This is a genomic window from Streptomyces sp. NPDC005263 (assembly GCF_042872365.1).
Classification (GTDB): domain Bacteria; phylum Actinomycetota; class Actinomycetes; order Streptomycetales; family Streptomycetaceae; genus Streptomyces.
The window spans coordinates 113362-344047 of the sequence record NZ_JBIAKJ010000002.1; the positions used below are offsets into that span (position 1 = coordinate 113362).

Here is a 230686-nt window from a genome sequence, read left to right on the forward strand (position 1 = left end):
GTGGCGTACGAGTCGGGGCTTGTGATACCTGGGACTGCCTGAGTTCGGGCAGTCTTTCTCACCGACACTCCCTACGGCGAGGGCTCCTTGCATGTCGGCCCGCGTGAAGGGGAGGCCCCTGCCGAACCCGGCAGGGGCCTCGTCGTGCGAACGGTCACTAGATCGTCACGCCGTCGATCTGCAGCGTCTGCACCGCCTTCGCCGCGAACGGGACCGCCACCGTCTTGCCGCTCAGGCGGGTGTCGGAGTACGCCGCGTACTTGTCGCCGCCCGTGGTGACCGTGTTCCAGCGCGGGACCAAGCCGCCCGAGCCGCCGCTGACCGTGCTGAAGCGGGACAGGTCGAAGGTCAGGGTCTGGGCGGAGGTGGAGGTGTTCAGGGCGACGATGACCAGGCGCTTCGCGCTCGCGTCGTAGGCCGCCGCCGCGTAGCTGACGCCCGTGTCGAGGATCCTCATGCCCGGGCGGATGTGGCGGCTGAACTGCGCCATCACGTAGTACTTCGTCTGGACCGTCGTCGGCTGGAGCGAGCCCTGGTCGTACGCGATCATCGCCCAGCCCGTCGACGGGTCCATGACCTGCCAGTAGACCCAGGCCGTCGGGTGGAGCCAGCGGAAGTCGTAGAGCAGGTTGCTCGCCATGGTGGCGCCCGAGCCGTCGCTGTCGCCCGTCTCCGAGTTCCACAGGGCCTTGCCGGAGTTCGTGACGACGTCCGTGTAGAGGCCGTCCCTGCGGCCGCCGGAGCCCTGGTAGCCGTGTACGTTCACCCGGTTCACCAGGGCCTTCGTCGAGGAGCTGAAGGAACCCCACGTCGTGCGGGCCAGGTCGTAGCTCGTCTCGTCGGACGCCGAGATCTTCGTGGCGGTCAGGCCGCGCTTGTCCAACTCGCTGCGCATGTACGGGAGTACGGCCGACTGGACGGTGGCGTCCATGTGGCAGCCCTCCTGGGTACCGGTCGCCGTCCACCAGCTTGAGCTGGGCTCGTTGAAGGGGTCGACCGTCGCGAAGTTCACGCCCCAGGTGTTCTTCGCGCGCAGGGCCACCGCGGCCAGGTGGGAGGCGTGCTGGCGGTAGTTCCAGGACTGGAGGTTGTTGCCGCCGTCCGAGGCGCCCGAGGGGTTGTGGTTGAGGCACATCCACCACATCGGGGAGTTCGCGAACAGCTCGGTCGTCGCGCCCCGGTTCACCGCCTTCACCAGCATCGCGCGCTGGTTGGCGTCCGCGGTCCAGTCCCAGGCGGAGGACGCCGGGTCCTCGTTGTTCCAGTCCTGCCAGAAGCCCTCGATCTGCTTGAAGGCGGGGATGTTCGGGGACACGGCCATCGTGGTGCCCGACACGCTGTTCCAGCTGGAGGCGCCCAGGTTGTAGCGGGCGATGTTCAGGCCGAGGCCGGGCAGCGTCGTGCCGTTGTACGACACCGACTTGGTGGTGAAGAAGATGTCGGCGAAGTCGTCCCGGGCGCCGAACACATTGGCCCACCAGGCCAGCGAGGTGCCCCAGCCCTCCCACGTGCCGTACGACGTACCGGGGTTGACGGCGATCGTGGCGTCCGCGTGTGCGGTGCCGGTCGCCAGGGCGCTGCCGAGGAGCGAACCCCCCGCGGCCGTGAGCAGCGTTCTGCGTCGGATCATGGCTACTCCGAAGTCCGATTCGATCGTCGTCGATCCCTGAACCGGCGACGTGGCTTGTCCCGCTCATGCCAGGACGAACGAAGCATCGGGTGTGACGCGTGAGGTTGTCGAGCGTTCTGACATCCCTTTCACAAACCTATGGAGGAAGTGCGGTGCGTCGAACGTCGGGCTGCCCCGGGGCGGCGTCGGGCCTGGTGACTTCAGGGCCCCGCCCTTATCGTGCGGGCGGCGGACGGCGCGACCCCGGTCGAGGAGGCGTACGCATGCGGCTTCACGTCGTGCACCACGGCATCCGACGACGACACGACCTGCGCCGACGCGCCCTGTGGAGCGGCGCCGAAGTCCTCGTCACCGTCGGGGTCCTGGTGCTGCTTCTGGTCGTGCACCAACTGTGGTGGACCAACCGGGAGGCCCGACGGGGCGCCGAGCGGAAGGTGGAGGCGCTGGAGCGGACGTGGGACGACGGTGACGGGAGCCGCGGCGGCGAGAGCGGTGACGGAAGCGGCGGAACCCTCCGTGGGAGCGGCACCGACGATTCCGGTGCGTCCCGCCCGCCCACGTCTTCCGGGGAACGGACCGCCCGTCAGCCCGCGGACACCCCGACCGCCGGCGACCGGTCCTCGACACCCCGCCACTCCCAGGCCTACGCCGTCCTCACCATCCCGCGCCTGAACCTCCGCGTCCCCGTCGCCGAAGGCGTCAGCAAGCGTGACGTCCTCAACAAGGGGTACGTCGGCCACTACCCCGGCACCCAACAGCCGGGCCAGGCCGGGAACTTCGCCCTCGCCGGGCACCGCAACACCCACGGCGAGCCCTTCCGCTACCTCAACCGGCTGCGGACGAAGGACACCGTCGAGGTCGAGACCAGGGGAGCGGTCTACACGTACGCCGTCGACCGGACCCTGCCGCAGACCTCGGCCCGGGACGCGAGCGTGATCCACCGGATCCCGCGTTCCACCGTCCACCCCCGCCACGGCTACACCGACCCCGGCTACTACCTCACCCTGACCACCTGCACCCCGGAGTACACGTCCAGATACCGCCTGGTGGTGTGGGCCAAGCTGGTCTCCATGCGGCCGCGCCAGGCGCGTTGACCTGCCGATGGGGTATACAGGTAAGCAGGTGACCGAGGTACAACCGAGGCAGGACACACAGGCGTACGAGCGAGACGCGCCGACGTACGGAGGGAGGGGGCGGCACTGATGCGCCGTTGGAGCAACCCGCGCCCCGCCGTCGTACTGCTGATCCTGCTCCTCGACGTCGCCCTGCTCGACGTCGGCAGCCTCTCCGCCGCCGCCGTCGCGCTCGCCGCGACCGCCGCGGCCGGTTCCGCGCTCGCCGTCTGCTCGCTGCTCGCCTCGCGTGCCGCGCCCGCCGTGCCGCCCACCCGGGTGCGTACGGCCATCCGGGACCGGGCCCGCCGTACCGCGTTCCTGCCCCAGCGAGATCCCGACGCCAGGGGGCGCACCCGCCCCCGAGCGCCCGGACACGCCCTCCCGACGACCGTCGCGTAGGGCACCGGCCGCACCAGCTCTCCCTCGTACGTCCGTGTCTTCGCGCGGGTCGTCATGCCGTCTCTCACCTTTCCCGGCAGACAAGACCCCCGGAGGGCTCACCCATGTCCGTTTTCGCCGACCTGGTCCAGAACCTGGCCGACCTGCTCCAACCGCTGTTCGGCGCCGCCGCGGCCGCCGCCGCGATCGTCCTGTTCACGGCACTCGTACGCCTCCTCGTGCATCCCTTGTCCCGGGCGGCGGCCCGTGGACAGAAGGCGCGGACCGCGCTGCAACCGAAGATCGCCGAGCTGCGGAAGCGGCACGCGAAGGATCCCGAGAAGCTTCAGAAGGCCGTCCTGGAACTGCACACCGAGGAGAAGGTGTCGCCGCTGTCCGGCTGCCTGCCGAGCCTGCTCCAGCTGCCCGCGTTCTTCCTGCTCTACCACCTGTTCTCGAACACGACGATCGGCGGCGGGACCAACGAGCTGCTCACGCACCAGCTGTTCGCCGCGCCCCTCGGAGAGCGGTGGACGGACGCGCTGGCCGAGGGCGGGATGTTCGGGGGCGCGGGTCTCGTGTACGTCGGCCTGTTCGCGCTGGTCGCCGCGGTCGCCGCGTTCAACTATCGCCGTACGAAGTCGATGATGGCCGCGGCTCCGGCCCTGCCCGTGGGGGAGGGCCGGGCAGTGCCCGGGATGGGCGCGATGAACAAGGTCATGCCTCTCATGTCCTTCTTCACCCTGGTCACCGTGGCGGTGATGCCGCTCGCCGCCGCGCTGTACGTGGTGACCAGCACGACGTGGAGCGCGGTCGAGCGAGCGGTGCTGTACAGGTGACGACCGGGCTCGGCGGTCCAGTCCGTGAACCGGGTATTGCGGACCGGACGCCGAGCTTGGAGGATCGACCAGTCATCCGATGGCTGCACCCGTCGGTCGACAGTGCCGCGATCGAGGGAGATTGTGATCATGAAGTTGCTGCGAGTCGGTACGTCGGGGGCCGAGCGTCCCGCGCTGCTCGACACCGAGGGGACACTGCGGGACCTGTCCGGTGTCGTGCCGGACATCGACGGACCGCTGCTCTCCGACGACGAGGCCCTTGGCCGGATCCGCGCCGCCGTCGACGGGGGCACGCTGCCCGCTCTGGACCAGGCCGGCCTGCGGGTCGGGCCGCCCGTCGCCCGTATCGGCAAGATCGTGTGCATCGGGCTCAACTACCACGACCACGCCCGCGAGACGGGGGCCGAGCCGCCGCCCGAGCCGGTGATCTTCTTCAAGGCCGCGGACACGGTGGTCGGGCCGCACGACACGGTGCTTGTCCCCCGCCAATCCGTGAAGACGGACTGGGAGGTCGAGCTGGCCGTCGTCATCGGGCGTACGGCCCGCTACCTGGAATCCGCCGAGGAGGGGCTCGCGCACGTCGCCGGGTACGCGGTCGCGCACGACGTGTCCGAGCGGGAGTTCCAGATCGAGCGGGGCGGGACCTGGGACAAGGGGAAGAACTGCGAGACGTTCAACCCGCTCGGACCGTGGCTGGTGACGGCCGACGAGGTGCCCGATCCGCAGACGCTGTCGCTGCGGCTGTGGGTCAACGGGGAGCTCAAGCAGGACGGGACGACCGCCGAGCAGATCTTCCCGGTGGGGGAGGTCGTGCGGTACGTCAGCCAGTTCATGACGCTGTACCCGGGTGACGTCATCAACACCGGCACGCCGGCGGGGGTCGCGCTCGGCGCGCCGGAGCCCAAGCCGTTCCTGCGCGCCGGGGACGTGGTGGAGCTGGAGATCTCGGGGCTCGGGCGGCAGCGGCAGGAGTTCAAGGACGCCTGAGGGGCGAGCAGCCTGAGGGGCGTGAAGCCCGAGGAGTAGCAGGCCTGTGGGGCGAGGGACCGTGGTCTCTCGCCCCACAGGTGTCTCCGCTCAGGCCAGCAGGGAGGCCAGCCTGCGCCATTCGTCCCTCGGCAGGGACTCCATCGAGGCGTCGGTCACCACCTGCAAGGCGAGGTGGTCCGCACCCGCCTCCTGGAAGGCGCTGATCCGCTTCCGGATGCTGTCCTCGTCGCCCCAGGCGAACAGCGCGTCGACCAGGCGGTCGCTGCCGCCGTCGGTCAGGTCGTCCTCGGTGAAGCCGTGGCGGAGGAAGTTGTTGGTGTAGTTCGGCAGGGGCAGGTAGCGGGCCAGGAACGCGCGGGCCAGCGCGCGGGCTCGGGTCGGGTCCGACTCCAGGACGACCGCCAGCTCGGGTGCGAGGAGCGGGGCCCGGCCGAGGATCTCGCGGGCGTACGCGGTGTGTTCGGGGGTGACCAGGTACGGGATGGCGCCGGCGGCCCGGTCCCGGGTCAGCTCCAGGGACTTCGGGCCGAGGGCGGCCAGGAGGCGGCGGTCCGCGGGCACGCCCGCCTTGTCCAGGGCGTCGAGGTAGCTGACCAGGGCCGAGTAGGGGCGACGGTACTGCTCGGTGTTCCTGGCGTGGGCGACACCGAGGCCGAGGACGAAGCGGCCGGGATGCGTGGTCTCCAGCTCGGCCAGGTCCGCCGCCGTGTCCTCGGCCTCGTGCTGCCAGATGCTCTGGATGCTGGTGCCGAAGGTGATGCGCGAGGTGGCCTCGACGAGCGGTACGGCGTTACGGACGGCGCTGCTGCCGCCCAGCCAGACGGCGCCGTAGCCCAGTTCCTCCAACTCGGCTGCCGCCTCGGTCAGTTCGCCGCGTCGGGACGGGTCCTCGGAGCGCAGACCGACACTCCAGATCCCGTACCGTCCGACGGTTTCCTTCAAGGCGTCACTCATGGGTCCGGGTCCCTCCGGTCGGTGCGTCGTACATCGGTGCCAACCGGAGGGGGCGCCGGGATCTTCCCGGCAGCGAACTTTCCCGTCAGTCACGGTCCAGGTGCCGCGTCACGGTCCGGGTGCCGCGTCAGTCACGGTCCAGGTACTGCTCCAAGGCCGCCACGACGAACCGGTGGTCCTGGAGCTGCGGTAGCCCCGACACGGTCACCGCTCCGATCACACCCACGCCCTCGACGGTGATCGGGAAGGAGCCGCCGTGGGCCGCGTACTCGTCCGGGTCCAGGCGGGAGGACTCCTCGAACGTGGTGCCCTTGGCGCGGAACCGGGCGCCCACCAGGTAGGACGCGGAGCCGTAGCGCTCCACGACCCGGCGCTTGCGGGCGATCCAGGCGTCGTTGTCGGGGGTGGAGCCGGGCAGAGCCGCGTGGAAGAGCTGCTGGCCGGCGCGGTGGATGTCGACGGCGAGAGGTGCCTGCCGTTCCCGGGCCAGCTCCACCAGCAGGGTGCCCAGCGCCCACGCGTCCTCGTGGGTGAACTGCCGGAAGACCAGACGGCGTTCCTGCGCCTCCAGTTCTTCCAGCGGCGGGGTGAGTTCCGGGTGGAACTTCGGGCCGATCTCCTGGTTGTGCGTCACAGCGTCACCGCCACCGCGTCACGGGCCGAACGGCGTGCCGCCTCCAGTACGTCGAGGGCGGCAGCCGCCTCCAGGGCGGTCACCGGGTTGGGGCCGCCGTGGGTCAGGGCCCTGGCCACGGCGGCATAGTAGGCCGGGTAGTCGCCGGGCAGGGTCGGTTCGGGCCGGCCACCGCCGGTCAGCGGGGACTCCCCGGCGCCGACGCGGCCCCACAGCGACTCCGGTTCCAGACCCCAGTCGACTCCCGCACCGGGACGCTCGCCCTCGCGCAGCGCCGCCTCCTGCGGATCGAGGCCGTACTTCACATAGCCCGCCGTCGAGCCCAGCACCCGGAAGCGGGGGCCGAGTTGGGCGGCCGTCGCGGAGGCGTACAGGTGGGAGCGGACGCCGTTCGCATGCGTGACGGCGATGAAGGTGTCGTCGTCGGCCTCCGCGCCCGGGCGGCGGATGTCCGACTCGGCGTACACGGAGACGGCCGGACCGAAGAGGACCAGCGCCTGGTCGACGACATGACTGCCGAGGTCGTACAGCAGACCTCCGATCTCTGCCGGATCGCCGGACTCCCGCCAGCCGCCCTTCGGCTGCGGCCGCCAGCGTTCGAAGCGGGACTCGAAGCGCCATACGTCGCCCAGTTCGCCGTCGGCGAGGAGCTTTTGGAGCGTCAGGAAGTCGTTGTCCCAGCGGCGGTTCTGGAAGACGGAGAGCAACAGGCCGCGTTCCTCGGCGAGGGCCGCCAGCTCACGCGCCTCGGCGGCCGTACCGGCGACGGGCTTGTCCACGACCACGGGCAGGCCGGCCTTCAGGGCGGTGGTGGCGAGCGGGACGTGCGTCTTGTTCGGGGACGCGATGACGACCAGGTCCAGATCGTCGGCCCGGTCGAACAGCTCGTCCGGTCCGGCGACCGTACGCACGTCCGGGAACTCGGCACGGGCCTGCTTCTGCCGCTCGGGGTTCGAGGTGACCACCGTGTCGAGGACCAGGCCCTCGGTGGCGGCGATCAGCGGGGCGTGGAAGACGGAACCCGCGAGGCCGTAGCCGACGAGGCCCACACGAAGGGGGGTACCGGCCGCATCGGCCGTACCAGCTGTACCGGTCGGAGCTGTCATGCCTGTCATGGCTCCCACTTTGGCAACGCTGTTGCCAAAGTGCAAGCGCCGGGGAGAATGGGGGAGTGGACGGGACGAACAGCGGCGGCGCGGGTGCGGGCAGGGGTGCGGGTCACCTCAGGAGCAGGAGAGCGACGGGAGCGGTGGGGGCGTCGATCGGATCGACCGGATCGACCGGATCGACCGGATCGACCGGATCGACTGGATCCACAGGGCCGAGGGGGTCGGCGGCCGGTGTGAACCTGTTCGCGCTGCGCAGCCACAACACGGCACTCGTCCTCGATCTGCTGCGCACGGCGGGCGTCCGGGGTATCAGCCGGCTCGAACTCGCCGACCGCACCGGGCTCACGCCCCAGGCCGTCAGCAAGATCACGGCTCGGCTGCGGGAGGACGGGCTGGCCGCCGAGGCGGGGCGCCGGGCGTCCACGGGCGGCAAGCCGCGCACGGTCCTGCGCCTGGTGCCGGAGGCCGGGCACGCGGCCGGCGTCCACCTGGACCGGGACGAATTGCGGACCGTGCTCGTCGATCTCACCGGGACGGTGGTGGGGGAGCGGCGCGCCCCGCTGGACCTGGGCGCGGGCGCGGACGCCGTACTGACCGCGGTGACACGGGAGACCACGGCCCTGGTCACCGACACGCTCGGCCCAGCCGCCGCCGCGCCGTTCGGCCCAACCGGCCCTGACGCGCTCGGCCCAGCCGCCACCGACCCGCTCGGCTCACCCGCCACCGGGTCGCTCGGCCCAGCCGTCACCGGGTCGCTCGCCGCGGCCGACACCCTCCTGGGGCTCGGTGTCGCGCTGCCCGGCCCGCTCGACCACACCCGGGGGGTGCTGCACCGGGTCACCGGGTTTCCCGAGTGGGACGGGTTCGCGCTGCGGGACGCCCTGGCGCGCCGGGTGGGTGTGCCGGTCGTCGTCGACAAGGACACCAACGCGGCCGCGCTGGAGCTCGCGGTCCGGGGCGAGGGCGGGTCCTTCGCCTACCTGCATCTCGGTACGGGGCTCGGGGCGGGGCTGGTGATCGGCGGAAGCGTGCACCGGGGGGCGCGGACCGGGGCGGGGGAGTTCGGCCACCAGGTCATCCAGCTGGACGGGCCGGTGTGCGGGTGCGGGAACCGCGGGTGCGTGGAGGTGCTGTGTCTGGGGGCGGTCGCGCGAGGGGAGTTGGCGGAGGCGGCGCGGGTGCTGGGGGAGGGCGCCGCGAATCTGGTGGGGCTGCTCGACATCGACCTGGTGCTGCTGGGCGGCCGTACGGTGGCCGCCGATCCTTCGCCCTTCGTACGGGGGGTGGCGGCCGTTCTGGCCGCCCGCGCCCGGCGTGCGGGGGGACGGGAGGGGGTGCCGGTACGGGTTGCCTCCGGCGGGGTGCGGGGGGTCGCGGAGGGGGCGGCGCAGTTGTTGTTGGCACCGTTGTTCGGGCGGGGGGACGGGTAGGCGGGGCTGCCGTGGCCCACGGTGGCGCCAATCGGGCGGCATCGCACGCCCATTCGGCGCCCCGACGGAATGGCGTCGCCCGTCGGCCGCACCCACCCGGCAGGGTCATGTGTTCATGCGACTGTCTTCGTCCGCTCTGCTCTGCCTCGCGACGGCCGCCGCCGTTCACCTCCCGCTCGCGCCCCCGGCGTACGCCGACTCCTGTGAGGCCGGGACCGACGGGAGGGATTTCCCGGTCAGGACCCGGATCCACGACGGGCCCGACTCCTACGAAGCCGGCGGGGGATTCGGCGTCTGGTATCTCGACCTCACCAACGCCACCCGCAGGACCTGCGGAAACATCCACCCCGTCGTCATCCTCGTCGACCAGCGCCGGGTTCTGCGCCCCCGCCAGGCGCGCCTGGAGTTCTACGCCGGGGCCCCCGCGCGCCCGCACCCCGTCCGGTTCGAGGGGACCGACGCCGACGAACTGGTCGGAGTCTTCGACGGCGCGGAGAAGTCCTTCCCCGGTTTCACCGTCGCCCCCGGCGAGACCCTCACCGTGAAGGTGCGGCTCGCGGTCACCTCGGATGCCGAGCCGAACGAGGTCACCGCCAGCGCGGCCGTCGTACAGCGGAAGGAAGACGACGAAGACGACGGCGAGTGGGTCGGGCAGTCGAACGACTACCGGTTCGGCATCTCCACCGAAGCCGCGGCCGATGACCCCACGGCCGATGACTCCACGGCCGATGACTCCACAGCCGGTGACTCCACGGCCGACGAAGCCACAGCCGATCAGCCCTCGCCGAGCCCCGGCGCAGACGTCACCGCACCCGCCGCCGACGCCACCGCACCGGCCGCCGGCCACCTCCCCTTCGCCGACGAACTCGCCAGCAGCGGCCGTGGCCGGACCGCCGCCCTCGCGACCACGGCCCTGCTGCTCATCGTCGTCGGCGCCCTGCTGGTCGCCCGCAAGCGACCCTGAACCCGCTCCCGCCGCCACCTCCGCAAACTGGCCATTCCCTCAAGATCCGGCCTCTGTCTAGGCTGTGCGCACGCAGCACCGCGAACATGCGTACGGCAGGAGATCCCGCACATGGCAGACCGCAGGCCCATCGAGTCGTGGCTCACCGACATGGACGGTGTGCTCATCCACGAGGGCGTACCGATCCCCGGCGCCGACGCCTTCCTCAAGAAACTCCGCGAGTCCGGCAGGCCCTTCCTGGTCCTCACCAACAACTCGATCTACACCCCGCGCGACCTGCACGCCCGCCTGCGGCGCATGGGCCTGGACGTGCCGGTCGAGTCCATCTGGACCTCGGCGCTGGCCACCGCCCAGTTCCTGGACGACCAGCGGCCGGGCGGTTCGGCGTACGTGATCGGTGAGGCGGGCCTGACCACCGCGCTGCACGACATCGGCTACATCCTCACCGACCACGAGCCGGACTACGTCGTCCTCGGGGAGACGCGGACCTACTCCTTCGAGGCCATGACCAAGGCCGTACGGCTCATCGAGGCCGGCGCCCGGTTCATCGCCACCAACCCCGACGAGACCGGCCCCTCGACCGAGGGACCGCTGCCGGCGACCGGTGCCGTCGCCGCGCTGATCACCAAGGCGACCGGCCGGAAGCCGTACTTCGCGGGCAAGCCGAACCCGCTGATGATGCGGACCGGCCTCAACGCCATCGGCGCCCACTCCGAGACCAGCGCCATGATCGGCGACCGGATGGACACCGACGTCCTGGCCGGCATGGAGGCCGGGATGCAGACCTTCCTGGTGCTCACCGGACTGACCAGGCCGGAACAGGTCGACAACTTTCCCTACCGGCCGTCCGTGGTCGTGGATTCGATCGCGGACCTCGTCGACCGGGTCTGAAACCACCCGGACCAAAAACACGACCCGCACGGAGTAATGGGGTCCCCACGAGGATGCGGGGAGGGGGGCCCGGGGGGAGGCTCCAGATGTCTGGAGGTTCACGATGGGTTCACTACGTCTCACTCTCTGTTCCACCGTCCTGGCTGTCGCCGCCCTCACTCCGGCCGCATACGCGACCGACGGCGACGGCGTCACGGTGACCCCGTCCTCCCCGGCCCCCGGCGCCGACGTGGCGCTGCGGGTGAATGGCTGCGCCGTGAAGTCGGCCACCGCGGCCTCGGCGGCGTTCGTGACCGACGCCCGCCTCACCGGCTCCGGCGGCACGCTCGCCGGGGAGACCCGCGTCCGCACCTCGATCAGGGCGGGCTCGTACGACGTGCGGATCAGCTGCGCCGACCTCCAGGTGAAGGACAAGATCACCGTCGGTCACGGCTCGGCGCGGCCGTCCGCCCAGGCCTCCCCGTCCGCCCAGGCGGCCCCGCCCGCGCACGCCTCCCCGGTCGCCCCGGTCCCCGCGGGCGGCGGAGGCACCGCCACTCTCTCCGCCACGGAGGACGCCAGGGCGGCGGGTCCCGGTACGGCGCAGGGAGTGACCGGACTGGTCCTCGTCGGGGTCGCCGCGGTGGCCGTCGCGCTGCTCGGCAGCCGTCGGAGCCGCAGGACGGGTTGACCGGCGATGTCCGACCGAGAACACACCACCGGCACCGGCCGCCTGCTCACCGGCGTGACCTGGGCGCTCCTGCTGCTCGGGCTGTGGATGTGGGGGCGCGAGGTGACCGACGTACGGCACGGCGTGTCAGCGCCGGCCACCGGCGACATGGCGGCGGTCGGCCGTCCCCCGGACGTGCGGCTCCCGCCCCCGTACCGGCCGCTCGGGGGCGCGCTCCCGCAGCGCGTCGACATCCCCGACCTCGGCGTCCAGGCACCGGTCGTGCCCCGCGGCCTGAACGCGCAGGGCGCGATCGATCCGCCGCCCTACGACCAGGCGGGCGTCGTCGGCTGGTACGCGGCCGGGGTGAAGCCGGGGGCGGCCGGGACCGCCCTGATGGTGGGTCACGTCGACACCGAGACCCGGCCCGCCGTCTTCTACAGGATCAGCGCGATGAAGCCCGGGCAGACGGTCAGGGTGTTCCGCGCCGACGGCAAGGTCGCCGAGTTCACCGTCGAAGACGTCCAGGTCGTCAACCGCGACCGCTTCGACGCCCAGCAGGTCTACGGCCCCCGGCAGACCGGGCGCTCCGAGCTGCGGCTGATCACCTGCGGCGGCGCCTTCGACCGGGTCAGCCACAGCTACTCGGCGAACGTGATCGTCTCGGCGTACCTCACGGGCACGGGACGGTGAGGGCGGGCCGCGTGATCGGCCTGCGGGGGCACGCGCGTGCGGCCCCGACCGCCCCGTACGGACAGAAGTTCGACGCGGTGTGCGGGCAGCCGTTGCGTCCCGTACCGGCGTGCGCCCCCCTTGCCGTCGGGGCTGCGACGGCACCCGGAGAACGCTCGCGCGTTCCCATGGCGGACCCGTCTGATGTGTCACGATTGAGGCTTGGAACGGTGCACCCAAGGGGGAGTTGGATGTACGTCAGCAGGGGGGCCGGAACGCGGGCTGCCGCGGCGGTGCTGGGGGCGGCACTGCTGCTCGCAGGCTGTTCCTCGGGCGACGGAGGCGACGGAGGGGAACAGCAGGACGACGGCACCGGCATCGCCCAGCAGCCCAAGGAGACGGACCCCTTCTGGGTCAACCCGGACAGCAACGCCGCGCGGCAGGTGAAGGAGTACGAGAAGGCGGGCAAGACGGCCGAGGCCCAGCAGATCCGCAAGCTCGCCGAGCAGCCGACCGCCGAGTGGATCAGCCCGGAGAACCCCGAGGAACAGGCCCGGGGCTTCACGGAGGCCGCGGTGAAGGCGAACCGGGACGCACTGCTGGTCGTCTACAACATCCCGCACCGTGACTGCGGCCAGTTCTCCTCAGGCGGTGCCGCCGACGGCGACGCGTACCGGACGTTCGTCGACAGGGTGGCCGCGGGCATCGGCGACCGCCCTGCGACGGTGATCCTGGAGCCGGACGCGGTGCTGCACATGGTGGACAACTGCACGCCCCAGCAGTTCCACGAGGAGCGCTACAACCTCCTCAAGGGTGCCGTCGAGAAGCTCACCTCGCTGAAGAGCACCAGGGTCTACCTGGACGCGGGCAACGCCGGCTGGGGCAAGCCCGACGAGATCTTCGGACCCCTCAAGCGCGCCGGCATCGACCAGGCCGACGGCTTCGCGGTCAACGTCTCCAACTACTACGACACCGCGCAGTCCATCACCTACGGCAAGGAACTCTCCTCGAAGGTGGGCGGCAAGCCGTTCGTCATCGACACCAGCCGCAACGGCAACGGGCCCTACGACGGCGGCGACCCGAACAAGCGCTGGTGCAATCCGCCCGGCCGGGCCCTGGGCGAGAACCCGACCACCGAAACGGCCGACCCGCTGGTCGACGCGTACATCTGGGTCAAACGCCCGGGTGAGTCCGACGGCGAGTGCAAGGGCGGCCCGAAGGCGGGCCAGTGGTGGCCCGCCCACGCCCTGGAACTGGCCCAGGCGTCAGACAGGAAATGAGACGGGACCTGGCGTCCGGGGGGCGAACCCGCACCGCCCCCGCTGACCCGACCGGCCACAGCGCTCCCGCACCCGAACGTGAACTCGCGGGAGCGCCACGGCACCTCACCTACGGCACCAGCACCTGGGCACCTCGGCCTACGGCACCTTCACCCACTGCGCCTTCGACGGCGTCCCCCGGTCGTCGTCCACGAAGACCATGTACCACCCCGACGGAACGACGTTCCTGTTCTTCGGCACCGTCACCGTGATCTTGTCCCCGGACGCCTTGAAGTCCAACGCGATGGACCGCTGATCGACATCGGTCACATGTGTCGACGCGCTGGGCCGGATCAACCGCACCTTCTTGATCGACGAGGCGTGCTGGGAGGTGAACGTCCCCGACGCGCCCCGTTCGATCGTCTGCGGGCCACCCGACAGCGAGGGCCGTGAGTCCCGGTACAGATACGGCGGCGTGTACATCTCGATCCGCTGCTCGAACGTGCCCGGCTTGGTGTTCGCCTTGTCGCCGTACAAGGAGTCCGACCCGAAGAACATCACCCTTCCGTCCGGCAACAGCAGCGACCCGGAGTGGTAGTTGCGCCCCACCAGCGGATCGGCGACCCTGTCGAAGGTGTTCCGGTCCGGGTGGTACAGCCGGGCCTGGAGAATGTTGGAGTCGCCGCGCCCCCGGTAGTCCTGCGAACCGCCGGACACCAGCACGGAGTCGTCCGGCAGCACCGAGGCCTGCGGGTACCGGGTGCCCTTCTCCAGCGTCGGCCCGTCCACGAACTTCGGGCTGTCCGCCTTCATGTCGACGATCCGGGTCCGGTTGCTGGACAGCTTCGACTCGCCGACCCCGCCACCGCCGATCACCATGTACTTCTCGTCCTGGGCCGGCGGCAGCAGCACGGTCCCGGACGTCTCCATCCTGTCCGGGTCGCTCAGCCCGGGGATCTTGGTGAACTTGTTGGTGTCCACGTCCCACACCCCGGGGTCGCGGCCCACGTCGTCCGGCCCGTAGCCCGCGTTCGAACCCGAGTACAGGACCTTGCCGTTCTGCAGCAGGAACAGCGCCGGGTACGTCGGGAACTGCATGGTCTTCGGCAGATAGGTCCACTTCTTGGTCTTCGGGTCGAAGACCTCGTTCTTGCCCGGGACCAGCTGGCCGATGTCGTCGAGCCCGGAGACACTGAGGATCTTCCCGTCGCTCAGGGTGGTGAGCGTCGGATACCAGCGGGCCTCCTTCATCGGGTCGACCTTGATGTACTTCTCGGCTATCGGGTCGAACTCGAAGGCGTCACGGATGCCCTGGAAGTCCTTCTTGTCGAGCGCCAGCTTCTGCGCGATGCCGTACGTGTTCTTGGCGTCCACGCCCGACAGGCCCTGGATCCGGTAGTTGTCCTGGGTGCCCGTCTCGTACCGGGCGCCGCTCTTCTGCGCCTCCACGTAGATGCGCCCGAGCCCCGGCGTGTTGCCGAGGAACCTGCCGGTCCGCTTGTCGAAGTTCTTCGTCGCCCGCTCGACCACGACCGGGTCCTTCGACACGAAGGTCTTGCCGTTCTTGGTGCCCACGAACTTCGTGCCCGCGGGCAGCGTGATCGGCTTGTCCGGGTTCTCGTTGTGGACGATCATCAGGCCGCCGGCCTTGGTGACGTCACCCTTCAGCTTCTCGTACCGCTTGGTGCCGCCCGCGATCAGCAGATTGCCGTTGGCGAGCTGGGTGTGGCCGGTGCAGAACAGGTCCTTGGGCGTCGGCACCTTCTTGATGGTGCCCTTGACGGGGTCCCAGACCCGGGTGTCGAACTTCTTGTCGTCGAAGTTCTCCTGGTTGTTGCCCGACCCCGCGACGAGCAGCACCTTCCCGGTGCGCAGCAGCGCCGCGTGGATGGTGTTCTGCCGGTACTCCTCGGGGAACTCGATGATGTCCCACTTGCCGTTCTCGGCTTTGTACTCCGGTCTGTCGATCTGGTACTGGTGGTATTTCTCGGTGCTGAAGCGGTAGAGCCACGGCCCGTTCATCCCGGCCAGCGCGAGCACCACCGCCGTGCCGATCGCGAGTCGACGGGCGCGGCGGCGGCCTGCTCGGTCGTTCATTCCTTACGTCCCCCAAGTCCACCAAGGGCGATCTGCATGGTCTGGTCGCCCGTTTCGTTCGAGGCGGCCCAACTCGGCTTCTGCCGCGGGGCATGCGGGACATGCGGTGCGTGCGGTGCGGGCTGGGGCCCAGTGCGCTGCACGGGCAGCGACTGCGACTCGTGGGCGCCCGCGGCGGCCGCGGGCTGGGCGACGGGAGCCGCGTCCTGCGGCTCCTGTTCGGGCACGGCGGGCTTCTTCCTCGCCTGCCGCAGCTGAAGGCGCCAGGCGAAGATCGGCGTGGCGGTGATCAGCGTGGCGAAGGTCGCCCAGATGATCATCGCGGGGTGCGAGTGCCCGAAGACGAAACCGGCGGTGATCGACGCGCCGAAGATCAGGATGAAGTACCAGTGGTACCGGAAGGTCGCGAACCACCGGTCGGGGCTCGCGGAATCGCCCTTGGGCGTGACCACGAACTTGCTCTTGCGGCGCAGGACGGAGTCGATCAGCGCCTTCGCGTAGAGCGGCGCGGACAGCGCGGACATGGCCATGCCGGCCACACCGCCGGACCCCTCCGGCTCGTGCGGGGAGACGTTGTGCCGGCGGTTCCAGATGTACAGGCCGATCTGCAGCGCGGAGGCGTTGCCGTAGAGCATCAGCCACACGGTCGGGTCGATGTTCACACCCGAGGCGCCCAGGCCCAGGAACAGCGCGCAACTCAGCGCCGCGAGGATCCAGTTGAGGGCCGACATCGGGTAGAAGATGATCATCATCGTGTAGTTGAAGAGCTTGCTCGGCGGCAGCGAGTACCAGCCCTTCCAGTACTGCTTGAGGATCGTCTCGTACGTACCGCGGGACCAGCGCATCTGCTGGGTGAAGAAGTCCGTCCAGGCGCTGGGGCCCTCACCGACCGCGAGCACGTCCGGGGTGTAGACCGAGCGCCACTTCTTGCCCGTCGCGGGGTTCTTGTGCCGGTGGATCTCGAAGCCGGTGGCCATGTCCTCGGTGATCGAGTCGTACAGACCGCCGATCTGCTTCAGCGCCTTGATGCGCACGGCGTTGGAGGTGCCCACGAACATCGGTGAGCCGTAGCGGTTGCCGGCGCGCTGGATCAGCGCGTGGAAGAGGAACTGCTGCGACTCGGCGGCCTTGGTGATGAAGTTGTCGTAGTTGCCGTAGACCTGCGGGCCGATGACGAAGCCGATGTTCGGGTCGCGGAAGAAACCGAGCATCCGTTCCAGGTAGTTGGGCAGCGGCACATGGTCGGTGTCGACCGAGGCGAAGAAGTCGTACTGGTCGCCGTGCGCGTCCAGCCAGGCGTTGTAGTTGCCGTGCTTGGTCTTGGCGCGGTGCGGGCCGCTGGCCTGGTTCCACCGGGCGACGCCCTTGCGGGAGAAGTGGTGCACGCCCAGGCGCTCGCACACGGCTTTGACGGCGGGGTCGTCGCCCTCGTCCAGGAGCCAGACATGCATGAGGCCGCGGTGCCGGATCCGCACCGCGGCTTCCAAGGTCTTCGTCACCATCTCCAGCGGCTCCTTGCCGGGCACGAAGGAGGTGAGGAAGGCGACTCTGGTGCCGGCCTCGGGCACCACCGGTACCGGGTCGCGGGCGACCAGGGTGGCGTGCGCGTTCGACAGCACGTTCATGCAGCGGAAGAACTCGATCAGACCGATCGAGACGAGCATCACCGTGTCCAGCGCGGGCAGCCAGTCGAAGGCCGGGTAGTCACGCTCGGTCCAGTGCTCGGGCTGCAACAGCCAGAACAGCAGCACCAGCGAGAGCAGCGGCGCGGCGGCCAGCATCAGCGCGACCCTGATGCGGTGCGGTTCCTGCGAGAGCAAGGAGCGGTACTGCACTCTGTACGGCTTGGTCGGGTTGGGCTGGGTGAGGGGACCTGCCAGTCGGCTGTAGTGCTCGTAGTCGTACTTCGGAAGCGTCTTCTTTATCCGGCGGAACGCGCCGGTCCGGTGTGAAGGCACCCTGAGCTGGGTGGTCTGGGACGGGTCGTGGTTCTGCCGGGCGCCCGTCGGCGTCGACGTCATGAGTCATCCCCCCACACGTGAGTCACACGTGTCAGTTGTTTCTTTCTTTACGGCTGCTTCGGTCCCCCTAGACCTTCACAGTCGTATCAGCGGTGGGCCACAGTCACCACATCGTCCTCATATGGGACACAGAACTGCGACCTTCCGGTTGCATAATGCCCCCCTCGGCATCACACCTTGAACGGAGTCCCTCTCTCCGTGGCGCACGCAACCGGCTTCGCGCCCCCCAACTGCCGCGAATCCGCAGCATCTTGAACACCAGGGTTCTACGGTGTTCATCATGATCGCAAGATGCCAAAGGCTGCGTTTACCGGTCATACGCGTTCATTGTGGCCCGTGTGGGGGCCTTGTGGAGCCGTTGTGGACAGGAGGATGCAGATGCTGTCGAAGCGCTACGGCCGGGGGTGACCTGCGGTTCCCGTCGGACACCCTCGAGGTCCGGACGTGCGCGACCGAAGGCCGCACGGCACGCCTTGCGTGGCCCGCTCGGATTTACGGTGTGCGGTCACCGGTGGCGGGTGGCGTGAAACGCGCGGTCCCGGCGACGGTCGCGCGCGGAAACGACGATGGCGAGGCCGGTCCGCGTTTCCGCGAACACGCCTCGCCATCGGCATCGTGCGCCGCCAGGGACTCGAACCCCGGACCCGCTGATTAAGAGTCAGCTGCTCTAACCAACTGAGCTAGCGGCGCGCGCTGACCTGCACAACTTTACCGGATGCGGTGAGGTGCTCCGGACCGCCCTGTCGCCGCCCCCGGAGCCCTCGTCCGGCATCCGGCGACGGGACCGCCGTACATCATTCGGACCGTCAACATGCGGGTCCCGAAGACAGTTGAGAAACTGACGAACGAGCACAAGCAGTGACATTTCCACCCGAGGTGTGAGGGGAATCGTATGGCGGCTCCGGTCTTCGAGGAATTCGATCCCGCGAGCGCCTGCGACTGCCTGGCGTGCGTCCACTGGCGTCGGGTGCTGCCGCCGCAGTCCATGGTCGGCCCGCACCCGGCCGCCCACCGGGTGAGGAATGCGGGCCGGAACGTCACGACCGGAGCGCCGGACCCGCCCGCGCCCGCGTCACCCGCCCGGCCTTCCTCGCCGGCCTCGCACGGTGTGCCCGGTTACCCGGGGCGGGCGATGTTCCGGCCGGGCGCGGACAACGAGTACGTCACCCAGTTGGGCCGACAGCTGGCGAAGGAAGGATTCGGCAGGTTCTACGCGTCCGGGCCGGGACCCCGCTGGGGCGAGGCGGACCGGCGCGGCATCGAGGCCTTCCAGCGCGCGCAGGGATGGCGGGGCGGCGCGGCGGACGGCTACCCGGGGCCGGAGACCTGGCGGCGGCTCTTCTCGTAACCCCACGCCGCGGCATGGGACGACCCACGCACCGTCATGGCGCATCTGGCGCGGAGGCTGGAGGCACGCATGAGTACGACCACGTCACACACCCCCGGGTCCGAGGGGCCGCCCCGGCCCGTCCGGCTCATCCAGAACGAGGTGACCACCGAGATCCCCGTCCACCTGCTGTTCCGTGACGAACCCGAACCGGTGCCACTGCGGCCCGCTGTCGTGGGGCGCAGGGAGGGGACGGGGGAGCAGCCGCGGCTGCGCCGGCCGGCTCCCGCGAAGGCGTGCCACGCCCCCCAGGTCGACCCCGCGCTGACGGAACGGCCCGCGCGGGTGCTGCCCGGGGTGGTGGGCGTGGTCACCGGAGCCTGCGCCGTGGCGGGGGGCCTGGTCACCACGTGGTGGGCGGGGGTGCTGCCGCCGCTCGCGGTGCGGGCGTTCGGACTGCCCTCGTACCCGGACGCCGGTCTCGGGCCCGCCCAGTGGGCGGCGTACGCGGGGGCGGGTGTGCTCGGACTGTTCGGCTTCGGCGGGCTGGCCCGGGGCCGGACCGGGCGGGCCTGGGTGCTCGGCCTGTTCGGCCACTACCGGGGCACGGTCCGGCGCACCGGACTGATGTGGGTCAACCCGCTGCTGCTGCGCCGCCGGGTGGACGTACGGCTGCGGCACTGGCGCAGCGAGGAGATGCCCGCGGCCGACGCGAGCGGGGTCGCGCTGCGGGTGGCGGTCCTCGTGGTGTGGCGGGTGCGGGACACCGCGCGGGCCACGCTGGCAGTGGCGGACCACGAGCGGTATCTGCGTGAGTGCGTGGAGGCGGCACTGGCCCGGGTGCCGGTGGAGACGCCCGGCCGGGGGTCCGTCGACGCGGCCGCGGAGAGGCTGACCAGGCTGGTGGCCGAGGACACGACACCGGTCGGGATCGAGGTGTTCTCGGTGCGGCCGTCGCGGGTGGAGTACGCCCCCGAGGTCGCCGCCGCGATGGACCGCCGCCGGATCGCCGCGCTGGACGCCCAGCACCGGGCGACCGTGCTCACGTCCGTGGTGGACTCGGTGGAGGACACGGTGACCCGGCTGACCATGCGGGGGCTGGTGGAACTGGACGACGGCGAACGCAGGGCGCTGGTCAAGGAGCTGACGGTGGCGTTCTGCGCGGGGCGCGGGGAGGCGGGGGCCGTCAGCTGACACAACGGCGAGCGGCACACCCGCACCCTCGACCCCGTGATTGGTATGGACATGTTCAAGCAGCCGCAATAAATTGGGACTTGGTCTAGACCTACCTGCACAGCTCACTGAACCTCCCCCACGTTCTCCAGGAGCGGCAGCATGCGCAAAAAGACCAAGTGGTACGCCGCCACGCTCGGCCTCGCGACGACCGGAGCCCTGATGCTCTCGTCCCAGGGCGCGAGCGGCCACGGCTACACCGACCTCCCCGTCAGCCGTCAGAAGCTCTGCCAGAACGGCTCCGTGACCAACTGCGGCGACATCCAGTGGGAGCCGCAGAGCGTCGAGGGCCTCAAGGGCTTCCCCGGCGCGGGACCGGCCGACGGCCGGATCTGCTCCGCCGGCAACACCCGCTTCGGCCAGCTCGACAGCCCCAAGACCCCGTCGGGCGGCGCCTGGCCCACCACCAAGGTGACGGCCGGCCAGCGCTACACGTTCCGCTGGCAGTTCACGGCCATGCACGCCACCACCGACTTCAGGTACTACGTCACCAAGCCGGGCTGGAACCAGAACCACAACCTGGCCCGCTCCGACCTCAACCTCACCCCGTTCCTGACCGTCCCCTACGGCGGCCAGCGCCCCCCATCCACGCTCTCCCACAGCGGCACGCTGCCCTCCGGGCTGAGCGGCCACCACGTCATCGTCGCGGTCTGGACCGTCGCGGACACGACGAACGCGTTCTACGCCTGCTCGGACGTCACGTTCTGACCTCTCTGACCTCTCAGGAGGACGCCGGAACTCTGAGCCTCACTTGAGCCGGACCGGCACCCTCCCCGGGTACGTTCCCCGTGCGCCGCCGAACGCGACGGCGCACGGACACCGGGGGACACCATGGAAGCCTTCTTCTACGTCGTGCCGTTGCTCATGATCGGAGGCCTGTCCTTCGCCGCGTACACGGTGATCCGCCGAGCCCGGGACGTCAGCAGCGCCTGGAACAGCGGCCTGACCGCCGAGGCGCGCTGCCTGCGGGCGTACACGACGGCCAGCGGCGGCGGAGACACGTCCGTACACACCACGCTGCACCACGTCTACGAGTTCGCCACCCGAGAGGGCCGCGTGGTCCGGTTCGACGAGACGGGCGGACCGGGGACGACCATAGAGGGCGACATCGTCACGGTGCGCTACGCGGCGGACCGTCCCGAGCGGGCCACGGCCAAGGCGCCCGCGCCCGGGAAACTGGCCGCGGGTACGGGCTGCCTGCTGGTGTTCTTCGGGGTGATGATCGCGTGCTGTCTCGGCTTCATGCTGGTGGTCCACGTGATGTTCGACGAGGCGGGCGGATTCATGCCCTAGCCATCCACATCTGACGGTACGTCAACTACCGTGCGCTCCCATGGAGTCCAGTAACCGGGGCACGATCGCGGAGCTCGTCGCCGACCGCTGGGACGACCACCGTCCCGGCCTCTGGTGTGGGGAGCGGGTACTCACGCATCACGAGGTGGCGGCGGGCGCGGCGGCGCGGGCCGAGTTGCTGGCCGACCTGCTGCCGACCGGGGCGCACATCGGGGTGCTGCTCGACAACACCCCCGAGTTCCCGCTGTGGCTCAGCGCCGCCGCCCTGGCCCGGGTGGCCGTCGTCGGCGTCAACCCGACCCGCCGGGGCCCCGAACTGGCCCGCGACATCCTGCACACCGACTGCCGGATCCTGGTCACCGAACGCGCCCACCTGCCCCTGCTGACGGGCCTGGGGCTGCCCTGGGGGTCCCGCGGCGCGAGCTCGGTCGAGCAGGGCGGGCTGTGCCTGCTGGTGACGGACTCGCCGGAGTACGACGACCTGCTCGCCCCCTATGCGGGGGCCCGCCCGGACCCGTCCCGCGCCGAGCCCGCAGACCGTCTCCTTCTCTACTTCACCTCGGGCTCCACCGGCGCCCCCAAGGCCGCGCTCTGCTCCCAGGGCCGGCTGGCCGCGGCGGGCCGCTCCCTGGCGGACCAGTTCGCCGTACGCCCGGACGACGTGCACTACGTGTGCATGCCGATGTTCCACGGCAACGCGGTGATCGCCGACTGGGCGCCCGCCCTCGCGGCCGGGGCGGGCGTGGCGCTGCGGCCGCGGTTCTCGGCGTCGCGGTTCCTGGCGGACGTACGGCGGTATCGGGCGACGTACTTCACGTATGTGGGCCGAGCGGTGCAGTACGTCCTGGCCACCGAGGAGCGTCCGGACGACCGGGACAATCCGCTGCGGCTGGGCTTCGGCACGGAGGCGGGGGCGGTGGACGCGGCGGCCTTCGAGCGGCGGTTCGGGGTGCGGCTGGTGGAGGGCTATGGCTCCTCGGAGGGCGGCGCGGCGATCCAGTGGCGGCCCGGCACCCCGCACGGCGCGGTCGGTCCGGCGACACCCGGTCTGGTGGTTGTCCACCCTCAGACGCACGAGGAGTGCCCGCCGGCCGTCCTCGACCCGACCGGACGGCTGCTGAACGGTGACGAGGCCATCGGGGAGCTGGTCAACCGGGGCCCGAGCCCCTTCGAGGGCTACTGGCGCAACCCGGCGGCGGAGGCGGAGCGGCGGCACGACGGCGGGTACTGGACCGGCGACCTCTTCTACCGGGACGCCGACGGCTTCCTCTATTTCGCGGGCCGCGCCGACGACCGGCTGCGCGTCGACGGCGAGAATCTGGCCGCCGCGATGATCGAGAACGTCCTCGCCCGGTACGAGGGCGCGGTCGCCGTCGCCGTGTACGCGGTCCCGGACCCGGTGACCGGGGACCAGGTGATGGCGGCGGTCGCCGGGGACTTCGAACCGCCGGCCTTCGCCGCGTTCCTGCTCGCGCAGCCGGACCTGGGGATGAAGATGGCGCCCCGGTTCGTCCGGGTCGTGCGGGACATGCCGGTCACCGCCACGAACAAGATTCACCGCGCGGCCCTGCGGAGAGAGGGCTTCGCCTGCGCGGATCCCGTGTGGTGGCGGCCACCGGGGGAGGACGGGTACCGGAGGCTGACCGAGGAGGACCGGGACGGGCTGGTCGCCGAGTACCAGGAGCACGGGCGGGAGGGGCTGCTCAGCGGGTAGGCGCACTGGGAGCCGGGAGCCGGGAGCCGGGAGCCGGGAGCCGGGAGCCGGGAGCCGGGAGCCGGGGGCAGGGGGCAGGGGGCAGGGGGCAGGAGAGCTGGAAACAGGGGACGCGGAGAGCCCCCGGACACAGGGGAGGCGCGGTGGCACTGGAAAACCGGCGACGCGGAGAGGCAAGGGGGTGTGGGTGGCGAAGCCCCCACAACGCGCGGCGAAGCCGCGCAAAAACAGCGATGGCGAGACAGGTTCGCGCTTTCCGCGAACACGCCTCGCCATCGACATCGTGCGCCGCCAGGGACTCGAACCCCGGACCCGCTGATTAAGAGTCAGCTGCTCTAACCAACTGAGCTAGCGGCGCATGACTCTCGCCTGACCGCTGGTGGCGGCTGGCGACAGAAAAATACTACCTGGTCCGCGGGGGTGCTTCCGACCACGTTTCTGAGGGGGGCGGCTTCTAGATCGCCAGGGACAGCAGCACCGGAGCAGCCCCGCGGTTCAGCCGGTCCGCGGCCTGGCGGAGGCGGTGGGCGTGCTCGACCGGCAGGGAGAGGGCCAGGCAGCCGACCGAGGAGCCGGCCGTGATCGGGACGGCCGCGCACACCGTGCCGACGGCGTACTCCTGGAGGTCGAGGTGGGGCACGGTCGGCGGCTGGGACTCCAGGCGGGAGAGCAGCAGCTTGTCGCTGGTGATGGTGCGCGAGGTGAGACGGGCCATCTTGTGCCGGGAGAGATGGTCACGGCGGCCGTTGTGGTCGAGTTGGCCGAGGAGGCTCTTGCCGATCGCGGTGGCGTGGGCGGAGTCGCGGAAGTCGACCCACTCGTGCACCGCGGGGGTGGCCGGGCCCGCGGCGTACTGCGTGACGTTGATCTCGCCGTCGACGTACCGGCTGATGTAGACGGCGGCCCCGACCGAGTCGCGCAGCCGCTCCAGTGCGCGCTGGATCCTCTCGCGCAGGGCCCGGTCGCGGTCCTGGGCGGAGCCGAGGCGGGTGAGGGCGGCGCCGGTGACGTACGCCCCGTCGGTGACCTGCTCGACGTAGCCCTCGCGGCGCAGCATCCGCAGGAGCGTGGTCAGGCGCTCCGGGCTGAGGCCGGTCAGGCGGGCGAGTCGGCTGTCGGTGACTCCGGTGGTGTGCCGTGCCACGGTCTCCAGGACGCGCAGCGCGTCCTGGGTCGAGTGGTACGGCGCGGTCGGCTCGTGCTTCAGCGCCACGGTGTTCCCCCTGCGCTCGCTCGGTCGCTCTTCAGCTGGACCGTCATGCTGGGCCGTTATCCGGACAGCGAATCCCTTCCACGATAAGGGGCAAGAGGGTTGTGGCGAGCGGTTGTTGACGAGATTCCGTCCCCCGGCACCGCTCTCAGCTGGGCCGCTGGCACCCCGGCATATGCCAGCGGCACGACCCGAGGCCCGGACCTCGGGTGTTGAACCGTGCTCACCTTTGGTGGGTCACAGCACCGCGCTGAGGAACTCCCGGGTCCGGTCCTGCTCCGGCTCGCTGAACATCTTCTCCGGCGAACCCGACTCGATGACGCGCCCCGAGTCGAACATCAGGACCTGGTCGGAGATGTCCCGGGCGAAGTTCATCTCGTGGGTCACGCAGAGCATCGTGATGTCGGTGGTGCGGGCGATGTCCCGCAGCACGTCCAGGACGCCGGCCACCAGCTCCGGGTCCAGCGCCGAGGTCACCTCGTCCAGGAGCAGGACCTGCGGCCGCATGGCCAGCGCCCGGGCGATCGCCACCCGCTGCTGCTGGCCGCCGGACAGCTGGGTCGGCCGGGCGTCGCACTTGTCGGCCAGGCCCACCAGGTCGAGCAGCCCGCGTGCCCGCTCCTCGGCCTCGTCCTTGGACAGGCCCAGCACGGTGACCGGGGCCTCCATGATGTTCCTGAGGGCCGTCATGTTCGGGAACAGGTTGAACTGCTGGAACACCATCCCGATGTTCTTGCGGACCTCGCGGATGTGCTTCTCGCCGGCCCGGACCAGCTTGCCGCCCCGCTCCTCGTGGGTCAGATAGTCGCCGCCCACCTTGATCGTGCCCTCGTCGGGCTTGGCCAGCGTCATCAGCAGCCGCAGGATCGTCGTCTTGCCGGAGCCCGACGGGCCGATCAGCGTGACGTGCTTGCCGGAGTCGACGGAGAAGTCGAGCCGGTCGAGGACCGTGTTGTCGCCGAAGCGCTTGGTGACCTTGTCGAAGCGGATCAGTTCTCTGCCGTCCACCGGCGGATTGGCGAGGGTGTCGGCGTGCTCTGCGGGATTGGTCTCAGCGGACAAGGCGTCGCTCCAGGGCTCGGATCAGGAGGGAGGCGGGGTAGGCGATGACGATGAAGGCCACGCCCACGATGGTGAGCGCCTCCGTGGTGAAGGTCTCGTTGCTGAAGGCCTGGGCCTCGCCGAGCATGTCGAAGGCGCCGATGGTCGCGATCATCGGGGAGTCCTTGAGCATGGCGACGACGTAGTTGCCCAGCGGGGGGACCACGCGGCGGATCGCCTGCGGAAGGATCACCGCCCGCCAGGTGCGGCCCCTGGACAGGCTCAGCGCCGTGGCCGCCTCCCACTGGCCGGCGGGGACGCCGTCGATGCCCGCGCGGTACACCTCGGCGGTGTAGGTGGAGTAGTGCAGTCCGAGGCCGACGATGCCGGTGGTCAGCGGCGACATCGACGGGCCGAAGTTGGGCACCACGTAGAAGAGGAAGAAGAGCTGCACCAGCAGCGGTGTGTTGCGGATGAACTCCGTGACGGCGACGACCGGCCAGCGCACCCAGACCTGCGTGGACCGCTGCGCCAGCGCCCACACCAGACCCAGCGCGAAGGCGATCAGGGTGCCGATGGCCAGGGCCTGCAGGGTGACGAGTACGCCGTCCCAGAACCGCGGCATGAAGTCGTCCACGACGTTCCAGTCCCAGTTCATCCCATACCTCCCGCGGACTGCGAACCGGCCTGCAGGCTCTCGCCGCTGGTACCGAGCTTCCTGGTGACCTTGTCGGTCTTCACCGGCCCCTGCCCGATCCCGGCCTTCGCCCGGCGCTCCACCAGCCGCATACCGCGGGTGATGAGGAAGGCGAGCACGAAGTAGAGGACCAGCAGCAGGGTGTAGATCGGGGTGGTCTCGTTGGTGCCGAGCCGCAGCAGATTGCCGGCGAACGTCATGTCGGCCACGGTGATGACGGAGACCAGGGCGGTGCCCTTCAGCAGCTCGATCAGCAGGTTGTTGAACGGCGGCACCATCTCGGGCCACGCCTGCGGCAGTTCGATCAGGCGCAGCCGCTGCCAGCGGGTGAAGTTGAGCGCGATGCCCGCCTCCTTCTGCGCCGGGGTGACGGCGGCCAGGGAACCGCGGACGATCTCGGAGCCGTAGGCGCCGTAGGTCAGGCCGAGCGCGCTGACACCGGCCCACATGGGCACCAGCTGCCAGCCGAAGAGGGGCAGCGCGAAGAACATCCAGAACATCAGCACCAGCGCCGACATGCCGCGGAAGACCTCGAAGTAGGTCCCGGCGAGGAAGCGGACGATCCAGTACTGCGAACCGCGGGCGAGACCGATCCCGAACGAGATGGCCGCGCCGAGCGCCGCGGCGTACACCGTCACCTGGACGGTGACCCAGATGCCCGGCAGGAACCAGGTGGTGAAGAACTCCGAACTCATCATCAGCCGCACAGCTCCTTCGCCGTGAGGTCCGTCATGTCGGCCTTGGAGAAGCCGAACGGGCCGACGATTTTGAGCAGTTCCCGGTAGTCGTGCGCCTTGAGCTTCAGGAGTTCCTCGTTGAAGGCGTCCCGGAAGTTCTTCTCGGACAGCCGGAAGGCGAAGCCGCCGGCGCCGTAGGCGGGCTTGCCGTCCATCACGGGCTGGAACGGCTCGGTCGCCGACACGCTTCCGGACCCCGCCACCGCCGACTTGACGGTGATGCGGGTGCCCGCGAAGGCGTCCACCCGTCCCTGGGCCACCGCGTCGAGGCCGGCCACCTGGTCCGGCAGGACCAGGACGTCGCTGATGCCCGCGGCCTTGGCGTAGTCGATCTGGGCGTAGGCCTTGCCGGAGGCGAGCTTCAGGCCCTTCTTCTTGACGTCCGCGTACGTCTTGATGCCGTGCGGGTTGCCCTTCTTGACGATGAAGGCGTCCAGCATGAGGTAGTCCGGGTCGGCGAACATCACCTGTTCGCACCGGAGGGGATTGATGTACATCCCGGCGGACACCACATCGAACTGCCGTGCCTTCAGCCCGGGTATGAGGGCGCCGAAGTCCACCGGCACCGGCTTGACCTCGTCGATGCCGAGCCTCTTGAAGATCACCCGCGCGATCGCCGGCGCTTCCCCGGTGGCCTGTCCGTCGTCTCCCACGTAACCGAAGGGCGGCTCGCTGGCGATACCGATCTTCACGGTCCCCTGGTCGCGCAGGGTGTTCAACAGGCTGCCGCCCAGCACCTTCCCTTCACCGGGGACGCGGCTGCAGCCGACCATCCCGAGACTTCCCACCGCACCCAGCGACACAGCTGAGGCGAGCATGGAGCGGCGGCTGATCCATCTGCCGGATCCGTTGTCGGTTCCTGATCGGTTTGCGTGTGGTCGAGCCATGGGCGCGCGGCTACCCGACTTCATTCGAGTTATGCCGATCACTTTCGGCCCCGGCCGTGAACCAGGCCCCCTTGACCGCGGGTGGACCATGGAATGCATGGCTGACCGATACATCGAAGTCTCGCTGGTCAAGCGCGGAATCACCGCCACGGCAAAGTTGCTGGACGATCGTGCGCCGATCACCTGCGCGGCCGTCTGGGATTCCCTTCCGCTCGCCGGCGACGTCTATCACGCCAAATATGCCCGAAACGAGATCTACGCCCTGTTCCCGCCCTTCGCGACATCAGAACCACCGCTGGAGAACCCGACCGTGACCCCCATTCCGGGAGATCTCTGCTATTTCTCCTTCGCGGGAGCGGAACTCGGCACCCAGTCCTACGGCTACGACCGCGAGGTCCGCCCCGGCACCACGGTCGTCGACCTGGCCCTCTTCTACGAGCGCAACAACCTGCTCCTCAACGGAGACGTCGGCTGGGTCCCGGGCATCGTCTGGGGCCAGATCACCGAGGGCCTGCCCGAGTTGGCGGACGCCTGCAACGACCTGTGGCGGACCGGGGCGGCGGGGGAGACCCTCAGCTTCCGGCGGGCGTGAGGCTCACCTGACGTACGACGCGGTGCCCGCCTCGTACAACGCGTGCGCCGCCCGCAGGACGAGGTCGTCGCGATGGCGGGCGGCCACCAGCTGGAGCCCGATGGGCAGCCCGTCGCCGTCCGTTCCCACCGGGACGGACGCGGCGGGCTGCTGCGTCATGTTGAAGGGGTACGTGAACGGGGTCCAGCCCGTCCAGCGGCGGTGGCCGGACCCCTTCGGCACCTCGACGCCCGCCTCGAACGCGGTGATCGGCAGGGTCGGGGTGACCAGCAGGTCGTAGGAGTCGTGGAAAACCCCCATGCGGCGCCCGAGTTCCATGCGGACGTCCACCGCGGCCAGGTAGTCCAGCGCGCTGTAACCGGCGCCCTGCTCGCAGATCTCCCGCAGGCCCGGGTCGAGCAACTCCCGCTGCCGCGGCCCGAAGTCCTGGGTCACCCGGGCCGCGCCGCTGAACCACAGGGTGTGGAAGGCGCCGACCGGGTCGGTGAAGTCGGGGTCGGCCTCGGTGACGTACGCGCCGAGCTCCGCGAGCCGCTCCACACCTCGCCGCACCGCCGCCGCGACCGCCGGCTGCACCGCCACCTGACCGCCGAACGAGGGTGAGTAGGCGACCCGCAGCCCCCGCACCCCGCCCGCCAGTCCCGCCGAGAAGGGGCCCGGAGCCGGGGCGAGCGCCGACCAGTCGCGGGAGTCGGCGGCCCCGATCACGTCGAGGAACAGCGCCGCGTCCGCCGCGTCCCGGGTCATCGGGCCCACATGGGCGAGGGTGCCGAAGGCGCTCGCCGGATACAGCGGCACCCGCCCGTACGTCGGCTTCAGGGCGAAGATCCCGCAGAACGCGGCCGGGATACGGACGCTGCCGCCGCCGTCGGTGCCGAGCGCGAGGGGACCCGCGCCCCGGGCCACAGCCGCCGCCGCGCCGCCGCTGGAGCCGCCCGCGGTGCGGGTCGGATCGTGCGGGTTGCGGGTCACGCCGGTCAGCGGGGAGTCCGTGACGCCCTTCCAGCCGAACTCCGGGGTGGTGGTCTTGCCGAGGAAGACCGCGCCGTGCTCACGCAGGCGGGCCACGGACGGCGCGTCCTCGTCCCAACGCCCCTGCTCCGAGAGCGCCTTGGAACCCTTCAGCGTCGGCCCGCCGCGCAACAGCAGGATGTCCTTCACGGTGGCCGGGACGCCGTCCACCAGCCCGGCCGGCTCACCGCGCCGCCACCGATCGGCCGACGCCCGCGCCTGTCCGAGCGCCTCGTCCGCGGTCAGCCGCGTGAAGGCGTTCACCTCGGGCTGGATCGCCTCCGCGCGTTCCAGGGCCGCGCGGGTCACCTCCACGGGGCTGAAGTCGCCCTTGCGGTAACCGTCGACGAGTTGTACTGCGGTCAGTTCGCTGAGCTCTGTCATCCGGCCCCTCCGTAGGACGTCAGTGTCCGGGTACGTACCCCCGTTGCTTGTCGACCACGTTCGGCAGTGCTTCACCCGCCTCCCACAGCCCGTACATCTCCACGAACTGCGCGCCCAGATCGTCCCGCCAGCCGACCGTGTCGCCGCTCATGTGCGGGGACACGATCAGGTTCGGGACCTGCCACAACGGGCTGTCGGGAGGCAGCGGTTCGTGCTCGAAGACGTCCAGCGCGGCGCCCGCGATCCACTGCTTGGACAGCGCCTCGACCAGCGCGTCCTCGACGACCAGCGGCCCCCGGCCGATGTTGACGAACCGGGCCGAGGGCTGCATCAGGCCGAAGCGGCGGGCGTCGAACAAGCCGTACGTCTGCTCCGTGAGCGGCGCCGCCGCGATCACCCAGTCCGCGCGGGCCATCAGCCGGTCCAGGTCCTCGGGGCCGTGGACGCCGGTGCGCGCCGTGCGGCCGACGAGGGCGGCCGTGACACCGAGCGCCTTGAGGGTGGCGACGATCGCCCGCCCGATGGGCCCGGCGCCGACGACACACGCGCGGGTGCCGGTCACCCGCTGCGACTCGCGGTGCCGCCAGGTCCCGTGCCGCTGCAACTCCCAGGTCCGCGGCATGTCCTTGGCCATCGCCAGCACCAGCGCGGCCACGTACTCGGCGATCGGCTGGTCGAAGACGCCCCGGGCGTTCGTCACCACCGTGTCGGAGGCGGCGAGTTCGGGACACATCAGGTGGTCCACGCCCGCGCTCGCGGTGTGCACCCAGCGGGGCCGCGGGCCGCCGCCGGGCCAGGCCGCCCGGACCGCGTGCGAGGTGAAGTCCCACACCAGCAGGACATCGGCCGACGGCAGCCGTTCGGCGAGGGTCGACTCGTCCGCGTGCTCGACGCGGGCCCGGCCGGTGAGGCTGCCGAGACGGGGCGGCGGGTCGGCGTCCAGGACCAGGACGGTGGGGACGGACGGGGGGCCGGACGAAGGGCCGAACGAAGGGCCGGACGAGGGCGCGGTCATGCGGAACAAGCCATTCGGGGTACCGATTCTTCGGAGACGACGGCCGTCTGACGTGGGCGGACATCGGCGGTTGACCGAGTCTTGACGTGTTGGTCACGAGGGCGGATTGACCACGCTCGCACCCGAACCTACCTTCGTCAACACGGGCGTGCACACGGTCCGTTGCCCTCTGGTCCCTCAGTGTGAGGCCGGTTTCTGCCATGGACGTTTCGTTTCTGGGGGGTCCACGCCCCCAGCGCGGTGTCGGGGTCGTCGCCCCGTTCGATTTCGCTCTCGACCGCGAGCTGTGGCGCTGGGTGCCCGACGAGGTCTCCCTGCATCTGACCCGAACGCCCTACGTCCCCGTCGAGGTCAGCCTCGACCTCGCCCGCCTGGTCAGCGAGCACGAGACCCTGCACGAGGCGGTGCGCACGCTGACCGCCATCGCACCCGAGGTCGTGGCCTACGCCTGCACGTCCGGCAGCTTCGTCGGCGGGATCGCCGGGGAACGCGCGATGTGCGCGGCGATGACCCAGGCGGGCGCGCTGCCCTCGGTCACGACGTCCGGAGCGTTGCTGGAGGCACTGGCGGAGCTCGACGTCCGCCGGGTCGCGCTGGTCACGCCCTACACCGTGTCGGTCACCCGCGCACTGGAGGCGTACGTGGCCGAGGCGGGCGTCACCGTCACCAGCTGCGCGTACATGGGCCTGACCAGGCACATCTGGAAGGTTCCGTACCGGGAGGTGGCGGACATGGCGCGCAGTGCCGGGCTCAACGGGGCCGAGGCGCTGTTCATCAGCTGCACCAATCTCCCCACCTACGACGTGATTCCCCAGCTGGAGGCGGAGCTGCGGATCCCGGTGATCTCGGCCAACCAGGTGACGATGTGGGCAGCACTACGCCATCTGGGTACCCGAGCCGTGGGACCGTACCAGGCGCTGATCGACCCGGCGGCCAGGCTCGGCCCCGTACTGCCGGACGTACCGGGGCTTCCGGACGTGCCGGTGCTACCGGACGTACCGCGACTGCCGGACGAAGAACAGCAGCAGGAAGGCTGGACATGACAGCACTGGGATTCCTCTATCCGGGCCACTCCGCCGAGGACGACTACCCGCGCATCGAACAGTTGCTCGGCAGCGACGTCCGCCTGGACCTGGTGCACACCGACATCGGCGAGGACGCCCACCGGGTCGACGCCCTGCTCGAAATGGGTTCCGCCGACCGGCTCGCGGCGGGCGTCGAGCAGCTGCGCATGGGCGGTGCCGAATCGGTGGTGTGGGCCTGCACCAGCGGCAGCTTCGTCTACGGCTGGGAGGGCGCGCACGAGCAGGTACGCGCCCTCGCCCTCACCGCCGGCATGCCGGCCTCCTCCACCTCCTTCGCCTTCGTGCACGCGGCGCGGGAGCTCGGCGTGAGCCGGGTCGCCGTCGGCGCGACCTATCCGGACGACGTGGCGGACCTCTTCGCCCAGTTCCTGCGCGCGGCCGGCCTGGAGGTCACCGGGGTCCGCGGCTCCGGAATCATCACGGCCGCGGAGGTCGGGACGTGGGGCGAGGACGAGGTGTTCGCCCTGGCCCGCGAGGCCGACGCCCCGGACGCCGAGGCCCTCCTGCTCCCCGACACGGCCCTGCACACCGCCGCCCACATCCCCGCCCTGGAGAAGGACCTGGGCAAGCCCGTCCTCACAGCCAACCAGGTCACCGTCTGGGAAGCCCTCAGGCTGGCAGACCGCAGGGTGAACGCCCCGTCCATGGGAGCCCTGTTCACGCGGGAACCTATCGTCCAGGCGTGAGGCTGGGTGCTGGGTGCTGGGTGCTGGGTGCTGGGTGCTGGGTGCCGGGAGCCGAGTGCCGGGCCCGGCACTCGGGGGTCGGGTGTTGGTGGGTCGGGGGCGAAGCCCCCGCCGGGTCCCGGGGCGGAGCCCCGGATCTTTTCGACGCCAGCCTCTCGACCAACCGAGACGGGCGGAGTGTGGGTGGGCGACTCCCGGGGTCTGGGGCGGAGCCCCAGAACGGCCCCCCCCCCCCCCCCCCCCCCCCCCCCCCCCCCCCCCAAAACCCCCCCCCCCCCCCCCAAACACCCCCCCCCCCCCCCCCCCCCCCCCCCCCCCGCCCCCCGTACGNNNGCGGGCGGGGGGGGGGGGGGGGGGCCCCCGCCCCCCCCCCCCCCCCGGGCGCGGGGGGGGGGGGGGGGGGGGGGGGGGCCCCCGGGGGGCCCCCCCCCCCCCCCCCCCCCACGCCCACCCCCACCCACCCGAGCCGGCCCCCGCCCCGGAATAACCGGAGACCCCCTCCTGTTACCTCCGGAGGACCCCGCACCGGCTCACCACAGGAGGCACCCCCGTGACCACAACCCCAGACGCGACCCGGGGAACCCCACACGGCACCGCCCCCACCCCCCTCTCCGTCCTGGACCTGGTCACCGTCGGCGCCGGCCGCACCGCCACCGACGCCCTCCGCACCAGCGTCGAGATAGCCAAGCTCGCGGAGTCCCGCCACTTCCACCGCTACTGGGTCGCCGAACACCACTCCATGCCGGGCGTGGCGTCCAGTTCCCCCGCCGTGATCCTCGCCCACCTCGCCGCCCACACCACCCGCATCCGCCTCGGCTCGGGCGGCGTGATGCTCCCCAACCACGCCCCGCTGGTGATCGCGGAGCAGTTCGGCACCCTGGAGGCGCTGGCCCCGGGCCGCGTGGACCTCGGCCTCGGCCGCGCCCCGGGCACGGACGGCGCCACCGCCGCCGCCCTGCGCCGCACCGACCGGCTCAACGAGGGCGCCGACGACTTCCCCCAGCAGCTCGCCGAGCTCATCCGCTTCCTCGACGACGACTTCCCCGACGGCCACCGCTACCGCCGTATCCACGCCGTCCCCGGCCCCGTCCAGGCGACCTCCCCGGGCGGCGTCCAGTCCCCGCACCGCCCGCCCGTCTGGCTCCTCGGCTCCTCCGGCTTCAGCGCCCGCCTGGCAGGCGAGCTCGGCCTGCCCTTCGCCTTCGCGCACCACTTCTCGGCCCAGAACACCGTCCCGGCCCTGGACCTGTACCGCGAGTCCTTCCAGCCGTCCGCCGTCCTGGACCAGCCGTACGCCCTCATCGGCGTCTCCGCCCTCGCCACCGAGGACGAGAAGGAGGCCCGCCGGCAGGTCCTGGCCGCCGCCCTGAACATGGTGCGGCTGCGCACCGGCCGCCCCGGACTCGTCCCCACCCCCGAAGAGGCCGAGGCCTACGCGTTCAGCCCGATGGAGCGCGAGTTCGTCGACTCCTGGAACGCGAACGTCATCCACGGCACCCCCGACGAGGTCCGCTCCGGCCTTGACGACCTCCACAAGCGCACCGGCGCCGACGAGCTGATGATCACGGGCAACGCCCACAGCGGCGACGTACGCCTGCGCTCCTACGAACTCATCGCGGACGCCTACGGACTGCCGACCGCCTGAACCCGCCCCTCACCGCGCACGCCGCGCTGCCTCGCGCCCCGTACACCTCACACCCGTACATCCAACAATCCGGAGATACGATCCGGCGGCACCGGCCGTGAGTACAGCCACCCCTGGCCGGTGTCGCAGCCGATCCGCCGCAGCCGCGCGGCCTGCGCGGACGTCTCCACGCACTCCGCCGTGACGGTCAGCCCCAGCCGGTGGGCGAGCTGGATCATCGCCTCGACGACGACCTCGTCGGCCGGGTTGGGCGCCACGCCCTCCCCCTCGTACTGGAAGCCCCGTACGAACGAACCGTCCAGCTTCAGCACCGACACCGGCAGCCGGCTGAGGTACGCCAGGTTCGAGTAGCCCGTGCCGAAGTCGTCGATGGCGATGTGCACGCCCATGTCGCTGAGGGCCTGGAGCGCCTGGAGCGGCCGGCCGGCCGAGCCCATCACCGCCGACTCGGTGAGCTCCAGCTGGAGCAGGTGCGGGGCCAGCTCCGTCTCCGCGAGGATCGCGGCCACGTCCGCGACCAGGTCGGAGTCCCAGACCTGACGGACCGCCACGTTCACACTCACGAAGACCGGCGGTTCGTCCGGATGGCTCAACTGCCACTGCCGCGCCTGACGGCAGGCCGTGGCCAGCACCCAGCGGCCGAGCTGCACGATCGAGCCGTCCTCCTCGGCCAGTCCGATGAACCGATTCGGCGTCAACATGCCGAACTGCGGGTGGCTCCAGCGCACCAGGGCCTCGACGCCCCGCAGTCGACCGTCCTCCATCCCCACCAGCGGCTGGTACTCCAGTACGAACTCGCCGCGTTCGATCGCGGGGCGCAGGGTGGAGGCGAGGGCCTGCCGGGTCATCCGATGGGCGTTGCGCTCCGGGTCGAAGAGGGTCCAGCGGGCCTTGCCGTCGGCCTTGGCCCAGTACAGCGTGGTGTCCGCGGCCTGCATGAGCCCGGTCGCGCTGGTGCCCGCCGCCTGCCGTTCCACCACGCCGATCGAGGCCGACACCGACAGGCGCTGCCCGGCGATGTCGAAGGGCGCCTGGACCGCGTTCAGTACCGCCTCGGCGAGATCGGCGAGCTGGTCGGTGCCGGTGGAGTCCTCGACCAGGAGCGCGAACTCGTCGCCGCCGAGCCGGGCCACCAGGGGCGCGCTGACCCGTCCGAGGCCGGCCTCGTCGGCGCAACGGGTGAGCCGGCCGGCGACGGCGGCCAGCAACCGGTCGCCGATGCGGTGGCCCAGGGTGTCGTTGACGGCCTGGAAGCCGTCGAGGTCCAGGTAGCACAGGCCGACCCGGCCGGTGCCGGTCAGCTCGTACGCCTCCGCCTCCAGCGCGGCCGTGAGCCGTTCGAAGAACAGGGTGCGGTTGGGCAGCCGGGTCACGGGGTCGTGCATCTGCAAGTGCCTGAGGCGCGCCTGAAGTTCACGGCGGGCGGTGATGTCGGTGACGGACAGCAGGACCGCACCGGGTCCCTCTCCCGACAGGGGCGCGACGGTGACCTGTGCCCACAGGGACCGGCCGTCGGGTTGCTTGAGTCGACGGGAGCAGCGCAGCCTGGCCTGCCGGCCGCGCAGGACCTCCTGGTAGGCGTGCCAGGCGCGCGCGTCGGAGGCCAGGTCCACCAGGTCGGCGGCGATCCGTCCGGTCAGCGCGTCGGGTGGGCTGCCGAGCAGTTCGCCCAGCGTGGCGTTGGCGCTGACGACCAGGCCCTCGCGGTCCACGACGGCCATCGCGACCGGCGCGGCCGTGAAAACCGAGCGGTAGGTCTGGGGCTCGGCACTGGTAGCCGCGTCGGCATCACTCTCTGTGACGGCTGACCGGTCGAGGTCTGCCGCGGGCGTCGGCCCTTCGGACGTTCCGCTCACCGCTCGCTCCCGCAGTGCACTCGATCGCTGTCCGGCAGGAAAGTGTGCCGATCATAGAGGCTGCCCCATGACCCTTCCAGCCGCTGACCAGTGTCCCGGAACAACCTGCCCTTCTGACAGATCGTTTCTGCTCGGACCTTGGACGTGTTCTGCAGGCGCCTGACCAGTTGTGACGTTCCGTGAACGGTTCCCCGGTGTGGCATCTGACGGTCCTTCGGACTTCTCACCCGTCTGGTGCAGATAAACAGGGCTCTATAGAACAAAAGCACACAATATGGACGCGGTGTCCTGTGAACCGTTTCCGGAGGTCCCTGTGCCGCGTCCGTTTCCGCGCCCCCGACTGCGCAGCACCGCGGCCGTGTTCACCACCCTGTCGGCCCTCGCGGCGACCTCCCTCGTGACCGGCCCGTCGGTCGCGGAACCGTTCCCGGCGGCGCCCTGCGCCCTGCAGCGCACCGAGGCCCACCACTCGGAGGGCGTGGGCACCTGGAACTCCGCGTATCCGCGTCCGACCCGCGAGCTGGACGCGGTGATGGTCTTCCTGTCCTTCCCGGACTCGGCACCGCTGACCACCCCTGACCAGCTCGCCGCCGACCACTTCCCGGCCACCAGCCGTTTCTTCCAGCGCGCCTCCTACGGCCGGTTCACCCTGCGCCCGCACCCGCTGCGGCACTGGATCCGGATGCCCCGGGCGTCGACGTCGTACGTCATGCGGCGCGACTGGAGCGCCTCGCACCGGGCCGCCTACCTGCGCGACGCGCTCGCCGCGGCCGACGCGCAGGTCGACTTCTCGCGCTACGACGTCGTGTACTTCGTCGCCGATCCGGACGCGCCCGGGGTGGACTCGGACGCGACGAAGGTGGTGAACATGGACACCCCGCTGCGGGCCGACGGGACGGACATCCGGCGGGTCGTGACGGTGTTCGAGCAGCACCCGCCGGACCGGCTGGTTCTCGCCCATGAGACCGGGCACGTCTTCGATCTGCCGGACCTGTACCACCGGCCGGCGGACGGCAAGGGCGACTGGGACACGTTCGTCGGCGACTGGGATCTGATGGGCAGCCAGTTCGGGCTGGCGCCGGATCTGTTCGGCTGGCACAAGTGGAAGCTGGGCTGGCTGGAGTCCAGGCAGGTGACGTGCGTACAGCGGAGCGGGCCGACGTGGCTGACCCTGGAGCCGCTCGGCGCGGGCCCGGGGGCGCCGGCCGTGGGCTCCGCCGGGGCCCCCGCCTTCGGGCTGGGCAGTGGGACCAAGCTCGCGGTCGTCCGTACCGGAGTCGACAGCGCGCTCGCCTTCGAGGTGCGCGGGCCGGTGGGCAACGACACGGCGGCCTGCCGGCCGGGCGTCCTCGTCTACCGGGTGAGCGGCACGGCGGAGTCCGGCCGTGGACCGGTCGAGGTGATCGACGCCCATCCGCGCACCGACGCCTGCTGGGAGACCTCCGTCTACCCACCCCTCGCGGACGCCCCGGTCGCCCTGGGCGAGAGCTTCAGAGTGCCCGGCGAGAACGTCCTCGTGGAGGCGGAGGGCCGCACGGCCTCCGGGGCCTGGACGGTGAAGATCACGGTCGGCTGATCGCCTGGCAGCCATGCGGCTCGCCCGGCCTGCGGTCACAGAGCCCCGCTCGACCTGCGGTCCCCTGCCCCCTCGACCGGGGCTCACATCCCCGCCGGCCCAGAGGCCGCGCCCCTCACCCCACGCCCACAGGACCGGCGAAAAGGGGGGTGTGGGTGGCAAAGCCCCCACAACGCGCGGCGAAGCCGCGCAAAAACAACGATGGCGAGACCGGTTCGCGTTTTCCGCGAACATGCCTCGCCATCGCCAACGTGCGCCGCCAGGGACTCGAACCCCGGACCCGCTGATTAAGAGTCAGCTGCTCTAACCAACTGAGCTAGCGGCGCCTGCTGACGTCGTAGACCTTAGCACCCTGATCGGCGGGAGGAAAAATCGATATCCGTACGGCCGCACGGGCCGCCCGGACGGCTGCCCAGAGCAGGATTTCCGGGCCAGGCAGCCAGGGGTGACGGGTGTCCGGGGCGACCAGCCAGCGTGACTCGGGGCGGCCCGGGGAGCCGTCGGTGGCCATCGGTGCGGGGAGGGTCACCGCGTCGCCGTTGCCGTGGCACAGCAGGGGTGGGATGGCTCCGGTGCGGCCGGACTCCTCCCAGTGCAGCAGTGAGGGCAGTCGCTGTGCCGTGCCGGGCGCGGCGAACAGCAGCATGCGGCCCCGGAACGCCGCGACCGGTCCCGATCCCGGGCCTTCCGCCCACAGCCGGTCGACCATGCGGCGCCCGAAGACGGCGGGCGCGCCGACCACGTCGAAGGTGGAGCCGCAGGGCAGGACGACCGGCGCGTCCGGCTGCTCCTCCCAGAGCGCCAGGGTGCTGCGCGGGTACGTCCCGGCGGAGGCGAGCCAGGCGGCGCCCTCCGGCGTCGCGCCCGAGACGTCGGAGCGGGCGGAGAGGGGCTGCTCGCGTGTGCTGCTCATGACCCATAGATCTACAGGGCGTGAGTGTGCGGTTCCTGAGGGTTGCCGGAAATCGGGACGGGAGGGGCGGTGAGGGGGTATCTTGCCCGCCACTTGCCCGCCTGGCATATGCCCGCACTCATCTCGGTGAGGTGCCTCACACAGGGTCGGCGGAGCCCGGGCCCTCGGTGCCGCTCCGCATCAGGTCGCGTCCGAACTCGACCATCTTCTTCGCGTAGTCCTCGGTCCACTCGGCCCGCGCGGCGATGTCCGCCGGGGTCAGCCGGTCGAAGCGGCGGGGGTCGGCCAGCTGGGCCGCGGCGATCGCCTGGAACTCCATGGCGCGGTCGGTCGCCGCCCGGAACGCGTGCGTCAGCTCGGTCGCACGGGCCAGCAGCGCGCGGGGGTCGTCGATCGACTCCAGATCGAAGAAGTGCTCCGGATCTGCGGCCGCCTGCGCGGGCTCGAAGAGCAGGGGCGCGGGGCGTAGCCGCGGTTCGTTCCGACGCGGCGTGGGCTCCGCCATGTCTTCTCCTCCTCGTACGTCACGGATGACCCGTCTCGGCTAGGGCCACCGTCCATTCTCTCGCGCCCGCGCAAGTACGCCGGGCGCTTCGACCGTGATCGGCCGGGCGCCGCCGGTGCCGTGCTGGTCAGGGCTTCCAGGTCACCCGGTGTTCGGTCAGATGTGCGAGTACCGCATGGTTGGCTTCCCATCCGTCCGGGAACTTCACCACCGTTCCCAGCTGGACCGGTTCCGTCGACGGGTAGTCGTCCAGGAGGTCGGTGACGCCGGCTCGGCAGACGACGATGCAGGCGTGCCGGTGGCGGGAGGCCAGCACGCACAGGCGGCCGGTTTCCAGATGGAACGCGGTGGCGTCGGGGCGGCCGGACAGCGGGTGGAGGACGACGGTGACGTCGAACTCGCGGCCCTGGAGGCGGTTCGCCGTGTCGACGGTGACGTCCGTGACGCCGAGTTCGGTGAGCGCCGCGCGGACCGCCGCCGCCTGGTCGCGGTGGGCCGTGCCGACGGCGACCCGGTCGGCGGTCAGCGGAACCGGGTCGGGTCCGCGTTCCGACGTGGCCGCGCCGCCCCGGTCCAGCAGCCGGCGTACGACCGTGGCCACGGCCCGGACCGCTTCGGGGTCCGTCCGCGGGGTGTGCCGCGCGGGCAGCTCCAGCAGGCCCCAGCCCGACCGGGCGGCCTCGTCGATCACCTGGTCGGGGCCCGACCCGTCGGAGGGGACCGCGAAGGCGAGACGGCGGTCGTCGTGGTCCGTGCCGCTGCGGAAGGGGGTGTAGGGATAGAACGCGTCGGAGACCAGCGGCGCGGCCGACGCCGGGAGCCGCCAGGACACCGGCAGGCGGTGCTGCGGCAGCTCGGGGTTGTGCGCGAGCAGGGTCGTCACCGCGGAGGCCGAGGGGTCGTACGACAGGCCCGCCCACTGCTCGCTGCCGACGATCGCGAACGGGTCCAGCTGGCCCGGGTCGCCCACGAACAGCGCCCGCTCGAAGAGACCCGCCACGGCGAGCAGCGCGTCCGAACGCATCTGGTAGGCCTCGTCGACGATCGCGTGCCGCCACGGCTCGTCGACCTTCACATGCCCCCACTTGGCCGCCGTCGAGATCACCACCGCCAGCCCGCCGAGATCGCCCGCCTTCGACGACTTCCGTACGTTCGGCAGGTCGTCCAGCGCCTTGTCGTACGGGTCGCTGTCGCTGCTGTGCAGCCGTCCCACCGGAAGGTCGGGGTTCTTCTCGGCGAGCCGCAGCACCAGGTCGTCGACCTGGGCGTTGGTCTGCGCGACGACCATCAACGGCCGGCCGGCGTCGGCGAGTTCGAGTGCGGCACGGACGACGAGGGTGGACTTTCCGGCGCCCGGCGGGGAGTCGACGACGACACCGCGGTGGGTGCCGTGCAGGGTGTCGTGGAGGATCGCTCCGGTCGCGCGGGCCGCCAGGGCACCGGGGTCGAAGTCCCGAGGGGTCACAGGACGTCCTCCTGGGTCACGGGGTCGGGGTCGGGCACCGTCGCCTCGCCGGGCGGTCCTCCGTGTGTCCACGGGGTGTCCTCCGGGTCGGGCAGCTTCGCTCCGCCGCGCTGCTCGTGTTCGAAGAGGGTGAAGCAGAGCCGGTCGCCCTTCTCCGGCACGGATCCGGGCTCGGGCTCCTTGCCGCGGCCCATCTTGTCGACGATCCGCAGGACGATGACTCCCTCGTCTCCCTCGTCCTCCTGCCCGACGAACTCCGCCGCCTGCGGCTTGCCGCCCAGCGCCCGGTACACCCTGGCCCGCTCGCCCAGGTACGGCCGGTCGTCGGTGCGGACCGTGACCAGCGGGCGGGGGCTGGGCCGCTTGCCCTCGCTGTACGCCATCACGACGTCCGTGACCTCGCCCGCGAACGCCTCCCCGGCCAGTCGCCGTCCGGCCATCACCAGCGGGTCGTCCAGGGCCTCCTGGGCGTCCAGCCGGGCCTGCTCACGCTCCCGGGCGGCCAGCTTGTTCGCGGCGGTGACGGCGTCGTCGCGGCGCGGCTGCGGGGGCTCGCCGGCCAGCACGCGGTCGCGGTGCGCGGTGAACGACCAGCGGTCGCGGGTCCACCGCTCCTCGACGTGCGCGCCCTCCGGCAGCTCCCACAGCAGGTCCAGGCCCCGCCACACCGCGTCCCAGGTGGGGCGCGTCCGGCTCTCCACCAGGGTGCGCAGCTCGCGCTCGGCGGCGGTGAGGATGCCGAGCCGGTCGTCGGCCTGCGGGCCGTCCTCGGCGGCGGCGAGGGCGGTGCGGGCACGGTCGTAGCGCTCGATGGCGGGGGCCAGCAGCTGGTTGTCGAACGCCGGGTCGGTGGCCGGGCCGGCGGGCGGGCACACCAGCTGGCCGTCCGCGTCCCGGTGGAGTTCGGCCCGGAGCGCGGCGTCGGCGCCCAGGACGCCCTCGGGCGGATCGATCCAGGAGAGCAACGCGCCCAGGTGCTGGTCCTCCAGGGTGGACTGGCCCGTCGACCAGTGCCGGGCCAGTACGTCCGTCATGGCGAGCAGCAGCGAGGAGCCGGGCACCCGGGCACGCTCCCCGAAGTGGGTCAGCCACCGGCCGAGCAGGGGCAGCCGGGGCGGCGCGGGGTAGGGCGTCTCGGGGTCCTGTTCCGCCGTACGCCGAAAACGCATGGAGCGCCCCAGCAGCCGGACGAAGTCGACTCCCGCGCGGCTGGGCACGATCAGCTGCGGGGCGTCGGTGCACAGGTCCACCTCGACCTTGACCCGCTTGCCGGTCTCCGGGTCCGTCTCGGTGCGTTCGGCGGCCTCCACGGAATCGGCGTGGGCGTCGACGTACGGCAGGACGACGTCGGCCAGTTCGGCGAGGAACGCGAACCTGAGGTCGCGGTCGCGGGGCTGCGGTACGACCAGCAGCCGGGGGGCGTCCCGGTCGGTGCCCACCAGCGCGCCGAGCGGGGCACCGGCCTCACCGGCGGTGGTGAGCGGCACGAAGACGAGCGGCCGCTCGGACAGCCTCCGGTGCCGGACGGTCGCGGCGGGCTGGGCGCGGCCGGTGCTGACCGCTTCGAGGCGGGCCAGGGTGGCGATCAGTGACATGTGGCCCCCTGACGGCTGCCCAGCGCTTCCGCCCTCAGCTCGGCGGCTCTCCGGAGCGCGGCCACCGCCGGGTCGTCCGGGTCCCCGGCCTCCCCGCGGGCCGCCGCCAGGACGTCCTCGACGGTGCTGAGGCCGCCCAGTTCGGCGCGGACCGAGCGGCCCAGGGAGGTCACGGCGCCCGCGGTGCGGGACCGCTCGCGGCAGTGGAAGGCCAGCTCGCAGGCCGACAGGCACTCGGGTGCGTACGTCGCCGGGACCGCCTCGACGGCGGCCGTGAGCTCCTCGGCCGGCTGTTCGGGGGCGAAGCAGACGCCCTCGGGGAGGGCGTCGGCGATGTCCTGGAGGCGGGTCAGCCGGGCCAGCTGGCGGGCGGTCACCGCGCGCTGCTTGCGGATGTCGACCGCGGACGCGGTGGCCAGGTTGGAGAAGTCCTTCGGGCAGACCAGCAGCACCTGGTGACGCACCCGCGGCACCGGATCCAGGCGGGCGGCGACCTCCTCCAACGCCAGTACGTACACCGCGGACTGCCGGGCCGCGGCGCCGACCTTGGCCGGATCCGCGGAGCCGTCCAGCATCGGGAAGGACTTGATCTCCACGACCGTCCAGCTGCCGTCCGGGTGCACGACCACCGCGTCCGGCTCCAGGAAAGCGGGCGAACCGGCGACGTCGAGCGCCAGCATGGGGTGGTCGAGCAACGTCCAGCCGCCGGCCGCGGTCGCCTCACGCAGGGCGAGGGCCGTGCGCGCGGTGCGCCCTTCCGGGCCGATCGCGGTGAGTTCGGGCACCTGGGCGTGCGACGGCGGTTCGGCCCCCCGGTCCAGCTTCTCGTGCACCAGCCGCAGCAGCTCCGCGCCGCCGTCCGACTTGACCCGGGCCTCGAAGGCGTTGCCCCGGGTCAGGGCGAACTGCGACTGTCCGAAGGCCGACGGGGCGCCCAACGCGCTCGCCAGCGCCGTCTTGTTCACCCCGGCGCCGTCGAGGATCGCGCGCCGCTCGCACCCGGGGTTGGCGGCGAGCGCCGCCAGGGCGCGCGCGTCCAGGGCCTTCGCCGGGACGTCGGGACCGCGCAGCTCAGCGAGCCGGTGCCGGAGCGCCGTCTCCCGCGTCCGTGGGGGCGGCACTCGGCTCGACTCCGTCTGCGAACCGGGAATCACGCTGCCGTGGAATGTGCTCACCCGCGGAAGTCTGGCATCCGGCACTGACAATTGAGGCATGTGCGCCGGGAGCACCCCCGGAGACGACCGTGAAACGGGCCCGCAGTCGCGTCCCCGCACGCTCCGCGACCCGCGTGACGTAGGGCGCGAGAAGCAGCCCGGCGCCCATCACCGCCGCGCCCGCGACCGCGTCCAGGAAGTAGTGGTTCGCGGTGCCCATCACCACGATCGTCGTCACCAGCGGATAGACGACACCGGCGGTCTTCGCGGCCCGCGTCCCGCCGTGGCGCCACAGCATCACCCCGCACCACAGCGCCCAGCCCACGTGCAGACTCGGCATGGCCGCGTACTGGTTGGTCATACCGCCCATGCCGCGCGGGGCGCTCGCCTCGCCGCCCCACCAGCCGTACGAGCTGTACTGGGCCATGGTGTCCACGAAACCGTGGCTCTCGGAGAGCAGCCGGGGCGGGCAGGTCGGCAGCAGGGTGAAGCCGATCAGGCCGATGAAGGTGGACGTCATCAGCCAGGTGCGGGCCGCGCGGTAGCGCACGGCGTGCGACCTGAACAGCCAGACCAGGACGGCGGGCGTGACCACGTAGTGCAGCGAGGCGTACCAGAAGTCGGCCGGTACGCCCAGCCACGCCTCGCTGGTGAACAGCCGGTTGAGGGGGTGCTCGGCGTTGATGCGCAGGACCTTCTCGACCCGCAGGATCGTCAGACCGTGGTCGACGGCACCGCTGACATCGCCGCGCGCCAGCAGCCGCCCCGCCGTGTAGCAGGCGTACACCAGGAGGATCAACGGCAGCTCGGTCCACCAGCGCAACCGGGTGTCCGGGACCGCCTCGATGCCTGGTGTCACGGTCTGCGGCATCCGATCGCCCTCCCCCTTCGTCTCGCCCGCCCGGTGCTGTCGTTCCGGTCGTGCCACTTTACGGCGTATGCCCGCGCCCATGTGGAGCGGCCCCAGCCCTCAAAGACGCAGAGATCGCCCGCCGGGTTGCCGCCGCGGGGGGTGCGCCATGATGGGGGGACTCCACTGCCAGTTCCCCCGGAAAGGTCCCCCCATGGCACCGCGCCTCCTGCTCGCCCGGCACGGACAGACGCAGTGGTCGCTGTCCGGCAAGCACACCGGCAGGACCGATGTGCCGCTCCTGGAGGAGGGCCGACGCGGCGCCAAGCTGCTCGGGGAGCGCCTGCGCCGGGCACCGTTCGACGGTCTCGACGGGGTCGAGGTGCGCACCAGCCCGCTGGCACGCGCGCGGGAGACCTGCGAACTCGCCGGCTTCGGTGACCGGGCGAGCGGCTGGGACACGCTCATGGAGTGGGACTACGGCGCCTACGAGGGCCTGACCCCCGAGGAGATCCAGGCCCTGCGGCCCGGCTGGCTCATCTGGCGCGACGGCGTACCGGGGGGTGAGCCGCTCGCCGAGGTGACGGCCCGGGCGGACGAGGTGGTGGCCTGGGCCCGCCAGGCGGACCGGGACGTGCTGGTGTTCGCGCACGGGCACATACTGCGGTCCATCGGCGCGCGCTGGCTCGGTCTGCCGCTGGACTTCGCGGCGCGGATCCGGCTGAACCCGACGTCGCTGTCGGTGCTGGGCTGGGCGTACGGCGAACCGGCGATCGAGAGCTGGAACGACCTGGGGCACCTTTTCTGACGCCTCTCGCCCGCTCACGCGGTACGCGGCAACGAGCCGTGCCGCTCCAGGAACGTCGACACCCCCGACGCCCGTCGGTGCGGCCGCAGCACCCTCGCGGTGCCCGCCAGCATCGTCTGGATGCGTGACGACTGCACCTCCTTCAGCAGGTCCAGCACCTTCATGCCGGCCGCCGCGGCCTCGTCTGGGCTGCCGCCGCGCGCGAGGTCGTCCGCCAGTTCCGCCGTGTACAGGGCGATGTTCCTGGTGAAGTGCGGGTCCTGGAGCTGTGCCGCCCGACGCGCGTGCCGGGCCGCGCGGCGCCAGTCGCCCAGGGTCGACCAGCACTGCGCCTCCAGGCCCTCCAGTTCGGCCTCGCCGTAGAAGCTCATCCACTCGGGGTCGGCGTCCGAGGGGCCTCGCTCGAAGAGGGCCTGGGCGCGGGCCAGGGCCTGTTCGCAGCCGGTGCGGTCGGCGAGCCCGGCCCAGCCGCCCGCCTCGCGCAGCGCGAGCAGCGACATCAGCCGGGCGGAACCCAGGGGGCGCCCGACGCGTTGCGCGGCCTGGGCGGCGCGCACCGCCTCGCGCGGCCGGCCGGCGTCCCTGGCGAGGAACGCGGTGTTGCAGAAGGCGTGCGCCTCCAGGGCGTCGTCGCCGCTCACCCGGGCGGTCGCGAGGGCCTCCGCGTAGTGCGAGCGGGCGTCGTCGAAGCGTCCCGAGTCGTGGGCCAGCCAGCCCACCGAGATGGCCAGTTCACCGGCGCCCGAGTGGAGCCGTTCGGCGGTCCGCTGCCGGGTCACCCCGGCGTCCAGCAACGCGTACGCGGCGCGCAGAGGGGCGGCCGCGCGCCGGTAGAGGCCGTCGGCGCCGTGCCGGTCGTCCAGCAGCCGGATTCTGCGGACCGCCTCCTCGAGCGCGTTCGCGTGGCTCCCGCCGACCCTGCCGACCGGACGGCCCGCGGCCGCGGCGTCGAGGGCGAGCCCCAGGGGGCTCAGCGAGGCGGCGGCCACCGTGGCGCCTGAGCTGGTCATGAATGCGCGACGCAGCACGTCGCTCTCCTCGTTGTCGTGCGTCTCGTACGGGCTGTGTGCGCCGTACGAGTCCGGGGTGTCCTCGGTGTCATACGGCTCGTCCGCCCCTCGCGTCTCACCTGTGGCATATGCCGTATTCGTGGGGCCCGACGAGGGCGCGTCCTCGGGCGTGCGCGGCCGGCGTCCGCGTACGGACGAGCGGGTCGCGAACCCGAGGTCGGTGAGCGTGCGGCCCGGGAACATGTGCAGGAACACCCGTTCGTACGCGTAGTTGGGGCAGCGGATCTCGCCCGCCTCGACCCGGCCGACATAGCGCGCGTCGCAGCTCACCTGCTCGCCGATCTCGCGGGCTGCCCGCCGTACCGCCGCGGCGAACTCGGCCGGCGAGCGCTGGCCGCGCAACCGCCGGAACGCGAGGTTCGGCCGTGGCGGGCCGGGGGGCTGGGACGAGGTCACCGTTGACGACGCCATGGCCGGGTCCTCTCGTGCGAACCGTCGAACCATGCCGGAAGCGAGGTGGGACCGGGTGAGTGGTCCGCGTGACACCCTGTTTCCAGCGGGGCAAGAACGTACCTGCTGTGTGCGTCCCGCCACGCAGAGTTTGGTTGCAAACCGGATATCTCCTACTTGATCTGCCATGAACTGCCATCCTTTGCGGCGGACTTCGGCCGTAGCCGTTGACGTGTCGCCGCGTTGAACCCCGTGGACCGGGAGTCGCCCGCCTCCCGACCCGTTCGTTGGAGGAGGGTTTCGTGGTGGAGGCCGGGATGGAGATCAGTCAGAGCGTCGATCCGCGTACGTCGACCGTGGCCGGTGAGCCGCCTTCCCGCCCGGACAGCGCGTGCGATCTCGTCACGGTGCCGACGCGGCAGGGACTGGAGGCGGTCGACATCCTGCGCCGGGGGGTGGGCGACGCGGTGGGGCCGGTACTGCACGACGACGGCTGCGACACGCTGGGATTCCTGGTGCCGTCGGGGACCGCCGCGGCATGGGACGTGCCGGGGAGCACCTGTACGCAGACGGACGGGGGGCTGCGGCTGAGACCGTTGCTGCCCTCCGGAGAGGCCGACCTCGCGACGGATCCGGCGGTGCTGCGGGCGGCGCTGGGGGAGGCCGCGCGGTTGATCGAAGCGGTGGACAACTGCAGCTGACCCGGGGCCCTTCTGAGGGATGTCCGCGGAGTCGCGTCGACGTGAGCCGGTGAGCCCTCACCACCAGCACACCCGGTGTTGTCATGAGCTCGTTGAGCCGCCCCGTTCCGCGGGCCCCGATAATGGCGCAATGGGAAAGTCCAGGAAGCCCAGGCGCACCGGCGCCGCCGCCGAGACGCTCGTCGAGGCCGTCGACGGTGGGCTCGCCGAACTGATCCCCGACCGGGACCGGGCGCGGGCCTGGACCCTGCTCATCGACGGAGCCCCGCAGTCGCACGTCGACCTGGACGATCCGGCGTACCTGTCCTTCGAGTACCAGCGACGGCTCGGGCATGTGATCGACCTGGTGGCCCCGCCCGGCCGCCCCGTGCACGCCGTGCACCTCGGCGGCGGCGCGCTGACCCTGGCCCGGTATGTCGCCGCCACCCGCCCCCGCTCCACCCAGCAGGTCGTCGAGCGGGACGCGGCCCTGGTCCAACTCGTCCGCCGTCAACTGCCGGTGGCGCCCGCCGCGCGCATCCGGGTCAGGTCGACGGACGCCCGCGAAGGCCTCGCCAAGGTGCCCGACGGCTGGGCCGACCTCGTCATCGCCGATGTGTTCAGCGGGGCCCGCACCCCGGCCCACCTCACCTCGACCGAGTTCCTCGGTGAGGTCCGCCGGGCGCTGAAGCCGGACGGCTGTTACGCCGCGAACCTCGCCGACGGGCCGCCGCTGGCCCACCTGCGCGGGCAGATCGCCACCGCGGCGGCCTGTTTCCCGGAGCTCGCACTGGTCGCCGACCCGACGGTGCTGCGCGGCAAGCGCTTCGGCAACGCGGTTCTGGTCGCCGGCGGCCGGCCGCTCCCCCTCGCCGAACTCACCCGTCGTGCCGCCTCGGACCCGCACCCCGGGCGGGTCGAGCACGGCAGGTCGCTCACCGACTTCACGGGCGGGGCGCTACCGGTGACGGACGCGGTCGCCGTGGCGTCGCCCGCGCCACCGCCGTCCGCCTTCCGGTGACTCGGTAACCCCCCACGTCTGCGGCGGCCACCACGGGAGGCCGCACACCGATGATCGGCGTCGCCGCCGACCGGTCGTTTTCGCCCAGGCCAAGGGCTCGGGCGGGTTGTAGATCCACGGTCACGAAGGCCTTCGCCACCCGTAGATGATCACTGACCACCTAAAGGTGGTCAATCATGTCGATTACGTTTCGACAAATGAACGCAGCGGCTCTTGACGCCTGAGTGAACAGGGGCTGTTATGGCGCCATCGTGTTCGGTCAAGTTGATTTCTGGTCGATTGAGATCAGCTTTCAGTCAGTCTCACCCCCGTGGCCGAACCCTGCCCTCAGGAGCCGTTCATGCACGACCTCTCTCCCTCCGGACTCTCTTTCTCCGCCCCGAGCCGTCGCGCCCTGCTGCGCGGCATCGGCGGTGCCGCCGTCCTCGGCGCCGGGATACCCCTGCTGAGCGCGTGCGGCGGCAGCAGCACGGCTTCCGACTCGAAGACGGTCACCGTCGGCTCCAACGCGTCCGACGCGGTGCCGAAGAAGGCCTTCGCCGACATCTACGCGGCCTTCAAGAAGCAGTCCGGGATCACGGTCGACGTGAACACCAAGGACCACAACACCTTCCAGGAGCAGATCAACTCCTACCTCCAGGGCACCCCGGACGACGTCTTCAACTGGTTCGCCGGCTACCGCATGCAGTTCTTCGCGGCCAAGAAGCTCGCCACCCCGATCGACGACGTGTGGGCGAAGATCGGGGACAACTTCCCCGACGCGATGAAGAAGCTCAGCAAGGGCGAGGACGGCAAGTACTACTTCGTGCCGCTGACCACGTACCCGTGGGCGATCTTCTACCGCAAGAGCGTCTTCCAGCAGCACGGCTACACCGTCCCCACCACCTGGGACCAGCTGGTCGCCCTGTGCAAGCAGATGAAGAAGGACGGCCTGGTCCCGATCGCCTTCGGCGACAAGGACGCCTGGCCGGCGATGGGCACCTTCGACCAGATCAACTTCCGCACCAACGGCTACGACTTCCACGTCGACCTGATGGCCGGCAAGGCCGCCTGGACGGACCCCAAGGTCAAGGCCGTCTTCGACCACTGGGCCGAGCTGCTGCCCTACCACCAGGACGGCTTCATGGGCCGCACCTGGCAGGACGCCGCGCAGACCCTGGTGGCGAAGAAGGCCGGCATGTATCTCCTGGGCTCCTTCGTGGCGCAGCAGTTCACCGTCAAGGCCGACCTGGACGACCTCGACTTCTTCGCCTTCCCGGAGATCAACCCCGCGTACGGCCAGGACACCGTCGAGGCGCCGACCGACGGCTTCATGGTCAGCAAGGCCCCGAAGAACCACGACGGCGTCGTGAAGCTGATGGAGTACCTGGGCTCGCCCGCGGCCGAGCAGACCTACCTCAAGGCCGACCCGAGCGTGGTCGCCGCCTCCAGCAAGGCCGACACCTCCGCGTACTCGCCGCTGCAGAAGAAGGCGTTCGAGATGATCGGCGGCGCCAAGAGCCTCACCCAGTTCATGGACCGTGACTCCCGGCCGGACTTCACCTCCACGGTGATGCAGCCCGGTCTGCAGAAGTTCCTCCAGAACCCCAAGGGCGTCGACGGCTTGCTGTCCTCGATCGAGCGCCAGAAGAAGACGATCTTCGCCTCCGCATGACCATCGACACCTCCCCGAAGAACCCGGAGGCGGCCGCCGTGCCGTCTCCGGGTCCCGCGCTTGCCAAGAAGCGGGTCCCGCAGGGGCACAAGCGTCTGCTGACCCGCCGTGACCGCGTCACGCTCGCCTTCATGGCGGGCGTGCCCACGGTCCTGCACGTGGCCCTGGTCTGGGTCACCGCCCTCGCCTCCATCGCCCTGGCCTTCACCTCCTGGGACGGCATCGGCTTCAGCTCGATCAAATGGGTCGGCCTGGACAACTTCCGCCAGCTGTTCACCGACAACCCGCAGTTCTGGCCCGCGGTCCAGCACAACATCATCTGGTTCGTCGTCCTCATCCTGATCCCGACGCCGTTCGGCCTGTTCCTGGCCGTGCAGCTGGACAAGAAGATCCGCTTCAGCCGCGTCTACCAGACCGCGTTCTTCCTGCCGGTCGTGGTGTCGCTGGCCGTCACCGGGTTCGTCTGGCAGCTCGTCTACAACCCCGACACGGGCCTGATCAACAGCCTCATCGGCGCCAACAAACCCGGCCACTACATCGACTGGATCGGCAACCCGCACCTCAACCTGTGGGCCGTGCTGATCGCCGCGTCCTGGCGGCACGCCGGCTACATGATGATCCTGTACCTGGCCGGTCTGAAGGGCGTCGACCCGTCCCTGCGCGAGGCCTCCTCGCTGGACGGCGCCAACGAGTGGCAGACGTTCAAGAACGTCATCTTCCCCACCCTGCGCCCCACCAACACGGTCGTCCTGGTCGTCACCATCATCGAGGCCCTGCGCGCCTTCGACCTCGTGTTCGTCTTCAACAAGGGCGCCCAGGGCACCGAGCTGCTGTCGATCCTGATCACCAACAACATCATCGGCGAGTCCAGCCGCATCGGCTACGGCTCGGCGATCGCGGTCGTCCTGCTGGTGATCTCCCTGGCCGTGATCATCCCGTACCTGATCGCGACCTTCCGCAAGGAGCGGCGCGCATGAGCACAGCTGTCGTGACCAAGCAGCGCACCCCCGTGCGCCCGGCCCGGGTCCTGCTGCACACCTTCCTCGTCGGCACCTCGCTGGCCTGGCTCGCCCCGCTGCTGTGGGCGGTCTACGCGGCCCTGCGGCCCTACTCGGAGACCAGCAACAAGGGCTATGTCTCCTGGCCGGACAAGCTGAACTTCGACAACTTCACGAACGCGTTCACGCAGTCCGACATGCTGCACTACTTCGGCAACACGCTGATCATCGCCGTCCCCGCGGTGCTGCTGACGCTGTTCCTGTCGTCGATGGTCGCGTTCTACGTCAGCCGCTTCGACTTCCGGCTCAACATCTTCCTGCTGCTGGTGTTCACGGCCGGCAACCTGCTGCCCCAGCAGGTCATCATCACCCCGCTGTACCGGCTGTACCTGCTCATCGACCTGCCCGGTATCACCATGAGCGGCAAGCTGTACGACTCCGCGCTCGGCCTGGTGCTCATCCACATAGCGTTCCAGTCCGGCTTCTGCGCCTTCGTGCTGAGCAACTACATGCGCATGCTCCCGCACGAGCTGACCGAGGCCGCGCTCGTCGACGGCGCCTCTGTGTGGCGGATGTACTGGCAGATCGTGCTGCCGCTGTGCAAGCCCGCGATGGCCGCCCTGGCCACCCTGCTCTCCATCTGGATCTACAACGACTTCTTCTGGGCCATCGTCCTGATCTCCACCGGCGAGAACATGCCGATCACCTCCGCCCTCAACAACCTCTCCGGCCAGTACTTCACCGACCCCAACCTGGTCGCCGCGGGCGCCCTGCTCACCGCGATCCCCACCCTGATCGTCTACTTCGCGCTCCAGCGGCAGTTCGTCAGCGGCCTGACCCTGGGCGCCAACAAGGGCTGACGTCCGGGAACAACCGGGGCGCGGCACCCCCCGTCGGATGCCGCGCCCCGTCCCCCGCTTCCCCCTCGGATGTGGTCAGTCCGTCGCCGCCAGGGGCGGCAGCTCCGCCAGGTTCACCGGCGGGAGCGTGCCCGAGCGGGCGGCCCGGGCGTACCAGTGGGCGCTCGACTTGGGGGTGCGGGCCAGGGTGGCGTAGTCGACGTGGATCGCGCCGAAGCGCTTGCCGTAGCCGTAGGCCCACTCGAAGTTGTCCATGAGGGACCAGAGGTAGTACCCGCGGACGTCGGCGCCGTCGCTGATGGCGCGGCGGACCGCGGACAGGTGGCCGTGGAGGTAGGCGATCCGCTCGGGGTCGTGGACGCGGCCGTCCGAGTCGGGCTTGTCGTCGTAGGCCGCGCCGTTCTCGGTGATGTAGAGCGGCAGGCCCGGGGCCTCGCGGGTGTAGCGCATGATCAGGTCGTGCAGGCCGGTCGGGTCGACCGTCCAGCCCATCTCCGTGCGCTCACCCGGCGTCTGGTGGAAGGCGACGTCGTCCGCGCCGGGCCAGGGGGAGAAGGAGCTGGAGCCGTGGCCGTCGGCGCGCGCGCCGCTCGCGTGCGGGTCCGCCGCCGAGACCAGCGCCGGGGTGTAGTAGTTGAGGCCCAGCGCGTCCAGGGGCTGCTTGATGGCCGCCAGGTCGCCGTCCTGGACGTGGGACCAGTCCGTGATCAGCTCCGTCGCGGCGTACAGCGTCTCCGGGTACGCGCCGTGCAGCATGGGACCGTGGAAGACGCCGTTGGCCAGGTCGTCGATCTTCCGCACCGCTGCCAGGTCCGACGGGTCCGGCGAGAACGGCCGTACCACCGAGGAGTTGAGGCTCACCGCCACCGAGTTGCGGGCCGGCATCACCGAGCGCAGGGCCGTGGTGCCCAGCCCGTGGGCCAGGTTCAGGTGGTGCGCGGCCTTGAGGGAGGCCGCCGGGTCCGTGCGGCCGGGCGCGTGCACACCGGAGGCGTAGCCGAGGAAGGCGCTGCACCACGGCTCGTTGAGCGTCATCCAGTGCTCCACCCGGTCCCCGAGCGCCTCACCGACGATCTGCGCGTACTCCGCGAAGCGGTAGGCGGTGTCGCGCTCCGGCCAGCCGCCCGCGTCCTCCAACTCCTGCGGCAGGTCCCAGTGGTAGAGGGTGACCGCCGGCTTGATGCCGTGCGCGAGCAGCTCGTCGACCAGCCGCCGGTAGAAGTCCAGGCCCCGCTGGACCGCCGGACCGCGACCCGTCGGCTGCACCCGCGGCCAGGAGACCGAGAAGCGGTACGCGCCCAGGCCGAGCTCCGCCATCAACGCCACGTCGTCGCGGTAGCGGTGGTAGTGGTCGACAGCGATGTCACCGTGCTCGCCGTCGGCCGTCTTGCCCGGCGTATGACTGAAGGTGTCCCAGATGGAGGGCGTACGGCCGTCCTCCCGCACCGCCCCCTCGATCTGGTACGCGGAGGTCGCGGCGCCCCAGAGGAAGCCGGGCGGAAAGGTCACCGGTGTGCCCGGCGTTTCGGACTCAGTCATGGAAGCGCTCCCATTGGAGGTCGAGGAGACCGACGAGTGGATGGAGGGAGGGGAGAGGGAGAGGAAAAAGAAGGGGCTGGGACGACGGTGGCCCAGCCCCTGGGAAAGTGCCTAGCCCTTCACGGCGCCCTGCATGATGCCGCCCACGATCTGCTTGCCGAAGATCGCGAAGACCAGCAGCAGCGGCAGCGTGCCCAGCAGCGCGCCCGCCATGATCAGGGACTGGTCGGGCGTGTAGCCGCGGCCCAGGGCCGCGACCGCGACCTGCACGGTCGGGTTGCCGGTCTGGGTCAGGACCAGGAAGGGCCACAGGAAGTCGTTCCAGGTCTGCACGAACACCAGCATGCCGAGCACGGCCATGGCCGGCCGGGCCGCCGGGAACACCACGTGCCACACCACCCGCCAGCTGCTCGCCCCGTCGACCCGGGCGGCCTCGATGATCTCGTCCGGCAAGGCCTGGATCAGGTACTGCCGCATGAAGAACACCCCGAAGGCGCTCACCAGCGACGGGAAGATGACCGCCTGCAACTGGTCGGTCCAGTCCAGCTTGGCGACCATCATGTACAGCGGGATCACGCTCAGCTGCGGCGGCACCATCATCGTGCCGATCACGATCAGCATCATCGCGCCACGGCCCCGGAACCGCAGCTTGGCGAAGGCGAACCCGGCGATCGTCGACAGGAAGACGACGGTCGCCGCCGAAACTCCGGCGACCACCGTGGTGTTGAAGAACGCCTCGCCCAGATTGGCGTCGGTCCACGCCACTTCGATGTTGTCGAGGAGGTTGCCGCCGAACCAGAACGGCGGCGGGGTCTGCGCCAGCCGGTTGTTGTCGCGCGAGGCGGCGATCGCCGACCACACCAGGGGGAACAGCGAGATGATCGTGAACAGGATGAGGATCGCGTACGCGATCGGGCCACCGTGGAGTTGCCCGCCGGCCCGCGCGGCCTTGGGCAGGCGCGGGCGCCGGGGAGGTTTGTCCACGGGCTTCGGGTCGGCGGGCGTCAACGTAGTCGTCACGGCCGGAACTCCTTAACTACTGGCGCGCAGCCGGCGCGAGATGACGTAGTTGACGACGCCGATGACGATCAGGATCAGGAACATCGTCCAGGCGATCGCCGAGGCGCGGCCCAGGTGCTGGGCGACCCAGCCCTGCTCGTACAGGTACAGGCCGAGGGTCTGGAACTGGTGTTCCGCGCCACCGGACGTGCCCTTGTTGGCGTCGAACAGCAGCGGCTCGCCGAAGACCTGGCTCGCCCCGATCGTCGACACCACGCACGTGAACAGGATCGTCGGACGCAGCGAGGGCACCGTCACATGGATGAACTGCTGCCAGCGGCTCGCTCCGTCGAGGGCCGCCGACTCGTACAGGTCGTGCGGGATCGCCTGCATCGCGGCGAGGTAGATCAGCGCGTTGTAGCCGGTCCAGCGCCAGATGATGATCGACGACACGGCGATCTGCGAGGGCCACTTGTCGTTCTGCCAGTCGACCGGATCGATGCCGACGGCGTCGAGCACCCAGTTGATCATGCCGTAGTCGCGGCCGAAGAGCATCACGAACACCAGCGAGGCGGCGGCGATCGAGGTCGCGTACGGCGCGAGCATCGCGACCCGGAAGAAGGTCGAGGCCCGCAGCTTGTAGTTGAGGATGTGGGCGATACCCATCGCCATCAACAGCTGCGGAACGGTGGAGATGACGCCGATCGTCAGGGTGTTCTTCGCCGCGTTCCAGAAGAACTCGTCGTCGAAGATGCGGGTGTAGTTGCGCAGCCCCACCCAGTTCATGTCGGTCGGCGCGGTCAGCTCCACCTGGTGCAGCGAGGCCCAGCCCGTGTAGAGCAGCGGGAACAGGCCGAACGCGATGAACAGCAGGAAGAACGGGGAGACGAAGGCGTACGGGCTCCAGCGGATGTCCCGCTGCCAGCGCCGGGACAGCCGGGCGCGCTTCCGCTGCGCCGCGGCGGTGTCGTTCCCGGGCGGGCGGCCCGGGGCCGCGCCCCCCTCCTTCACGGGGGGCGCGGCGGTGTCGGGACGGGTGGTCATACGGGTCACTGGTCCAGCTTGTTGTCGATGGACTTGACCGCGGAGTCCCAGGCATCCTGCGCCGACTTGCCCTTCGTCACCAGGATGACGCCGTTGTCCGACAGGCCCTGCTGGATGATCTGGTCCTTCGGGCCGATCACCTGGACCGGGGCGCCCTTGGCGGCTTCGGCGAAGACCGTGCCGATCGGCTGGTCACCGGTCATCTCGTTCACCGCGCCGGTGACTTCGGGCATGGTGTAGGCGGCCGGGGCGCTCGGGAAGCTGGCCTGCACCTTGAACAGCCTCGCCTGCTGCTTGGGCGCGGTCAGCCAGGCCACGAACTTCTGGGCCTCCGCCACGTTCTTGCCGCTCTTGGGCACGGTCAGGAAGGAGCCGCCCCAGTTGCCGCCCTTGGGCGCGGCGGCGACGGCCCACTTGCCCTTCGCCTCCGGCTTCGAGTTGTCCTTCAGGGTGCCGAGCATCCACGGCGGGCAGGAGATGGTGGCGAACTTGTTGTTGGCGATCGTCGAGTTCCAGGACGGCTGGAACTGCGTCTGCGACTGGACCAGTCCCTTCTCGGCGGCTTCCGCGGTCAGGTTGAAGGCGGCCCTGACAGCCGGGTTCGACTTGTAGATGACCTTGCCGGAGGAGTCGTAGAACCTTTCCTTCTCACTGCCGAGGATTCCGTTGAGCAGACCGCCGGGGGAGTCCATGAAGACGGTGCCGCTGGGCGCCTTCTTCTTGTACCGCTCGCCGACCGAGATGAGCTTGGCCCAGTCACCGGCCCACAGCTTGCCGACCTCGCCGGGGTCGGTGGGCAGACCGGCCTGCTCGTAGAGGTCCTTGCGGTAGCAGATCGCCGTCGGGCCGACGTCGGTGCCGAGGCCGACCGTCTGGCCGTCCTTGGTCGTGGCCTGCTGCCACTTCCAGTCGAGCCAGTTGCTCTTGTCCACGCCCGAGACCTTGGAGAAGTCCGAGAGCTTGTCGGCCTGGGTGCTCACGATCTCGGAGATGTTGGCGACCTCGACGGCCTGGACGTCCAGCAGCCCGCTGTTGGTGGTGAGGTGGTTCAGCAGCGGGGGGTAGTAGTTCTCGTTCCGCTGGATGACGTTGTCGGCGATCTTGATCTTGGGGTTGAGCTTCTCGTACTCGGTGTAGAGGCCGGCTTCCTTGAAGCCCATGGTGCCGAACAGGCCCAGGGTGATCGTGGTCTTGCCGCCGCCGTCTCCGTCCGTGGACGAGTTCTTGTCGTCGCCTCCGTCGTCGGCACAGCCGGCCAGCAGCCCGGCGCCCAGCGACGCGACAGCCGCGAGAACAACCGCCCTGTTGCGGGCGGATCGGGTACGTGCTCGCATTGCGTCCTCCTGTTGCCCTGACGTGCCGACCCCCCGGCCAACTGCGTTGTTGGACCCGTTAGTTCTAGCTGCGGCTCGGGTGGGGAACGTGCGGGATGTGTATGTGTCAGGTACCGTGGGAGCGCTCCCACTCGTGATGTGTTGAAGGTTCGTCGGTGCGGGCGGGGGTGTCAAGGGAGTCGGCAAGGAGATATGTCTTCAGTTATCAGCCTGTTAACTAACTCCGGGGGGCGGCGATCCGGCCAGTCGTCCGGGCCCCTCCCGCGCGGACGCGGGAGCCCACGGGGGGCGGCCGGGCCCTCGGCAGACTGTTAGATTCCAGGCCAGCGTGATGATGACGGCGGGAAGGCGGAGCCCATGGCAAGCCACGGAGCGCGTGGCCGAAGCGGTGGCCGGCCCACCCTCGAAGAGGTGGCGGCGCGGGCGGGCGTCGGTCGCGGCACGGTCTCCCGAGTGATCAACGGCTCGCCCCGGGTGAGCGACGCCACCCGGGCGGCGGTGGAGGCGGCGGTCGCCGAACTGGGCTATGTGCCCAACACCGCGGCACGCGCCCTGGCCGCCAACCGCACCGACGCGATCGCCCTCGTCGTCCCCGAGCCGGAGACCCGCTTCTTCGCGGAACCGTACTTCTCGGACATGCTCAAGGGTGTCGGAGCCGAGATCTCGGACACCGAGATGCAGTTGCTGCTGATCTTCGCGGGCAGCGACCGGGAGCGGGCCCGCCTCGCTCAGTACCTGGCGGCGCACCGCGTCGACGGCGTCCTGCTGGTCTCCGTGCACGCCGACGACCCGCTGCCCGACCTGCTGGCCCAGCTGGAGATCCCGGCGGTGATCAGTGGCCCGCGATCCGCCGCGGAAACGCTCCCATCGGTCGACTCGGACAACTACGGCGGCGGCCGGTCGGCGGTCGAGCACCTGCTGGCCCGCGGTTCCCGGGTGGTCGCCCACATCACCGGCCGGCTCGACGTGTACGGCGCCCAGCGGCGCGTCGACGGCTACCGCGACGCCCTGCGGGACGCGGGGCACGAGGCGGACGAGCGGCTGATCGAGCCCGGCGACTTCACCGAGGAGGGCGGTCGGCGCGCGATGACGAGGCTGCTGGACCGCCGTCCCGACCTGGACGCGGTCTTCGCGGGCTCGGACGTGATGGCGGCCGGCGCCCGTCAGGTCCTGCGCGAGGAGGGCCGCCGTATCCCCGACGACGTGGCGCTCGTCGGGTACGACGACTCGGCCATCGCCCGCCACATGGACCCGCCGCTGACCAGTGTGCGCCAGCCCATCGAGGAGATGGGCCGCAGGATGATCGACCTGCTGCTGACCGAGATCGCCGACCGTCGTCCGGCGGTCACCCGGGGGCTGGAGCGGCGTCAGGTGGTGCTGGCGACGGAGCTGGTGGCGCGGACGTCGTCCTGACCGGTCACGGCCGGTGCGCCCCTCTGCGAGGTCGCCGTCGCGGGCGCTCGGTGCGGTGGGTGACGAACCAGGCGATGCCCAGGAGTACGGCCCCGGCCAGCCAGCAGAAGATCACGAGCCAGGCCCCGGTGAGCGACTCCGGGTCCTCGGCGTCCCGGCACAGCGCCCCGGCGCACCCCTCGCCCGCCGCCTCGAGGGCCACCGCGAGCCACACCAGCATGGCCAGGTTGAACGCGAGGAACACCCAGGTCAGCAGCCTCCACCGGGGATGGTGCGGGGCCCGCATGACGAGCCTCCCAACGTCATGAATGGCTCATAATCTGACAATACGCCTGTACGATGCAGGCGAGACCGTGTGGAAAACCGGCGCCGTCCATCCCGCTCCGAGACGCATGCTGGGCCCATGACCGAGCATCCGCCGACCTCCCCTCCACTGCTGGACATCGACGAGGTTCCCGAGCTGGAGCCCCACCTCCACGGCGTGGGCGAGGTGTTCCTCGCCTTCCGCACCCAGGACTCGGGCTGCGTCTCGTACGGTGTCCAACTCCCCGACGGCACCCGCTGTTTCGTCAAGGAGGCCACCACCGACGCCGCCCACCGCTCGCTCGACCGCGCCTGGGCCTTCCATCGATCGGTCCGACACCCGGCGATCGTCCCGCAACTGCACCGGATCGCACTGCGGAACGGCCGTACGGCGACGGTGATGCCCTGGCGCGAGGGCGAGTCCCTCTACACTCCGTCCGGACGCTCCCACCCCGACAGTCCCCGGTCCCGTTTCCGCGCGCTCCCGGTCCCCCGGATCCTCGCCGCCCTGGACCGTGTCCTCGACGCCCATCTCGCGGTGGAGGCCGCGGGCCAGGTCGCCGTCGACCTCTACGACGGCGCCTTCCTGTACGACTTCCGGGCCGCCGAGCTCCACCTGATCGACCTCGACGAGTACCGCCCGGGCCCGTTCGTCCTCACCGCGGACCGCCTCCCCGGCTCGCGCCGCTTCATGGCCCCGGAGCAATGGCGGCGCGGCGCCGTCATCGACCTTCGCACGACGGTGTACGTCCTCGGCCGCGCCGCCCGCATCCTCCTGGACGCCGGCGACGACGAGCGCGCCTTCCGGGGCACGGCCGCACAGGCGGCGGTCGTCGAACGGGCCACCCGCCCTGATCCGGACGAACGTTTCCAGAGCGTGGGGGAGTTGGTGACGGCGTGGCGGGCGGTGGCCGCTTGAGAGGCCGATGACTTTCGCAACGCCCCCCTATTGGCCGCCCAGGTCCAGCCGCCACCGTCGCTCGCCGTCCTGCTCCTCCGCGGTCGGCGCGAGGCCGGCCGCCGTGGCGACCGAGGCCGACGCGAGGTGCTCGGGGTGGATGTGGGCGATCACCGTCCGCACGGACCGCTTCCCGAGCCACTCGACGAGCGCCCGCGCGGCCTCCGAGGCGAACCCGCGCCCCTGCCAGGGCGTCCCGACCATCCAGGCGATCTCGGCGGTGTGCCCCGGGCCCGCGGTGTCTCGACCGGGCCCCGCGCGTCCCCGCGTGATCGTCGCCTGGACCGTTCCCACCAGGCAGTTCTCCGCGCGGGGTCGCAGTACCCAGTTGCACCACCTGACGTCCGGGTCCGGCGACCCGGCGACCAGCCGCTCGTAGCGGGTCCGTAGCGCCTCGGGGGAGTAAGGGGTGCCGCCGATGAAGGTGTGCAGGGCCGGGTCACCGAGCACGGCGGCCATCTCCTCGGCGTGCTCGACCCTCAGGGGGAGGAGAGAGAGGCGGGGGGTGGAGACAGGTTCGGCGGCCAGGAGGGGCTCGATCATGGGCTGACCCTCTTCGAGGTCGGTGAGGAGCCGGGGCCGCTCGGGGCACGGGTGCCGGGAACGACATCAGCCGGTGACCTTGTTTCCAAGGCCACCGGCTGATGACTGAGGGTGAGTGACGGGACTTGAACCCGCGGCATCCTGGACCACAACCAGGTGCTCTACCAGCTGAGCTACACCCACCATGTCGGCGGTTCGGGTTTCCCCGACCGGCCGAGAAAAAGTGTACAGGGTCCGAAGGGGTGCTCGCGCCCGGCTTTCGCGGCGCCCCTTCGAGGGCCGCTGTTCAGTCCTGTCGTCCGGGCAGGACGTGCTTGGTGGCTATCGCCTTGGCGGTGTCGGAGTCGGGGCCCGGCTGCGGTACGAAGACGGCCTCGCGGTAGTAGCGGAGTTCCGCGATGGACTCGCGGATGTCGGCGAGCGCGCGGTGGTTGCCGTTCTTCTTCGGGCTGTTGAAGTACGCCCGCGGGTACCAGCGCCGGGCGAGTTCCTTGATGCTGGACACGTCGACGATCCGGTAGTGGAGGTAGTCCTCCAGCGTCGGCATGTCCCGGAGCAGGAAACCGCGGTCCGTCCCGACCGAGTTGCCGCACAGCGGGGCCTTGCCGGGTTCCTTCACATGCTCCCGTACGTACGTCAGGACCTGCTCCTCGGCGTCCGTGAGGGTGGTGCCCCCGGACAGTTCCGTGAGCAGTCCGGACGCGGTGTGCATCTGACGCACCACGTCCGGCATCGTCTCCAGTGCCTGGTCCGGCGGACGGATGACGATGTCCACACCCTCGCCGAGGATGTTCAGCTCGGAGTCGGTCACCAGGGCGGCCACCTCGATGAGCGCGTCGTCGGACAGCGAGAGGCCGGTCATCTCGCAGTCGATCCACACCATGCGATCGTTCATGCGACCACCCTAAGGCTGGCGTGCGCCGATGTGAGCGCCCGGTGCGCCCGCGGACCGCGCCGGGGGAGGGAACAGGCGGCGGGGGCGGGCGCCCACCGGCACCCGCCCCCGCCGCCACACCTCACGCTCACATCCCGCCGCGTTGCCCCGGCAGACTCGCCCGGCTGCCCGCGTACGCCTCGCGCCCGTTGTCCGAGGACGACGAGGAGGCCGACGACGAGGACAGTGACGCCGATGTCCCGACCGGGCTCGGTGCCGTGCGCCGGGTCTGGAGAGGGACCGGCCCGCCGCTGTCCGGGTGCAGCGGTGTCTGCGTGCTCGCCGGACCCACCTGCCCGGCCGACAGCGCCATGCCGTCGCTGTCCACCGGCGGTCGTTCCCCCTGCGGCCTACGGGCGCGGTACGCGGCCCGGTAGGCGGCCGGGGACGAACCCAGCTGACGGCGGAAGTGCCCACGCAGCGCCACCGGTGAGCGGAAACCGCAGCGGCCCGCGACCTCGTCCACCGAGTAGTCCGACGTCTCAAGGAGTCGCTGCGCCTGCAGCACCCGCTGAGTGATCAGCCACTGGAGCGGTGCGCTGCCGGTCAGCGATCGGAAGCGGCGGTCGAACGTACGGCGGCTCATGTACGCGCGCGCCGCGAGCGTCTCCACGTCGAACTGCTCGTGAAGGTGCTCCAGCGCCCACGCGACGACCTCGGCGAGCGGGTCGGCGCCGATCTCCTCTGGTAAAGACCGATCGAGATAGCGCTCCTGGCCGCCCGACCGGCGCGGCGGTACCACCAGACGCCGGGCCAGCGCGCCCGCCGCCTCGTTGCCGTGGTCCGTCCGAACGATGTGGAGACAGAGATCGATTCCGGCCGCGGTGCCCGCGGACGTCAGCACGTCGCCGTCGTCCACGAACAGTTCACGCGGGTCGACGTGCACCGACGGATAGCGCTTGGCCAGTGTCGGCGCGTACATCCAGTGTGTGGTGGCGGGCCGGCCGTCCAGCAGTCCCGCCGCCGCGAGGACGAAGGCGCCGGTGCACAGCCCGACGATGCGGGCGCCCTCCTCGTGGGCGCGGCGCAGCGCGTCGAGCGCCTCCTCGGGTGGCGGAGAAGTGATCGAACGCCAGGCCGGCACGACGACGGTGCCCGCCCGGGAGATCGCTTCCAGGCCATGCGGCGCGGTGAGTTCCAGGCCCCCTGTGGTCCGCAGGGGGCCTTCCTCACCCCCGCACACCAGCAGGCGGTAGCGCGGCACGCCGGCGTCCTGGCGGTCGATCCCGAAGACCGACAGTGGTATAGAGCTCTCGAAGATGGGGCCGCCGCTGAACAGCAGCACCGCGACGATCTCCTTGCGGCGGCGCCCGGAGAGTTTCCGGGCTGCGGCTTCCGGCGCGGCAGCGGAGTCGTGGCTCATACTGCTAAGCCCCCCTCGGTGGTCGCGGCACCCTTAACCTTTCGGGTCTGTCGCTCCAACACGTTTCCCCTCGGTCCTGCACGAGTCCCCCGCCATAAGACAGTCAAGATCGAATCTACTGCGTCCCGTGCGCCGGCGTGACCAGATGGTCATCCGGCACATTGTCGACTTGGCAACTTGGCGTGAAGCATTCGATCACGAAGCGTTGCACTCGTGGGGCGTGCAGGGAAGTGCGCCTTGTCGCAGTGGCTAATCCACGTAGGGTGCGCAGACCCCGAAAGACCCTTTCCGTGCAGGTGGAACGGGGGTTGGGGGGTACTTCGGCCAAGGGGTGGACGGGGGCCAGAAGTTGGCTGAAAAGAGTCGTGTGCGTGCGCGGAAACCGGTCAACCGCCCGGTGTATTTCCCCCACTGTGACGTCCGCCTCTACGAGCCCCGGCTCCGGCCCGGTGATGACGGCCGTGCGGGCGGCCGTGGTGACCGCCGTGGTGGGCGCCGCGACGGTGGGACCGCTCCTCGGCCCGCATCCGCGCCGCGCCGCGCTCCGACTGGCGCAGGAGAATACGGCAGACCGCGGTCACCGCGGCCAGACCCAGGGCGGTGCCGGCGGCCCCGGCCAGCGAGCTGCCGTACCAGAGGAGGACGACGGGGACCAGGACGCAGCTGAAGGCCGCCCAGCGGACGACGTCGGTGGCGGAGTCCTGGCCGGGTGAGGTCGCACGGGGGGCTTCGGTACGGGGTCTGGGACCGGACATGCGTGCTCCCTGGGGCGTGGCTCACGGAGTTCAACGCGTGTTCGATCGATCGGTCACTGTGCGTCCGAAATGGAACGTCGTTAAGTGAATGCTGTGCGAACCGGCTGTACAGCGCAGCAACCATTGCGTTACGGGCACCCCCTCGTGCATGCTCCCTGGAACCCCCACGACGGGGGCCCTCCCGCCCGGAGCCGAGCCGAGGGTGGGGGAGCGGGCGGGAACTGGGCGAAGGAGGCGTGCCGCCGTACCCTTGGGGGTACGAGGTGGGGAAGATGATTCCCGGACACAGCTCCGCCGCACACTGATGTCCCATCCATAAAGGATCACGACGCCGAGACAGCCATGGCCGGTCACGAATTCTTCGAACCCGCGGACCGCAAGCGGCCCGTCGCCGATCACACGGCGGCCGAGCCCCTGGCGGCGGAAGAGCCACGTCACTCCTGCGACCCAGCGTTCAAGCACGGCGTCGTCGTGGGCTTCGACGGGTCCACCTCCAGCGAGCGCGCCCTCGCGTACGCCATCGGCATGGCCCACCGCTCCGGGTCGGGCCTGATCATCGTGCACGTCGCCAACCGACTGCCCACCACCGTGTGGGCGGGCTGCGAGCCCCCGGTCTTCGTCGACGTACCGGACCACCGCACCGAGGTCCTCGGGCTGGAGCTGGCCTGTGCGGAGTACCTCGCCGAGGTGCCCTGGATCCTCGTCGAGCGCGGCGGCGACATCTGTCACGAGCTCGAAGAGGTGGGCCGGGAGTACGAGGCGGACGCGATCGTCGTCGGCTCCACCCACGGTCTTGTCGGACGCCTCTTCGGGTCCGTCGCGGGGCGGCTCGCCAAGCGGGCGAAGCGGCCCGTGATGGTCATCCCGTAGGGACACCCCTCCCCGTCGGCCCCGCTGTTGTCGTTGTGCATCCGTAACTCGTCGTTCTCCCAGGTGAGATGTGCCCTGGGTACCGGCAACTCCCCTTGTGCGCCGCCCGAATCTACTCACGCGTAGATGTGTTTGTGCCCTTGTGAAGGGCATATACGGGTCACCGCACCACCGCATATGCATGAAGGGAGCCCGCCGTGGACAACGACGTCTCTGCGGGAAGCACCACCACGATCGTCGGCCGACTCGCGCTCGGCATCACCCTGTTGGCCTTCGGCCTCGGGTACACCGACCTGATCGACGGCGTGACGGCGGCTGACGCCGTATCACTGGCCCATTACGTAGGCGGCGTCGCGCTCTTCGTCGCCGGCCTGTTCGCGTTCCGTGACCGTGACACCGTCACCGGTACGGCCTTCTCCGCAGTCGGCGCGCTGTGGTTCACCTGGGCGGTCTCGGCCGGCGGCCAGGTGTCCGACAACGCGGCCGGACTGTTCCTGCTGCTGTTCGCGCTGGTCGTGCTGTCCCTCACCGTGGCTGTCGGCGATCCGCTCGCCAAGGGCACGTACGGGCTGTTCCTGGTCTCCCTGGTACTGCTGGCCATCGCCCGGTTCGCCGGCAACGACGGACTCGCCAAGGCCGCCGGCTGGTTCGCCGTGGCGGCGGGCGCGGTGGCCTGGTACGCCGCGACGGCGGCCCTGGCCCAGTGGCCGACCGCCCTCCCACGACGCGCGGCCCGCCGGGGAGTGACGGTCGCCGGGTAGCCGCGCAGGCCGGGGGGTTGGGCGGCCCCCGGCGTTGAGAACGGACCCCCCGTGACTGTGGCGTCACGTGGGGGTCCGTCGCGTTTCTCCGGCCGCGGGGGAGGGGCTACTCCACCGTCACCGACTTGGCGAGGTTCCTCGGCTTGTCGATGTCGCGGCCCAGGGCCAACGCCGTGTGGTAGGCGAGGAGCTGGAGCGGGATGCCCAGCAGGATCGGGTCCAGTTCGGCCTCGTTCTTCGGGACCACGATGGTCTGGTCGGCCTTCTCCTGGCACTCGTGGGCCACCGCGAGGATCCGGCCGCTGCGGGCCTTGATCTCCTCCAGGGCGGCACGGTTCTTCTCCAGCAGGTCGTCGTCCGGGACGATCGCGACCGTCGGCAGGGCGGGCTCGATCAGGGCCAGCGGGCCGTGCTTGAGCTCGGAGGCCGGGTAGGCCTCGGCGTGGATGTACGAGACCTCCTTGAGCTTCAGGGAGGCCTCACGGGCCACCGGGTAGCCCCGGACCCGGCCGATGAAGAGCATCGAGCGGGACTCGGCGTACTCCTGGGCCAGCTTCCTGATCTCCTCCTCCTGCTCCAGGATCTCGGTGATCTGCCCGGGCAGCTTCCGCAGCCCCTCGATGATCCGCTTGCCGTCCCGGACCGAGAGGTCGCGGGTGCGGCCCAGGTGCAGCGCGAGCAGGGCGAAGGCGACGGTGGTGTTCGTGAAGCACTTCGTCGACACCACGCAGACCTCGGGGCCGGCGTGCACGTAGACGCCGCCGTCCGCCTCGCGGGCGATCGCCGAGCCGACCACGTTGACGACGCCCAGCACCCGTGCGCCCTTGCGCTTCAGCTCCTGGACGGCCGCCAGTACGTCGTAGGTCTCGCCGGACTGGGACACGGCCACGTACAGCGTGTTCGGGTCGACGACCGCGTTGCGGTAGCGGAACTCGGACGCCGGCTCGGCGTCGGCCGGGATGCGGGCCAGCTCCTCGATCATCTGGGCGCCGATCATGCCCGCGTGGTACGAGGTGCCGCAGCCGAGGATCTTTACCCGGCGGATCTGGCGCGCCTCGCGGGCGTCCAGGTTCAGGCCGCCGAGGCGCACGGTGGAGAAGCGGTCGTCGATGCGGCCGCGCAGCACCCGGTCCACGGCTTCCGCCTGCTCGTGGATCTCCTTGTGCATGTAGGTGTCGTGGCCGCCCATGTCGTAGGAGGCGGCCTCCCACTCCACGGTGGTCGGCTCGGCGGTGGTCCGGGTGCCCTCGATGGTGTAGGTGCGGAAGTCGTCGGCCTTCAGGGTGGCCATCTCGCCGTCGTCCAGCGTCACGATCTGGCGCGTGTGGGCGACCAGGGCGGCGATGTCGGAGGCGACGAACATCTCCTTCTCGCCGATGCCGAGGACGACCGGGGAGCCGTTGCGGGCGACCACGATCCGGTCCGGGTGGTCGGCATGCAGCACGGCGATGCCGTACGTCCCCTCGATGACCCGGAGGGTCTCGCGGACCTTGTCCTCCAGCTTCTCGCCCTGGGCGCGGGCGATGAGGTGGACCAGGACCTCCGTGTCGGTCTCGGAGAGGAACTCGACGCCGTCCGCCTCCAGCTTGCGGCGCAGGTCGGCGGAGTTGTCGATGATGCCGTTGTGGACGACCGCGACCTTGCCCTCGGCGTCCAGGTGCGGGTGGGCGTTCACGTCGGAGGGGGCACCGTGGGTGGCCCAGCGGGTGTGCGCGATGCCGGTCGTGCCCTTGAAACGCGCCGGGACCTTGGCCTCCAGGTCACGGACCCGGCCCTTGGCCTTGACCATCTTCAGGCCGGACGTCTTCGGGGAGGTGACGACGATGCCCGCCGAGTCGTAGCCGCGGTACTCCAGGCGCTGCAGGCCCTCCAGGAGCAGCGGAGCCACGTCACGCTTCCCGATGTATCCCACGATGCCGCACATACAGGTGTGTCCCTCAGCCGTAGACGATGCGGCGCAGCTGCCTGAGCGTGAGCTCCGGCGGCGCGACCGCGCGGTATTTGAGATCCGCCTCGATCCGTACGAAGATCTCCGCGTTCACCAGGCCCTGGGCCTGCAACTCGCGGTGGCGGCGACGGACGTGTTCCTCGGTCGTCTCGTCGAAATAGGCGAGCACGTCCAGGATCACGCGCAGTGCCTCGCCCCGGTTGAGGGGCGTGGACCGCGCCAGATGATCAACGAGTTCGTCGTGCACTCGGTAGATCCTGAGGTACCGACGACCGTTTCGCAAGAATCCTGCCCGATATCGGGCACGTGTCTGTTGGGGATCTTTGGGTGAACGTTGAATCTGTCATGAGGACCTGTTCGTGATTCGTCCATCCGGCGTCTTGCGACCTGTCGCCTGAGGGGACGAGTTTCAGACGTCATGGACATTCCTCGCATGGGCGTACCCGAGCAGCTCGCCGAGCGCATGAGCATGGCCGAGCAGCACGAGTACCTGCGCAACAGATTCTCCCGACGCACGATGATCAGGGGCGGCGCCGTCACGCTGGGCGCCGTCGCGGGTGGCGCGTTCGTACCGGGTGCCACCGCACAGGCCGCCGTTCCGACCCGGGCCGACATCCCGGCCGCGGCGACCGTCGACGGCGCCCTGGTCGCCCCCTTCGGCCGCCACCTCGCCTACGGCAGCGACGCGAGCACGGAGATGACCGTCTCCTGGCAGGTCCCGGTCGCGGTGAAGAAGCCCTTCATCCGGATCGGCGCCCAGCCCTGGGACCTCTCCCGCAAGATCGAGGCCGAGGTGCGCACCCTGTACACCCCGGCCGGTGTCGGCGCCAGCGGCAACCACACCCAGTACTACGTGCACGCCAAGCTGACCCACCTCAAGCCCGGCAGGACGTACTACTACGGCGTCGGGCACCAGGGCTTCGACCCCGCCGAGCCGCACCTGCTCGGCACCCTCGGCACCTTCACCACGGCCCCCGCCCACAAGAAGCCGTTCACCTTCACGGCCTTCGGCGACCAGGGCGTCAGCTATCACGCGCTGGCCAACGACGCCCTGATCCTGGGCCAGAACCCGGCCTTCCACCTGCACGCCGGCGACATCGCCTACGGTGACCCGACGGGCCAGGGCCAGGCGTCCGACACGGGCTTCGACTCGCGCACCTGGGACCAGTTCCTCGCCCAGACCGAGTCGGTCGCCAAGTCCGTGCCGTGGATGGTCAGCTACGGCAACCACGACATGGAGGCCTGGTACTCGCCCAACGGCTACGGCGGCGAGGAGGCCCGCTTCACGCTCCCCGACAACGGGCCGGACAAGGCGAACCTGCCGGGCGTGTACTCCTTCGTCCACGGCAACACGGCGATCATCTCGCTGGACCCCAACGACGTCTCCTTCGAGATCCCCGCCAACCTCGGCATCTCCGGCGGCACCCAGACCAAGTGGCTGGAGGCGCAGCTCAAGAAGTACCGCGCGTCCGACGACATCGACTTCGTCGTCGTCTTCTTCCACCACTGCGCCTACTGCACCTCCACCGCGCACGCCTCGGAGGGGGGCGTGCGCCAGGAGTGGGTACCGCTGTTCGAGAAGTACACCGTCGACCTGGTGATCAACGGCCACAACCACCAGTACGAGCGCACCGACGTCATCAAGGCGGGCGCGGTCACCAAGAAGCTCCCGATCGGCGGCACGGCGTACCCCGAGACCGACGGCGTGGTGTACGTGACGGCGGGTGCGGCGGGCCGCAGCCTCTACGCGTTCAGCGCCCCGCTGTCGTACGAGGGGCACGAGAACGAGGTCGAGTCCGTGTCCTCGTTCATCAACGTCAAGGGCGGCAAGCAGAACGAGACCGTCACCTGGTCCCGGGTGCGCTACCTCGACTACTCCTTCCTGCGGGTGGACGTCACCCCGGCCGCCAAGGGCCGCACGGCCACGCTGACGGTACGGGGCATCGCCGAGAGCGGTGACCAGATCGACCACTTCACGGTGGCGCGCAAGGCCAAGTAGGGCAGCGGACCCGGCTCGTGCGCCCGCGAGGCGGGCGCGGACCCACGGCAGGCGGTCCTCGGCGCGGAGAACTACATCCGCTTGAGGATCGCCTGCTTCGCCGTCCCGAACTCCTCGTCCGTCAGCACGCCCGCGCGGTGCAGCTCACCGAGCTCGCGCAGCCGCCGCAGCACCGTGTCATGGTCGTGTTCGGTGGCGGGCCCGGGCACGGCGAGCGCCCGCGCCCCGGGCCGCGGCGGCCCGCCGTCCTCCCCCCGGGTCGCCGGATGCGGCAGCCGGGCCTGGACGGCCGCCGCGACCAGGGCCATCAGCGGGTCCTTGCGGAAGTTCCACAGCTCCACGGCGTTCGGGTCGTACTTCGGCGGGACCTTGCCGGGGGAGTTCCGCACGGTGAAGCGGAGACAGCCGTTCTCCAGGCCGGCCGCCGGATGCCACTCCACGGCCTCCAGGTCGGTGAGGGCGAGGACCCGGGGGCCGCCCGCGGCCTTGGCGTCCTCCGTCTTCCAGTTCCACTCCAGACGGACCTGCTCGCCGTCGAAGCTCGCCGTGCCGTCCCCGGCGGACACCGAGATCGGGACGGCCGGACCCGGCAGCAGGTACCTGTCCACCGGGTCCGCGGGCACCTGCTCCAGCAGCAGCGCAGCCCGCACCTCGTCCACGAGGTACTCGGCGACGCCGTAGCGGTCGGACTCCACGGTCAGCTGGTACGGGTCGTGCGGTTCGCCGAGCCGGCCGCCGGTCGCGAGCAGCAGCGGATCGGAGCCGTCCCGCAGCCGCAGCCGCAACCGGCCGGTCCGCTTCCCCTGTTCGAACGACACACCCGCCAACGCCGGCAACGGGACGACGAGTTCACCCAGCGTCCTGCGGAGGAGACTGACGTTCTTGTCAGTTCCCGGAGTCAGCCGCAGGGCGTCGCCGTCGAAGACCCACGTACCGTCCTTCTGGATGATTTCCGCCATGGGGGGAATTCTTCCACCGCGCTCGGGCGTGGGCCCCGGTCACAGCCCCGCGAGGGGGTTCTCCAGGTCGCCGACCAGCTGGAGCGCGCCCGAGGGGTCCGCCAGGTCCACCATCTGCTTGTTGTCGCGCAGCTGGAGCCGGTTGAGGCAGGACAGCGCGAACTCGGGGGCGAACATGTCGTACCGCTCGAACTTGTCGGCGAGCTCGGGCACCGAGCGCTGGTAGTCGCGGGTCACCTCGGCGACCGTCCGCCAGAAGTCCTCCTCCTCCAGGATCCCCTCGGTGGCGAGGTTCGCCGCGAGGAAGCGGAAGAAGCAGTCGAAGACGTCCGTGAAGATCGACAGGAGCTTCTTGTCGTCGGGGACGTCGACGCGCACGCGCTCGACCGTCGGCGGCAGTACCGCGTCCGGGTCCATGACCGCGATCTCCTCGGCGATGTCCTTGTAGATCGCGCGCTGGACGGCACCGTCCTTCAGGACCAGGATGACGTTCTCGCCGTGCGGCATGTAGACCAGGTCGTAGGCGTAGAAGCTGTGCAGCAGCGGGGTGTAGTAGGCCCGCAGATAGCGGCGCAGCCACTGGGCCGGCGTCAGTCCGGACCGCTCGATCAGGGCGCCCGCGAAGGACGCGCCCTCGTGGTCCACATGGAGCAGGGAGGCCATGGTGGCCAGGGACTCGCCGTCCTGGAGGGAGGCGACCGGGCTCTCCCGCCACAGCGCGGCGAGCATCTTGCGGTACGGCGAGTAGCGGTCGGTGGCCGCCTCGTACTCCAGGTGCCGGTAGCCCACGGCCGCCCGCTCCCGGATCACCGTCAGGCCGGTGTCCTTCAACACCGGGTCGCTGTCGATGAGGTGGGCCAGCCAGTCGTTGATCGCCGGGGTCGCCTCCATGTAGGCGGCCGACAGCCCGCGCATGAAGCCCATGTTGAGGACGGACAGGGCCGTCTTCACGTAGTGCTTCTCGGGGTGGGAGCTGTTGAAGAAGGTCCGGATGGACTGCTGGGCCAGGTACTCGTCGTCGCCCTCGCCCAGGCACACGAGGTGGCCGCGGGCGACCTCGGCGGCGAAGGTGACGGTGAGCTTGTTCCACCACTGCCAGGGGTGGACCGGGATGAGGAGGTAGTCGGCCGGGTCGAGGCCGCGGTCGCGCAGGACGGAGTCGAACCGCTGGACGGTCTCCTCGCCCAGCTCGCCCCGTATGAAGGACTCGTACTCGATCCCGACCCCCGCCGTGAACGCCGCCCGGGAGCGGTGCGCGGCCAGCCACACCAGGCGGACCGGGCTCGCGGTCTCGGGCGCGTACGACAGGTACTCGTGGATCCCGAAACCGAGGCGCCCGTTGTTGGCGACGAAGCAGGGGTGGCCCTCGGTCATCCCCGTCTCGATCTCCTGGAAGCCGCCGTTCACCAGCTCGGCGACCGGGGTCTGCGGCTTGCTGAGCTTGAAGCAGGTGCTGGAGAGGGTGGAGGAGATCTCCTCCAGGTAGACCGGGAGGATCTCGTCGCTCAGGCCCAGCGCCTGCCTCAGCTCGATGAAGAAGTCCAGTGCGGCGAGGGGGAGTTCGGCGCCGTCGCGGGTGCGGGTGAGGGAGCGGGCGTCCACCTGCCAGTGGTCGAGGGCGTGCCGGGCGGCGGTGAAGCGGTAGCGGGTCAGGCCGTCGTCGCTGCGGACCTCGAAGCCGCCGTCGGCGGTCGCCTCGGGCGTGATGAGCCGCTCGTGGGCGAACTCGGCGAGGGCCTTGCGGACGAGGAGGCGGTTGGCCTGCTCCCAGCGCTCGGGGGAGAGGTGGGCCACGGCGTCGGCGAGGGTCATGCGGTCACCCCCGTCGCCATGAGACCGGGCTTCTTCTCGAAGAACCGCTCTCGGGTGCAGAAGCTCAGCAACGCCTTCTTCTCCGGCTTCTGGATCTCGTGCGCGGGCACGAATCCGACGGCTTCGTTCAGGGCGTGGACGGCCTTGTTGGTCACGTCCGGCTCGACGACGACCCGGCGGGTCGCCGGGTCCTCGAAGAGGCGGGCCATCACGGCGGTGATGACCGACCGGGTGAACCCGTGCACCGGCCGGTCGGTGGCCGGCGTCAGGAAGTGCATCCCCACGTCACCGGGCAACGGCTCGTACAGGCCGACCAGTTCGCGGTGGCGGGGGTCGTAGTACTCCATCAGGAAGGCCGGTTCGCCGTCCCGCAGCCCGAGCAGCGCGTGCTGGTGCTCGTCGGCCGCGATCTCCATGTAGGCCCGCTCGATGTCCACCAGTGTCGCGTCCTGCATCATCCAGTAGGCCGCCTTGGGGTGGGTGAGCCAGGAATGCAGGAGCTCGGCGTCCTTCAGGGGGTCGAGGGGGCGGAAGGCGAAGGTCATACGGCTCATACGGCGAACTCCTGGAACGCGATGGACTTCTCGACCGGGTAGTACTCGCGGCCGAGCAGCTCACGGATGATGTAGCTGTTGCGGTACGCGCCCATGCCCAGGTCGGGGCTGGTGATGCTGTGCGTGTGGACACCGGCGTTCTGCAGGAACACGCCCCGGCCGGTGACGTCGATCGCGTAGTTGCGGGCGATGTCGTGGTTGCCGTGGGTGTCGTAGCGCAGCCGGTCGCGGACGGGCCGCAGGAACTCGGGCTCGGTGTACTGGTAGCCGGTGGCCAGGACCAGGCCCTGGGAGCTGAGTTCGTAGTCCTTGTCCTGCTCCTCGTGGCGCAGGGAGAGGGTGTACGTGCCGTTCTCGTAGCGGGCGCCGTGCAGCGAGGAGTGGGTGAGCAGACGGGTGGGCACCGGACCGCCGAGGTTCTTCTGGTAGAGCAGGTCGAAGATCTCGTTGATGAGGTCACCGTCGATGCCCTTGAACAGGCCCTTCTGCTCGCTCGTGAGGCGGTAGCGGGTCTGTTCCGGCAGCGCGTGGAAGTAGTCGACGTACTCCGGGGAGGTCATCTCCAGCGTGAGTTTCGTGTACTCCAGCGGGAAGAAGCGCGGGGAACGGGTGACCCAGTTCAGCCGGTAGCCGTGGACGTCGATCTCGCTGAGGAGGTCGTAGTAGATCTCGGCGGCGGACTGACCGGAGCCCACCAGCGTGATCGACTCCTTGCGCTTCAGCTCCGCCCGGTGGTCCAGATAGCGGGAGTTGTGGACGAAGTCGCCGCCCAGGCCCTGACAGGCCTCCGGTATGTGCGGCGGGGTGCCGGTGCCGAGGACCAGGTGGCGGGCGCGGAACACCTCACCGGCCGTGGTCCGCACGTCGTACAGCTCGGCGCCCTCGTCGTACGTCACCTCGGTGACCGTCGTGCCGAAGCGGACGTTGCTCAGTTTGTTCGCGGCCCAGCGGCAGTAGTCGTCGTATTCGACCCGCAGCGGGTAGAAGTTCTCCCGGATGTAGAACGCGTACAGCCGGCCCTTCTCCTTCAGGTAGTTGAGGAAGGAGTACGGCGAGGTCGGATCGGCGAGGGTGACCAGGTCCGACATGAACGGGGTCTGGAGGTGGGCGCCCTCCAGGAACATGCCGGAGTGCCACTCGAAACCGGGCTTCGACTCGAGGAAGACACCGTCGAGTTCGTCGATGGGCTCGGTCAGGCAGGCCAGGCCGAGATTGAACGGGCCGAGCCCGATCCCCACGACGTCATGGGTTCTGGTCGGGTTGTCAGGACGCGCGGTCAAGGGACTCTCCCAGGTACTGCTCGGCGTGGCCGGCGATCAGGTCGAGTACGGCGGCCATGTCGTCGACCGTCGTCTCGGGGTTGAGCAGGGTGAACTTCAGGTAGTGGCGGCCGCCCACCTTGGTGCCCGCGACCACCGCGTCACCGGAGGCGAACAGGGCCTTGCGGGCGTACAGGTTGGCGCGGTCGATCTCGGACGGGTCGGTGACGGCGGCCGGGATGTAGCGGAAGACGAGGGTGGAGAGGGTCGGCTCGACCACGACGTCGAAGCGCGGATCGGCGGCCAGCAGTTTCCAGCCCTCCACCGCCAGGTCGCAGACCTCGTCGAAGAGCTGCCCGATGCCGTCGGCGCCCATCACACGCAGGGTCATCCACAGCTTGAGCGCGTCGAAGCGACGGGTGGTCTGGAGGGACTTGTCCACCTGGTTGGGGATGCGTTCGCGGACCATGCGCTGCGGGTTGAGGTACTCCGCGTGATAGGTGGCGTGCCGCAGGGTGCTCGCGTCCCGGACCAGGATCGCCGACGAACTCACCGGCTGGAAGAAGGACTTGTGGTAGTCGACGGTGACCGAGTCGGCGTGCTCGATGCCGTCGATACGGTCCCGGTGCCGCACGGAGGCGAGCAGTCCGCAGCCGTAGGCGGCGTCGACGTGCATCCACACGCCGTACTGGTCGCACAGCTCGGCGATCTCCGGCAGCGGGTCGATGGAGCCGAAGTCGGTGGTGCCGGCGGTGGCGACGACGGCCATCGGGACGAGGCCGTCCTGTACGCAGCGCTCCAGCTCGTGGGCGAGCGCGACGGTCTGCATGCGCTTGTCGTCGCCGACCGGGATCGACACGACGGCGTCCTGGCTCAGGCCGAGCAGTTTCGCGGACTTCTTCACGCTGAAGTGGCTGACCTCGGAGGCGAAGACCCGCAGTTTCGAGAAGGAGTCCGCGGCTTCCCGCCCGTCCCGTCCGGGCTTGGCCTCCTCGCGGGCGAGCAGCAGCGCCTGGAGGTTGGACTGGGTGCCGCCGGAGGTGAACACGCCGTCGGCGTTCGGTCCGAGCCCGATGCGTCCGGTGGTCCAGTCGATGAGCTTGCGCTCGATGAGGGTGCCACCGGCCGACTGGTCCCAGGTGTCCAGGGAGGAGTTGACGGCGGAGAGGATCGCCTCGCCGAGCACGGCCGGGATGACGACCGGGCAGTTGAGGTGCGCGAGGTAGCGGGGGTGGTGGAAGTAGACCGCGTCCTTGAGGTAGACGTCCTCCAGTTCGTCGAGCACCGCGGTGGTGTCGTGCAGCGGCCGGTCGAGGTCGATCTCGTCGATGCGGGAGGAGAGGGCGTCGACCGTGACGCCGGTGAACGGACGGGAGGTGGTGGCGAGTTTGGCCGCCACCCGCTCGATTCCTTCGGTCGCGGAGCGACGGTAGTGCTCCGCGGTCGTGTCGTTGAGCAGGTGCGAGCGCATTGCGGGTCCTCCGGTGGGGACGGTCCGTGGGGGCGGGGGAGCAGGGCGGGGCCTCGGCTTCAACTTAGGTTAGCCTAACCAAAGTTGCGCGAGGGAAACGCCAGCCCTGCGGTGACCGCCGTCACTTCGGGCCCGGGGCGGCGTCGGGGGCGGGCCCGGCCCGGAGTGGGGGGCGGTCGCGGGACGGACCACTCCCGCTCACTCCCGCTCGCGCAGCTGCTCCTCCGTCAGTCCCCGGCGCCAGTAGCCGACGAAGGTCACCCTGCGCCGGTCGACCCCCCGCTCGCGCACGAAGTGCCGGCGCAGCTCCTTCACGCACCCCGACTCGCCCGCGATCCAGACATACGGGCGCTCGGCGAGCGGAAGCCGGGCGTCACGCAGCGCGTCGAGGGCCATGGGGGACCCCTCGGCGCCTGCCTCGTTCCGCACCAGCCAGGTGATCTCCGCGTCCGCCTCGGTCACCAGGTCCTGCACATCGGCGGCGTGCGGCACCTCCAGCCAGACCCGGGCGCGGGTGCCGGCCGGCAGCGACTCGACGATGGCGCAGACGGCCGGGACGGCGCTCTCGTCGCCCCAGACGACCACCAGGTCGGTGTCCACGGGCGGCCGGAAACGGATCGCCCGGTTGTCCGCGATCGCCGGACCCAGCAGCAGGATCCGGTCCCCGGCGGCGGCCCGCGCCGCCCACGCGGAGGCCGGGCCGGCCGGGGTGTGCAGCACGAAGTCGATGTCGATCTCGTCGGGAGCACGTCGCAGCGCCCGCAGCGTGTACGAGCGCATCACGGCCCGTACGTCGTCCGGGAGTTCACGCCAGCCCTGCCACCAGCCGTCGCCGAGTTCGACCGGGACCGCGGGCTCGGCCTGCCCCGGGTGCGGGAGGAACAGCGACAGGGACTGGTCCCGCCCGTCCGAGGAGAAGGCGTGCAGATCCTCCCCGCCGAAGGTCACCCGGACCAGAGACGGACCGAGCCGCCTCGTCCGTACGACCTGGAGGGAGAAGAAACGGAACGGGGCGGCTACGGCGGTGGTCATGGGGGCAACTCCTGAATCGACGTCAGGTGTACGTACCTAGGGGCGTGGAGCGGGGTCGACTTGCGGGTTCGCCGCGGGGCGCGACCAGCCTCAACCGGTCGACAGTCGCCCCGCGAAGCTCAACCACCGCTGATCAACTGACCTTCTTCGCGTCCTCGATGGCCTTCGCGAGGTTCTCGACCATCGGCACACACTTGTCGTACGAAAGGATCGGCTCGGGGGAGCGCGCGATGACCTGGCCGGCCTTGACCGCGGGCAGCTTCTTCCAGGTGGCCTCGGTGATGTCGGCCGGCTGGATGGTCGCGGTGCGGTCGTCCATCATGATGATGTCGGCGGGGTACTTGTCGACGTTCTCCCAGCTCAGCGTCTCGTACCAGCCGCCGGTCGCCTTCTTGGCGGACTCCGGGGGCTCGACGAAGTTCACGCCGAGGGCCTTGAAGTACTCCAGGTCGATGGAGAGGTTGGTGCCGGAGACATAGAACGAGGTGTCCGCGGCGGAACCCGCCAGCACCTTGATCTCGGGCCGGGCCTTGGCGGCCTTGCGCAGCCGTGCCGAGGCGGCCTCGAAACGCTTCTTGGCGTCGGTGACCTTGGCGGCCGTCATGTCCGCGCCGAGCGACTCGGCCAGCTCCCACATGCGCCCGAGCGGCTTGGTCAGCTGACGGTCGTACACGGAGACGGCGACGCTCGGGGCCAGCTTGGCGATCTTGTCCTTCGACTTCTCGGGCACGTACCAGAGGGTGCCTGCGGCGTCGAAGGTGGTGGTGATCAGGACCTGCGGCGCGAAGGCCGCGTACTTCTCGATGTTGAACTGGTCCCACACGTTCCCGAAGACCGTCAACTTGCTGACGTCCATGTCGCCGGCCTGGACATCGGCCTTGCCGTTCTTCGTCGTGGTCGGGCCGAACACGCCCTTGACCTCGATGCCGTAGTCGAAGAGGGCGGCGGCGACGCCGGTGAAGGCGACTATCTTCGCCGGGACCTCGTCCAGCTTCACGGTGGTACCCCGGTCGTCCTTGAAGGACCAGGGACCGGAGGCCTTGGCGGGCGTCGTCGAGCCCGAGCCGCCGCTCTCCGAGTCGCCGTCACCACAGGCGGCCAGGAAGGCGCCGAGCCCGAGCGCGCCACCGGTGGCGAGCAGGCCACGGCGGGAGAAGTTGGCGGTGCTGGCGTTCGGCATGGGTGGGTCTGCTTTCGTGCGTATGGGGCCGACTGGGTACGCGCCAACGATGAGTGGCGGAATGAGGCTTAGGTTAGCCTAACCTTCTATTTTGTCCAGGGGGCGCCCGGCCCCCGGTTCCCGAATCACGGGGAGCGATGCCCGGACGGGACGTGACCCGAGTCATGACCGGCAGGGTTCGTTGGGCGGCTCCTGTTGGGTGCCGCCGATGAACTCCCGTAGAGCGCCTGCCGTTTCGCCCCCTCCGCCCTGCTTCCAGAGGGTGGTGCTGGGGGTGGGCGGGCGGTACCGGTGGTGCTGGTACCGGCGGGGGTGCTGGCCAGGGCGATCGGCGCGTAGTGAGGATCAGGCGGCCGGTCCTGGCCCTGGCGCGTTCAGCCCGCGTCCGCCGTCTGCCTCCGCAGGGACCGGGGATATGAGCTGCCATTCCCGGTGCTGTCCTGCCCGAGTCCCACCAGCGGCGTGGGTATGCCACCCGACAGGCTGTGGCTGAAAAATCGCAACCCCGCCGGCGAACTCCAGGTCACTTTCCCGAAGGCGGACACCCCGGTCGCGTACGCCGTCGTCCGTGACGGTTCCCTGCTGCGGCTGGAAGGCCCGGCGTACCAGGCCGGCGCCGGGCGTCGGCTCCGGGACGCGGTCGCCGACGACCGCCGGGTCCGGCGCCTACGGCGGCGGTTGGGACGGTAGGGCCGCGCGGCGACCGGGCTCGGCGGTTGACTCCCGACAGGTGCCGGCCCGCTGCGGGCACGGGCCGACGACCGGAATCAGCCCGCCAGCCCCAACTCCCTTGCGATCAGCATCCGCTGGACCTCGCTCGTGCCCTCGCCGATCTCCAGGATCTTGGAGTCGCGCCACATGCGGGCGACCGGGTACTCGTTCATGAAGCCGTAGCCGCCGTGGATCTGGGTGGCGTCGCGGGCGTTGTCCACGGCGATGGTCGAGGAGTACAGCTTGGCGAGGGCGGCCTCCTTCTTGAAGGGGTCGCCGCTCACCAGGCGGGAGGCCGCGTCGCGCCAGGCGAGTCGGGCGGTGTGGGCCCGCATCTCCATGTCGGCGAGCTTGAACTGGATGGCCTGGTTGGCGCCGATCTGCCGGCCGAAGGCCTCCCGTTCCCGCGCGTACTTCAGTGACTCGTCCACACAGCCCTGGGCCAGGCCGGTGGCGAGTGCCGCGATGGCGATCCGGCCCTCGTCCAGGATGCGCAGGAACTGGGCGTAGCCGCGGCCCTCCTCGCCGAGCAGGTTCGCCGCGGGGACCCGCACGTCGGAGAAGGACAACTCGCGGGTGTCCGAGGCGTTCCAGCCGACCTTCGAGTAGGGCGCGGCGACCGTGAAGCCGGGGGTGCCCGACGGCACGATGATCGCGGAGATCCGCGGGCTGCCGTCCGGCTTGCGGCCGGTCACCGCCGTGACCGTGACCAGGCCCGTGATGTCCGTGCCCGAGTTGGTGATGAAGCACTTGGTGCCGTTGATCACCCATTCGTCGGTCTCCGCGTCCAGCCGGGCGCTCGTCCGTGTCGCGCCCGCGTCCGAACCGCCGTCCGGCTCGGTCAGGCCGAAGGCGCCCAGCGTCTCGCCGGAGCACAGACGCGGCAACCACTCCCGCTTCTGGGCCTCGGTGCCGAAGAGATGGACCGGCATCGCGCCCAGCGAGACGCCCGCCTCCAGGGTGATCGCCACCGACGAGTCCACCCGCGCCAGCTCCTCCAGCGCGATACCCAGAGCCAGGTAGTCGCCGCCCATGCCGCCGTACTCCTCCGGGAACGGCAGCCCGAACAGCCCCATGCGGCCCATCTCGCGCACGATCTCGTACGGGAACTCGTGCCGCTCGTAGAAGTCGCCGATCTTCGGCGCCACCACGTCGTGCGCGAACTCCTCGACCGTACGGCGGAGTTCTTCCAGTTCGGGGGAGAGACGGTGGTCCATGACGGTCACTGCTCCTTGCGGCTTTCGGGGCCCTCGTGGGACAGGGCTCGGACGGTGCGGGACGGGCTGGGTCGGCCCAGTCGGTCGGCCATCCACAGGCTTGTGGCGATGAGACGGTCGAGGTCGACTCCGGTGTCGATGCCGAGCCCCCGCAGCATCCACACGAGGTCTTCGGTGGCGAGGTTGCCGGTGGCGGACTTGGCGAACGGGCAGCCGCCGAGACCTCCGGCGGACGCGTCGACCGTGCTGACCCCGTGCTGCAGGGCCGCATAGGTGTTGGCCAGCGCCTGGCCGTAGGTGTCGTGGAAGTGCACGCCGATGACGTCGGTCGGCACGCCCTGCTCGTTGAGCGCGGAGAGGAGCTCGAGGACATGACCGGGGGTGGCGACCCCGATCGTGTCGCCGAGGCTCAGCTCGTCGCAGCCCATGTCCCGCAGTGCCGTGCACACGCGGACCACCTGGTGGACGGGGACCGGCCCCTCCCAGGGGTCGCCGAAGCACATGGAGACATAGCCGCGCACATGGGCGCCCTCGTCCTTGGCGCGGGCCACGACCGGCTCGAACACGGCCAGCGACTCGTCGAGCGTCCGGTTGAGGTTGGCCTTGGCGAAGGACTCCGTCGCGCTGGCGAAGACGGCCACCCGGGTGGCGCCGAGGGCGAGCGCCCGCTCCAGGCCACGGTCGTTCGGCACGAGCACCGGAAGAGCCACGGGCAACTCACTGACCAGCGGGAACAGCTGCTCCGCGTCGGCCAGTTGGGGCACCCACTTGGGGTGTACGAAGCTGGTGGCCTCGATCGTGGTCAGTCCCGCGTCGGCCAGTCGGCGGATGAACTCCGCCTTGACCTCCGTGGGGACGGTCGCCTTCTCGTTCTGCAGTCCGTCGCGGGCGCCGACCTCGTGGATGCGTACCCGCGCGGGCAGGTTCGGTGCCGGTACCGACATGGGGAGCTGCTGGGTGGTCATTCCGCCTCCTCGTGCGGCGCGATCACGGCGAGCACCTGGTCCATGGCGACCGTCGTGCCTGGTACGACGTCCAGTTCGGCGACCGTGCCGGCGTGCGGGGCGGAGATGACGTGCTCCATCTTCATCGCCTCGACGACCAGCAGGCTCTGACCCGCGGTCACCTCGTCGCCGACGGCGACCTTCACGACGGTGACCGTGCCGGGCATGGGCGCGGTGAGTGAGTCGGCGCCCTCGTGGGCCCCGCGGTTGAGGGACGCGGCGACCGGGTCGTGGTCGCGCACCTGCCAGGAGTCGCCGTCGCGGCCCAGCCAGGTGCCGTCCGGCAGGGCGGCGAAGGTGTGGACGGTGCCGTCGAGGCGGAGGACGAACGGGGTTTCCGGTCCGGCGCCCGGGGGCCTGCTCGCGGCCGCCCGCAGGGGGGTCTCGGCACCGTCGGGGAGTACCTCGACGCCGCCGTCCGGCGCGGTGCGGACCCGGACGGTGACCGGGTCGTGGCCCGCGATCCGCAGGTGGTGCTCCGTCCACGCCCGGGTACCGCCCAGACGCCAGCCGTCCGGCACGGAGAACGGGTCGACCCAGCCGGACCCGGAGCCGGATCCCGAGCCCGGCGCGGGGGCGAGGGCGGCCTGACGCAGCACGGCCGCCGCCGTGTAGACCTCCGGGGGCACGTCGGCCGGTACGAGCCCGTCCACCTCCCGCTCCACCAGCCCCGTGTCCAGCTCTCCCGCCACGACCGCCGGATGCGCCAGCAGCCGCCGCAGGAACCCGGCGTTCGTCGGCACGCCCAGCGTGACCGTCCCCGCGAGGGCCGCCCGGAGCTTCCTGAGCGCGGTCGCCCGGTCCGGCCCGTATGCGATCACCTTGGACAGCATCGGGTCGTACAGGCTGCCGACCTCGGTGCCCTCGCTGAGGCCGGAGTCGGTGCGTACGCCGTCGCCCTGGGGTTCGTGGAGCTGGAGCACCGTGCCGCCGGAGGGGAGGAAGCCGCGCGCGCCCTCCTTGACGGACACCGTCTCGGCGCAGAGGCGGGCCTCGATCGCGTGCCCGGTGAGGCTGATGTCCTCCTGCCGGTACGGCAGCCGCTCGCCCGCCGCGACCCGCAGCTGCCACTCCACCAGGTCGAGGCCGGTGACCAGTTCCGTGACCGGGTGTTCCACCTGGAGGCGGGTGTTCATCTCCATGAAGTAGTACGACGTCGGGTCGCCGCCGGGGACGATGAACTCGACCGTGCCCGCGCCCGCGTACCCGCACGAACGTGCCGCCTGGACCGCCGCCTCGCCCATCGCGGCCCGGGTCTGTTCGTCCAGGAGGACGGACGGCGCCTCCTCGATGAGCTTCTGGTGGCGGCGCTGGAGGGAGCACTCGCGCTCGCCCAGGTGGATCACCTGGCCGTGGCCGTCGGCCAGGACCTGGATCTCGATGTGCCGGGGCCGGTCCACCCACCGTTCCACGAGCAGCGTGTCGTCCCCGAAGGAGGCGCGGGCCTCGCGGCGGGCGGCGGCGATCTCGTCGGCCAGGAGTGCGGGGTCGCGCACCAGCCGCATGCCCTTGCCGCCCCCACCGGCGGAGGGCTTCAGCAGGACCGGCACGCCGACCTCCCGGGCGGCGTCGGCGAGTTCGGCGTCCGTCAGCCCGCTGCCGCTCGACCCGGGCACCACCGGCACTCCGGCCGCCCGCACCGTCTCCTTGGCGCGGATCTTGTCGCCCATGAGGGCGATCGCCTCGGCCGGCGGCCCGATGAACACCAGCCCGGCGTCGGCGCAGGCGCGCGCGAACCCGGCGTTCTCCGCCAGGAAGCCGTATCCGGGGTGGACGGCCTGGGCGCCGGTGCGCTCGGCCGCCGCCAGGAGCCGCTCGACGGACAGATAGCTCTCGGCGGCGGGCGCCGGACCGAGCCGGACGGCCGTGTCGGCCTCCCGGACGTGCCGTGCGTCGGCGTCCGCGTCGGAGAAGACGGCCACCGAGCGGACACCCAGCGACCGCAGGGTGCGGATCACGCGGACGGCGATCTCGCCGCGGTTGGCCACGAGGACCGTGTCGAACATCGTCTGGCGGTACATCGTCGGCAAGTCCCTCACATCCGGAAGACGCCGAACTGGGGGTCGCCCAGTGGCGCGTTGGCACAGGCGGTCAGGGCGAGACCCAGCACCTGCCGGGTGTCGAGCGGGTCCACGACCCCGTCGTCCCACAGCCGGGCGGTGGCGTAGTAGGCGTTCCCCTGGCGCTCGTACTGCGCGCGGATCGGCGCCTTGAAGGCCTCTTCGTCCTCGGCGGGCCAGGTCTGGCCGCGGGCCTCGGACTGGTCCCGTTTGACGGTGGCGAGGACGGAGGCGGCCTGCTCGCCGCCCATGACCGAGATCTTGGCGTTGGGCCACATCCACAGGAAGCGCGGGGAGTAGGCCCGACCGCACATGGAGTAGTTGCCGGCGCCGTACGAGCCGCCGACGACGACGGTCAGCTTGGGGACGCGGGTGCACGCGACGGCGGTGACCATCTTGGCGCCGTGCTTGGCGATGCCGCCGGCCTCGTAGTCCTTGCCGACCATGAAGCCCGAGATGTTCTGCAGGAACAGCAGCGGGATGCCGCGCTGGTCGCACAGTTCGATGAAGTGGGCGCCCTTCTGCGCGGACTCCGAGAACAGGATGCCGTTGTTCGCGACGATGCCGACGGGGTGGCCGTGGATCCGGGCGAAGCCGGTGACCAGGGTCTGCCCGAACTCGGACTTGAACTCGGCGAATCGGGAGCCGTCGACCACGCGCGCGATGATCTCGCGTACGTCGTAGGGGGTGCGGGAGTCGACCGGCACGGCGCCGTACAGCCCGTACGGGTCCACCTTCGGCTCGACGGAGGGCCTGACCTCCCAGGGGAGGGCGCCGCGCGCGGGGAGGGTGGCGGCGATGTTGCGCACGATCCGCAGGGCGTGCGCGTCGTCCTCCGCGAGGTGGTCGGTGACGCCGGACACCCGGGCGTGGACCTCGCCGCCGCCCAGTTCCTCGGCGGTGACGACCTCGCCGGTGGCCGCCTTCACCAGCGGGGGACCGCCGAGGAAGATGGTGCCCTGATTGCGGACGATGACGGCCTCGTCGCTCATCGCCGGGACGTACGCGCCGCCCGCCGTGCAGGAACCGAGCACCGCCGCGATCTGCGGGATCCCCGCCCCCGACATCCTGGCCTGGTTGTAGAAGATCCGCCCGAAGTGCTCGCGGTCCGGGAAGACCTCGTCCTGCATGGGCAGGAAGGCCCCGCCGGAGTCGACCAGGTAGACGCAGGGGAGGCGGTTCTCCAGGGCCACCTCCTGGGCCCGCAGGTGCTTCTTCACCGTCATCGGGTAGTACGTGCCGCCCTTGACGGTGGCGTCGTTGGCGACTATCACGCACTCGCGCCCGCTGACCCGCCCGATCCCGGCGATGACACCGGCGGCCGGGGCCTGCCCCTCGTACATCCCGTCGGCGGCGAGGGGCGCCAGCTCCAGGAACGGCGAGCCCGGGTCGAGGAGGGTGTCGACCCGGTCGCGGGGGAGCAGCTTCCCGCGCGCGGTGTGCCGGGCCCGCGCCTTCTCGCCGCCGCCCAGCCGGGCGGTGGCGAGCTTGCCGCGCAGCTCCTCGACGAGCCCGAGGTGGGCTTCCTCGTTGGCCCGCCAGGCCTCCGACGCGGGGTCTGCCGCGCTGGTCAGCTCCGCTGCCTCGTGCATCCTGCGATCCCCTCACCCAGCGACCGGACTGTTAATGAGCGTTAACCAACGCCTTCAGGTTAACGACCGCTAACCTCGCTGTCTAGAATTGCTTCCATGGCCACCAGAACCGACGCCCCCACCCGCCGTGAGCAGATCCTCAAGCAGGCCGCGCGGCTGTTCGCCGAACGTGGCTTCCACGGCGTGGGCGTGGACGAGATAGGCGCCGCGGTCGGGATCAGCGGTCCCGGTCTCTACCGTCACTTCACGGGCAAGGACGCGATGCTCGCCGAGCTGCTGGTGGGGATCAGCGGCCGGCTGCTGACGGGCGCGAAACGGCGGCTTCAGGAGGCCGACGGCGTCGCCCCCGGGGCGGTCCTCGACTCCCTCATCGAGGGTCACATCGACTTCGCCCTGGACGACCGGCCGCTGATCACCCTCCACGACCGCGAGCTGGACCGCCTCCGGGACAGCGACCGCAAACTGGTGCGGCAGTTGCAGCGGCAGTACGTGGAGCTGTGGGTCGGGGTGGTCCGGGAGGTGTACCCGGGACTGGACGAGCCGGCGGCGCGCTCCGCCGTGCACTCGGTGTTCGGGTTGCTGAACTCGACGCCGCACCTGGGGCGAGCGGGCTCACTGCCGGGCCGGGGCGCCACCGCGGAGCTGCTGCACCGGATGGCGCGAGGAGCGTTCGCGGCGGCGGAGTAGTCCCCGATCTTCGGCCGGTCCTGAACCGGGCCGCACGTGACGAGCATTACCTGGACGCACCTTCCTACCCACCCCTACTCACCGGTACCGTTAGGTGAGCAAGCGCTTAGCTGCGAGGGACCACAATCATCGATTTTTGGAACCGCAACCATCAATCGAGGAACCCCGACGGCGAGCAACCAGGTACGCGAGAGCGGCGCCGGTTTAGGCGCAGAGAAGGGTGGCGGCGGTGCGCCGTACGGTGTTCAACGAGGATCACGAGGCGTTCCGGGAGACCCTCCGGGCCTTCATCGAGGCCGAGGTCGTCCCCGTCTACGACGAGTGGTTCGCCGCGGGCCAGGCGCCGCGCGACTTCTACTACAAGCTCGCCGAGCTCGGTGTCTTCGGTATCCGCGTGGACGAGGAGTTCGGCGGCGCCGGCATCGACTCGTACAAGTTCGAAGCCGTGATGTACGAGGAGACCGCCCGCGCGGGCGTCCAGTTCGGCGGCTCCGGCGTGCACGTGCTGCTGGGCCTGCCGTACATCAAGATGCTCGCCACCGACGAGCAGAAGAAGCGCTTCCTGCCGAAGTTCGTCTCCGGTGAGGAGATGTGGGCCCTCGCGATGACCGAGCCGGGCACCGGCTCCGACCTCGCGGGCATGAAGACCACCGCGAAGCTCTCCGAGGACGGCACGCACTACGTCCTCAACGGCTCCAAGACCTTCATCACCGGCGGCGTGCACGCCGACCGTGTGATCGTCTGCGCCCGTACCTCCGCGCCCACCGCCGAGGACCGCCGGCACGGCATCTCCCTGTTCGCCGTGGACACCAAGTCCGAGGGCTACTCCATAGGCCGCAAGCTCGACAAGCTCGGCCTGAAGACCTCCGACACCGCCGAGCTGGCGTTCGTCGACGTCAAGGTCCCCGTCGAGGACCTCCTCGGCGAGGAGAACAAGGGCTTCTACTACCTGGGCCACAACCTGGCCTCCGAGCGCTGGGGCATCGCCTTCGGTGCCTACGCCCAGGCCAAGGCCGCCGTCCGGTTCGCCAAGGAGTACGTGCAGGACCGCACGGTCTTCGGCAAGCCCGTCGCCTCCTTCCAGAACACCAAGTTCGAACTGGCCGCCTGCCAGGCCGAGGTGGACGCCGCCGAGGCCGTCGCCGACCGCTCCCTGGAGGCCCTGGACGCCGGCGAGCTGACCCCCGCCGAGGCCGCCAGCGCCAAGCTGTTCTGCACCGAGGTCGCCCACCGCGTGATCGACCGCTGCCTCCAGCTGCACGGTGGCTACGGCTTCATGAACGAGTACCCGATCGCCCGTCTGTACGCGGACAACCGCGTCAACCGTATCTACGGCGGGACCAGCGAGATCATGAAGTCGATCATCGCGAAGGACATGGGTCTGTAAGGTCCGCGAAATTACCTGCCGGTAGAACTGACGTCATGAGTCAGGCACTACAAGATCTCCTCGATCTGCTCGACCTCGAGCAGATCGAGGAGAACATCTTCCGCGGCCAGTCCCGCTACGCCGTGATCCCCCGGGTCTTCGGCGGCCAGGTCGCCGCCCAGGCGCTGGTCGCCGCCGGACGGACGGTCCCCGAGGACCGTCTCGCCCACTCCCTGCACGCCTATTTCCTGCGTCCGGGAGACCCCGGCGCGCCCATCGTCTACACGGTCGAGCGGATGAACGACGGCCGTTCCTTCACCGCGCGCCGCGTCCTCGCCGTGCAGCACGGACAGCCGATCTTCGCGCTGTCCGCCTCCTTCCAGCGGTACGAGGAGGGCTTCGAGCACCAGGCCGCCAAGCCGGACGCCCCTGACCCCGTCACGCTGCCCACCTCCGAGGAACGGCTGCGCGGCTACGGCCACATGGCTCCCGAGGTCGTCGAGAAGTTCCTCGAGGCGCGCGAGGCGATCGACCTGCGCTACGTCGACGAGCCACCGTACGGACGCTTCGGCGAGCCGCGCGAGCCGCACTCCCAGGTCTGGTTCCGCACCAACGGCAAGCTGGCCGACGACCCGCTGCTGCACGTCGTCCTCGCCACGTACGTCTCCGACATGACCCTGCTCGACTCGGTCCTGCTCGCGCACGGGCGCGGGGGATGGGCGGTCGGAGACGTCGTGGGCGCGTCACTGGACCACGCGATGTGGTTCCACCGCCCGTTCCGCGCCGACGAATGGCTCCTCTACGACCAGGAGTCGCCGTCCGCGCACGGCGGCCGGGGTCTCGGCCAGGCCCGCATCTACACGCAGGACGGCCGGCTCGCCATCTCCGTGATCCAGGAGGGCGTGGTCCGCGCCCCTCGGGAACGCCGAGCCGAAACCCCCTAGGCCAGTCCCGCCTCCGCCAGCAGGTACGCCGTCATCGGGTCGTAGTGACGCGGGCTGATCACGTGGTCGTCGAGGGGCACCGTCACCTGCACGGTGCCCTCCGCCTCGGCGAGGAAGAGCGCCGGGTCGTTGCAGTCGGCGTACCCGACGGAGTCCACGCCGTGCTGGCCCGCGTAGCCCGCCCAGCCGTGGTCGGCGACGACCAGGTCGGGCAGCGGGCGGCCCTCGCGCTCCAGCCCGGTGAGGATGGCCCGCATCGGCTCACCGGAGTGGGTGTGCCACAGCGAGGCGCCGTGCTCCAGCACCGCCACGTCCGCGAACTGCATGACGTACCCCTCGTCCGTGCGCAGCCCCTCCGGGATGACGACGATCTCGCAGCCGGCGGCGCGCAGCGCGGCGGCGGTGGCACGGTGCACGTCGAGCAGTCCGCCCGGGTGGCCGGTGGCGAACAGGACCCGCTGCCCTCCGTCGGCGGCCTTGCGCAGCCGGGCCGCCATACGCTCCAGGCCGGCCACCGTCAGACCGGGATCGATGGTGTCCTGCCCGTACCGGTACCCGGGGTCGTCGTTCACCCCGACCCGTTCCGCCATCACCGCGAGCACGTCCTGCTCGTCGGTCCACCGGTCGCCGAGCTCCAGGCCGAGCCAGAAGTTGCGAACGCCGTTCGCCAGCTGGCGGTAGTGGGAGAGGTTGTTCTCGCGCGGGGTGGCGACCTCGCCCGCGATACGGGTCCTCACAAGGTGGTCGACGAGCTCGGCGCGGCTGGGTGTCCCGGGTATCGGCATGCCTCCATTGTGAGGCAGACGACCGGGGGCCACCTGGTATCCCGCAGCCTGGGACGCGGGTCACGCGGGGCTCACAGCAGCCGTAGCGCGAACCACAGTTCCATCCGTACGTCCGGGTCGTCCAGGTCCGCGCCCAGCAGGGCCGCGCACCGGGCGATCCGCTGCCGCACGGTGTTGCGGTGCACGGCCAGCGCCACCGCCGTACGGTCCCAACTGCCGTGCAGGGAAAGCCAGGCCCGCAGCGTCTCCGGGAGCGCCGGGACGGCGGTGATCGGCGCGAGCAGCGTACGGGCGTAGGCCTCGGCCTCGTCGCCGGGGACCAGGTCGGCGAGGGTGGGGCGGGCCGCGTGGTGGGCCAGTGGGACGCGGGTGGCTCGGGCCCGCGCCAGCGCACGGCCCGCCTGGGCGTCGGCGTCGGCCCACTCCCGCGGGGTGACGGCGGCGCTGACACCGAGCGTCCAGCCGGGTTGCGCGGCGACGTCCCGACCGGCCGGCACGAGGATCCGTACGACGTCCCGGTCCAGGTCGACCAGTGAGGAGCCGAGCGCCGCACCGAGCGCGGCGGCGGCGACCGCGTCCACAACCTCCGCGTGGGGTCGCGCGTGCACGACGACCCACCGCTCCTCGCCCAGCAGGGGAGCCACCTCCTCGGGCGCGGACCCCAGCAGCAGCCGTACCAGCGCCGAGGAGCGTGCCGCCCCCGTACCGCTGTGATGCTCGCCGGTGAGGAGGGAGAGCAGCACAGCGGCGACGGAGGCGATGGTGTGGTCGCCCGGTTCGCGCCGCGGCGCCGCGACCCCGAGCACGAAACCCTCCTCGGCGCCGAGGGCGTAGGCGGCGAGATGGGTGCCGGCGACGGTGTCGGTCGCGGTCGTGGAGGAGCGGCCCGTGACGATCCGCGCGAGCCCGGCCAGCGCCTCCCGCACGGCGGCCCCGGGATCGCTGCCCGCCGCCGCGATCCGGGTGCCGTCCGGCCCGTACAGCACCGCCCGGCCGCCGGTCCGCCGGGCCAGCTGCCGCAGGACCGAGGGGACGGGGTCGGGGCGGGAGGCCGCGGCGGCGAGGCTCTGCTGGGCCTCCGTGACGCGGCGCAGTTCGGTGTGCCGGGCCTGCGCCATCAGCTGCCAGACCGCGCGGGCCACGCCCGAGAAGGTGGTCTGCGGCGGGACCTCGACCAGGGGCAGCCCGTGTGCCTCGCAGGCCGCGACCAGCGCCCGCGGCACCGTGTCGTGCACCGGCGCCAGCCCGAAGCCGAGGACCGCGCCGCCCGCCGCGACGATCCGGGAGACGTAGCCGTCGAAGTACTCCTCCAGCCTCGACGTCGCTGGACCGGAGGCACCCCCGTCGGGCCCCGCCGCCTCCGGAATGTGCACGCCGGCCGTCAGCAGCAGCTCGCCGCCCAGCAGGTACGGATACGGGTCCGCCATCTCCGAGGTGTGCGCCCAGTGGATGACGATGTCCGGCTCGGACGGCCCCGCGATCTGGCGCAGGGCCAGGTCCTCGCGGGCCAGCAGTGCCGTGAGGGGCACGGGCGGCGTGGGCGGAACGGCGGGGTCCGGCATGGTGGACGTTTCCTCCGTCCAGCGAGGCTCGAATGGATGAAACGTACACTTCGCAGTCGCTTTCCGGCCACCTAGTGTCAGTCCTCGTCACCCGCCACCGAGCGTGCGCGAAGGAGAGCCCCATGGCCGTCGACTACACCGTGATCGTCGTCTATCTGGTCGGCATGCTGGCGATGGGCTGGTGGGGCATGCGCCGCGCCAGGTCCAAGAGCGAGTTCCTGGTGGCCGGGCGTCGCCTGGGACCCGCCATGTACTCCGGCACCATGGCGGCGATCGTCCTGGGCGGCGCGTCCACCATCGGCGGCGTGGGGCTGGGCTACCAGTACGGGCTGTCCGGTGCCTGGATGGTCTTCACCATCGGTCTCGGCCTGCTCGCGCTGTCGGTGTTCTTCTCCGCCCGCATCGCCCGCCTCAAGGTCTACACCGTCTCCGAGATGCTCGACCTGCGCTACGGCGGCCGGGCCGGTGTGATCTCCGGCGTGGTCATGTGGGCGTACACGTTGATGCTGGCGGTGACGTCGACCATCGCGTACGCGACGATCTTCGACGTCCTCCTCGACATGAACCGGACCCTGGCGATCGTCCTCGGGGGCTCGATCGTCGTCGCGTACTCCACCCTCGGCGGCATGTGGTCGATCACGCTGACGGACATGGTGCAGTTCGTGGTGAAGACCGTCGGCGTCCTGCTGCTGCTTCTGCCCATCGCCGTGGTGAAGGCGGGCGGCTTCGGCGAGATGCGGGCGAAGCTCCCCACCGAGTACTTCGACCCGCTGGGCATCGGCGGCGAGACGATCTTCACCTATGTGCTGATCTACACCTTCGGCATGCTCATCGGGCAGGACATCTGGCAGCGCGTCTTCACCGCCCGCAGTGACACCACGGCGCGGTGGGGCGGCACGGTCGCCGGTACCTACTGTCTCGTGTACGCCCTGGCCGGCGCCGTCATCGGCACCGCGGCCAAGGTCCTCTACCCGAACCTGGCCAACGCGGACGACGCCTTCGCGACCATCGTGAAGGACGAACTCCCGGTCGGGATACGGGGGTTGGTGCTGGCGGCCGCGCTCGCCGCCGTGATGTCGACGTCCTCCGGCGCGCTGATCGCCTGCGCCACCGTCGCCAACAACGACATCTGGTCGCGACTGCGGGGAACCGTGCGGGGGACGGAGGGCGAGCGGGACGAGGTCAGGGGCAACCGCGTCTTCATCCTCGTCATGGGCGTGGTGGTGATCGGCACCGCCATCGCGCTGAACAACGTCGTCGAGGCGCTCACCGTCGCCTACAACCTCCTGGTCGGCGGCCTCCTCGTGCCGATCCTCGGCGGGCTGCTGTGGAAGCGCGGCACGGCCCAGGGCGCCCTCGCCTCCGTGATCGTCGGCGGTCTCGCGGTCGTCGGCCTGATGGCGTCCTACGGCATCCTCGCCAACCAGCCCGTCTACTACGGCCTGTTGTCCTCCCTGGCCGCCTACCTCGTCGTCTCCCTGGCGACCCCCGCGACCGACGCGACCGTCCTCACCGCCTGGCGTGAGCGCCTCGCGGGACGGTCACCCGAACCCGTGACCGAGTCGGTGCCGGCTCCCCAGTAGGGTCGTAACAAGAAGTACGTAGCGGTACATATCAGCGCACCGCAGAGCATCCAGAGCACGGCAGTACGCAGAAGCGCCCCATGATGAAGCGCAGGAAAGAAGGCAGTACCCCATGAGCAGCAACGAGACGCCCCGCGGTCCCGTCGACTCCTCCCGCATCCCGCGGTACGCCGGCCCCGCGACCTTCGCGCGACTGCCGCGCCTCGACGAGGTCGGCCACGCCGATGTCGCCGTGGTCGGGGTGCCGTTCGACTCGGGCGTCTCCTACCGGCCGGGCGCCCGCTTCGGCGGCAACGCGATCCGTGAGGCGTCCCGGCTGCTGCGGCCGTACAACCCGGCGCAGGACGCCTCCCCCTTCGCGCTGGCGCAGGTGGCGGACGCGGGCGACATCGCCGCGAACCCCTTCAACATCAACGAGGCCGTCGACACGATCGAGGCGGCGGCGGACGACCTGCTCGGTACCGGCGCCCGCCTGATGACCCTGGGCGGCGACCACACCATCGCGCTGCCGCTGCTGCGGTCGGTCGCGAAGAAGCACGGCCCCGTCGCCCTGCTCCACTTCGACGCCCACCTCGACACCTGGGACACGTACTTCGGCGCGGAGTACACGCACGGGACGCCGTTCCGGCGGGCGGTCGAGGAGGGCATCCTCGACACCTCCGCCCTCTCCCACGTCGGCACGCGCGGCCCGCTGTACGGCAAGCAGGACCTGGACGACGACGCCAAACTGGGCTTCGGCATCGTCACGTCGGCGGACGTGATGAGGCGCGGTGTCGACGAGGTCGCCGACCAGCTCCGCCAGCGCATCGGCGACCGCCCCCTCTACATCTCCATCGACATCGACTGCCTCGACCCGGCACACGCCCCCGGCACCGGCACCCCGGAGGCGGGCGGCATGACCTCCCGTGAGCTGCTGGAGATCCTGCGGGGCCTGGCCGGGTGCCACCTGGTCTCGGCGGACGTCGTCGAGGTGGCCCCCGCGTACGATCACGCGGAGATCACGTCGGTGGCGGCATCCCACACGGCGTACGAACTGACCACGATCATGACTCGCCAGATCGCAGAGGCGAGGGCTCAGGAGAAGGCCGCGAAGTGACCCACGACCACGATCTGGTGCTGCGTCCCACGGCCGCCCAGACATCAGCCGCGCTGAATCCGCCCCCGGGGCGCAACGGCGGAGACCTGGTCGTGGAGACGCTGGCCGGGCTCGGCGCGACCACCGTCTTCGGCCTGCCCGGCCAGCACGCGCTGGGGATGTTCGACGCGCTGCGCCGCTCGGACCTGCGGTACATAGGCCTTCGGGTGGAGAACAACGCGGGTTTCGCGGCGGACGCGTACGGCCGGATCACGGGCGAGGCGGCCCCCCTGCTGCTGTCGACCGGGCCGGGGGCCCTGACCTCCCTCGCCGCACTCCAGGAGGCGGCGGCGGCTTCGGCGCCGGTGCTGGCGATCAGCAGCCAGATCCCGACGGCGGGCCTGGGCGGTGGCCGACGCGGCTATCTGCACGAACTCCCGGACCAGTCGGCCTCGTTCCGGGGCGTGGTGAAATCCGTCCACACGGTCCGCGCTCAGTCGCAGATCCCGTCCGCGATCGCCGAGGCGTGGAAGTCGGCGCTCACCGCCCCGCACGGCCCGGTCTGGGTGGAGATCCCGCAGGACGTCCTGCTGGCCCAGACGCTGATCCCGGTGGTGACGGGCGGCGACGCCTTCCCCGAGGAACTGCCCCCGCGCCCCGAACTGACGGCGGTGGCGGCCGACTTGCTCTCCCGCGCCGCGCGCCCGGCGATCATCGCGGGCGGGGGAGTCGTACGGGCGGACGCGTCGGGCAAGCTGAGGCAGCTGGCGGAGAGGATCCAGGCCCCGGTGGTGACCACCCCCGGCGGCAAGGGCGCATTCCCCTGGACGCATCCGCTGTCCCTCCAGTCCTGGATCGAGGACCGGCACACCACGGACTTCCTGGAGGACGCGGACGTCGTCCTGGTGGTCGGCTCGGGCCTGGGTGAACTCTCCTCCAACTACCACACGTTCAAGCCTCGCGGCCGGGTCATCCAGATCGAGGCGGACCTCGGCAAACTGGAGTCCAACCACCCGGCGCTGGGCATCCACGCGGACGCCCGACTCGCGTTGCAGGCGCTGCTGGAGACGGTGTCGGAGCGGGCGGACGAGTCGGCCCCGGAGCGGGTGAGCGCGGTCCTGTCCCGCGTCTCGGAACGTATCGCCGCCCAGGAACTCACCCTGGAACAGAACGTGTTGGCGTCGGTCCGCAAGGCGCTCCCCGCCACCGCACCGTCCTTCTGGGACATGACGATCCTGTCCTACTGGGCCTGGTCGGCCTTCGACGCCAAGGGCCCCAACCACATGCACTCCGCCCAGGGCGCCGGCGGCCTCGGCTACGCCTTCCCGGCGGCGTTGGGCGCGGCGGCGGCCGACCCCACCCGCCCCGTACTCGCGGTCTCCGGCGACGGCGGCGCCCTGTACTCCATCGCCGAACTGGCCACGGCCCGCCAGTACGACCTGAACGTCACCTGGCTGATCGTCGACGACGGCGGCTACGGCATCCTCCGCGAGTACATGACGGGCGCCTTCGGCGAGACGACAGCGACCGAGCTGACCCGCCCGGACTACGTGGCCCTGGCGGAGTCCTTCGGCGTGCCGGGGGTCCGTACGACCCCGGCGGCCCTGTCGGACGACCTGTCGAAGGCGCTCGCGTCACCGGGCCCGGCGGTGGTCGTACTCCCGGCGGTGCTGCGGATGTTCGCACCGACACATCTCGACTGAGGTGTAATCCTGGGGCCGGACCGCACACGGCTCGACCACCCTGGCTCGACGACCCATGGCTCGACCACCCATGGCTCGGCCACCCATGGCTCGACCGCGCGGTGGCCGGGACACCGACGTCGCAGTCAGAGAGGCACTCGTATGCAGAGCGCGGCCGACTTCATCGCGGACACCTACGCGCTGGGCGCGGGACCATGGACGGTCACACCCGTCACGCGGGGCGCGCTCGGGCAGATCTGGAAGCTGGCCGGGGACAACTCCTCCTGGGCGGTGAAGGAGTTGCTGTTCGGCTGTGACGAGGGACAGGTCGCCCGGGAGGCGGCCCTGCGCGACGCCGCGGAACGGATGGGGATCTGCTCGCCGCGGCTGCTGCCGAACCGCGGCGGCGCACACGTTTCCCAGCTCACCCCAGAGCTCGGCGGGTCCCACGTGAAGCTGTACGACTGGATCGACGGCGCCGAGGCGGACGCCGCCGATCCGGAGATCCTGAGCTGGTGCGGCCGGACCCTGGCCCTGCTCCACCGGGCCGGAGAGGGCACCACCGAGACACCGGACGCCTGGTACGAGGAGTGCCCCCAGGAAGCCGACTGGGAGAAACTGCACCAGGAGACCAGCCGGGCCGGCCTGCCCTGGTCGGACGAGCTGGGCCGGTTCGCCGCGACCCGGGCGGCGGAGTTGGCCCGCCACGTCACCCCGTCCGACCCGCGCTCTCTGGTGACCTCGCATCTCGACATGCGGCCCCAGAACGTTCTGGTCGGTCCGGCCGGTCCGGTGCTCCTCGACTGGGACAACGCCGGACCCGTCTCGGCGGAACGCGAGCTCGCGCGGGCCGTGTACGTATGGGCCGGCGGCAACGACTTCCACGCCGATTCCGCGCGGCGGCTGGTCCGGGCGTACCGGGATGCCGGTGGCCCCGGGGTCATCAAGGGCCTGGACTCGTTCTCGATGCTCTTCGCGACGGACCTGAACTACGTCCGCGTACAGGCCGAGTGCGCTCTCGACCCGGCCGCGACCGCCGCGCAGCGCGCGTTCGCGAGCGAGCAGGTCGTCGCCACCCTGCGCGGCCTGCCGGATCCGGCCGCCGTCTCCCGGCTCACGGAGACTGTCGTGCGGCCCAGCTGATCCGGCAGGCACGGTAGGCGCGCCGGGTCCTACCAGATCGCCTCGACCCACTCCGGGTGGTCGATGAACGGGTTGCGGTTGTGCTGGTACGTGTCGTAGATGACCTGGTTGCGCTTCTCCTCGAAGGCGCTCGGCGGGTCCTCGTCGTTCCACTGCTTGAGCACGGAGAGCTTGCCCATGTACGGGGCGCTGCCGTTGTTGACCTTCTCGTTGGGTTCGAGATCGGCGAAGCTGTCGTCGCCCTCGTAGCGCACGGCCATGTAGAGGATCATGCGGGCCACGTCGCCCTTGTCCGCGTCGCGCGGCTCGAAGGAGTCGGAGTCGGTGAGGCTGCCGCCCCCGCCGCTGACCGCGCTGCCGCCGTTGTCGAAGTCCTTGTTGCCACGGATGCTGTTCACCTGGACGTCCGCCGGGCGCAGGTGGTGCAGGTCGGTGCCGGGACCGGTCACCTCGCCGAAGTCGCCGTGGGACTTGGCCCAGGTGTGCTCGCGGTTCCAGTCGCCGGTGTCGCCGCCGTTGAGGGACTTGCTGCGCGAGACGCCGCTGTACAGCAGGATCACGTTGTTGCTGTTGTTCGGGTCCTGGTCGGTGGCCTTGAGGGCGTTCCAGACCGCGGAGTACGAGATCTTCGTCTGGCTGCTGATGATGGTGTGCAGGGAGGACTTGAGGCTCGTCCCCGTCTTGCCGATCGCGTTCTTGTAGTACGTCGTGTCGTACGCCGTTGTCGTGGCCGCGGCGGGGGTCGCGGTCAGTGCGGGGGCGGCGAGGCTGATCATGACGGTGGAGACGGCGAGCGCCAGGGGCTTGAAGCGGCGCGTGCGTATGGGGGTGACGGGCATCGCGAGTGTCCGTTCTACGCGGGTTGATTGAGCGGGTAATCGGGAGCGTGACATGGACATGCGCTGTTGTCCATGAAGTGGACGTGTCCAACAGGTGACAGGGTCCGGCAATTTGTTCTTTGTCTACGCGAGTTGACGCACCGGAACTCCCTCTGGCCGCGTGGCCAGAGGGAGTTGGCGCTGAGCCGCTCAGCTGACGTCCGACGCGTCCAGGCGGTAGACCGTCGACTGGTTCGACTGGGACGAGGAGCTGGACTGGGAGGAGGAGTTGGACTTCGAGTCCGACTGTGACTGCGACTGTGACTGCGATGCCGAGCCGCTGCTGTACTCGCTCTCCTTCACCGCCGTCCCGTGCTTCCGCACCCACTCGGTGACCTCGGAGCTGGCGCCGGAGCCGCCGCCGGGACCGCCGCCCATACCGCTGCCGCCGACCTGGATGTAGTGCAACTCGCCCTTCTTCACCAGGTCCTTGAGCTTGGCGAGGGTCATCGCGTTGTCGCTGCCGGACCAGCCCCACATGGAGATGACGGGCTCGCCACTGCTGAGGATGAGCTGCGCGGCACTCTGCGAACTCGACACCGCCAGCAGCCACTTGGCGCCGTCCTGGTGCTTCTTCAGATATGAGACGAGCTCGCTGCTCGCGCCGCCGCCCATACCGCCCATGCCCCCGCCGCCCATGCCGCCGGCCTGACCACCGGTGCCGCCCTCGGCTGCCGTACCGCCGTTCTCGCCGGTGCCGCCCGGCGGCGTACCGCCCATCTCACCGGTACCGCCGGGAGCCTGGCCCGCGCCGCTCGACGCGCCCGGCAGTTCGCCGTTGCCGCCGCCGGGCGCCATCTGGCCACCGTCGGGCCCGCCGCCCTCCTGGCCGGACCGTCCACCTGTCTGCCCGCCCTGCCGCGTGCCGCCCGGCATCCCACCGCCCTCGACCCCACCGCCTCCGAAGCCGCCCCGGCCGCCACCCCCGCCGGGACCACCGCCGAAGCCGCTCCCCGTAGAAGGCCCGGCCGTGGGATTCGTCCCTCCGCCCATGCCGCCTCCGCCGCTCGAACCGGACGGCACCGACCAGGCGTACGCGGCCGGGCCCGCCACCGCGGCGACGACCGCCGCGACCACCGAGGCCGCCAGCAGCCGCACCCGGTCACCGGAGCGGAAGACCAGCAGGCCCGCGATCGCCAGCGCCATGACCACCGCGATCGTCGGCCACAGCCAGGTGTTCCAGCCGGAGGCCCGGCGCAGGAGCACCGCGGCCCAGACCGCCGTGACCGCCAGGGCGGCGGGCAGGACCCACGCCCAGCGCCGGTCGGCACGGAAGGCACGCAGCAGCAGCGCGCCCCCGCCGCCGCACAGCGCGGCGATACCCGGCGCCAGCGCGGTCGTGTAGTACGGGTGCATGGTGCCCTCGGCCAGCGCGAACGTCAGATAGTGCAGCGCGGTCCAGCCGCCCCACATGACCAGCGCGGCCCGGGTCGGGTCGGTGCGCGGCGCGCGGCCGCACAGGACCAGGCCACCGGCGCACGCGATCGCCGCGAAGGGGATCAGCCAGGAGATCTGGCCGCCGAGGATGTCGTTGAAGAGACGCCCGAGGCCCGCCGTACCGGAGAAGCCGCCGCCTCCGCCGCCACCGCCCCCGCCGTTGCCCTCGCCGCCGAAGATCCGGCCCAGACCGTTGTAGCCCATGATCAGGTTCCAGGCGGTGCCGTCCGTCGAGCCGCCGATGTACGGCCGCGAGGAGGCGGGCACCAAGGACACGGCCGCCGCCCACCAGAAGCTGGACACGGCCAGGGCCACGGCGGCCAGGACCAGGTTCACCGCCTTCTTCCGCCAGCCGAGCCGCGAGGCGAACACGTACACGGCGAAGACGGCGGGCAGCGCGATGTATCCCTGGAGCATCTTGGTGTTGAAGGCGAGCCCGAAGCACACCGCGGAGCCGATCAGCGGCAGCAGCCTGTCGGTGCGCACGGCCCGCAGCGCGAGCGCCGCGCCGCCGACCATCAGCAGCACCAGCAGCGTGTCGGGGTTGTTGTCACGGTTGATGGCGACCGTGATCGGGGTCAGCGCGAGGACCAGCGCGGCGACGGCCGCCGCCGGGTGCCCGAACACCCGCTTCACCGACGCGTGCAGGATCCAGATCGTGCCGAGCGCGGCCGCGACCATCGGCGCCATCATCTGCCAGGTGCCGTACCCGAAGACCCGGCACGACAGGCCCATGACCATCAGCGCGAACGGCGGCTTGTCGACGGTGAGGAAGTTGCCGGCGTCCAACGAGCCGAAGAACCACGCCTTCCAGCTCTGCGTGCCGCTCAGGACGGCCGCGCTGTAGAAGCTGTTCAGGCTCGAACCGGACAGGTTCCAGGAGTAGAGCGCCGCGGCCAGGACAAGGATCGCGATCAGGGCGGGCAACGACCAGCGAGGCGCCTGCGGGGGCACCCCGGGCGGGGCCGGCGGCGGCAGGTCGGGGGACAGGGTGGGGTGGGGGCGGGGATCGGTGGCTGAGGTCACCCCGGCATGATCTGAAGCGGGGGTGGGTGCCCGCTGTGCCGAACCTTGTGCCCTGCTGTGAATGCGCGGAGGACTCGGTAACGCTTGTGCGACCTTCGCGCAACCGTTCGCCAATGCGTACAACCTTTCCCTCGAACTCGTGCGTCAACTGGGCATGACTCACGGAATATCCATTCGCACGAGAGCGCTGGCCGCCGGTGTCGGCGCCGGGGTCCTCATCCCCCTCGTGGCCGCCGCCGCGCCCGCCGCCGCTGTCACACCGGCCGTCAGCTGTACGTCCGCCAAGGCGGGCCTCGCCGACAAGTTGAAGAAGGACATCACCACGGCCCTCGCGAACCGCAAGGGCACGATCGCGGTCGGCGTCTACGACCGCTCGACGAAGACCACCTGCACCCTGCGCGCCTCCACCGCCTTCGACTCGGCCAGTGTCGTGAAGGTCACCGTGCTCGCCACGCTGCTGTGGGACGCCAAGAAGCACAACCGGTACCTCACCGACACCGAGGCCTCGCTCGCCAAGGCCATGATCACCAAGTCGGACAACACCGCGACCAGCAAGCTCTGGAAGCAGTTGGGGCTGACGAAGATCAAGGGGTTCCTCGCCGCGGCCGGGATGACCCAGACCAAGCCGGGCGCGAACGGCTACTGGGGTCTGACCCAGATCACCGTCACCGACGAGCAGAAGCTGCTGAAGCTCCTCACCGCGAACAACGCGGTCCTGAGCGACAACTCCCGCGCCTACATCATCAAGTTGATGAGCCAGGTCATCTCGTCGCAGCGCTGGGGGACACCGTACGGAGTGCCGTCCGGGGTCTCGGTCGCCGTCAAGAACGGCTGGTTGCAGCGGGCCAGCAACGGCTGGCGGGTGCACAGCATCGGCGCCTTCAAGGGCGGCGGCCACGACTACATGATCACGGTGCTCAGCCAGGGCAACAGCACCATGAACTACGGCATCTCGACCATCCAGGGCGTCGCGAAGGTCGTCCACAAGGACCTGGCGTCGTCCTGACGCCTGCCGCTCTCCCCTCGGTCACCTGCCGGCCCTACGGTGACCTCCATGCGCCTGAGAACCGTACTCGCCGCCACCACCGCGGCCCTGGCGGCGGCCACCTGCCTGACCGCCGCCGGTCCCGCGAACGCCCAGGACGACCACGCCTGTTCGTCCACCGTCTCCATCGACCGCTTCTCCGACGCGCTCGACAAGACGGCCTACGACGGCACCTTCGTCGGCAACCTCTCCGCGCTCGCCGTGGACACGGACGGCTCGCTCGCCGCCCTCTCCGACCGCTCCTCCCTCTTCGACCTCGACGCGAAGACCCTCCAGCCCCGCTCCGTGACCCCGCTCGCCGACGAGACGGGCACCGCGCTCGACTCCGAGGGTCTGGTGATCGACGGTGACGGCACGAGGCTGATCACCTCCGAGACCGAGCCGTCCGTACGCCGCTACTCCCGCTCCGGCCGGATCCTCGGCCGTCTCCCGGTCCCGGCCTCCCTCCGGGTCGCCCCGGCCGGCCGGGCCGTCCCCAACGGCACCTTCGAAGGGCTGACGCTGCTCCCCGGCGGTCACACCCTGCTGGCGTCCATGGAGTACGCCCTGTCCGGCGACAGCTCCGGCGCCGTCCGCTTCCAGACCTGGGAGCGGCACCGCGCGGGCTTCGTGCCCGCCGCCCAGTACGCCTACCCGGTCGACGCCGGCCTCGGCGTGCCCGAGGTGCAGGCCACCCCCGACGGCCGCCTCCTCGTCCTGGAACGCGGCTTCACCTCCGGCGTCGGCAACACGGTCCGCCTCTACCTGGCCGACCCTCGCCGCGCCACCGACACCAGCGGCGTCGAGAACCTGACGGGTCAGGCGGGCGTACGCCCGATCAAGAAGACCCTGCTCGCGGACCTCGCCGCCTGCCCGACCCTGGGCGCCACGGCGAAGCAGCCCCAGCCGAACCCGCTCCTCGACAACATCGAGGGCATGGTCGTCACCCGGCACGACAAGGGCCGCCTGAAGGTCCTGCTGGTCAGCGACGACAACCAGAACGCGGTGCAGACGACGCGGTTCTATTACTTGCAGGTGCAGGTAACCCACTAGGGGGTGTCCGCAAAGTCGCGTCGTCCGCCCGAAGGGCGGGCCCTGCGGCGAGAGTGCGTGCCGGGCGTCGCAGGGCAGGCGGGACTTTGCGGACACCCCCTAGGGGCGCGGGGAACCGCGCGACCACCCACAGCGCACCCGCACACGAAAATGGCCGAACCAAGCGGAGCGCTTTGTTGCGGAGGGATGAAATCCGCCTCGTTTCGCGTTGGTGCCTTCCGGAAGATCAGGTCGAACGGAGGGCACCCGCGTGGCAGCGCAAAAGGGAGCGCAACAGGGCGAGACGCAGGGCTGGGCCCGCAGGCTGGCCGGATACGCCTGGCGGCACCCCAGGGACGTCGTCCTCGCCCTCGGCTCCTCGCTCGCCGGCATGGCCGTCATGGCGCTGGTCCCGCTGGCCACCAAGGTGATCATCGACGATGTGATCGGCGCCCACACCCGGGACATGGCTCCCTGGGCGGGCGCCCTGATCGCCGCGGCCGTCCTGGTGTACGTCCTCACCTACATCCGCCGCTACTACGGCGGCCGTCTCGCCCTCGACGTCCAGCACGACCTGCGTACCGAGATGTTCGGGACGATCACCCGGCTCGACGGACGCCGGCAGGACGAGCTGTCCACCGGGCAGGTCGTCGGCCGGGCCACCAGCGACCTCCAGCTGATCCAGGGCCTGCTCTTCATGCTCCCGATGACCATCGGGAACCTGGTGCTCTTCGTGATCTCCCTGGTGATCATGGCCTGGCTGTCCCTGCCGCTCACCCTGGTCGCGCTGGCCGTGGCCCCCGCCCTGTGGTGGATCGCCCGGCGCAGCCGCAGCAAGCTGCACCCCGCCACCTGGTACGCCCAGGCCCAGGCCGCCGCCGTGGCCGGCGTGGTCGACGGCGCGGTGAGCGGCGTACGGGTGGTGAAGGGCTTCGGGCAGGAGGACCAGGAGACCGGCAAGCTCCGCGAGGTCGGCCGGCGGCTCTTCGCGGGCCGGCTGCGCACCATCCGCTTCAACTCGAAGTACACCCCCGCCCTCCAGGCCGTTCCCGCGCTCGGCCAGGTCGCGATGCTCGCGATCGGCGGCTGGCTGGCGGTCCGCGGGCACATCACGCTCGGCACGTTCGTCGCCTTCTCCACCTACCTCGCCCAGCTCGTCGGCCCGGTCCGCATGCTCGCCGTGGTGCTCACCGTCGGCCAGCAGGCCCGGGCGGGCACCGAGCGCGTCCTGGAGCTGATCGACACCGAGCCCTCGATGACCGACGGCACCAAGGAACTCCCCGCCGACGTGCCCGCGACCGTCGAGTTCGACGACGTCTCCTTCGGCTACGCCGACGCCCTTGGCGAAACCGCCCCGGTCCTGCAAGGACTCTCCTTCGAGATCCGGGCCGGCGAGACCCTCGCCGTCGTCGGCTCCTCGGGCTCCGGCAAGTCCACGGTCTCCCTGCTGCTGCCGCGCTTCTACGACGTGACCCACGGCGCGGTCCTCATCGGCGGCCACGACGTCCGCGAGCTCACCCTGGACTCCCTGCGGGCCGCGATCGGCCTGGTCCCCGAGGACTCGTTCCTCTTCTCGGACACGGTCCGCGGCAACATCGCGTACGGCCGCCCGGAGGCGACCCAGGAGGAGATAGAGAAGGCGGCCCGCGCCGCCCAGGCCCACCGCTTCATCGCCGAGCTCCCGCACGGCTACGACACCAAGGTCGGCGAGCACGGCCTCACCCTCTCCGGCGGCCAGCGACAGCGCGTCGCCCTGGCCCGCGCGATCCTCACCGACCCGCGCCTGCTGGTCCTCGACGACGCCACCTCCGCCGTGGACGCCCGCGTCGAGCACGAGATCCACGAGGCACTCCAGCAGGTCATGCGGGGCCGGACCACCCTGCTGATCGCGCACCGCCGCTCCACCCTCAACCTCGCCGACCGCATCGCCGTCCTCGACGGCGGCCGGCTCGCGGACGTCGGCACCCACGAGGAGCTCCAGGAGCGGTCCGAGCTCTACCGCCGCCTGCTCACCGACCCGGACGAACTCGGCGGAGTCTCACCCGGCCACGCCCCGCCCCCCGCGCCCACGGAGGACACCTCCGTACGGGACGAACTGGACGCCGAGTTCGACGCCGAGCGCGGTATCACGCCCCGGCTCTGGGCGGGGGCGCGTGAGCCCAGGGACGCGGCGATGGCCGGTACCCCGGCCACTCCCGAACTGCTCGCCCAGGTCGACGCGTTGCCCCCGGCGACCGACACCCCGGGCGTCGACGAGGCACGGGCGGTCGCCGCCGAGGAGTCGTACGGCCTGCGCAGGCTGCTGAGCGGCTTCGGCCTGCCCCTGCTGATCAGCCTGGTGCTGGTCGCCGTGGACGCCGGCATGGGTCTGCTGCTCCCGGTGATGATCCGTAACGGCATCGACGACGGCGTCAACCAGCTGGCCCTGAACGCGGTCTGGGCCGCCTCCCTCTTCGCCCTGCTCGCCGTGTCCGTCCAGTGGGTGGCGCAGGTCGGCGAGACCCGGATGACGGGGCGGACCGGCGAACGGGTCCTGTACTCCCTGCGGCTGAAGATCTTCGCCCAGCTCCAGCGGCTCGGACTCGACTACTACGAGCGGGAGTTGACCGGCCGGATCATGACGCGGATGACGACCGACGTCGACGCGCTCTCGACCTTCCTGCAGACCGGACTGGTCACCGCGTTCGTCTCCGTCGTCACCTTCTTCGGCATCATGATCGCCCTGCTGGTGATCGACGTCCAGCTCGCCCTCGTCGTGTTCTCGACCCTGCCGCCGCTGATCGTCGCCACGTTCTTCTTCCGCCGGGCCAGCGTGAAGGCGTACGAACTGGCCCGGGAGCGGGTGTCGGTGGTCAACGCCGACCTCCAGGAGTCGGTGTCGGGGCTCAGGATCGTGCAGGCCTTCCGCCGCGAGCACGACGGCAGCCGACGCTTCGCGGAGCGCAGCGACAGCTACCGCCGGGCGCGGATCCGGGGCCAGTGGCTGATCTCCATCTACTTCCCGTTCGTGCAGCTGCTGTCGTCGGTGGCGGCGGCCGCCGTACTGATCGCGGGCGCGGGACGGGTCGACGCGGCGACCCTGACGACGGGCGCGCTGGTCGCCTACCTGCTCTACATCGACCTGTTCTTCGCCCCCGTCCAGCAGCTCTCCCAGGTCTTCGACGGCTACCAGCAGGCGACGGTGTCGCTGGGCCGCATCCAGGAGCTGCTCCGGGAGCCCACGTCCACCAAGAACGCCGAGAAGCCGCTCGACGTCCTGTCCCTGCGGGGCGAGATCGCCTTCGAGGACGTGCACTTCGCCTACGGCGAGGAGGAAGAGGCCCTCGGCGGTGTCGACCTGCGCATCCCGGCCGGGCAGACGGTCGCGTTCGTCGGGGAGACCGGCGCCGGCAAGTCGACCCTGGTCAAGCTGGTCGCCCGCTTCTACGACCCGACCGGCGGCCGGGTGACCGTCGACGGCACGGACCTGCGCTCGCTGGACCTCACCTCCTACCGGCACCGCCTCGGTGTCGTCCCGCAGGAGGCGTACCTCTTCCAGGGCACGGTCCGCGACGCCATCGCCTACGGCCGTCCGGACGCCACCGACGCCGAGGTGGAGACGGCGGCCCGCGCGGTCGGCGCCCACGAGATGATCGCCCAGCTCACGGGCGGCTACCTCCACGAGGTCGCCGAACGCGGCCGCAACCTCTCCGCCGGCCAGCGCCAGCTGATCGCGCTGGCCCGCGCCGAACTCGTCGACCCGGACATCCTCCTCCTCGACGAGGCCACCGCCGCCCTGGACCTGGCGACGGAAGCCCAGGTCAACCAGGCCACCGACCGGATCGCGGGCCGCCGCACGACACTCGTGGTGGCCCACCGCCTGACCACCGCGGCCCGCGCGGACCGTGTGGTGGTCATGGACCACGGGCAGGTCGCCGAGGACGGCACGCACGAGGAACTGCTGGCCAGGGACGGGCGGTACGCCGAGCTGTGGCGGATCTTCGTGGGGGCTCCCGAGCCGGAGGAGCCGGTCGGCGCCTCGCAGTGATGGCCGGATCGCGCCGGAACAGGTGACATTCGCGCAACCATCCGACACACGTCCGGCGTCCGTACACCAGTACGCACATCGTCGCGGTACGGGAGGGACGACAGTGGACTGGGCTGCGATACGGCGCCGCCTCGCGCTCGGCATGGCCGTGCTGACCACGTCCGCGGTGCTCGCGCTCGCGGCGCCCGGGGCCGCCCAGGCCGCCGAGTCGTCGTGCGCCGGACGCAAGGTCAAAACGCTCACGTTCGCCACCGGCTCGGTGCGGGTCTACGAGCGGCGCGGCTGGGTCTGCGTGATCACCGTGGCCAAGAACCCCGGCCGCAAGCGGTACATGATGGTCAGCGTGCAGGCGCGCGGCCTCCGCCCGGTCGTGGACGAGGGGCAGTACACCCGCCACGCCGGCCCGCGGAAGACACACGCCGGCCAACGGTGCGTCCGTGTGAAGGGCGCGGTGGGACGAAGCTCGGTCAGCTCCGGCTGGATTCTGTGCTGAACCACAGGTTTCCTACAGGGTTTTCCCCACCGACCCGCCATCTCCCCTGGTGCGCAAGGCACTTGCTCCGCTAGCTTCCGGCGGACATCTGTTTCACAGGGGAGGGTGCATGCGCAAGGCGCTCAGATGGCTGCTGGCGCTCGGGGTGCTCATAGGCACGCTGAGCACGGCGAGTGCGGCCACCGCCGCCGAGCCGGAGGCCACCGGGATCAACGACACCACCGGGACCAGCACGGTCACGGACATCAAGGACCGGCTGCTGTCCATTCCGGGGATGAGCCTGATCGAGGAGAAGCCGTACACCGGGTACCGCTTCTTCGTCCTCAACTACACCCAGCCGGTCGACCACCGGCACCCGTCCAAGGGCACGTTCCAGCAGCGGATCACCGTGCTGCACAAGGACGTCTCCCGCCCGACGGTGTTCTACACCGGCGGCTACAACGTCTCCACGACCCCGAGCCGCCGCGAGCCGACCCAGATCGTGGACGGCAACCAGGTCTCCATGGAGTACCGCTTCTTCACGCCGTCCCGGCCCGCCCCGGCCGACTGGAGCAAGCTGGACATCTGGCAGGCAGCCAGTGACCAGCACCGCATCTTCACGGCGCTGAAGTCCGTCTACACCAAGAAGTGGGTCTCCACGGGCGGCTCCAAGGGCGGCATGACCGCCACCTACTACGAGCGCTTCTACCCCCGTGACATGGACGGCGTCGTCGCCTACGTCGCCCCCAACGACGTCGTCAACGACGAGGACTCGGCCTACGACCGCTTCTTCACCACCGTCGGCACCAAGGAGTGCCGCGACCGGCTGAACGCGGTCCAGCGCGAGGCACTGGTACGCCGCGAGCCCCTGGAGAAGAAGTACCAGGCGTACGCGGCCGACAACGGCCTCACCTTCGACACCATCGGCAGCCTGGACCGGGCGTACGAGGCGGTCGTCCTCGACTACGTCTGGGGCTTCTGGCAGTACAGCCTGCTGTCGGACTGCGACTCGATCCCGGCGGACGCGGCGACCGCGACCGACGACGAGATCTGGAACTCCGTCGACACGATCTCCGGGTTCTCCGCCTACGCCGACCAGGGCCTGGAGACGTACACGCCGTACTACTACCAGGCGGGCACCCAGCTGGGCGCGCCGACGATCCACTTCCCGTACATCGAGAAGAAGTTCATCCGCTACGGCTACCAGCCGCCCCGCAACTTCGTCCCGCGTTCGATCCCGATGAGGTTCCAGCCGCTCGCGATGCGCGACGTGGACACCTGGGTACGGCACAACGCCCGCCACATGCTCTTCGTCTACGGGCAGAACGACCCGTGGGGCGCGGAGCCGTTCCGTCTCGGCAAGGGCGCGAAGGACTCGTACGTCTTCACCGCCCCCGGTCTCAACCACGGCGCCAACGTGGCAGGTCTGGTCCCCGACCAGAAGGCGCTGGCCACGGCCAGGATCCTTCAGTGGGCCGGCGTGGCCTCCGCGTCCGTCCAGGCGGACCCGTCGGCGGCCAGACCGCTCGCGAGGTTCGACGCGAAGCTGGACAAGCGGGACGTGGAGCGCGAGCCGACGCTGCGTCCGTAGTCCCGCCGCTCAGACCGGCCGAGCGCACCCCACCGGGGCGTCGCCGCCGAGGTGGACGTACAGGGCCGTCGACAGCGGGCACTTCGCCCGGAGGTCGACGGCCCTCGTCACCCGGTACTGGGGTTTCCTCTCGCCCCGCCCGTCGCACGCCGTCTCGCGGACCTGCCCGTCGCCCACGGCGTAGACGCAGTCGCCGACGATGGTGCGGGGGCCGCCCCCGCCGCCCGGGTCACCGGGGTGGGGCGGTTCCAGGTTGCGCATGCAGGCGTAGCCCCGCGGCACGGTGCCGTCGCCGTCCTCGTCCGAGGCCGGGCGTCGCTCGCTGATGTGCAGCACGAAGTCGGTGGTCGCCGGGCACGCCGGACCGTCGCCCACCGTGCCGTCGTGCCGCGCCACCACCCGGGCCGCCGCCCGTTCGCTGGTGCAGGGGACCTCGCGGAAGCTGGTCGTGCCGAAGGAGCTGCACTCGTCGACCGCGAGGAACACCGCGCCGTACCCGAGGGCCCGGGTCGGTGCCGCCGACGCCTCGCCCACCAGCAGGCCGTCCTGGCCGCCGCCTCCCGTACGGGATACCTGACATCCAGTCAACAGGGCGGTGAGCAGCGCTAGTAGCGCGCACACCACCCCTGCGGAACCTCGTTCGCGCATCGCCATCCCCCCACGCCCCCACGCCCCGCCCAGCGTGACCCGTCGCGCGGGGCGACGCCAGATGATGCGGGGCGCTTTGCGCCTTTCGGGGGGCGTGCGGCGCTTGTGCGGCGTATGCGGACTACGTCTGGTACGACAACCCGTACCCGACCGGGTACAGCACCCGCGCCGGATCGTCCGCCCGCTGCACCGGTACCGGCAGCTTTCCGCGTGGTCGGACCCGTCCCGCGATCACCCGGGCCGCCGCCCGCAGTTCGACGTCGGTCCAGGAGTACGCGGCCAGGAAGGCCGGTACGGACGGCAGGTGGGCCACGTCGTACGGATTGCGGATCGCGACCGCCACCACCGGCCTGCCGGTCGCCACCACCTGCTCGACCAGCGCCTTCTGGGTACTGCTCGCGGAGACGTTGTACGTCCCGACCACCACCGCGTCCACCTCCCGCGCGGCCGCGACGGCACCGGCGATGGTGGCGGCGGAGGGGGCCGTGCCCGTCGGCAGGGCGGTGGCCTTGAAGCCCAGTGCGGTGAGGGCGGCGGCCAGTACGCCGGTGGGCGGTCCCGTCGTCCCCGACGGCGAGGCGGGGTCCGCGCCGACGACGAGCAGCCTGGGGTGACGGCGCCGGGAGAGCGGCAGCAGGGCGCCCTTGTTGACCAGCAGCGTGGTCGTCCGCTCGGCGATCCGGTCGGCCGCCACGAGGTGCGGCCGGGTGCCGACCGTGCGGGCGACCCCCGCCTGACTGACGTACGGCTCCTCGAAGAGCCGCAGCCCCGCCTTGAGCCGCAGCACCCGCAGGACCGACGCGTCCAGCCGCTCCTCGGTGAGCTCTCCGTCCCGTACGGCTTTCCGGACGGCGTTCCACGCGACGTCCAGGGAGGGCGGGTTGAGCAGCTGGTCCACGCCCGCTTTGAGCGCGAGCACCGGCACCCGGTCGTCGCCGTACTTGGTCCGCACGCCCTCCATGCCGAGCGAGTCGGTCACCACGACCCCGTCGTAGCCGAGTTCGCCGCGCAGGATGCCGGTGAGGATCGGGCGGGAGAGGGTGGCCGGGTCGCCGGAGTCGTCGAGGGCCGGGAACTGGATGTGCGCGGTCATGATCGAGTCGATGCCGGCGCGGACGGCCGCCCGGAAGGGGACGGCGTCCAGCTTCTGCCACAGCTCCCGGCTGTGCGTGATGACCGGGAAGCCGTAGTGGCTGTCGACGGCGGTGTCGCCGTGTCCGGGGAAGTGCTTGGCGGTCGCGGCGACCCTCGCGCCCTGGTAACCGGCGACCTCGGCGGCTACCAGAGCGGCCACCGCGTCCGGTTCGGCACCGAAGGACCGTACGCCGATGACCGGGTTGGCCGGGTTCACGTTCACGTCGGCCACGGGGGAGTAGTTCTGCCGGATGCCGAGCGCGCGCAGCTCCTGTCCGGCGATCCGGCCGAGGGTACGGGCGTCGGACCTCGACCGGCCGGCGCCGAGGGCCATGGCACCGGGGAACAGGGTGGCCGGCGCGCCGACCCGGCAGACGATGCCGTGTTCCTGGTCGGTGGAGATGAGCACGGGCAGGCCGCGCGGCTGCTCCAGGGAGACCTGCTGGATCCCGTTGGACAGGGCGGCGATCTGGTGCGGATCCCGGGTGTTGTGCGCCCAGGTGAAGTAGATGACTCCGCCGACCCGGTACTTCGCGATCAGCTCGGCGGCCGTGCGGACCCCGAGTTCCTTGAGGTTGGCGTCGATGTCCGCCTGGTCCGGGGTGGTGGCCGAGTGGCCGTAGACCCGCGTCACGAAGAGCTGCCCGACCTTCTCCTCCAGCGTCATGCGGGAGAGGAGGGCGCGGAGCTTCCGGTCGTCGGGGGTGGCCGCGTGGGCGGCGGCGGTACCGGCGCTCAACGCGGCGGTGGCGGCCGCGGTGGCGGTGAGGAGGGTACGTCTGGACGGCTGGGCGGTGCTTCCCGTGCCTCGTGTACTTTCCGGGCTTCCTGAGGTTCCTGTGCCTGCTGTGCGGGAGTCGCGCACGTGCACTCCTTCCCTCGTGAAGGAAACTTCCGAGGAGTCACGAATATCCGGGAAGTTTCTGCCAGTCAAGGGAGCGCGCGGGACTCGGCGAAGGGCCGCCATCGGCGCTGTTGGAGGGGGCGCGCCGATGGCGGTGTGCTGTCGGCCGCGGTACGGCGGAGAGGGTGGGTCAGCGTTCGCAGCCAGCAGCGAGGCCGACACCGCACCGCGGTGACTCTCCGACAGCTTGCGGATTGGACGAGCGGGACGGGGACGGGGTTCCCGGCTCGGGCCGGATTCCCCGGAAGTCGGTGCGCCAGGGGCCGATGGGTTCGAAGGGGCGCGTGCGCAGACCGCTTCGGGGCTTCGGGTCACTTGCTCGGGAATCTCGTTCGACGCCCCTGGACGTGTACGCGAGACTTTCCCGGGTTTCCACGAGGAGTTCGGGGCGCTGCGCGCGCGATGGTGAGAGGCGGCGAGAAGTGACCTTCAAGCTGGAGGGACCGGTTCTGGAGGGCACGTCGGTGCGTCTGGAGCCGTTGGAGCGGCGGCACGCGGCCGGGCTGGCGGTGGCGGCCGAGGAGGACCGGGGCAGCTACGCGTACACCACGGTGCCGAGGGCCGACGAGGTCGGGGAGTACATCGACGCACAGCTCGCCCGCGCGGCGACCGGGTGGCTGGCCCCCTACGCGCAGATCTCGACGGCCACCGGCCGGGCGGTCGGCACCACCGCCTACCTGGAACCGCGCTGCTGGCTGTCCGACGACCACCTCGACGCCGTGGAGGTCGGCTCCACCTGGCTCGCCGCCTCCGTCCAGGGCACCGGCCTGAACGCCGAGGCGAAACTCCTCCTGTTCCGGCACGCCTTCGAGCAGTGGGGCCTGTCCCGGGTCGACCTGAAGACCGACGCCCGCAACGCGCGCTCCCGGGCGGCGATCCAGAGCGTCGGGGCACGCTTCGAGGGCGTGCTGCGGAACTGGTCCGGCTCCCGGGCACCGGGGGAGCACGGACGGCTGCGTGACTCCGCGATGTTCTCGATCACGGCGGAGGAATGGCCGCACTGCCGGACCCGGCTGGAGGAGCGCGTAGCGCGGTATCCGGCGCGCGCGTAGGAGAACGGGCCAGGATCAGGCCGAGTCGTTGAGCAGTCGGGCCAGGTGCTCCCGACCGGCCTCCAGCAGGTCGGGCAGCGGCGCCGCGGCCTCGTACCACCGCTTCTCGTACTCCCAGCACAGCCAGCCGTCCCAGCCGTGCCGGGAGAGGACCTCCACGCACTCGGCGAGCGGGAGCACGCCCTTGCCGAGCGCCAGCGGGGTCGTGTCGTCCGCCGAGGCGATGTCCTTGACCTGGACGTATCCGAGGTGCGGGGCGAGGGCCGCGTACGTCTCCGAGGGCTGTTCGCCGCCCAGCCAGGTGTGCATGACGTCCCACAGCGAGCCGACCTGGCGGTGGCCGACCGGGCCGAGGACGCGGATCGCGTCGGCGCCGGTGCGGTGCGAGTCATGGGTTTCGAGGAGGATGCGTACGTCGAGGTCGGCGGCGTACTCCGCGGCCGTGCCGAGCCGACGGGCGGCGGTCGCGTCGGCCTCCTCCCGGCTCTGCTCGGTGCCGCCGCCGGGGAACACCCGGACGTAGGGCGCGCCGAGGTCGCGGGCGAGGTCGAGCAGCCGGCGGATCTCCTCGATCACGGGCTCGTCGTCGCCCGGCGCGGCCACCCGCGCGTATCCGGCGAGGCCCAGCACCGCCACCCCCGCGGCCTTGAACTGGGCTGCCGCGTCGGCGCGTTGGGTGAGGTCGAGGCCGGGGTGCACCGGCTCCTCCGGATGCGCGCGCAGTTCGACGCCGTGATAGCCGTGCTTCGTCGCAAGGCGCAGGACGTCGGGGAGCGGGAGGCCGGGAACGCCGAGGGTGGAGAACGCCAGTTTCATATTCCTACTGTCACTCGCGGATCTGCTCTGGTCCAGACGGGGGCCGGTCCGTGTCGGCCCCGCCCGTCCCTCACCTGTGCCCGGTGGACGGGTTGTCACTCCAGCCGGGCCTGTGGTTTCGCCGTCGCCGTGATCCACCCAGGGCCCGGCGATCCGCCGTAGCCGATATCCACGCACGCACGCGCGCACTCACGCACTCACGGCCGGTCGATCCACCGCCGACGTCACTCGCCCGTGCCCCGCAGGTCCAGTCGCCAGTCCTGCCCCGTGAGGTCCTGGCCGAAGGACCGGTGCTGTTTCTCGGCGGTGAGCACGAAGCCGTGGCGCTGGTAGATGCGGCGGGCCGCGCCGAGGATGTCGTTGGTCCACAGGACGATGTCGCGGTAGCCGACGTCGCGGGCGAAGTCCACCAGAGCCCCCACGAGCCGGTCGCCGATGCCGAGGCCGCGCGCGTCCGGCTCGACCAGCAGCAGCCGCAGCCGGGCGGAGCCGGGCACCTCGTCCCGTACGCACATCACGCACCCCACCGGACGCCCGTCCAACTCGGCGATCCACGTCCGCTCCAGACGCGGGTCGTGATCCTCCGTGTAGTCGGCGACGATCCTCGCCACCAGCCCCTCGTAGTCGGCGTCGAAGCCGTACTCGGCCGCGTACAGCGCCGCGTTGCGCTGGATGATCCAGCCGAGGTCGCCGGGGACGGGTTCGCGCAGCACGACGTCCTCGCGGCGCGGCGGGCGACCGTCGGAGAGGAGCTCCCGGACGGTCCGCATCGCCTCCGCCAGGCGGGGCCGGTCCGGGGAGGGCACGGTGGCGAGCAGCGCGCCCACGGATTCGTTCGCGCGCTCCGCGAGCAGCGTGGCGGTCTTCCGGCCGCTCTCCGTGAGCGTGATGCGCCGCCGGCGGGGGTCGAGGTCCGAGGTCGTGCGCTCGATCAGCCCGTCCTGCTCGAATTTGTTCAGGATCCTGCTCAAGTAGCCGGCGTCCAGCGAGAGTTCGGTACGCAGATCGACCGCGTCCGTGCGCGGGGAGTGCGCGAGTTCGTACAGGACGCGGGACTCGGTGAGGGTGTAGGGGGCGTACAGGTGGCGGCTGTAGTCGAGCGCCCCGATGACGTTCGTGTAGAAGCGGTTGAAGGCACGGACGTCCTGGACAGTCATGATCGTCGACCCCCTGTGGCCCAAGTGATGGGCCTCGATAGTTGACTCAGTCAGAGATATCTCGGGGTCGAGGGTAGGCCGGGTGGGCGGCGCGCGTCCATGCCTTTGCGGTGCTCGCCTTCGCCTGTCATCCCTGGTCCGTTTTCGGTGGGGCGGTGCTGTCCGGGCTCGTCTTGGGTTTGGTGTGGAGGATTTCGCGGGCCTGTTCCGCGGCGCGGGCGATGCTTTCGGAGACGAAGTCGAGGAAGCGGGCGATGTTCTCGAGGCGGGCGCCGGCCGGGGTGCCGGAGCCGAGGACGCCCACGCCCTGCTGCGCTACCCCGACGAGCTGGGCGGTGGAGCGGGCGCTGGCCATCATCGACTGGTAATAGACGTCGTCGTCGACGACGTAGCGCTCGCGGCGGCGTTCGTCGCGTTCCCGGCGGACCATGCCCTGGCTGTCGAGGAACGCGATCGCCTTGGAGACGGACGCGGGGCTGACCTGGAGGCGCTGGACGAGTTCCGACGCGGTGAGGCTGCCCGTGTCGGTGAGGGTGAGACAGGCCATCACCCGGGCCGGCATCGTGGGCATGCCCGAGGCCATGAGGACGGTGGTGAACACCTCCTCGTACGCGCGCACGGCCTCCGCGTCGCGCCCGTGCGCCTGCGGGAGCGCCTCCGGCCCCCGGGACGCGGTCTGCCTGCGCCGGTGCGCGCGGCGTTCGGTGGCGCGGTGGGCCAGGTCTGCCCGGTACGCGGCGGGGCCGCCGTTGCGCATCACCTCACGCGTGATCGTCGAGGTCGGACGGTCGAGGCGTCGCCCGATCTCGGCGTAGGGGAGGCTGTCGGCCAGCCCCGACGCGATCTGCCGGCGTTCCTGCTGGGTGAGCCTGCCTCCCGGCATCGCGATCTCCTCGGTGGTTCCTCGTGGCGGTTGCTGGCTCCCTCACCATAGCGTTCAGTTCTCAATCATTGCAACGGCAAGGTGAAGGGGCGTTGCGTTCACTTCCGGTCCGTTGCAATGAATCAGTGGCTTCTACCTGCATTAACGCATCTGCTGTGCAATGAACTTGTTGCCACACTTTGGAAAGCAACGTAGCGTTTCCGATGTCAGAAACAAGAAACGAGCACGGGAGAGCACGATGCAGAAGTTCGACACCCCCACCCCGATCTCCGCCGTCCTGGACATCCCCGCCGGGCGCGTTCAGTTCATCGCCGCCGACCGCGCCGACACCACCGTCGAGGTCCTGCCCGCCACCTCCTCCAAGGGCCGCGACACCAAGGCCGCCGAGCAGACCACCGTCGCCTACACGGACGGCGTCCTGCGGATCACGGCCTCGACCCCCGACAGTCAGCTCTTCGGCCCTTCCGGGGCCGTGGAGGTCACCGTCAAGTTGCCCGTCGGCTCCCACGTCGAGGTCAAGGCCGGCAGCGCCGAGCTCCGCGGTGTCGGACGCCTCGGCGACGTCGCCTTCGACGGCGCGTACCGCCGTATCAAGATCGACGAGGCCGCGAGCGTCCGCCTCACCGCGACCGAAGGCGACGTCGAGGTCGGACGGCTGGGTGGCCCCGCGGAGATCAGCACCACACGGGGCGACATCCGGATCGCCGAGGCCGTGCGCGGCACGGTCGTGCTCCGCACCCAGGCCGGTGACATCTCGGTCGGCGCCGCGGCCGGTGTCTCGGCCGCCCTGGACGCCGGCACCGGGTACGGCCGCGTCAGCAACGCCCTCAAGAACGACGGCACCGCCGAACTCGACATCCGCGCCACCACCGCCCACGGCGACATCACCGCCCGCAGCCTCTGAAGGCGCTGAACCAGGGCCATTCAGCCGGATCCGTACCAGGAGCTCTCACCTGACCAGGGAGAACACATGACCAACAAGAACGGCACGTCCTCGGCCAAGTCCCAGTGGACCGGCATGGTGCCGGTCGACGACACGGCCCTCGCCGTCACCGACACCGGCGGTCCCGGGACCCCGGTGATCTACCTCAACGGCCAGTTCGCCACGCAGGGGTACTGGAGGCGGGTCATCGCCGAACTGGGGCCGGAAGGGCGGCACATCACCTACGACGAGCGGGCCCGTGGCAGATCGAAGCAGTCGGCGGACTACTCCTTCGAGGCCGCCGTCCGGGACGTCGACGCGGTCCTCGCGGCCAGGGGAGTGGAGCGGGCACTGGTGGTGGGCTGGTCCTACGGGGCGGTCGTCGGGGCGCACTGGGCCGGCCGGAATCCGGAGCGTGCGCTGGGCGCGGTCCTGGTCGACGGCGCGTTCCCGTACGACTGGCTCGACGAGGCCATGGAGCAGCGGATCCGCAAGCTGTTCCGGCGGTTGGGCTGGATCATGCCGCTGCTGCGCCCGACCGGTCTGACCCCGCGAATGACCGCCGAACAGCAGGCGAACAGCAACATCGAGCTCGGCAGGCTCTCCCGCGAGCGCGAGCTGGGCCCCGTACTGGACGACATCACCGTGCCGGTGCGGTACGTGGTCGCTTCGGGGACGTCCTTCGGAAGCCGCGGTGATGAGCAGGAGCGGATACGGGCCGGCCTCGACGCGGTGACCGCCCGCAACCCGAACATACAGATCAGCGCGAAGGTCGCCAGCAATCACGGTGCGATCCTCAAGAAGGACTTCCTGGCCGTCGCCGAGTCCGTACGCGAGATCGCCGCTCTCGACCGCGGTGGGCGTTGAAGGCACGACCTATGACCACGGCAGCGTCAGATCCCGGTGGGTGGCGGGCAGGCCGCCGCCGACTCGGTCGGTGGCGGGCGTCCGTCGGCTCGGTCGGTGGCGGGCGCCGTCGGACTCACCCCACCACGCCGTCACCAAGCCCCCGGAGCAGTCCCCCCTCATCCTCGCGGCACCCCGGAGGACCCCCGCACCATCAACTCCCCCCGGATCACCGCGATCCCCCCGGGCGGCGGCTCCTCGCGCCCCATCGCGATCCGCCCGGCGCGCGCCCCCGCCTCGGCCAGCGGTAGGCGCACCGTCGTCAGCGAGGGCACCGCGTCGATACTGAACGGCAGATCGTCGAACCCCGCCACCGAGACGTCGTCCGGAATCCGCCGCCCCGATTCGCGCAGCGCCGCGCACGCCCCGAGCGCGACGGAGTCGTTCGCCGCCACGACCGCCGTCAGGGAAGGGTCCCGGCGCAGCAGCTCCAGCGTCGCCTCGTACCCGGACCGCCGGTCGTAGCGACCCCAGACCGTCCACCGGGGATCCTCCGTGATCCCGTGCTCCGCCAGGGCCGCCCGGTGCCCCTCCAGCCGGTGCCGGGTCGTCGTGCGTTCCTCGGGACCCGCGATGTAGCCGAGCTTCCGGTGTCCGAGCCCGATCAGGTGCTCGGTGAGTTCCCGTCCGCCCCCGCGGTTGTCGAAGGTCAGCGCGATCGCCCCGGTCTCCGGTGCGGGTGGGCGCCCGCACAGCACCACCCGCGTCCCCGCCTCCGCGAGTTTCCGCAGCTTCGCGTCCATGGCCGCGGCGTGCGGTACGTCCTCCATGGCGCCGCCGGTCAGTACCACGGCCGCCGCCCGCTGCCGCTGCAGCAGGGTGATGTAGGTCAGCTCGCGTTCCGCGGAGCCCCCCGTGTTGCAGACCACCGCGAGCCGTTCCCCGCCGGCCCGCCCGCCGGGCCCCCCGATCTCGGCCTGGATGGCGCTCGCCATGATCCCGAAGAACGGGTCGGCGATGTCGTTCACCAGGATCCCGACCAGGTCGGACGTGGCCGCGGCCAGGGCGCTGGCGGGACCGTTGAGCACGTAGTCCAGTTCGTCCACCGCCCGCAGTACCCGCTCCCGGGTGGTGGCCGCCACGGGATAGTTCCCGTTCAGCACGCGCGACACCGTCGCGGGCGAGACCTGCGCGCGGGCCGCCACGTCCGCCAGGGTCACCGTCATCTCGTCGTCCTCCGGTCGCGCATCTCGTCGTACGTCCTCGTGGCCGAGCCGGCACGTGGTCGAGCCGTCACCTGGCCGAGCCGTCCCCCGGCCGAGCCGTCTCGCTGGGTAGACACGCCCCCCACGGGCACGGTTCCGATCGTGTCGAGCAGACCATAAAGCCCCGCCCCCCAGTTGTTCGCCCCCTCGAACAACTCAACCCCGTCACGGTCTTGTCCGGACCGCTGCACAGAGGCTAGCTTCTTCATAGATAGAAAGCGCTTGCTGTACCGCTCATCAGTAGATGCGTACGCGGCGCGCACAACCGCGTACGAAACGCGAACGAACGCTGCGTACGACACCTACGAAGGGAATGACGTGACACGCAAGACGGTGCGAATCGCCATGAACGGCGTGACCGGGCGCATGGGTTACCGCCAGCACCTGGTCCGCTCCATCCTGGCCCTCCGCGAACAGGGCGGCCTCGACCTCGGCGACGGCACCGTGCTGTGGCCGGAGCCGATCCTGGTCGGCCGCCGTGAGCACGCCCTGCGGGCGATGGCGGAACAGCACGGCCTGGAACACGTCTCGACGGACGTGGACGCGGTTCTCGCCGACCCGACCGTCGACATCTACTTCGACGCCCAGGTCACCTCCGCCCGCGAGGAGGCGCTCAAGAAGGCGATCGCCGCGGGCAAGCACATCTACACCGAGAAGCCGACCGCCACGGGTCTCGAAGGCGCCCTGGAGCTCGCGCGCCTGGCCGACGGCGCCGGCATCAAGCACGGCGTCGTCCAGGACAAGCTGTTCCTCCCGGGCCTGCTCAAGCTCAAGCGCCTCATCGACGGCGGCTTCTTCGGCCGCATCCTCTCCATCCGCGGCGAGTTCGGCTACTGGGTCTTCGAGGGCGACTGGCAGACCGCGCAGCGCCCGTCCTGGAACTACCGTGCCGAGGACGGCGGTGGCATCGTTGTCGACATGTTCCCGCACTGGGAGTACGTCCTGCACGAGCTGTTCGGCCGGGTGAAGTCCGTCCAGGCCCTCACCGCCACCCACATCCCGCAGCGCTGGGACGAGAACGACAAGCCCTACGACGCCACCGCCGACGACGCCGCCTACGGCGTCTTCGAGCTCGACGGCGGCGCCATCGCCCAGATCAACTCCTCCTGGGCCGTGCGCGTCAACCGCGACGAACTGGTCGAGTTCCAGGTCGACGGCACCGAGGGCTCGGCCGTCGCCGGTCTGCGCAACTGCCGCGTCCAGCACCGCAGTGCGACACCCAAGCCGGTGTGGAACCCCGACATCCCCGCCACCGAGGCCTTCCGCGACCAGTGGCAGGAGGTCCCGGACAACGCCGAGTTCGACAACGGCTTCAAGGCCCAGTGGGAACTGTTCCTCCGGCACGTCTACGCCGACGCCCCCTACCACTGGGACCTGCTGGCCGGTGCCCGCGGCGTCCAGCTCGCCGAGCTGGGCCTGAGGTCGTCCGCCGAGGGCCGCCGTCTCGACGTACCGGAGATCTCGCTGTGACCATCCACCTGCCGGACTTCGCGGGCGGACGCAGGGCGTACGAGCCCCGCCGGGAGCCCCTCGCGGTCACCACCGGTTCGCCCTTCACCTCCCGTACGGTCTTCTCCGCGGCCCACGTGGTCGCCGACCAGTACGCCGACACCACCCCCGATTCCCCGGCCGCCGTCGACTGGGACGCCACCCTCGCCTTCCGCCGCCACCTGTGGTCGCACGGGCTCGGGGTCGCCGAGGCGATGGACACCGCCCAGCGCGGCATGGGCCTGGACTGGGCGGGCGCCGCCGAGCTGATCCGCCGCAGCGCGGCCGAGGCCAAGGCGGTCGGCGGTCTCATCGCCTGCGGTGTCGGCACCGACCAGCTCACCGGCCCGGCGTCGCTCACCGAGGTCCGCGCCGCCTACGAGGAGCAGCTCGCCCTCGTCGAGGAGTCCGGCGCGCAGGCCATCCTGATGGCGTCCCGCGCCCTCGCGGCGGCGGCGAAGGGCCCCGAGGACTACCTCGACGTCTACGGCCACCTGCTGCGACAGGCCACCGAGCCGGTGATCCTGCACTGGCTCGGCCCGATGTTCGACCCGGCGCTCGAGGGTTACTGGGGCTCCTCCGACCTGGACGCGGCCACCGACACCTTCCTGGAGGTCATCGCCGCGCACCCGGACAAGGTGGACGGCATCAAGGTCTCCCTGCTGGACGCGCAGCGCGAGATCGACCTGCGCCGCCGCCTCCCGGAGGGCGTCCGCTGCTACACCGGCGACGACTTCAACTACCCCGAGCTGATCGCGGGCGACGAGCAGGGCTTCAGTCACGCCCTGCTCGGCATCTTCGACCCGCTGGGCCCGCTCGCTGCTCAGGCGGTCCGCTCCCTGGACACCGGCGACACGGCCGGCTTCCGTGAACTCCTCGACCCCACCGTGGAGTTGTCCCGCCACCTCTTCCAGACGCCGACCCGTTTCTACAAGACGGGTGTGGTGTTCCTGGCCTGGCTGGCCGGTCACCAGAGCCACTTCACCATGGTCGGCGGCCTCCAGTCGGCGCGTTCCCTGCCGCACTTCGCCCGCGCCTACGAACTCGCGGACGGCCTCGGCCTGTTCCCGGACCCGAAGCTGGCCGAGGAGCGGATGAAGACCCTGCTGTCCGTGTACGGAGTGGACCAGTGACCGACCTCGCTCGCTTCAGCATCAACCAGATGACCGTCAAGCAGCTGTCGATGCCGGAACTGGTCGACACCTGCCTGGAGTTGGGGGTGCCGGGCGTCGGCCTGTGGCGTGAACCCGTCCAGACGTACGGGGTGGACGCCACGGCCAAGCTGGTCCGCGACGCGGGCCTGGCCGTCACCACCCTGTGCCGGGGCGGCTTCCTCACGGCCATCGACCCGGACGAGCGAGCCCGGGCGCTGGACGACAACCGCCGCGCGGTCGACGAGGCGGCCACCCTCGGCACCGACGTCCTCGTCCTGGTCTCCGGCGGCCTCCCCACCGGCTCGAAGGACCTGCGCGGCGCCCGGGAGCGGATCGCGGACGCGCTCGCCGAACTGGGCCCGTACGCCGAGGACCACGGGGTGAAGCTGGCCATCGAGCCGCTGCACCCCATGTTCGCCTCCGACCGCTGCGTGGTCTCCACCCTCGCCCAGGCCCTGGACCTCGCGGAACGCTTCCCGGCCCACCAGGTCGGCGTCACCGTGGACACGTACCACATCTGGTGGGACGACACGGCCCCCGAGCAGATCGCCCGGGCCGGCGCGGGCGACCGCATCCACACCTTCCAGCTCGCCGACTGGACCACCCCCCTTCCCGAGGGCGTCCTCAACGGCCGCGGCCAGATCGGCGACGGCGCGATCGACATGCGCGAGTGGCTGGGCTACGTGACCGCGGCCGGCTACACCGGCCCGATCGAGGTCGAGCTGTTCAACGACGGCCTGTGGGCCCGGGACGGGCGGGAGGTGCTGGCGGAGACGGCTGAGCGGTTCGTGACGCATACGGGGTAGGCGGTGCGGCGGCCGGGGAACGGGGAGACCTGTTTCCCGGCCGCCACATACGTGACGTCCGGCCTCATCCATTTCGCTGCCTCCAGCGACGACCTGCGTCTGTGGGTCCCAGTCCTGGGAACTGCGTGTACCCGACGCAGTCGAGCACGGCTGGCCCCGCGAGGTCGAGCAGCACAGTGCGTGGTCACGCTGCATTCCGACGGCTCGGTGTCGGTGGAGGATGACGGACGGGGCACCGACACTCGGAGCGACGAACATGGCCGGGTGGTGAAGAAACCAGTCATGGCCACGAAGGACCTTCGCTTCTTCGACTTCCCGGAGGCGGAACGGCTTCCTTCCGGACGGACATCCGCGTCGCGGTATGTCCGTCGTGGCAGCGCTCAGCAAGTGGCTGATTCATACCAACCGCCGTCTCAACGGTTCCTGGACGCAGCGCTACGAGTACGGCGTCCCGGTGACCGATCTGGAGCCTGTCGTGGCCGACGGGACCACAGGGACCTGTGTTCGCTTCCTGCCGGACGAAATCCTGCGTGCGCAGTGGTTGTGCACCTCGGGGGATCTGGCGCGATGGTTCGAACACTGGCCCGACCTGACTGTCCGCATCGAGGATCAGCGCGACGACGGGTACCGGTCAGGTCTGTGACCGAGCGGGTCCCGCGCGCCGATCACGTGCCGATGTGACCGTCCTTGACGGCAGTCAGGAACGACGCCCACCGTTGCGTCGAGAACACCAGCGCCGGACCGCCGGCAGCCTTGCTGTCCCGAACGGGCACACCGGCGTGGCCGCGGGCGACTTCGAGGCATTCGCCCTGACCGCCGCCGCTGTAGCTCGACTTGAACCACCCGGTGATTGCGGACGAGTCGGAGACGGTGTGCTCACTGCTGACCATGTGCGTGTTCCTCCGCTGCGGCTCTGACAAGGGCCAATGACTCATGTCGCGACAACGCGTCGCTCAGTGCCAGAGCGTAGGCGGTCTGACTGGCGGTCACCAGGGCCGGATCGTCCATCAAGTGGCCGGTGAGAAAGCCCTCGACGTAGGCCACCGGCGCGGAGTCCTCGAAGCTCATAAGCGTGAGCAGGCTCTCCATGAGCGCGTGCGCCCCGACGCCGTACGGCAGGACGTGCAGCCGCATGCGCCCGGCCTCGGCCAAGGCCGCGATCTTGCCCAGCTGTTCGGCCATGACTTGTGGACCGCCGACGCAGCGCCGCAGGACGGCTTCGTCGAGCAGTGTCCAGACCACCGGCTTCAACGACCCTTCGAGAATCCGGGCACGCTTTGTTCGAATGACAACGGCTTCGTCAAGTTCCTCCGCAGTGTGGTTCGGCCGGTACGCGCGGAACAGGGCGCGTGCGTAGTCATCGGTCTGGAACACGCCAGGGACCAGTGAGAGGGCGAACTGCTGGATCAACGTGGCCTGTTGCTCCAGCTCGGCCACGGCCGCGAAGTGGTCGGCGTACTTCGACTCCAGGTCTTCCAGCCACCGGACGAAGAACCCGTCGGTACCGAGCGCCCGGTCGATCCGCTGCGCGTCATCAGGCTTCGGCAGCCGCCTGCCCGCCTCGAAGTGGCTGATCAGCGTCGGCGAGCACACGACCCGGTTTCCCAGTTCCTCCTGGGTGAGGTCGGCGGCTGTCCGCCGCAGCCTCAGTTCGTCTCCGTACTTCTCCCGTTGCGTCCGCGGTGTACGAGACTTGGCCATCCTGCCGACTCCCAACTTGACGTGCGCTTCGTCAACTCCCAGGTACTGGAAGCCTAGCCACGACGACCCCACTCTGTAACTGATTCACAACAGAGCGCAGTCGAGAGAAAGCAGGTCGACGTGGCCACCGCCATCGCCCGACTCTTCAAACAGCCGCTGCGGTTCCTCTCCTCGGTGCGCGGACGCCGCCGCGTGAGGCCCGCGCCGCCCGTCTGTCCGTACTCGTGCCCGTATGTCGGACGGGTCACCGGCAACGTGGAAGAGCGCCCTCTCCGAGGCGAGAACAGTCCGCCTGCCCCGAAATCCCAGGTTCTCGGCGTGGGGCTCGGTTCGGCGTTCTTCCCTCGCGTGGGGAGCGACAGGTGAGCACGGGATGCGAGGGGCGGGCCGTTCGCCTGCTGCCCTGGTTGGGTTCGGAGGGTAAGCCTTGCTACCTCGTAGGCGACGGCACGGGTTACGTCTCGCGCTTCGCCGACGAGACGGAACGCGTGCAACTCGGCATGGCTGGTGACCTCCTCGGCCACGCCGCCCTACTCCTCGCCGAACCGGGCATGAGCAGTGGGGAGTTGCACTATCTGGCCAGCCGTCTCGCCGAGTCCCTGCTGGAGGTCAAACGTGTAGCGGAAAGCAGGGGAGCGAGACTTGTGCGGAGGGATCCGGCTGAGGACGATGCGTCGGCCTAGCCACCGACCGCGTCCGGCTCCTCGGGGGCTTCGCGAGGATCAGGTACGGCTTCCTATCCGGCCAGCCTCGGCATGACGTCGAACGGGTCCATGCATCCACACGCGAGCATGCCGTCAGCCTTCCCGCCGACGGCGTTGTCGCGACGGCCTGTTCTCAAACGGAGTCCGAAACGGTGTCCAAAAAATTTCTGGAGAGACTGTGCAACCCTTTCGGCACCAGGGGTGTCGTACATGGCATCAGGACTTCTCTGGGGGGATCCGGGGGGATCGCGGGGGTTCTGATGTGGAGGGGAAGCCCGAGGGGGCCCGGTCGACGGACCGGGCCCCCTTGAACTTTCTTCTCAGTGGCTCAGAAGAACACCCCACACCGCAGCAGCACGTTCGCGTACGGCCGCGCCTCGCCCGTCCGTACGATCAGACGCGCTCCCGCCGACAGCTCCTTGAGCCTCTCGTGCGGGACCAGGGCCAGCTCCGGAAAGTGCCCGTCCAGCAGCGCCGAGGCCGCCCGATTGGCGTCCCGCACCTCCGTCGCAGCCGTCGCGCCCTCCACCACCAGCTCGGCCAGCAGACCGTCCAGCACCTCCGCGAAGGTCGGCACCCCGGCCGTGAAGGCCAGGTCCACGACCCGCGGCCCGTCCGGGATCGGCATACCGGCGTCGCACACCAGCACCCCGTCCCCGTGGCCCAGTTCGGCCAGTGCCCCGGCGAGATGACGGTTCAGGATTCCGGCCTTCTTCACAGGGCCTCGACCTCCGCCGCCGTAGGGAAGGAGTCCTGCGCACCCTGCCCGGTGACGGCCGCCGCCCCGACCCGGGACGCGTACGCCGCCGCCTCCGCCAGGGACGAGCCCGCCCCCAGCCGCCAGGCCAGCGCCGCGGTGAACGCGTCGCCCGCGCCCGTGGTGTCCACGGCGGTCACCTTCACGGCCGGTAGCCGCGTCACGCCCTGCGCCGACGCGACCAGCGCGCCCTCCGCGCCCAGGGTGACGACCACCGACCGCGGGCCCTTGGCCAGCAGCAGCCGCGCCCAGTCCTCCGGCGCATCGCTCACAGAGCCCTCCACACCGTCCTCCACACCGTCCTCGCCGAGGAGCACCTTCGCCTCGTGCTCGTTGACGATCAGCGGGTCACAGGCCGCCAGCACCTCCGGCGGTAGGGGCCGCGGCGGCGACGGGTTCAGGACGAACCGGCTGTCGGGCGCGAGCCCCCGTACGACCTCCACCACCGTCTCCAGCGGGATCTCCAGCTGCGCCGACACCACCCGGGAGGCGTGCAGCAGGCTCGCGGCGGCCCGTACGTCGGCCGGGGTCAGACGGCCGTTCGCGCCCGGCGAGACCACGATGCTGTTGTCGCCGGACGGGTCCACCGTGATCAGCGCGACCCCGGTCGGCGCGCCGCCCACCAGGACGCCCGCCGTGTCGACTCCGGCCGCGCGCTGCGAGTCGAGCAGCAGCCGGCCGTGCGCGTCGTCGCCGACCCGGGCCAGCAGGGCCGTACGCGCTCCGAGGCGGGCGGCGGCGACCGCCTGGTTCGCGCCCTTGCCGCCCGGGTGGACGGCCAGGTCGGAGCCGAGGACGGTCTCCCCGGCGCCGGGGCGCCGTTCGACACCGATCACCAGGTCGGCGTTGGCCGACCCTACGACCAGGAGGTCGTAGTCGTACATGAGGTTGCTCCCCTGATAGGTGACTCGGGGCGGGCGGTCCCCCAAGGACCGCCCGCCCGTCATCTCATCCTGTGTGATCCCAGGTCTCAGCCCGTGAACCCGGCCACGTTCTCCTTCGTGACCACCTTCACCGGCACCATCACCGACTTCGCGACCTTGTCGCCCTCGGCGACCTTGACCGCGTTGCGTACCGCGATCCTGCCGAGTTCCGTCGGCTGCTGCGCCACCGACGCGTACAGCGTGCCCGCCTTGACGGCGGTCAGCCCGTCCGCCGTGCCGTCGAAACCGATGACCTGGACGGACTTTCCGGCCTTGGCACCCAGCGCCTTGATCGCGCCCAGCGCCATCTCGTCGTTCTCCGCGAAGACACCGTCGATGTCGGAGTTGGCCTGGAGCAGGTTGGTCATGACGTCCAGGCCCTTGGTGCGGTCCCAGTCGGCGGGCTGCTTGGCGACCACCTTGATGCCCGGGTAGGCCTTCAGACCCTCGGCGAAGCCGGAGCCGCGCTCCCGGCTGGCGGAGGTGCCCGCCTGGCCCTGGAGGATCACGATGGTGCCCTTGCCGCCCAGTTTCCCGGCGAGCGTCTTCGCAGCGAGCTTGCCGCCGGTGACGTTGTCGGAGGCGACGAGCGCGGCGCTGTCCGCGTTGTTGACCGACCGGTCGACCGCCACCAGCGGGATGTCCGACTTGTTGACGGCCTTCGCCGCCGGGGTCACCGCGTCCGAGTCCACCGGGTTGACGATGATCGTGCCGAGTCCCTCACTGGTGAAGTTCTGCAGCTGGTTGGCCTGCTGCGAGGCGTCGTTCTGGGCGTCGGTGACCGTCAGGTCCACGCCCAGCTTCTTCGCCTCCGCCTGCGCACCCGCCCGGATCTGCACGAAGAACGGGTTGTTGAGCGTGGAGAGCGACAGCCCGATCTTCTGGCTCTTCGCCTCCGAGGTACCGCCGTGCAGGAAGGACATGCCCCCGACGATCGCCGCCGCGACCACGGCCGCGAGCAGGTACGTCGCCGCCTGCCTGCCCTTGCCGCCACTGGAGGTGCCCGCGGCGACCGGAGTCGCACCGGCCTTCCGCCGGACCGTGTCGAGCAGCACCGCCAGCGCGATCACGACACCGATGACGACCTGCTGCCAGAAGGCGGAGACGGACAGCAGATTCAGCCCGTTGCGCAGCACCGCCAGGATCAGCGCGCCGATCAGCGTGCCGGACGCCTTGCCGGTGCCGCCCGCGAGCGAGGCGCCGCCGATGACGACCGCGGCGATCGCGTCCAGCTCGTAGCCCTGCGCGGCCTGCGGCTGCGCGGAGGACAGCCGGGCGGCGAGCACGATGCCCGCGGCGGCGGCGAACAGACCGGAGAACGCGTAGATGGCGAGCTTCTGCCGCTTCACCCGCAGACCGGACAGCCGGGCCGCCTCCTCGTTGCCGCCGATCGCGTACATCGAGCGCCCGATGTACGTCCGCCCCAGCACGAACGCCGTGATGAGCCCCATCACGACCATCACCAGCACCGGCACCGGCAGCCAGCCGCCGAGGGTGTCACCGAGGTGCGAGACGGAGCCGGGCAGGGCGATGGGGGAGCCCTGCGAGACGACCAGGGACAGACCGCGGGCCACCGACAGCATGGCCAGCGTCGCGATGAACGGCGGCAGTTTCCCGTACGAGATCAGGAAACCGTTGACCACACCGCACACGATGCCGGTCGCGATCGCGAGGACGACGGCTATCGCGACCGGGACGCCCTGCGAGGTGGCGCTCCACGCGAGGACGGTGGCCGACAGGGCCGCCACCGAGCCCACCGACAGGTCGATGCCCGCCGAGACGATCACGAAGGTGACGCCGAAGGCGAGGATGGCGGTCACGGCCGCCTGGACGCCGACGTTGAGCAGGTTGTCGGTCGTCATGAAGTCGCCGGACAGCGCCGACATTCCGATGACGAGGACGATCAGCGCGGTCAGCGCGCCGTTGTCGAGCAGGAGACGGCGCAGGCCGCCCGAGGCGCCACCCGCGCCCGTCGTGCTCTTGAGCGTGTCAGTGGCCACCGGAGGCCTCCGTTTCGGTCTTCTCGTGCGTGGGGTTGCTTACGGCGAGCGCCATCACCGCGTCCTGCGTGGCCTGGTCGGCGGCGAGTTCGCCCGCGATCCGGCCCTGCGCCATCACCAGCACCCGGTCGCTCATGCCGAGCACCTCGGGCAGATCGCTGGAGATCATCAGAACGGCGGCCCCGGCGGCCGTCAGTTCGTTGATCAGCTGGTAGATCTCGACCTTGGCGCCGACGTCGATCCCGCGGGTCGGCTCGTCGAGGATCAGCACCTTGGTGTCGGCCAGCAGCCACTTGCCGATGACGACCTTCTGCTGGTTGCCGCCGGACAACGTCCGTACGTGCTGGCCGAGTCCGGCCATCCGCACCCCGAGCTGCTCGGCGATCCGGGCGGCGGCCGCGCGCTGCGAGGCGAGGTCGACGAGGCCGGCTCGGGTGGCGGACCGCAGGGTGACCAGACCGAGGTTCTCCTCGACGGAGGCGTCGAGGAGCAGCCCCTGGCCCTTGCGGTCCTCGGGGATCAGACCGATGCCCGCGGTCATGGCCGCGTTGACGTCGTGCCGGGGGACCGGGGCGCCGGAGACCTTCACGGCACCCTTGTCGTACTGGTCGGCGCCGAACACCGCCCGCACCACCTCCGTACGACCGGCCCCGACCAGCCCCGCGACGCCGACGACCTCGCCGGCGTGCACCTCGAAGCTGACGTCGTGGAAGACGCCGTCGCGGGTGAGGCCCTCGACGGAGAGCAACGCGGCGCCCCGGTCGGCCCGTTCGCGCGGGTACTGCTGCTCGATCGACCGCCCCACCATGAGACGTACGAGTTCGTCCTCGGGCGTGGTGGCGGGGACCTGCCCGACACTCCTGCCGTCCCGGATGACCGTCACCCGGTCTCCGAGGGCGGCGATCTCCTCCAGGTGGTGCGTGATGAAGACGACGCCCACACCGTCGGCGCGCAGGGTGCGCACGATCGCGAAGAGCTTGTCGACCTCCTCGGAGGTCAGCACGGCGGTCGGCTCGTCCATGATCAGGACTCGCGCGTCCAGGCTCAGCGCCTTCGCGATCTCGACCATCTGGAGGCGGGCGATACCGAGTTCACGTACCCGCGCGCGGGGCGACACGTTCACGCCGACCCGCTCGAGCAGGACGGCGGCGTCCGCCTCCATCCTCTTCCGGTCGATCATGCCCAGGCGGCGCGGCTGCCGCCCGAGGAAGATGTTCTCGGCCACCGTCAGGTCGGGAACGAGGGTGAACTCCTGGTAGATGGTGGCGATCCCGAGGCGCTCGGAGTCCTGCGCACCATGGATGCGCACCTCCTCACCACCGGCCAGGATCCGCCCGCCGTCGGGCGTGTAGGCGCCGGAGAGCATCTTGATGAGGGTGCTCTTGCCCGCGCCGTTCTCACCGAGGAGGACGTGCACCTCGCCCCGGCGCAGGTCGAAGTCGACGCCGTCGAGCGCGACCACGCCGGGGAAGGTCTTCCGTATGCCCTCGATGCGCAGCAACTCGTCCGGGTTGCTCACGTGTGGCTCCTTCTTGCGGGGGACCGCACAGCGGGGGACTGTGCGGGGTACTGCGCGGGGGGTGGCTCGGTGGGAGCCGGTTCGCCGCACGAGCGGCGGACGACGACACGGGCGGAGAGGGTGACGGACTCGGGGGGCCGTCCCTCGATGCGGTCGACGAGCGCGCGCACGGCGGCCCGCCCCAACTCGCCCGTGGGCTGGGCGATCGCGGTGATCGGCGGATCGGTGTGCACGAACCAGGGGATGTCGTCGAACGCGGCCAGCGCGATGTCCTCGGGCACCCGCAGCCCGCGTGCGCGGATCGCGTCGAGTGCGCCCAGGGCCATCAGGTTGTCCGCGGCGAAGACGGCCTCGGGCGGCTCGGGCAGGTCGAGAAAGCCCTCGGTGACCCGCCGCCCGCTCTCGGCCTGGAAGTCGCCGCGCCCGGTGTAGACGTCGGGGAGACCGAGGCCGTGCGCGTGCAGCGCCTCCCTGAAGGCGTCCACCCGCTCCTGGCCGGTCGTGGTCGCCGCCGGGCCCGCGATGATCGCCAGCCGCCGGTGTCCGAGCCCGTACAGATGGGCGACGAGATCCCGGACGGCCGCCCGCCCGTCCGCCCGCACGACCGGCACCTCCATGCCCGGGATCCACCGGTCCACGAAGACCATCGGCGTCCCGGTGCGCGCGGCGTCCAGCATCAGCGGCGAGCCGCCGTCGGTCGGGGAGACCAGCAGGCCGTCGATACGGCGGTCCAGCAGATTGCGTACGTGGTGGTCCTGGAGGTCGGGCCGCTCGTCGGCGTTGCCGAAGATGACGCTGTAGCCGAGCGCGCGGGCCTCCTCCTCGACGGAGCGGGCCAGTTCGGTGAAGTAGGGGTTCATCACGTCGCTGATGACCAGGCCGAGGGTGTGGGTCTGGTCGGTACGCAGCGACCGGGCGACGGCGTTCGGGCGGTAGTCCAGCGTCTCGACGGCGGCCAGCACGCGCGCGCGGGCGTCCGCGCTGACCGACGGATGACCGTTCAGGGCACGCGAGACCGTGGCGACCGAGACGCCGGCCTCGGCAGCGACGTCCTTGATACTCGCCATCGCCGCTCCACCTCCTTGTGGAACTCATGGAATCGATTACATCGACCTGCAGAGAGGATTGGAATCGATTACACGCCGGTAGATCAAGCCCCTGAGGGCACCTCTTGACCGGATCGTGATGTCGCGGACACTCCCTAACGCCAGGGATCGAGGGCGTGCTTGCCGCAGGTCTGACCCGCTTGGAGTTGCTGCAGCACTGCCGGCCCCTCGGCCAGGGGATGAACCTGCGGGGTGCCGGGCGGATAAGCGCCTTGGGCGATGAGTGCCTCGATCTCTACGAGCAACGACTGATAGAGGGACGGGGCCGCGTCCGCCAGCGCACCGACGTGAAGGCCTCTGATGTGGACCGGGTGAATGAAGATCAGGTCGTGTGTGGTCAAAGAGGCGTTGCCGGAAGCAGCACCGAATACGACGACGCGTCCTGTGAAGGGTTTGGTGACCGACAGGCTGACCTCGAACGTGGCCTGTCCCACCGATTCCAGGACCAGGTCGACACCGCCGGTGAGGCGGGTGATTTCCTCGGCCAGATCGGGGCGTGCGCCGTCCAGGACCGCGTCGGCGCCGAGCGCTCTGACGGTGTCGTGCTTGGCGGGTGACGCCGTGGCGATCACGCGTGCACCGTAGTGGCGTGCGAGACGGACGGCGGCCTGCCCCACGCCTCCGGCCGCGGCATGAACGAGCACCACGTCACCAGTCTTGATCTCGCCCAACGGCTTCAGTGCCGCCAAGGCGGTGGCCCAGTTCAGCACTAAGCCGAGTGCCTCGGCGTCGCTCCAACCGGAAGGCACGGGGAGCACACCTGCGGCCGGCATCGTCATGTACTGCGCGAAGGCTCCCGGGCCGGCTCCCACGACGTGGGTGCCGACCTGAAGCGGGCTCCCGACGTCCTGGCCGACGCCCACGATCTCGCCGGCGGCTTCGAAGCCCGCCACGTAGGGCGCCTGCGGGCCTCCTCCGTAAGTGCCATGGGTCTGCATCACGTCAGCGAAGTTGACCCCGGCGGCACCCACGCGGATCAGGTACTCGCCGGGCCCCGGGGTGGGTCGGGGCTGATCGGCCGTGAGGGTCAGATCCTCCGGTCCCCGGTGCGACCGCTGGACCAGTGCTCGTACCGTCTGCTCAGCTCTGTGCTGCTGCTCGTTGATCTCCATGCACGAAACGTAGGAGTCTCACACTTGGGTCAAGGTCAAACGGCGGTCATAGGCCCAGTGCTACGGGCCTCTTGCAAGTAGGCGTCGAGTGCCGCCTGTTGATCACTGAGAACGGCGATACGTGCAGCGAGCCGATCGCGATATCTCTGCACCTCGTGCAGGAACTCCGCGCGCACCACGTCCGTGCCGATATCAGGTCCGTCAGCGAGGCTGGGCAGAACTTCCCTGATCAACCGCACGGGGAGCCCGGACTCCAGCAGCGAGCGGATCACGAGCACCCGGTCGATTGTGGACGGGCAGTAGTCGCGGAACCCATTGCTGCACCGACCGGGGACGATGAGGCCCTCATCCTCGTAGTGCCGCAATGATCGCGCGCTCACGCCGCTGAGTCTGGAAGCTTCGCTGATCTTCATACCTGGAGGCAACGTCCGGGCACACCGCGCTCTTCCAGCGCTCATCGCTACGACGAAATCAAGACCTGCTCAGGCGTCAACAGCCTCATGCCCCGCACCACCTAGTGCCGCGTCAGGCAACGTTCGCCCTGGCGAGACGCGAGTGATGCCCCCGTGCGATACGTTCAGCGTCGCCGTGCCCGCTGCGAAATCGAGGAGGTGAGACCGATCAACGCTGTGACAGATGGGGGCTCCCTCCCTCGCATGGTCTAGGGAGCGCCTGCAGAAGGCATCCCGAAAGGCTTGAAACGCTATGCGCTTCATCTCCAAGACGTCGTTGGGCGGCGTTACCGAACAGCTCTTCGCCCTTGACGAGATCCCCGGAGTGCTGTGGACGCCGGAAGACGCCCACGGCACTCGCCCCCTGATCCTGATGGGACACGGCGGCGGGCAACACAAGAAGGCCCCCGGCATCCTGGCCCGCGCGCATCGCTTCGCCGCCGACGGCGGGTTCGCGGTCGCCGCGATCGACGTGCCCAACCACGGCGAGCGTCCGACGGACGAAGAGTTCGACCGGATCGCGACCGAGTACCGGGCGCGTATGGCCGCCGGAGAGGATACGGCTGCGCTGGACACCGCCATGTACACGCTCGTGGCCGGGCAGACCGTCGCGGATTGGCAGGCGATCCTGACCGCAGTCCAGCAACTCGACCATGTCGGCGGCGGACCGGTGGGCTATTGGGGCGTGTCGCTGGGCTGCGCGTTCGGTATACCGTTCGTCGCCGCAGAACCTCGAGTCCGCGCCGCGGTACTGGGCCTGCAAGGGTCGCCCGTGCTGGCAGGGACCGCCGCGCAGATCACCGTGCCGGTGCAATTTCTGGTCCAGTGGGACGATGAGCGGATGCCCCGTGTACAGAGCCTGGCGTTGTTCGATGCCATCGGTTCAGCCGAGAAGACACTGCACGCGAACCCCGGCAAGCACGGAGATCTGCCGCGGTTCGAAATAGACGACTCGCTGCGATTCTTCGCCCGGCATCTGGGCTGATACGTCTGAAGTCCACGCCGCCGACGAGCGCCTACGCCGGATCGTCACCGGGCGAACGTTGCCGGATGCGGCACTAGGGCGTGTTGCGAAAGTCCCGCCTGCCGAGCGACGCCTGGCACGCTCCCCCACTGCCTTAAGGGCGTGGGAGGTGCCCCCACTCGCCGCACCGGGCGAAAACCCACGTACAACCAGTACGAGGGCTTCCGCCCGGCACGCCGAGAGCACGCTCCCCCACTCTCGGCTGCGCTCGAGCGGGAGGGGCCCCCACGACGCCGCTCGGCCCGCCCTACGGGCGGACGACGGGACTTTCGCAACACGCCCTAGTCGTCTTCCTGTGCCGCGGCCTCCCGCACCCCCGTCAGAAAGTCCCTGATCGCGGCCCGTTCCCGCTCGTCGTACCGGTGCAACAGGGCCACCGCGCGGTCGATCAGCGGGCCGAAGTGCTGACGGCCGAGGGTGATCGCCCGCTCGTCGACCTCGATGGTGACCTTGCGGCGGTCCCGCTGGTCGCGCACCCGTCGCACATGCCCGGCCCGCTCCAGCCGGTCGACCAGGGCCGTGGTCCCCGCCGAGTTCAGCGCGAGCGCGGCACCGAGTTGCCCCGCCGTGGTCTCCGTGCCCGCGCGGTAGGCGTCCATCAGGACGATCAGCGCGCGCACGTCGGTGGGATGCATGCCGTTGTGCTGGGCGAACCGGGCGCTGTGCCGCCCGAGGTCGACGGTCACGGCGCGCAGCAGATGGACGATCTCCATCTCGGGCCCCTGCCCCGCCGCCTCGGCGGGCTCCTCGCCACCCTTGTCGGTCACCTGCTGCCTCCGACTATCATCTCGCTCAACAAGTATCTCACTGAGCGAGATAATAAGGGGACCTGGCTCATGAGCGCTCGCCGCACGTACGACTTCGACGGCTTCCTCGCCGCCTACGACAAGGTCATGACCAAGTGGCCGGCATCGCGTGAGGCCTTGACCGTGCCCACACCGTTCGGCGCGACGCACGTGAACGTGTGCGGCCCGGCCGACGGCCCTCCACTCCTCCTGCTGCCGGGAGGGGGAAGCGCGACCTCGGCCTCCTGGTACCGGCAGGCCACCGAACTCTCCCGCGTCCACCGGCTGTACGCCGTCGACCTGATCGGCGCCCCGGGCCGCAGCACATCCGCCCCCGACCGCCAAGCCCGTACGGTCGCCGACCTGACGACCTGGCTCGACGCGCTCCTCAAGGGCCTCGGCCTCGCGGAGACCGACCTGGGCGGGCACTCGTACGGCGCCTGGATCGCGCTGCACTACGCCCTGCGCGCGCCCCACCGGGTACGCCACCTGGTTCTCTTCGACCCGACCCAGTGCTTCGCCGCGCTGAAGTCGTCGTACGGGGCGCACGCGCTGCGGATGCTGGTGCGACCCACGCCCCGACGGGTCCGGAACTTCCTGGAATGGGAGACGGGGGGCGCCCCCCTCGACCCCGACTGGCTCGCCCTCCAGGAGGCAGCCGCGGGCTTTCCCTCCCTCCGCCCGGTGGTCGGACCACGCCCGAGGCCCAAGGCGCTGCGCCGCCTGAACCTGCCCGTCCTGCTCCTGCTCGCCGAGAACAGCCGGACCCACAACCCCGCCAAGGTGGCCGCCGCTGCCGAGACGCTCCTGCCGCGCGTCACGACGACCACGCTGCCGCACGTGTCCCACCACGCGCTGCCGCACGCCGCCCCGCCCGAGTCGAGTCAGCTCATCACCGACTTCCTGACCGGCCCCGCCGACTCGGCCCCGCCCACACCGACTCCACCCAGCTGACCAGCAACAACGGCCGCTCGGTGCGGGAGCCGTTTCGGTCCGCGCCCGCATCCGTTGTCGGACCCGCGCGGTACCGTCGGATCATGTCCAATCAGGCGGGGGCCTCCCAGACGGGCGAGCGGCGACTGGCCACGCTCGAAGGCGTTCTGGAGCGCATCACCTACGCCAACGAGGAGAACGGCTACACGGTCGCCCGCGTCGACACCGGCCGCGGCGCAGGTGATCTGCTGACGGTCGTCGGCGCGCTGCTCGGTGCCCAGGTGGGCGAGTCCCTGCGGATGGAGGGGCGTTGGGGCTCACACCCCCAGTACGGCAAGCAGTTCACCGTCGAGAACTACACGACCCTGCTGCCGGCCACCGTCCAGGGCATCCGCCGCTATCTCGGCTCGGGCCTGGTCAAGGGGATCGGCCCGGTCTTCGCCGACCGCATCACCCAGCACTTCGGCCTGGACACCCTGAAGATCATCGAGGAGGAGCCCAAGCGGCTCATCGAGGTCCCCGGGCTCGGCCCCAAGCGCACGAAGAAGATCGCCGACGCCTGGGAGGAACAGAAGGCGATCAAGGAGGTCATGCTCTTCCTCCAGACCGTCGAGGTGTCCACGTCGATCGCGGTGCGCATCTACAAGAAGTACGGCGACGCCTCGATCTCCGTCGTGAAGAACCAGCCCTATCGCCTGGCCTCCGACGTCTGGGGCATCGGCTTCCTCACCGCCGACAAGATCGCCCAGTCCGTCGGCATCCCGCACGACAGCCCGGAGCGCGTCAAGGCCGGCCTGCAGTACGCCCTGTCGCAGTCCGCCGACCAGGGGCACTGCTATCTCCCCGAGGAGCAGCTCATCGCGGACGCGGTGAAACTGCTCCAGGTCGACACCGGCCTGGTCATCGAGTGCCTGGGCGAGCTGGCCGGACCCCCGGAGGACGGGGAGGACCCCGGCGTCGTACGCGAGAAGGTCCCGGGACCTGACGGCGGTGAGCCCGTCACCGCCGTCTACCTCGTCCCCTTCCACCGCGCCGAACTCTCCCTCTCCGCCCAGCTGTTGCGCCTCCTGCGCACCGACCAGGACCGGATGCCCGCCTTCCGGGAGGTCGCGTGGGACAAGGCGCTGGGCTGGCTGAAGGCCCGTACCGGGGTGGAGCTGGCCCCCGAGCAGGAGGCCGCCGTCAAGCTGGCGCTCGGCGAGAAGGTCGCCGTCCTCACCGGCGGCCCGGGCTGCGGCAAGTCCTTCACGGTCCGCTCGATCGTGGAGCTGGCCCGCGCCAAGAAGGCCAAGGTCGTCCTCGCCGCCCCCACCGGCCGCGCCGCCAAGCGCCTGTCCGAGCTCACCGGCGCCGAGGCCTCCACCGTCCACCGGCTGCTGGAGCTGAAGCCGGGCGGCGACGCGGCCTACGACAAGGACCGCCCCCTCGACGCGGACCTGGTGGTGGTCGACGAGGCGTCGATGCTGGACCTGCTGCTCGCGAACAAGCTGGTGAAAGCCGTGCCCCCGGGTGCGCACCTCCTCTTCGTCGGGGATGTCGACCAGCTCCCCAGCGTCGGCGCCGGCGAGGTGCTCCGCGACCTGCTCGCGGACGGCGGCCCGATCCCGGCCGTGCGCCTGACGCGCGTGTTCCGCCAGGCCCAGAAGTCCGGCGTGGTCATGAACGCGCACCGGATCAACTCCGGGCAGCATCCCGTCACCGACGGCATGGACGACTTCTTCCTCTTCGTCGAGGACGACACGGAGGAGGCGGGCCGCCTGACGGTGGACGTGGCGGCCCGGCGGATTCCGGCCAGATTCGGCCTCGATCCGCGCCGCGACGTCCAGGTGCTCGCCCCCATGCACCGGGGCCCCGCGGGCGCGGGCACCCTCAACGGCCTGCTCCAGCAGGCCATCACCCCCGGCCGCCCGGAGCTGCCCGAGAAGCGGTTCGGCGGCCGGGTCTTCCGGGTCGGCGACAAGGTCACCCAGATTCGCAACAATTACGAGAAGGGCACCAACGGTGTCTTCAACGGCACCGTGGGCGTGGTCACCTCGCTCGACCCGGTCGACCAGCGCCTCACCGTGCTGACGGACGAGGACGAGGAGGTCGGTTACGAGTTCGACGAACTGGACGAACTGGCGCACGCGTACGCGGTGACCATTCACCGCTCGCAGGGAAGTGAATATCCCGCCGTGGTGATCCCGGTCACCACCAGCGCCTGGATGATGCTCCAGCGGAACCTGCTGTACACGGCGGTCACCCGGGCGAAGAAACTGGTCGTCCTCGTCGGTTCACGCAAGGCGATCGGCCAGGCGGTGCGCACGGTGTCGGCAGGGCGGCGCTGCACGGCACTGGACTTCCGGCTCTCGGGCCGGTGACCCTGCGGTCCCGACGCCCCTTTTCGGGGGTCTGAGGGCAGGCATCCCCAAAAATGATCGATCAAATGAGTCACATCGGTCACAGAGCTCTTCCGGAAGCGGGTGAAGGAGAGGCAGGATGGGTGAGTTGGCGGCACTCAGTGCCGCCGATACGCCCAACGGCCGACCCCGAGTGCACTCTCCTGCGCCAAATGGGGGATGGTAGAGACAGTCAGGGCAACCTCGAAGAAGAGGCACAACGTCGGTGAGGGATGACGTGAGCGAGCACACCAACAACGCTGTAGTACTGCGGTACGGCGACGGCGAGTACACCTACCCGGTGATCGACAGCACCGTCGGCGACAAGGGCTTCGACATCGGGAAGCTCCGTGCCCAGACCGGTCTGGTCACTCTTGACAGCGGTTACGGGAACACCGCCGCCTACAAATCCGCCGTCACGTACCTCGACGGCGAGGCCGGCATCCTCCGGTACCGCGGCTACCCGATCGAGCAGCTGGCCGAGCGCTCCACCTTCCTGGACGTGGCCTATCTGCTGATCAACGGCGAGCTGCCGACCGTCGACGAGCTCACCGTCTTCAAGAACGACATCACGCAGCACACCCTGCTGCACGAGGACGTCAAGAACTTCTACAAGGGCTTCCCGCGCGACGCCCACCCGATGGCCATGCTGTCGTCGGTGGTCTCGGCGCTGTCCACGTTCTACCAGGACAGCCACAACCCGTTCGACGAGAAGCAGCGCAACCTCTCGACGATCCGTCTGCTCGCCAAGCTTCCGACGATCGCCGCGTACGCGTACAAGAAGTCGATCGGCCACCCGTTCGTCTACCCGCGCAACGACCTCGGCTACGTCGAGAACTTCCTGCGTATGACCTTCTCGGTCCCGGCGCAGGAGTACGACCTCGACCCGGTCGTCGTCTCCGCGCTCGACAAGCTGCTGATCCTGCACGCGGACCACGAGCAGAACTGTTCGACCTCCACGGTCCGTCTGGTCGGCTCCTCGCAGGCCAACATGTTCGCGTCGATCTCGGCCGGCATCAACGCCCTGTGGGGCCCGCTGCACGGCGGCGCCAACCAGTCCGTGCTGGAGATGCTGGAGGGCATCCAGGCCAACGGCGGCGATGTCGACTCCTTCATCCGCAAGGTGAAGAACAAGGAAGAGGGCGTCCGCCTGATGGGCTTCGGCCACCGGGTGTACAAGTCCTTCGACCCGCGCGCGAAGATCATCAAGGCTGCGGCGCACGATGTGCTGTCCGCTCTCGGCAAGTCCGACGAGCTGCTGGACATCGCGCTGAAGCTGGAGGAGCACGCGCTCTCCGACGACTACTTCGTCTCGCGCAACCTCTACCCGAACGTCGACTTCTACACCGGCCTGATCTACCGGGCCATGGGCTTCCCGACCGAGATGTTCACGGTCCTGTTCGCCCTGGGCCGGCTCCCGGGCTGGATCGCCCAGTGGCACGAGATGATCAAGGAGCCCGGCTCCCGCATCGGCCGTCCGCGCCAGATCTACACGGGCGTGGTCGAGCGCGACTTCGTGCCGGTCGAGGAGCGCTAAAGCCATCCACCAGGGCCCCGTGCACGGCTTCGGCCGGGTGCGGGGCCTTTGTGTTGTGTTCGTGCGGTGATGACCAGCGAGCGCTGTTGACCTGGCGGGTGGACGCCGCGGGGGCGATGCGGCCGGTGGATATGCGGAAGGCGCCCCGCCGCCGGTCCCCCCACGGGCCGACGTCCAGGGCGCCTTCCCATGTCCCGGTGCGGATTCCCCCCACGGGATCCGGCCGGGCGTCTGTGAGAACCAGCGCCTGAATCGCTGTCTTGCGGTACTGCCTGGTACTGCCATTGAGCAGAACGAGCAAAAATCCTCGTACTACTCCTGTGTGTGCGGTCTGCCGGGACAGCGCACGCTGGGAGGGCCGCTCAAAGCTCCCCGGTGTACGTGCCCCGGCAACGCACCTCTGGAGAAGTCCCCCAAGACATCCCCAGATGCCAGGAGGCGCCCCCCAAGACGCTGCCTGACATCGCCAATTTAGACCTTCGAATCCCTTCGATGGTTACCTTCACACCACTGTGATCTGCGTCTCTTGCATATGTCCGTTAGATGCGCAAGAGCCCGGGATATGGCGAACGGGACCCAAGCGTAAGGATGATGCGCGAGCCTTGTGAAGAGCTTATGTGAGTGCGGCGCCGGACTCCAGAGGAGTCCGTCATCGGAATGCGCGCAAACGCAGGCTGTTCGTCACAACGAAGACCGACGAGAACGCCATCGCCGCGCCCGCGATCATCGGATTCAGCAACCCGGCGGCGGCCAGGGGCAGCGCGGCCACGTTGTACCCGAAGGCCCACACGAGATTGCCCTTGATCGTGGACAGTGTCCGCCGGGACAGCCGGATCGCGTCCGCGGCCACCCGTAGGTCCCCGCGTACCAGCGTCAGGTCGCCCGCCTCGATCGCCGCGTCGGTCCCGGTCCCCATCGACAGGCCCAGATCGGCGATGGCGAGCGCGGCCGCGTCGTTGACGCCGTCACCGACCATGGCGACGACCCGCCCCTCGCCTTGCAGCCGCCGTACGACGTCGACCTTGTCCTCGGGCAGGACCTCGGCGACCACGTGCTCGGCGTCGATCCCGACGGCCCGGCCGACCGCCTCGGCGACCGTCCGGTTGTCCCCGGTCAGCAGCACCGGCCTGAGGCCGAGGGCCCGCAGCTCCCGTACCGCCTCCGCGCTGGTCTCCTTGACCGCGTCCGCGACGGCCAGGACCCCGCGCGCCACTCCGTCCCAGCCGACCACGACGGCCGTACGCCCGTCCCTCTCGGCCTGTTCCTTCGCGCGGGCCACGTCCTGCGGGAGTACGTCGAAAAGGCGACCCACGGCCACCTCACGGCCCTTCACCCGTCCGCGTACGCCCCGTCCCGGCACGTTCTCGAAGTGCTCGACCGCCGGCAGCGGTCCCACGCGTTCCTCGGCGCCCGTGGCGATGGCCCGGGCCACGGGGTGCTCGGAGGCGTGCTCCAGGGCGCCCGCGAGCCGCAGCAGCTCGGTCTCGTCGGCGCCTTCGGTGGCGTGGACCTCCTGGAGGGTCATCCGGCCGGTGGTGACCGTGCCGGTCTTGTCCAGGACGACCGTGTCGACGCGGCGGGTGGACTCCAGAACCTCGGGGCCCTTGATGAGGATGCCGAGCTGGGCGCCGCGCCCGGTGCCGACCATCAGGGCGGTCGGGGTGGCCAGGCCCAGCGCGCACGGGCAGGCGATGATCAGGACCGCGACGGCCGCGGTGAACGCCGCGACCGTGTCACCCGTCGCGTCGAGCCACACCCCGAAGGTGCCGACCGCGATCGCGATCACCACCGGCACGAAGATCCCGGAGACCCGGTCGGCCAGCCGCTGCACCTCGGCCTTGCCGTTCTGCGCGTCCTCCACCAGCTTCGCCATCCGCGCGAGCCGGGTCTCGGCGCCGACCCGGGTGGCCTCGACGACCAGCCGCCCGCCGGCGTTGACGGTGGCGCCGGTGACGGTGTCGCCCGCGGTGACGTCCACCGGGACGGACTCGCCGGTCAGCATGGACGCGTCCACCGCGGAGGCACCCTCGACGACCGTGCCGTCGGTGGCGACCTTCTCCCCGGGCCGCACGACGAACCGGTCGCCTACGGCCAGCCGGGCCACCGGGATCCGTACCTCCCGCCCCTCCCGCAGGACGGCCACGTCCTTCACGCCGAGCTCCATCAGGGCCCGCAGCGCGGCCCCGGCGCGCCGCTTGGCGCGAGCCTCCAGGTAGCGGCCCAGCAGGATGAACGCGGTGACCCCGGCGGCGACTTCGAGGTAGATCGTGGAGGTGGAGTGCATCCGTGAAGCGGTCAGCTCGAAGCGGTCCCGCATGCCGGGCATGCCCGCGTCGCCGAGGAACAGCGCCCACAGCGACCAGCCGAACGCGGCCAGCGTGCCGAGCGAGACCAGGGTGTCCATGGTGGCCGCGCCGTGCCGGACGTTCGTCCAGGCGGCCCGGTGGAAGGGCAGGCCGCCCCAGACCACGACCGGCGAGGCGAGGGTGAGTGCCAGCCACTGCCAGTTGTCGAACTGCAGCGCGGGGATCATGGAGAGCAGGACGACCGGGACGGCCAGCGCGACCGAGACGGTCAGCCGTTGCCGCAGTGCGGCCGACTCCGGGTCCTCTCCCGGGTCCGCTCCGGCGTCTGCCTCGGTGGCGGTGTCGCCGGCGGTCTCGTCGGCGGTCTCGTCCGGGGGTGGCGTCGGCTGCTCGGCCGTGTACCCGGTCCGCACCACCGTCGCGATCAGATCCGCGACGTCGACGCCCGTCGGGTAGCTGACCTTGGCCTTCTCCGTCGCGTAGTTCACCGTGGCGGTCACGCCGTCCATGCGGTTGAGCTTCTTCTCGACGCGGGCGGCGCAGGAGGCGCAGGTCATTCCGCCGATGAGCAGTTCGACGTCCGACGTCCCGGTCGCCGGGGCGTGGTCGGTGGTGGTGGCCATGTCCGTACTCCAGAGAGCGGACCGGGCGGGCCGTGGCCGGCGTGGACCGGCTCGGCACGGCCCGGGTGGGGAGGTGCGTGGTTCAGTCTGCCTCAGGCCTTGCCGACGAGTTCGTAGCCCGCCTCGTCGACGGCGGCGCGCACCGCCTCCTCGTCGAGCGGGGCCGCGGACACGACGGTCACCTCGCCGGTCGAGGCGACGGCCTTCACCGAGCTGACACCGGCGATCTCGGAGAGCTCGCCGGAGACCGCTCCCTCGCAGTGTCCGCAGGTCATCCCGCTCACCTTGTAGACGGCGGTGACGGAGCCGGGGGTGTCGGTCTCAGTGGTCATGTCGTTCTCCTCGTCGGGGCGACTGGGGCGGTCGTGGCCCACGGTGGGGCCTTGCGGTCATCCATGTTATACCCCTAGGGGGTATTAATCCAAGAGGCGGCGGTGTGCTGTGGGCCACGAGACACGGACGGGGTCGGCGTCGGTCGGTGGTCGATGCGTCGGTCGACGGGGTGGCCGCGCAGGGTGGGTGGCCCGCCGGGGCGGGCTGTGCGGCCGGGTGCGGGGTGGTGTGCGGCTGGGAGCGGGCGGCGGGGGTGGCGGCCGTGGGGGGTGAGTACCCCGTCGTGGGCAAGGAGTGCCCGGGGCCCGCCGGGCTTGTGCGTCCGCGGGTTCGGTGTCGCTGAGGGTTGGTCAGTGTGCGGGCGTCGCTGTGGCCCGGCGGCCGCCCAGCTTCTCGCCGACCAGCGGGTCCAGGTAACGGGTCAGGGCGTTCTTCAGCTCCCGGACGTATGCGTCCCGCTCGGCGCCCTCGTGGGCGAGGATCAGCTCCAGGCCCGCCTTGTAGAGGCCCAGGCACATGTGGGCGGTGCGGTTGACGTCGGCCGGCGGCGTGTCGGGCAGGAAAGAGGAGAGCAGGTCCTCGATGCGGGAGACGAGGGCCGCGTGCAGGGCGTCGTGCTCCTCGGTGATCCGGCCCGGGATGTCGGGGCCGTGCATCAGCGCGAAGAACACCGGGTGCTGGCAGTTGAAGTCGATGAACCGGTCGACGGCGGCGGCGACGGCCTCTTCCAGCGGGGTCGCGGGATCGACCGGCGCGAGCGCCTCGCCGTAGGTGTCGCGCATCTCGTGCATCAGCCGGTCGCCCAGCTCGATCGCGATCGCTTCCTTGTTCGGGAAGAACTGGTACAGCGTTCCCGGTGAGACGCCTGCCTCGCGGGCGATGGCGCTGGTGCTGGCGGCCGTGTAGCCAGTGGTGCAGAAGACGTTGGCGGCGGCTTCGAGGAGTTGGGCGATGCGACGCTCGCCCCGGGCCTGGCGGCGGCGGGGCTGCTCCTTCTCCTGCTTCTCCGGACTCGCGGGCACGCGACTTATCCCCAACTCTCCGAAACTCTCGGGACACGGTTGACAAACACGAGCGATCGCTCGCATTCTGATGAAACGCGAGTGATCTCTCGTGTTTTCCAGTCTACGGGCTACACGGTGAAGGGGACACCGCACGATGAGCGAAGTCAACAGCCCACCCCGTGTCGGGGGATGGACCCGATTCGTGACCGCTCGGCCACGTCTGTCGCTGCTCGCCGCACTGGTGCTCACGGCGCTCGCCGTGCTGGTCGGCAGCGGTGTCGCCGACCGCCTGGGTGCGGGCGGCTGGGAGGATCCGAACGCCGAGTCCACCTACGCGACCAAGGCCCTGGAACGCGAGTTCCCCGACTCCCAGCCCAACCTCCTGCTCCTGGTGGACGCGAAAGGCGCCTCGGTCGATGATCCGGCGGTCGCCGCCGAGGCCGAGCGACTCGCCGAGCGCCTGAAAGGCGAACGGGGCGTCACGGGCGTCGGCTCCTACTGGCAGTCCGGCGCCCCCGCCCTGCGCGCGAAGGACGGCCACGAGGCACTGATCGCCGCCCACGTCACCGGCGACGAGACGCAGATGGGCGACACCCTGGACCGCATCACGCCGTCGGTCCGCGGCACGCACGGCCCGGTGGACGTCACGGTCGGCGGGCCGGTCGCGGTACGGCACGAGATGCAGACGACCATCGAAGAGGACCTCACCCGGGCCGAGCTGATCGCCCTGCCGGTGACGCTGGTGCTGCTGGTGATGGTCTTCGGCAGCGCGGTCGCCGCCCTGTTGCCCCTCCTCATCGGCATCGTCGCCATCCTCGGGACCAACGCGGTGCTGCGTGTCCTCACCGAGTTCACCGACGTCTCCGTCTTCGCACTCAACCTCACCACGGCCCTGGGTCTCGGCCTCGCCATCGACTACGCCCTGTTCATCGTCCGCCGCTTCCGCGAGGAACTGTCCACCGGCGCCGAACCCGTGACCGCCGTGGGCACCACCCTGCGCACGGCCGGCCGTACGGTCCTCTTCTCGGCCCTCACGGTCGCCGTGTCGCTCGCCGCCATGCTGCTGTTCCCGCAGTACTTCCTGCGGTCCTTCGCGTACGCCGGTATCGCCGTCGTCGTGCTGGCCGCGGCGGCCGCCCTGATCCTGCTCCCGGCAGCGCTGGTCCTGCTCGGCCACCGGGTCGACTCCCTGGACCTCCGCCGCCTGCTCCGGCGGCGACGGGAGCCGCGGCCGACCGCGGACGGGGGTGGCGCCTGGGCCCGCAGCGCGACCCTCGTGATGCGCCGTGCCCCCTTCTTCGCCCTGGCCACCGCGGCCGTGCTCGTCGTCCTCGGACTGCCCTTCCTGGGGGTGAGGTTCGGCACCGCCGACGACCGCCAACTGCCCTCCACCGCCGAGTCCCACGTCGTGCAGCAGCACATCCGGGACGGCTTCCCCGGCAGCCCCGGCGGAGGCCTCGAAGTCCTCGCCGAAGGAGCGGCGACCCGCGCGCAGTACACCGCCTACAAGGACCGGATCGCGGACCTGCCCGAAGTGCGGCGGGTCGACGGCCCGCTCGTCAAGGGCGAGTCGGCGTACTTCACGGTGCTGCCGAAGGGCGAGGCCGTCGGCGACCCCGCCCAGCGCCTGGTGGGTGACGTGCGCGAGCTCCGGGCACCGTTCGACACCGAGGTGACCGGCACGGCCGCCGTCCTGGTCGACTCCAAGCACGCGATAGCGCAGCAACTGCCCTGGGCGCTCGCTTTCATCGCCGTCGTCACCCTGCTCCTCGTCTTCCTGCTGACGGGCAGCGTGCTGATACCGATCCAGGCGGTGGTGCTCAACGCGCTCAGCCTGAGCGCCATGTTCGGAGCGGTGGTCTGGGTTTTCCAGGACGGCCACCTGTCCGGCCTGCTCGGCTTCACCAGCACCGGCTCGATAGAGACGACCCTCCCGGTCCTGATGTTCTGCGTGGCCTTCGGGCTCTCCATGGACTACGGCGTGTTCCTGCTCTCCCGTATCAAGGAGGAGTACGACAGGACGGGGGACCACAACGAGGCGGTCCGGCACGGGCTTCAGCGCACCGGCGGGCTGATCACGGCGGCGGCGGTGATCCTCGCGGTGGTGATGGTCGCCATCGGTACCTCCCGCGTGACCAACACCAAGATGCTCGGACTCGGTATCGCGCTGGCCGTCCTGATGGACGCGATGATCGTCCGCAGCCTCCTGGTCCCGGCGGTGATGCGCCTCACCGGCCGGGCGACCTGGTGGGCCCCGGGCCCGCTGCGGCGCTTCCACGAACGGTTCGGACTGAGCGAGGGGGAGCGGCCCGCGGCAGCCGCTGATCAGGAAGAGGACCAGCCGGACGGGGAGGAGCGGGAAGGGGACCAGCCGGACGGTGGCAAGGGCAAACCGGACGCGGGGAAACCGGACAAGAGTGAACCGGACGAAGGGAAAGCCGACAGGCCCGAATGCGACAAGGCGGAGGCGCACGGATAGCGTGCCGGCGTCAGGGTGATCGGCGTGGGAACGGGAAGCGGGGGCGCGTATGCGGGCCGTGGTGTTCGAGCGGTACGGGGAGCCGGCCGAGGTGCGCGAGGTGGCGGACCCGGAGCCCGCTGAGCACGGGGTGGTGGTGCGGGTCGAGGCCACGGGGCTGTGCCGCAGCGACTGGCACGGCTGGCAGGGCCACGACCCGGACATCGCGCTGCCGCATGTGCCGGGACACGAACTCGCCGGGGTCGTCGAGGCGGTGGGCCCCCGGGTGACCGGATGGCGAGCGGGGGACCGGGTCACCGTCCCGTTCGTCTGCGCCTGTGGCACCTGTCCGTCCTGCGCGGCCGGCGATCAGCAGGTGTGCGAGCGGCAGACCCAGCCCGGCTTCACCCACTGGGGCTCCTTCGCCGAGTACGTGGCACTGGACCACGCCGACGTGAACCTGATCGCCGTCCCCGAGGACCTGTCCTTCGCCACCGCCGCCTCCCTCGGCTGCCGGTTCGCCACGGCGTTCCGCGCGGTGGTGCGGCAGGGCCGGGTGGCGGCGGGGGAGTGGGTCGTGGTGCACGGCTGCGGAGGTGTCGGTCTGTCCGCCGTGATGATCGCGGCGGCGTCGGGGGCGCGGGTGGTGGCGGTGGACGTCTCCCCGCACGCCCTCGACCTGGCACGGACGTTCGGCGCGGCGCAGTGCGTGGACGCGTCCCGCACGCAGAACACGGCGGAGGCGATCCTCGACCTGACCGGCGGCGGCGCCCACCTCTCCCTCGACGCCCTGGGCTCGCCCGCCACCTGCGCCGCCTCGGTCAACGGCCTGCGGCGCCGAGGCCGTCATGTCCAGGTCGGCCTGCTGCCCTCGGCGAGCGGCACGACACCGGTCCCGATGGCCCGCGTGATCGCCCTCGAACTCGAACTCCTGGGCAGCCACGGCATGGCCGCCCACACCTACCCGCCGATGCTGGAACTCGTCCGGGCGGGAGTGTTGCGGCCGGACCTGCTGGTCACGTCCACGATCACCCTGGACGCGACGCCGGCCGCGCTGGCGGCGATGGGCACGGCGGCCGGGGAGGGTGTGACGGTCATCGCGCCGTGGAGCTGACGATGCCCCACACGCCGGGGGCAGTTCGGTCCCTCGGGTCAGCCCTCTCTTCGGCCCCGGTTGCCCGGACGGGAGGCCGCCCAGGCGCGCACGGTGTCCGCGTACCAGTAGGGCTTGCCGCCCTCGACGTGATCGGGCGAGGGGAGCAGACCGTGCTTGCGGTAGGACCGTACGGTGTCCGGCTGCACCCGGATGTGTGCCGCGATCTCCTTGTAGGACCAAAGCCTTCGGTCGGTCATGACGTGCACCTCCCCGCGCGTGCCGCGGTGGCGGCCGGGGGCGGCCGTCGGGGGTACCGGGCACTGCGCTGGCGATCACAAAGCCTGTGCGTCGCTCAACGACGGAGCGTTGAGGCAGGGCAGGGCCCGTGCGCGGGTGTGACGCATGTGCCGCGTACACGTGACATGTGTGACGCGAAGGGGATGTTTGTGACACGAGTGCCACAAAGACCCACCCGGGTTCAAGGGTGCGGCGCGTTGACTCCGGCGGCCACCTCCCCACCACGGCAGCCCCAGCTGTCCGCGGGGACGCAGGACGGGCCGGACCCGCTGCGCCGGGCCCGGCCCGTCGGCTCCCCGCAGCCCCCGGTTTCCGCATCCCCCCGGTGCGTCCCCCGAGCAACCGGCCGGACGCTCAGCCTGCATGCGGCGGGCCCTGCCGGTCTTGGAGAAAACCGCACTGTCGTCGCTCCGATGCGAGGACGAGACTCGTCGCCTCGCCCGTCATCCGGTCGCTCACCGGCCCTCCGGCCCCGGCCGGCACCGTCCGGGCCGCTGTGAACTCCCGTGGCGTGCACCCCGTCATCGCCTTGAACTCACCGCTCAGATGCGCCTGGTCGTAGAAGCCGCAGACCGCCGCCGTCTCCGCCTGTCCCCGTCCGTCCGCCAGCATCCGCCGAGCCCGCTGCAACCGCAGCACCCGGGCCGCCGCCTTGGGGCCCAGCCCGATCTGCTCCCGGAAACGGTTCTCCAGGTGCCGCACGCTCCAGCCCACCTCCTCGGCGAGCTGTCGCACCGGCATCGCACCGCCCGTGCGCACCAGCTCGGACCAGGCCCGCACCACCCGCGCCGAACTCGGGGTCCCGGCCGCCCACCAGCGGGCGAACACATCGTCGAGGAGCGCGAACCGGTCGTCCCAGGTCGGTAACGCGGCCAGCGCGGCGGAGAGTTCGCCGACGCTGCGCCGACGGCCCCCGGCCTGGCGGGAGGCGAGGGCGTGCGGCAGCTCGTCGGGGTCGACGGTGCGGTCGGCGAGCTCGTACTGGGGAGTGCCGAAGAGCGTGAACGCGGCCCAGGGGGTGAGCAGGACCTCGATGCCCGACACCCGGCCGCCGTGCTCACCGACGGCGGGGGTGGTCGTGGGGCCGCAGTAGACCGACACGAGGGAGGACGTGGGACGGCCCGCACGCGAGATGTGCACCGGCTGGTCGAAGCCCAGCAACAGGGTCGCCGCACCGATCGGCGCCTCCAGTCGGCGCCGCGGCCGGTGCATCGCGAGCCTGACCCCGCGGTAGCTGATCACGCCGGGCCGCAGCCGTGGATGCGGCGACGCGAGCACGAGTTCCCAGGAACCGACCGGCCCCTGCCCGGACCGGACCAGCACCGCAGACGCCGCCACCATCCGCCCCTCCTCCGGAGAAGCCACCCATGGTGCTACGGCAGGAGAGGGGACGGAAGGCCGGCTACAAGGGGCGCGGGGAACCGCGCGACAAGCCCAGGACAACCCGCACCCGGGCTACGCCCCGCACGACCTCAGGAACGCCCGCGTCCGCTGAGCGATCGGCAGCGGAGTGTCCGGCTCGCAGGGGTACATGTCCTGCTCGACGATCGCGAACAGATCGATGTCCAGCTTCTGCGCGGCCTCCAGCACGGGCCCCAACGCGGGCACCCCGGCCGGCGGTTCGCACATCACACCGCGCGCGACGGCCGGCCCGAACGGCACCTCGTTCGCCCGTACGTCCGCCAGGATCTCCGGGTCCACCTGCTTCAGGTGCAGGTACCCGATGCGTTCGCCGTAGGTCTCGATCAGCTTGACGCTGTCGCCGCCGCAGTACGCGTAGTGCCCGGTGTCCAGGCACAGCGACACCAGGTCGGAGTCGGTGCCGTCCAGGAAGCGGACGACGTTCTCCTCGCTGTCGATGTGGGTGTCGGCGTGCGGGTGGACGACGATCTGCAGGCCGTACCGCTCCCGCACCTCCTTGCCGAGGCGTTCGGTCAGGGAGGTGAGGTTGCGCCACTGCTCGGGCGTGAGGGTGTCGGACTCCAGCACCTCGCCGGTCTTGTCGTCCCGCCAGAACGACGGGATGACGACCAGGTGCCGGGCGCCCATCGCCTGGGCGAGCACCGCGTTGTCCGCGACATGCGCCCAGGTCTTCTCCCAGACGGCCTCGCCGTGGTGCAGGCCGGTGAAGACCGTGCCGGCGGACACTTTCAGGCCACGCTGGGCCGTCTCCTCGGTGAGGACGGCCGGATCGGTCGGCAGGTACCCGTACGGGCCCAGCTCGATCCACTCGTAGCCGGACGCGGCGACCTCGTCGAGGAAGCGCTGCCAGGGGACCTGTTGCGGATCGTCCGGGAACCAGACGCCCCAGGAGTCGGGCGCCGATCCGATCCGGATGCGGGAGAGTGAGGACTGAGGTGACAACGACGTCATGGCCGCCAGCGTGCGGTTCATGAGCGGGGGTGTCAAGACCTGGTCCGAATGTCTGGACAAAACATTGACAGGGCCACGTGCGCGACGCTAGAAACCGGGGAGAGCCGATACGAGCCGACGCGGCCAGGAGGCCACGCGGCCGGAAACCGACGGGGCCAGAAGCCCACTCGGCCACCAGCCGCCACGGCGCACGAAGGGAACTCGATGGCGTACGACCTGATCACCATGGGGCGGATCGGAGTGGACCTCTATCCGCTGCAGACGGGCGTCCCGTTGCCGCAGGTGGAGACCTTCGGCAAGTTCCTCGGCGGCTCGGCCACCAACGTCGCCGTCGCCGCGGCCCGCCTGGGACGGCAGACCGCGGTGATCACCCGTACCGGCGACGACCCGTTCGGGACCTACCTGCACGAGGAGCTGCGGGGCTTCGGCGTCGACGACCGCTGGGTCACCCCGGTCCCGGGCCTGCCCACCCCGGTCACCTTCTGCGAGGTCTTCCCGCCGGACGACTTCCCGCTGTACTTCTACCGCCGCCCCAAGGCGCCCGACCTGGAGATCGACGCCCACGAGCTCGACCTGGACGCCATCCGCGAGGCCCGCATCTTCTGGGTCACTGGGACCGGCCTGAGCGAGGAGCCCAGCCGTACCGCGACGCTCGCCGCCCTCGCCCACCGCGCCAAGGCCGGCACCACCGTGTTCGACCTCGACTGGCGCCCGATGTTCTGGTCCGACCCGGACACGGCCCGCCCCTTCTACGCCGAGGCCCTGAAGCACACCACCGTCGCCGTCGGAAACCTCGACGAGGTGGAGGTGGCCACCGGAGTCCGTGAGCCGCACGCCGCCGCCCGTGCATTGCTGGACGCCGGCGTGGAACTCGCCGTGGTGAAGCAGGGCCCCAAGGGCGTCCTCGCCGTCAACAGCAAGGGAGAGTCGGCCGAGGTGCCCCCGCTCCCGGTGAACGTCCTCAACGGACTCGGAGCCGGCGACGCCTTCGGCGGCTCCCTCTGCCACGGCCTGCTCGAAGGCTGGGATCTGGAGAAGATCATGCGGCACGCCAACGCGGCCGGTGCCATCGTCGCCTCCCGTCTGGAGTGCTCCTCGGCGATGCCCACCCCGGACGAGGTCGCGGCGGCGCTCGCGGCGGGAGCCGTCAAGTGACCGTCGACGTCGCGGACCTGGTCCGCACCCGCTCCCTGCGCCCCGAGGCCATAGCGGAGGCCGCCGCCCGCCGCACCCGCCGCCCCCTGCTCAACACGAGCGGCCGGCTGATGATCGTCGCCGCCGACCACCCGGCCCGCGGCGCCCTCGGCGTCGGTGACCGCAAGCACGCCATGGCCAACCGTGCCGACCTGCTCGAACGCCTCTGCCTGGCACTGTCCCGCCCCGGCGTGGACGGCGTCCTCGCCACCGCCGACATCCTGGACGACCTGCTGCTGCTCGGCGCCCTCGACGGCAAGGTCGTCATGGGCTCGATGAACCGCGGCGGACTGCAGGGCGCCAGCTTCGAACTCGACGACCGCTTCACCGGCCACCGCCCCGAGGACATCGAGCGGTTCGGGTTCGACGCCGGCAAGCTGCTCCTGCGGATCGACTACGACGACCCGGGCTCCCTCACCACCCTGGAGTCCACGGCCCGCGCCATCGACGACATGGCCGCACGCCGGCTCCCGGTCTTCGTCGAGCCGTTCATCAGCCGCCGTTCCGCGGAAGGCAGGCTCGGCAACGACCTGTCCGCCGAGGCCGTCACCAAGTCGATCGCGATCGCCTCGGGCCTGGGCGGCACCTCGGCCTACACCTGGCTGAAGGTCCCCGTCACCGAGAACCCCGACGACATGGCCGAGGTCATGGCGACCTCCACGCTGCCCGCGGTGCTGCTGGGCGGTGAGGTCGGGGACGATCAGGACGGCGCGTACGAGAAGTGGCGCGGCGCCCTGCAACTGCCCACCGTGCGCGGCCTGGTGGTGGGCCGTTCGCTGCTGTACCCGGCGGACGGCGATGTGGCCGCCGCCGTGGACACCGCCGTCGGACTGCTGTGAGGGCCGTATGACCAGCAACGAGATGACCAGCAACGAGCTGTACATCGCCAAGGGCACCGCCGCGAACGCCCAGTACGTGGTCGACATCGACCCCAAGCGGGCCGGCTGGACCCACAGCAGCCTGCGGATCGTCGAACTGGAACCGGGCGGCACCCACACCTTCACCGCCGGGGACAGCGAATGGATCGTCCTTCCGCTGCAAGGCGGATGTACCGTGCAAACAGAGGGTGAAGAGTTCCAACTCCTGGGCCGGGAAGGCGTGTTCGCCGGAGTCTCCGACTTCGCGTACGTGCCCCGTGACGCCCAGGCACTGATCGCCTCCGGCGCGGGCGGCCGCTTTGCTTTGGCAGGAGCGAAGTGCGAGCGACAACTCCCCGCCCGCTACGGCCCCGCGCCGGAGGTCCCGGAAGAAGTGCGGGGCAGCGGCAACTGCACCCGCCACGTCCGCAACTTCGCCTCCGCCGACGCCTTCGACTGCGACAAGCTGATCGCCGTCGAGGTCGTCACGCCCGGCGGCAACTGGTCCTCGTACCCGCCGCACAAGCATGACGAGAACCGGCCGGGCGAGGAGGCGGAGCTGGAGGAGATCTACTACTTCGAGGTCGACGGTCCGAACGGTTTCGGGTACCAGCGCGTATCCCCTTCTCGCGAGGGCGGTTCGGACGTCCTCGCGGAGGTCCGCTCAGGCGACGCCGTCCTCGTCCCCGACGGATGGCACGGCCCGTCGATCGCGCAACCCGGCCACGACATGTACTACCTGAACGTCATGGCCGGCCCGGGTGAGACACGGGAGTGGCGGATCTGCTTCCACCCGGACCATACGGAGGGTTACCGATGACGGCGCAGACCCCGACGACGAGGCTCACGGTCGCGCAGGCGCTCGTCCGCTTCCTGTCCGCCCAGTACACGGAGCGGGACGGGGTACGGCAGCGGCTGATCGGCGCGACCTGGGGCATCTTCGGCCACGGGAACGTCGCCGGGCTCGGGCAGGCGCTGGTGGAGTACGCCGCCGAGATGCCGTACCACCAGGGCCGCAACGAGCAGTCGATGGTGCACGCGGCCGTCGGCTACGCCCGCCAGTCGAACCGCCTGTCCACGCACGCCGTGACGACCTCCATCGGCCCGGGCGCCACCAACCTGGTCACCGGCGCGGCCCTGGCGACCGTCAACCACCTCCCGGTCCTGCTGCTGCCCGGCGACACCTTCGCCACCCGGGTCGCCGACCCGGTCCTCCAGCAGCTCGAAGTCCCGTACGCGGGCGACGTGTCCGTCAACGACTGTCTGCGTCCGGTGTCGAGGTACTTCGACCGCGTCACCCGGCCGGAGGCCCTGATCCCGGCGGCACTCCAGGCCATGCGGGTCCTCACCGACCCGGTGGAGACCGGCGCCGTGACCCTCGCCCTCCCGCAGGACGTGCAGGCCGAGGCGTACGACTGGCCCGAGGAGTTCTTCGCGGAGCGCACCTGGGCGGTACGACGACCGGGCGCCGACCCGACCGAACTCGCCGAAGCCGTAAGGGCGATCCGGGCTTCGGAACGGCCGCTGGTCATCGCGGGCGGCGGGGTCCACCACAGCCGTGCCGAGGAGGCCCTCGCCGAGTTCGCCTCGGCCACCGGCATCCCGGTCGCCTCCACCCAGGCCGGCAAGGGCTCCCTGCGCCACGACCACCCCCAGGACGTCGGCGGCGTCGGCCACACCGGCACCGCCACCGCCAACGAACTCGCCCGCCAGGCCGACCTGGTGATCGGCGTCGGCACCCGCTACACCGACTTCACCACCGCCTCGAACACCCTGTTCACCGGCGACGAGGTCCGTTTCCTGAACCTCAACATCGCCCCGTTCGACGGCCACAAGCTCGCCGGCCGGCCCCTCATCGCCGACGCCCGCAGCGGCCTGACGGAACTGACCGAGGCCCTCCAGCTGCACGGCCACCGCGTCACGGAGACGTACGCCGGCGAGTACGCCCTCGACAAGGAGCGCTGGGAGCAGCGCGTCGACGCCTGCTACGAGGCCGAGGAGCCCGACATACGGCCGACCCAGGCGCAGGTCCTCGGCGCCCTGGACGCCCTGGTCGACGAGTCGGACGTGATCATCAACGCGGCCGGATCGCTCCCCGGCGACCTGCACAAGATGTGGCGGGCGCGCTCCCGGGACCAGTACCACCTGGAGTACGGCTACTCCTGCATGGGCTACGAGATCCCGGCCTCGATCGGTGTGAAGATGGCGGCACCCGAGCGCAACGTCTGGGCACTGGTCGGCGACGGCACGTACCTGATGATGCCGACGGAGATCGTGACGGCCGTGCAGGAGGGAATCGCGATCAAGATCCTCCTGGTGCAGAACCACGGCTACGCCTCCATCGGCGGCCTGTCCGAGTCGGTCGGCGGCGAGCGGTTCGGTACCGCCTACCGCTACCAGTCCGGCGACGGCACGTACACGGGGGCGCCGCTGCCCGTGGACCTCGCCGCGAACGTGGCGAGCCTCGGTATGCGCGTGCTGCGCGCGAAGACCGTACGAGACCTCCGCGCCGCCCTCGCCGAGGCGCGGTCCGCGGACACTCCCACTTGTGTCTACGTCGAGACGGAAACCGCAGACACAGTGTCGGGCCCGCCTCCGGCGCAGGCCTGGTGGGATGTACCTGTGGCCGAGACCGCGACGCGACCGTCCGCGGTGAAGGCCCGTGAGCTGTACGAACGGCACGTCTCTACCCGACGCCGCCCGCTGTGAAGGACTACTGGAGTGATTCAGCCATGACGAAGATCGTCAACCACTGGATCGGCGGCAAGACCGTCGAAGGCGCGTCGGGAACCTACGGGCCGGTCACCGACCCCGCGACCGGCGCGGTCACCACCAAGGTCGCGTTCGCGACCGTCGACGAGGTGGACGCGGCCGTGGCCGCCGCCCAGGACGCCTACGCCTCCTGGGGCCAGTCCTCGCTGGCCAAGCGCACGGAGATCCTCTTCCGTTTCCGCGCGCTGCTGGACGCCAACCGGGACGCCATCGCCGAGCTGATCACCGCCGAGCACGGCAAGGTGCACAGTGACGCGCTCGGCGAGGTCGCCCGCGGCCTGGAGATCGTGGACCTGGCGTGCGGCATCAACGTGCAGCTGAAGGGCGAGCTGTCCACGCAGGTCGCCAGCCGCGTGGACGTGTCCTCGATCCGCCAGCCGCTCGGTGTCGTCGCCGGCATCACGCCGTTCAACTTCCCGGCGATGGTCCCGATGTGGATGTTCCCGATGGCCATCGCGTGCGGCAACACCTTCGTGCTGAAGCCGAGCGAGAAGGACCCGTCGGCGAGCCTGAAGATCGCCGAGCTGCTGTCGGAGGCCGGTCTGCCCGACGGCGTCTTCAACGTCGTGCACGGTGACAAGGTGGCCGTCGACCGGCTTCTGGAGCACCCCGACGTCAAGGCCGTGTCCTTCGTCGGCTCGACCCCGATCGCCCGCTACATCCACACCACCGCCTCCGCGAACCACAAGCGGGTGCAGGCCCTGGGCGGCGCCAAGAACCACATGCTGGTGCTGCCGGACGCCGACCTGGACGCGGCCGCGGACGCCGCGGTGAGCGCGGCCTACGGCTCCGCGGGCGAGCGCTGCATGGCGATCTCGGCCGTGGTCGCGGTCGGCGCGATCGGCGACGAGCTGGTGCAGAAGATCCGCGAGCGCGCCGAGAAGATCAAGATCGGTCCCGGCAACGACCCGACCTCCGAGATGGGCCCGCTGATCACGAAGGTCCACCGGGACAAGGTGGCGTCGTACGTGGCGGGCGCGGCGGCCGAGGGCTCCGAGGTCGTCCTGGACGGCACCGGCCACACGGTCGACGGCTTCGAGGACGGCCACTGGATCGGCATCTCCCTGCTGGACAAGGTGCCGACGACGGCGAAGGCATACCAGGACGAGATCTTCGGACCGGTGCTGTGCGTCCTGCGCGTCGACACCTACGACGAGGGCGTCGCCCTCATCAACAGCTCGCCGTTCGGCAACGGCACCGCGATCTTCACCCGGGACGGCGGCGCGGCCCGCCGCTTCCAGATGGAGATCGAGGCCGGCATGGTCGGCGTGAACGTCCCGATCCCGGTCCCCGTCGGCTACCACTCCTTCGGCGGCTGGAAGGACTCGCTCTTCGGCGACCACCACATCTACGGCAACGACGGCACGCACTTCTACACCCGCGGCAAGGTCGTCACCACCCGCTGGCCGGACCCGGCCGACGCCCCGTCGGGCGTGGACCTGGGCTTCCCGCGCAACCACTGAGCACCCCGAGACCCCGAGACCCCGCGCCCCGAGGGCGCGGGGTCTTCGCGTGGCGGAACCGGGCGAACCCCGCCGTCGCGCTACCACGGACGCGGTACATGAGAGCCGTCCCGTACCTCCCCGGGATGGCTCTCACTTCAGCCCACGGTCGACCGGCCAGGACCGTTTCACGCCGTACCGTTGACGCATGGATCTTCGACTGCCCCGTCTGCGAGGCGTGCTTCGGGGGCCGCGACGGCTGGGCGCCGCCGCGGCCGCCGTCGTCGTCCTCGCCGGCGCCGGGACATGGACGGCCGTCGCCGACGACGGGGCACCTCGGGTGAACCGCACCGACCGGGTGATGCCGCTGGACGGTGTCCGCATCGACACCTCGTACTTCACCTCCCCGGGGACCGGCCGTCGCCCCGCCGTCCTGCTCGCGCACGGCTTCGGCGGCAGCAAGGCCGACGTACGTCAGCAGGCGGAGGACCTGGCCCGGGACGGGTACGCGGTCCTGACCTGGTCGGCCCGCAGCTTCGGCAAGTCGACCGGCAAGATCGGGCTGAACGACCCGAAGGGCGAGGTCGCCGACGTCCGAAAGCTCATCGACTGGCTGGCGAAACAGCCGCAGGTCCAGCTCGACAAGCCCGGTGACCCGCGTGTGGGCATGGCGGGCGCGTCGTACGGCGGCGCGATCGCGCTGGAGACCGCCGGACTCGACCGCCGGGTGGACGCCATCGCCCCGGCGATCACCTACTGGAACCTCGCCGACGCGCTCTTCCCGAACGGCGTCTTCAAGAAGCTCTGGGCGGGCATCTTCGTCAACTCCGGCGGCGGCTGCGACACGTTCGAACCGCAGCTGTGCCGGATGTACCAGCGGGTGGCCGAGTCCGGCAGGCCGGACGCGCAGGCCGTGAAGCTCCTCCAGGACCGTTCGCCGTCCGCGGTCGCCGACCGCATCAAGGTGCCCACGCTCCTGATGCAGGGCCAGACCGACTCCCTCTTCCCGCTCGGGCAGGCCGACGCGGCGGCGAAGGCGATCCGGGCCAACGGCGCCCCCGTCGACGTCGACTGGATCGCGGGCGGGCACGACGGCGGCGACATGGAGACCGGCCGGGTCCAGGCCCGGGTCACCTCCTGGTTCGACCGCTACCTCAAGGACGACAAGGGCGCCGACACCGGCCCCGCCTTCCGCGTCACCCGCACCGGAGGCGTCGACTCCACCGACGGTCAGGCTCTGTTGCGGGGTGCCGACGGCGCGACGTACCCCGGTCTGGAGAGCGGACCGAGGTCCATTGCCCTGAAAGGCCGCGAGCAGCGCTTCGACAACCCGGCGGGCGCCAGCCCGCCCGGCGTCTCCGCGCTGCCCGGCCTCGGCGGCGGCGGACTCGCCCAGCTCTCCTCACTGGGCGTCGGCATCTCGCTGGACTTCCCCGGCCAGTTCGCCGCGTTCGAGTCGGCGCCGGTCACCGACGACCTGCGCATCACCGGATCGCCGACGGCCACCCTCCACGTCAAGTCGACCAGCGACGACGCCGTCCTGTTCGGGAAGGTGTACGACGTCGGGCCGGGCGGCGGACGACAGGTGCTGCCCTCCCAGCTCGTCACGCCCCTCAGGGTCGAGGGCGCCAAGGCCGGCAAGGACGTGACGATCACGCTGCCGGCCGTCGACCACCACATCGAGAAGGGTCACCGGCTGCGCCTGGTCCTCGCCTCCACCGACCTGGGATATGCCTCCCCGGCCGCCCCGGCGACGTACACCGTCTCCCTGAAGGGCGACCTCAAGGTGCCCACGGCCCCCGGTGTGAAGACCGCGGCCGCCTCGCTGCCCACCTGGGTGTGGTGGCTGCCGCTCGCGGGCGCCCTGACCGCCGTGGCCCTGCTGCTCACCGCCCGCCGCCGCACCCTCACCCCGGCCCCGGACCCGGAGCTGGCCGAAGTCCCCCTGGTGATCACGGACCTGAGCAAGCGATACGCCAAGTCCACCGACCGGTACGCGGTGCAGGAGCTGTCGTTCCGCGTGGAGAAGGGGCAGGTCCTCGGCCTCCTGGGCCCCAACGGCGCCGGCAAGACGACCACCCTGCGCATGCTCATGGGTCTGATCAAGCCCGACGGCGGCGAGATCCGTGTCTTCGGCCACGCGATCCGGCCCGGTGCCCCGGTGCTGTCGAGGGTCGGCGCGTTCGTCGAGGGCGCCGGGTTCCTCCCGCACCTCTCCGGCCGGGAGAACCTGGAGCTGTACTGGCAGGCGACCGGCCGTCCCGTCGAGGACGCCCACCTGGACGAGGCCCTGGAGATCGCGGGCCTGGGCGACGCGCTGGCCCGCGCGGTCCGCACCTACTCGCAGGGCATGCGCCAGCGCCTCGCCATCGCCCAGGCCATGCTCGGCCTGCCGGACCTGCTCATCCTCGACGAACCCACCAACGGCCTGGACCCGCCACAGATCCGCGAGATGCGCGAGGTGATGATCCGCTACGCGGCGGCCGGCCGCACGGTGATCGTCTCCAGCCACCTGCTGGCGGAGGTCGAGCAGTCCTGCACGCACCTCGTGGTCATGGACCGGGGCAGGCTCGTGCAGGCCGGTCCGGTCGCGGACATCATCGGCTCCGGCGACACCCTGCTCGTCGGCACCGCGACGCCCGTGGAGGAGCCGGTCGTGGAGAAGGTCGCCGCGCTGCCGGGCGTGAGCTCGGCGGAGCGCACCGACGACGGAATCCTGGTACGCCTCGACGCCGACGGCAGCGCGCGGCGCCTGGTCGTCGAACTCGTCCGGCTCGACGTGCCCGTCCAGGCGGTGGGCCCGCACCGCCGCCTCGAAGACGCCTTCCTCACCCTGATCGGAGGCTCCGCGTGAGCACCCTCGTCGAACGCACCGAGGTCGCCTCCGGCTACCGGGCGGGCCGCACGCTTCCCCTCCGGGTGGAGCTGGTCCGCCAGCTGAAGCGGCGCCGCACCCTGGTCATGGGCGGGATCCTCGCCGCCCTGCCGTTCGTCCTGCTCATCGCGTTCGCCATCGGCGGCACGCCGGACGGGAACGACGACCGGATCACACTGATGTCCACGGCCACGTCCTCCGGCGCCAACTTCGCCGCCGTGAACCTGTTCGTGTCCGCCGGTTTCCTGCTGGTCGTGCCGGTCGCCCTGTTCTGCGGGGACACGGTGGCCTCGGAGGCCAGCTGGTCCTCCCTGCGCTATCTCCTCGCCGCTCCGGTGCCCCGTGCCCGGCTGCTGTGGTCGAAGCTCGTCGTCGGGCTCGGCCTCAGCCTGGGCGCCATGATCCTGCTGCCGGTGGTGGCCCTGGCCGTCGGCTCGGCCGCCTATGGCTGGGGTCCCCTGCAGATCCCCACCGGCGGCTCGCTCGCGCCGGGCACGGCGGCGCAGCGACTCGTGGTCGTCGTCGCGTACATCTTCGTGTCCCAACTGGTCACCGCCGGGCTCGCGTTCTGGCTGTCGACGAAGACCGACGCGCCGCTCGGCGCGGTCGGCGGGGCGGTCGGACTGACCATCGTCGGCAACGTCCTGGACGCCGTGACGGCTCTCGATCACTGGCGCGACTTCCTGCCCGCGCACTGGCAGTTCGCTTGGGCCGACGCCGTACAGACCACCCCCGAGTGGTCCGGCATGATCCAGGGCACCGCCGTCTCCGTCACGTACGCCCTCGTGCTGTTCGCGCTGGCCTTCAGGGGGTTCGCCCGCAAGGACGTGGTGTCGTAGGCCGACGGCGGGCACCTGTCTGCCTCGGCCGCCGGGAGGGCGGGCGGCCCTGACGGCACGGATGCGAACGACGGTATCCGTGCCGCGCACTCGGCGTGTCGATCTATCAACATTATCTGTTCATGTTTCGCTGGCCCCATAGAGGGGCGTATCAGGCATTTCCGGAACCAACGGAAGCGCCCCAGCGAAGGCATGGTGATCAAATGTCGTCAGCCACGGGCGACACGCTCAGCCGCCATTTGGCCCTCTCCGCCCAGCAGGCGCCCGATGAGCCGGCGTTCACCTTCGTGGACTTCCACGCCGACCGCGACGGGACGTCCGTCGAGCTGACCTGGAACGAGCTGGACACCCGGGTGCGGGCGGTGGCAGCGGGACTGCGCCGGGCGGGCGTGGTGGGCGAGCGGGTGGCCATCGTCGCGCCGCAGGGCCTCGACTACGTGGTCGGCTTCCTGGGTTGCCTGGGCGCGGGCGCGATCGCCGTGCCGCTCTTCCCGCCCGACCTGCCCGGCCACGGCGAGAAACTGGCGGCCGTGCTGGCCGACGCACAGCCCTCCCTCGCGATCTCCGCCCCCGACCAACGGGAAGCGGTGGCCGCTTTCTGGACCGGCCACGGAACCACGTCCCCGATGCGTGTCATGAGCGTCGAGGGCCTTGTGCGGACCGCCGGCACGCCGCGTACCGAGGCCCGGACCGCCCGGGACCCACGGCCCGAGGACTGCGCCTACCTCCAGTACACGTCCGGATCGACGCGGATGCCGTCCGGGGTGGAGATCACCCATGCCAACGTCTGCGTCAACGCGCGGCAGGCACTGGAAGCGTATGACATGGGCCCCGGGGGCCACTGCGTAGTGAGCTGGCTCCCGCTGTACCACGACATGGGTCTGATGATCGGGATCATCATGCCGCTGGTGCGCCGCATGCGGTCCGTCCTCATGGATCCGTTGGCCTTCGTCCAACAACCGGTCCGCTGGCTCCGCCTGCTCACGCACCACGACGGTGCCCTCACCGCCGCACCGAACTTCGCCTACGACTACTGCGTTCACCGAGTACCACCCGAGGAACGGACGGACCTGTCCCTGGGCTCGGTCGCCGTCATGATCAACGGCAGCGAGCCCGTCAGTCCGCGAACCATCGAGCGTTTCCACGAGGCCTTCGCACCGTCCGGCATCCACCGGACCGCCATGCGCCCCTCCTACGGCCTCGCGGAAGCCACCGTGTTCGTCACGGCGTCGCCCGCCGGGGAGGAACCGACCGTCACCCCCTTCGACCGGGAGCTGCTGGCGCAGGGGATCGCGCGGGTCGCCGAACCGGCCGAAGGAGGGCCCGTCACCGAGCTGGTCGCCTGCGGTCGGCCGACCGACCAGGAGGTGGCCATCGTCGATCCGGCCACCTGCCGCCGGCAGGACGACGGGACGGTCGGGGAGATCTGGCTGCGCGGCCCGAACATCGGGCGCGGCTACTGGGGCCGCCCGCCGGACGGACACCACTTCGGCGCCGTCATGGAGGACGGAGACCCGGCCGGTCCGGCGCCGCGTTGGCTGCGCACGGGCGACCTGGGGATGTGGCACGACAAACAGCTCTACGTCACCGGCCGGATCAAGGACCTGGTGATCGTCGACGGTACCAACCACTATCCGCACGACATCGAACTCACCGTGGAGAACGCGCACCCCGCCGTCCGACGCCACCACACGGCCGCGTTCGCCGTGCCCACCGACGAGGGCGAACGGCTCGTCGTCGTCGCCGAGCACGCCTCCGCCGTCACCGACCCGCACACACGCCTCGACGAGGTGACCCGAGCCGTACGCGGGGCCGTCTCGGTCACCCACGGCATCGCCGTCCACGACTTCGTCTACGTCCCACCGGGCGCCGTACCCCGCACCACCAGCGGCAAGGTGGCCCGCGCCGCCTGCCGTGCGCGCTACCTCGACGGCACGTGGACGGCCACGACACCCGGGGCACCGAAGAGATCCGGCGCGGCATGACCGGCGCACCCCAAGGGGCGACAGCCGCCGAGTTGCGCACCCTGCTGCGTCAGCTGGTCGCCGACCTGTGCGGCGTCCCCGGCGACGAGCTCGACGACCGACGTCCCCTGACCGAGTACGGACTGACCTCGCGGGACGCGGTCGGTCTCAGCGGACGGCTGGAACAGCTGCTCGACCGGACACTGCCCGCCACCCTGGTGTGGGAGAACCCCAGCATCGAGCAACTGGTCCGCGGCCTGGCGCCGGGAAACCCGCGCGAAGACGGCACCCGCACCCCGGCCCCGACCGCGACCCCGACCAACGCCACCGACCACACCGGCCCCGGCGCCGACGCGGTCGCCGTGGTCGGTGTCGGATGCCGCCTCCCCGGCGGCATCAACGGACCGGACGCCTTCTGGGAGGCACTGCTCGCGGGGACGGACGCGGTGAGCCAGGTCCCGGACGAACGCTGGCAGCTCTTCGACGACGGGGCGCCCCAGACCGCGGCGGTCCTGGCACGTACCACCCGCTGGGGTGCCTTCCTGGACGACATCGAGGGCTTCGACGCCGACTTCTTCGGGATCACGCCCGGCGAGGCCGACGTCATGGACCCCCAGCAACGGCTCCTTCTCGAAGTGGGGTGCGAGGCCCTCGATCACGCGGGAATTCCGCTCCCGGCCCTGCAAGGCAGCGCGACCGGCGTGTTCGTCGGGCTCAGCGCGCTCGAGTACGGGCATCTGACCACAGCGGACCTGCCGGGCGTCACACCGTGGACGAGCAGCGGGGCGGCAGGCAGCATCGCCGCCAACCGCCTGTCCTACCTGCTCGACCTGCGCGGCCCCAGCATGACCCTCGACACCGCCTGTTCCTCGTCCCTGGTCGCCGTGCACCAGGCCTGCCGCAGCCTCCGCGACGGCGACTGCGACACCGCTCTGGCCGCCGGGGTCAACGTGCTGCTCTCACCGGCCATCACCGCCAACTTCGACCAGGTCGGCGCGCTGGCACCGGACGGCAGATGCAAGCCGTTCGACGCGCGGGCCGACGGCATCGCGCGCGGCGAGGGATGCGGTGTCGTCGTCCTCAAACGGCTCACCGACGCCCAGCGCGACGGCGACCGGATCCTGGCCGTCGTCCGCGGCACGGCCGTCAACTCCGACGGCCGCTCGGCCGGGCTCACCGCACCCAATCCGGTCGCCCAGGAGGCACTGCTGCGCAGCGCGCTTCGGGACGCCGGCACGGACCCGACGGACATCGGCTATGTCGAAGCGCACGGCACCGGAACGCTGCTGGGCGACCCCATCGAGGCGGGCGCCCTGGGCACCGTCCTGGGCCGTGACCGCCCGCCCGGCCGACCGCTGCTGATCGGCTCGGTCAAAAGCAATCTGGGGCACCTGGAGGGCGCGGCGGGAATCGTCGGCCTGATCAAGACGGTGCTCTCGCTCCACCACGCGACGCTGCCCGCCAGCCTCCACTTCCACCGCCCCAACCCCCACATCGACTTCACCGCGCTGGGCCTGCGCGTCGTCACCGAGCCCACCGACTGGCCGACCGAGGACGGGCGCCCCGCCCTGGCGGGGGTGTCGGCCTTCGGCTTCGGCGGCACCAACGCCCACGCCGTCCTGGAGCAGGCGCCCCAGCCGGCCCTCCCGCCCGCCCGCGAACCCCGGCACGGTCATCGGGGCACCACGGCCACCCGGGAACGAAACGACGAGGGCGTCCCGCACATCCTGCTGGTCACGGCACGCACTCAGGACCGGCTCGGGGACACCGCCACCGGTCTCGCCCGGTGGCTGCACACGCGGGGCGCCGCTCTGTCGCTCACCGACGTCTGCCACACGCTGGCGCACCACCGCCGGGGTCCCGCAAGCGCCGCCGTCGTCGGCCGCGAGCCGCACGACCTCACCGCCGCACTCGCGGCGCTCGCCAAGGGCGAGTCCCCGACGGGCGTCGTGCCCCCACGGACCGAACAGGCTCAGGAAGCCGACCGGGAGACGCCACGCCGCCCCGTTCTCGTCTTCTCCGGTTACGGCTCCCAGTGGGACGGGATGGGCCGCCGACTCCTGCGCGAGGATCCCCTCTTCGCCGCTTCCGTGGCCGAACTGGACCCCGCCTTCGAGGCGGAGACGGGCGTCTCCCTGACGGACCTGCTCTCCAGCACGGACCGGGGCACCGGCGTCGACCGTACCCAGCCGCTCCTGTTCGGCCTCCAACTCGCCCTGGCCCACACCTTGCGGGCCTACGGAGTCGTACCCGCCGCCGTCATCGGACACTCGATGGGAGAAGTGACCGCGGCCGTGGTCACCGGCGCCCTGGACACCCGCGACGGCCTACGGGTGATCCTCGCCCGTTCCACCCGGCTCGCCACCGTCGACCAGGAACAGGCCGGCGCCATGGCCGCCGTGGAGCTGCCGGAGGAAGCCCGCGCCGACGTCCTCGGCCGCCGACCGGAGGTCAGCATCGCGGTGTACGCCTCGCCGCAGCGGTGCACCGTCACCGGGCCCAGCGAACCGATCGCCCGTCTCGTCGAGGAAGTCGAGGCGCAGGGGCGGCTCGCCCGTCTCCTCCCGGTCGGCGGCGCCGGACATTCACCGGCGGTCGATCCCGTCCTTCCGGCGCTGCGCGACGCCCTCGACGGCATCAGCCCACGGGCCGCGACCGTCCCCTGGTACGGGACCGTCCTCGACGACCCGCGCGCCGAGGTCCACGCGGACGCGGACTACTGGACCGCCAACGCCCGCCGCCCGGTCCGCTTCCACCAGGCGGTGGCCGCCGCGGCAGCCGACGGCCACGACCTCTTCCTGGAGGTCTCACCGCACCCCGTCGCCGTCGTCCCGATCACCGAGACACTCGACGCGGTGACCCCGGGGCGCGGGCGGGTGCTGTCCACGATCCGCCGCGACAGTGACGAGAGCGTGCACCTGCGCACCGCGCTGGCGGAGCTCCACCTGGCCCAGGTGGACGGCCTGGCCGGACAACTCTGGCCGGACGGTGAGCGGTTGACCGTGCCGAGCCCTCCCTGGCGTCATGTCCCGCACTGGTTCCGTCGCGGCAGCCGGTCCAGGCGGCCGTCCCAGGTGGGCGGCCACCCGCTGCTGGGGGCGCGGGTGGAGGATCCCGGCACGGACCGGGTCCTGTGGCACGGGGACATCGGCACTGACGGCTGGAACCTGCAGCCGTCCACGGTGCACGGCAGGCCCGTTCTGACGCTGCCCGCGTGCGCGGAACTCGTGATCGCCGCGGCGACCGCCACGAGCGCCGCGGCCACCGAGTCGCTACGCATCGAGGACCTGACCGTCCATCAGTGGCTGCCGATCTCCGCGCGGACACCGGTCACCACCGTCTGGGAGCCGGAGGGCCGCGATCAGGCCACCGTCAGCATCCACTCCCGGTCCGCCTCCGGCGCCTGGCTGCGCCACGCCTCGGCTCGCGTACTCACCAGGCCCGAGGCGCTGACGCCTCGTGAGCCGGCAGGGACCGCCGCTCCCTTCGAGGTCGGTTTCCGCGTCCCCGCCGCCGAGGACCACGCACCGGACCAACGACACGGACAGCTCCTGCACGCCGTTCTGCACGCGCCGACCCGTCGGGACCTGCCAGGGGCGGACCCCGCGCAATGCGCCACCGAAGACGTTCCGGTCACCGTGCGGTCCCTGCGGGTACGGCTACAGGTCCCCGCCGATGCCGAATGCCTGGTCCGGTGCCTGCCGCGTACCGACGAAACGGCCACCGGCGACCAGGCCCCGGACCGATCCCACCGCGGCGGGTGGGACATCCATGCGGAGGACGACGGGGGACGAGAGCTGATCGTGGCGCACGAGACGCGGTTCCGGGCCGTCGGACCGACGGAGGTCCCGCGGCCCCTCGATGAGACGACCTATGAGATCGAATGGGAGAAATCCCCGGTCTCCGTCCCCTCCCCACCGACCCATGTCCTCCTGCTGACCAACCAGCCCGAGGGCAGCGGGAACACCTGTGCCGTCCCCCTCACGTCGGCCCTCGAGGAACAAGGCGTCGAGGTCGTGGTCGCGCACACCCGGGACGCTTCCTTCCCCGACGTGCTGGACACCTGGCGCGAACAGACCCACGACGGGCGGGCCGCCCTGGTCATGCTCGTGACGGACGGCCCCGAACCGCCCGGAACCTGTCAAGGGCTGCACGCCGCCGCGGACGTCGCCCGTCGGCTGGCCGCGGACCCGCGGCCCCTGTCCGTTCCCCGGCTGTGGCTCGTGACCGAGCGGGCCAGGTCCGTCGTACCGGGGGAGACCGGGAACCCCGATCTGGCCTCGCTGCGCGGACTGGTGCGCGTACTGGCCCTGGAGCAGCCCACGCTGCGCACGACGCTGGTGGACATCGACCCGCAACCCGGTCTCGTGGACGACCTGGTCCAGGAACTGCTCTGCGACGGCGAGGCCGACGAGGTCGCCTGGCGTGCCGGGACCCGCTTCGTCGCCCGACTGGCCGCCGCGGACCCCGACGACACGCCCGGCCGAGTGCCCTTCGCGCGTCCCGACGGCGCGTACATCGTGACGGGCGGTCTGTCCGGCCTGGGCCTCGCGACGGCGCGACGGCTGGCCGAACAGGGCGCGGGCCGCGTCGTCGTGAACGGTCGCCGCGCCCCGGGCCCCGACACGCGGGCCGCCCTCACCGCACTCGGCGAGTTCGGCACCTCCGTCGCCGTGGTGCGGGGAGACGTCGCCGAGCCCGGTGTGGCCGCGCGTCTGGTCGAGGCGGCGGTGTCCGAGGGGCATGCCCTGTGCGGGGTCGCGCACGCCGCGGCGGTGCTCCACGACCGCATCGTCACCGACCTGCTGCCGTCCGACATCGACGCCGTCCTCCGGCCGAAGGTCACCGGAGCCCTCGAGTTGGAGGCGGCCACCGAGGGGCACGACCTCGACTGGTGGCTGCTGTACAGCTCCGCCGCCGCCCTCTTCGGCTCCCCCGGACAGGCGGCCTACGCCGCCGCCAACGCCTGGCTGGACGCGCACGCCCACCACCGCCGCGCCGTCGGCCGGCCGGCGACCGCCCTCGCGTGGGGCCCCTGGGCCGAGGTGGGCGCGGCACCCCGTGACCCCGCGGTGAACACCGCGCTCGCTCTCGACCCCATCACCTCCACCGAGGGACTGGACGCCCTCCAGGCCCTCGTCACCCGGGGCCGGGCGCACACCGGCGTGGTACGTCTGGACGCCCGCCGGGTATTGGAGGCCTTCCCCGGAATGGACGCGCTCCCCTTCTTCGCGGGGGTCCTGCGGGGTGATCATCTCCCCGACGACGAATGGGACGGCCCGGCCGGCATCGCGACGCTGGGCGACGCGGCCCCCGCCAGGGTCTACGAACGTCTGGTCACACGCACAGCGGCGGTCATGGGACGCGCGGTCCAGGACCTGGACGAGGACACTCCGCTGACCGACCTCGGTCTCGACTCCCTCATGACGGTGCGGATCCAGAACGCCGCCAAGCAGGACTTCGCCGTGGCCTTGCCCACCCCTCTCCTCCTGCGGGGTGCCACGCTCCGTGCCGTCGGTGACGCGGTACTGCGCGAACTGGGTCTGCCGTGGGCTGATTCCCGTGAGGCCTCGCCGGACAACGAACCGCAGGACACCGAACCGCAGGACACCGAACCGCAGGACACCGATCCGCAGGACACCGATCCGCAGGACACCGGGCAGAAGCTCTTCAGCGCCGGGGCGACCCCGCCGCTGCCGACCCGGCTGGCCCCTCGCGACGCCGCCGAACGTGTGGTGGCCGGCGTCTGGAAGGAGATCCTCGGGCGCCCGCCGAAGGACGTGAACGAAGACTTCCTCGCCGCGGGTGGTGACCGGCACACCGCTCACGACCTGGTGGAGGGCGTTCACCGACGCCTGGACGCCACCGCCCCGGGCCTCACCGCGGAGCGCGTCCTCGCCCACTCCAGCGTCGCCACCCTCGCGGAGCTGATCCGGCCGGTGGTGAACGGAACCGGCGAGTCCGTCCTTCGTGTCCTCCGCGACGGCCGGCCCGGCGCCGACCGCCCCGCCCTGTTCACCTTCCACCCCGCCGGCGGGCCGACCTCGGTCTACCGGCCACTCGTCCAGCTGCTCCCCACCACACGCAACGTGTACGGATTCGACCGCGTGGACCGTCTGCGGACGATGGAGGAGAAGGCCACCCACTACATCGGCCTCATCCGGGAGCTCCAGCCCGAGGGGCCGTACCACCTGCTGGGCTGGTCGTTCGGCGGCTGTCTCGCCTACGAGGTCGCCCGCGGGCTCCGCGAGACCGGCGCCGCCGTGGGCTTCCTCGGACTCATCGACACCATCCTGCCGGCGGCTCTGCCGGGGCTGGAATCCAAGGAGATGCTCATCGAACGGTTCGGCCGCTTCGCCGCATACATCGAGAAGACGTACGGACGCCCACTCGACCTGCCCTACGAGGAACTGTCCGCCACGCCCGACGAGCAGCAGATCGACGTGGTGATGCGGCTCGTCGCCGAGGCCGGTCTCGACATGAGCCCCGGAATCATGGAGCACCAGCGCACGTCCTACGTCGACGCGCGGGTGGGGGAGCGTTACCGGCCTCAGCCGTACCCGGGCCACGTCGTCCTCTACCGCGCCCAGGAGTCACAGCCGTTGACCACCGCCCTCGACCCCCGCTACCTGCGCGACGAGGCGGACCTCGGCTGGGCGCCGCTGTGCCCGTCGCTGGAGGTGGTACCCGTCCCTGGCGATCACCTGTCGCTCATCGACCCGCCGCATGTCGAGGTCATCGCGCGGCACCTCACCGAAGCCCTGGAAGGCCAGGGCAGGCCCTAGGAGACCGGCGGCCCACTCCGGAACGTGCGCAGTCGGTCCTCGCCCACGCGCGCCCTGGCCTGCGGGTCCGTCACCCCGAGCCCGGAGTGCGGAGCGAGACACAGCACACCCACCTTGCCGATGTGCTGGTTGGTCTGCACACTCCTGGCCGCGGTCGCGACCTGGTCGAGGGTGTACGTCGTCGACAGTGCCGGCAGCAGACGGCCCATGCCGAACAGCCGGTTGACCTCCCACTGCTCGTGCAGGTTGGCCCCGTGGCTCCCGATGATCCTCTTGAGCCGCATCCACAGGTAGCGGTTGTCGTAGGTGTGCTGGTAGCCGGTACTGGAACCGCAGGTGACCACCGTCCCACCGCGTCTGGCGAGAAAGACCGAGGCCTGGAATGTCTGCTGGCCGACGTGCTCGAAGACGATGTGCGGATCCTCGCCCGCCGCGTCACGCACGGCGGCGCCGAGCTTCTTCCATCCCTCCGGCCGCTGCAGCAAGGTGGCGTCACCCTCGTCGATCTCCGAGCGGTTGATGACCGCCTCACAGCCGAGGGACCGCAACAGGTCAGCTTTTTCGCGGGAGTTCACCACGCCGACCGGGATGCCGCCACCGTTGCGGACGAGCTGGACCGCGTAGGACCCGAGCCCGCCGGTCGCACCCCAGATCAGCACCACGTCCCCCTGCTTCATCTGGGCCCCGCGGTCGCTGACCAGCATGCGGTAGGCGGTGCCGGCGCACAGCGGGTTGACGGCCGCCTCCTCCCAGGTGAGCAGGGCCGGCTTGGGCATCAGCTGGCTGGCCCGCACGATCGCGTAGTGCGCCAGTCCGCCGAAGTTCGTCTCGAAGCCCCACGCCTTCTGCCCGTGGCCGAGCATGCCGTCCCGGTGTGTCTCGTGGTCCTGGTCGTCGACGTAGGCCGTCGCCACCACCACGTGGTCCCCGACCTTCCACTTGCGGACGGACGACCCCGTTCGCACGATGACACCCGAGGCGTCCGACCCCACCACGTGGTACGGAAGGTCATGCCGCGCCTCCCACCCCCCGGCCTTCCCCATCTGCCTCAGGAACTGGAACGTCGGCAGTGGCTCGAACATCGCGGTCCACACGGTGTTGTAGTTGATGGAGCTCGCCATCACCGCGATCAGGGCTTCGTCCGGAGCCAGTTCGGGCATCGCGACCTGGTCCACGGAGAGGGACTTCTGTACGTCCTTGTCCTCGGTGTCCTGGAACATCTTGATGTCGGCCAGACGCACCGTGGCCGCGGCGAACTGATCGGGCAGGGGCAGCTGCTCCAGCGTGGCCCGGTCGGCACCGGCGATGACGGCCTCGGACATGGTCGTGCTCATGGAGTCTCCCAACGGTTCCTGGGCCGCGTTCGGCTGCCCCGCGGTTTCACTGGCCGGTCTTCCCCGCCACCTCTTCACAGCAAGCCGCCTGCCTCGACGCGGCGCAACCGCGCGGTCCTCCGTCTGGCCGCATGACGGGCCGACCGGCGAAGCATCATGAATCACACCAAGCGTGATCAGTTGATCATATCTACATAAAATCGGCGTGTCGGCTGGGTGTGGGGTGGCCGATTTCGGCATGGTCTGCACGTATATGTCGTATGTCGACAGGGTCGTATCCGCCCCGAGGAGTCCCCCGCCCATGTCATCCGCCCGCAGAATGCTCACCGGCCCGGCCCGACTCACCGGGCGTTCACTCCTGGCCTGTCTCCTGCTGCTCACACCCCTGTACGGCACCGTCGCGGCCGCGGCGGGAAACGGTGAGCGGCAGGCCTCCCGGTCGGCCGGCACCGGCGCCCGGATCACCCACGTCGACGAACTCGACGACCGCACGGTGGACCTGACCGTCCGGTCACGGGCCATGAGAGCCTCGGTACCGGTCCGGGTGATCCTCCCCAAGAGCTGGAAGAGCGAGCGGGACCGCACCTTCCCGGCGGTCTACATGCTGCACGGAGGGGCGGACGACTACACCTCCTGGACGCGCGAGACGGACGTCGAGGAACTGGCGGCGAACTCCGAGGTACTCGTCGTGATGCCCGACGGCGGGGAGCACGGCTACTACTCCGACTGGTACGACGGCAGGCCCCGCTGGGAGACCTTCCACACCGTCGAACTGGTCCGGCTCATGGAGCGGAGTTTCCGAGCGAACTCCTCCCGTGCGGTCATCGGCCTGTCCATGGGCGGCTTCGGAGCGCTCAACTACACGGCACGTCACCCGGGAATGTTCCGCTACGTCGCCTCCATGAGCTCGTACGTCGACCTCGACGACCCCACGGTGCGTTTTCTTCTGCGTCTCGGCTCCGTCATGGACGGCGTCGACATCAATCGCGTCTGGGGAGACCCGAAGAGACACGGCGACATCTGGCAGGCCCACAACCCGGCCGCCATGCCGGGCGCCTTCCTCGGAACGAAGGTCCACCTGTCCGCGGGAGACGGAACGCCCGGACCACTGGACGAAGGCAATACGTCCTCCGCGCTGTGGGTGGGCTCGGTATCCGAAGCGGCACTCCCGGCATCGCTGACGAAGTTCGCCGAATCGCTCCGCTCCGCGGGTGTCGACGTCTCGACGAACCTCTACGAACCCGGAACCCATTCCTGGCCCTACTGGCAGCGCGAACTGCACAGCATCTGGCCCACGGTGACCGGGGTACTCTCCTAGCCAACCGGGCCCTCCGCGGGTACGACCAGGAGCGAGGCAACCATGGGCCGGACAGTGGTGATCTTCGCCGCGGGGTCGCGTGGGGACGTCCAGCCGTGTCTGGCACTGGGCAGGGCCCTGACCCGCCAGGGCGATGCTGTCCGCCTGCTGGCCAGCAGCCGCTACCAGCGACTGATCACCGGGGCGGGGCTGCGGTTCCACGCTCTCCCGGCGGACCCCAGCGAGATCATCGAATCACCCGAAGGACAGGAACTGCTGGCCGGCCGACGCAACCCGGTGGCCTTCATCCGCGGCCTCAACCGGATCATGCGGCCACTGTTCGCCCGTCTGCTCGCCGAGACCCAGGCGGGTGCCGAGGGAGCCGACCTCGTCCTGGCGCCCACCTTCGGCCTGCTCGGCGTCCACCTGAGCCAGTACCTGCGCGTCCCGCACGCCCTCGTCCACTTCCAGCCCAGCCAGCCGACGGGAGCGTTCCCCCACCCGTTCACGCCGGCCGCACGGTTCCTCGGACCCGTCGGAAACCGCCTCAGTTACGAGGCGGTCGACCTGGGAGCGTGGCTGGCGTGCCGTCAGTTCATCAACACCTGGCGCAGGGAACACCTCGCCCTTCCCGCGCTGTCCCCTTTCGCACCGCACCGCCGGCTCCGCCGGGCCCCCGTGCTGTGTGCGTTCAGCCCCACCCTCGTACCCCGCCCGCCCGACTGGGGACCCAACGTCCACCTGACCGGCTTCTGGCACCACGACCAACCCCTGTGGAAACCGCCACGGCGCCTGCTCGACTTCCTGGGCGACGGACCGCCGCCCGTGTACGTGGGCTTCGGCAGCATGAAAACCAGCGATCCCCAGGCCACCGACCGCGTCGTTCGCGCCGCACTGCGGCGGGCGGGACTGCGCGGGGTCCTGGCCGGAGACCCCGCGACGAGTGACGACGACATGCTCGCGGTCGAGGAGACCCCGCACAGCTGGCTGTTCCCCCGCATGGCCGCGGTGGTCCACCACGGCGGTGCGGGCACCACCGCCTCGGCACTGCGTTCCGGAGTGCCGTCCCTGGTCTGCCCGTTCTTCGGCGACCAGCCCTACTGGGCCGACCGGGCGCACCGCCTCGGCGTGGGGCCCACGCCCCTGCCCGCCCGGCAGCTCACCGTCCCCGCTCTCGCCGACCGCCTGCGAGCCGTCACCGAGGACAGCGACCACGCCGAGGCGGCCCGTCGGCTGGGCCGGGCGCTGACGGCCGAGGACGGGGTCGAGCGCGCCTGCCAGGTCCTGAACCAGCTCGCATAAATCGGCTCATCTGCCGCTTCCCTCACGGGAGTGACGTCTGGACTGCGCGGCCGCCCGCATGGGCAGACACCGCCCGGAAGGTTGCTGCGGCAGTGGATCGTTCCCCCACGGCACTGCCGCGGCGACCCTCCGGTCGCATCTGTGCGAGGGGCGGGTCGTTGAACTCGTCATGAGGATGTGGGACGAGGACGGGTCCCCGGCGGACTTCGCCGGGCTGACGGTCGACGACTGGCTGGACATCGGCCAGGGGGACTGCGGTTGCTGCCGCACCCTCCCCGCTGCCGTCCCCACCGCCGACTTACCCACCAGGTGCGACAGCGTGCGGGCGACGATGGAGTGGGCACGGATCGTCATGCTTCCGGTGGCCGTCATCACCGTCCTGGCCGCGCTGACGATGGTGGCAGTGGGCTGACCCGGCCCCGCACGGGCACCCCGGCGGACGGTTCCACGGCGTTGCTGATCTCGATCGGGTGAAGGTGCCAGGTGGGGAGAACGATCACGTCGGCGAAAGGCGTCATGGCCGACATGAAACCGATTCAGGACGTGCACATGGCGGAGCCGGGTCTGCTGGTCGTGGATGCCGCGGCCGCCGATGAGGAGACAGCGCTCGCCTTCCACCGGGCGGTCGCCCATCGGTGGGCGACCGCGGCCGCCGACGAGAAGACGGCGATCGCCTTCGAGCGCGCGGTCGCCGAGCCGTGGACGGCCACGACCACGCCCCCGGCCGCGACCGTGTCCGGCGAGCGGGCGCCCCGGGTGCCTCGCCAGTCCGGGGTGTGGCTGCGCTTCTACCTGGACCTGCGTGAGGAACTCGGCACCGGACGGTGACCGCGGCCGACCCGGCCACCGGCCGCCCCGCGCCGCTTCCCCCTGCTGATGGGCAACCCGCGCCAGGTTCGCCGTAAGCAGGCCATTACGGCCGCCCTATTTCCCTGACTACTGCCGTACAGCCGCCTTCTCTGGTTGTCCTAAAAGGTACATAAGTCAACAGGTGACACTCAATCGGGTGTGTCGGAAATAGCAGGTTAAGAGAGGCCTGTGTTAGCGTCTGTGACGAGTTGGACACGGTCCGTAAGGAGGGTCGTGTGTGTGAAGGGATCGGAGACGTGATGCACAAGTTCAAGAAGGCTGCGGCCGTAGCGGCCATGGTCGGCGGCCTGGGCCTCGTCGGCAGCGGTGTTGCCAGCGCCAACGGCGGCCACGACTACGACGACCCGTTCGATTTCGCCGTCAACAACCTGCAGGTCGTGAACTGCGACCAGGAGTTCGACGGCGGCCTGGCCTTCGCCCCTGTCGGTTCGACCACCGGTGACACGGAGCAGAACATCGGCAACTTCTGCACGGTGATCGGCTCGATCGACTAATTGCAGGATGCCGTGTAGGCCAGGTCTCATGCTTCCGGTGCGGGACCTGGTCTTCAGTCCTTGTGGTGTCTGACGCCCCGTTCAGGGTGCGAACAGGAAGTGCCTCCGATCGGCGCGGACGAGGGCCCATGTGGGTTCTTGCTCCAGCGTCTGACGGAGGCACTTTGTTTTTCAGTCTATTTTTCCTATCTCACCGTAAAACGCATATAGCTCAATTGCCTTCACTCAATCGGGCGTGTCGGAAATAACGGATTAAGGGAAGTCTGTGTTAGCGTCCGTCGCGAGTTGGACACGGTCCGTTAGAGGGCCGTGTGCGTGAAGAAACCGGAGACGTGATGCACAAGTTCAAGAAGGTTGCCGCCGTAGCGGTCATGGTCGGCGGCCTCGGTCTCGTCGGCGGCGGGGTTGCCAGCGCCAACGCCGGGCACGACCTCGACGACCTGGTCGGCGCGGGCGGCAAAAACCTGCAGACCGTGGACTGCACGCAGACCTACGAGGGCGCCGGCCTCGCCGAAGTCGAGCTCCCCGACATCACCGGTGACGTGAACCAGAACTTCGGCAACTTCTGCACGGTGATCGGCTCGATCGACTGATTGCAGGACACGCGTAGGCCAGGTCTCGCACTTCCGGTGCGAGGCCTGGCCTTCCGTCCGAGGAAGAGCCTCCGACAGTGCGGACGAGGGCCATATGGGTCCATGTTCCAGCGCCTGACGGAGGCGTTTTGTTTTTGGGTCAGCCGGCCACTTTGAGCCCGCGCTCGCCCACCGCGCCCCGCGCACTTCCGTATGAGACGCAAGTGAACTTTGAAGCTTTCCATAAAAGGCACATAGATTAACTAGTAGTACTCAAACGGGCGTGTCGGGAATGGTGCAATAAGAGAGACGCATGTTAGTCTCTGTGACGAGTCGGACACGGTCCGTAAGGAGGGTCGTGTGCGTGAAGGAATCGGAGACGTGATGCACAAGTTCAAGAAGGCTGCGGCCGTAGCGGCCATGGTGGGCGGTCTCGGCCTTGTTGGCGGCGGAGTCGCCAGCGCCAACGGCGGCCACGACTACGACGACCCGTTCGACGGTGGCATCAACAACCTGCAGGTTGTCGACTGTGAGCAGAGCTTCGACGCCGGCGCCGCCTTCGCCCCCATCGGTTCGGTCACCGGTGACACGGACCAGAACATCGGCAACTTCTGCACGGTGATCGGGTCGATCGGCTGATTCCGGGACGCCGTAGGCAGTTGGGTCTCGCACGTCGAGTGTGAGACCCCGCTCCTTGGTCCTCGCCGCGTCTGGCGTCCTGCTCACCTGTCGGCTCGGGGTCGCAGGGGAAAAGGACGGGATTCGCGGAGCAGGGGATGTCGAGGATCAGAATCCAGGCGTCCCCTTTGCTGTGCCGATCTAGTGCTGTGCTGATCGAGGCCACGACGATGTGAAGTGGCCGCGAGTCAATCTATGGAGAATCGCGTGCGCAGGTTCAAGAAGGTCATGCTGGTGACCGCCGCCATCGGTAGCATCGGTCTGACGGGTGCCGGGGCCGCCCAGGCTCACGACGCCGGCGGTGACACCCCCGACTCCACCACCGACAACGCGCAGTTGTTGAAGTGTGAGCAGGAATTCACCTCCTCCCTGATCACAGTCAATGCGCCGGTCACCGTCCTGGGTGAAAGCGTCACGAACATCGGTAACTTCTGCACGCAGGTCGGTCCACGCTAGTGATCGATTGATGTGTCGATCCAATACCGCCAGCGGCCATCCTCCGGATGGCCGCTGATGCTTTTCCGGGAACCGGGAGGAGGAGCGTTTCCCGGTATCTGGCCGGGTGTGCGACGCGTGGCACTTCTTGTTCGCTCCGATATGATCCGATAAACTCCATTCCTATCAGCAGCCATACAGGACCATTCGGATTAATTTCCATGGCTACTCGTCCGTAAGGGTGTCATCCACTTGATCGGGCGGGTTACTGCTGATGCAACATCGGTTCCATCCCTGTGTTGAAGAGAATGTGAGCCGACATCGCGCCTCGGAGGGAATGTGAGTGGTGTGATCATTTTTCCGCGTTGTCCGGAGACCGGGAAAGCGTCGTTTCGCACTGAATCCGAGGCGAGAACCTGGCTGATCAAGCAGCCGCTGCTGGACAGGATCCCGGATCGTATTTACCGATGCTCGGACTGTCGGTACTGGCACTTCACCGGATCCCATCACCTGACCAGTCAGAAGATCAAGTTGCAGCGAAACCACGGCAGGCGTGAAGCCGCCTCCCGGCGTAACGGGAGGCGGAACAGGCACTGAATCGCCGCATCGGCACGTCAGTCCTGGCCACGGTACGTAACGGCCGGCTCCACAATTCCGGGCCGGCTTTTCCCACTTCCCTGATGAGAAAGACGACGAGAGTGCGACAGAACCTGAGCAAGGGAATGGTCGTGACCGCCGCCGCGACGAGCATCCTGTCCCTGTGCGTCACCCCGGTGTTCGCGGACTCGGCCTCCGAGGGGCCCCCAGGGGCATCGCTGGGCGCCGTGTCCGGCACGTCCGCTGCCCTTTACGACGACAGCGGTGGCAGCGGCTACGGCGATGACGACGAGTCAGTCGCTGACGACGGGTCAGGCGATGACGCCACATCAGGCGTCAGTGGCGGCTATGGCGATGACGACGGATCAGGCCTCGATGACGGTTACGGCGATGACGGCGGCGACGAGTACGACGGCGGCTACGGCCAGGACTCGGACGAGCCCGGCGGCTACGGTGACACACCGCCCCAGCCCCCGAAAACCCCCACCACGCCACGCGTGTCACCGCCTCCCCCCAAGCCACCGGTGACGTCGCTGGCACCGGCTCCCCCGCCCCCCGTCAAGGTGGCGACGCCACCTGCCCCACCCGCGACGAAGCCGCTCACCCTCGCCGAGAGCGGCCCCAGGGAGAACGCGTTGGCCGTCTCGGGACTCGCCGCTCTGCTGCTGACCAGCGGCACCATCCTGTATCGACGAGGCCGAGCCGGCTTCTCCCGATAGCGCTCCGTTCGGGTGCCGGACCAAGCGAGTCCGGCACCCGGCACCCCCCTTGGTCAGAGGGGCGTTCTCCAGGGTGCCGCGCTGCGGCCTCCGCTCAGCGGTACCGGGACCTTCCCGGCGGGCGGCGCGGTGAGCAGTCGGCGGCGTACCCCTCGTACGAGCGTCGCCGCCGTGAAGGTCGCGCCGTGCACGAACCGCATGGACGGGCCGAAGGCGGAGGCGGTCAGCAGACCCGACAGGAACAGGCCCGGGTACGAGGACTCGAAGTCACGCCCCACCGCGGGGGAACCGTCGGCGGTCGTCAACAGGCTCCGGCGCAGCTCGGGGGAGAGCAGCCCGAGCCGGTCCGCAGTCGCCCGGAACCCCGTGGCCGCGACCACGTGCTCGGTCTCCAGGGAGCGGGTCTCCCCAGTCCGGCTCACCGTCTCCAGACGGACGCCGCCCGGCACCGCACGGGCCGCGGCGACCTCGCAGCCGAGCAGCGTCTCCACCGTCGGCTCGACCCGGTCCCGTACCCACCAGGCGCCCGCCGGTCCGAGCGCGGTGGCCGCGATGCCGACCCGGGTCGGCTCGGGGAGGCGACGGAAGAGGTCCGGGCACTCGGCGTAGAACCAGTTGCGCCAGCCGCAGCCGAGGCCGCTGTGCGGGGTGCGGGCCGACCGCCACCACGGTCGCTGTGCGGGCGGCGGCACGTCGTTCCAGCGCAGCCGTTCCGCCCGCGCCAGTACCCGTACCCGTGTGCCCTGTTCGGCGAGGAGCGCCGCGGTCTCCAGGGCCGCCTGGCCGCCGCCGATCACCGTGACGTCCTTGCCGCGGAAGCGGCCGAGTTCGCTGTGGCAACTGCTGTGCGTGACGAGGGTGGGGTGCAGGCCCCGCAGCGGTGACGGCATCTGGGTGAAGGGCAGCACGCCGACCGCCAACGCCACCGTCCGGGCACGCAGCACCTCCCCGTCCTCGGTGACCGCCTCGAAACCGGCCGGGTGGCCGACCACCCCGCCCACCAGGCGCTCGTCCACCTCCGGCACGGCGTTGCGCGCGAACCACAGGCCGTACGCCGCGAACGTCTCCACCGGGATCGGCTCCGCGTGACGCGCCACGAGGCCCCGGGTCGCGCAGTACGCGTCCAGGCGCCAACGACCGTCCGGATCGGCGAGGTTGGAGGCCCACGGCTCCGACTTCAGGAACATGCCGCGGGGCATGTGGTCCCGCCAGGACGCCATGGGCCGCCCGAGGATCCGCAGGTTCAGCCCCGCGGCCGCCGCGTGTGACGCGATGGACAGGCCGTACGGGCCGGCGCCCACCACCAGCAAGTCGTACATCAGTGACTTCTCGCGTTCTCTTCGTCGGACAGGGACGGTGCGCCCGCCTGGCGGCCCACCCGGGCCGGCACGGGCGCCGCCGGGGCCGCGCGCAGCCGCTCTCGCACCCGGCCGGTCACATGACGGCACCACAGGGCCCGCATCGCCCGGCCGGGAGCCCGGTCGTCCGGGGCGTGCCAGGCCAGTTCGCGTCCGCGGGGCGCGGGTCGAAGCGCGGCGAGCGGTGCGTAGTTCTCCACCACGAACGACCGCCCCACCATCGGCGCCCCCGCCGGGAGCTGCCGGTGGGTCAGGTCGAGGTGCAGGGCGCGGACGACGTCCAGTCCGGCCGAGTCGGAGAAGAGCCGGAACTGGGCACCGGGGCGCGGGTTGAAGTCGAGCAGGTGGTAGCTGCCCGTCGTGCCGCACAGGCGGAAGTCGAGGTCGAAGATCCCGCGGTAGCCCAGCTCGCCGATGAGCCGTTCGGCGAGCGCCCGCACCTGCGGGTTGTCCGTCCAGCGGCCGACCACGGTCAGGCCCGCCCCGCGCGGCCAGGCCCGCTGCTTGCGCCCCGGACCGCCCGCGCGCACGGCGCAGAAGCGGTCGGCGTATCCGTGGAAGAACCAGTCGCGGTCCTTGCCCGGCGGCAGATACGCCTGCAGCAACAGCGGGCTGCCGGCCTCCTCGACGCGCAGATAAAGCTCCGTCGCCTGCTGTACGGATTTCACCAGCACCGTGCTGTGCAGTCCGCTCCCCGAAGGCAGCTGCCAGGGCCGGCTCCACTTCGCCACCATCGGCAGCCCCAGGTGCCGGGCGGCGTCGACGGCCCGCGCCGGGCTGTCCGGGACCAGCGTCACCGGGTGCGGGATGCCCACCGACGCGCATACGCGGGCCAGTTCGGCCTTGTCGGCGACGCGTTCGGGCAGTGCGCCGGGTGTGGCGGGCAGCAGATAGGAGGGGGCGAGCTCCTCGCGCATGCGGCACACGGCGACCGCGCTCGCGTCGTCCATCGGGACCAGAACGGCGGGACGCGCCACCCGCTCGGCCACCCGGCGCAGCACGTCGGCGATCTCGCCGGGGGACGCCCCGGGCGGCGGCGGGGGGTGCATTTCACGGACGAAGCGCGAACTGGTCACGGGACTCCCCGCGGAATCGGCGACCACATGCACCTCCACCCCCGCTCTGCCGAGCGAGCGCACGGCTCCGAGCGTTCCGTGGTGAAAGGGATTCCGGTCGATCCGCAGCAGAACGGCGGGAACGCGGGTGTCGAGCAGTGGCACGGGCTTCATTCCTTCGGATCGGCTCACCCTTACAGGGGAGTGAGGTACTCGAAAGCCGTAAGGCCGGTGGCGATATTCCATTTTGTGTGACTAACTGCATGTGACTGGTTGTCAGTAGACCGACCACAAAGGCAGCAGAACATCAGCGGCACAATCAGCGGCAGAAGCAGAACAAAAGCAGAGGACAGCGAGAGAGCGGGGAGAAAAGCAGGCATGGTTCCACAGCATCGCCGGACCCGGACCAGGCGGCTGACGGTCGTCGCCGCGGCAGTCGCCCTCTCCAGCACGCTGGCGTCCGGCGCCAGCTTCGCGGGGATGCCCCCGTTCCCCGATCCCTCCGCTCCGACTCCGGCCCTCCCGGCCCCCATGGCGCAGATGCCGCCCGCGGTGACCGAGCCCGCCGCGCCGCAGGCACCGCAAGAGGCCGCGCTCACCCCGGCGCCCCAGGAGGCCGCGCTGCCCCCGGCATCGCAGGAAGCCGCGTTCCCCCCGGCAGCGCAGCAGCCCGTGCTCACACCGGCAACCGGGAGCCCGCCCCTCATCGAGCCGCCGCAACCGGCCCCGGCGACCCCTTCGGTCGACGGGCAGACGACCGGGGTACCCGCGCAGGAGAGCCCCGCGTTCGGTGCCTTCCTCGACTCCGGAACCCCGGGCGTCGCGCGCATGTCGCAACTCAGCCGGTGGCTGGGCGGTGCCGAACTGCGCGTCGGGCACAGCTATCTGCCCGGCGACCGCTGGAGCAACATCGAGGGCGCTCCCGGCTTCCTCGAGGGGTGGGCGCGCTGGCGCAGGGCGAAGGACGACCGGATGTTCGTCCTCAACGTGCCCATGCTGGAGCGCAACGAGGAGGGTGTCTCCGACGGTGAGGTCGGGTGGCTGCTGCGGGAGGGCGCCAACGGACGCTTCGATCAGCACTTCCGCGCCCTCGGTGAGCGGCTGGTGGCCTTGGGTGTGCCGGACACGGTCCTGGTACTCGGCTGGGAGATGAACGGCACGACCTACACCCATCGCTGCGGGCCCGACCCGGAGGCCTGGAAGGCATACTGGAACAACATCGTCAACGCCATGCGTTCGGTGCCGGGCCAGGAATTCCGGTTCGATTTCACGCCGAGCCGCGGCCGGGACGCGATTCCCTGGACGGAGTGCTATCCGGGGGACGACACCGTAGACATCATCGGCATGGACACGTACGACCAGCCGCGGGGAATTTCGTTCGACGAACAGGTGACGGAGCCCTACGGACTTCAAGCGCACGTGGACTTCGCGCAATCCCACAACAAGCCTATTTCCTATCCAGAATGGGGGCTCTTCCGCAATGGCGACAACGCCGAGTACATGCGGCGGATGCTCGCCTGGATGGATGAGCACAAGCCGCTGTACAACACGTTGACCGACTACTGTCCGCACGGTGTCTGGCAGTGCCCGGCCAACCCCGGTTCCTCCCAGGTCTATCAGTCCGTCCTCTTCGGTCGGACCGGCGACCCGGCGACGCTGCCCGCGCCCACCGCACCTCCCACGTCGTTGCGTCCGCTGGGCTGTTCGCCGCTGCGCCTCGGTGACTGGGCCGAGTTCTGGCTCCGCCGCAAGGCGTGCCTGCCTCTCGACAGCTGGTCGCGGACCCGATAGGGCTCGCCGGTGACCTCGGGTCCCGTCGAGGGCCCGCCGTCACCGGCCCGCTCCTGGAAGCGACTCAGTAACTCCTTGCCCCGCCGACGCGCGGCCACGTCGCCGATCACCGCCGACATCAGCGGCGCCGTGCGTCGCCGGGCCAGCAGCAGCCGCTGGTTGGCGACGGGTTCGGGACGCCAGTGGTGCTTGTAGGGCTCGTTGCCGCGCAGCAGGCTGAGCGTGCCCGGCCCGCCGACCGCCGTGTACTGGGTGCACGCGTCGAGGAGCATCACCGCCACGTCCGCCTTGCGTTCCCGCAGGCGCGGATGGGCGCCGTACAGGTATCCGCCCGTGAGCCGCGGCGACCGCAGCGTGAGGTCCACCGCCACCACCTCGTCGTCGAGCCGGAACTCGGTGACCACCGCGTCGCCGCGGCGCGCCATCGGTCCCACCGAACGCACCAGGTGCTCGCAGAAACGCGTCTGCAGATGCTCCGACGTCACCCTCCGGCCCTGCCACTGCAGCCGGTGCAGTTCGAGCAGCCGCTCGAGTGCCGCGCCGACCTGGTCCGGCGCCACGACGTGCCGTTCCACGCCGAGCGACCTCAGCTTGCGCAGCTTGGCGCGGGCACGCTGGGCCTTGCCGGAGGGCAGCCGCGACAGCAGCTCGTCCATGGGCACGGCGGGCAGCTCCAGACACAGGGAGTCCGGCATCCGTCGGCGCGGCCCGCTCCAGCGGTCGTAGACGTGCTCGACCGCGCTGCCCGGCCGCACCTCGCGGAAGTCGATCAGCGCGGTGCGGGCCGCGGCCGACAGTGCCTGGGCGAGCGCGGCGGCCGCCCCCTCCGCCCGGCCGTCGTCGATGAGGACGTCCCCGTAGTCGGAGATGGGTCCGCCCAGCGGTACCAGCGTGGGCACCGGGGCACGCCGGAGCATCAGCGGTGCGGCGGCGACAAGTTCGGCGCCCTCGCGCACGAGCACCAGCCGCAGTCGGCCGGGTCTGCCGTACGACAGCCACCACGAGTGCAGCCAGGCGTGGTTCTGGAACGGGGTCGCCGCGCCGCACCGCTCGTACAGCCGCCCCCAGTCCGCAGCCACCTCGGCGAAGGCACGCGGGTCGGTGACGAGTTCCGTCGTGTACGTCACCGTCACCGCTGTCCGTGCACATCGGCGGCGGAGGCCGGGCCGGGTACCGAGGCGGGGCGGGCCAGCTGGTCGTCCTCGGTCCGCCTCGGCCGTACGAGCAGCGCCAGACCGCCGAGCAGGCCGCCCGCGCTGGTGCCGACCAGAGCGGTCACCACCGGTGACGCGGACGTCGGGTCGGTCGGCCGCACCGCTCGTGAGAACAGCACGAGTTCGACGTGGGTGGTGCTCTTGGTCGCGTTGGCGTGCCGGGTCAGCGCGCGGGTGACCGCGTTGGCCATGTCGGCGGCGAGGCCGGGGCGCGGGGAGGTGGCCGAGACGGCGACCATCGGCGCGTCCGGCGAGGTGACGGTCCGCACGCTCCGCCGCAGCGTCGGGACCGGCACTCTCGCCCAGATCTGGGCGTCCCCGAGCACCGCCAGCTGGGTGGCGGCACGGCCGTACGCCTGTGCGAAACCGAGGGCGGAGGCCGGGTCGGACTTCGAGGTCGGTACCGCGACGACATAGCTGGTCGCCGTGTACGTGGGGTCCTTGACCGTCCCGTAGGTGCCGCCGACCAGGCCGCCGGCGAGCGCGCCGGCCGCGAGCAGCGACCAGGGCCGCAGGATTGAGGTGCGGGCCGGGCGGCCGGGCTGCCGGTGGTGTCGGGCGAGGTTGTCGGTCATGACGAACTGGCTCCCTGAGGTGAGGGGGGCGATGATCTGGACAGGGCCGTCGCGTACACGTTCATGAGCCGGGCGGCACTGCGGGTGATGTGGTAGCGGTGGGCGGCGTCCGGGGCGGTACGCGGCCGCGGCCCGGCCGCGCGCACCCCGGCCACGGCACGGGCGTACGCCTCCGGACCGCCGCGCACCCGCCGGGCACCGGTGGTGGCCTGCGGGGGGAGTTCCTCGATGGCCGGGCAGGAGCCGTAGAGCACGGGCAGCCCCGACGCCAGGGCCTCCACGACCGCCAGCCCGAAGGACTCGTCCTCGGAGGGGGAGGCGAGCAGATCCATGGCGAAGGTGAGGGAGGGCAGGTCGGGGCCGGGGGAGCCGTCGGGGACGTAGGGGCGTTCGCCGGCGAACAGGACGCGGTCGGCGACGCCGGCCTCGTACGCCGTGCGGCGCAGGACGCTCTCCTCCGGGCCGCCGCCGACCAGCAACAGCCAGTGGTCGTCCGGCAGTCGGGTCATCGCCTGGATCAGGACGTCGAAGCGCTTGCCCGCGCTGAGCCGGCCGATCGCGCCGACGACGTAGGCGTCCTCCGGCAGGCCGAGGCGTCGGCGGGTGTGGTGGCGCCGGGACGGGTCGAAGCGGAAACGGGTCACGTCGATGCCGTTGGGGACGACCTCGATACGCGGGGCGGGCACGCCCCAGCGTCGGAGGCGGTCGGCGACCGCGGGGGAGACGGCGACCGTGGCGGAGCCGAGGCGCTCGCTGGCGAGGTAGAGCGCCCGGACACCCGCCGTCAGCTTCCGGCCCTCCATCTGGCAGTCGCCGAGGGAGTGTTCGGTGGCGATCACGGTGCGGACGCCGGCCAGACGGGCGGCAAGGCGGCCGTAGACGCAGGCGCGGTAGAGGTGGGTGTGCACCAGGTCGTAGCCGCCCGCGCGGATCAGGCGGACCAGGCGGGGCAGCGCCGACAGGTCGCGGTTGCCGTCTATGCCCAGGTGGTGCACGCGGACGCCGTCGGCGATCAGGCCGTCGGCGACGCTGCCCGGGTTGGTGAGGGCCACCACCTCGCAGTCGGCGGTGAGGTGCCGCAGCAGCAGCCGGAGCTGCTGTTCGGCGCCGCCGACGCCCAGGCCGGTGATGATGTGCAGAACCTTCATGGTCACAGGCCCTCTACGGGGCGTCGGCGCAGTCGGTGCAGCTTGTGCTTGAGGTGCAGCCGCCAGGCGGTGTCGTTCTGGCCGATGTGCAGACGGGGCAGGGCGTGCGGGCCGGTCAGGGGCCCGGGGTCGATGGCGCAGGCATAGCGGTACCCGGCCTCGCGCACGGCGGAGACGGCGCGCTCGTCGACCGTGCCGTACGGGTAGCAGAAGCTGTCGACGGGCGCGCCGACGATCTGGGCCAGCTGGGTTCTGCTGTCGGTGACCTCGGCCTTCAGGGTGGCGTCGTCGGCCCGGGTGAGATCGACGTGCGTCAGACCGTGCGAGCCGATCTCCACGCCCGCCGAGGCCGCGCGCCGGATGCCGTCGGCGGTCAGCAGCGGCTTGCGCGGGCCGAGCGGGTCCCAGGAGTTGACGCCGCCGAGCCGCCCGGGCAGGACGAACAGGGTGGCACCGCAGTCCCATCGGTGCAGCGCCGGAAGGGCGTGGTCGAGGAAGTCGGCGTATCCGTCGTCGAAGGTGAGCCCGACCAGGTGCCGCCCCTCGCCCCGGGCGCGGGCGGCGAACAGCTCACGCAGGGACACCCCGCGCAGCCCGCGCCGGCGCAGCCAGGCCAGCTGCCGCTCCAGCCGCTCGGGAGTGACCGTGATGCGGTACGGGTCGTCGGAGCAGTCGCCCACGGAGTGGTACATCGCCACCCATGGGAGGGGGCCGGGCCGTGCCGCGGGGCGGCTGTCGGTACCGGCGGATTCAACGGGAGCGACCATGCCTCAGCCTTCGTGTGACGGTGCGTACGGAATGAAGCGCGGACGTGCAGCCCTGGATCTCCAGGGCCAGGCCGAGCACGAGGAAGACGGCGGCAACGGTCACGCATCCGGCCGCCAGGCCCACCACCTGGGACTGGGGCGTGCCCGCGGCGACCGTCCCCGCGGCGGTCGCGACCCCCGCCGTCAGCACCAGCCCGCTCAGTTCCGACAGCACCTGTCGGGTGCGGATCGGGACCCCGCGCGAGCTGCTGTACCGCGCGGCTCTCGTACGCGTTTTCGGTTTACGGTGAGCGGCCCGGTGGCGGCCCCGGGAACCCCGCCCGCGGCGCGAGGGCCGTGTCGGTGCGGTGTCCGGGCCCGGCCCTTCGCGCCTTCGCGCTCCGCGGGCGCCTGCCTGCCCCGTCGGTGTGCCCTTCGCTGTGCCCTTCGGTGTTCCCGGAGGGCCGACGAGCAGCAGCGCGGCCGTGAGGGTGATGCCGGCGGCGTTGGCGGTGGCGATGCCCGACACGCCCCAGGTGCCCACGGTCCCCGCCCCGATCCAGAAGGTCGCGCCGAGGCCGGCGGCCATCGCGACGGTCGGATACCAGGCGGGCCGCCCCGCCGAGAAGTACGAGCGCATCAGCACCCCGACCAGGGTCTGGCCGAGCAGCCCGAGGGCGTACACGCGCATGACGCCCGCCGTAACCGCCGTGTCCTGCGCGGTGAAGGCGCCCCGTTGGAAGAGGATCGCGATGATCTGCGGGGCGCAGGCGATCACCACGGCCGCGCCGACGAGCACCATGCAGGACGCCAGCGCGAGGTCCCGCTCGACGCGGGCGCGGGCCCGTTCCGTGTCGCCGTCGGCGAGCGCCCGCGTCACCACCGGGAAGGTGACCGTGCACAGCATCAGCGAGAGGGTCATCGGGATCTGAGCCACCTTCTGCGCGTAGTTGAGGTACGAGATGGCCCCGGCCGGAAGGGTGGAGGCGAGGAAGCGTTCGATCAGCACCTGGGACTGGCGGCACATGGCGAAGAGGAGAACGGCACTGATCAGCCCGAGGTTCTTCGGGGGTGCCTCGACCGCGACCCCGCTGGGCGCGGACGGGTGACTCCTCAGCTGCCGCCACAGGGACGGTAGTTGCACCGTCACCATCAGGCAGCCGCCCACCGCCACTCCGGCCGCCGCCGCGCGCACGCCCCAGGCCCCGCCGAGCAGGAACATCGTGCTGATGATGCCGGTGTTGTACGCCACGTAGATCGCGGCGGGCGGCAGGAAGCGGCGGTGCGCCCGCAGTGCCGCACTGCAGTACCCGGCGAGCCCGAACGTCAGGACACAGGTCGCCGTCAGCCGGATGCAGTCGGCGGCGAGGCGCGGATCGGGCAGGCCGGGTGCCAGGGCCTCGACCAGGTAGGGGGCCACGCCGATGATGAGCGCGGACACGGCGACGAAGCAGAGGGACAGCCGGGGCAGGGTGCTGGCGACCAGGGAACGGACCGGGTCGCCGCCGGCCCCCTGAGCGCGCCGGACCAGGGCGAAGCTGAACGCCGGGATCAGCGCCATGGCCAGTCCGTCCTCGATGAGCAGCGTGGCCGCGAACTCCGGCACGGTCCACGCGATCAGGAAGGCGTCCGTCTCGCTTCCCGCCCCGAAGAGCCGGGCCAGCGTCTGGTCCCGCACCAGGCCGAGCAGTGCCCCGGCGACCGACAGCGACGCCGTGATCAGGGTGGCCTTGGCGAGGAACCTCCGGGTGTGCCCGGTGAGGTCGGTGCCGTCCACGGGCTGCGCGGTGGCCCGCGCCGGGGGTGCGCCGGCCGTGTCGGCCCCGCGCCCCGCAGCCCGCGGCGTCACGGTCATCGAGCCACGGCCCTCTCGGCGGCCGCGTCCACCGGAGCCGGCGTCCCGGTCTCCGCCTCACCGCTCCCGGCCAGCGCCCACCACGCCACCAGCCCGAAGCACACGCCGGTCAGCACGGTGGCGGGGCCGCCGATGTCGGCGTACAGGAAGTCGGTGAGCTTCCAGATCAGCAACCCGCAGGCGACCAGCGCGCAGTCGAGGCCGTGCGCCCCCTGCCTGCGTGTCCGCACCAACGCCCGCAGCCCGCAGACCACCAGGGCCAGCCAGCTCCCGACGAGGGCCAGCAACCCGATCAGACCCTGCTCGCTCAGCACCAGCAGATACATGTTGTGCGGCGACAGCAGGGGCTGCCTCCGGTACCCGGCCCCCGCGCCCTCCGTGTCGCTGAACGACGACAGCGCCGGTGAGGCGTACGCGTCCCGGTATTCGGGAAAGCCCTTCAACCCGACGCCGGTCAACGGGTGTTCGAGCCACATGTCGGTCGCGGCCGCCCACATCGTGTAGCGGTCGACGACGGACTGGTCGGGGGCGTCGGCGACCTGGCCGATGCTGTCGATCCGCTCCTGCAGCAGCGCCGTGCCGACACCGAGGCCGCCCACCAGCACCACGCCCGCGGCAACCACCACCGCGGTCACCTTGAGGGCGCGTCGCAGCCCGGCCAGCGCCAGTTGCGCCGTGCAGGTCACCGCCGTCGCGATCCACGCGCCCCGGCTGAACGACAGCGCCAGCGGCAGCAGCAGCGCCAGCGCGCACAGCGCGGCGACGGCCCGCTGCCGTACGGACGTCAGCCCCAGCGCGAGGCCCAGCGCGCACACCACGCCGATGGCGACCACCGTCGCCATGCCCATCACGTCCTGCGGCCCGAACGTGCCGACCGCCCGGATCGGCTCGCCCTGGTACGAGGCGCCGGTCCGGGTGACGTACTGGTGCACGCCGACGGCCCCCTGCACGAACGCGATCCCCACGAACGACCAGGTCAGCAGCCGGAAGTCGCCCCGGTCGCGGATCAGCAACAGGACCGCCGCCGGGACGAGCACGAAGATCTGCAGATAGCGGACCAGCCCGGCGGCCCCGGCTCCGGGCGCGTACGACCCCGCGGCGGCCAGGGACAGCCCGACGACCGGCAGACCCAGCACCACGGCGGCCGTACGCGACAGGTCCCGCCGCCCGTCCCGTACGAGACGGATCGCGCAGTACAGCACCATGAGCCCGGACACCGCGTCGGCGGGCCCGGGGCCGGCGTCGCCGCTCGGGGACAGCGGCACCGCCAGCAGGACGAGCACGGCCACCACGGGCAGCACCGGCGTCAGCAGGATGCCCCGGCGCGCCAGCAGCGTCAGTGCGAGGCTCACCGGCTCTCAGCTCCCCGTCGGACGCACGAACGTGGCCGCGGTGCGCAACAGGATGCACACGTCCTGCCACAACGACCAGTCGTCGATGTAGACGTTGTCGAACCGGCAGCGGTCCTCGATGGACGTGTCGCCGCGCAACCCATGGATCTGGGCGAGCCCGGTGATGCCGGTCCGCGAGCGGTGACGGGCCGCGTAGCCGGGATGTGTCCGGCTGAACTGCGCGACGTAGTACGGGCGTTCGGGCCGCGGCCCGACCAGGCTCATGTCGCCCCGGAGCACGTTCCACAGCTGGAGCAGTTCATCGAGCGAGGTGCGCCGCAGCATGCGGCAGAACCAGCTCATCTCGTGTTCGTTGGCCACGCTCCACCGGGTCGCCGCCTCGTGCTCGTCGACCGGGCGGTGCGTGCGGAACTTCAGCAGGGTGAAGGGCACCCCGCCCTTGCCGACGCGTTCCTGACGGAACACCACGCCCGGCCCGTCGGTGATCCGCAGCGCCACCGCGCAGACCAGCAACAGGGGGCTGACCAGCAGCAGCAGCGTCCCCGACACCAGGACATCGAGGATCCGCTTGCCCGCGCTGCCGCGGCGCGTCGCGGACATCTCAAGGCGCCGGCAGGGGAATCCGGCCAGCCGCTCCTGCGTCGCGTACGACGGGGACTCCGCCTCGAGCTCCCACACCACGCAGCCCCGCTCGGACAGCGCGCGCAGCAACCGTCCCTGCTGGGACCGTACCGAGGGGTGCACGGCCAGCACGGTCCGCACGCCGTTCTGCACGACCGCCCGCTCGACCTCCGCACCGGTCGTCAGGACCGGCAGGCCCTCGGCGCCGTCCTGCCGTTCGGCCACGATCCCCACCGGCCGCACTCCGCACCGCGGATGGCGCAGCACTGCGGCGGCCACGCGCTGCGCGGTCGCCGCCGGACCGATGACGAGCGCGGCGTGCGGATGGCGCAGCAGCGCCGCGCGCCACCTCGCGTGCACGGTGCCGCGCAGCACGCAGCCCGCCGCCGCCTGCACGACGAAGCCCACCAGCAAGTCACGCGCGGACAGCGCCTGATCCGGCCGGTACGCCGCCACGAGCGTCGCGAGGGTGAGCCAGGCCAGCGCGGTCCGGCCGCAGACGGTGGGCAGTTCGTCCAGGGCCCCCGGCGGCGACGGGCGGGTGCGGTGCGGTCGCAGCACCAGCGACGCGGCCACCAGGAGGGCCGAGGGGAGCGGACGGAACTGAGTCACGGCCAGGGTGACGGCGCCCAGCAGGGCGGCCGCGCCGTCCGCGACGAGCAGGGACATCGGCGAGGCCGGCCGGGCGGGCGGCCTGCGGGGGGCGAACCGTAACCCCGGGGCGGCGCCGCGGGACGGCATCATCGCGACGGGCGGGAGTGGGTGATCCCGGGTTTCCGTGCCGGGGGAGGAGAGGGCGCTTTCCGCGGTCACGAGTGGATCGACTCCCTAGGCTCTGGGGGCACGACACCTGGTGCGGGCCGCAGGCTGATCAGGTCGCGATAGACGTCCGTGACCGCCTCGGCGGTGTGCCGCACGTCGTGCGAGGACAGGACGTACCGGCGCCCCTGGCGGCCGAGCGACTCGCGCAGCCGCGGGTCGAGCAGTAGGTCGGTGACGGCCCTGGCGAGCGCCGCCGGGTTCTCGGGCGGTACCAGGCAGCGGGCGGCCAGCTCGGGAGGCAGGCTCTCGCGGGCACCGTCGACATCGCTGACCACCACGGGCCGCCCGCAGGCCATCGCCTCCAGCGGGGCCAGCGCCATGCCCTCCCAACGGGACGGCAGAACGACGAGATCGGCCGCCTGGTACCAGGGGACCGCGTCGGTGACGGCCCCCGCGAACAGCACGGAGGCCGGCGCGCTCGCTTGCAGCCGCTCGCGGTCCGGCCCGTCGCCGACCAGGACGAGACGCGCGCCGGGCGCCCCGCCGGCGACGGTGTCCCACGCCGCCAACAGGACGTCCTGCCCCTTCTGCCGGCACAGCCGCCCGACGCAGACCACCAGCGGCGCGCCGGGATCGACCCCGTGCAACGGGCTCAGCCCGGCCCGCGCGGCGCCGACCTGGGCGGGGCAAAAGCGCCGCAGGTCGACGCCGTTGGGGATGACACTCCACCGTCCACTGATCCCGGCACGCTCACCGGTCGTGCGCTCCGCCTCGCTCACGCACACCGTGCGGGAGGCCCAGCGCGCACCCCACCGCTCCCACCGCAGCGCGAGCGCCGAGGTGGCCCCGCCGACGGCCTCGAAGGACCAGGCGTGCGGCTGGAACACGGTGGGGATGCGCCCCCGCACGGCGAGCCGCCCGGCGAGCCCCGCCTTCGCGCTGTGCGCGTGCACCAGATCGGGACGCACCTCGTCGATCACTCGTGCGAGGTGTCGTACCTCTCGCACGAGTGACGGACCCGGCGACCGCGTGGCGTGCCAGTGCCGTACGTCCGCGCCCAGCGGCCGGAGTTCGGTGCTGAGCGCCCCGTCGGGGCAGACCACCGTGACGGCCAGACCGGCCGCGAGTTGCTGCCGTACCAGGTCCGTCACGACGCGGGCGACCCCGCCGTTCACGGGTTGGGTGAGGTGAAGGACGCGCGATCGAGAGTCGGACGGTGGCGGATGCATGTGCGATGTCCTCGGCTCACGCTGGCACTCGGAACGGGGGGAACGCGTCTCACTGCTTGGCGTCGACGGCGACGAAGAGCACGCCGGTCCAAGCCGCGTCCCGCTGCGAAACGAGCCGGAAGGCCAGGTGGTCACCGCCGTGCCGCAGTCCCGGCTTGAGGTTGAACACGTCGGAGTCGTAGCCGAGGGTGCCGGAGTAGGCGGGCACGCGCTGCGACTGCACCTTCCCGGGCTCGCTGATCGTGGAGTTCAGGACGTCGTCGCGGGGGTTGCCGGCGTTGGTGAGGGCGGTCACCGTGGTGCGTCGGGGCGCCGGGGCGGAACGTACGTCAGTGGTCGTGAGGGTGAGGCTGTCGCCCTTCGCGCCGCGGTCACCGTCGTACGTCACCAGGCCCGCACGGCCGCCCGCGTTCTTCGGGAAGCGCAGCCCGGGCAGCCGGACCTCCTGCGCCGTGCCGGACTTCAGCGCGTCGAAGCCGTCCCAGACCGCGAGGTGCCGCAGCGGCGACTTCGCGTTCTCGTACGCCACCACCAGCGTCCAGCCACCCCACGCGCCGGCCTTCGACTTGCCCTTCGCCACGTTGACCTGCGCCACCGTGTACAGACCCGGCCCGCTTTCCCGGACCATCTTCGTGACGTTCGCCGAGGCCTGGAAGGCGTCCGCGCCATGCGCGGCGCGGTGGCCGACGACGGTGTCCGCGAGGACCTCCCGGTACTCCCCGCCCTGTTCGGCGATCAGCACCCGCCCGTTGTCCTTGGGCAGCTTCTGCTCGCCGACGCGCAGGTTGCCGCCCCAGTACAGCCGGGCGTAGCTGACCCGTGAGTTCTTGGGCAGACGGACCTCGGCGCGGGAGGAGTTGTAGGTGTTCGCGTCCTTGTCGACATCGACGTACGTCATGTCGAAGTCGCCGTTCACTCCGGCCATGCCCTCACGCGCGGCCGGGCAGGAGCGCGCCGCCGCCGGCGCGAACCCGCGGGCCTCCTGCGGCGTACGGCAGCTGATGGAGACGTTGGCCGCGCGGACGATGCCGCCGTGCTGGAGCGCGTGGTAGCGCTGGGCGAATGCGACACGGCCCGCCTCCGGCGACGGCGGTGCGGTGGGCGTGACCGCCAGGGCACCGGAGGGAGCCCAGATGCCGGCGAGGGCGAGGGCGCCCACGGTCGCACGGCGCACCAGGGGGGCTAGGGAATTACGCATGACGGCGTTGCCCTTTCGGGAAAGGTTCGGTGTTCAGAGGGCCAGCACGAAGGCGAGGAGCGCGCGACAGCGGCGCGCCGGAAGCCCGCGCCACTCTAACCGCTATCGGCGGTAATCATGTTAAGCCCGGCAAGTGTGTTGGATCGGTGAAGTCGGATTTTTCCGAAATCGTCTTATCGGTACGGATGAGGAGGGGATACGGGCGGGTCGGAGGCGGCGGCGGTAGCTCGTCGGCAGCCTCTTCCGTGCGGTCGCCTGCGGTGACCGCACCCAGTTGGCCCAGCCGGTGAAGCACCTGAACGAGGTCCTTCAGAGGGGTTTGGGGGATCTCATATGAGGACTCGGCATCTTTCGCGCGCAGGGTTTCCGGACCGGTCGGCGCTCGTTGTGCACGGCGTCAGAAATTCTCTCCGGCGACTCAGGTCGTCGAAGAAAGGAACACGATGAAGTCTCTGAAGGCTGCCGCTGTCCTTACCGGGTCCCTGGTCCTCGCCGGTGCCGCGCCAGCGTTCGCCCTCAGTGCGACCGACGTGGCGCACGAGAGCCTCAACGAAGCGGTGACCACCCTCAACAACGGGCCCGTGCACGTGAAGCCGCTCGAGTCGTCGGATGCGCTCGACGTCAAGAAGAAGAAGGAGCTGCTCCTGAAGGCGGTCAACCGCTCGAGCACCGCCCTCGGCAACGGCACCCCGCTGGTGGGTGGCCTGCCCCTGCAGGGCTGACAGCCACCCCGGACGCGATGCCTGCCGCTTCCTGATTCCCAGCGCTTCTGGCATTTCCCGGTGGTACGTGGCAGAGGGCCGATTCCGCGCCGCGCGGAGTCGGCCCTCTGCGTTGCCTGCCGGGTGCCCGTGCTCGCCCGTACCGGTCCCACCCGCCCGCAGTACCGACCGCCGCACCGTGAACCCCTCTTTCGTGTGGTTATCTCGACACGAATGGCCCTTTCGGGTGAGAGAAAGTCCGGGTGTGTACCGGAACGTCTGTAGGGTGCCGCGGTGACCTCAACCACCAGCGAAACGCCCTCCGACGTCCTGATGGTCGGTTTCGCCTCCGTCGCCGGCTCACAACCCCCTTGCGCGCCATGGCCCGTGGGCGGTCGTCGAGGTCCGGTCAGGGGGAAGCCATGACCGGATCGGTGAACAGCGCGACGACTCACTCCGCGAGTTCCACGGCCCTCTCCCCGGAGGCCGACTTCACGAGGCCCGCCGCCGACGCCCCGACACTCGCGGTCGACGCCTTGCCGCCGACCGCACCCCCGTGCCCCACTCCCGTCGTCGAATCCCCGAAGTCCACCAGGCGGAGGCTGCTCCTGCGGGGGCTGGTCGCGTCGGCGGCCGGGGTGACGCTCGCCCCGGTCCTGGCCGCGTTGGTCTCGCGGGACGACGACGCGGGGTTCGACGAGACGTATCGAGGACGGCGCATCGTCGGAGGCAGAGACGACAACCGGCGCCCCGGGGACGACGCCTCCGGCGCGTGGCACGTCACCGTGGACGGCCGGCCACTGCACCTGATGCGGCGCGTGGACGGCAGTTGGATGACCATGATCGACCACTACCAGTCGTATCCGACACCACTCGCCGCGGCGCGGGCGGCCGTCGACGAACTCGGCACCGCACGGTTGGGCGTGTGGCACTCGAGCGGCGCCCACATGGGTGACAGCGGTACGCCGAGCGGCGGCCGGGGAACACAGGGGGGCCATCAGCATGGTGTACACGCGTAAGGACGTCGGCAAGCTCACGCCTTCCGAGCGGCGCCGGTTCGTCGCCGCGCTCCTCGAGGTCAAACGCCGCGGTGAATACGACGAATTCGTGCGCATGCACATCAAGTACTACGTCCCCGACGGTGAGGGCGGCCTGCGCGCGGCCCACATGACCCCCTCCTTCCTGCCATGGCACCGCAGGTTGCTGCTGGGCATGGAGCGGGCGCTGCGCCGCGTGGACGACTCGGTGACCCTGCCGTACTGGGACTGGACGCGCGACCACACCCCGACGGCCGCCCCGTGGACCGACGACCTGCTCGGCGGCACCGGCCGGCGCTCCGACCGGCAGGTCATGACCGGCCCCTTCGCCTACCAAAACGGCAACTGGACCATCAAGGAGAGCTTCACCGACGCCGAGTACCTCATGCGTGACCTGGGCCGCCCCCGGGACCCCATCTCCCTGCCCACACCCGGTGATCTGGAGACCGCCCTCGCGGATCCGGTCTACGACACGGCCCCCTGGAACTCCGTGTCCACCAAAGGGTTCCGCAACAGGCTGGAGGGGTGGGGGCAGGGGCGCGCCCCCCTGTCGTGGCGCAACCACAACCGGGTCCACCGATGGGTCGGTGGCCACATGGCGGGCGGCGCCTCCGTCAACGACCCGGTCTTCTGGATGCACCACGCCTTCGTCGACCTCGTGTGGTCCCGCTGGCAGCGACGCCACGGAGACGCCCGCTATCTCCCCACGAACCCTCCCGGCCAGGGCGACCCCCAGCACGGCCGGATCATCGCCCGGCACGAGAAGATGCCGCCGTGGGGCGTGACACCCGCGGAACTGGAGAACCACAGCTCCATCTACCGGTACGCCTAGATCCTGCGGAGAGGGCTGCCCCGCCTTCGGGCGTGGGACGCGACGTCCCGCAGATCACTCAGGACACTCGAAAGGTGCGTGAGGGCGCCGTCTGGTGGTGACGATGTACGGCGTCAAGATCTACCGGATCCTCACGCACTTCCGGTGACGGCCGGACAGCCCCGGAGCCCTCTGATCGTCGGGGGAGGGCCCGGGGCTTTTGCGTGTCGCAGGTCACTCGTTCTGGCCAGCAGCAACGCCCTTGCGGGGAAGGGTGGGGATAGGCGCCCTCGGCAGGACTCGAACCTGCGGCCAAGCGCTTAGAAGGCGCCTGGCGAGATCACTGGCGCACGTCCTCTGACCTCGCGTTCTTCGGCTTACGACCGCAGACCTGCGGCGCCTTCGACACGCATTCGACAGAGAGGCGGGTGACGCGGGTCGGCTGAAGCCGCAGGCCCGGGGTATCCGCCTGAACATGCTTGCTCTGATTGCCTACCGCTCGTATCACGGAGCAACGACCGTGTGGGCCTTCGTCGTTGCCATTCTCATCGTGCTGGTGGCGGGTTGGTACATCCGGTGCTGAAGGTAGGCGCGGCACTGGCAGACCTGCTTTTCCGAGTCCCGCAGGCCGGCCGCTACGGACGGTTGATCGGGATCTCGTAGACGAGCTCGCAGTGAGCGGCGGGCACCACGATGTCCGCCGTCTCCACGGGCCGCCCCTCGTCGCTGTAGTACGTCCGCCGGATGTGCGTGACGAGTGCTGCCTTCTGGATGCCCAGGAGCGACGCCTCCTCGGCGGTCGCCTGCCGCGGCTCGGGCTGCTCCACGGCGTGGCTGACCGTGATGCCGATCGCGGCCATGCGATTCACGACGCCCGCCCCGGCGTGCGGCCCTCCCTCGGGGAGGATGACGAGCGTGCCGGCGGTGAGGTCGTACGGCTCCCAACTCGGCGACAGCTCACTGAGGGTGCCGACGGGCAGCCCTCTCGCGGAGTTCTTCTGCGTCAGCCACGAGGAGGAGTCACCGCACGGACTGGCCCGTATCTACATCCCGCGCGACCTGGCGCCGGCCGGAATGCTCGACGACGAATCCTCGTGCCCGGAGGCAGTCAGGAGATTTGCCGTACTCGGCCCTCCGCCGGCCGCTGTCCGGGAAACGGTATGCGCCCGCCTGCCCACGCCGGACGAGTCATCGGCTTTGCGGACCCACTCCGCCGTGCCAGTTCTGGCGATCACGCGCGTTGCGACTGACCTCACTGGCCGAGTGGTCGAGGCGGCGATTCTGGTCTTCCCAGGGGATCGAGCCGACGCAGTCTTCACCACCCATCACACGCTCGACGAGAGGCAGAGGTCAGCATGACAACACGGAACGAACTACGCCTCCTCCCGTGGTCGGGCCCGGAGGGCAAGCCTTGTTACCTGAGCACGGATGACAGGGGCGGCTACATGTCCCGCCTGGCCGCCAACATCGAAGCGGATCAACTCGACGCGGCGGCGATCCTGTTGGAGCAGGCTTAGGCCACCCTCGACGACCAGGACGCGAACCCGGAGGACCTACGAGGGTTGACCGGGGAACTGACCGGGACTCTCCGAGACGTGCTCCGCGTGGCCATCAGCCGCGGTCACCTCCTGGGGGCGGGCGAGCCACCGCACCGCTTCTGAAGCAGCCGCCGACGACCCTCCGTCTCAACCGGGGAGGGGAGCCTGAGCACGACTCGGCTCCCCTCCCCGCTGCGTTATGCCAGCTACCGCTGAGCCTGCGGGCACCGGAGCGGCTTGCTCCGACGGCCTGAACCTCAGTCGACGACACTCAGCCACGCTGCGGTGTCGTCGACCAGAGAACCTGGGACGGCCAGCTCAAGTCGCAGCACTGCAACGACTCCGGAGGACCCTTGTGTCCCGGACGACGGAGAAGGTCATGGCCCTGGGCGGGGCACATCCGGCGGGAGGAGTCCACAGGTAGGTCGCGACCGGCTGAGCACCGCATTAGGAGTTCGATCCCCTGTCGTCGACTGCTGCGACGGCCAGACAGAAACGCTGGTGTACGCCCCTGTTCGGCGTTGTTGATCAAGCGACGAAGTCCCGATTCCATGCAACTCTCGCCGCCGCTCAGCCGATACTGACCCATCATGGGGAACGCGTACGCACCGTGCCGGAGAGCGAGACACCAAGCCGGGCTGCAGAGGGGACTGAACTGAGATGGGGGCACGCAGTAGGCCGTCGGGCAGAGAAGGGGCGACGGCCACCGTTCGCCACGAGAGCCGGCGGGTCCTGCGGTGACGGACTTCACCTTCCAGGCGATAGGGACTGGATCCGTCGCCGCCCGCCACATCGGGACAGCGATCACCGGCCCGGTCAACGTTCTGACGACCGAGTTGCTGAACTCGGCGCGCGATGTCCAGGCACCTGCCGGGCTCACCAACCTGCCGCCGCTCCCCCTGTGTTTCGGCCGCACGAGCGAGCTGGGCTGGCTGCGCGGCACGCTCGGGCAGCCGGCCGCCGGGACTGCCGTTGTCCAAGGCCTCGGCGGCGTCGGCAAGAGCACCCTCGCGCTTGCGTATGCCCACAGACACCGTCACGACTACACCGTCATGTGGTGGATTGCCGCCGCATCACCCGACCACATCGAGCAATCGCTGGCCGACCTCGCTCTGCGACTGATCCCCGTGTGGGCCGGCAGCGCGTCAACCGAAGAGCGCGCCGCCTGGGCCATGTTGTGGCTGCAGTGGCATCCGGGGTGGCTGCTGATCTTCGACAATGTTGAGGATCCAGCCGATCTGCAGCCCTACGTCAGCACGTCTGACGGCCACGTCATCGCCACCAGCCGACGATCAGCTAGCTGGCCGACCTCCGTCGCAACGCTGGCTCTCGACGTACTCGACGTGGCTGCAGCGAGTGAACTCCTCTGTAGCCAGGTGCTCGGCGCGACTTCGCCGACCCACCGTCATATACAGGAGACCCGGGCCCTCTCGGCCGACCTGGGGCAGCTTCCCATCGCCCTGATGCAGGCCGGCGCCTACCTCGCGCAGAACCCAACGATCAGCATCGAACGTTACCGCCGAAGGCTGATAGGCGCGTTGGACAAGGCTCCCGAAGGTGTAGACCCAGAGCGCACCGTCGCCCGGATCTGGGGCCAGACGATTAGCACCCTCACGGAGCGCAACCCCCTGGCAGTCCGCGTCCTGTTCACACTGGCGTGGCTCGCCCCCGACGACATCCCAGTTGGACTGCTGACCCCTATCACCGACGACAGCGACGACCTTCACGAAGCCCTAGGGGTGCTTGCTGTCTACTGCATGGTCTCCCTCACTCAGGACTCGGTGAGCATCCACCGCCTCGTCCAGACCACACTCCGGAACCAGGCGCCCATCGGTGACAGCGCGCCAACTGGCAGGCTAGAGGCCGAACGGCTGCTGAGCGCTGCGGTCACCCCCCTGGGAGAACCGCCCGACTCTGGCCGGTCCCCCACCTGGGATCGGCTGCTCCCGCACCTCGTTGCGCTCGCGGCCACCACTCCTGACGGACACGCTGACACCTTTCCCGCCGGACGGTACGCGAGCGCTGCACTCTATCTCCAGGGCCTCGGTCATGACGCCCGCGCCGTTCCGCTGCTCACGGCGGCCCTCGCCCGCTGCGAAGCGCTCGCTGGCGCCGAGCACGAAATCACCATGAAGGTCCGTTCGAACCTGGGCGACGCCTACTACGGAGCCGGGGACTTCGAACGGTCCATCGCCATCCTCGAACCGTTGGTCGCCCAGTGCGCGCAGGTACTCGGCGACTCGCATCTAGGGACGCTCACCGTCGCCGCTAACCTTGCCAACTCGTACCGTGACTCCGGCGATCTGGCCCGTGCCATCACACTCCACGAGGAGACGTTGGCCCGGCGTAGGCACGCACTTGGCAACGATCACCCCGACACTCTCGTCAGCTGCGAGGAACTGGCCCGCACCTACCATGCGTCCGGCGACTTGGATCGTGCTGTCTCTCTGCATGAGGCCACACTCACGCAGTACCAGCGATCCCTAGGACCAACTCACCCTGCCACGCTGAGCAGCCAGCACGGTCTAGCGGCGGTCTACCTCGCTTCAGGCGACCTGTCCCGCGCCATTCCGATGTACACCGCCGTCTTCGCACAATGGCAGCAGGCGTTCGGCGACAGCGATCCCGAAACCATCACCAGCCGGAACAACCTTGCCTACGCCTATCTGATCGCCGGACGCCCTGACCAGGCAGCGCAGCACCTTGAGACGGCCCTGGCCCGATGCGAGGAGGTGTACGGCGAGGCGTACCCAGAGACCATTGCCATCCGTGCGAACCTCGGCTGCGCCTACCGGGACGCTGGAGACTTCACCCGTTCGCTTCCATTGCTGGAGACCGCGGCCGCGCAGAGCGCCCACCTCCTCGGCGACGGCCATCCCCAGACCTTGACCACCAGGAACGGGCTGGCGCAGGCATACCGGGCCGCCGGCCACGATGGACGGGCGATCGCCCAGTACGACACCATCCTCAAGCACCGTGCCGCGCTGCTCGGCGAGACCCACCCCCACACCCTCGCCACCCGAAGCGGCCTCGCGAATGCACACCTCGCGGCGGGCGACCTTGATCGCGCCGTCCCGCTGTTCGAAACCGTCGTCGCCCAGTGCGAGCAAGTCTTCGGCGAGTCCCACCCGGACACCCTGTCCAACTACATCGGCCTGGCCGACGCACTACGCCAGACGGACAACCCGGCACAGGCCGTGCCTCTCTCTGAGTCAACACTGGAGCGGTGCGTCCGTTCGCTCGGCGAGGACCACCCACACACCATGGTGTGTCGGAGCAACCTGGCCCTCGCACACCTCACAGTTGGCGACGCTCCGCGCGCCGTCCAGCTCCTCGAAGCCGCCGTGTGCAACGCCAGCCTCATCTTCGGCGACACACACCCGCACACGGTCACCAGCCGGATAAACCTGGCCGCCGCTCACATGGAGTCCGACAACGCGGCACAGGCAGTCGCCGTCCTGGAGGACGTCCGCGCCCAGCTGGAGGCCGAACTCGGCCGCGTCCACCCGCAAACACTTCACTGCACCGCCATGCTGGCCCGCGCCCTCGGCGGGTCCGGCGGCCTCCCCCGGGCGACCGAACTGCTGGAACACAGCGTTGCGCTCGCCGAGAAGGAACTCGGCGTCACCCACCCGGACACAGTCAAGCAACGGCAGTACCTGGCTGAGATCTATCGGGCCAACGACCAACCCGCCTTGGCTGTGCCGCTGTACGAAGTCAACCTCAACCACTGGCAGCAGGCCCTCGGCGACCACCCCAACGTCCTGAACGCTCAACTCACCCTGGCGGACACCCACCAGGAAGCCGGCGCACACCAAAAAGCGATCGCCGTCTATCGCGTAGCCCTCGGCCGGATCGAGCCCACCCTGGGCCCGGAGAACCCGCTCGTCGCACAGATCCGCGCAAGGATCGACGCAGCCGAGTACGCCACTTCGAGGTCTGACCGTTAGTACTCCATTGAAGCTCTCCGTTTCCCTGGTCAGCGATCTGCCAGTCGGGAGCGTAGCCAGGCGGCGCCAGGGGCGGGAAGGTGTTCGCTGGCTCGCGTGGAGTAAGACCGGTCGACGTTCGCGAATGCGAGTTGCCGCGTGCACGCTGGCTGGGCGGCTTAATCTGGTGCGCATCAGTCATTGACAGGATTTCGGGGGTGGGTTGTGGGAACGGAGATCGCGCAGTTTCTGGAGCAGGCAGGGCCGTATCTAAGTGCGGCTCTGGGTGCCTACGGTGCGGGGGTACTGGCCCGAGCTGAGGACGCTGCGGTGGGAGCCACGGCGAATGCAGGGCGCAGCATCTTGCAGGCGGTCTGGCGGCGCCGGAGCCCGGCCGGACGACCCGAGCTGGAGGCGGCGGTGCGTGAGGCGGCCGAGGAGCCGGAGGACGCCGATGCTGCAGCTGCGCTACGCCAGCAGATCAAGCGGACGCTAAGGGAGAATCCGCAGTTGCTTGCCGAACTGGCCGCCCAGCTTCCCCCGACCGGTGCGGTGACGATCACAGCGGTCGGTGAACGGTCTATCGCCGCACAGACGATCGGCACGGCCATCACCGGAGACAACACAACGATCCGTCCGTGACCCCGCCCCAGCCCGAACGCGGCACCGGTCCCACCGCCTCGGGTCGCCAGCCCGTGGCAGCAAACCGAATCGAAGCTGCCCGTTTTTACAGCCGTGGATGTCAGACGCTTCTGCCGCGTAGCTCTGAAGAGATCGGTCATTGGCGGTCATACAGGCTGCCGGGAAGAACGTGGCGGCCGGTGTTGGGTGCTGGCGGTTGCTGTACTTCGTTGCGATACAGCAACGGCTACCAGTCCCGCCAGTCGTCCGTGATCTCGGTGCGGCTGATGCCTCGCCTCGCCGCCAGTGCGGGGACGTCGATGCCGTGCTCCATCAAGGTCTGATCGATGTAGAGGCACAGCCCTTCACGCTCCTCGGTCTCGTAGCCGACGCCGTCGTGGTCCTCGTTGATCTCGTTCAGCACCAGAACGACACGCTTGATCGCTTCGAAGACCTGCTCGTCGTCCTGGTCCCCGAGCGCCTTCACATCGACCTCGAACGCGCGCAGGGCCTCATCCGTCGCCGCCAGGAGCGACTGAGGGAAGAGCTCCGACAGGAAGGCATCGCGCGGGGCCCGGGCCCCAATCGCCACTTCTTTGGCCTCTTCGTCCACGCGCGAACGCCAACGCATTGATGGTCTGATTGCCATGTCCTGGACCGTAAGCCCAGGCTCTGACATTGCCGTGGCGCGCACGCTTTCCAACTGTGGTGGTGGGATGTTGGGCGGTGTGCGGGGGCGTTCACCTGCGTTCATGGGCGGCTGGTCGTGGGAGCGACTACCGCCTTCGGTCTCGCCCGAACGGCCGTGAACGGCGCTGAATGAGACGGAAACTGAGACGGACGGCGGGGGCCGGGCTAGCTAGCGTCATGGTTGTTGAAGGGTGAGTTATGGCACTGGTCCGCAAGGGATCACGACGGATCGTCGTCGACGGCACGGCCTACCGCTGGCGGTTGCGAGGTCGGCCGACGTACTTCCAGGGGCTGGCCTGGTCGCCGTGCACGTTTGCGGTCGAGCAGGCGGACATCCCAGGCATGACGCTCGTGGTCACCACCAACCAGCCGCATCCGAGCAACTGGTTGGGAGGCGAGGCCATGCCTGTACTGCCGTCCGACCTTGACAAGGCCATTCAGCTTGCTCTCCATAAGGGGTGGAACCCGACGGCTCCGGGCTCCCCGTTCCGCCTTGACCAATCGGCTGGATTCACGCCTTCAACCTGAACGGAGCAGGGAGAGGGCTGGCGCCTGTGCGTCAGCCGACGACAGTCAGCCACGACGGCGGGCGCGCCAACCGACCGCGCACGGGTGTGCCTCGCTGCCCTCCGCCGGCCTCAGCCACGCTGCTCGATCCTCTCAGGGCAAGTCGCGATGGCGGAGACGCGGCAGCGAGGCATTCGACGAGGACGAATTCGTTCCGCAGCAACCTGGGTGGGCAATTGACCATGACCGACTGCACCGCTTAAGTGCGGCGATGGCACGGACAGGGGTCCGCACTTGTCTGTCAGTTCTCTGGTTGCCGGGAGGGCTCTTTCTTCGCCTCGAAGAAAAAATCGAGTGCTCCCTCGAATTCGACAATATTGTCAGGTCGCTTGAGCGGCATTCCCTGCTTTAGGCGGCACCTGTAAATAATGGTCATGCAGTACAGGGAAACGGCCTGCATGTACCTGTTCAATTCTTCCTTGTCTATTGCGACCCTTTGACCTTCAGTGTATGGCAGGTGTGGGCAGTTCTTTGCCATTTTCCGGTCTGCCACTCCACCTCTATGGGCCCAAACATTCCTTACGTTCTGCAGGTCATATAGAGCCTGCTTCACTCGCTTGTCCACTCGACCATCCAGGCCGACGGCACCCAATAGAGCTTCAAAACGGCTGACTCCGCCCCGCAGATCAACTTTAAGGTCCCTCTGCACCTCATTCACCAAGAATCGCGTCCGGTCTTCATCACTCATTGCCTGAAATTCGGCGAGCGGGACCTTAACTTTGGCGAATGCAGAATTGGCGAGGAGTTCCGGGAACATGGAAACCCATGAAATGACAAGGTCTTCCACTGCGGCCTCTAGCGCCCCCCAAAGGCCCATCAGGGAGTGGGCGTGAAGGAGGGGGAAACCGTTCTCCATCTCCTTCTTTGCGAACTCGGCATGGGTCTTTGCTTCGTTATATACGTCATCATCAAAACCCTCCAGGATCTCCATAATTTCCGGGTGGGTGGACACCATGTGAGCCCCCTTGTGAGTCATGCTCGCAAGGTTGCCCATTTCCTCGATGTATGCACTGAGGCGCCCGAAGGGCTCTTTCCATTTCGCTTGCGTCTCACTGACCTTGTCCGCCATGTGTGAAATTTAGCAGCGACTTCTTCGCGCATCGCTTGGTTTTGGAAGTTTAGTGGACTTTCGTGTCATATGTTCCAGATTTGACACTTTATGCACTTTAGGTCAGTTGAGTAATGGCCAAGTCAACCTATCGATGATCTTAAAAACCGTCGTGGCAGCGATGTCACTGCGGGTTCAAACCGCACCGTCCCCGCAAGCCCTGACCCGGTGAATCGGTTAGGGGCCGCTCTCATAAGCCGTCCGCTAGTCACCGTGGTTCCCCCTCAGCTCCCGGTCGATCGGGCAAGGCAGGGGCACGGGCACCTTCAGTGTCGGCCGCCTGAACCTCAGCCGACGACAGTCAGCCACGGCGGCGGGCGCGTCGACCGACCACGCACGCGTATGCCTCGCCGCACCCCCACCGGCCTCAGCCACGCTGCCATGCCGTCGCCGAGAGCAAGCCGCGCCGGCCGGGCCGTGCGATGGCTTGAGGGTCCCCCACCTCAAGGCCCTCAGCTTGGGAAGCTCGGGTTTCCTGGCGGCGGCTGCCGCGCTGACCTGCGGCGGAGCGGTGTTGGAGTCCTGATCGCACCTAGGGCGAGTTCCCGCTGTTCCCCGTCCCCGCAGTGTCTGGCACGCGAATGGCACGGTCCCTTTGCCTCGAACGTCCCTTGGCGTAGCCGAACCCCTGAGTGTCTGAGCCTCAGCTGACGACAATCAACCACGATGGCGGGTGCGCCGAGCCCCCACGCACGCGTGTACCTCGCTGCGCCCCTGCCAGCATCAGCCACGCTACTGGCCTGTGGCGTCGACCAGCCTCAGGACAACGACGGCCGGTCCGTGGCTGAAGCGCGTTGTGGTGCGCCTCACCAAGATGCACGAAACTGGGACCCCGTCCATAATGGAAAGTGGCCCATATAGCAAGGTTCACTGGGAATGGCTTGCGGCCATAGATTATACAGAGGGCACGGAGACGAAGTGATCTCCATCTTCCTCAGCCCTTGATCGGTCAGGCTGATATTCCTCGTCGACCGGAAACTTGAGGCTTCGGAGCTCCAGGAACCACTCATGACCTGCAGCCTGTTATGCGGTTATCCATAACCATCATGGCAGCCGCCAGGCTGCATCGAGGTATCAACTGCATTGTTTCGCACATTGGAAGTTGCTCCATGATTGGAAAACTTCTGCCGCGCTGGCATCTTCCATGGGCGACGGCGTTCGAAACCACTGTCGATAAGTCGCTGGCCCTATTGATTCATGTCACCAGACGGCACGAGCCCCTACATCAGCACTTCCTGAAGTTCGCACACTTGTGGAGAGAGGCTTGGTGGCTGCTCACCCCGCCGAAGGTGGAGTTCGCTCGAGAGGCTGCGACCCGGCCGCAGACGGGAGTCTATGGGACTGAAACGAGCCTCGGAAAATACGTATTCCCCGAACAGTATTTTCGTTCGCATCCGATGGTCACCGCCTCTCGATACGAGGATTTGCGGCAACAGTTTTTTCGGAGTTTCGTGATCCGCGGAATGGGCCTGCGCTTCACCATTCCTGGAGTCTCTCTGGCACTCCTACCATTCGGCCGGAAGCATAGAACGATATGGCGCCTCAAGATTGCCTTGGCGGCCACCGCTGTCGCAGTCTACATCGTCTTCACCCCCCTGTGGCTGCTCAGATGGGTGGAGATATATCAAGGCCAGCTTGCTGGAGCTTACATAGACGCAGAAATAGCGGGTGACCCTGACGAATTGGAGCGCCTGGCGCGAAATATACACCAAGTAGCACTGGACGCGGTCCATGAGTCATCGGTTAGCGGAAAGCCGCTCGTTGTATATCTCCGCGACTTCGACCTTGAATTTGAGACGACTTCGGACGGTTTCGAAATTAATCTCGCAGGGGCGCGACTAGAGGAAGAGTTGGTAAAGAAACTGCCAGGGGCTGTCGTGGTTACCGTGGCGAATCCATGGGATCTCATAGCTGTGCCTGGTAGTGGCGCCTCACCGTTCAGGCCCGACTCGGCAGACGCCGGGGTAAGGGCGTTCCGGATTTTTGCAGGAGCAGATGATTGGCGGTCAGTTGTAAGAGAATTGGTAATTAGAGCATCAGCAATAGTTGTGGCTATGGGGGATTGCAGCCCTGGCGTAATTTGGGAAGTTGAGCTCTGCAAGGAGGTAGGCGCCGCAGGGAAGACCGTTCTGATCCTACCCCAAGGGTTCACTGTGGTGAAAAATAGTCAGCCGGAGGAAAATGGCTCAGCCCCTGACTACTATAGAATACAACTTCATTGGGGACGGCGAAATAATGGTGCACGCGTGACGAAACAGGTTGCCAGAACCTTGAAGGCCTTTCGTCGCGTAGCTAGCACTGAGGACGCTGCCCGGGAAATCCTTAGACTGCTCGGAAAATAGTGCTATTGATTGGGTCCAGCTTCTGAACAGTGTTTCTTCCGTAATTATGGAGGTTAGACATGACTGGCGGTACTCCTCAAATTAGCCACGTTTTGTGGAATCCGGGAGTAACACCGGCAGCCTACGCGGGTCAAGAGAAGTATCACGTCGCCGTTCTGGAGCAGTACAAGATTTGTATTGACATGGCGGACAAAGTTAGTCAGCGTAGAACGCTGACGAACACGTTCTTCCTGACTCTTAATACGGCCGCTCTTACGGTCATTGGGGTTTTCTGGCAGAAGGCTCCATCAGGATCGACAGCATGGCTGCTAATACCACTGCTTGCGCTCCTGCTGGAATGCGGTTCATGGTTTTGGCTGCTGTGCTCTTATCGCCAACTTAGCAATGCAAAGTTCGCGGTGGTTGGCGAGCTGGAAGAAAAATTGCCAGCTAGTCCATTTGTGAAAGGTGAATGGGGGCTTCTGGGTAAGGGGCAAGATTTCAAAAAGTACGTTCCCTTGACCTGGCTCGAAATTTGGGTTCCCATTTTTTTCGCTACTATCTATATAGGTGGCTTCATTGCTCTAGCTGTGGCGTAAATGGACAGGAGAAGTCGCTCAGCAAGTAGCCGAAACCCGCGCTGAGCCGGGTAGACCTGGGGTGCAGAACTAGCAGACGTAGGTCGGTGGAGCGGCTTTGGGGTGGCGCTGCTTTGGTGCGAGTGATCATGGCCCCGTAAGCTTCCGGCGCGTCGGGCAGTCTGTGGACCTGCCCGGTAAAACACGACGTTGGGGCCATGATCTTCGAGGCTCGCGCCAAAGTGGCTCCGTAAAGCTGCGGAGCCGACCGCCCCAGCCGCGACGTACCCCTTCTCTGGCATCAGGTGGCTGCATGCTTGTAGCGCGGCACGGGCGCCGGCCGGGCTGGAGCGGGGCGGAGACAGGAGCGCAGGCCCGGCCGGGGGCCGGGGCGCGCGCGGTGAGCGGAGCGAGCCGCCTTGATGAAGTAGAGAAAGTCTTATCCCGCTGAAATGAGGCGCTTGCCGTCGTGGCTCCGTACGTGAGGGCCGTTGCCGTCCAAGGCGTCCGAGAGAGCTCTCCGAACTCGACCGCCACCACGTCCCCGATCACACCCGGCAGCTCATCACCGCGTGCCGCGACCTGGGCAGCCTCTATCCGGACCGGCGCCTCTGGGCTTGGGCGCACATGCTCGGCTTCCGCGGGCACTTCTCGTCCAAGTCGCGCACCTACTCCACCACGCTCGGCGCCCTCTGCCAGGAACGCGCCGACTACCGCGCGGCCCAAGAGGCATCCGTCCTCGGCCTCGACGACCGCGAGCCGGACACCGTCCTCGTGCTGACGGACTGGCAATACGCCGGCCACGGCCACACACCGGGCGAAGCCGCCCTCGCCGCGACCATCGCCCGCGACCTCCAGACCAACCGCGAGACCGCCCGCGAAGCCCTTCAGGACGAAGGGAGCACGGAATGACCACGGCCATCCGGTCGCGCACCATGCTCACCCTCACGGAGGTCTGTGAGGAACTGACCATCTCGCGCTCGACCTTCTACGACTGGCGGGCCAAGCGTCGTGCGCCGCGCTGCATCAAGCTCCCGAACGGCGACCTCCGGATCCGACGGAGCGACCTCGATCACTGGCTCGACGACCGTGAGGACGCTGCCTGATGGAGACGACGTACGACGTGAAGGTCTACAAGATCCTCACGTACAAGGGCGCTCGGAAGACTACGTTCACCGTGCGCTGGGTGGTCGCGGGCAAGCGCTGGCGTGAGCCCTTCGGCACCGTCGCGCTCGCCGAAGGCTTCCGCTCCGAACTCATCCGGGCGACGGGCAAGGGCGAGGCGTTCGCCGTCGCGACCGGCCTTCCGGTGTCCCACCGCTCCAAGTCGGCTTCCATGAGCTGGTACAAGTTCGGCGTCGAATACGTGGATGATCGTTGGCCTCAACTCGGAGGCAACAGCCGTAAGAACGTCGCCAAGACCCTGACCGCGACCACCATCGCGTTGTTGCGGGCAAAGCCCACCCAGTTCGCACCGGCCGCCGTGCGCACCGCTCTTCGCGAGTGGGCGTTCAACACGACCGACGCCCCGACGCGCCCCGAGACGTGGTGGCCATCCTCAGATGGGTTGAGCGGAACTCCCTGCCCGTTTCGGCCTGGGAGGATCCGGAGACGGTCGACCAGGTCCTGCACGCCATCGACACCCGCCTCGACGGCAAGCAATCGGCGGCCTGGTCCCGGAAGCGCAATCGCCGGATCCTCAACGTCGCCATGAAGTACGCGATCCGGCGGCGCATCCTGCGGGCCAACCCCCTCCCCAAGGGCAAGGATTCGACGGCCGTCACGAAGACCGCGAATGCCGTGGACAAGCGGTCCCTGCTGAATGCCGAGCAGGCGGCGGCAATCCTGGACTGGATACGACGTCGGCCGCGTGGTGGTGAGCGGCTCCATGCCTTCTTCGCCACGCTGTACTACTGCGGGCTACGACCCGAGGAAGTTGTAGCCATGCACGTGGACTGACACGGGGGAGATCCACGAGCAACGGGACTTGAAAGGCCGAGCAGAGGGCGAGACGCGCACCGTGCCGGGACATCCCGCCTTGACGCGCATCCTGCGGCAGCACATCGAGGGCGAGCAGCTTAAGCCCGGTGACTTGCTGTTCCAAGGCGAGTCGGGCGGCATCCTCGCCGGTTCCGTCATTCGTCCGGCGTGGCGCAGCGCGCGTAAGGCCGTGCTGCCCCCGCACGTCTTCGAGTCGCCCACCGGGCGGCGCGTGTACGACAACCGGAACACGCGCCTGACGAAGTGGCTCAACGACGGAATCCCGCCCGCCCAGGTGGCGGATTGGGCCGGGAACAGCGTCGCCGTGCTCCTGGCGACCTATGCCCGCTGCATCGACGGGCAGCTGCCCGATCTGAAACGGCGGCTTGAAGCCGCTGGTGATCTCCCCGAGCAGTCGTCCGACGGCTGACCCCTCGGCCCGGAACTTCGACACGCATTCGACACAGCCACCCGCGAAAACCCGGTGACAGCCGGACAGCCCCGGAGTCTGCCCTTGATCGTCAAGAGGGGGTCCGGGGCTTCGCTGTGTCCAGCGCTACCCGCTCTGACCAGCAAAAATGCCCTTGCAAGGGAAGGGTGAGGATAGGCGCCCCCGGCAGGACTCGAACCTGCGGCCAAGCGCTTAGAAGGCGCCTGCTCTATCCACTGAGCTACGGGGGCCGGGTGTGGTGGCCTCTGTCATGGGTGCCCGGGTGTGGGGCGTTCCGTGACGTCGCCGGGGACAAGGATAGGGCTCCCGCGTCCTTGTCCCTGTTGCTTCGCCTCCGTGGCTCGATGTGGAGGTTCGGTGAAGCGGTCCTGATAATCGCAGGCAGGTACGAATCGTGCACCGCTTTTGGCCCGTTGCGCACCGGGTGTTGTGCACTCGTTATGCCTGGACTGTGCCCGCGTCCCAGTCGTCCCTTCCATCCCTTGTGTCCTGTCGGCGCGCAGACATGCGCATATGCTTCAGAATTCCCCTAAAATTGGGCATTCTTCGCATGTGGTGACCTTGGACGTACGGCCTCAGCTGCTCGACGCACTCTCCGCCCTGCGCGACCGTGTCGCCGCCGCGCGCTTTCCGCTACCCCTGGCGGGCGCCCCACGCGCGCGTGCCAACCGCGACGAACTGCTCGCCCAACTCGACGACTATCTGGTGCCCCGGCTGAGAGAGCCCGAGGCGCCCCTCCTGGCCGTGGTGGGGGGTTCCACCGGCGCCGGGAAGTCGACGCTGGTCAATTCCCTCGTCGGGCGGCGGGTCAGTGAGGCGGGCGTACTCCGGCCGACCACGCGGACTCCCGTGCTGGTGTGCCGTCCGGAGGACCATCACTGGTTCAGCGGGATGCGCGTGCTGCCCGACCTCACACGCGTGTGGGTGCCGCATCAGGAGTCGGGGGACGATCTCCTGCTGCCCGGTGAGAATCCCGCGCGCGTGCTGCGGATCGAGACCGCCGACACCCTGCCGCCGGGCCTTGCCCTCCTCGACGTGCCCGACGTCGACTCCCTCATCGCCGACAACCGCGTCCTCGCCGCGGAACTGATCTGCGCGGCCGACATCTGGATCATGGTCACCACGGCTGCCCGGTACGCCGACGCGGTGCCCTGGCATCTGCTGCGCGCCGCCAAGGAGTACGACGTCACCCTCGTCACCGTCCTCGACCGGGTGCCCCACCAGGTCGTCTCGGAGGTGTCACGACAGTACGGCGCGTTGCTCACCAAGGCCGGACTCGGCGCCGTGCCCCGCTTCACCGTGCCCGAACTGCCCGAGTCCGCCTGGGGAGGCGGACTGCTGCCGGCCACCGCCGTGGCCTCGCTGCGGACCTGGCTCGTCCATCAGGCGCAGGACCCGGCAGCCCGGCAGCAGTCCCTGGCCCGTACCGTGCACGGCGTCCTCGACTCGCTCAAGTCCCGGATGCCCGAGCTGGCCGCCGCGGCCGCCGCCCAGCACGCGGCCGCGCTGCGGCTGACCGCCGCCGTCGAGGGGGCGTACGACAACGAGCACGGGCGCGTGAAGGGTCGTCTCCAGGCCGGTGCCGTGCTCGCCGGTAAGGCGTTGAAGCGCTGGCGGGCCTTCCCGGTCGACTGCACCGCCCCGGAGCTTCTCGACGCGCTCGTGGAGAGCCTGGCCGCCCTCCTGCAGTGTGCCGTCACCGCGGCCGACGAGCGCATCGACCAGGCCTGGCGGCGCGAACCGGCGGGCGCCGCCGCCGAGCTGATCGACCAGGACCCGTTCCCGGAGAGCGCCGAACACCGGATCGGGATGGCCGTACGGCGGTGGCGGCGGGAGTTGGAGGAGTACGTCGAGGAGGAGATCCGCGACCTCGACCGCAGTGTCGCCCCGGATCCCGAGGTGGTCGCCGCCCTCGTCGCCACCGTGCTGCTCGGCAGCCGTAGGGCTCGTTCGGCCGGCGAGGGGCTCGCCGAGCGGGTCGGCGCGCACGGGGCGCTGCGGCTGCGCGACCGGGGCGGGCGGCTGCTCACCGATCACATCGACCGGGTCATGCACACGGAACGCGAGCGCCGTCTCGCCCCTCTCGACGCGCTCGACGTCCACCCCGAAACCCAGGCCGAACTCATCGCCGCGCTGTCCGTACTGCAGAAGGAGAGGTGACCGGTGGCTGCCGTCACAGACCAGGACCAGGAACAGGGCCAGGGCCGGGACCGGGGTCGGGACCGGGACCGGGGCGGGGACCGGAGCCGGGCCCACACGGAGCACGCGGATCACACGGATCACACGGATCACGCCCAGGACTCGGGTGACGCCCGGGACTCCGGTGGCGGTAGTGACCCCTGTGGCAGTGGTGACTCCTGTGGCAGTGGTAACTCCCGTGGCAGTGGTGACTCAGGTGACTCGAATGGCTCAGGTGACTTGGGGCGTGCGGGTTACTCCGTTCGCGCAGGTGACACGGGTGAGCGTCCTGAATCCGTGGTCCGGTACCAGAAGAAAGTCGCCGACGGCGGCGGGTCCGAACCTGCCGAGTCCCTCGATGAGTCAGCGGACGCCAAGGGTCCCGCAAGCAGGACGTCCGGCGGGCCCGAGATGCCCGCCACGGACCGCCCCGCACGCGTGACGAACGGCGAGGATCCGTCCGCCCGCACAGACCCTTCCGCCCGCACGAACACTCCCGCCGACGCGGACGGTTCCGCCCGCACGAACGCTTCCGCCGGAAACGACGCTTCCCCCGGCAACGACGCTTCCCCACGCACGGACTCCGAGAGCGCCTGGGACGACGGTCTGATCGCGCGGAGGGTCACCGAGGAGACCGCCGCGCAGCACGTCCCCGTCGCGGAGACCAGGCCGCACCCTCCGCAGCCCGTGACGCCGCTCGCGTACGACGGGCCGCTGCGGTCGCGGCTCGACGCGCTGCGCGAGCTGGTCGGGCTGTCCCGCGCGCGGCTCGACAGCCGGGCTCTGGCGGAGGCGGGCCGGGTCCTGGACGAGGCGGCGGCGCGGCGGCGGCTGTCCGGGCAGCACACCGTGGTCGCCATCGCGGGCGCCACGGGCAGCGGCAAGTCGCAGCTGTTCAACACGCTCGCCGGAGTGACCATTTCGGAGACCGGCGTACGACGGCCCACCACCGCCGCTCCGATCGTGTGCAGCTGGAGCGACGGCGCGGCGCCCCTCATCGACCGGCTCGGCATCCCGGGGCGGCTGCGGCGGCGCCCGCTGCAGAGCCCCCAGGCGGAGGCACAACTGCGCGGACTGGTCCTGGTGGACCTGCCCGACCACGACTCGGCCGCCGTGCAGCACCGCGAGCACGTGGACCGCATCCTGAAGCTCGTCGACGCGGTGATCTGGGTCGTCGACCCCGAGAAGTACGCCGACGCGATCCTCCACGAGCGCTATCTGCGTCCCATGGCGGGCCACGCGGAGGTCATGTTCGTCGTCCTCAACCAGATCGACCGGCTGCCCGGGGAAGCCACCGAGCAGGTCCTCGACGACCTGCGGCGACTGCTCGACGAGGACGGGATCGCGCTCGGCGAGCACGGTGAGCCGGGTGCGACCGTACTCGCACTGTCCGCGCTCACCGGGGACGGCGTCGATGAACTGCGGGAGACACTCGGCCAGTTCGTGACGGAGCGCGGGGCCGCGGCACGCCGGATCTCCGCCGACGTGGACGCCGCCGCGAGTCGGCTGCGCCCTGTCTACGCCACCGGGCGCCGAACCGGGCTGAGCGAGGAGGCGCGGGACGAGTTCGCCGCGCAGCTCGCGGACGCGGTGGGCGCCACCGCGGCGGGCGAGGCGGCCGAGCGGGCGTGGCAACGCAACGCCAACCGCGCGTGCGGAACGCCCTGGCTGCGGCTGTGGCGCTGGTACGAGGACCGGCGTGAACTGCCCACCAGACGGCTGCCGTTGCGCGCCCAGGCGGATGAGGAGGCCACGGCGCGTCAGCAGGTCGAGCAGGCGGTACGGACGCTCGCCGACCGGGCGTCGAGCGGGCTGCCGACGCCGTGGGCGCAGGCGGTGCGGGAGGCGGCCGTACGTGGCTCACAGGGGTTGTCCGAGGCGTTGGACGAGCTGGCGGCGCGGGCCGGGCTGCCGCCGGGGCGGCCGCCGCGGCCGGGCTGGTGGCCCGCGGCCGTGCTGGCGCAGGCGTCGATGACGATCCTCCAGGTCGTGGGCGGGCTGTGGCTGTTGGGCCAGATTCTCGGTCTCATGGCGCCGAACCTCGGGGTGCCGGTGCTGCTGATGGTGGCCGGGATCATCGGTGGCCCGCTCGTCGAGTGGAGCTGCCGGATCGCGGCTCGGGGGCCTGCCAGGCGGTACGGCGCGGAGGCCGAGCGGCGGCTGCGGGAGGCGGCGGCCGGGTGCGGGCGGGCCCGGGTCCTGGACCCGGTGGCGGCGGAACTGCTGCGTTACCGGGAGGTTCGGGAGCAGTACGGGCGGGTCGTGGGGGTGAGCGCGGGGGCGAGGTGAGTCCCGCTCCTTCGTTTCCACGCTCAAGTCCCTCGTCCGGGTGACGGAGTTTTCCACAGGCGGGGGATGGTGCACAGCGCTCAGCGGGCTCGGTCCGGCGGAGGCAGTCTGGATTTCGCGCGATCACGGCGGACGTGATCGTGACGGAAGACGGAAGCAGCCGTACGGGACGGGCCCGTATGCGTGTCCGGCCGGCGTGAGCGGCCGGGTGAAGGAGGGGTTCAGGATGAACGAGACGATGCTCTGCGCGGTGGGGAACGTGGCGACGCAGCCGGTGTACCGGGAGCTGGCGTCGGGTGCGTCGGCGCGGTTCCGGCTGGCGGTGACCGCTCGCTACTGGGATCGCGAGAAGGGCACTTGGACGGACGGGCACACCAACTTCTTCACGGTGTGGGCCAATCGGCAGCTCGCCACCAACGCGGCGGCGTCGCTCAACGTGGGCGATCCCGTCGTCGTGCAGGGCAGGCTGAAGGTGCGTACGGAAGTGCGCGAGGGGCAGAGCTGGACCTCCGCGGACATCGACGCGCTGTCGATCGGTCACGACCTGGCCCGCGGCACCTCCGCTTTCCGGCGCGCCAAACAAGGGGAGGCGGTGGTCGCCGGCGTCGGCGGGCCGCAGCAGCTGGAACCGAACTGGGAGACACCTCCCGCCGAGTCGGCCGCCCAACGGCCACCGGAGCCCGCGGTCGTGACGTGACGTCACCGGACGGCACTACGGCCACGCGATGCGACGCCACGGGCGTACCAGGCGACTCCACGGCGCACCCACTGACGTTCTACGTCCGACCGAACTGCGGCTTATCGGCGAATACGCACCGTGTGGTCCCGGTGAATTTGTCGACAAAATCTGTTCGTATCCGCTGTCGGCGATAACGATTCCGATTCGGATCAGTGGTCCGAGTGCATCACCGGGAAGCGTGGTGCGCCGGGTACCTAGGATGCCGAACGTAGCTCTCGGGGCTTCTGATTCTGCAGGTGGGACCGTAACCCCCCACGTCAACGGGTCCTGCTCGAAGGGGAATTCTGTGTTTTCTTCGTTCTTCGCGCCGTCGCCGCGCAGGCGGGGCGCAGCCCGCCTCGTCGCTGCGACGCTGGTGTCCGGTCTCGTCGCCGTCGGCGTGATGGCCGGCGCCAGTACGGCGTCGGCCGACGAGACGATCCAGAACCAGGGCGGGGCGACCGCCACCATAGGCGGCCTGAAGACGTACGGCGACGCCGTGATCCACGACGCGTCCGGTGACCTGACCGTCTCGGCGGGCCTGTTCGAGATGTCCGTCGACGGCGGCGGCACCCTGCAGACGTACTGCGTCGACCTGCACAACCCCACGCAGCGGGAGGCCAAGTACCACGAGACCCCGTGGAGCGGCACCTCGCTCGGCGCCAACAAGAACGCGGGCAAGATCCGTTGGATCCTGCAGAACTCCTACCCGCAGGTCAACGACCTCGCGGCGCTGGCCACCTCGGCGGGCGTCCGCAGCGGCCTCACCGAGCAGGACGCGGCAGCCGCCACCCAGGTGGCCATCTGGCGCTACTCGGACGGCGCGGACGTGGACGCGGTGGACCCGCAGGCCGAGAAGCTCGCGGACCATCTGGAGAAGAGCGCGAGGAACGTGGCGGAGCCCGCGGCGTCTTTGACGCTCGACCCGCCCGCCGTCTCCGGCCGCCCCGGCGCGCTGGTGGGACCGGTGACGGTGCGCACCAACGCGGCCACGGTGACGGTGACGCCGCCCGCGGACGCCGTCACGAGCGGGGTGCGGGTCATCGGCAAGGACGGTCGGGACGTCACCTCCGCGGTCAACGGCAGCCAGCTGTTCTTCGAGGTGCCCGAGGACGCCCAGGCGGGCTCGGCCGACCTGACCGTGCAGGCCTCCACGACAGTCCCGGTCGGCCGTGCCTTCACCTCCGAGAGCCGCAGCCAGACGCAGATCCTGGCCGGCTCCAGCGAGTCGACGGTCTCGGCGACAGCGAGCGCGAGTTGGGCCGCGACGGGCGCGATACCCGCGCTCTCCGCGGCGAAGAACTGCACCAAGAACGGCCTGGACCTCACCGCGGGCAACGAGGGCGACGAGCCGTTCGCCTTCGAGTTGCTGGGCACCGAGTACACCATCGCGGCGGGTGAGTCCCGCACGCTGACGGTCCCGCTCCAGGAGGACCAGGCGTACGACTTCACGATCGAGGCGGGCGGCTTCAAGAAGCGGTTCGCCGGTGTCCTCGACTGCCGGACACAGGGCAGTGCGGCCGGCGACGTCACACAGACCCTCAGCGAGCCGAGCCCCGCGACGGTGGGCGGCACCGCGGCGGACGTGAACCTCGCCGCGACCGGCGGCACCGCCGCGACCCCGGTGATCGTGGGTGTCGCCATCGCCCTGGTCGTACTCGGCGGCGCGGCGCTGATCGTCGTACGCAGGAAGCAGGAACAGGGCTGAGCGCCGGACGATCACGAACGGCGGCTTCGGGCGGGGCCGTGGGGCTGGGGCGAGTCCCCGCCACCGCCCCGTCCGGCCCGCGAGCCGGACCGTCCTGGGCCGTCCCAGGCACCTCGCGGCCACTCGACGACGACCGACAGTGACGGTCGGGCTACCACGGTCGTCGGCGAACCCCCAGCTCACAGCCCCCCGCCCATACGGGTTAGGACCCACGGGGTGGCGGTCGGCAAGATGGGGTGTTACTTGCCGCGAGAGGGCATGAAAAGGCCCCTCACCAGCGGGTTTCCCACTGACGAGGGGCCGTGTCAGGCGGCTTGGGCCGTCTCTGGGCCGTCGAGCGTAAAACGCGCGGAGCGTGCGTCGCGTTGGTGCGTAGGCCGGACTACCAGGGCCATGGCCACTTCGACTCAGTCAGTTTGATGCACTGCTCCGCCGTCTGTTCCTGCCCTGCGATGAAGAACCGACCGCAGACGTAGCTGGGAGTCGGGAACGTACGGTCGATGTGGATGTTGATGTCCGCGAGTCCCAGCGAGCAGACCAGGGGGCCGGTTACCTCACTCCAGACTGGATACGGGCCCATGACTCCCGGGATGCTGGTGCGGATGGACGCCGAGTAGTCGCAGATCGCTTTGGTGCTGTAACTGATTCCGCTAATGGACACGTTCACTACGTGGCCGTCCTCGCCGCCGATGGTCATGCACACTGCCTGTACGTCCCGTGCGGCTTTGCAGACAGTTGATGAAGCCTCTGCCGTGGGGGCATTCAGGCCCCAGAGGAGCAGCCCGCCGACAGTGGCCGTGACGGCTGCTACACGTTTGCTTGTCATGATCAGCCCCCCAGACGAACGCGAACTCCCGTGTGAGTTCGAGAGATATCTCATCAGGCGGGACTTGTTGGATAAATAGGTCTGATCGGCGCTAAGGGGTGCAACGGCGCACTTCCAGCCTCTAACTTCCATAAACGCGCCGTTTCTTGCGCCGGGAGTGCAGAGGGTGGCCGATCTTGCTCGCATCAGGATGGGGTTCTCGTCAACAGATGCCGCGCTGGCGAGGACCGTCTCAGGCCGCTTGCGTGGCACCTGTGCGGCCATGGGCGTATCCAGCGGCTCGGTACATGGCACTGATGGCCTTTCGCGTCCGAGTCTCACTACTCGGCATCAGGTGCGTATAGACGCGGAGCGTGAACCCCGGATCGCTGTGACCGAGGTACAGGCTCAGCGCCTTGATGTTCTCCCCGGCGTCCAGGAGAACCGAGGCGTAGAAGTGCCGCAGGGCGTGCATGCCGTGCTCGCGGGCCGCCGCGTAGCGCTGCCCTTGCTCGGGGGCCGGGATGATGCCGGCGGAAGCCAACGCGGGCTTCGAGGATTGGTCATTGAACCCTTGGCTCCAGATGGCCGCGCCGATGCCGCTCGTGAAGACGAGCCGATGCGTGACCTTGGGGCCGGTCGGGGTCAGCCAGGGCAAGGTCACCTCCACGGGCGGGAAGCGCTCCATGTGCTCGTGCAGCGCGGCCGACACCTCGGGGTCGAGGGGTACGTCACGGAGCTTGCCGCGTTTGGGAGGGGCGAAGACGAGTGTGCCGCGCACCTTCTTGACCTGCTGACGGACATAGATCCAGCCGAGGTCCCCGATGTTGTCGACGGCCAGGCCGAAGATCTCGCCCTGCCGCAATCCGCAGCCAGCGCCCAGATCGGCCATGGCCCGGTAGCGGTCCGGTAGGGCAGCGCGCACGCCGAATACCTGCTCTGCGGACCATGGATGGACGCGTGTCGGCGCAGGACGAGGAGCCTTGACCGATCGGGCCCGGCAGGGGTTCGAGGCCAGCAGGCGGTCATCTACCGCCGCGTTGAGCACGGAGGAGACCGCGTCGAAGATGAGGCGCCGGTACTGGCTCGACGTTACGGCTTCTTCGAGCTGGCGGTTCCAGTCGCGGATGTGCTCAGGCTGGAACGAGCCGATGGGGCGAGCGCCGAGGTACGGCAGGGCATGAAGACGCAACCGGCCTTCCACGGCGGCCCGGCTAGTGAGATCGGTCGTGAGGGCGGCGATCCATCGTTCCGTGTATTCGCGGAAGGTGACGCGGGCCGCCCTCGGGTCGATGTACTGCCCGCGCGCCATGTCCGCTTCGGTATTGCTCAGCCAGGCGTCTGCCAAACGCTTCTGCCTGTCGGGGAAGCTCTTCGACTTCTCGGTGCCATCGGGGGCGACGTACCGAGCCCGGTAGCGCATGCCCAGACCGTGACGATCAGTCCTGACCTTGCGGGTCTTGCCATCCGGGCCAACCTCAATCCGGACCCAACGGTCTTGGACGTGTCCGGCCTCAGGCGGCCTACCCAAGCTGCGAGCCCACCCATGCGCGTACGTCGTTCGGGTCGAAGCGCAGACGCCGGCCGACGCGGAAGGCCGCGGGGACCGGTGCGCTTGCGGCGCCACTGGTAGACCGTCTCGACGCTGGGCAGCTCGAACATGTCCACCAGGTCGTCAGGGGTCAGGAAGCGGTTCAGGGGGGCGCCGTTCGCGGCCGCGGGTCCGTAGTTGTGTGCGCGGGGGGCTCCCATCCCGTCTGGCATCGACCCACGCAGAGCCGAGCAGACGCGGCCCATGGCGTCCAGGTCGTTCGTACAGTGGCGCGCTCCACCTCGACGCCATGAACCACGCCCGCTCCACGGTGTGTGGGTCAACGGCGGACGGGATGGGAGCTGGGGAGAGGGGGGTAGAGCAGGCGAGGCAGCTGCCGACAGATAACCATGATCACTCGCACCAAAGTCGGTACGCCGACCGCGTGGGCGAGCGGAGGCGAACGGCAGTGGAGCCTGTTGGCCCCACACCGCGCGCACCCGCAAAGGGATTAAACGCTCTAATGCATGACAAGAACGTAAAATATCCCAAAGGAGGCGGTTAACATGAGCACCGCCCCAATGGAGCTTCAAAGTGAGCGCGTGATCGTCCAAGCTCCACTGTCATTCACTGGTTCAACCAAGCGGATCTTGCGACTCACGGAGCCGCACCGGGCCCTTGCCTTGAGCGCTGTCGTCGGCCCGTGGTGGAAGGGCACCCTGCAAGCCTTGCTCGACGGCCTGCTTGTCCTGGCGGTGGGCGTCTCGCTGCTCCTGGCCTGGACCTTCATCACGGCCTGGTACCTCTTGTGGGGGATCCTCCTAGTCCCTTACCGGCTGGTCTGGCGTAGCGACCGCAACCGGAAGCGTCAGGCGCTCCAGCATCGCGAGATGCTCGACACAGCCATTGCTGCTCAAGCACTCGCCAACAAACGCACGGCCGAACCAGAATCACAGAAGGCACCTGAGACCGCGGAACTTCCGGCCCCTGAAGAGCATCCCGAACTTGGGCGCTAGGGGGTGTCCCCTGCGGGCCCGATGGAGCGGCACCAGGCGGGAAGCAACGGGGAACGTCGGGAAGCACGCCGAGAACATGCAGGACAGCATCCCGCCAGGTCAGCTGCCATCTGCATACGCGATCTTCCGAGCTGGTGCTCCAGGATCCGAGCGCGGCGGCGCTTTCTTCGAGACGAGCAGATATAAGCACGCCACCCCCTCTGAGACGCTTGGCAGATGCTCACTGAAGACGAAGCACGAGGGCTCGTGCTGGCGGAGCTCGTACGGACCGAAAGCCTGGAGCTTGCGATCTCCAAGGTTGAACCCGTGTCTTTCGGTTGGGTTTTCTACTGGTGCGCGCGACAGGACATCGGTCGCCCCGTCGGCCAGCGGCCAACACTCGGTGGAAATGGCCCGTTCTTGGTGGATCGAGAGAACGAGCGGCTTGTTCGAGCTGTAACTAGCAGGCCCGTACCTCGACAGATCGCGGACTATGAGCGTCGGCTGCGGCGTGAGGCTCATGTCCAGAACGCGGCTGCGAAGCGAGCTGTACAGCAAGGAAGTACAGCAACCACGGCAACCGTGACCGTCCGCCACCAGCCTCCGACGGCCGACTGACCTGCCGAGTAGGCCTCAGCGACCGTCCCGCCCGTAGTTCGCATCGAGGGGCGCGCAGATCAGGCGATGACTTGACTCGCGGTAAGAGTCCACCGACCTACCGATTTCTAGATGCGTATCCGGCTGTCGCCGAGAACGTCGGCGGCCGCCGCCCGGAGGCCTTTGACGGCCTGGTGCAGCAGGTGCTCCCGCTCAGCGGCGAGCGCGGTGTCCGCGGCTTTGGGGGAGGTGTCACCAGCGTGGGCATCACACACCATCCGCCGCATGACCTCGGCGAGATCGTCGGCAGCGTGGACCACACGGTAGAGCGCCTCCACCACGGACGGTGGACCTTCGAGGATGACGAACTCGGCAGCCCTGTGAACTCCACGGACCTGGGCCGCGAAGCGCTCCATCCTCTCGTCAACTTCCCGCAGTTCCGGCTGGTTTGCTTGGAGCGCGTCGCGTACGGCGTCCAAGGCGACATCGCGGTCGTACACCGCTCCCAGGTAGTTCGCGTAGGCGTCCCGGCGGTGCTGGCGACGCAACTGGCTGAACTGCGAGCGTGCAGCCACACGCCCGGTGACCATCGCGGAGCCAAGGGTGGCGAGTGAGCCCACGGCGGCGCCGAGCAGTGCAGTGAGTCCAGCGTCCATGGCGCCATTCTGCCCACGGGTAGGCCTTAGTTGGCCGCCGACCTGAGCGGCTGTCTGACATCCACGGGTGACATCAACGACGCCGGACGCCAGCACACTTGTACGTCTCTGGGTGGACCACACCAGTTCAGGACCCTACGGCCGGACGGAACACCGATCGAACTCCTAAAGCGCTGCTCATCTCGGCACGAGGGAGCGAAGCCAACCGGCGAGCGCGGAGAAATCGGCGTCTTGGAGGCCTTTGGTCGGGTCGACGTGATGAAGCAGTGACGGCCCAGAGTGGCTGGCGGCGACCCACTGACGATCCATCGCGCTGATCTCGTCGTCGACCCAGATGAACGGTCGGCCGTTGGCCCGCTCGACAAGGGGACGGGTTTTCCAGTGCAGGCCGCGCGGCCCTTCCTCAGCACAGACGTCCGGCCACTCCACCAAAGGCAGCTTCGGCAGTCCGATGCGTGGGGCGACAGTCTCGTTGGCTTCCTCCATCCAGGTCGAGGCCCATATGAGGTGGCAGCCCAGAGCCACGAGCCGCGCGCCGATCCCAGGGTCAAGCCGCGTCAGCAGGGGGTTCCCCTGATCAACAGGCGTCGAGACGTCAGCCGTAGCTGGCTGTGAGTGAGCGGACGACGACCCGAACGGGATCAGTGGACCATCGACGTCGAGGAAGAGGAGAGGGCGCTCCGCTGCGCTTGTCACGGCGGCACGATAGCCCGGCGCGGTGGGGGAGCGGCAGCCCCGGCTGGGCCGTCTGTGGGCCGTGCGAGGGTGCCCGAGACCGACCGATGACGACCGACAGTGACGGTCGGGCTACCACGGTCGTCGGCGAACCCCCAGCTCACAGCCCCCCGCCCATACGGGTTAGGACCCAGGGGTGGCGGTCGGGCAAGATGGGGTGTATCTGCCCACTGCCAGATTTCAAGCTGCCGGACGGTTTCTCTTGGCTGAGTACATTTACACCATGCGCAAGACGCGCAAGGCGCACGGCGACAAGGTGATCCTTGACGATGTGACGCTGAGCTTCCTTCCCGGCGCGAAGATCGGTGTGGTCGGTCCGAACGGTGCCGGTAAGTCCACCGTTCTCAAGATCATGGCCGGTCTCGAGCAGCCGTCCAACGGTGACGCGTTCCTGTCGCCCGGCTACACGGTCGGCATGCTCCAGCAGGAGCCGCCGCTGGACGAGTCCAAGACGGTCCTGGAGAACGTGCAGGACGGCGCCGCCGAGATCATGGGCAAGCTCAAGCGCTTCAACGAGGTCGCCGAGCTGATGGCGACCGACTACTCGGACGCGCTCATGGACGAGATGGGCAAGCTCCAGGAGGACCTGGACCACGCCAACGCGTGGGACCTGGACACCCAGCTCGAACAAGCCATGGACGCCCTCGGCTGCCCGCCCGGCGACTGGCCGGTCACCAACCTCTCCGGTGGTGAGCGCCGCCGCGTCGCGCTCTGCAAGCTGCTGATCGAGGCCCCTGACCTGCTGCTGCTCGACGAGCCCACCAACCACCTGGACGCCGAGTCCGTGCAGTGGCTGGAGCAGCACCTCGCGAAGTACCCCGGCACCGTCGTAGCCGTCACCCACGACCGGTACTTCCTCGACAACGTCGCCGGCTGGATCCTGGAGCTCGACCGCGGTCGCGCCATCGGCTACGAGGGCAACTACTCCACCTACCTGGAGACCAAGCAGACCCGTCTCAAGGTCGAGGGCCAGAAGGACGCCAAGCGTGCGAAGCGTCTGAAGGAAGAGCTCGAGTGGGTGCGGTCCAACGCCAAGGGGCGCCAGGCCAAGTCCAAGTCCCGCCTCGCGCGGTACGAGGAGATGGCCGCCGAGGCGGACAAGATGCGGAAGCTGGACTTCGAGGAGATCCAGATCCCGCCGGGCCCGCGCCTGGGCTCCATCGTGGTCGAGGTGAACAACCTCTCCAAGGCCTTCGGGGAGAAGGTCCTCATCGAGGACCTGAGCTTCACGCTGCCGCGCAACGGCATCGTGGGCGTGATCGGTCCCAACGGCGCCGGCAAGACCACCCTCTTCAAGATGATCCAGGGCCTGGAGACGCCGGACTCCGGCTCGATCAAGGTCGGCGACACCGTCAAGATCGCGTACGTCGACCAGGGCCGCGAGAACATCGACCCGAAGAAGACCCTGTGGGCGGTCGTCTCCGACGAGCTGGACTACATCAACGTCGGTCAGGTGGAGATGCCCTCCCGGGCGTACGTCTCCGCCTTCGGCTTCAAGGGCCCGGACCAGCAGAAGCCGGCCGGTGTGCTCTCCGGTGGTGAGCGCAACCGCCTCAACCTCGCGCTCACCCTCAAGCAGGGCGGCAACCTGCTGCTCCTCGACGAGCCGACCAACGACCTCGACGTCGAGACCCTGTCGAGCCTCGAGAACGCGCTGCTGGAGTTCCCGGGCTGCGCCGTGGTCGTCTCCCACGACCGGTGGTTCCTAGACAGGGTCGCCACGCACATCCTCGCCTACGAGGGCGAGTCCAAGTGGTTCTGGTTCGAGGGCAACTTCGAGTCGTACGAGAAGAACAAGATCGACCGGCTCGGTGCGGACGCCGCACGTCCGCACCGTGCCACCTACAAGAAGCTGACCCGGGGCTGATCGATCTTGCGGCACATCTACCGCTGCCCGCTGCGCTGGGCGGACATGGACGCCTACGGGCACGTCAACAACGTGGTCTTCCTCCGCTACCTGGAGGAAGCCCGTATCGACTTCCTGTTCCGCCCGGACAAGGACTTCCAGCAGGGGTCGGTGGTGGCGCGCCACGAGATCGACTACAAGCGACAGCTCGTCCACCGGCACGCGCCCGTGGACATCGAACTGTGGGTCACCCAGATCAGGGCGGCCTCCTTCACGCTCACCTACGAGGTCAAGGACCCGGACCAGGTCTACGTGCAGGCCTCGACGGTGATAGTGCCCTTCGACTTCGAGGCGCAGCGTCCGCGGCGGATCACCGCGGAGGAACGTGAGTTCCTGGAGGAGTACCGGGACGACGTCGAGGGGGAGGCCGTCGCCGCATGACGGTGCTCCACCTCGCCGACGAGGGGGAGGCCGCGGACCTCGCGGCCTTCCTCTCCCGGCTGATTCATTACGACCGTGGAGCCGCCGTGCGTCTCCAGGCGGCCGGGACCGCGCTCGCCGTCTTCGGGCGGCCACCGTCCTTCGAGGTGCTGGCGATCCGTGCGGTGCGGCTCGACAAGCCGTACGAGAACGGGCTCGACGTCACGCTGGACGTGACCGTGTCCGCGGGGGAGCTTCTGGAGTCCGTCGACGAGTCGGCGGGCACGGCCGTGGTGCCCGCCCCGGTCACCGGCCCGCCGTGGGCCGGCGTGCTGCCGCCGCGCGGCGGCTGGCGGCCCGAGCCCGGACTGCCGGAACCGGACGAACTGCGGGCCATGGTCGCCGCAGGGGTCGCCGAATTCCGTTCCCGTACGCGGGAGTTGGCCGAAGAGCAGCGTACGCGGGCCGAGTTGGACCGGATCGGGCGGGAGATCTGGTCCCGGACGGTCGGCACGACCGGTCTGCCGGTGCGGGCCGTGCACGCGGCACAGTCGCTGGGGTTCCTGCGGCCCACGGGGAGCGCGGGAGCGCCGGCGCTGATCTCGTCGGGCGCGTGGCTGAGGCTGCGCACGCCGTACGGCTCGATCGCCGTACGCAGGGCGGGACTTGGCGCGCTGGACGTCAGCGTGCGCTGAGCGCGACCGAGGGCAGGAAGGCCGCCGGTCGCCCCTGGAGGGCTTGCACCTCCACGCCGTCGGTGGTCGTCATCGGGGCGACCGGAATCCGGAGGCTGACGGACGACCGACAGGTCCGGTCCAGGTCCGGCCCAGGCCCGTCCTAGTCCGGTGTGTTCACCATCGAGGCGGCCGCGTACTCCAGGTAGTTCCACAAGGTGTGCTCATGCTCCTCGGACAGACCGAGGGAGTCGACGGCGTCCCGCATGTGCTTCAGCCAGGCGTCGTGTGCCGCGCGGTTCACGGTGAAGGGGACGTGCCGCATCCGCAGACGTGGATGGCCGCGGTTTTCGCTGTACGTGGTCGGGCCGCCCCAGTACTGGATCAGGAACAGGGTGAGGCGCTCCTCGGCCGGGCCCAGGTCCTCCTCGGGGTACATGGGCCGCAGCAGCGGGTCCTCGGCGACCCCTTCGTAGAAACGGTGGACGAGGCGGCGGAAGGTCTCCTCCCCGCCGACCTGCTCGTAGAAGGTCTGCGTCTGAAGCGTGCCGCGCCGGATCTCTTTCACGCCCTCCATGCTCTCAGACCGGGGGGCCCAGGACTCAAGGCCTAGGACCCCCCGGTTCGAGACGGCCGGCGGGCGCCGCCGCGGGCGACGCGGTTGGGCCGACCGCGGGTGGCGCGGCTCGCGTCCCGGCGGCTGCCGCAGGAGAGTGGACGTATGGGCGCGCACCTTCTCCGCAAGGATCTGGACGACCTCGCCGACTCGGCGCGGTCTGCGCTGGTGCGGGAAATCGACGCGAGCGGGGCCTGGGCCGCGGACCCGGTGTGGCGGCAGGCCTTCGAGGCGGTCCCGCGACACCTCTTCGTGCCGTACTACTACGTCGGCGTCAGAGGCGGGAGCGAACGCCGGTGGGGCGAGAGCCCCGACCAGAGCGCGCGTGAACGCTGGGTGCGCGGGGCGTACGCCGACACCCCGCTGGCCACCCGGCTCCGGGACGGCGAGCTGCTCTCCTCCAGCAGTCAGCCGTCGCTGATGGCGATGATGCTGGCCGAGTTGCGGGTGACGCCCGGCGACCGGGTCCTGGAGATCGGCGCGGGCACGGGTTACAACGCGGCCCTGCTCGCGCACCGACTCGGCGACGACAACCTCGTCACCACCGTCGACCTGGAACCGGAGATCACCGAGGCGGCCCGGCAGCATCTGGCCACCGCCGGGTACCACCCCGTCGTGGTCACCGGCGACGGAGCGCGCGGGGTGCCCGAGCGCGCCCCCTTCGACCGGATCATCGCCACCTGCGCCCTGGCGTCGATCCCGCGCGCCTGGCTCGCCCAGTGCCGCCCGGGCGCCCGGATCCTGACCCCGCTCGGCACGGGCCTGATCGCGCTGACGGTCCACGAGCCGGGGGATACGGGGCTCACCCGGCACGGGAGTCAGGCAGGTGAGGTGAGGCAGGCCGGGAAGGCGGGGCAGGCCGAGGGACGGTTCCTGCACACGTCCGCCTACTTCGTGCCGCTGCGCGGTGCCAGGCCCGAGCCGGAGCAGGCCCCGCTGGGCGGGGTACCGCGCCACGCCAGGGACCACGACCTGTTCCGGTTCCTGCTCACCCTGACCCGCGGCAGCCTCGCTCCGCAGGAGGCGTACGCGCTGTGGGAGCGGGAGGGCCGGCCGCAGCGTGAGCGGTACGGCATCACGGTCAGCGGGGAACACGAGTGGGCGTGGCTGGACGACCCGGAAGGGCCGTACGCCTGGCCCCTCACGTGAGGCGGAGGGGCCAGGCGGACAGCGGGAAGCCGGGGCTCAGCCGCGCCGGACGGTGATCGTCGTCCAGGCGCCCACGTGCACCCGGTCGCCGTCCTGCAGCGGCACCGGCACGAAGGGCTGGATCGGCTCCTCCGAGCCGTTCACCGTCGTACCGTTCGTCGAGTTCTGGTCGACGACCGCCCAGGTGCCGTCCGGCTGCTGCACCAGGACCGCGTGCTGGTGCGAGACGCCCGGGTCCTCCGGCGGCACCGACAGGTCGATGTCGGGGGTGTCGCCGGTGGAGTGACGGCGGCGGCCGATGGTGACCTGGTTGCCGGACAGGGCGCGCTGCTGCTCGGGCGAGAACGCGGGCAGGTTGAGGCCCGCGGCCTCGGGGCCGGAACGCTGCATCATCGCCATGAAGTAGTCGCGGTCCGGGCCGATGGTCGCCGTCCACGTCGACGGCTGCTGCTGGCCGGGGCCGGGGCCCTGCGGAGACCCGGGCTGCGGGTATCCGTAGCCGCCGCCGGGAGCCTGACCGGGGCCGGGGCCACCCGGGCCACCAGGACCGCCGGGGCCGGTCGACGGCGGTGAGATCACCCAGTCGTCGTTGCCGCCGCCGAAGGACGGACCGCCCTGCTGGGGCCGGTTCTCCTGCGGGTATCCGGGCGGCGCCGAAGGGCCGGGGCCGGGCTGCTGGAACGCCTGGGGAGCTTGGGGTGCCTGGGGCGCCTGAGGTCCGTTGCCGGGTCCGCCGGGACCACCAGGTCCGCCGGGACCGCCGGGACCGCCGTAAGGGGTCTGCCCGGGCGGCGGAACGGGCCGCGACGGGTCGGGTCCGAAGGGACCGGGCGCGCCGGGACCACCCGGACCACCGCCGGGACCGCCCGGACCACCCTGACCCTGACCGCCGGGGCCGCCGTAGCCGCCCTGGCCGCCGGGACCGTTCGGACCGGACGGGCCACCGTAGCCACCCTGGCCACCCTGGCCACCCGGAAAGCCGTAACCGCCCTGACCACCGGGATTACCCGGGCCGCCGGGACCAGCAGGACCACCCGGACCCGAAGGACCACCGGGACCCGAAGGACCACCGGGACCTCCCGGACCCGAAGGGCCACCAGGACCCGAAGGACCCGCCGGACCGCCAGGACCACCGAACCCGCCCGGACCGCCCGGACCCGCCGGACCGCCAGGCCCACCGAACCCGCCCGGGCCGCCAGGACCGCCAGGGCCACCAGGCCCTGGAGGACCACCGGGACCGGGCCTGCCCGGGCCGCCCTGCCCAGGTGGGTTGCCGAATGCCGGACCCGGCGGGATCGGCTCGGCGGGACGGTTCACCTGCGAGGGGCGCGAGCTCTGGTAGTCGAACCCGTCACCGCCGCCGTACGACGGACCCGGCTGCTGCTGGAAGCGGCCGGCCGGGTTGGGGCCGGGTGCGGACTGGGGCGGGGCGGCCGGGGTGTACGAGGTCGCCGTGTTGGTCAGGAAGTTCCACCGGCACTCCTCGCAGAACGGCGCTCCGCCCTCGCGGGGGGTACGGCACTGCGGGCAGAGTTCCGGCTCGTGGTCCGGTGCGGCGGACAGGTGCGGCGGGCGTCCGCCGGGCTGACCGGGCTGGGTGGCCTGGGGCGGCGGGAAGCCGTACCCCCCGCCAGGGGGCGGCGGGGGCGCGGCACCGGCCATGCGGTGACCGCAGACCTCGCACCAGTCGTCGGAACCCGACTGGTGTCCGTTCGGGCAGGTCGGCATGTCGGCGCTTCCCCCTCTCCTTGTCCGGTCGCGACGACCGGAATTCTCCAACCCCAAGGGGTCAGGCTCGTTGCCTTTTTGTGCTCAGTTGATCGTGCTGTGTCACTTCTTCACACGAACAGTCTTGGTGGACCGTGTTTCGAGAGTCATCTCGTCGGCGTCCTCGACCTTCGTCTTCAGTCGCACAGTACCTGTCGTGGCGTCGACCACGTCCACCACCTTCGCAAGCAGTTTCGCAGTATCCGCGTTCCCGGAGTCGCTCGCGAGCTGAACGGCCCGGCCCAGTTTGGCCGTTGCTCCATCCATATCTCCCGCTTTGCGAAGGTTCAGCCCCTGTTGGATGGCTTGTGCCAGTTCTGCTTGGCCGGTGTAGTGGGCGACCTGGGGGTTGATCGACGTCGAGGCGACCATGTCGTCGGTCCACACGGCCCGTACCAGGCCCTGGGCGCCGAGGTTGTGGACCGTCCCGTCGGCCTGCGGGACCACCAGGGAGATCCGGGCGGCGAGCATCTCCTGGCCGAGCTCGGCGACCGGGACCTCGACGCAGACGTGGTAGTCACGGGACTCGTCCCCCCAGGATCCGGTGGGGTAGTCCCCGGCGCGCGGGCCGGCCTCCGTACGACGGTCGGTGAGTTCCTCGACGGTCGGCGCGACCTGCTTGACGAACTTCACGGTGGTGCCGACGGGGGTCCACAGCCGCAGAGCGACGTCCGCGACCTCCTTGCCCATGGCCGTCTCCATCATCCGCGTGAAGTCGGCGGCGAGCGCGGCCGGGTCGGCGACGATGTCGGCGGTGCCGAGCAGCGCGGAGGCGATCCCTGTGACTTCTTTCACTTCCCAGTCGGTGCCCACCCCGCGGGCGTCACAGGTGAAGCGGCCGGCGCAGGCGTCCAGGGAGGCCTTCAGGTCCTCCGGCGACTCGTGTTCGTTGCGGCCGTCGGTGAGCAGGATGCCGTGGCGGATGGCGACGTCCGCGGAGGACAGCAGCCGGTCGGCGAGACGCAGCCAGGTGCCGATGGCCGTGCCGCCGCCCGCGCTGAGCTTGCGCAGGGCCTGCTTGGCCTGGTCGCGGGTGGTCGCGTCGGCCACCGCGAGGCGTCCGTTGCCCGGATAGACCTCCTTGGCGACGTGCGTGCCGCCGATCACCGCGAAGTGCACACCGTCGCGCAGGGTGTCGATCGCGGCGCCCGTGGCGTCACGGGCGTTGCGCATCTTGGTCGGCGGGTAGTCCATCGAGCCCGAACAGTCCACCATGATCGCCACCGCGGCGGACGGGCCCTGACCCGGCGCGTAGAGGTGGGGCGCCGAGACCGCGCTTCCGACCGTGCCGCCGCCGGTGGAGGTCACCGTGACGATCGCGTTGACCTCGCGACCGCCCTCCGGCAGGTACTCGTTCTGGTACACGTCCACCGAGAACCGTGGCGCGTTCGACTTCGAGAAATTGGCCATGCCTGATCGACTCCCCCTCGAACCCCGCCGGGCGGGGCGATGACTGTGGACGGACCGGTCCCCTCCGGTCCGTCAGGCTTCCCCGTTGCTGCGCGAGGCGTACGCGACCCCTCAGGCCGATCCTGCCCCCTGCGGCGGGGCAGGGAACGGCAGGACGGCCACTGTTACGTTGTCGTGGCCCCCGCCGTCCAGGGCGTGACCGACCAGGACCCGGGCGCTGTGCAGGGGGCGTACCGCGGCGTCCAGCGGCAGCACCTCGGCCATCTCCTCGGCCGCCTCCGCGTAGTTCCACAGGCCGTCGGTGCACACCACGACCACTCCAGGCCGGTCCGGCTTGAAGGAAGCGGTGTGCGGCTCCAGTTCGTACGCGTCCGCGCCGAGCCAGCCGGTGATCGCGTGGGCGCGCTCGTCGGCGTACGCCTCCGCCTCGTTCATCAGGCCCGCGGCGACCATCTGCGCCGCCCACGAGTCGTCCTCGGTGAGCCGGGCCGGGGGAGCGCTGCGGTCCACCGGCACCCAGTAGGCGCGGCTGTCGCCGACCCAGCCGACGATCAGCAGACCGGACGTCACCACCGCGCCGACCAGGGTGCAGGCGGGGGCGTTCTGGTGCGGGGCGTGCTCGCGGGCCGTGGCGGGCTCGTCGGCCAGCGAGTTGACCGCGCCGGAGGCGGCGACGATCGCGTCGTGCATGGCCTGCTGCGGGTGCGTGCCGCGCGGCAGGGCCGCCAGCAGCGCCTCGCTCGCCACCCGGGACGCGGCCATGGAGGCGTCGTCGGGGCGGGTCGCGGAGGACACGCCGTCGCAGACGACCGCCAGCACCGCGGGCGAACCGTCGGGCAGCGTGGCGTACCCGAGGCCGAACGCGTCCTCGTTGCGGTGGTGGCGCCGGCCCCGGTCGCTGACGGCGGCGACCGGGCCGTACTCCTGCTCCATGTGGTCGCGTTCGCGGGGCTGGGCGTGCCCGCAGTTCTCGCAGTAGCCGTCGCTGTCGACACGGCCCGCCCGGCAGGCCACACACACCTGGGTGCCCTCGGCCGGGGTGGGGACACCCGGCGTGACCCGCGGGTCGGGTGCCTGGAGCGGGTACTCGTCGGGCTCCGGCGGATGGTCGAAGCGGACTCCCGTGACCGGGGGCGCCGGAGGCACCGGGGAACCGGTGAGCGGCGGCTGGGCCGGCACCGTGGGCAGGGCGCCGCCGCCCGAGTCGGTGCCCGGGAGATCCGTCGGCAGGTGCGCCGGGGCGGGCGCACCCGGGCCGCCGGTCTCCGGGGCTGCGGGCCAGGGCACGCCGGCGACGCCGCCCGGCGGGGGTGGCGCGCCGCCGTTCATGGCGATGGTCGGGTTGTCGTCCGGCCGTGCGGGCACGGCGGACAGGTCGTATCCGCACGCACCGCAGAAACGGTCACCCGAGTCGAGGGGCTCCTCGCAGCTCGGGCAGGCGGACAGTTGGGGCATCTGCGACATCAACTACACCCATGTCCGGGGGCGGTAACGGTTGGCACGTTCCACCAGGTCGATCCTCTCCTCGCCGCCCGACGCCAGCCGGGCCAGCGTGCGGTACGAACGTTCCAGGCCGAAACGCAGGCCTCGCTCGTCCAGGCCGCTGCCGAGCAGCATCCGTCCCCCGGCGGCCCCGGGCGGGACGGAACCCTGGCCACCGGAGAGTATCCAGTCCAGCGCGCAGCCGAGGACTTCCGCCGACAACTGCTCACGCCGGGCCGGGTCCAAACCGTACGCGTCCAGGGCTTCGACCTGACCGGCGGCCGCGGTCAGATCGTCCAGGAAGGGTACGTCGGAAGCGGCCGCGGTGCGTTGCCGCAGCCTCGCCCGTACCGCCGCCACGCGAGCGGCGGTGTAGTGGATGGACGATTCCGGCACCGACTCCAGCGTTCTCACCGCGCTGCGGCGGTCCCCGGTCGCGAGCTGGACGCGGGCCAGGCCGAAGGCGGCGCTCACATAGCTCGGGTCGGTCGACCAGACCAGCCGGTAGTACTCGGCGGCGTTGTCCAACTGGCCCAGCACCTCCGCGCACAGCCCCAGCGCCAGCTTGGGGGCCGTCTCGCCCGGGAAGGCGTCGTAGATCGCGTCGAAGGCGAGCGCGGCGGCCTCCTGGTCGCCGGTCACCAGGGCGGCCACGCCCCGGTACCAGACCACCCGCCAGTCGTCGGGCCGCTCCCCCTCCAGGCGCAGCAGGGCCTCGTGCGCGGTGTACGTGTCGCCGTTCTCCAGCCAGGCGCGGATCTGTCTGAGCCGGGTCTCGGTCGACGGGGCCGACGCGGCGGCGAGCGCCCCGAGCAGTTCCGCCGGAGCGGTCGTCATCAGCCCGGCCAGGAACCCGGCGTTCGGGTCGCCCGGGTCGACGTGCGGGACGGGCAACGCGAGGCCCGCGGCGGGGGCGTCGACCGTCCTGACGAGGCTGGGAGCGAGGCCGGCGGGGGCGGGCAGGAGGGAACGGGCAGCGGCGGCGGAGGAGCGGGCGGGGCGTGTCGCCCGCGACCCCAACCGGGACACCTCGCCGTCCAGCTTGGGGAACAACACTGTGTCGGTGACGCGGACTTCGGGCCCGAACAGGGTCGACAGCGCGGGCCTGGCCCGGCCCGTCTGCAGCGACACGACCTCCCGCAGCACACCCGTCAGCTGTTCCGACATCTCCTGGGCGGAGGCGAACCGGCGGGCCGGGTCGGGGTCGGTGGCCCGGACCAGGAGGCGGTAGAAGGACTCGTACTGGCGGAAGACCTCGATGTTGTCCGGGTCCGGCAGGGAGTCCACGAAGACGTTGGTGTAGCCCTGGAAGTCGAAGGTGAGGACGGCGAGGGTACGCGCGACGGTGTACAGGTCGGACGCCACGGACGGGCCGACTTCCGCGACCTCCGGCGCCTGGTAGCCGACCGTGCCGTAGATGGCCGACTCGTCGTCGTCCATCCTGCGCACCGCGCCCATGTCGATCAGCTTGAGCTGGTCCTCGGTCTGGATCGCGTTGTCGACCTTGAAGTCGCAGTACAGGAGGTCGCGACTGTGCAGATGGCCCAGCGCCTCCAGGGCCTCGATGCCGTACGCGCACGCCTGCTCCACGGGCAGCGGATCCCGCTTGCCCTGCGGTGTACGGCGTGAGTTGGCGATCTCCTTGAGGGACTTGCCGCCGACGTACTCCATGACGATGTACCCGTCCAGCGAACCCGTGCGCTGGTCGAGGTGCTCGACGAAGTTGTAGATCCGCACGATGTTGGCGTGCACGGTCTCCGCGAGGAAACGCCGCTCGGAGATCGCCGCCGCCATCGCGTCCTGGTCGCCGGTGTCCAGCAGTCCCTTCAGGACCACCCACTGGTCCGACACCGCGCGGTCCACGGCGAGGTAGACCCAGCCGAGGCCGCCGTGCGCCAGACAGCCCACGACCTCGTACTGCCCGTGAACGACGTCGCCGGTCTTCAGCTTCGGGACGAACGAGTACGGGTGACCGCACTTGGTGCAGAAACCCTCGGTGCGCCCCGGCCGGTCACCGCGGGCCCGCCCCACCGGCGCCCCGCAGTCCGAGCGCGAGCAGAACCGCTTGCGCTCGGGCACCTCGGGGTTGTCCAGCACCATCGCGCGCGGGTCGGGGCGCGGCACACCCGGCACCTCGACCAGTCCCGCGCCGAGCCGCCCGCGGCTGGACGAGCCCCTGCTCGAACCGGAGCTGCGCACCGACACCGAGCGGCCCGTGGGCGTGCCCGACACGGACCGGGACAGCCGTCCCGACACCGAGCGCCGGGACTTCGACGAGTGCGAGGACGTACGCGAACTGCGGCTGCTGGAGCGGGAACTGCTGCCCGAGGACCCCCGGGCGCCGACGGTGATCCCGGTGGGCGGTGAGCCGACCATGCCGGTCGCCGACACGACGGGGGCGAGACCGCAGGTGTCGCAGTACAGCTCGCCACCGCCCACGTCCTCGTACGCCCCGCCGCAGCCGGGCCGCTGACAGGCCCGCGGGGTTCGGCTCCGCTCAGCCTCACTCGGCTCCGCCCGGCTCTGCTGCGCCTGGCTCTGCTCGGATTGACTCGGCTCGGCCTGACTCTGCTTCGCTCGGCCCTGCTCCGCCTGACTCATGACGACGGCTCCCCCCTACGGTCCTCGGATCCGTCCTGACCCGGCACCCGCGGTGCGCCGAGCAGTTCGGCGACCGCCCGCTGGTAGCGCAGGACGGCTTGTTCGGCGACGCGCAGGTCGCAGGGCGCGCTCCACAGCATGCGGCGCGCCGCGTCGTACCGCTCCACCAGGAACGGGTCCTCCGCGAGGCCGTGCCGGGCGACCTTCGCCTTGTACGCGTCGAGGCGGCCGCGCAGTTCCGCGCGGACCGCCAGGGGCTGGGTGACCGCGGTCAACGACTCACGGGCGCGCAGCAGTTCGTCCTCCGCCTTCTGTTCCAGGGAGTCCAGGAGCGGGGACAGGCGGTTCCACTGGGCGTGTCTGCGGTACTCGGCGGCGGTCGCCAGCTGCTCCTGCAACGCGGTCGGCGGGCCGCTGACCACCGGTACCTCGGTGGCCGCGATCTTCGCCAGGACCTCCCCACGCGCGGTACGCGCCTCGGCGAGGGTGCGGTCCGCGCGGGACAGCACGTCCCGCAGCCTCACCAGCCGGGCCTCGGCGTCCTGCCGGACCGTGAGCACGGCGTCGATCTCCCGGCGTACGTCCTCCAGGGCGCGCGCCTCCCGGTCGTAGACCGTGGTGTCCGGCCTGCCGCCGCCCGGGGCCGAACTGCCCTGCGCCGGCACCCAGAACGCCAGCGGGTCCGAGATCACCTGCTCGCGCAGCCGGGTCAGCGTGCGGGTGATCCGCTCCAGGTCGTCGCCGGCCGGGTGCTCGCCCGGGCGCACGCCGACCGAGTGGGCGAGCCGACGGGTGCGCTGGAGTTCCGCGGCCAGCAGGTCTATCCGGGCGGGCAGCGCCGACCAGACCGCGTCGGCGGTGACGACCATGTCGAGCGAGGACGCGTACAGCTCGTTCATCCGCTCCACGAGGGCGACCAGCGAGAAACGCTCGCTGAGCTTGCTCGGGCCGCCGTGCAGCGTGGGCGCGTTGGCGGTCGCGGTGGCGGAACCGGCGACGGTGACCGCCTCGCCGCGCAGCAGCTCGGTCAGCTCCACCAGGTCCTCGCGGCTGGACCAGCGACGTCGGGAGCGGATCTCGCGGCCGGTGCGCAACGCGTCCGTGTACGCGTCGAAGTACGCCCACAGCAGCGTGATCGACGCCTCCGCGCCCGTCCAGCGCTCCTTGGTGACACCGGTGAGGTCGGCGCCCTCCAGGAGTCTGCGGCCCGCGTGGTCCTGCAGGGCGAGGAGCGAGGTCTCGATCGCCTCGTGCTCCGCGCCGAGCCGAGCCAGCGCACGGTCCACCTCGTCCCGGTCCATCACCGGCCCGGCGGGGTCCGTGACGCCCATCGATCACCCCTCGCTGCGTTGTGTTCCGACAGTGCTGATGATGCGTCAACCCTTGCGCAGGTACTGCGGTGGTGGCGGCTCGGAGGTGGCGGAGTCCTTGCCCAGTGTCGCCGACAGCCACCTGTCGTACGAGGCCTGCCAGCCGTTCGTCTTGTCCTGGCGGTAGTCCACCAGTATCTGGTTGACCCGGCGCACCAGGTCGTCGGCGTCCTTCTTCATCGCCACGCCGTAGTACTCGACGGTGAAGGGGTCGCCCTTCAGCTCGACCGTGGGGTCCTGCGCGGCCTGGCTCGCGGCCAGCGCCCCGTCGGTGACCACCGCGTCGACCTCACCGAGCTGGAGCCTGACCAGACAGTCGAGTTGGTTGGGCACGGTGGTCCTCAGGTCCGCCGAGGAGACGAGCTTGTGCTGCTGCTGGTCGTCGGTCAGCTTGGTGTTGGCGGTGGAGCCGGTCGCGGTGCAGATCTTCTTCTTCGCGAGCGACCCGTCGTACCCGGTGATCGACGAGGACTTGGGTGCGAGGACCTGCTGGCCGGTCTCGAAGTAGGGGGCGGAGAAGGCGACGTCGGCCAGGCGGGTGCAGTTGATGGTCATGGTGCGGACGACCATGTCGACGCGGCCGTCCTGGATGGCGGGGATGCGCTGGTCGGTGGGGATGGCCTTGAACTGGACGTCGTTCTCGTCGCCGAGGATGTCCTTGGCGATCCGGTGGACCAGGTCGATGTCGAAGCCCTCCAGGTCGCCGGTGCCGCCGCTGTTGGGGTCGCGGTAACCCCACCGGTAGCTGTTCTGGTCGACACCGACGATCAGCTTGCGCTTCTCGCCGGTACGGTTCTTGATCGCCTCGATGGTGCTGCCGTCCGCGCCCGACGGGGACAGGGTCTGCTTCTCCGGCGCGTCGCGCATCG

General features: G+C 70.4%; 191 protein-coding genes, 5 tRNA genes and 8 pseudogenes (2 of these 204 running past the window's edge). 102 read left to right on the plus strand and 102 right to left on the minus strand.

All coding sequences use genetic code 11. The features are described 5' to 3' along the window. Window positions 1-42: the final stretch of a response regulator gene (locus ACFYRY_RS07890; protein WP_389141337.1), read on the plus strand. The gene continues 630 nt to the left of window position 1, outside the view; 42 of the gene's 672 nt are visible here — the last part of the coding sequence; its start codon lies beyond the left edge, outside the window; it ends in the stop codon at window positions 40-42. 115 nt (window positions 43-157) lie between these two features. On the opposite strand, the gene ACFYRY_RS07895 is transcribed toward ACFYRY_RS07890, so the two are convergent. Beyond that, window positions 158-1630, minus strand: coding sequence for a beta-1,6-galactanase (locus ACFYRY_RS07895; RefSeq protein ID WP_389141339.1), 1473 nt, complete (start codon window positions 1628-1630; stop codon window positions 158-160). Window positions 1631-1893: 263 nt separating this feature from the next. Between ACFYRY_RS07895 and ACFYRY_RS07900 the strand changes: the two genes are divergently transcribed. The 4 genes from ACFYRY_RS07900 (at window position 1894) to ACFYRY_RS07915 (ending at window position 4949) form a co-directional block, all read left to right on the plus strand. After that, the gene (locus tag ACFYRY_RS07900; RefSeq protein WP_389141341.1) at window positions 1894-2724 is read left to right on the plus strand and encodes a class E sortase; all 831 of its coding nucleotides are present in this window, start codon (window positions 1894-1896) and stop codon (window positions 2722-2724) included. A 108-nt stretch (window positions 2725-2832) separates the two neighbouring features. Further along, window positions 2833-3144, plus strand: a complete 312-nt coding sequence (locus ACFYRY_RS07905) for a DUF6412 domain-containing protein (RefSeq protein WP_389141343.1) — start codon at window positions 2833-2835, stop codon at window positions 3142-3144. A 104-nt stretch (window positions 3145-3248) separates the two neighbouring features. Continuing rightward, window positions 3249-3962 (plus strand): YidC/Oxa1 family membrane protein insertase, encoded by a 714-nt coding sequence (locus tag ACFYRY_RS07910; RefSeq protein ID WP_389141345.1) that lies wholly within the window; start codon window positions 3249-3251, stop codon window positions 3960-3962. Window positions 3963-4091: 129 nt separating this feature from the next. Beyond that, window positions 4092-4949, plus strand: coding sequence for a fumarylacetoacetate hydrolase family protein (locus tag ACFYRY_RS07915; RefSeq protein WP_389141347.1), 858 nt, complete (start codon window positions 4092-4094; stop codon window positions 4947-4949). A gap of 90 nt (window positions 4950-5039) precedes the next feature. Here ACFYRY_RS07915 and ACFYRY_RS07920 read toward each other — a convergent pair whose 3' ends face one another. The 3 genes from ACFYRY_RS07920 to ACFYRY_RS07930 all read right to left on the minus strand — a co-directional run bounded on the left by ACFYRY_RS07920 (window position 5040) and on the right by ACFYRY_RS07930 (window position 7655). Next, on the minus strand, window positions 5040-5906 hold the full coding sequence (locus ACFYRY_RS07920; RefSeq protein WP_389141349.1) for an LLM class F420-dependent oxidoreductase: 867 nt from the start codon (window positions 5904-5906) through the stop codon (window positions 5040-5042). Between the two features lie 127 nt (window positions 5907-6033). Continuing rightward, the gene (locus ACFYRY_RS07925) at window positions 6034-6540 is read right to left on the minus strand and encodes a heme-degrading domain-containing protein (protein ID WP_389141351.1); all 507 of its coding nucleotides are present in this window, start codon (window positions 6538-6540) and stop codon (window positions 6034-6036) included. Then, window positions 6537-7655: a Gfo/Idh/MocA family oxidoreductase gene (locus ACFYRY_RS07930; protein WP_389141353.1), complete on the minus strand. Its 1119-nt coding sequence runs from the start codon at window positions 7653-7655 to the stop codon at window positions 6537-6539. Before ACFYRY_RS07930 ends, ACFYRY_RS07925 begins: the two co-directional genes overlap by 4 nt. A 227-nt stretch (window positions 7656-7882) precedes the next feature. On the opposite strand from ACFYRY_RS07930, the gene ACFYRY_RS07935 reads away from it, so the two are divergent. The 6 genes from ACFYRY_RS07935 (at window position 7883) to ACFYRY_RS07960 (ending at window position 13535) form a co-directional block, all read left to right on the plus strand. Further along, complete coding sequence (locus ACFYRY_RS07935; RefSeq protein ID WP_389141355.1) at window positions 7883-9079, plus strand: ROK family protein; 1197 nt, start codon at window positions 7883-7885, stop codon at window positions 9077-9079. Window positions 9080-9194: 115 nt separating this feature from the next. After that, window positions 9195-10043 (plus strand): hypothetical protein, encoded by an 849-nt coding sequence (locus ACFYRY_RS07940; protein ID WP_389141357.1) that lies wholly within the window; start codon window positions 9195-9197, stop codon window positions 10041-10043. Window positions 10044-10154: 111 nt separating this feature from the next. Next, window positions 10155-10934, plus strand: coding sequence for an HAD-IIA family hydrolase (locus tag ACFYRY_RS07945; RefSeq protein ID WP_389141359.1), 780 nt, complete (start codon window positions 10155-10157; stop codon window positions 10932-10934). A 103-nt stretch (window positions 10935-11037) separates the two neighbouring features. Then, on the plus strand, window positions 11038-11604 hold the full coding sequence (locus ACFYRY_RS07950) for a hypothetical protein (protein WP_389141361.1): 567 nt from the start codon (window positions 11038-11040) through the stop codon (window positions 11602-11604). A 6-nt stretch (window positions 11605-11610) separates the two neighbouring features. Then, a complete protein-coding gene (locus ACFYRY_RS07955; RefSeq protein WP_389141363.1) occupies window positions 11611-12276 on the plus strand; it encodes a class F sortase in 666 nt (221 codons plus the stop codon). A gap of 230 nt (window positions 12277-12506) precedes the next feature. After that, window positions 12507-13535, plus strand: coding sequence for a glycoside hydrolase family 6 protein (locus ACFYRY_RS07960; protein ID WP_389141365.1), 1029 nt, complete (start codon window positions 12507-12509; stop codon window positions 13533-13535). Window positions 13536-13673: 138 nt separating this feature from the next. On the opposite strand, the gene ACFYRY_RS07965 is transcribed toward ACFYRY_RS07960, so the two are convergent. The 3 genes from ACFYRY_RS07965 to ACFYRY_RS07975 all read right to left on the minus strand — a co-directional run bounded on the left by ACFYRY_RS07965 (window position 13674) and on the right by ACFYRY_RS07975 (window position 18322). Further along, window positions 13674-15611: a galactose oxidase-like domain-containing protein gene (locus ACFYRY_RS07965; protein ID WP_389141367.1), complete on the minus strand. Its 1938-nt coding sequence runs from the start codon at window positions 15609-15611 to the stop codon at window positions 13674-13676. Beyond that, window positions 15608-17632, minus strand: a complete 2025-nt coding sequence (locus ACFYRY_RS07970) for a glycosyltransferase family 2 protein (RefSeq protein WP_389141369.1) — start codon at window positions 17630-17632, stop codon at window positions 15608-15610. The genes ACFYRY_RS07965 and ACFYRY_RS07970 overlap by 4 nt, the downstream gene beginning before the upstream one ends. A 616-nt stretch (window positions 17633-18248) precedes the next feature. Continuing rightward, window positions 18249-18322, minus strand: a tRNA-Lys gene (locus tag ACFYRY_RS07975). Window positions 18323-18701: 379 nt separating this feature from the next. On the opposite strand from ACFYRY_RS07975, the pseudogene ACFYRY_RS07980 reads away from it, so the two are divergent. From ACFYRY_RS07980 to ACFYRY_RS08000, 5 genes and pseudogenes are all read left to right on the plus strand, one after another. After that, window positions 18702-18980: pseudogene (locus tag ACFYRY_RS07980) on the plus strand (peptidoglycan-binding protein); the annotation flags it as partial. 69 nt (window positions 18981-19049) lie between these two features. Then, a complete protein-coding gene (locus tag ACFYRY_RS07985) occupies window positions 19050-20153 on the plus strand; it encodes an SPFH domain-containing protein (protein WP_389141371.1) in 1104 nt (367 codons plus the stop codon). Between the two features lie 141 nt (window positions 20154-20294). Beyond that, window positions 20295-20900 (plus strand): lytic polysaccharide monooxygenase, encoded by a 606-nt coding sequence (locus tag ACFYRY_RS07990; RefSeq protein ID WP_389141373.1) that lies wholly within the window; start codon window positions 20295-20297, stop codon window positions 20898-20900. Between the two features lie 123 nt (window positions 20901-21023). Continuing rightward, entirely contained in the window at window positions 21024-21485 is a 462-nt protein-coding gene (locus tag ACFYRY_RS07995) for a DUF3592 domain-containing protein (RefSeq protein WP_389141375.1), read from the plus strand. A 40-nt stretch (window positions 21486-21525) separates the two neighbouring features. Further along, the gene (locus ACFYRY_RS08000) at window positions 21526-23199 is read left to right on the plus strand and encodes an AMP-binding protein (RefSeq protein WP_389141377.1); all 1674 of its coding nucleotides are present in this window, start codon (window positions 21526-21528) and stop codon (window positions 23197-23199) included. Window positions 23200-23483: 284 nt separating this feature from the next. Here the strand turns inward: ACFYRY_RS08000 and ACFYRY_RS08005 are convergent. The 6 genes from ACFYRY_RS08005 to ehuB form a co-directional block, all read right to left on the minus strand. Then, window positions 23484-23557 (minus strand) — tRNA-Lys (locus tag ACFYRY_RS08005). Window positions 23558-23653: 96 nt separating this feature from the next. Continuing rightward, on the minus strand, window positions 23654-24412 hold the full coding sequence (locus ACFYRY_RS08010; RefSeq protein ID WP_389141379.1) for an IclR family transcriptional regulator: 759 nt from the start codon (window positions 24410-24412) through the stop codon (window positions 23654-23656). A gap of 234 nt (window positions 24413-24646) precedes the next feature. After that, the gene (gene ehuA, locus ACFYRY_RS08015) at window positions 24647-25471 is read right to left on the minus strand and encodes an ectoine/hydroxyectoine ABC transporter ATP-binding protein EhuA (RefSeq protein WP_389141381.1); all 825 of its coding nucleotides are present in this window, start codon (window positions 25469-25471) and stop codon (window positions 24647-24649) included. Further along, window positions 25461-26108, minus strand: coding sequence for an ectoine/hydroxyectoine ABC transporter permease subunit EhuD (gene ehuD / locus ACFYRY_RS08020; RefSeq protein ID WP_389141383.1), 648 nt, complete (start codon window positions 26106-26108; stop codon window positions 25461-25463). Before ehuD ends, ehuA begins: the two co-directional genes overlap by 11 nt. After that, window positions 26105-26845 carry an ectoine/hydroxyectoine ABC transporter permease subunit EhuC gene (gene ehuC, locus ACFYRY_RS08025; protein WP_389141385.1) on the minus strand — a complete coding sequence of 247 codons (741 nt, stop codon included), beginning with the start codon at window positions 26843-26845 and terminating at the stop codon, window positions 26105-26107. Before ehuC ends, ehuD begins: the two co-directional genes overlap by 4 nt. After that, window positions 26845-27771 carry an ectoine/hydroxyectoine ABC transporter substrate-binding protein EhuB gene (gene ehuB, locus ACFYRY_RS08030; RefSeq protein ID WP_389141387.1) on the minus strand — a complete coding sequence of 309 codons (927 nt, stop codon included), beginning with the start codon at window positions 27769-27771 and terminating at the stop codon, window positions 26845-26847. Before ehuB ends, ehuC begins: the two co-directional genes overlap by 1 nt. A 97-nt stretch (window positions 27772-27868) precedes the next feature. Between ehuB and ACFYRY_RS08035 the strand changes: the two genes are divergently transcribed. Then, on the plus strand, window positions 27869-28363 hold the full coding sequence (locus tag ACFYRY_RS08035) for a DUF3830 family protein (RefSeq protein WP_389141389.1): 495 nt from the start codon (window positions 27869-27871) through the stop codon (window positions 28361-28363). A 3-nt stretch (window positions 28364-28366) separates the two neighbouring features. On the opposite strand, the gene ACFYRY_RS08040 is transcribed toward ACFYRY_RS08035, so the two are convergent. Together ACFYRY_RS08040 and ACFYRY_RS08045 are read right to left on the minus strand one after the other, a co-directional pair. Further along, complete coding sequence (locus ACFYRY_RS08040) at window positions 28367-29758, minus strand: amidase (protein WP_389141391.1); 1392 nt, start codon at window positions 29756-29758, stop codon at window positions 28367-28369. A 19-nt stretch (window positions 29759-29777) separates the two neighbouring features. Continuing rightward, a complete protein-coding gene (locus tag ACFYRY_RS08045) occupies window positions 29778-30773 on the minus strand; it encodes a D-2-hydroxyacid dehydrogenase (protein ID WP_389141393.1) in 996 nt (331 codons plus the stop codon). 200 nt (window positions 30774-30973) lie between these two features. Between ACFYRY_RS08045 and ACFYRY_RS08050 the strand changes: the two genes are divergently transcribed. The 3 genes from ACFYRY_RS08050 (at window position 30974) to ACFYRY_RS08060 (ending at window position 34189) form a co-directional block, all read left to right on the plus strand. Next, complete coding sequence (locus ACFYRY_RS08050; RefSeq protein ID WP_389141395.1) at window positions 30974-31816, plus strand: decarboxylase; 843 nt, start codon at window positions 30974-30976, stop codon at window positions 31814-31816. Continuing rightward, a complete protein-coding gene (locus ACFYRY_RS08055) occupies window positions 31813-32544 on the plus strand; it encodes a decarboxylase (RefSeq protein WP_389141397.1) in 732 nt (243 codons plus the stop codon). The genes ACFYRY_RS08050 and ACFYRY_RS08055 overlap by 4 nt, the downstream gene beginning before the upstream one ends. Window positions 32545-33094: 550 nt before the next feature. Beyond that, entirely contained in the window at window positions 33095-34189 is a 1095-nt protein-coding gene (locus ACFYRY_RS08060) for an LLM class flavin-dependent oxidoreductase (protein WP_389141399.1), read from the plus strand. Between the two features lie 47 nt (window positions 34190-34236). Here ACFYRY_RS08060 and ACFYRY_RS08065 read toward each other — a convergent pair whose 3' ends face one another. After that, the gene (locus tag ACFYRY_RS08065) at window positions 34237-36045 is read right to left on the minus strand and encodes a putative bifunctional diguanylate cyclase/phosphodiesterase (RefSeq protein ID WP_389141401.1); all 1809 of its coding nucleotides are present in this window, start codon (window positions 36043-36045) and stop codon (window positions 34237-34239) included. Between the two features lie 313 nt (window positions 36046-36358). Between ACFYRY_RS08065 and ACFYRY_RS08070 the strand changes: the two genes are divergently transcribed. After that, window positions 36359-37621: a M6 family metalloprotease domain-containing protein gene (locus ACFYRY_RS08070; RefSeq protein WP_389141403.1), complete on the plus strand. Its 1263-nt coding sequence runs from the start codon at window positions 36359-36361 to the stop codon at window positions 37619-37621. A 252-nt stretch (window positions 37622-37873) separates the two neighbouring features. On the opposite strand, the gene ACFYRY_RS08075 is transcribed toward ACFYRY_RS08070, so the two are convergent. The 7 genes from ACFYRY_RS08075 to ACFYRY_RS08105 all read right to left on the minus strand — a co-directional run bounded on the left by ACFYRY_RS08075 (window position 37874) and on the right by ACFYRY_RS08105 (window position 44124). Continuing rightward, a tRNA-Lys gene (locus ACFYRY_RS08075) sits at window positions 37874-37947 on the minus strand. Further along, complete coding sequence (locus tag ACFYRY_RS08080; RefSeq protein WP_389141405.1) at window positions 37938-38534, minus strand: bifunctional DNA primase/polymerase; 597 nt, start codon at window positions 38532-38534, stop codon at window positions 37938-37940. The genes ACFYRY_RS08075 and ACFYRY_RS08080 overlap by 10 nt, the downstream gene beginning before the upstream one ends. 136 nt (window positions 38535-38670) lie before the next feature. Then, window positions 38671-39039 (minus strand): hypothetical protein, encoded by a 369-nt coding sequence (locus tag ACFYRY_RS08085; RefSeq protein WP_389141407.1) that lies wholly within the window; start codon window positions 39037-39039, stop codon window positions 38671-38673. Window positions 39040-39166: 127 nt separating this feature from the next. Beyond that, complete coding sequence (locus ACFYRY_RS08090; protein WP_389141409.1) at window positions 39167-40504, minus strand: AAA domain-containing protein; 1338 nt, start codon at window positions 40502-40504, stop codon at window positions 39167-39169. Beyond that, the gene (locus ACFYRY_RS08095) at window positions 40501-42099 is read right to left on the minus strand and encodes a hypothetical protein (RefSeq protein ID WP_389141411.1); all 1599 of its coding nucleotides are present in this window, start codon (window positions 42097-42099) and stop codon (window positions 40501-40503) included. Before ACFYRY_RS08095 ends, ACFYRY_RS08090 begins: the two co-directional genes overlap by 4 nt. After that, on the minus strand, window positions 42090-43220 hold the full coding sequence (locus tag ACFYRY_RS08100; RefSeq protein WP_389143642.1) for a hypothetical protein: 1131 nt from the start codon (window positions 43218-43220) through the stop codon (window positions 42090-42092). The genes ACFYRY_RS08095 and ACFYRY_RS08100 overlap by 10 nt, the downstream gene beginning before the upstream one ends. After that, window positions 43171-44124: a phosphatase PAP2 family protein gene (locus tag ACFYRY_RS08105; protein ID WP_389141413.1), complete on the minus strand. Its 954-nt coding sequence runs from the start codon at window positions 44122-44124 to the stop codon at window positions 43171-43173. The genes ACFYRY_RS08100 and ACFYRY_RS08105 overlap by 50 nt, the downstream gene beginning before the upstream one ends. Before the next feature lie 193 nt (window positions 44125-44317). Here ACFYRY_RS08105 and ACFYRY_RS08110 point away from each other — a divergent pair, with 193 nt between their 5' ends. Next, window positions 44318-44911 carry a histidine phosphatase family protein gene (locus tag ACFYRY_RS08110; RefSeq protein WP_389141415.1) on the plus strand — a complete coding sequence of 198 codons (594 nt, stop codon included), beginning with the start codon at window positions 44318-44320 and terminating at the stop codon, window positions 44909-44911. Between the two features lie 14 nt (window positions 44912-44925). Here ACFYRY_RS08110 and ACFYRY_RS08115 read toward each other — a convergent pair whose 3' ends face one another. Further along, window positions 44926-46392, minus strand: coding sequence for a tetratricopeptide repeat protein (locus tag ACFYRY_RS08115; RefSeq protein WP_389141417.1), 1467 nt, complete (start codon window positions 46390-46392; stop codon window positions 44926-44928). Between the two features lie 281 nt (window positions 46393-46673). Between ACFYRY_RS08115 and ACFYRY_RS08120 the strand changes: the two genes are divergently transcribed. The 5 genes from ACFYRY_RS08120 to ACFYRY_RS08140 all read left to right on the plus strand — a co-directional run bounded on the left by ACFYRY_RS08120 (window position 46674) and on the right by ACFYRY_RS08140 (window position 51584). Continuing rightward, window positions 46674-47072, plus strand: coding sequence for a hypothetical protein (locus ACFYRY_RS08120; RefSeq protein ID WP_389141419.1), 399 nt, complete (start codon window positions 46674-46676; stop codon window positions 47070-47072). A gap of 130 nt (window positions 47073-47202) precedes the next feature. After that, window positions 47203-48072: a spermidine synthase gene (locus tag ACFYRY_RS08125; protein ID WP_389141421.1), complete on the plus strand. Its 870-nt coding sequence runs from the start codon at window positions 47203-47205 to the stop codon at window positions 48070-48072. Between the two features lie 340 nt (window positions 48073-48412). After that, window positions 48413-49726, plus strand: a complete 1314-nt coding sequence (locus ACFYRY_RS08130; protein ID WP_389141423.1) for an ABC transporter substrate-binding protein — start codon at window positions 48413-48415, stop codon at window positions 49724-49726. Then, a complete protein-coding gene (locus ACFYRY_RS08135) occupies window positions 49723-50703 on the plus strand; it encodes a carbohydrate ABC transporter permease (protein WP_389141425.1) in 981 nt (326 codons plus the stop codon). The genes ACFYRY_RS08130 and ACFYRY_RS08135 overlap by 4 nt, the downstream gene beginning before the upstream one ends. After that, a complete protein-coding gene (locus ACFYRY_RS08140) occupies window positions 50700-51584 on the plus strand; it encodes a carbohydrate ABC transporter permease (RefSeq protein ID WP_389141427.1) in 885 nt (294 codons plus the stop codon). The genes ACFYRY_RS08135 and ACFYRY_RS08140 overlap by 4 nt, the downstream gene beginning before the upstream one ends. Before the next feature lie 75 nt (window positions 51585-51659). Here the strand turns inward: ACFYRY_RS08140 and ACFYRY_RS08145 are convergent, their stop codons facing one another. The 4 genes from ACFYRY_RS08145 to ACFYRY_RS08160 all read right to left on the minus strand — a co-directional run bounded on the left by ACFYRY_RS08145 (window position 51660) and on the right by ACFYRY_RS08160 (window position 56500). Then, window positions 51660-53123, minus strand: a complete 1464-nt coding sequence (locus ACFYRY_RS08145; RefSeq protein WP_389141429.1) for a GH1 family beta-glucosidase — start codon at window positions 53121-53123, stop codon at window positions 51660-51662. A gap of 111 nt (window positions 53124-53234) precedes the next feature. Further along, the gene (locus ACFYRY_RS08150; RefSeq protein WP_389141431.1) at window positions 53235-54143 is read right to left on the minus strand and encodes a carbohydrate ABC transporter permease; all 909 of its coding nucleotides are present in this window, start codon (window positions 54141-54143) and stop codon (window positions 53235-53237) included. 12 nt (window positions 54144-54155) lie between these two features. After that, window positions 54156-55166, minus strand: a complete 1011-nt coding sequence (locus ACFYRY_RS08155; protein ID WP_389141433.1) for a carbohydrate ABC transporter permease — start codon at window positions 55164-55166, stop codon at window positions 54156-54158. A gap of 5 nt (window positions 55167-55171) precedes the next feature. Beyond that, window positions 55172-56500 (minus strand): extracellular solute-binding protein, encoded by a 1329-nt coding sequence (locus ACFYRY_RS08160; RefSeq protein WP_389141435.1) that lies wholly within the window; start codon window positions 56498-56500, stop codon window positions 55172-55174. 357 nt (window positions 56501-56857) lie between these two features. Here ACFYRY_RS08160 and ACFYRY_RS08165 point away from each other — a divergent pair, with 357 nt between their 5' ends. Further along, window positions 56858-57913 (plus strand): LacI family DNA-binding transcriptional regulator, encoded by a 1056-nt coding sequence (locus ACFYRY_RS08165; protein ID WP_389141437.1) that lies wholly within the window; start codon window positions 56858-56860, stop codon window positions 57911-57913. A gap of 4 nt (window positions 57914-57917) precedes the next feature. Here the strand turns inward: ACFYRY_RS08165 and ACFYRY_RS08170 are convergent, their stop codons facing one another. Further along, on the minus strand, window positions 57918-58199 hold the full coding sequence (locus tag ACFYRY_RS08170; protein WP_389141439.1) for a hypothetical protein: 282 nt from the start codon (window positions 58197-58199) through the stop codon (window positions 57918-57920). Window positions 58200-58316: 117 nt separating this feature from the next. Between ACFYRY_RS08170 and ACFYRY_RS08175 the strand changes: the two genes are divergently transcribed. After that, window positions 58317-59135 (plus strand): serine/threonine protein kinase, encoded by an 819-nt coding sequence (locus ACFYRY_RS08175; RefSeq protein ID WP_389141441.1) that lies wholly within the window; start codon window positions 58317-58319, stop codon window positions 59133-59135. 27 nt (window positions 59136-59162) lie between these two features. Here ACFYRY_RS08175 and ACFYRY_RS08180 read toward each other — a convergent pair whose 3' ends face one another. The 5 genes from ACFYRY_RS08180 to ACFYRY_RS08200 form a co-directional block, all read right to left on the minus strand. Then, window positions 59163-59717, minus strand: coding sequence for a GNAT family N-acetyltransferase (locus ACFYRY_RS08180; RefSeq protein ID WP_389141443.1), 555 nt, complete (start codon window positions 59715-59717; stop codon window positions 59163-59165). Window positions 59718-59827: 110 nt separating this feature from the next. After that, window positions 59828-59900: transfer RNA gene (locus ACFYRY_RS08185), tRNA-His, on the minus strand. 103 nt (window positions 59901-60003) lie between these two features. Continuing rightward, on the minus strand, window positions 60004-60612 hold the full coding sequence (gene orn / locus ACFYRY_RS08190; RefSeq protein ID WP_389141445.1) for an oligoribonuclease: 609 nt from the start codon (window positions 60610-60612) through the stop codon (window positions 60004-60006). A gap of 127 nt (window positions 60613-60739) precedes the next feature. Continuing rightward, window positions 60740-62014 (minus strand): helix-turn-helix domain-containing protein, encoded by a 1275-nt coding sequence (locus ACFYRY_RS08195; RefSeq protein WP_389141447.1) that lies wholly within the window; start codon window positions 62012-62014, stop codon window positions 60740-60742. A gap of 386 nt (window positions 62015-62400) precedes the next feature. Next, the gene (locus ACFYRY_RS08200; protein ID WP_389141449.1) at window positions 62401-62769 is read right to left on the minus strand and encodes a hypothetical protein; all 369 of its coding nucleotides are present in this window, start codon (window positions 62767-62769) and stop codon (window positions 62401-62403) included. Between the two features lie 342 nt (window positions 62770-63111). On the opposite strand from ACFYRY_RS08200, the gene ACFYRY_RS08205 reads away from it, so the two are divergent. Together ACFYRY_RS08205 and ACFYRY_RS08210 are read left to right on the plus strand one after the other, a co-directional pair. Further along, window positions 63112-63639 carry a universal stress protein gene (locus ACFYRY_RS08205; RefSeq protein ID WP_389141451.1) on the plus strand — a complete coding sequence of 176 codons (528 nt, stop codon included), beginning with the start codon at window positions 63112-63114 and terminating at the stop codon, window positions 63637-63639. 197 nt (window positions 63640-63836) lie between these two features. Continuing rightward, window positions 63837-64400, plus strand: a complete 564-nt coding sequence (locus tag ACFYRY_RS08210; RefSeq protein ID WP_389141453.1) for a GPR1/FUN34/YaaH family transporter — start codon at window positions 63837-63839, stop codon at window positions 64398-64400. 106 nt (window positions 64401-64506) lie between these two features. Here the strand turns inward: ACFYRY_RS08210 and glmS are convergent, their stop codons facing one another. Together glmS and ACFYRY_RS08220 are read right to left on the minus strand one after the other, a co-directional pair. After that, window positions 64507-66324 carry a glutamine--fructose-6-phosphate transaminase (isomerizing) gene (glmS, locus tag ACFYRY_RS08215; RefSeq protein ID WP_389141455.1) on the minus strand — a complete coding sequence of 606 codons (1818 nt, stop codon included), beginning with the start codon at window positions 66322-66324 and terminating at the stop codon, window positions 64507-64509. 13 nt (window positions 66325-66337) lie between these two features. Next, entirely contained in the window at window positions 66338-66595 is a 258-nt protein-coding gene (locus tag ACFYRY_RS08220) for a hypothetical protein (RefSeq protein WP_356771393.1), read from the minus strand. A 186-nt stretch (window positions 66596-66781) separates the two neighbouring features. On the opposite strand from ACFYRY_RS08220, the gene ACFYRY_RS08225 reads away from it, so the two are divergent. Then, a complete protein-coding gene (locus tag ACFYRY_RS08225; protein ID WP_389141458.1) occupies window positions 66782-68347 on the plus strand; it encodes a fibronectin type III domain-containing protein in 1566 nt (521 codons plus the stop codon). A 71-nt stretch (window positions 68348-68418) separates the two neighbouring features. Here ACFYRY_RS08225 and ACFYRY_RS08230 read toward each other — a convergent pair whose 3' ends face one another. The 7 genes from ACFYRY_RS08230 to ACFYRY_RS08260 all read right to left on the minus strand — a co-directional run bounded on the left by ACFYRY_RS08230 (window position 68419) and on the right by ACFYRY_RS08260 (window position 76614). Next, window positions 68419-69306 (minus strand): DUF4429 domain-containing protein, encoded by an 888-nt coding sequence (locus ACFYRY_RS08230; RefSeq protein WP_389141460.1) that lies wholly within the window; start codon window positions 69304-69306, stop codon window positions 68419-68421. 39 nt (window positions 69307-69345) lie between these two features. Then, entirely contained in the window at window positions 69346-71118 is a 1773-nt protein-coding gene (locus ACFYRY_RS08235; protein ID WP_389141462.1) for an IucA/IucC family protein, read from the minus strand. Next, window positions 71115-71663: a GNAT family N-acetyltransferase gene (locus tag ACFYRY_RS08240; RefSeq protein ID WP_389143645.1), complete on the minus strand. Its 549-nt coding sequence runs from the start codon at window positions 71661-71663 to the stop codon at window positions 71115-71117. Before ACFYRY_RS08240 ends, ACFYRY_RS08235 begins: the two co-directional genes overlap by 4 nt. A gap of 5 nt (window positions 71664-71668) precedes the next feature. Next, a complete protein-coding gene (locus ACFYRY_RS08245) occupies window positions 71669-72952 on the minus strand; it encodes a lysine N(6)-hydroxylase/L-ornithine N(5)-oxygenase family protein (protein ID WP_389141464.1) in 1284 nt (427 codons plus the stop codon). Then, window positions 72936-74402, minus strand: a complete 1467-nt coding sequence (gene desA / locus ACFYRY_RS08250; RefSeq protein WP_389141466.1) for a lysine decarboxylase DesA — start codon at window positions 74400-74402, stop codon at window positions 72936-72938. The genes ACFYRY_RS08245 and desA overlap by 17 nt, the downstream gene beginning before the upstream one ends. Window positions 74403-74600: 198 nt before the next feature. Further along, complete coding sequence (locus tag ACFYRY_RS08255) at window positions 74601-75434, minus strand: siderophore-interacting protein (protein ID WP_389141468.1); 834 nt, start codon at window positions 75432-75434, stop codon at window positions 74601-74603. A 133-nt stretch (window positions 75435-75567) separates the two neighbouring features. Beyond that, on the minus strand, window positions 75568-76614 hold the full coding sequence (locus ACFYRY_RS08260) for an ABC transporter substrate-binding protein (RefSeq protein ID WP_389141470.1): 1047 nt from the start codon (window positions 76612-76614) through the stop codon (window positions 75568-75570). 468 nt (window positions 76615-77082) lie between these two features. Between ACFYRY_RS08260 and ACFYRY_RS08265 the strand changes: the two genes are divergently transcribed. After that, on the plus strand, window positions 77083-77304 hold the full coding sequence (locus ACFYRY_RS08265; protein WP_389141472.1) for a hypothetical protein: 222 nt from the start codon (window positions 77083-77085) through the stop codon (window positions 77302-77304). Between the two features lie 77 nt (window positions 77305-77381). Here the strand turns inward: ACFYRY_RS08265 and ACFYRY_RS08270 are convergent, their stop codons facing one another. The 4 genes from ACFYRY_RS08270 to ACFYRY_RS08285 are packed head-to-tail and all read right to left on the minus strand — an operon-like array spanning window position 77382 to window position 83198. Further along, complete coding sequence (locus ACFYRY_RS08270) at window positions 77382-78542, minus strand: acyl-CoA dehydrogenase family protein (protein ID WP_389141474.1); 1161 nt, start codon at window positions 78540-78542, stop codon at window positions 77382-77384. Window positions 78543-78547: 5 nt separating this feature from the next. Further along, entirely contained in the window at window positions 78548-79507 is a 960-nt protein-coding gene (locus ACFYRY_RS08275) for a hydroxymethylglutaryl-CoA lyase (RefSeq protein WP_389141476.1), read from the minus strand. Then, window positions 79504-81552 (minus strand): acetyl/propionyl/methylcrotonyl-CoA carboxylase subunit alpha, encoded by a 2049-nt coding sequence (locus ACFYRY_RS08280; RefSeq protein WP_389143648.1) that lies wholly within the window; start codon window positions 81550-81552, stop codon window positions 79504-79506. Before ACFYRY_RS08280 ends, ACFYRY_RS08275 begins: the two co-directional genes overlap by 4 nt. 29 nt (window positions 81553-81581) lie before the next feature. Beyond that, window positions 81582-83198 (minus strand): carboxyl transferase domain-containing protein, encoded by a 1617-nt coding sequence (locus tag ACFYRY_RS08285; RefSeq protein ID WP_389141478.1) that lies wholly within the window; start codon window positions 83196-83198, stop codon window positions 81582-81584. A 96-nt stretch (window positions 83199-83294) separates the two neighbouring features. On the opposite strand from ACFYRY_RS08285, the gene ACFYRY_RS08290 reads away from it, so the two are divergent. From ACFYRY_RS08290 to ACFYRY_RS08300, 3 genes are all read left to right on the plus strand, one after another. Then, window positions 83295-83885 (plus strand): TetR/AcrR family transcriptional regulator, encoded by a 591-nt coding sequence (locus tag ACFYRY_RS08290; protein ID WP_356771365.1) that lies wholly within the window; start codon window positions 83295-83297, stop codon window positions 83883-83885. Window positions 83886-84114: 229 nt separating this feature from the next. Next, window positions 84115-85272 (plus strand): acyl-CoA dehydrogenase family protein, encoded by a 1158-nt coding sequence (locus ACFYRY_RS08295; RefSeq protein ID WP_389141480.1) that lies wholly within the window; start codon window positions 84115-84117, stop codon window positions 85270-85272. A gap of 35 nt (window positions 85273-85307) precedes the next feature. After that, window positions 85308-86195, plus strand: a complete 888-nt coding sequence (locus tag ACFYRY_RS08300) for an acyl-CoA thioesterase (protein WP_389141482.1) — start codon at window positions 85308-85310, stop codon at window positions 86193-86195. Here ACFYRY_RS08300 and ACFYRY_RS08305 read toward each other — a convergent pair. Both ACFYRY_RS08305 and ACFYRY_RS08310 read right to left on the minus strand, forming a co-directional pair. Continuing rightward, window positions 86192-86980, minus strand: coding sequence for a phosphatase (locus tag ACFYRY_RS08305; RefSeq protein ID WP_389141484.1), 789 nt, complete (start codon window positions 86978-86980; stop codon window positions 86192-86194). The genes ACFYRY_RS08300 and ACFYRY_RS08305 overlap by 4 nt on opposite strands. 71 nt (window positions 86981-87051) lie before the next feature. After that, window positions 87052-88542, minus strand: coding sequence for a PucR family transcriptional regulator (locus ACFYRY_RS08310; protein WP_389141486.1), 1491 nt, complete (start codon window positions 88540-88542; stop codon window positions 87052-87054). A 122-nt stretch (window positions 88543-88664) separates the two neighbouring features. On the opposite strand from ACFYRY_RS08310, the gene ACFYRY_RS08315 reads away from it, so the two are divergent. The 4 genes from ACFYRY_RS08315 (at window position 88665) to ACFYRY_RS08330 (ending at window position 94025) form a co-directional block, all read left to right on the plus strand. After that, a complete protein-coding gene (locus tag ACFYRY_RS08315; RefSeq protein WP_389141488.1) occupies window positions 88665-90125 on the plus strand; it encodes a sodium:solute symporter in 1461 nt (486 codons plus the stop codon). Between the two features lie 112 nt (window positions 90126-90237). Beyond that, window positions 90238-91221, plus strand: a complete 984-nt coding sequence (speB, locus tag ACFYRY_RS08320; protein ID WP_389141490.1) for an agmatinase — start codon at window positions 90238-90240, stop codon at window positions 91219-91221. Then, window positions 91218-92903 (plus strand): thiamine pyrophosphate-binding protein, encoded by a 1686-nt coding sequence (locus ACFYRY_RS08325; protein ID WP_389141492.1) that lies wholly within the window; start codon window positions 91218-91220, stop codon window positions 92901-92903. Before speB ends, ACFYRY_RS08325 begins: the two co-directional genes overlap by 4 nt. A gap of 141 nt (window positions 92904-93044) precedes the next feature. Next, on the plus strand, window positions 93045-94025 hold the full coding sequence (locus ACFYRY_RS08330; RefSeq protein WP_389141494.1) for a phosphotransferase enzyme family protein: 981 nt from the start codon (window positions 93045-93047) through the stop codon (window positions 94023-94025). A gap of 29 nt (window positions 94026-94054) precedes the next feature. On the opposite strand, the gene ACFYRY_RS08335 is transcribed toward ACFYRY_RS08330, so the two are convergent. Continuing rightward, window positions 94055-94714, minus strand: coding sequence for an endonuclease I family protein (locus ACFYRY_RS08335; RefSeq protein ID WP_389143651.1), 660 nt, complete (start codon window positions 94712-94714; stop codon window positions 94055-94057). 32 nt (window positions 94715-94746) lie between these two features. Here ACFYRY_RS08335 and ACFYRY_RS08340 point away from each other — a divergent pair, with 32 nt between their 5' ends. Next, entirely contained in the window at window positions 94747-94797 is a 51-nt protein-coding gene (locus tag ACFYRY_RS08340) for a hypothetical protein (RefSeq protein WP_389143654.1), read from the plus strand. Between the two features lie 256 nt (window positions 94798-95053). Here the strand turns inward: ACFYRY_RS08340 and ACFYRY_RS08345 are convergent, their stop codons facing one another. Beyond that, a complete protein-coding gene (locus tag ACFYRY_RS08345; RefSeq protein ID WP_389141496.1) occupies window positions 95054-97366 on the minus strand; it encodes an ArnT family glycosyltransferase in 2313 nt (770 codons plus the stop codon). A 154-nt stretch (window positions 97367-97520) separates the two neighbouring features. Between ACFYRY_RS08345 and ACFYRY_RS08350 the strand changes: the two genes are divergently transcribed. From ACFYRY_RS08350 to ACFYRY_RS08370, 5 genes are all read left to right on the plus strand, one after another. Beyond that, complete coding sequence (locus ACFYRY_RS08350) at window positions 97521-98372, plus strand: serine hydrolase (protein ID WP_389141498.1); 852 nt, start codon at window positions 97521-97523, stop codon at window positions 98370-98372. 48 nt (window positions 98373-98420) lie between these two features. Continuing rightward, complete coding sequence (locus ACFYRY_RS08355) at window positions 98421-99443, plus strand: esterase-like activity of phytase family protein (RefSeq protein WP_389141500.1); 1023 nt, start codon at window positions 98421-98423, stop codon at window positions 99441-99443. A 250-nt stretch (window positions 99444-99693) separates the two neighbouring features. Further along, window positions 99694-103449 (plus strand): ABC transporter ATP-binding protein, encoded by a 3756-nt coding sequence (locus ACFYRY_RS08360; RefSeq protein ID WP_389141502.1) that lies wholly within the window; start codon window positions 99694-99696, stop codon window positions 103447-103449. A gap of 142 nt (window positions 103450-103591) precedes the next feature. Then, the gene (locus tag ACFYRY_RS08365) at window positions 103592-103942 is read left to right on the plus strand and encodes a hypothetical protein (RefSeq protein ID WP_389143656.1); all 351 of its coding nucleotides are present in this window, start codon (window positions 103592-103594) and stop codon (window positions 103940-103942) included. Window positions 103943-104051: 109 nt separating this feature from the next. Continuing rightward, window positions 104052-105512, plus strand: a complete 1461-nt coding sequence (locus tag ACFYRY_RS08370; protein WP_389141504.1) for a S28 family serine protease — start codon at window positions 104052-104054, stop codon at window positions 105510-105512. Between the two features lie 9 nt (window positions 105513-105521). Here the strand turns inward: ACFYRY_RS08370 and ACFYRY_RS08375 are convergent, their stop codons facing one another. Together ACFYRY_RS08375 and ACFYRY_RS08380 are read right to left on the minus strand one after the other, a co-directional pair. Beyond that, the gene (locus tag ACFYRY_RS08375; protein WP_389141506.1) at window positions 105522-106160 is read right to left on the minus strand and encodes a hypothetical protein; all 639 of its coding nucleotides are present in this window, start codon (window positions 106158-106160) and stop codon (window positions 105522-105524) included. Window positions 106161-106281: 121 nt separating this feature from the next. Beyond that, window positions 106282-108228: a glycoside hydrolase family 3 protein gene (locus ACFYRY_RS08380; protein WP_389141508.1), complete on the minus strand. Its 1947-nt coding sequence runs from the start codon at window positions 108226-108228 to the stop codon at window positions 106282-106284. Between the two features lie 392 nt (window positions 108229-108620). On the opposite strand from ACFYRY_RS08380, the gene ACFYRY_RS08385 reads away from it, so the two are divergent. Beyond that, a complete protein-coding gene (locus tag ACFYRY_RS08385) occupies window positions 108621-109250 on the plus strand; it encodes a GNAT family N-acetyltransferase (protein ID WP_389141510.1) in 630 nt (209 codons plus the stop codon). A 15-nt stretch (window positions 109251-109265) separates the two neighbouring features. Here ACFYRY_RS08385 and ACFYRY_RS08390 read toward each other — a convergent pair whose 3' ends face one another. From ACFYRY_RS08390 to ACFYRY_RS08400, 3 genes are all read right to left on the minus strand, one after another. Further along, complete coding sequence (locus tag ACFYRY_RS08390) at window positions 109266-110066, minus strand: sugar phosphate isomerase/epimerase family protein (protein ID WP_389141512.1); 801 nt, start codon at window positions 110064-110066, stop codon at window positions 109266-109268. Window positions 110067-110290: 224 nt separating this feature from the next. Continuing rightward, window positions 110291-111223 carry a GNAT family N-acetyltransferase gene (locus ACFYRY_RS08395; protein WP_389141514.1) on the minus strand — a complete coding sequence of 311 codons (933 nt, stop codon included), beginning with the start codon at window positions 111221-111223 and terminating at the stop codon, window positions 110291-110293. A 127-nt stretch (window positions 111224-111350) separates the two neighbouring features. Then, window positions 111351-112106 carry a helix-turn-helix domain-containing protein gene (locus ACFYRY_RS08400; RefSeq protein ID WP_389141516.1) on the minus strand — a complete coding sequence of 252 codons (756 nt, stop codon included), beginning with the start codon at window positions 112104-112106 and terminating at the stop codon, window positions 111351-111353. Window positions 112107-112344: 238 nt separating this feature from the next. Here ACFYRY_RS08400 and ACFYRY_RS08405 point away from each other — a divergent pair, with 238 nt between their 5' ends. Both ACFYRY_RS08405 and ACFYRY_RS08410 read left to right on the plus strand, forming a co-directional pair. Next, window positions 112345-113010, plus strand: a complete 666-nt coding sequence (locus tag ACFYRY_RS08405) for a DUF4097 family beta strand repeat-containing protein (RefSeq protein ID WP_389141518.1) — start codon at window positions 112345-112347, stop codon at window positions 113008-113010. Window positions 113011-113076: 66 nt separating this feature from the next. After that, on the plus strand, window positions 113077-113895 hold the full coding sequence (locus ACFYRY_RS08410; protein WP_389141520.1) for an alpha/beta fold hydrolase: 819 nt from the start codon (window positions 113077-113079) through the stop codon (window positions 113893-113895). A gap of 158 nt (window positions 113896-114053) precedes the next feature. On the opposite strand, the gene ACFYRY_RS08415 is transcribed toward ACFYRY_RS08410, so the two are convergent. Then, window positions 114054-115100 (minus strand): LacI family DNA-binding transcriptional regulator, encoded by a 1047-nt coding sequence (locus ACFYRY_RS08415; RefSeq protein WP_389141522.1) that lies wholly within the window; start codon window positions 115098-115100, stop codon window positions 114054-114056. Window positions 115101-115457: 357 nt separating this feature from the next. Between ACFYRY_RS08415 and ACFYRY_RS08420 the strand changes: the two genes are divergently transcribed. The 4 genes from ACFYRY_RS08420 (at window position 115458) to ACFYRY_RS08435 (ending at window position 119230) form a co-directional block, all read left to right on the plus strand. Then, the gene (locus ACFYRY_RS08420; RefSeq protein ID WP_389141524.1) at window positions 115458-116609 is read left to right on the plus strand and encodes a Gfo/Idh/MocA family protein; all 1152 of its coding nucleotides are present in this window, start codon (window positions 115458-115460) and stop codon (window positions 116607-116609) included. Beyond that, a complete protein-coding gene (locus tag ACFYRY_RS08425; protein ID WP_389141526.1) occupies window positions 116606-117760 on the plus strand; it encodes a dihydrodipicolinate synthase family protein in 1155 nt (384 codons plus the stop codon). The genes ACFYRY_RS08420 and ACFYRY_RS08425 overlap by 4 nt, the downstream gene beginning before the upstream one ends. Further along, window positions 117757-118587, plus strand: coding sequence for a sugar phosphate isomerase/epimerase family protein (locus tag ACFYRY_RS08430; RefSeq protein ID WP_389141528.1), 831 nt, complete (start codon window positions 117757-117759; stop codon window positions 118585-118587). The genes ACFYRY_RS08425 and ACFYRY_RS08430 overlap by 4 nt, the downstream gene beginning before the upstream one ends. Window positions 118588-118948: 361 nt before the next feature. Next, window positions 118949-119230, plus strand: coding sequence for a hypothetical protein (locus tag ACFYRY_RS08435; RefSeq protein ID WP_389141530.1), 282 nt, complete (start codon window positions 118949-118951; stop codon window positions 119228-119230). Window positions 119231-119252: 22 nt separating this feature from the next. Here ACFYRY_RS08435 and ACFYRY_RS08440 read toward each other — a convergent pair whose 3' ends face one another. From ACFYRY_RS08440 to ACFYRY_RS08480, 9 genes are all read right to left on the minus strand, one after another. Beyond that, window positions 119253-119477, minus strand: a complete 225-nt coding sequence (locus tag ACFYRY_RS08440; RefSeq protein WP_389141532.1) for a DUF397 domain-containing protein — start codon at window positions 119475-119477, stop codon at window positions 119253-119255. Further along, complete coding sequence (locus tag ACFYRY_RS08445) at window positions 119464-120288, minus strand: Scr1 family TA system antitoxin-like transcriptional regulator (RefSeq protein WP_389143659.1); 825 nt, start codon at window positions 120286-120288, stop codon at window positions 119464-119466. Before ACFYRY_RS08445 ends, ACFYRY_RS08440 begins: the two co-directional genes overlap by 14 nt. A 1032-nt stretch (window positions 120289-121320) precedes the next feature. Continuing rightward, window positions 121321-121710 (minus strand): D-ribose pyranase, encoded by a 390-nt coding sequence (gene rbsD, locus ACFYRY_RS08450; protein WP_389141534.1) that lies wholly within the window; start codon window positions 121708-121710, stop codon window positions 121321-121323. Beyond that, window positions 121707-122633: a ribokinase gene (locus tag ACFYRY_RS08455; RefSeq protein WP_389141536.1), complete on the minus strand. Its 927-nt coding sequence runs from the start codon at window positions 122631-122633 to the stop codon at window positions 121707-121709. Before ACFYRY_RS08455 ends, rbsD begins: the two co-directional genes overlap by 4 nt. Before the next feature lie 86 nt (window positions 122634-122719). After that, window positions 122720-124672, minus strand: coding sequence for a substrate-binding domain-containing protein (locus ACFYRY_RS08460; RefSeq protein WP_389141538.1), 1953 nt, complete (start codon window positions 124670-124672; stop codon window positions 122720-122722). Then, window positions 124662-126191, minus strand: a complete 1530-nt coding sequence (locus tag ACFYRY_RS08465; protein ID WP_389141540.1) for a sugar ABC transporter ATP-binding protein — start codon at window positions 126189-126191, stop codon at window positions 124662-124664. The genes ACFYRY_RS08460 and ACFYRY_RS08465 overlap by 11 nt, the downstream gene beginning before the upstream one ends. Further along, entirely contained in the window at window positions 126188-127258 is a 1071-nt protein-coding gene (locus ACFYRY_RS08470) for a LacI family DNA-binding transcriptional regulator (protein ID WP_389141542.1), read from the minus strand. The genes ACFYRY_RS08465 and ACFYRY_RS08470 overlap by 4 nt, the downstream gene beginning before the upstream one ends. 134 nt (window positions 127259-127392) lie before the next feature. Next, entirely contained in the window at window positions 127393-128268 is an 876-nt protein-coding gene (locus ACFYRY_RS08475) for a zinc-binding dehydrogenase (RefSeq protein WP_389141544.1), read from the minus strand. 176 nt (window positions 128269-128444) lie between these two features. After that, window positions 128445-128822, minus strand: coding sequence for a MerR family transcriptional regulator (locus tag ACFYRY_RS08480; RefSeq protein WP_389141546.1), 378 nt, complete (start codon window positions 128820-128822; stop codon window positions 128445-128447). A gap of 292 nt (window positions 128823-129114) precedes the next feature. Between ACFYRY_RS08480 and ACFYRY_RS08485 the strand changes: the two genes are divergently transcribed. Further along, complete coding sequence (locus ACFYRY_RS08485; RefSeq protein WP_389141548.1) at window positions 129115-129846, plus strand: dienelactone hydrolase family protein; 732 nt, start codon at window positions 129115-129117, stop codon at window positions 129844-129846. Window positions 129847-130166: 320 nt separating this feature from the next. Here the strand turns inward: ACFYRY_RS08485 and ACFYRY_RS08490 are convergent, their stop codons facing one another. Continuing rightward, a complete protein-coding gene (locus ACFYRY_RS08490; protein WP_389143663.1) occupies window positions 130167-130598 on the minus strand; it encodes a MarR family transcriptional regulator in 432 nt (143 codons plus the stop codon). A gap of 123 nt (window positions 130599-130721) precedes the next feature. Here ACFYRY_RS08490 and ACFYRY_RS08495 point away from each other — a divergent pair, with 123 nt between their 5' ends. From ACFYRY_RS08495 to ACFYRY_RS08505, 3 genes are all read left to right on the plus strand, one after another. Continuing rightward, window positions 130722-131624 carry an alpha/beta fold hydrolase gene (locus ACFYRY_RS08495; protein ID WP_389141550.1) on the plus strand — a complete coding sequence of 301 codons (903 nt, stop codon included), beginning with the start codon at window positions 130722-130724 and terminating at the stop codon, window positions 131622-131624. Window positions 131625-131707: 83 nt separating this feature from the next. Further along, on the plus strand, window positions 131708-133963 hold the full coding sequence (locus tag ACFYRY_RS08500) for an ATP-dependent RecD-like DNA helicase (protein WP_389141552.1): 2256 nt from the start codon (window positions 131708-131710) through the stop codon (window positions 133961-133963). Between the two features lie 256 nt (window positions 133964-134219). After that, window positions 134220-135518 carry a citrate synthase gene (locus ACFYRY_RS08505; protein WP_389141554.1) on the plus strand — a complete coding sequence of 433 codons (1299 nt, stop codon included), beginning with the start codon at window positions 134220-134222 and terminating at the stop codon, window positions 135516-135518. 649 nt (window positions 135519-136167) lie between these two features. On the opposite strand, the gene ACFYRY_RS08510 is transcribed toward ACFYRY_RS08505, so the two are convergent. The 3 genes from ACFYRY_RS08510 to ACFYRY_RS08520 all read right to left on the minus strand — a co-directional run bounded on the left by ACFYRY_RS08510 (window position 136168) and on the right by ACFYRY_RS08520 (window position 139802). Then, window positions 136168-138447, minus strand: a complete 2280-nt coding sequence (locus tag ACFYRY_RS08510; protein WP_389141556.1) for a heavy metal translocating P-type ATPase — start codon at window positions 138445-138447, stop codon at window positions 136168-136170. A gap of 92 nt (window positions 138448-138539) precedes the next feature. After that, a complete protein-coding gene (locus tag ACFYRY_RS08515; protein ID WP_389141558.1) occupies window positions 138540-138779 on the minus strand; it encodes a heavy-metal-associated domain-containing protein in 240 nt (79 codons plus the stop codon). A gap of 351 nt (window positions 138780-139130) precedes the next feature. Then, entirely contained in the window at window positions 139131-139802 is a 672-nt protein-coding gene (locus ACFYRY_RS08520) for a TetR family transcriptional regulator (protein ID WP_389141560.1), read from the minus strand. Window positions 139803-139938: 136 nt separating this feature from the next. On the opposite strand from ACFYRY_RS08520, the gene ACFYRY_RS08525 reads away from it, so the two are divergent. Both ACFYRY_RS08525 and ACFYRY_RS08530 read left to right on the plus strand, forming a co-directional pair. Continuing rightward, a complete protein-coding gene (locus tag ACFYRY_RS08525) occupies window positions 139939-142263 on the plus strand; it encodes an MMPL family transporter (protein WP_389141562.1) in 2325 nt (774 codons plus the stop codon). 49 nt (window positions 142264-142312) lie between these two features. Next, window positions 142313-143356, plus strand: a complete 1044-nt coding sequence (locus tag ACFYRY_RS08530) for a zinc-dependent alcohol dehydrogenase family protein (protein WP_389141564.1) — start codon at window positions 142313-142315, stop codon at window positions 143354-143356. 38 nt (window positions 143357-143394) lie between these two features. Here the strand turns inward: ACFYRY_RS08530 and ACFYRY_RS08535 are convergent, their stop codons facing one another. The 3 genes from ACFYRY_RS08535 to ACFYRY_RS08545 all read right to left on the minus strand — a co-directional run bounded on the left by ACFYRY_RS08535 (window position 143395) and on the right by ACFYRY_RS08545 (window position 146008). Then, complete coding sequence (locus tag ACFYRY_RS08535) at window positions 143395-143595, minus strand: MerR family transcriptional regulator (RefSeq protein ID WP_356771277.1); 201 nt, start codon at window positions 143593-143595, stop codon at window positions 143395-143397. A gap of 394 nt (window positions 143596-143989) precedes the next feature. Then, window positions 143990-144976 carry a helix-turn-helix domain-containing protein gene (locus tag ACFYRY_RS08540; protein ID WP_389141567.1) on the minus strand — a complete coding sequence of 329 codons (987 nt, stop codon included), beginning with the start codon at window positions 144974-144976 and terminating at the stop codon, window positions 143990-143992. 114 nt (window positions 144977-145090) lie between these two features. Next, window positions 145091-146008, minus strand: a complete 918-nt coding sequence (locus tag ACFYRY_RS08545; RefSeq protein WP_389143666.1) for a sugar phosphate isomerase/epimerase family protein — start codon at window positions 146006-146008, stop codon at window positions 145091-145093. A gap of 204 nt (window positions 146009-146212) precedes the next feature. Here ACFYRY_RS08545 and iolC point away from each other — a divergent pair, with 204 nt between their 5' ends. The 9 genes from iolC (at window position 146213) to ACFYRY_RS08590 (ending at window position 164736) form a co-directional block, all read left to right on the plus strand. Further along, complete coding sequence (gene iolC / locus ACFYRY_RS08550; protein ID WP_389141569.1) at window positions 146213-147163, plus strand: 5-dehydro-2-deoxygluconokinase; 951 nt, start codon at window positions 146213-146215, stop codon at window positions 147161-147163. Beyond that, a complete protein-coding gene (locus ACFYRY_RS08555; protein ID WP_389141571.1) occupies window positions 147160-148041 on the plus strand; it encodes a deoxyribose-phosphate aldolase in 882 nt (293 codons plus the stop codon). Before iolC ends, ACFYRY_RS08555 begins: the two co-directional genes overlap by 4 nt. Before the next feature lie 22 nt (window positions 148042-148063). Continuing rightward, a complete protein-coding gene (gene iolB, locus ACFYRY_RS08560; protein WP_389143669.1) occupies window positions 148064-148879 on the plus strand; it encodes a 5-deoxy-glucuronate isomerase in 816 nt (271 codons plus the stop codon). Then, window positions 148876-150768: a 3D-(3,5/4)-trihydroxycyclohexane-1,2-dione acylhydrolase (decyclizing) gene (iolD, locus tag ACFYRY_RS08565; RefSeq protein ID WP_389141573.1), complete on the plus strand. Its 1893-nt coding sequence runs from the start codon at window positions 148876-148878 to the stop codon at window positions 150766-150768. Before iolB ends, iolD begins: the two co-directional genes overlap by 4 nt. A 23-nt stretch (window positions 150769-150791) precedes the next feature. Continuing rightward, window positions 150792-152294 (plus strand): CoA-acylating methylmalonate-semialdehyde dehydrogenase, encoded by a 1503-nt coding sequence (mmsA, locus tag ACFYRY_RS08570; RefSeq protein ID WP_389141575.1) that lies wholly within the window; start codon window positions 150792-150794, stop codon window positions 152292-152294. A gap of 187 nt (window positions 152295-152481) precedes the next feature. Next, entirely contained in the window at window positions 152482-155127 is a 2646-nt protein-coding gene (locus tag ACFYRY_RS08575) for a CocE/NonD family hydrolase (RefSeq protein ID WP_389141577.1), read from the plus strand. Further along, a complete protein-coding gene (locus ACFYRY_RS08580; RefSeq protein ID WP_389141579.1) occupies window positions 155124-155987 on the plus strand; it encodes an ABC transporter permease in 864 nt (287 codons plus the stop codon). Before ACFYRY_RS08575 ends, ACFYRY_RS08580 begins: the two co-directional genes overlap by 4 nt. A gap of 203 nt (window positions 155988-156190) precedes the next feature. Next, on the plus strand, window positions 156191-157972 hold the full coding sequence (locus tag ACFYRY_RS08585; protein WP_389141581.1) for a fatty acyl-AMP ligase: 1782 nt from the start codon (window positions 156191-156193) through the stop codon (window positions 157970-157972). After that, window positions 157924-164736 carry an SDR family NAD(P)-dependent oxidoreductase gene (locus tag ACFYRY_RS08590; RefSeq protein WP_389141583.1) on the plus strand — a complete coding sequence of 2271 codons (6813 nt, stop codon included), beginning with the start codon at window positions 157924-157926 and terminating at the stop codon, window positions 164734-164736. Before ACFYRY_RS08585 ends, ACFYRY_RS08590 begins: the two co-directional genes overlap by 49 nt. Here the strand turns inward: ACFYRY_RS08590 and ccrA are convergent. Continuing rightward, complete coding sequence (gene ccrA / locus ACFYRY_RS08595) at window positions 164733-166070, minus strand: crotonyl-CoA carboxylase/reductase (protein ID WP_389141585.1); 1338 nt, start codon at window positions 166068-166070, stop codon at window positions 164733-164735. The genes ACFYRY_RS08590 and ccrA overlap by 4 nt on opposite strands. A gap of 301 nt (window positions 166071-166371) precedes the next feature. Here ccrA and ACFYRY_RS08600 point away from each other — a divergent pair, with 301 nt between their 5' ends. The 9 genes from ACFYRY_RS08600 (at window position 166372) to ACFYRY_RS08640 (ending at window position 173034) form a co-directional block, all read left to right on the plus strand. Further along, window positions 166372-167388: an alpha/beta hydrolase gene (locus ACFYRY_RS08600; protein ID WP_389141587.1), complete on the plus strand. Its 1017-nt coding sequence runs from the start codon at window positions 166372-166374 to the stop codon at window positions 167386-167388. Between the two features lie 42 nt (window positions 167389-167430). Continuing rightward, complete coding sequence (locus tag ACFYRY_RS08605; protein ID WP_389141589.1) at window positions 167431-168669, plus strand: glycosyltransferase; 1239 nt, start codon at window positions 167431-167433, stop codon at window positions 168667-168669. Between the two features lie 169 nt (window positions 168670-168838). Further along, complete coding sequence (locus ACFYRY_RS08610; protein ID WP_389141591.1) at window positions 168839-169081, plus strand: hypothetical protein; 243 nt, start codon at window positions 168839-168841, stop codon at window positions 169079-169081. A gap of 113 nt (window positions 169082-169194) precedes the next feature. Then, window positions 169195-169497 (plus strand): DUF6207 family protein, encoded by a 303-nt coding sequence (locus ACFYRY_RS08615; RefSeq protein WP_389141593.1) that lies wholly within the window; start codon window positions 169195-169197, stop codon window positions 169495-169497. A gap of 257 nt (window positions 169498-169754) precedes the next feature. Then, the gene (locus ACFYRY_RS08620) at window positions 169755-170033 is read left to right on the plus strand and encodes a hypothetical protein (RefSeq protein WP_389141595.1); all 279 of its coding nucleotides are present in this window, start codon (window positions 169755-169757) and stop codon (window positions 170031-170033) included. A gap of 335 nt (window positions 170034-170368) precedes the next feature. Next, window positions 170369-170626, plus strand: coding sequence for a hypothetical protein (locus ACFYRY_RS08625; protein ID WP_389143672.1), 258 nt, complete (start codon window positions 170369-170371; stop codon window positions 170624-170626). Between the two features lie 339 nt (window positions 170627-170965). Continuing rightward, on the plus strand, window positions 170966-171244 hold the full coding sequence (locus tag ACFYRY_RS08630) for a hypothetical protein (protein ID WP_389141597.1): 279 nt from the start codon (window positions 170966-170968) through the stop codon (window positions 171242-171244). Window positions 171245-171490: 246 nt separating this feature from the next. Next, the gene (locus ACFYRY_RS08635) at window positions 171491-171739 is read left to right on the plus strand and encodes a hypothetical protein (RefSeq protein WP_389141599.1); all 249 of its coding nucleotides are present in this window, start codon (window positions 171491-171493) and stop codon (window positions 171737-171739) included. A gap of 677 nt (window positions 171740-172416) precedes the next feature. Continuing rightward, window positions 172417-173034, plus strand: a complete 618-nt coding sequence (locus tag ACFYRY_RS08640; RefSeq protein ID WP_389141601.1) for a hypothetical protein — start codon at window positions 172417-172419, stop codon at window positions 173032-173034. A 53-nt stretch (window positions 173035-173087) separates the two neighbouring features. Here the strand turns inward: ACFYRY_RS08640 and ACFYRY_RS08645 are convergent, their stop codons facing one another. Together ACFYRY_RS08645 and ACFYRY_RS08650 are read right to left on the minus strand one after the other, a co-directional pair. Continuing rightward, window positions 173088-174353 carry an NAD(P)-binding domain-containing protein gene (locus tag ACFYRY_RS08645; protein WP_389141603.1) on the minus strand — a complete coding sequence of 422 codons (1266 nt, stop codon included), beginning with the start codon at window positions 174351-174353 and terminating at the stop codon, window positions 173088-173090. Beyond that, on the minus strand, window positions 174353-175612 hold the full coding sequence (locus ACFYRY_RS08650) for an ATP-grasp domain-containing protein (protein ID WP_389141605.1): 1260 nt from the start codon (window positions 175610-175612) through the stop codon (window positions 174353-174355). Before ACFYRY_RS08650 ends, ACFYRY_RS08645 begins: the two co-directional genes overlap by 1 nt. Window positions 175613-175825: 213 nt before the next feature. Here ACFYRY_RS08650 and ACFYRY_RS08655 point away from each other — a divergent pair, with 213 nt between their 5' ends. Further along, window positions 175826-177238, plus strand: coding sequence for a glycosyl hydrolase (locus ACFYRY_RS08655; RefSeq protein ID WP_389141607.1), 1413 nt, complete (start codon window positions 175826-175828; stop codon window positions 177236-177238). Between the two features lie 32 nt (window positions 177239-177270). On the opposite strand, the pseudogene ACFYRY_RS08660 reads toward ACFYRY_RS08655, so the two are convergent. From ACFYRY_RS08660 to ACFYRY_RS08700, 9 genes and pseudogenes are all read right to left on the minus strand, one after another. Further along, window positions 177271-178365, minus strand: a pseudogene (locus ACFYRY_RS08660) (GNAT family N-acetyltransferase); the annotation flags it as partial. Between the two features lie 2 nt (window positions 178366-178367). Continuing rightward, window positions 178368-179027 (minus strand): lipopolysaccharide biosynthesis protein, encoded by a 660-nt coding sequence (locus tag ACFYRY_RS08665; protein WP_389141609.1) that lies wholly within the window; start codon window positions 179025-179027, stop codon window positions 178368-178370. After that, window positions 179024-180175 carry a glycosyltransferase gene (locus ACFYRY_RS08670; protein WP_389141611.1) on the minus strand — a complete coding sequence of 384 codons (1152 nt, stop codon included), beginning with the start codon at window positions 180173-180175 and terminating at the stop codon, window positions 179024-179026. Before ACFYRY_RS08670 ends, ACFYRY_RS08665 begins: the two co-directional genes overlap by 4 nt. A gap of 2 nt (window positions 180176-180177) precedes the next feature. Continuing rightward, window positions 180178-180942 (minus strand): polysaccharide deacetylase family protein, encoded by a 765-nt coding sequence (locus tag ACFYRY_RS08675; protein ID WP_389141613.1) that lies wholly within the window; start codon window positions 180940-180942, stop codon window positions 180178-180180. After that, the gene (gene murJ, locus ACFYRY_RS08680) at window positions 180926-182776 is read right to left on the minus strand and encodes a murein biosynthesis integral membrane protein MurJ (protein ID WP_389141615.1); all 1851 of its coding nucleotides are present in this window, start codon (window positions 182774-182776) and stop codon (window positions 180926-180928) included. The genes ACFYRY_RS08675 and murJ overlap by 17 nt, the downstream gene beginning before the upstream one ends. Next, entirely contained in the window at window positions 182773-184128 is a 1356-nt protein-coding gene (locus tag ACFYRY_RS08685; RefSeq protein ID WP_389141617.1) for an O-antigen ligase family protein, read from the minus strand. The genes murJ and ACFYRY_RS08685 overlap by 4 nt, the downstream gene beginning before the upstream one ends. 6 nt (window positions 184129-184134) lie before the next feature. Next, the gene (locus ACFYRY_RS08690) at window positions 184135-185562 is read right to left on the minus strand and encodes an exopolysaccharide biosynthesis polyprenyl glycosylphosphotransferase (RefSeq protein WP_389141619.1); all 1428 of its coding nucleotides are present in this window, start codon (window positions 185560-185562) and stop codon (window positions 184135-184137) included. Continuing rightward, window positions 185559-186740, minus strand: coding sequence for a glycosyltransferase (locus ACFYRY_RS08695; protein ID WP_389141621.1), 1182 nt, complete (start codon window positions 186738-186740; stop codon window positions 185559-185561). Before ACFYRY_RS08695 ends, ACFYRY_RS08690 begins: the two co-directional genes overlap by 4 nt. A 49-nt stretch (window positions 186741-186789) precedes the next feature. Continuing rightward, complete coding sequence (locus ACFYRY_RS08700; RefSeq protein ID WP_389141623.1) at window positions 186790-187938, minus strand: DUF3344 domain-containing protein; 1149 nt, start codon at window positions 187936-187938, stop codon at window positions 186790-186792. 443 nt (window positions 187939-188381) lie between these two features. Between ACFYRY_RS08700 and ACFYRY_RS08705 the strand changes: the two genes are divergently transcribed. The 3 genes from ACFYRY_RS08705 to ACFYRY_RS08715 all read left to right on the plus strand — a co-directional run bounded on the left by ACFYRY_RS08705 (window position 188382) and on the right by ACFYRY_RS08715 (window position 190508). Beyond that, entirely contained in the window at window positions 188382-188660 is a 279-nt protein-coding gene (locus ACFYRY_RS08705) for a hypothetical protein (protein WP_389141625.1), read from the plus strand. A 401-nt stretch (window positions 188661-189061) separates the two neighbouring features. After that, on the plus strand, window positions 189062-189658 hold the full coding sequence (locus ACFYRY_RS08710) for a tyrosinase family oxidase copper chaperone (protein WP_389141627.1): 597 nt from the start codon (window positions 189062-189064) through the stop codon (window positions 189656-189658). Then, window positions 189642-190508: a tyrosinase family protein gene (locus tag ACFYRY_RS08715; RefSeq protein WP_389141629.1), complete on the plus strand. Its 867-nt coding sequence runs from the start codon at window positions 189642-189644 to the stop codon at window positions 190506-190508. The genes ACFYRY_RS08710 and ACFYRY_RS08715 overlap by 17 nt, the downstream gene beginning before the upstream one ends. 614 nt (window positions 190509-191122) lie before the next feature. Here ACFYRY_RS08715 and ACFYRY_RS08720 read toward each other — a convergent pair. Further along, window positions 191123-191443 (minus strand): annotated as a pseudogene (locus ACFYRY_RS08720) (UTRA domain-containing protein); the annotation flags it as partial. 4 nt (window positions 191444-191447) lie between these two features. On the opposite strand from ACFYRY_RS08720, the pseudogene ACFYRY_RS08725 reads away from it, so the two are divergent. The 4 genes and pseudogenes from ACFYRY_RS08725 to ACFYRY_RS08740 all read left to right on the plus strand — a co-directional run. Further along, window positions 191448-191846 (plus strand): annotated as a pseudogene (locus tag ACFYRY_RS08725) (UTRA domain-containing protein); the annotation flags it as partial. Further along, window positions 191843-192148: pseudogene (locus ACFYRY_RS08730) on the plus strand (hypothetical protein). The pseudogenes ACFYRY_RS08725 and ACFYRY_RS08730, both read left to right, overlap by 4 nt. A 614-nt stretch (window positions 192149-192762) precedes the next feature. Then, a complete protein-coding gene (locus ACFYRY_RS08735; RefSeq protein WP_389141631.1) occupies window positions 192763-195975 on the plus strand; it encodes a tetratricopeptide repeat protein in 3213 nt (1070 codons plus the stop codon). Between the two features lie 309 nt (window positions 195976-196284). Then, window positions 196285-196596, plus strand: coding sequence for a hypothetical protein (locus ACFYRY_RS08740; protein WP_389141633.1), 312 nt, complete (start codon window positions 196285-196287; stop codon window positions 196594-196596). A gap of 226 nt (window positions 196597-196822) precedes the next feature. On the opposite strand, the gene ACFYRY_RS08745 is transcribed toward ACFYRY_RS08740, so the two are convergent. Continuing rightward, window positions 196823-197188 (minus strand): hypothetical protein, encoded by a 366-nt coding sequence (locus ACFYRY_RS08745; RefSeq protein WP_389141635.1) that lies wholly within the window; start codon window positions 197186-197188, stop codon window positions 196823-196825. A 275-nt stretch (window positions 197189-197463) separates the two neighbouring features. Here ACFYRY_RS08745 and ACFYRY_RS08750 point away from each other — a divergent pair, with 275 nt between their 5' ends. Further along, window positions 197464-197793: a hypothetical protein gene (locus tag ACFYRY_RS08750; protein ID WP_389141637.1), complete on the plus strand. Its 330-nt coding sequence runs from the start codon at window positions 197464-197466 to the stop codon at window positions 197791-197793. Between the two features lie 280 nt (window positions 197794-198073). Here ACFYRY_RS08750 and ACFYRY_RS08755 read toward each other — a convergent pair whose 3' ends face one another. After that, window positions 198074-198901, minus strand: a complete 828-nt coding sequence (locus ACFYRY_RS08755; protein ID WP_389141639.1) for a hypothetical protein — start codon at window positions 198899-198901, stop codon at window positions 198074-198076. Window positions 198902-200049: 1148 nt separating this feature from the next. On the opposite strand from ACFYRY_RS08755, the gene ACFYRY_RS08760 reads away from it, so the two are divergent. Next, entirely contained in the window at window positions 200050-201282 is a 1233-nt protein-coding gene (locus tag ACFYRY_RS08760) for a hypothetical protein (RefSeq protein WP_389141641.1), read from the plus strand. 59 nt (window positions 201283-201341) lie between these two features. Beyond that, entirely contained in the window at window positions 201342-201860 is a 519-nt protein-coding gene (locus tag ACFYRY_RS08765) for a hypothetical protein (RefSeq protein WP_389141643.1), read from the plus strand. Between the two features lie 418 nt (window positions 201861-202278). Here the strand turns inward: ACFYRY_RS08765 and ACFYRY_RS08770 are convergent. Next, window positions 202279-202353: pseudogene (locus tag ACFYRY_RS08770) on the minus strand (NUDIX hydrolase); the annotation flags it as partial. On the opposite strand from ACFYRY_RS08770, the pseudogene ACFYRY_RS08775 reads away from it, so the two are divergent. The 5 genes and pseudogenes from ACFYRY_RS08775 to ACFYRY_RS08795 form a co-directional block, all read left to right on the plus strand. Beyond that, window positions 202341-202751: pseudogene (locus ACFYRY_RS08775) on the plus strand (replication initiator); the annotation flags it as partial. The pseudogenes ACFYRY_RS08770 and ACFYRY_RS08775 overlap by 13 nt on opposite strands. Beyond that, window positions 202748-202945, plus strand: a complete 198-nt coding sequence (locus ACFYRY_RS08780; protein ID WP_381695716.1) for a helix-turn-helix transcriptional regulator — start codon at window positions 202748-202750, stop codon at window positions 202943-202945. The pseudogene ACFYRY_RS08775 and the gene ACFYRY_RS08780, both read left to right, overlap by 4 nt. Next, window positions 202945-203553: a hypothetical protein gene (locus ACFYRY_RS08785; protein WP_389141645.1), complete on the plus strand. Its 609-nt coding sequence runs from the start codon at window positions 202945-202947 to the stop codon at window positions 203551-203553. The genes ACFYRY_RS08780 and ACFYRY_RS08785 overlap by 1 nt, the downstream gene beginning before the upstream one ends. Beyond that, window positions 203550-203798 (plus strand): hypothetical protein, encoded by a 249-nt coding sequence (locus ACFYRY_RS08790; protein WP_389141647.1) that lies wholly within the window; start codon window positions 203550-203552, stop codon window positions 203796-203798. Before ACFYRY_RS08785 ends, ACFYRY_RS08790 begins: the two co-directional genes overlap by 4 nt. Window positions 203799-203877: 79 nt before the next feature. Then, window positions 203878-204249 carry a hypothetical protein gene (locus ACFYRY_RS08795; RefSeq protein ID WP_389141649.1) on the plus strand — a complete coding sequence of 124 codons (372 nt, stop codon included), beginning with the start codon at window positions 203878-203880 and terminating at the stop codon, window positions 204247-204249. A 178-nt stretch (window positions 204250-204427) separates the two neighbouring features. On the opposite strand, the gene ACFYRY_RS08800 is transcribed toward ACFYRY_RS08795, so the two are convergent. Next, a tRNA-Arg gene (locus ACFYRY_RS08800) sits at window positions 204428-204500 on the minus strand. Between the two features lie 322 nt (window positions 204501-204822). Between ACFYRY_RS08800 and ACFYRY_RS08805 the strand changes: the two genes are divergently transcribed. The 4 genes from ACFYRY_RS08805 to ACFYRY_RS08820 all read left to right on the plus strand — a co-directional run bounded on the left by ACFYRY_RS08805 (window position 204823) and on the right by ACFYRY_RS08820 (window position 211163). Continuing rightward, window positions 204823-206430: a dynamin family protein gene (locus ACFYRY_RS08805; RefSeq protein WP_389141651.1), complete on the plus strand. Its 1608-nt coding sequence runs from the start codon at window positions 204823-204825 to the stop codon at window positions 206428-206430. A 429-nt stretch (window positions 206431-206859) separates the two neighbouring features. Continuing rightward, window positions 206860-208737 (plus strand): GTPase, encoded by a 1878-nt coding sequence (locus ACFYRY_RS08810; protein ID WP_389141653.1) that lies wholly within the window; start codon window positions 206860-206862, stop codon window positions 208735-208737. A 226-nt stretch (window positions 208738-208963) separates the two neighbouring features. Then, the gene (locus ACFYRY_RS08815) at window positions 208964-209434 is read left to right on the plus strand and encodes a single-stranded DNA-binding protein (RefSeq protein WP_389141655.1); all 471 of its coding nucleotides are present in this window, start codon (window positions 208964-208966) and stop codon (window positions 209432-209434) included. Between the two features lie 328 nt (window positions 209435-209762). Continuing rightward, on the plus strand, window positions 209763-211163 hold the full coding sequence (locus ACFYRY_RS08820; RefSeq protein ID WP_389141657.1) for a Cys-Gln thioester bond-forming surface protein: 1401 nt from the start codon (window positions 209763-209765) through the stop codon (window positions 211161-211163). A gap of 382 nt (window positions 211164-211545) precedes the next feature. Here the strand turns inward: ACFYRY_RS08820 and ACFYRY_RS08825 are convergent, their stop codons facing one another. From ACFYRY_RS08825 to ACFYRY_RS08835, 3 genes and pseudogenes are all read right to left on the minus strand, one after another. Beyond that, on the minus strand, window positions 211546-211989 hold the full coding sequence (locus ACFYRY_RS08825) for a hypothetical protein (RefSeq protein ID WP_389141659.1): 444 nt from the start codon (window positions 211987-211989) through the stop codon (window positions 211546-211548). A gap of 232 nt (window positions 211990-212221) precedes the next feature. Then, window positions 212222-213391 carry a tyrosine-type recombinase/integrase gene (locus tag ACFYRY_RS08830; RefSeq protein WP_389141661.1) on the minus strand — a complete coding sequence of 390 codons (1170 nt, stop codon included), beginning with the start codon at window positions 213389-213391 and terminating at the stop codon, window positions 212222-212224. Between the two features lie 100 nt (window positions 213392-213491). After that, window positions 213492-213720, minus strand: a pseudogene (locus ACFYRY_RS08835) (helix-turn-helix transcriptional regulator). A gap of 345 nt (window positions 213721-214065) precedes the next feature. Between ACFYRY_RS08835 and ACFYRY_RS08840 the strand changes: the two are divergent. Beyond that, window positions 214066-214515, plus strand: coding sequence for a hypothetical protein (locus ACFYRY_RS08840; protein ID WP_389141663.1), 450 nt, complete (start codon window positions 214066-214068; stop codon window positions 214513-214515). A 704-nt stretch (window positions 214516-215219) separates the two neighbouring features. Here ACFYRY_RS08840 and ACFYRY_RS08845 read toward each other — a convergent pair. Then, on the minus strand, window positions 215220-215747 hold the full coding sequence (locus tag ACFYRY_RS08845; protein WP_389141665.1) for a proline dehydrogenase: 528 nt from the start codon (window positions 215745-215747) through the stop codon (window positions 215220-215222). Window positions 215748-215924: 177 nt separating this feature from the next. Continuing rightward, window positions 215925-216443: an HAD domain-containing protein gene (locus tag ACFYRY_RS08850; protein ID WP_389141667.1), complete on the minus strand. Its 519-nt coding sequence runs from the start codon at window positions 216441-216443 to the stop codon at window positions 215925-215927. Window positions 216444-216684: 241 nt separating this feature from the next. Between ACFYRY_RS08850 and ettA the strand changes: the two genes are divergently transcribed. From ettA to ACFYRY_RS08865, 3 genes are read left to right on the plus strand one after another with little or no spacing between them, the layout of a single operon-like run. After that, window positions 216685-218349, plus strand: a complete 1665-nt coding sequence (gene ettA / locus ACFYRY_RS08855; RefSeq protein WP_389141669.1) for an energy-dependent translational throttle protein EttA — start codon at window positions 216685-216687, stop codon at window positions 218347-218349. 6 nt (window positions 218350-218355) lie between these two features. Continuing rightward, complete coding sequence (locus ACFYRY_RS08860) at window positions 218356-218769, plus strand: acyl-CoA thioesterase (protein WP_389141671.1); 414 nt, start codon at window positions 218356-218358, stop codon at window positions 218767-218769. Continuing rightward, window positions 218766-219443: a hypothetical protein gene (locus tag ACFYRY_RS08865; protein WP_389141673.1), complete on the plus strand. Its 678-nt coding sequence runs from the start codon at window positions 218766-218768 to the stop codon at window positions 219441-219443. Before ACFYRY_RS08860 ends, ACFYRY_RS08865 begins: the two co-directional genes overlap by 4 nt. Before the next feature lie 142 nt (window positions 219444-219585). Here ACFYRY_RS08865 and ACFYRY_RS08870 read toward each other — a convergent pair whose 3' ends face one another. Next, window positions 219586-219999 carry a globin gene (locus ACFYRY_RS08870; protein WP_389141675.1) on the minus strand — a complete coding sequence of 138 codons (414 nt, stop codon included), beginning with the start codon at window positions 219997-219999 and terminating at the stop codon, window positions 219586-219588. 144 nt (window positions 220000-220143) lie between these two features. Here ACFYRY_RS08870 and ACFYRY_RS08875 point away from each other — a divergent pair, with 144 nt between their 5' ends. Beyond that, window positions 220144-221187 carry a methyltransferase domain-containing protein gene (locus ACFYRY_RS08875; RefSeq protein ID WP_389141677.1) on the plus strand — a complete coding sequence of 348 codons (1044 nt, stop codon included), beginning with the start codon at window positions 220144-220146 and terminating at the stop codon, window positions 221185-221187. Between the two features lie 36 nt (window positions 221188-221223). On the opposite strand, the gene ACFYRY_RS08880 is transcribed toward ACFYRY_RS08875, so the two are convergent. The 6 genes from ACFYRY_RS08880 to ACFYRY_RS08905 all read right to left on the minus strand — a co-directional run. Next, the gene (locus ACFYRY_RS08880) at window positions 221224-222915 is read right to left on the minus strand and encodes an FHA domain-containing protein (RefSeq protein WP_389141679.1); all 1692 of its coding nucleotides are present in this window, start codon (window positions 222913-222915) and stop codon (window positions 221224-221226) included. A gap of 102 nt (window positions 222916-223017) precedes the next feature. Then, entirely contained in the window at window positions 223018-224364 is a 1347-nt protein-coding gene (locus tag ACFYRY_RS08885) for a VWA domain-containing protein (RefSeq protein ID WP_389141681.1), read from the minus strand. Between the two features lie 111 nt (window positions 224365-224475). Then, window positions 224476-225831, minus strand: a complete 1356-nt coding sequence (locus tag ACFYRY_RS08890; RefSeq protein WP_389141683.1) for a PP2C family serine/threonine-protein phosphatase — start codon at window positions 225829-225831, stop codon at window positions 224476-224478. After that, window positions 225832-228447, minus strand: a complete 2616-nt coding sequence (locus ACFYRY_RS08895) for a tetratricopeptide repeat protein (protein ID WP_389141685.1) — start codon at window positions 228445-228447, stop codon at window positions 225832-225834. After that, a complete protein-coding gene (locus ACFYRY_RS08900) occupies window positions 228444-229778 on the minus strand; it encodes a hypothetical protein (protein ID WP_389141687.1) in 1335 nt (444 codons plus the stop codon). Before ACFYRY_RS08900 ends, ACFYRY_RS08895 begins: the two co-directional genes overlap by 4 nt. Window positions 229779-229823: 45 nt before the next feature. Further along, a protein-coding gene (locus tag ACFYRY_RS08905) for a glutamate ABC transporter substrate-binding protein (RefSeq protein WP_389143675.1) crosses the window boundary here: on the minus strand, window positions 229824-230686 show its 3' portion. It continues 196 nt past the right edge of the window; the window shows 863 of its 1059 coding nt (coding positions 197-1059); its start codon lies off the right edge, out of view — the gene reads right to left on this strand; it ends in the stop codon at window positions 229824-229826.

Excerpts from the sequence above, each read along its gene's own strand:
- ACFYRY_RS07895 (WP_389141339.1), bottom strand. The coding sequence starts at position 1,630 with ATGATCCGACGCAGAACGCTGCTCACGGCCGCGGGGGGTTCGCTCCTC.
- ACFYRY_RS07900 (WP_389141341.1), top strand. The coding sequence starts at position 1,894 with ATGCGGCTTCACGTCGTGCACCACGGCATCCGACGACGACACGACCTG.
- ACFYRY_RS07905 (WP_389141343.1), top strand. The coding sequence starts at position 2,833 with ATGCGCCGTTGGAGCAACCCGCGCCCCGCCGTCGTACTGCTGATCCTG.
- ACFYRY_RS07910 (WP_389141345.1), top strand. The coding sequence starts at position 3,249 with ATGTCCGTTTTCGCCGACCTGGTCCAGAACCTGGCCGACCTGCTCCAA.
- ACFYRY_RS07915 (WP_389141347.1), top strand. The coding sequence starts at position 4,092 with ATGAAGTTGCTGCGAGTCGGTACGTCGGGGGCCGAGCGTCCCGCGCTG.
- ACFYRY_RS07920 (WP_389141349.1), bottom strand. The coding sequence starts at position 5,906 with ATGAGTGACGCCTTGAAGGAAACCGTCGGACGGTACGGGATCTGGAGT.
- ACFYRY_RS07930 (WP_389141353.1), bottom strand. The coding sequence starts at position 7,655 with ATGACAGGCATGACAGCTCCGACCGGTACAGCTGGTACGGCCGATGCG.
- ACFYRY_RS07940 (WP_389141357.1), top strand. The coding sequence starts at position 9,195 with ATGCGACTGTCTTCGTCCGCTCTGCTCTGCCTCGCGACGGCCGCCGCC.
- ACFYRY_RS07945 (WP_389141359.1), top strand. The coding sequence starts at position 10,155 with ATGGCAGACCGCAGGCCCATCGAGTCGTGGCTCACCGACATGGACGGT.
- ACFYRY_RS07950 (WP_389141361.1), top strand. The coding sequence starts at position 11,038 with ATGGGTTCACTACGTCTCACTCTCTGTTCCACCGTCCTGGCTGTCGCC.
- ACFYRY_RS07955 (WP_389141363.1), top strand. The coding sequence starts at position 11,611 with ATGTCCGACCGAGAACACACCACCGGCACCGGCCGCCTGCTCACCGGC.
- ACFYRY_RS07960 (WP_389141365.1), top strand. The coding sequence starts at position 12,507 with ATGTACGTCAGCAGGGGGGCCGGAACGCGGGCTGCCGCGGCGGTGCTG.
- ACFYRY_RS07965 (WP_389141367.1), bottom strand. The coding sequence starts at position 15,611 with ATGAACGACCGAGCAGGCCGCCGCCGCGCCCGTCGACTCGCGATCGGC.
- ACFYRY_RS07970 (WP_389141369.1), bottom strand. The coding sequence starts at position 17,632 with ATGACGTCGACGCCGACGGGCGCCCGGCAGAACCACGACCCGTCCCAG.
- ACFYRY_RS07985 (WP_389141371.1), top strand. The coding sequence starts at position 19,050 with ATGAGTACGACCACGTCACACACCCCCGGGTCCGAGGGGCCGCCCCGG.
- ACFYRY_RS07990 (WP_389141373.1), top strand. The coding sequence starts at position 20,295 with ATGCGCAAAAAGACCAAGTGGTACGCCGCCACGCTCGGCCTCGCGACG.
- ACFYRY_RS07995 (WP_389141375.1), top strand. The coding sequence starts at position 21,024 with ATGGAAGCCTTCTTCTACGTCGTGCCGTTGCTCATGATCGGAGGCCTG.
- ACFYRY_RS08000 (WP_389141377.1), top strand. The coding sequence starts at position 21,526 with ATGGAGTCCAGTAACCGGGGCACGATCGCGGAGCTCGTCGCCGACCGC.
- ehuD (WP_389141383.1), bottom strand. The coding sequence starts at position 26,108 with ATGAACTGGGACTGGAACGTCGTGGACGACTTCATGCCGCGGTTCTGG.
- ehuC (WP_389141385.1), bottom strand. The coding sequence starts at position 26,845 with ATGATGAGTTCGGAGTTCTTCACCACCTGGTTCCTGCCGGGCATCTGG.
- ehuB (WP_389141387.1), bottom strand. The coding sequence starts at position 27,771 with ATGGCTCGACCACACGCAAACCGATCAGGAACCGACAACGGATCCGGC.
- ACFYRY_RS08035 (WP_389141389.1), top strand. The coding sequence starts at position 27,869 with ATGGCTGACCGATACATCGAAGTCTCGCTGGTCAAGCGCGGAATCACC.
- ACFYRY_RS08040 (WP_389141391.1), bottom strand. The coding sequence starts at position 29,758 with ATGACAGAGCTCAGCGAACTGACCGCAGTACAACTCGTCGACGGTTAC.
- ACFYRY_RS08045 (WP_389141393.1), bottom strand. The coding sequence starts at position 30,773 with ATGACCGCGCCCTCGTCCGGCCCTTCGTTCGGCCCTTCGTCCGGCCCC.
- ACFYRY_RS08050 (WP_389141395.1), top strand. The coding sequence starts at position 30,974 with ATGGACGTTTCGTTTCTGGGGGGTCCACGCCCCCAGCGCGGTGTCGGG.
- ACFYRY_RS08055 (WP_389141397.1), top strand. The coding sequence starts at position 31,813 with ATGACAGCACTGGGATTCCTCTATCCGGGCCACTCCGCCGAGGACGAC.
- ACFYRY_RS08080 (WP_389141405.1), bottom strand. The coding sequence starts at position 38,534 with ATGAGCAGCACACGCGAGCAGCCCCTCTCCGCCCGCTCCGACGTCTCG.
- ACFYRY_RS08085 (WP_389141407.1), bottom strand. The coding sequence starts at position 39,039 with ATGGCGGAGCCCACGCCGCGTCGGAACGAACCGCGGCTACGCCCCGCG.
- ACFYRY_RS08095 (WP_389141411.1), bottom strand. The coding sequence starts at position 42,099 with ATGTCACTGATCGCCACCCTGGCCCGCCTCGAAGCGGTCAGCACCGGC.
- ACFYRY_RS08105 (WP_389141413.1), bottom strand. The coding sequence starts at position 44,124 with ATGCCGCAGACCGTGACACCAGGCATCGAGGCGGTCCCGGACACCCGG.
- ACFYRY_RS08110 (WP_389141415.1), top strand. The coding sequence starts at position 44,318 with ATGGCACCGCGCCTCCTGCTCGCCCGGCACGGACAGACGCAGTGGTCG.
- ACFYRY_RS08115 (WP_389141417.1), bottom strand. The coding sequence starts at position 46,392 with ATGGCGTCGTCAACGGTGACCTCGTCCCAGCCCCCCGGCCCGCCACGG.
- ACFYRY_RS08125 (WP_389141421.1), top strand. The coding sequence starts at position 47,203 with ATGGGAAAGTCCAGGAAGCCCAGGCGCACCGGCGCCGCCGCCGAGACG.
- ACFYRY_RS08130 (WP_389141423.1), top strand. The coding sequence starts at position 48,413 with ATGCACGACCTCTCTCCCTCCGGACTCTCTTTCTCCGCCCCGAGCCGT.
- ACFYRY_RS08135 (WP_389141425.1), top strand. The coding sequence starts at position 49,723 with ATGACCATCGACACCTCCCCGAAGAACCCGGAGGCGGCCGCCGTGCCG.
- ACFYRY_RS08140 (WP_389141427.1), top strand. The coding sequence starts at position 50,700 with ATGAGCACAGCTGTCGTGACCAAGCAGCGCACCCCCGTGCGCCCGGCC.
- ACFYRY_RS08145 (WP_389141429.1), bottom strand. The coding sequence starts at position 53,123 with ATGACTGAGTCCGAAACGCCGGGCACACCGGTGACCTTTCCGCCCGGC.
- ACFYRY_RS08155 (WP_389141433.1), bottom strand. The coding sequence starts at position 55,166 with ATGACCACCCGTCCCGACACCGCCGCGCCCCCCGTGAAGGAGGGGGGC.
- ACFYRY_RS08160 (WP_389141435.1), bottom strand. The coding sequence starts at position 56,500 with ATGCGAGCACGTACCCGATCCGCCCGCAACAGGGCGGTTGTTCTCGCG.
- ACFYRY_RS08165 (WP_389141437.1), top strand. The coding sequence starts at position 56,858 with ATGGCAAGCCACGGAGCGCGTGGCCGAAGCGGTGGCCGGCCCACCCTC.
- ACFYRY_RS08170 (WP_389141439.1), bottom strand. The coding sequence starts at position 58,199 with ATGCGGGCCCCGCACCATCCCCGGTGGAGGCTGCTGACCTGGGTGTTC.
- ACFYRY_RS08175 (WP_389141441.1), top strand. The coding sequence starts at position 58,317 with ATGACCGAGCATCCGCCGACCTCCCCTCCACTGCTGGACATCGACGAG.
- ACFYRY_RS08180 (WP_389141443.1), bottom strand. The coding sequence starts at position 59,717 with ATGATCGAGCCCCTCCTGGCCGCCGAACCTGTCTCCACCCCCCGCCTC.
- orn (WP_389141445.1), bottom strand. The coding sequence starts at position 60,612 with ATGAACGATCGCATGGTGTGGATCGACTGCGAGATGACCGGCCTCTCG.
- ACFYRY_RS08195 (WP_389141447.1), bottom strand. The coding sequence starts at position 62,014 with ATGAGCCACGACTCCGCTGCCGCGCCGGAAGCCGCAGCCCGGAAACTC.
- ACFYRY_RS08200 (WP_389141449.1), bottom strand. The coding sequence starts at position 62,769 with ATGTCCGGTCCCAGACCCCGTACCGAAGCCCCCCGTGCGACCTCACCC.
- ACFYRY_RS08205 (WP_389141451.1), top strand. The coding sequence starts at position 63,112 with ATGGCCGGTCACGAATTCTTCGAACCCGCGGACCGCAAGCGGCCCGTC.
- glmS (WP_389141455.1), bottom strand. The coding sequence starts at position 66,324 with ATGTGCGGCATCGTGGGATACATCGGGAAGCGTGACGTGGCTCCGCTG.
- ACFYRY_RS08225 (WP_389141458.1), top strand. The coding sequence starts at position 66,782 with ATGGGCGTACCCGAGCAGCTCGCCGAGCGCATGAGCATGGCCGAGCAG.
- ACFYRY_RS08230 (WP_389141460.1), bottom strand. The coding sequence starts at position 69,306 with ATGGCGGAAATCATCCAGAAGGACGGTACGTGGGTCTTCGACGGCGAC.
- ACFYRY_RS08235 (WP_389141462.1), bottom strand. The coding sequence starts at position 71,118 with ATGACCCTCGCCGACGCCGTGGCCCACCTCTCCCCCGAGCGCTGGGAG.
- ACFYRY_RS08240 (WP_389143645.1), bottom strand. The coding sequence starts at position 71,663 with ATGACCTTCGCCTTCCGCCCCCTCGACCCCCTGAAGGACGCCGAGCTC.
- desA (WP_389141466.1), bottom strand. The coding sequence starts at position 74,402 with ATGCGCTCGCACCTGCTCAACGACACGACCGCGGAGCACTACCGTCGC.
- ACFYRY_RS08255 (WP_389141468.1), bottom strand. The coding sequence starts at position 75,434 with ATGACCACCGCCGTAGCCGCCCCGTTCCGTTTCTTCTCCCTCCAGGTC.
- ACFYRY_RS08260 (WP_389141470.1), bottom strand. The coding sequence starts at position 76,614 with ATGCCGAACGCCAGCACCGCCAACTTCTCCCGCCGTGGCCTGCTCGCC.
- ACFYRY_RS08265 (WP_389141472.1), top strand. The coding sequence starts at position 77,083 with ATGCCACCCGACAGGCTGTGGCTGAAAAATCGCAACCCCGCCGGCGAA.
- ACFYRY_RS08270 (WP_389141474.1), bottom strand. The coding sequence starts at position 78,542 with ATGGACCACCGTCTCTCCCCCGAACTGGAAGAACTCCGCCGTACGGTC.
- ACFYRY_RS08275 (WP_389141476.1), bottom strand. The coding sequence starts at position 79,507 with ATGACCACCCAGCAGCTCCCCATGTCGGTACCGGCACCGAACCTGCCC.
- ACFYRY_RS08280 (WP_389143648.1), bottom strand. The coding sequence starts at position 81,552 with ATGTTCGACACGGTCCTCGTGGCCAACCGCGGCGAGATCGCCGTCCGC.
- ACFYRY_RS08285 (WP_389141478.1), bottom strand. The coding sequence starts at position 83,198 with ATGCACGAGGCAGCGGAGCTGACCAGCGCGGCAGACCCCGCGTCGGAG.
- ACFYRY_RS08290 (WP_356771365.1), top strand. The coding sequence starts at position 83,295 with ATGGCCACCAGAACCGACGCCCCCACCCGCCGTGAGCAGATCCTCAAG.
- ACFYRY_RS08300 (WP_389141482.1), top strand. The coding sequence starts at position 85,308 with ATGAGTCAGGCACTACAAGATCTCCTCGATCTGCTCGACCTCGAGCAG.
- ACFYRY_RS08305 (WP_389141484.1), bottom strand. The coding sequence starts at position 86,980 with ATGCCGATACCCGGGACACCCAGCCGCGCCGAGCTCGTCGACCACCTT.
- ACFYRY_RS08310 (WP_389141486.1), bottom strand. The coding sequence starts at position 88,542 with ATGCCGGACCCCGCCGTTCCGCCCACGCCGCCCGTGCCCCTCACGGCA.
- ACFYRY_RS08315 (WP_389141488.1), top strand. The coding sequence starts at position 88,665 with ATGGCCGTCGACTACACCGTGATCGTCGTCTATCTGGTCGGCATGCTG.
- speB (WP_389141490.1), top strand. The coding sequence starts at position 90,238 with ATGAGCAGCAACGAGACGCCCCGCGGTCCCGTCGACTCCTCCCGCATC.
- ACFYRY_RS08330 (WP_389141494.1), top strand. The coding sequence starts at position 93,045 with ATGCAGAGCGCGGCCGACTTCATCGCGGACACCTACGCGCTGGGCGCG.
- ACFYRY_RS08350 (WP_389141498.1), top strand. The coding sequence starts at position 97,521 with ATGACTCACGGAATATCCATTCGCACGAGAGCGCTGGCCGCCGGTGTC.
- ACFYRY_RS08355 (WP_389141500.1), top strand. The coding sequence starts at position 98,421 with ATGCGCCTGAGAACCGTACTCGCCGCCACCACCGCGGCCCTGGCGGCG.
- ACFYRY_RS08365 (WP_389143656.1), top strand. The coding sequence starts at position 103,592 with ATGGCCGTGCTGACCACGTCCGCGGTGCTCGCGCTCGCGGCGCCCGGG.
- ACFYRY_RS08370 (WP_389141504.1), top strand. The coding sequence starts at position 104,052 with ATGCGCAAGGCGCTCAGATGGCTGCTGGCGCTCGGGGTGCTCATAGGC.
- ACFYRY_RS08375 (WP_389141506.1), bottom strand. The coding sequence starts at position 106,160 with ATGCGCGAACGAGGTTCCGCAGGGGTGGTGTGCGCGCTACTAGCGCTG.
- ACFYRY_RS08390 (WP_389141512.1), bottom strand. The coding sequence starts at position 110,066 with ATGAAACTGGCGTTCTCCACCCTCGGCGTTCCCGGCCTCCCGCTCCCC.
- ACFYRY_RS08395 (WP_389141514.1), bottom strand. The coding sequence starts at position 111,223 with ATGACTGTCCAGGACGTCCGTGCCTTCAACCGCTTCTACACGAACGTC.
- ACFYRY_RS08400 (WP_389141516.1), bottom strand. The coding sequence starts at position 112,106 with ATGCCGGGAGGCAGGCTCACCCAGCAGGAACGCCGGCAGATCGCGTCG.
- ACFYRY_RS08405 (WP_389141518.1), top strand. The coding sequence starts at position 112,345 with ATGCAGAAGTTCGACACCCCCACCCCGATCTCCGCCGTCCTGGACATC.
- ACFYRY_RS08410 (WP_389141520.1), top strand. The coding sequence starts at position 113,077 with ATGACCAACAAGAACGGCACGTCCTCGGCCAAGTCCCAGTGGACCGGC.
- ACFYRY_RS08415 (WP_389141522.1), bottom strand. The coding sequence starts at position 115,100 with ATGACGGTGACCCTGGCGGACGTGGCGGCCCGCGCGCAGGTCTCGCCC.
- ACFYRY_RS08435 (WP_389141530.1), top strand. The coding sequence starts at position 118,949 with ATGTCCGTCGTGGCAGCGCTCAGCAAGTGGCTGATTCATACCAACCGC.
- ACFYRY_RS08440 (WP_389141532.1), bottom strand. The coding sequence starts at position 119,477 with ATGGTCAGCAGTGAGCACACCGTCTCCGACTCGTCCGCAATCACCGGG.
- ACFYRY_RS08445 (WP_389143659.1), bottom strand. The coding sequence starts at position 120,288 with ATGGCCAAGTCTCGTACACCGCGGACGCAACGGGAGAAGTACGGAGAC.
- ACFYRY_RS08455 (WP_389141536.1), bottom strand. The coding sequence starts at position 122,633 with ATGTACGACTACGACCTCCTGGTCGTAGGGTCGGCCAACGCCGACCTG.
- ACFYRY_RS08470 (WP_389141542.1), bottom strand. The coding sequence starts at position 127,258 with ATGGCGAGTATCAAGGACGTCGCTGCCGAGGCCGGCGTCTCGGTCGCC.
- ACFYRY_RS08480 (WP_389141546.1), bottom strand. The coding sequence starts at position 128,822 with ATGAAGATCAGCGAAGCTTCCAGACTCAGCGGCGTGAGCGCGCGATCA.
- ACFYRY_RS08485 (WP_389141548.1), top strand. The coding sequence starts at position 129,115 with ATGCGCTTCATCTCCAAGACGTCGTTGGGCGGCGTTACCGAACAGCTC.
- ACFYRY_RS08490 (WP_389143663.1), bottom strand. The coding sequence starts at position 130,598 with ATGGAGATCGTCCATCTGCTGCGCGCCGTGACCGTCGACCTCGGGCGG.
- ACFYRY_RS08495 (WP_389141550.1), top strand. The coding sequence starts at position 130,722 with ATGAGCGCTCGCCGCACGTACGACTTCGACGGCTTCCTCGCCGCCTAC.
- ACFYRY_RS08500 (WP_389141552.1), top strand. The coding sequence starts at position 131,708 with ATGTCCAATCAGGCGGGGGCCTCCCAGACGGGCGAGCGGCGACTGGCC.
- ACFYRY_RS08510 (WP_389141556.1), bottom strand. The coding sequence starts at position 138,447 with ATGGCCACCACCACCGACCACGCCCCGGCGACCGGGACGTCGGACGTC.
- ACFYRY_RS08515 (WP_389141558.1), bottom strand. The coding sequence starts at position 138,779 with ATGACCACTGAGACCGACACCCCCGGCTCCGTCACCGCCGTCTACAAG.
- ACFYRY_RS08525 (WP_389141562.1), top strand. The coding sequence starts at position 139,939 with ATGAGCGAAGTCAACAGCCCACCCCGTGTCGGGGGATGGACCCGATTC.
- ACFYRY_RS08530 (WP_389141564.1), top strand. The coding sequence starts at position 142,313 with ATGCGGGCCGTGGTGTTCGAGCGGTACGGGGAGCCGGCCGAGGTGCGC.
- ACFYRY_RS08535 (WP_356771277.1), bottom strand. The coding sequence starts at position 143,595 with ATGACCGACCGAAGGCTTTGGTCCTACAAGGAGATCGCGGCACACATC.
- ACFYRY_RS08540 (WP_389141567.1), bottom strand. The coding sequence starts at position 144,976 with ATGGTGGCGGCGTCTGCGGTGCTGGTCCGGTCCGGGCAGGGGCCGGTC.
- ACFYRY_RS08545 (WP_389143666.1), bottom strand. The coding sequence starts at position 146,008 with ATGACGTCGTTGTCACCTCAGTCCTCACTCTCCCGCATCCGGATCGGA.
- iolC (WP_389141569.1), top strand. The coding sequence starts at position 146,213 with ATGGCGTACGACCTGATCACCATGGGGCGGATCGGAGTGGACCTCTAT.
- iolB (WP_389143669.1), top strand. The coding sequence starts at position 148,064 with ATGACCAGCAACGAGCTGTACATCGCCAAGGGCACCGCCGCGAACGCC.
- iolD (WP_389141573.1), top strand. The coding sequence starts at position 148,876 with ATGACGGCGCAGACCCCGACGACGAGGCTCACGGTCGCGCAGGCGCTC.
- mmsA (WP_389141575.1), top strand. The coding sequence starts at position 150,792 with ATGACGAAGATCGTCAACCACTGGATCGGCGGCAAGACCGTCGAAGGC.
- ACFYRY_RS08575 (WP_389141577.1), top strand. The coding sequence starts at position 152,482 with ATGGATCTTCGACTGCCCCGTCTGCGAGGCGTGCTTCGGGGGCCGCGA.
- ACFYRY_RS08585 (WP_389141581.1), top strand. The coding sequence starts at position 156,191 with ATGTCGTCAGCCACGGGCGACACGCTCAGCCGCCATTTGGCCCTCTCC.
- ccrA (WP_389141585.1), bottom strand. The coding sequence starts at position 166,070 with ATGAGCACGACCATGTCCGAGGCCGTCATCGCCGGTGCCGACCGGGCC.
- ACFYRY_RS08600 (WP_389141587.1), top strand. The coding sequence starts at position 166,372 with ATGTCATCCGCCCGCAGAATGCTCACCGGCCCGGCCCGACTCACCGGG.
- ACFYRY_RS08605 (WP_389141589.1), top strand. The coding sequence starts at position 167,431 with ATGGGCCGGACAGTGGTGATCTTCGCCGCGGGGTCGCGTGGGGACGTC.
- ACFYRY_RS08610 (WP_389141591.1), top strand. The coding sequence starts at position 168,839 with ATGAGGATGTGGGACGAGGACGGGTCCCCGGCGGACTTCGCCGGGCTG.
- ACFYRY_RS08615 (WP_389141593.1), top strand. The coding sequence starts at position 169,195 with ATGAAACCGATTCAGGACGTGCACATGGCGGAGCCGGGTCTGCTGGTC.
- ACFYRY_RS08625 (WP_389143672.1), top strand. The coding sequence starts at position 170,369 with ATGCACAAGTTCAAGAAGGTTGCCGCCGTAGCGGTCATGGTCGGCGGC.
- ACFYRY_RS08645 (WP_389141603.1), bottom strand. The coding sequence starts at position 174,353 with ATGTACGACTTGCTGGTGGTGGGCGCCGGCCCGTACGGCCTGTCCATC.
- ACFYRY_RS08655 (WP_389141607.1), top strand. The coding sequence starts at position 175,826 with ATGGTTCCACAGCATCGCCGGACCCGGACCAGGCGGCTGACGGTCGTC.
- ACFYRY_RS08665 (WP_389141609.1), bottom strand. The coding sequence starts at position 179,027 with ATGACCGACAACCTCGCCCGACACCACCGGCAGCCCGGCCGCCCGGCC.
- ACFYRY_RS08670 (WP_389141611.1), bottom strand. The coding sequence starts at position 180,175 with ATGAAGGTTCTGCACATCATCACCGGCCTGGGCGTCGGCGGCGCCGAA.
- ACFYRY_RS08675 (WP_389141613.1), bottom strand. The coding sequence starts at position 180,942 with ATGGTCGCTCCCGTTGAATCCGCCGGTACCGACAGCCGCCCCGCGGCA.
- murJ (WP_389141615.1), bottom strand. The coding sequence starts at position 182,776 with ATGACCGTGACGCCGCGGGCTGCGGGGCGCGGGGCCGACACGGCCGGC.
- ACFYRY_RS08695 (WP_389141621.1), bottom strand. The coding sequence starts at position 186,740 with ATGCATCCGCCACCGTCCGACTCTCGATCGCGCGTCCTTCACCTCACC.
- ACFYRY_RS08700 (WP_389141623.1), bottom strand. The coding sequence starts at position 187,938 with ATGCGTAATTCCCTAGCCCCCCTGGTGCGCCGTGCGACCGTGGGCGCC.
- ACFYRY_RS08705 (WP_389141625.1), top strand. The coding sequence starts at position 188,382 with ATGAAGTCTCTGAAGGCTGCCGCTGTCCTTACCGGGTCCCTGGTCCTC.
- ACFYRY_RS08710 (WP_389141627.1), top strand. The coding sequence starts at position 189,062 with ATGACCGGATCGGTGAACAGCGCGACGACTCACTCCGCGAGTTCCACG.
- ACFYRY_RS08715 (WP_389141629.1), top strand. The coding sequence starts at position 189,642 with ATGGTGTACACGCGTAAGGACGTCGGCAAGCTCACGCCTTCCGAGCGG.
- ACFYRY_RS08750 (WP_389141637.1), top strand. The coding sequence starts at position 197,464 with ATGGCACTGGTCCGCAAGGGATCACGACGGATCGTCGTCGACGGCACG.
- ACFYRY_RS08755 (WP_389141639.1), bottom strand. The coding sequence starts at position 198,901 with ATGGCGGACAAGGTCAGTGAGACGCAAGCGAAATGGAAAGAGCCCTTC.
- ACFYRY_RS08760 (WP_389141641.1), top strand. The coding sequence starts at position 200,050 with ATGATTGGAAAACTTCTGCCGCGCTGGCATCTTCCATGGGCGACGGCG.
- ACFYRY_RS08765 (WP_389141643.1), top strand. The coding sequence starts at position 201,342 with ATGACTGGCGGTACTCCTCAAATTAGCCACGTTTTGTGGAATCCGGGA.
- ACFYRY_RS08780 (WP_381695716.1), top strand. The coding sequence starts at position 202,748 with ATGACCACGGCCATCCGGTCGCGCACCATGCTCACCCTCACGGAGGTC.
- ACFYRY_RS08785 (WP_389141645.1), top strand. The coding sequence starts at position 202,945 with ATGGAGACGACGTACGACGTGAAGGTCTACAAGATCCTCACGTACAAG.
- ACFYRY_RS08790 (WP_389141647.1), top strand. The coding sequence starts at position 203,550 with ATGAAGTACGCGATCCGGCGGCGCATCCTGCGGGCCAACCCCCTCCCC.
- ACFYRY_RS08810 (WP_389141653.1), top strand. The coding sequence starts at position 206,860 with ATGCCCGCCACGGACCGCCCCGCACGCGTGACGAACGGCGAGGATCCG.
- ACFYRY_RS08815 (WP_389141655.1), top strand. The coding sequence starts at position 208,964 with ATGAACGAGACGATGCTCTGCGCGGTGGGGAACGTGGCGACGCAGCCG.
- ACFYRY_RS08825 (WP_389141659.1), bottom strand. The coding sequence starts at position 211,989 with ATGACAAGCAAACGTGTAGCAGCCGTCACGGCCACTGTCGGCGGGCTG.
- ACFYRY_RS08830 (WP_389141661.1), bottom strand. The coding sequence starts at position 213,391 with ATGCGCTACCGGGCTCGGTACGTCGCCCCCGATGGCACCGAGAAGTCG.
- ACFYRY_RS08840 (WP_389141663.1), top strand. The coding sequence starts at position 214,066 with ATGAGCACCGCCCCAATGGAGCTTCAAAGTGAGCGCGTGATCGTCCAA.
- ACFYRY_RS08845 (WP_389141665.1), bottom strand. The coding sequence starts at position 215,747 with ATGGACGCTGGACTCACTGCACTGCTCGGCGCCGCCGTGGGCTCACTC.
- ACFYRY_RS08865 (WP_389141673.1), top strand. The coding sequence starts at position 218,766 with ATGACGGTGCTCCACCTCGCCGACGAGGGGGAGGCCGCGGACCTCGCG.
- ACFYRY_RS08870 (WP_389141675.1), bottom strand. The coding sequence starts at position 219,999 with ATGGAGGGCGTGAAAGAGATCCGGCGCGGCACGCTTCAGACGCAGACC.
- ACFYRY_RS08875 (WP_389141677.1), top strand. The coding sequence starts at position 220,144 with ATGGGCGCGCACCTTCTCCGCAAGGATCTGGACGACCTCGCCGACTCG.
- ACFYRY_RS08880 (WP_389141679.1), bottom strand. The coding sequence starts at position 222,915 with ATGCCGACCTGCCCGAACGGACACCAGTCGGGTTCCGACGACTGGTGC.
- ACFYRY_RS08885 (WP_389141681.1), bottom strand. The coding sequence starts at position 224,364 with ATGGCCAATTTCTCGAAGTCGAACGCGCCACGGTTCTCGGTGGACGTG.
- ACFYRY_RS08895 (WP_389141685.1), bottom strand. The coding sequence starts at position 228,447 with ATGAGTCAGGCGGAGCAGGGCCGAGCGAAGCAGAGTCAGGCCGAGCCG.
- ACFYRY_RS08900 (WP_389141687.1), bottom strand. The coding sequence starts at position 229,778 with ATGGGCGTCACGGACCCCGCCGGGCCGGTGATGGACCGGGACGAGGTG.